This is a genomic window from Micromonospora sp. A3M-1-15, assembly GCF_024213425.1.
Lineage (GTDB): Bacteria > Actinomycetota > Actinomycetes > Mycobacteriales > Micromonosporaceae > Micromonospora > Micromonospora chersina.
In genome coordinates, this window is the sequence record NZ_JANAVK010000002.1 from 130,268 (window position 1) to 353,684 (window position 223,417).

General features: G+C 74.3%; 219 protein-coding genes, 1 tRNA gene, 2 pseudogenes and 2 riboswitches (1 of these 224 only partly in view). Of the genes and pseudogenes, 128 read left to right on the top strand and 94 right to left on the bottom strand.

Annotated features, from left to right (window positions below; translation table 11 throughout):
- Window positions 1-128: 128 nt before the first annotated feature.
- A complete protein-coding gene (locus tag NLX85_RS10280; protein WP_254333976.1) occupies window positions 129-2,642 on the bottom strand; it encodes an FtsK/SpoIIIE domain-containing protein in 2,514 nt (837 codons plus the stop codon).
- A 212-nt stretch (window positions 2,643-2,854) separates the two neighbouring features.
- Here NLX85_RS10280 and NLX85_RS10285 point away from each other — a divergent pair, with 212 nt between their 5' ends.
- Window positions 2,855-3,409 (top strand): hypothetical protein, encoded by a 555-nt coding sequence (locus NLX85_RS10285; RefSeq protein WP_254335506.1) that lies wholly within the window; start codon window positions 2,855-2,857, stop codon window positions 3,407-3,409.
- 10 nt (window positions 3,410-3,419) lie between these two features.
- Here NLX85_RS10285 and NLX85_RS10290 read toward each other — a convergent pair whose 3' ends face one another.
- Genes NLX85_RS10290 through NLX85_RS10320 form a run of 7 tightly spaced genes read right to left on the bottom strand, consistent with a single transcriptional unit; the run spans window position 3,420 to window position 11,944 of the window.
- Window positions 3,420-4,019 (bottom strand): hypothetical protein, encoded by a 600-nt coding sequence (locus NLX85_RS10290; protein ID WP_254333978.1) that lies wholly within the window; start codon window positions 4,017-4,019, stop codon window positions 3,420-3,422.
- Window positions 4,020-4,032: 13 nt separating this feature from the next.
- Window positions 4,033-5,208 (bottom strand): peptidoglycan DD-metalloendopeptidase family protein, encoded by a 1,176-nt coding sequence (locus tag NLX85_RS10295; protein ID WP_254333980.1) that lies wholly within the window; start codon window positions 5,206-5,208, stop codon window positions 4,033-4,035.
- Window positions 5,205-5,765 carry a hypothetical protein gene (locus NLX85_RS10300; RefSeq protein WP_254333982.1) on the bottom strand — a complete coding sequence of 187 codons (561 nt, stop codon included), beginning with the start codon at window positions 5,763-5,765 and terminating at the stop codon, window positions 5,205-5,207. The genes NLX85_RS10295 and NLX85_RS10300 overlap by 4 nt, the downstream gene beginning before the upstream one ends.
- Window positions 5,762-7,693: an MFS transporter gene (locus NLX85_RS10305; protein ID WP_254333984.1), complete on the bottom strand. Its 1,932-nt coding sequence runs from the start codon at window positions 7,691-7,693 to the stop codon at window positions 5,762-5,764. Before NLX85_RS10305 ends, NLX85_RS10300 begins: the two co-directional genes overlap by 4 nt.
- 1 nt (window position 7,694) lies before the next feature.
- Entirely contained in the window at window positions 7,695-11,204 is a 3,510-nt protein-coding gene (locus NLX85_RS10310; RefSeq protein ID WP_254333986.1) for an ATP-binding protein, read from the bottom strand.
- Window positions 11,205-11,253: 49 nt separating this feature from the next.
- Window positions 11,254-11,616 carry a hypothetical protein gene (locus NLX85_RS10315; protein WP_091317037.1) on the bottom strand — a complete coding sequence of 121 codons (363 nt, stop codon included), beginning with the start codon at window positions 11,614-11,616 and terminating at the stop codon, window positions 11,254-11,256.
- Window positions 11,617-11,629: 13 nt separating this feature from the next.
- Window positions 11,630-11,944: a hypothetical protein gene (locus tag NLX85_RS10320; RefSeq protein ID WP_148430941.1), complete on the bottom strand. Its 315-nt coding sequence runs from the start codon at window positions 11,942-11,944 to the stop codon at window positions 11,630-11,632.
- 361 nt (window positions 11,945-12,305) lie between these two features.
- Here NLX85_RS10320 and folP point away from each other — a divergent pair, with 361 nt between their 5' ends.
- The 7 genes from folP to NLX85_RS10355 all read left to right on the top strand — a co-directional run bounded on the left by folP (window position 12,306) and on the right by NLX85_RS10355 (window position 16,946).
- Window positions 12,306-13,208 carry a dihydropteroate synthase gene (folP, locus tag NLX85_RS10325; RefSeq protein WP_254333988.1) on the top strand — a complete coding sequence of 301 codons (903 nt, stop codon included), beginning with the start codon at window positions 12,306-12,308 and terminating at the stop codon, window positions 13,206-13,208.
- On the top strand, window positions 13,205-13,564 hold the full coding sequence (folB, locus tag NLX85_RS10330) for a dihydroneopterin aldolase (RefSeq protein WP_148430943.1): 360 nt from the start codon (window positions 13,205-13,207) through the stop codon (window positions 13,562-13,564). The genes folP and folB overlap by 4 nt, the downstream gene beginning before the upstream one ends.
- Window positions 13,561-14,088, top strand: coding sequence for a 2-amino-4-hydroxy-6-hydroxymethyldihydropteridine diphosphokinase (gene folK / locus NLX85_RS10335; protein WP_254333990.1), 528 nt, complete (start codon window positions 13,561-13,563; stop codon window positions 14,086-14,088). Before folB ends, folK begins: the two co-directional genes overlap by 4 nt.
- Before the next feature lie 61 nt (window positions 14,089-14,149).
- Window positions 14,150-14,638: a DUF3180 domain-containing protein gene (locus NLX85_RS10340; protein WP_374628087.1), complete on the top strand. Its 489-nt coding sequence runs from the start codon at window positions 14,150-14,152 to the stop codon at window positions 14,636-14,638.
- A gap of 119 nt (window positions 14,639-14,757) precedes the next feature.
- Window positions 14,758-15,987 (top strand): ABC transporter permease, encoded by a 1,230-nt coding sequence (locus tag NLX85_RS10345; protein WP_254333999.1) that lies wholly within the window; start codon window positions 14,758-14,760, stop codon window positions 15,985-15,987.
- Window positions 15,988-16,055: 68 nt separating this feature from the next.
- Window positions 16,056-16,364, top strand: coding sequence for a hypothetical protein (locus NLX85_RS10350; protein WP_254334001.1), 309 nt, complete (start codon window positions 16,056-16,058; stop codon window positions 16,362-16,364).
- An 81-nt stretch (window positions 16,365-16,445) separates the two neighbouring features.
- A complete protein-coding gene (locus NLX85_RS10355) occupies window positions 16,446-16,946 on the top strand; it encodes a hypothetical protein (protein ID WP_254334003.1) in 501 nt (166 codons plus the stop codon).
- 71 nt (window positions 16,947-17,017) lie between these two features.
- Here NLX85_RS10355 and NLX85_RS10360 read toward each other — a convergent pair whose 3' ends face one another.
- Complete coding sequence (locus NLX85_RS10360) at window positions 17,018-18,004, bottom strand: ABC transporter ATP-binding protein (protein WP_254334004.1); 987 nt, start codon at window positions 18,002-18,004, stop codon at window positions 17,018-17,020.
- A gap of 2 nt (window positions 18,005-18,006) precedes the next feature.
- Between NLX85_RS10360 and NLX85_RS10365 the strand changes: the two genes are divergently transcribed.
- The 4 genes from NLX85_RS10365 (at window position 18,007) to NLX85_RS10380 (ending at window position 22,728) form a co-directional block, all read left to right on the top strand.
- Window positions 18,007-18,693 carry an ABC transporter permease gene (locus NLX85_RS10365; RefSeq protein WP_091317058.1) on the top strand — a complete coding sequence of 229 codons (687 nt, stop codon included), beginning with the start codon at window positions 18,007-18,009 and terminating at the stop codon, window positions 18,691-18,693.
- Window positions 18,690-19,412 (top strand): ABC transporter permease, encoded by a 723-nt coding sequence (locus tag NLX85_RS10370; RefSeq protein WP_254334006.1) that lies wholly within the window; start codon window positions 18,690-18,692, stop codon window positions 19,410-19,412. The genes NLX85_RS10365 and NLX85_RS10370 overlap by 4 nt, the downstream gene beginning before the upstream one ends.
- Before the next feature lie 157 nt (window positions 19,413-19,569).
- The gene (locus NLX85_RS10375; protein WP_091317063.1) at window positions 19,570-20,571 is read left to right on the top strand and encodes a glycine betaine ABC transporter substrate-binding protein; all 1,002 of its coding nucleotides are present in this window, start codon (window positions 19,570-19,572) and stop codon (window positions 20,569-20,571) included.
- Between the two features lie 150 nt (window positions 20,572-20,721).
- Entirely contained in the window at window positions 20,722-22,728 is a 2,007-nt protein-coding gene (locus NLX85_RS10380; RefSeq protein WP_254334008.1) for a hypothetical protein, read from the top strand.
- Between the two features lie 50 nt (window positions 22,729-22,778).
- Here the strand turns inward: NLX85_RS10380 and NLX85_RS10385 are convergent, their stop codons facing one another.
- Both NLX85_RS10385 and NLX85_RS10390 read right to left on the bottom strand, forming a co-directional pair.
- The gene (locus NLX85_RS10385) at window positions 22,779-23,948 is read right to left on the bottom strand and encodes an NADH-quinone oxidoreductase subunit D (protein WP_254334010.1); all 1,170 of its coding nucleotides are present in this window, start codon (window positions 23,946-23,948) and stop codon (window positions 22,779-22,781) included.
- Window positions 23,945-25,039 (bottom strand): SAM-dependent methyltransferase, encoded by a 1,095-nt coding sequence (locus NLX85_RS10390; RefSeq protein ID WP_254335507.1) that lies wholly within the window; start codon window positions 25,037-25,039, stop codon window positions 23,945-23,947. The genes NLX85_RS10385 and NLX85_RS10390 overlap by 4 nt, the downstream gene beginning before the upstream one ends.
- Window positions 25,040-25,264: 225 nt before the next feature.
- Between NLX85_RS10390 and NLX85_RS10395 the strand changes: the two genes are divergently transcribed.
- The 7 genes from NLX85_RS10395 to NLX85_RS10425 all read left to right on the top strand — a co-directional run bounded on the left by NLX85_RS10395 (window position 25,265) and on the right by NLX85_RS10425 (window position 32,181).
- Window positions 25,265-26,212, top strand: a complete 948-nt coding sequence (locus NLX85_RS10395) for a Rossmann-like and DUF2520 domain-containing protein (protein ID WP_254334011.1) — start codon at window positions 25,265-25,267, stop codon at window positions 26,210-26,212.
- A gap of 55 nt (window positions 26,213-26,267) precedes the next feature.
- Window positions 26,268-27,116, top strand: coding sequence for a pantoate--beta-alanine ligase (panC, locus tag NLX85_RS10400; protein ID WP_254334013.1), 849 nt, complete (start codon window positions 26,268-26,270; stop codon window positions 27,114-27,116).
- 31 nt (window positions 27,117-27,147) lie between these two features.
- Window positions 27,148-27,576 carry an aspartate 1-decarboxylase gene (gene panD, locus NLX85_RS10405; protein WP_091267084.1) on the top strand — a complete coding sequence of 143 codons (429 nt, stop codon included), beginning with the start codon at window positions 27,148-27,150 and terminating at the stop codon, window positions 27,574-27,576.
- A 96-nt stretch (window positions 27,577-27,672) separates the two neighbouring features.
- Window positions 27,673-28,566, top strand: coding sequence for a septum formation family protein (locus NLX85_RS10410; protein WP_254334015.1), 894 nt, complete (start codon window positions 27,673-27,675; stop codon window positions 28,564-28,566).
- 61 nt (window positions 28,567-28,627) lie between these two features.
- Window positions 28,628-30,328: an L-aspartate oxidase gene (locus tag NLX85_RS10415; protein WP_254334016.1), complete on the top strand. Its 1,701-nt coding sequence runs from the start codon at window positions 28,628-28,630 to the stop codon at window positions 30,326-30,328.
- Between the two features lie 103 nt (window positions 30,329-30,431).
- Window positions 30,432-31,328, top strand: coding sequence for a carboxylating nicotinate-nucleotide diphosphorylase (gene nadC, locus NLX85_RS10420; RefSeq protein ID WP_254334018.1), 897 nt, complete (start codon window positions 30,432-30,434; stop codon window positions 31,326-31,328).
- Window positions 31,329-31,422: 94 nt separating this feature from the next.
- Complete coding sequence (locus tag NLX85_RS10425; protein WP_254334020.1) at window positions 31,423-32,181, top strand: type III pantothenate kinase; 759 nt, start codon at window positions 31,423-31,425, stop codon at window positions 32,179-32,181.
- A gap of 3 nt (window positions 32,182-32,184) precedes the next feature.
- On the opposite strand, the gene NLX85_RS10430 is transcribed toward NLX85_RS10425, so the two are convergent.
- Window positions 32,185-32,976 carry a class I SAM-dependent methyltransferase gene (locus NLX85_RS10430; RefSeq protein ID WP_254334022.1) on the bottom strand — a complete coding sequence of 264 codons (792 nt, stop codon included), beginning with the start codon at window positions 32,974-32,976 and terminating at the stop codon, window positions 32,185-32,187.
- A 112-nt stretch (window positions 32,977-33,088) separates the two neighbouring features.
- Entirely contained in the window at window positions 33,089-33,829 is a 741-nt protein-coding gene (locus NLX85_RS10435) for a class I SAM-dependent methyltransferase (protein WP_254334030.1), read from the bottom strand.
- Between the two features lie 91 nt (window positions 33,830-33,920).
- Here NLX85_RS10435 and lysS point away from each other — a divergent pair, with 91 nt between their 5' ends.
- The 3 genes from lysS (at window position 33,921) to NLX85_RS10450 (ending at window position 38,911) form a co-directional block, all read left to right on the top strand.
- Window positions 33,921-35,429: a lysine--tRNA ligase gene (gene lysS, locus NLX85_RS10440; protein WP_254334032.1), complete on the top strand. Its 1,509-nt coding sequence runs from the start codon at window positions 33,921-33,923 to the stop codon at window positions 35,427-35,429.
- Window positions 35,430-35,541: 112 nt separating this feature from the next.
- Complete coding sequence (locus NLX85_RS10445; protein WP_091267630.1) at window positions 35,542-35,892, top strand: Lsr2 family protein; 351 nt, start codon at window positions 35,542-35,544, stop codon at window positions 35,890-35,892.
- Between the two features lie 481 nt (window positions 35,893-36,373).
- Complete coding sequence (locus tag NLX85_RS10450; RefSeq protein WP_046562693.1) at window positions 36,374-38,911, top strand: ATP-dependent Clp protease ATP-binding subunit; 2,538 nt, start codon at window positions 36,374-36,376, stop codon at window positions 38,909-38,911.
- 86 nt (window positions 38,912-38,997) lie between these two features.
- On the opposite strand, the gene NLX85_RS10455 is transcribed toward NLX85_RS10450, so the two are convergent.
- A complete protein-coding gene (locus NLX85_RS10455) occupies window positions 38,998-39,903 on the bottom strand; it encodes an A/G-specific adenine glycosylase (RefSeq protein WP_254334034.1) in 906 nt (301 codons plus the stop codon).
- 96 nt (window positions 39,904-39,999) lie between these two features.
- Between NLX85_RS10455 and NLX85_RS10460 the strand changes: the two genes are divergently transcribed.
- The 3 genes from NLX85_RS10460 (at window position 40,000) to NLX85_RS10470 (ending at window position 41,928) form a co-directional block, all read left to right on the top strand.
- A complete protein-coding gene (locus tag NLX85_RS10460; RefSeq protein WP_254334036.1) occupies window positions 40,000-40,512 on the top strand; it encodes a glycine cleavage system protein R in 513 nt (170 codons plus the stop codon).
- The gene (locus NLX85_RS10465) at window positions 40,509-41,072 is read left to right on the top strand and encodes a peptide deformylase (RefSeq protein ID WP_254334038.1); all 564 of its coding nucleotides are present in this window, start codon (window positions 40,509-40,511) and stop codon (window positions 41,070-41,072) included. The genes NLX85_RS10460 and NLX85_RS10465 overlap by 4 nt, the downstream gene beginning before the upstream one ends.
- Before the next feature lie 106 nt (window positions 41,073-41,178).
- Window positions 41,179-41,928 (top strand): hypothetical protein, encoded by a 750-nt coding sequence (locus NLX85_RS10470; protein ID WP_254334045.1) that lies wholly within the window; start codon window positions 41,179-41,181, stop codon window positions 41,926-41,928.
- Window positions 41,929-41,934: 6 nt separating this feature from the next.
- Here NLX85_RS10470 and disA read toward each other — a convergent pair whose 3' ends face one another.
- The 4 genes from disA to NLX85_RS10490 all read right to left on the bottom strand — a co-directional run bounded on the left by disA (window position 41,935) and on the right by NLX85_RS10490 (window position 46,613).
- A complete protein-coding gene (disA, locus tag NLX85_RS10475) occupies window positions 41,935-43,119 on the bottom strand; it encodes a DNA integrity scanning diadenylate cyclase DisA (RefSeq protein ID WP_254334047.1) in 1,185 nt (394 codons plus the stop codon).
- 142 nt (window positions 43,120-43,261) lie between these two features.
- The gene (gene radA / locus NLX85_RS10480) at window positions 43,262-44,710 is read right to left on the bottom strand and encodes a DNA repair protein RadA (RefSeq protein WP_254334053.1); all 1,449 of its coding nucleotides are present in this window, start codon (window positions 44,708-44,710) and stop codon (window positions 43,262-43,264) included.
- Between the two features lie 106 nt (window positions 44,711-44,816).
- Window positions 44,817-45,632: a hypothetical protein gene (locus NLX85_RS10485; protein ID WP_254334055.1), complete on the bottom strand. Its 816-nt coding sequence runs from the start codon at window positions 45,630-45,632 to the stop codon at window positions 44,817-44,819.
- 141 nt (window positions 45,633-45,773) lie between these two features.
- Window positions 45,774-46,613, bottom strand: coding sequence for a UbiA family prenyltransferase (locus NLX85_RS10490; protein ID WP_254334057.1), 840 nt, complete (start codon window positions 46,611-46,613; stop codon window positions 45,774-45,776).
- A 45-nt stretch (window positions 46,614-46,658) separates the two neighbouring features.
- Between NLX85_RS10490 and NLX85_RS10495 the strand changes: the two genes are divergently transcribed.
- The 4 genes from NLX85_RS10495 (at window position 46,659) to NLX85_RS10510 (ending at window position 50,399) form a co-directional block, all read left to right on the top strand.
- On the top strand, window positions 46,659-47,414 hold the full coding sequence (locus tag NLX85_RS10495; protein WP_254334059.1) for a methyltransferase domain-containing protein: 756 nt from the start codon (window positions 46,659-46,661) through the stop codon (window positions 47,412-47,414).
- A 43-nt stretch (window positions 47,415-47,457) separates the two neighbouring features.
- Complete coding sequence (locus tag NLX85_RS10500; protein ID WP_254334061.1) at window positions 47,458-48,624, top strand: acyl-CoA dehydrogenase family protein; 1,167 nt, start codon at window positions 47,458-47,460, stop codon at window positions 48,622-48,624.
- An 82-nt stretch (window positions 48,625-48,706) separates the two neighbouring features.
- Window positions 48,707-49,756 carry a type III polyketide synthase gene (locus NLX85_RS10505; protein WP_254334063.1) on the top strand — a complete coding sequence of 350 codons (1,050 nt, stop codon included), beginning with the start codon at window positions 48,707-48,709 and terminating at the stop codon, window positions 49,754-49,756.
- 40 nt (window positions 49,757-49,796) lie between these two features.
- On the top strand, window positions 49,797-50,399 hold the full coding sequence (locus NLX85_RS10510) for a hypothetical protein (RefSeq protein ID WP_254334065.1): 603 nt from the start codon (window positions 49,797-49,799) through the stop codon (window positions 50,397-50,399).
- Between the two features lie 7 nt (window positions 50,400-50,406).
- On the opposite strand, the gene NLX85_RS10515 is transcribed toward NLX85_RS10510, so the two are convergent.
- Entirely contained in the window at window positions 50,407-51,108 is a 702-nt protein-coding gene (locus NLX85_RS10515; protein ID WP_254334067.1) for a hypothetical protein, read from the bottom strand.
- 327 nt (window positions 51,109-51,435) lie between these two features.
- Here NLX85_RS10515 and NLX85_RS10520 point away from each other — a divergent pair, with 327 nt between their 5' ends.
- The 3 genes from NLX85_RS10520 to ispF are packed head-to-tail and all read left to right on the top strand — an operon-like array spanning window position 51,436 to window position 53,170.
- Window positions 51,436-51,921, top strand: coding sequence for a CarD family transcriptional regulator (locus NLX85_RS10520; RefSeq protein WP_007073334.1), 486 nt, complete (start codon window positions 51,436-51,438; stop codon window positions 51,919-51,921).
- Window positions 51,922-51,975: 54 nt separating this feature from the next.
- Window positions 51,976-52,671, top strand: coding sequence for a 2-C-methyl-D-erythritol 4-phosphate cytidylyltransferase (ispD, locus tag NLX85_RS10525; protein ID WP_254334069.1), 696 nt, complete (start codon window positions 51,976-51,978; stop codon window positions 52,669-52,671).
- A gap of 16 nt (window positions 52,672-52,687) precedes the next feature.
- Window positions 52,688-53,170, top strand: coding sequence for a 2-C-methyl-D-erythritol 2,4-cyclodiphosphate synthase (gene ispF, locus NLX85_RS10530; protein ID WP_107078274.1), 483 nt, complete (start codon window positions 52,688-52,690; stop codon window positions 53,168-53,170).
- Between the two features lie 36 nt (window positions 53,171-53,206).
- On the opposite strand, the gene NLX85_RS10535 is transcribed toward ispF, so the two are convergent.
- Window positions 53,207-53,734 carry a hypothetical protein gene (locus NLX85_RS10535; RefSeq protein WP_254334071.1) on the bottom strand — a complete coding sequence of 176 codons (528 nt, stop codon included), beginning with the start codon at window positions 53,732-53,734 and terminating at the stop codon, window positions 53,207-53,209.
- 188 nt (window positions 53,735-53,922) lie between these two features.
- Between NLX85_RS10535 and NLX85_RS10540 the strand changes: the two genes are divergently transcribed.
- On the top strand, window positions 53,923-55,278 hold the full coding sequence (locus tag NLX85_RS10540) for a BTAD domain-containing putative transcriptional regulator (RefSeq protein WP_254334072.1): 1,356 nt from the start codon (window positions 53,923-53,925) through the stop codon (window positions 55,276-55,278).
- A gap of 61 nt (window positions 55,279-55,339) precedes the next feature.
- Window positions 55,340-56,377: a tetratricopeptide repeat protein gene (locus NLX85_RS10545; RefSeq protein ID WP_254334074.1), complete on the top strand. Its 1,038-nt coding sequence runs from the start codon at window positions 55,340-55,342 to the stop codon at window positions 56,375-56,377.
- Here the strand turns inward: NLX85_RS10545 and NLX85_RS10550 are convergent.
- Window positions 56,374-57,540: a homogentisate 1,2-dioxygenase gene (locus NLX85_RS10550; protein WP_254334076.1), complete on the bottom strand. Its 1,167-nt coding sequence runs from the start codon at window positions 57,538-57,540 to the stop codon at window positions 56,374-56,376. The two genes, NLX85_RS10545 and NLX85_RS10550, sit on opposite strands and share 4 nt — an antisense overlap.
- A gap of 94 nt (window positions 57,541-57,634) precedes the next feature.
- Here NLX85_RS10550 and NLX85_RS10555 point away from each other — a divergent pair, with 94 nt between their 5' ends.
- The 5 genes from NLX85_RS10555 (at window position 57,635) to NLX85_RS10575 (ending at window position 61,974) form a co-directional block, all read left to right on the top strand.
- Entirely contained in the window at window positions 57,635-58,492 is an 858-nt protein-coding gene (locus NLX85_RS10555; protein WP_254334078.1) for a hypothetical protein, read from the top strand.
- Window positions 58,489-59,688 (top strand): fumarylacetoacetase, encoded by a 1,200-nt coding sequence (gene fahA / locus NLX85_RS10560; RefSeq protein WP_254334080.1) that lies wholly within the window; start codon window positions 58,489-58,491, stop codon window positions 59,686-59,688. The genes NLX85_RS10555 and fahA overlap by 4 nt, the downstream gene beginning before the upstream one ends.
- 142 nt (window positions 59,689-59,830) lie before the next feature.
- Window positions 59,831-60,040, top strand: coding sequence for a DUF397 domain-containing protein (locus NLX85_RS10565; RefSeq protein ID WP_091317211.1), 210 nt, complete (start codon window positions 59,831-59,833; stop codon window positions 60,038-60,040).
- A gap of 110 nt (window positions 60,041-60,150) precedes the next feature.
- Window positions 60,151-60,633, top strand: coding sequence for an SRPBCC family protein (locus tag NLX85_RS10570; protein WP_254334083.1), 483 nt, complete (start codon window positions 60,151-60,153; stop codon window positions 60,631-60,633).
- Window positions 60,634-60,720: 87 nt separating this feature from the next.
- Window positions 60,721-61,974 (top strand): PQQ-binding-like beta-propeller repeat protein, encoded by a 1,254-nt coding sequence (locus NLX85_RS10575; protein ID WP_254334085.1) that lies wholly within the window; start codon window positions 60,721-60,723, stop codon window positions 61,972-61,974.
- 128 nt (window positions 61,975-62,102) lie between these two features.
- Here the strand turns inward: NLX85_RS10575 and hisC are convergent, their stop codons facing one another.
- Genes hisC through hppD form a run of 4 tightly spaced genes read right to left on the bottom strand, consistent with a single transcriptional unit; the run spans window position 62,103 to window position 66,129 of the window.
- Window positions 62,103-63,206 carry a histidinol-phosphate transaminase gene (gene hisC / locus NLX85_RS10580; RefSeq protein ID WP_254334087.1) on the bottom strand — a complete coding sequence of 368 codons (1,104 nt, stop codon included), beginning with the start codon at window positions 63,204-63,206 and terminating at the stop codon, window positions 62,103-62,105.
- Entirely contained in the window at window positions 63,203-64,177 is a 975-nt protein-coding gene (locus NLX85_RS10585) for an RDD family protein (RefSeq protein WP_254334095.1), read from the bottom strand. The genes hisC and NLX85_RS10585 overlap by 4 nt, the downstream gene beginning before the upstream one ends.
- A gap of 22 nt (window positions 64,178-64,199) precedes the next feature.
- Window positions 64,200-64,913: an RDD family protein gene (locus NLX85_RS10590; protein WP_254334097.1), complete on the bottom strand. Its 714-nt coding sequence runs from the start codon at window positions 64,911-64,913 to the stop codon at window positions 64,200-64,202.
- A 10-nt stretch (window positions 64,914-64,923) separates the two neighbouring features.
- Window positions 64,924-66,129 carry a 4-hydroxyphenylpyruvate dioxygenase gene (hppD, locus tag NLX85_RS10595; RefSeq protein WP_254334099.1) on the bottom strand — a complete coding sequence of 402 codons (1,206 nt, stop codon included), beginning with the start codon at window positions 66,127-66,129 and terminating at the stop codon, window positions 64,924-64,926.
- 140 nt (window positions 66,130-66,269) lie between these two features.
- Here hppD and NLX85_RS10600 point away from each other — a divergent pair, with 140 nt between their 5' ends.
- The 6 genes from NLX85_RS10600 (at window position 66,270) to NLX85_RS10625 (ending at window position 75,364) form a co-directional block, all read left to right on the top strand.
- On the top strand, window positions 66,270-66,761 hold the full coding sequence (locus NLX85_RS10600; protein WP_107076062.1) for an Lrp/AsnC family transcriptional regulator: 492 nt from the start codon (window positions 66,270-66,272) through the stop codon (window positions 66,759-66,761).
- A gap of 72 nt (window positions 66,762-66,833) precedes the next feature.
- Window positions 66,834-68,267: a PQQ-binding-like beta-propeller repeat protein gene (locus NLX85_RS10605; protein WP_254334101.1), complete on the top strand. Its 1,434-nt coding sequence runs from the start codon at window positions 66,834-66,836 to the stop codon at window positions 68,265-68,267.
- A gap of 77 nt (window positions 68,268-68,344) precedes the next feature.
- Window positions 68,345-70,012, top strand: a complete 1,668-nt coding sequence (locus NLX85_RS10610) for a fumarate hydratase (protein WP_254334103.1) — start codon at window positions 68,345-68,347, stop codon at window positions 70,010-70,012.
- A 270-nt stretch (window positions 70,013-70,282) separates the two neighbouring features.
- Complete coding sequence (locus tag NLX85_RS10615) at window positions 70,283-73,264, top strand: BTAD domain-containing putative transcriptional regulator (RefSeq protein ID WP_254334105.1); 2,982 nt, start codon at window positions 70,283-70,285, stop codon at window positions 73,262-73,264.
- Window positions 73,265-73,308: 44 nt separating this feature from the next.
- Window positions 73,309-74,709, top strand: coding sequence for a class II fumarate hydratase (locus NLX85_RS10620; protein ID WP_374628073.1), 1,401 nt, complete (start codon window positions 73,309-73,311; stop codon window positions 74,707-74,709).
- A 61-nt stretch (window positions 74,710-74,770) separates the two neighbouring features.
- Window positions 74,771-75,364 carry a GNAT family N-acetyltransferase gene (locus tag NLX85_RS10625; RefSeq protein WP_254334114.1) on the top strand — a complete coding sequence of 198 codons (594 nt, stop codon included), beginning with the start codon at window positions 74,771-74,773 and terminating at the stop codon, window positions 75,362-75,364.
- On the opposite strand, the gene NLX85_RS10630 is transcribed toward NLX85_RS10625, so the two are convergent.
- Window positions 75,331-75,876, bottom strand: a complete 546-nt coding sequence (locus NLX85_RS10630) for a CGNR zinc finger domain-containing protein (RefSeq protein WP_254334116.1) — start codon at window positions 75,874-75,876, stop codon at window positions 75,331-75,333. The two genes, NLX85_RS10625 and NLX85_RS10630, sit on opposite strands and share 34 nt — an antisense overlap.
- Before the next feature lie 82 nt (window positions 75,877-75,958).
- Between NLX85_RS10630 and NLX85_RS10635 the strand changes: the two genes are divergently transcribed.
- From NLX85_RS10635 to NLX85_RS10645, 3 genes are all read left to right on the top strand, one after another.
- Window positions 75,959-76,915, top strand: a complete 957-nt coding sequence (locus NLX85_RS10635) for a DMT family transporter (RefSeq protein WP_254334118.1) — start codon at window positions 75,959-75,961, stop codon at window positions 76,913-76,915.
- 13 nt (window positions 76,916-76,928) lie between these two features.
- Entirely contained in the window at window positions 76,929-77,630 is a 702-nt protein-coding gene (locus NLX85_RS10640; RefSeq protein WP_254334120.1) for an HAD family hydrolase, read from the top strand.
- Window positions 77,631-77,713: 83 nt separating this feature from the next.
- Window positions 77,714-79,399 carry a vanadium-dependent haloperoxidase gene (locus tag NLX85_RS10645; protein ID WP_254334121.1) on the top strand — a complete coding sequence of 562 codons (1,686 nt, stop codon included), beginning with the start codon at window positions 77,714-77,716 and terminating at the stop codon, window positions 79,397-79,399.
- On the opposite strand, the gene NLX85_RS10650 is transcribed toward NLX85_RS10645, so the two are convergent.
- The 3 genes from NLX85_RS10650 to NLX85_RS10660 form a co-directional block, all read right to left on the bottom strand.
- Window positions 79,361-80,287: an AfsR/SARP family transcriptional regulator gene (locus NLX85_RS10650; protein WP_254334123.1), complete on the bottom strand. Its 927-nt coding sequence runs from the start codon at window positions 80,285-80,287 to the stop codon at window positions 79,361-79,363. The genes NLX85_RS10645 and NLX85_RS10650 overlap by 39 nt on opposite strands.
- Before the next feature lie 218 nt (window positions 80,288-80,505).
- A complete protein-coding gene (locus NLX85_RS10655; RefSeq protein WP_254334125.1) occupies window positions 80,506-81,585 on the bottom strand; it encodes a hypothetical protein in 1,080 nt (359 codons plus the stop codon).
- Between the two features lie 174 nt (window positions 81,586-81,759).
- Window positions 81,760-82,407: an IclR family transcriptional regulator gene (locus tag NLX85_RS10660; protein WP_254334127.1), complete on the bottom strand. Its 648-nt coding sequence runs from the start codon at window positions 82,405-82,407 to the stop codon at window positions 81,760-81,762.
- A gap of 63 nt (window positions 82,408-82,470) precedes the next feature.
- Here NLX85_RS10660 and cysS point away from each other — a divergent pair, with 63 nt between their 5' ends.
- Both cysS and rlmB read left to right on the top strand, forming a co-directional pair.
- Window positions 82,471-83,886, top strand: a complete 1,416-nt coding sequence (gene cysS / locus NLX85_RS10665; RefSeq protein ID WP_254334135.1) for a cysteine--tRNA ligase — start codon at window positions 82,471-82,473, stop codon at window positions 83,884-83,886.
- Window positions 83,886-85,007 (top strand): 23S rRNA (guanosine(2251)-2'-O)-methyltransferase RlmB, encoded by a 1,122-nt coding sequence (rlmB, locus tag NLX85_RS10670; RefSeq protein ID WP_254334142.1) that lies wholly within the window; start codon window positions 83,886-83,888, stop codon window positions 85,005-85,007. Before cysS ends, rlmB begins: the two co-directional genes overlap by 1 nt.
- Window positions 85,008-85,064: 57 nt before the next feature.
- On the opposite strand, the gene NLX85_RS10675 is transcribed toward rlmB, so the two are convergent.
- Complete coding sequence (locus tag NLX85_RS10675) at window positions 85,065-86,156, bottom strand: ABC transporter ATP-binding protein (RefSeq protein WP_254334144.1); 1,092 nt, start codon at window positions 86,154-86,156, stop codon at window positions 85,065-85,067.
- Between the two features lie 366 nt (window positions 86,157-86,522).
- On the opposite strand from NLX85_RS10675, the gene NLX85_RS10680 reads away from it, so the two are divergent.
- Window positions 86,523-86,599 (top strand) — tRNA-Thr (locus NLX85_RS10680).
- 262 nt (window positions 86,600-86,861) lie between these two features.
- A complete protein-coding gene (locus NLX85_RS10685) occupies window positions 86,862-88,013 on the top strand; it encodes an epoxide hydrolase family protein (RefSeq protein ID WP_254334146.1) in 1,152 nt (383 codons plus the stop codon).
- Window positions 88,014-88,086: 73 nt separating this feature from the next.
- On the opposite strand, the gene NLX85_RS10690 is transcribed toward NLX85_RS10685, so the two are convergent.
- From NLX85_RS10690 to NLX85_RS10705, 4 genes are all read right to left on the bottom strand, one after another.
- The gene (locus NLX85_RS10690; protein WP_254334149.1) at window positions 88,087-89,043 is read right to left on the bottom strand and encodes a sulfotransferase; all 957 of its coding nucleotides are present in this window, start codon (window positions 89,041-89,043) and stop codon (window positions 88,087-88,089) included.
- 71 nt (window positions 89,044-89,114) lie between these two features.
- A complete protein-coding gene (locus tag NLX85_RS10695) occupies window positions 89,115-90,080 on the bottom strand; it encodes a phosphotransferase enzyme family protein (RefSeq protein ID WP_254334151.1) in 966 nt (321 codons plus the stop codon).
- Window positions 90,081-90,185: 105 nt separating this feature from the next.
- The gene (locus tag NLX85_RS10700) at window positions 90,186-90,905 is read right to left on the bottom strand and encodes a TMEM175 family protein (RefSeq protein ID WP_254334153.1); all 720 of its coding nucleotides are present in this window, start codon (window positions 90,903-90,905) and stop codon (window positions 90,186-90,188) included.
- Window positions 90,906-91,033: 128 nt separating this feature from the next.
- Window positions 91,034-91,504 (bottom strand): carboxymuconolactone decarboxylase family protein, encoded by a 471-nt coding sequence (locus tag NLX85_RS10705; RefSeq protein WP_374628074.1) that lies wholly within the window; start codon window positions 91,502-91,504, stop codon window positions 91,034-91,036.
- Between the two features lie 137 nt (window positions 91,505-91,641).
- On the opposite strand from NLX85_RS10705, the gene NLX85_RS10710 reads away from it, so the two are divergent.
- Both NLX85_RS10710 and NLX85_RS10715 read left to right on the top strand, forming a co-directional pair.
- Window positions 91,642-92,508 (top strand): sigma-70 family RNA polymerase sigma factor, encoded by an 867-nt coding sequence (locus tag NLX85_RS10710; protein WP_254334161.1) that lies wholly within the window; start codon window positions 91,642-91,644, stop codon window positions 92,506-92,508.
- Window positions 92,505-92,933, top strand: a complete 429-nt coding sequence (locus NLX85_RS10715) for a helix-turn-helix domain-containing protein (protein ID WP_254334163.1) — start codon at window positions 92,505-92,507, stop codon at window positions 92,931-92,933. The genes NLX85_RS10710 and NLX85_RS10715 overlap by 4 nt, the downstream gene beginning before the upstream one ends.
- On the opposite strand, the gene NLX85_RS10720 is transcribed toward NLX85_RS10715, so the two are convergent.
- The gene (locus tag NLX85_RS10720) at window positions 92,902-94,785 is read right to left on the bottom strand and encodes a hypothetical protein (protein ID WP_254334165.1); all 1,884 of its coding nucleotides are present in this window, start codon (window positions 94,783-94,785) and stop codon (window positions 92,902-92,904) included. The two genes, NLX85_RS10715 and NLX85_RS10720, sit on opposite strands and share 32 nt — an antisense overlap.
- 188 nt (window positions 94,786-94,973) lie before the next feature.
- On the opposite strand from NLX85_RS10720, the gene NLX85_RS10725 reads away from it, so the two are divergent.
- Window positions 94,974-95,393, top strand: coding sequence for a VOC family protein (locus tag NLX85_RS10725; RefSeq protein WP_148431003.1), 420 nt, complete (start codon window positions 94,974-94,976; stop codon window positions 95,391-95,393).
- 67 nt (window positions 95,394-95,460) lie between these two features.
- Window positions 95,461-96,072 carry a histidine phosphatase family protein gene (locus NLX85_RS10730; RefSeq protein ID WP_254334167.1) on the top strand — a complete coding sequence of 204 codons (612 nt, stop codon included), beginning with the start codon at window positions 95,461-95,463 and terminating at the stop codon, window positions 96,070-96,072.
- Window positions 96,073-96,080: 8 nt separating this feature from the next.
- Here NLX85_RS10730 and NLX85_RS10735 read toward each other — a convergent pair whose 3' ends face one another.
- A complete protein-coding gene (locus NLX85_RS10735; RefSeq protein ID WP_254334169.1) occupies window positions 96,081-96,740 on the bottom strand; it encodes a type 1 glutamine amidotransferase domain-containing protein in 660 nt (219 codons plus the stop codon).
- A gap of 72 nt (window positions 96,741-96,812) precedes the next feature.
- On the opposite strand from NLX85_RS10735, the gene NLX85_RS10740 reads away from it, so the two are divergent.
- On the top strand, window positions 96,813-97,697 hold the full coding sequence (locus NLX85_RS10740) for a LysR family transcriptional regulator (protein WP_254334171.1): 885 nt from the start codon (window positions 96,813-96,815) through the stop codon (window positions 97,695-97,697).
- Between the two features lie 9 nt (window positions 97,698-97,706).
- On the opposite strand, the gene NLX85_RS10745 is transcribed toward NLX85_RS10740, so the two are convergent.
- Window positions 97,707-98,168, bottom strand: a complete 462-nt coding sequence (locus NLX85_RS10745) for a protealysin inhibitor emfourin (protein WP_254334172.1) — start codon at window positions 98,166-98,168, stop codon at window positions 97,707-97,709.
- Between the two features lie 172 nt (window positions 98,169-98,340).
- Here NLX85_RS10745 and NLX85_RS10750 point away from each other — a divergent pair, with 172 nt between their 5' ends.
- The 4 genes from NLX85_RS10750 (at window position 98,341) to NLX85_RS10765 (ending at window position 103,382) form a co-directional block, all read left to right on the top strand.
- Window positions 98,341-100,737, top strand: coding sequence for a M4 family metallopeptidase (locus tag NLX85_RS10750; protein ID WP_254334173.1), 2,397 nt, complete (start codon window positions 98,341-98,343; stop codon window positions 100,735-100,737).
- Between the two features lie 102 nt (window positions 100,738-100,839).
- Complete coding sequence (locus NLX85_RS10755) at window positions 100,840-101,604, top strand: enoyl-CoA hydratase/isomerase family protein (RefSeq protein WP_254334175.1); 765 nt, start codon at window positions 100,840-100,842, stop codon at window positions 101,602-101,604.
- Between the two features lie 67 nt (window positions 101,605-101,671).
- Entirely contained in the window at window positions 101,672-102,190 is a 519-nt protein-coding gene (locus tag NLX85_RS10760; RefSeq protein WP_254334177.1) for an RNA polymerase sigma factor, read from the top strand.
- A complete protein-coding gene (locus NLX85_RS10765; protein WP_254334179.1) occupies window positions 102,183-103,382 on the top strand; it encodes a hypothetical protein in 1,200 nt (399 codons plus the stop codon). The genes NLX85_RS10760 and NLX85_RS10765 overlap by 8 nt, the downstream gene beginning before the upstream one ends.
- Window positions 103,383-103,461: 79 nt before the next feature.
- Here the strand turns inward: NLX85_RS10765 and NLX85_RS10770 are convergent, their stop codons facing one another.
- The 4 genes from NLX85_RS10770 to NLX85_RS10785 form a co-directional block, all read right to left on the bottom strand.
- Window positions 103,462-103,902 carry an HNH endonuclease gene (locus tag NLX85_RS10770; RefSeq protein ID WP_254334181.1) on the bottom strand — a complete coding sequence of 147 codons (441 nt, stop codon included), beginning with the start codon at window positions 103,900-103,902 and terminating at the stop codon, window positions 103,462-103,464.
- A gap of 214 nt (window positions 103,903-104,116) precedes the next feature.
- Window positions 104,117-105,259, bottom strand: a complete 1,143-nt coding sequence (locus tag NLX85_RS10775) for a hypothetical protein (protein ID WP_254334184.1) — start codon at window positions 105,257-105,259, stop codon at window positions 104,117-104,119.
- 73 nt (window positions 105,260-105,332) lie between these two features.
- Complete coding sequence (locus NLX85_RS10780) at window positions 105,333-106,862, bottom strand: FAD-dependent oxidoreductase (RefSeq protein ID WP_254334186.1); 1,530 nt, start codon at window positions 106,860-106,862, stop codon at window positions 105,333-105,335.
- A gap of 38 nt (window positions 106,863-106,900) precedes the next feature.
- Window positions 106,901-107,392 (bottom strand): MSMEG_6728 family protein, encoded by a 492-nt coding sequence (locus tag NLX85_RS10785; protein WP_212831781.1) that lies wholly within the window; start codon window positions 107,390-107,392, stop codon window positions 106,901-106,903.
- A gap of 87 nt (window positions 107,393-107,479) precedes the next feature.
- Here NLX85_RS10785 and NLX85_RS10790 point away from each other — a divergent pair, with 87 nt between their 5' ends.
- Both NLX85_RS10790 and NLX85_RS10795 read left to right on the top strand, forming a co-directional pair.
- A complete protein-coding gene (locus NLX85_RS10790) occupies window positions 107,480-109,264 on the top strand; it encodes an NAD-binding protein (RefSeq protein ID WP_374628075.1) in 1,785 nt (594 codons plus the stop codon).
- An 89-nt stretch (window positions 109,265-109,353) separates the two neighbouring features.
- A complete protein-coding gene (locus NLX85_RS10795) occupies window positions 109,354-109,680 on the top strand; it encodes a hypothetical protein (RefSeq protein ID WP_254334188.1) in 327 nt (108 codons plus the stop codon).
- 4 nt (window positions 109,681-109,684) lie between these two features.
- Here NLX85_RS10795 and NLX85_RS10800 read toward each other — a convergent pair whose 3' ends face one another.
- Together NLX85_RS10800 and NLX85_RS10805 are read right to left on the bottom strand one after the other, a co-directional pair.
- Complete coding sequence (locus NLX85_RS10800; RefSeq protein ID WP_254334190.1) at window positions 109,685-110,926, bottom strand: APC family permease; 1,242 nt, start codon at window positions 110,924-110,926, stop codon at window positions 109,685-109,687.
- A gap of 9 nt (window positions 110,927-110,935) precedes the next feature.
- Window positions 110,936-111,670 (bottom strand): phosphatase PAP2 family protein, encoded by a 735-nt coding sequence (locus NLX85_RS10805; RefSeq protein WP_254335513.1) that lies wholly within the window; start codon window positions 111,668-111,670, stop codon window positions 110,936-110,938.
- 137 nt (window positions 111,671-111,807) lie between these two features.
- Between NLX85_RS10805 and NLX85_RS10810 the strand changes: the two genes are divergently transcribed.
- Complete coding sequence (locus NLX85_RS10810) at window positions 111,808-113,019, top strand: DUF4032 domain-containing protein (protein WP_254334193.1); 1,212 nt, start codon at window positions 111,808-111,810, stop codon at window positions 113,017-113,019.
- A gap of 13 nt (window positions 113,020-113,032) precedes the next feature.
- Here the strand turns inward: NLX85_RS10810 and nagA are convergent, their stop codons facing one another.
- The 3 genes from nagA to NLX85_RS10825 are packed head-to-tail and all read right to left on the bottom strand — an operon-like array spanning window position 113,033 to window position 115,997.
- Entirely contained in the window at window positions 113,033-114,142 is a 1,110-nt protein-coding gene (gene nagA / locus NLX85_RS10815; RefSeq protein WP_254334195.1) for an N-acetylglucosamine-6-phosphate deacetylase, read from the bottom strand.
- Window positions 114,139-115,071, bottom strand: coding sequence for an ROK family protein (locus NLX85_RS10820; RefSeq protein ID WP_254334197.1), 933 nt, complete (start codon window positions 115,069-115,071; stop codon window positions 114,139-114,141). Before NLX85_RS10820 ends, nagA begins: the two co-directional genes overlap by 4 nt.
- Complete coding sequence (locus NLX85_RS10825) at window positions 115,068-115,997, bottom strand: SIS domain-containing protein (protein ID WP_254334199.1); 930 nt, start codon at window positions 115,995-115,997, stop codon at window positions 115,068-115,070. Before NLX85_RS10825 ends, NLX85_RS10820 begins: the two co-directional genes overlap by 4 nt.
- Before the next feature lie 200 nt (window positions 115,998-116,197).
- Between NLX85_RS10825 and NLX85_RS10830 the strand changes: the two genes are divergently transcribed.
- The 4 genes from NLX85_RS10830 (at window position 116,198) to NLX85_RS10845 (ending at window position 119,684) form a co-directional block, all read left to right on the top strand.
- Window positions 116,198-116,983 (top strand): DeoR/GlpR family DNA-binding transcription regulator, encoded by a 786-nt coding sequence (locus NLX85_RS10830; RefSeq protein WP_254335514.1) that lies wholly within the window; start codon window positions 116,198-116,200, stop codon window positions 116,981-116,983.
- A gap of 247 nt (window positions 116,984-117,230) precedes the next feature.
- Window positions 117,231-118,151 carry an ATP-binding cassette domain-containing protein gene (locus tag NLX85_RS10835; protein ID WP_254335515.1) on the top strand — a complete coding sequence of 307 codons (921 nt, stop codon included), beginning with the start codon at window positions 117,231-117,233 and terminating at the stop codon, window positions 118,149-118,151.
- Window positions 118,148-119,164: an ABC transporter permease subunit gene (locus tag NLX85_RS10840; protein ID WP_254334201.1), complete on the top strand. Its 1,017-nt coding sequence runs from the start codon at window positions 118,148-118,150 to the stop codon at window positions 119,162-119,164. The genes NLX85_RS10835 and NLX85_RS10840 overlap by 4 nt, the downstream gene beginning before the upstream one ends.
- Window positions 119,165-119,264: 100 nt before the next feature.
- Entirely contained in the window at window positions 119,265-119,684 is a 420-nt protein-coding gene (locus NLX85_RS10845) for a DUF3263 domain-containing protein (RefSeq protein ID WP_254334203.1), read from the top strand.
- Between the two features lie 5 nt (window positions 119,685-119,689).
- Here NLX85_RS10845 and NLX85_RS10850 read toward each other — a convergent pair whose 3' ends face one another.
- The gene (locus NLX85_RS10850) at window positions 119,690-119,902 is read right to left on the bottom strand and encodes a hypothetical protein (RefSeq protein ID WP_189198519.1); all 213 of its coding nucleotides are present in this window, start codon (window positions 119,900-119,902) and stop codon (window positions 119,690-119,692) included.
- A 148-nt stretch (window positions 119,903-120,050) separates the two neighbouring features.
- Between NLX85_RS10850 and NLX85_RS10855 the strand changes: the two genes are divergently transcribed.
- The 12 genes and pseudogenes from NLX85_RS10855 (at window position 120,051) to NLX85_RS10910 (ending at window position 127,220) form a co-directional block, all read left to right on the top strand.
- Window positions 120,051-120,953 (top strand): hypothetical protein, encoded by a 903-nt coding sequence (locus NLX85_RS10855; RefSeq protein ID WP_254334205.1) that lies wholly within the window; start codon window positions 120,051-120,053, stop codon window positions 120,951-120,953.
- Window positions 120,954-121,104: 151 nt separating this feature from the next.
- Window positions 121,105-121,614, top strand: coding sequence for a GNAT family N-acetyltransferase (locus NLX85_RS10860; RefSeq protein ID WP_254334207.1), 510 nt, complete (start codon window positions 121,105-121,107; stop codon window positions 121,612-121,614).
- Between the two features lie 290 nt (window positions 121,615-121,904).
- On the top strand, window positions 121,905-122,372 hold the full coding sequence (locus tag NLX85_RS10865) for a hypothetical protein (protein WP_254334209.1): 468 nt from the start codon (window positions 121,905-121,907) through the stop codon (window positions 122,370-122,372).
- A 3-nt stretch (window positions 122,373-122,375) separates the two neighbouring features.
- Window positions 122,376-123,620: an SRPBCC family protein gene (locus NLX85_RS10870; RefSeq protein ID WP_254334211.1), complete on the top strand. Its 1,245-nt coding sequence runs from the start codon at window positions 122,376-122,378 to the stop codon at window positions 123,618-123,620.
- A pseudogene (gene gvpJ, locus NLX85_RS33640) lies at window positions 123,617-123,838 on the top strand (gas vesicle protein GvpJ); the annotation flags it as partial. The gene NLX85_RS10870 and the pseudogene gvpJ (NLX85_RS33640), both read left to right, overlap by 4 nt.
- Window positions 123,839-124,058: 220 nt before the next feature.
- A complete protein-coding gene (locus tag NLX85_RS10880) occupies window positions 124,059-124,814 on the top strand; it encodes a GvpL/GvpF family gas vesicle protein (RefSeq protein WP_254334215.1) in 756 nt (251 codons plus the stop codon).
- A 3-nt stretch (window positions 124,815-124,817) separates the two neighbouring features.
- Window positions 124,818-125,159, top strand: coding sequence for a gas vesicle protein GvpG (locus NLX85_RS10885; RefSeq protein WP_254334217.1), 342 nt, complete (start codon window positions 124,818-124,820; stop codon window positions 125,157-125,159).
- Window positions 125,156-125,503, top strand: coding sequence for a gas vesicle protein (locus NLX85_RS10890; RefSeq protein WP_091317339.1), 348 nt, complete (start codon window positions 125,156-125,158; stop codon window positions 125,501-125,503). Before NLX85_RS10885 ends, NLX85_RS10890 begins: the two co-directional genes overlap by 4 nt.
- 46 nt (window positions 125,504-125,549) lie before the next feature.
- Window positions 125,550-125,705, top strand: a pseudogene (gene gvpJ, locus NLX85_RS33645) (gas vesicle protein GvpJ); the annotation flags it as partial.
- Between the two features lie 152 nt (window positions 125,706-125,857).
- Window positions 125,858-126,658 carry a GvpL/GvpF family gas vesicle protein gene (locus tag NLX85_RS10900; protein WP_254334219.1) on the top strand — a complete coding sequence of 267 codons (801 nt, stop codon included), beginning with the start codon at window positions 125,858-125,860 and terminating at the stop codon, window positions 126,656-126,658.
- Entirely contained in the window at window positions 126,649-126,870 is a 222-nt protein-coding gene (locus NLX85_RS10905) for a gas vesicle protein (protein ID WP_254334221.1), read from the top strand. Before NLX85_RS10900 ends, NLX85_RS10905 begins: the two co-directional genes overlap by 10 nt.
- Window positions 126,867-127,220: a gas vesicle protein K gene (locus NLX85_RS10910; RefSeq protein ID WP_254334223.1), complete on the top strand. Its 354-nt coding sequence runs from the start codon at window positions 126,867-126,869 to the stop codon at window positions 127,218-127,220. Before NLX85_RS10905 ends, NLX85_RS10910 begins: the two co-directional genes overlap by 4 nt.
- Window positions 127,221-127,229: 9 nt before the next feature.
- Here the strand turns inward: NLX85_RS10910 and NLX85_RS10915 are convergent, their stop codons facing one another.
- From NLX85_RS10915 to NLX85_RS10945, 7 genes are read right to left on the bottom strand one after another with little or no spacing between them, the layout of a single operon-like run.
- Window positions 127,230-129,479 (bottom strand): AAA family ATPase, encoded by a 2,250-nt coding sequence (locus NLX85_RS10915; RefSeq protein WP_254334224.1) that lies wholly within the window; start codon window positions 129,477-129,479, stop codon window positions 127,230-127,232.
- A gap of 54 nt (window positions 129,480-129,533) precedes the next feature.
- The gene (locus NLX85_RS10920) at window positions 129,534-130,019 is read right to left on the bottom strand and encodes a hypothetical protein (RefSeq protein ID WP_254334226.1); all 486 of its coding nucleotides are present in this window, start codon (window positions 130,017-130,019) and stop codon (window positions 129,534-129,536) included.
- 45 nt (window positions 130,020-130,064) lie between these two features.
- On the bottom strand, window positions 130,065-130,817 hold the full coding sequence (locus tag NLX85_RS10925; protein ID WP_254334228.1) for an ATP/GTP-binding protein: 753 nt from the start codon (window positions 130,815-130,817) through the stop codon (window positions 130,065-130,067).
- The gene (locus NLX85_RS10930; RefSeq protein ID WP_254334230.1) at window positions 130,795-131,238 is read right to left on the bottom strand and encodes a DUF742 domain-containing protein; all 444 of its coding nucleotides are present in this window, start codon (window positions 131,236-131,238) and stop codon (window positions 130,795-130,797) included. Before NLX85_RS10930 ends, NLX85_RS10925 begins: the two co-directional genes overlap by 23 nt.
- Window positions 131,235-131,699 (bottom strand): roadblock/LC7 domain-containing protein, encoded by a 465-nt coding sequence (locus NLX85_RS10935; protein ID WP_091317354.1) that lies wholly within the window; start codon window positions 131,697-131,699, stop codon window positions 131,235-131,237. Before NLX85_RS10935 ends, NLX85_RS10930 begins: the two co-directional genes overlap by 4 nt.
- Complete coding sequence (locus NLX85_RS10940) at window positions 131,696-134,386, bottom strand: nitrate- and nitrite sensing domain-containing protein (protein ID WP_254334232.1); 2,691 nt, start codon at window positions 134,384-134,386, stop codon at window positions 131,696-131,698. Before NLX85_RS10940 ends, NLX85_RS10935 begins: the two co-directional genes overlap by 4 nt.
- The gene (locus tag NLX85_RS10945) at window positions 134,373-135,542 is read right to left on the bottom strand and encodes a hypothetical protein (RefSeq protein ID WP_254334234.1); all 1,170 of its coding nucleotides are present in this window, start codon (window positions 135,540-135,542) and stop codon (window positions 134,373-134,375) included. The genes NLX85_RS10940 and NLX85_RS10945 overlap by 14 nt, the downstream gene beginning before the upstream one ends.
- 376 nt (window positions 135,543-135,918) lie before the next feature.
- On the opposite strand from NLX85_RS10945, the gene NLX85_RS10950 reads away from it, so the two are divergent.
- The 3 genes from NLX85_RS10950 to NLX85_RS10960 all read left to right on the top strand — a co-directional run bounded on the left by NLX85_RS10950 (window position 135,919) and on the right by NLX85_RS10960 (window position 140,230).
- Entirely contained in the window at window positions 135,919-138,789 is a 2,871-nt protein-coding gene (locus NLX85_RS10950; protein WP_254334236.1) for an alpha/beta fold hydrolase, read from the top strand.
- Window positions 138,789-139,667: an ABC transporter permease gene (locus NLX85_RS10955; RefSeq protein ID WP_254334238.1), complete on the top strand. Its 879-nt coding sequence runs from the start codon at window positions 138,789-138,791 to the stop codon at window positions 139,665-139,667. Before NLX85_RS10950 ends, NLX85_RS10955 begins: the two co-directional genes overlap by 1 nt.
- Window positions 139,668-139,786: 119 nt before the next feature.
- On the top strand, window positions 139,787-140,230 hold the full coding sequence (locus NLX85_RS10960; protein ID WP_254334239.1) for a DoxX family protein: 444 nt from the start codon (window positions 139,787-139,789) through the stop codon (window positions 140,228-140,230).
- A gap of 78 nt (window positions 140,231-140,308) precedes the next feature.
- Here the strand turns inward: NLX85_RS10960 and NLX85_RS10965 are convergent, their stop codons facing one another.
- Window positions 140,309-140,944, bottom strand: coding sequence for a DUF4232 domain-containing protein (locus NLX85_RS10965; protein WP_254334241.1), 636 nt, complete (start codon window positions 140,942-140,944; stop codon window positions 140,309-140,311).
- 47 nt (window positions 140,945-140,991) lie between these two features.
- Window positions 140,992-141,297, bottom strand: coding sequence for a helix-turn-helix transcriptional regulator (locus NLX85_RS10970; RefSeq protein WP_254334243.1), 306 nt, complete (start codon window positions 141,295-141,297; stop codon window positions 140,992-140,994).
- Between the two features lie 90 nt (window positions 141,298-141,387).
- On the opposite strand from NLX85_RS10970, the gene NLX85_RS10975 reads away from it, so the two are divergent.
- The 3 genes from NLX85_RS10975 to NLX85_RS10985 all read left to right on the top strand — a co-directional run bounded on the left by NLX85_RS10975 (window position 141,388) and on the right by NLX85_RS10985 (window position 145,196).
- Window positions 141,388-142,353: a DMT family transporter gene (locus NLX85_RS10975; protein ID WP_254334245.1), complete on the top strand. Its 966-nt coding sequence runs from the start codon at window positions 141,388-141,390 to the stop codon at window positions 142,351-142,353.
- Window positions 142,354-142,445: 92 nt separating this feature from the next.
- Window positions 142,446-142,578, top strand: a riboswitch (SAM riboswitch).
- A 12-nt stretch (window positions 142,579-142,590) separates the two neighbouring features.
- The gene (gene thrC, locus NLX85_RS10980; protein ID WP_254334248.1) at window positions 142,591-143,880 is read left to right on the top strand and encodes a threonine synthase; all 1,290 of its coding nucleotides are present in this window, start codon (window positions 142,591-142,593) and stop codon (window positions 143,878-143,880) included.
- 296 nt (window positions 143,881-144,176) lie between these two features.
- A complete protein-coding gene (locus NLX85_RS10985; RefSeq protein ID WP_374628076.1) occupies window positions 144,177-145,196 on the top strand; it encodes an N-acetyltransferase family protein in 1,020 nt (339 codons plus the stop codon).
- Between the two features lies 1 nt (window position 145,197).
- Here the strand turns inward: NLX85_RS10985 and NLX85_RS10990 are convergent, their stop codons facing one another.
- Complete coding sequence (locus tag NLX85_RS10990) at window positions 145,198-145,338, bottom strand: hypothetical protein (protein WP_254334250.1); 141 nt, start codon at window positions 145,336-145,338, stop codon at window positions 145,198-145,200.
- Window positions 145,339-145,458: 120 nt separating this feature from the next.
- On the opposite strand from NLX85_RS10990, the gene paaN reads away from it, so the two are divergent.
- On the top strand, window positions 145,459-147,132 hold the full coding sequence (paaN, locus tag NLX85_RS10995; RefSeq protein ID WP_254334252.1) for a phenylacetic acid degradation protein PaaN: 1,674 nt from the start codon (window positions 145,459-145,461) through the stop codon (window positions 147,130-147,132).
- Between the two features lie 58 nt (window positions 147,133-147,190).
- On the opposite strand, the gene NLX85_RS11000 is transcribed toward paaN, so the two are convergent.
- On the bottom strand, window positions 147,191-147,709 hold the full coding sequence (locus tag NLX85_RS11000; RefSeq protein ID WP_254334254.1) for a GNAT family N-acetyltransferase: 519 nt from the start codon (window positions 147,707-147,709) through the stop codon (window positions 147,191-147,193).
- Window positions 147,710-147,931: 222 nt separating this feature from the next.
- Between NLX85_RS11000 and NLX85_RS11005 the strand changes: the two genes are divergently transcribed.
- From NLX85_RS11005 to groL, 3 genes are all read left to right on the top strand, one after another.
- Complete coding sequence (locus NLX85_RS11005) at window positions 147,932-148,135, top strand: cold-shock protein (RefSeq protein ID WP_067305333.1); 204 nt, start codon at window positions 147,932-147,934, stop codon at window positions 148,133-148,135.
- Between the two features lie 380 nt (window positions 148,136-148,515).
- Window positions 148,516-149,646 (top strand): hypothetical protein, encoded by a 1,131-nt coding sequence (locus NLX85_RS11010; protein ID WP_254335516.1) that lies wholly within the window; start codon window positions 148,516-148,518, stop codon window positions 149,644-149,646.
- Between the two features lie 275 nt (window positions 149,647-149,921).
- Window positions 149,922-151,544: a chaperonin GroEL gene (gene groL / locus NLX85_RS11015; protein ID WP_091317388.1), complete on the top strand. Its 1,623-nt coding sequence runs from the start codon at window positions 149,922-149,924 to the stop codon at window positions 151,542-151,544.
- Between the two features lie 66 nt (window positions 151,545-151,610).
- Here groL and NLX85_RS11020 read toward each other — a convergent pair whose 3' ends face one another.
- The 3 genes from NLX85_RS11020 to NLX85_RS11030 all read right to left on the bottom strand — a co-directional run bounded on the left by NLX85_RS11020 (window position 151,611) and on the right by NLX85_RS11030 (window position 155,357).
- A complete protein-coding gene (locus NLX85_RS11020; RefSeq protein ID WP_148431173.1) occupies window positions 151,611-151,853 on the bottom strand; it encodes a hypothetical protein in 243 nt (80 codons plus the stop codon).
- A gap of 83 nt (window positions 151,854-151,936) precedes the next feature.
- Window positions 151,937-152,866 carry a GNAT family N-acetyltransferase gene (locus NLX85_RS11025; RefSeq protein ID WP_254334256.1) on the bottom strand — a complete coding sequence of 310 codons (930 nt, stop codon included), beginning with the start codon at window positions 152,864-152,866 and terminating at the stop codon, window positions 151,937-151,939.
- A 43-nt stretch (window positions 152,867-152,909) separates the two neighbouring features.
- On the bottom strand, window positions 152,910-155,357 hold the full coding sequence (locus tag NLX85_RS11030) for a S8 family serine peptidase (RefSeq protein ID WP_254334258.1): 2,448 nt from the start codon (window positions 155,355-155,357) through the stop codon (window positions 152,910-152,912).
- 79 nt (window positions 155,358-155,436) lie between these two features.
- Here NLX85_RS11030 and NLX85_RS11035 point away from each other — a divergent pair, with 79 nt between their 5' ends.
- Window positions 155,437-157,251, top strand: coding sequence for a glycerol-3-phosphate dehydrogenase/oxidase (locus NLX85_RS11035; RefSeq protein ID WP_254335517.1), 1,815 nt, complete (start codon window positions 155,437-155,439; stop codon window positions 157,249-157,251).
- Between the two features lie 62 nt (window positions 157,252-157,313).
- A complete protein-coding gene (locus NLX85_RS11040; RefSeq protein WP_254334260.1) occupies window positions 157,314-157,823 on the top strand; it encodes a hypothetical protein in 510 nt (169 codons plus the stop codon).
- A gap of 3 nt (window positions 157,824-157,826) precedes the next feature.
- On the opposite strand, the gene NLX85_RS11045 is transcribed toward NLX85_RS11040, so the two are convergent.
- Window positions 157,827-159,227, bottom strand: a complete 1,401-nt coding sequence (locus tag NLX85_RS11045) for an FAD-binding oxidoreductase (protein WP_254334267.1) — start codon at window positions 159,225-159,227, stop codon at window positions 157,827-157,829.
- A gap of 58 nt (window positions 159,228-159,285) precedes the next feature.
- On the opposite strand from NLX85_RS11045, the gene NLX85_RS11050 reads away from it, so the two are divergent.
- Window positions 159,286-159,612 (top strand): DUF4031 domain-containing protein, encoded by a 327-nt coding sequence (locus tag NLX85_RS11050; protein WP_254334269.1) that lies wholly within the window; start codon window positions 159,286-159,288, stop codon window positions 159,610-159,612.
- On the opposite strand, the gene NLX85_RS11055 is transcribed toward NLX85_RS11050, so the two are convergent.
- Complete coding sequence (locus NLX85_RS11055; RefSeq protein ID WP_254334271.1) at window positions 159,584-160,219, bottom strand: metal-dependent phosphohydrolase; 636 nt, start codon at window positions 160,217-160,219, stop codon at window positions 159,584-159,586. The genes NLX85_RS11050 and NLX85_RS11055 overlap by 29 nt on opposite strands.
- Window positions 160,220-160,292: 73 nt before the next feature.
- On the opposite strand from NLX85_RS11055, the gene NLX85_RS11060 reads away from it, so the two are divergent.
- Window positions 160,293-161,552, top strand: coding sequence for an aromatic acid exporter family protein (locus NLX85_RS11060; RefSeq protein ID WP_254335518.1), 1,260 nt, complete (start codon window positions 160,293-160,295; stop codon window positions 161,550-161,552).
- A gap of 24 nt (window positions 161,553-161,576) precedes the next feature.
- Here the strand turns inward: NLX85_RS11060 and NLX85_RS11065 are convergent, their stop codons facing one another.
- Window positions 161,577-162,839, bottom strand: a complete 1,263-nt coding sequence (locus NLX85_RS11065; protein WP_254334273.1) for an aminotransferase class V-fold PLP-dependent enzyme — start codon at window positions 162,837-162,839, stop codon at window positions 161,577-161,579.
- A gap of 51 nt (window positions 162,840-162,890) precedes the next feature.
- A riboswitch (SAM riboswitch) is annotated at window positions 162,891-163,011 on the bottom strand.
- A gap of 23 nt (window positions 163,012-163,034) precedes the next feature.
- Here NLX85_RS11065 and NLX85_RS11070 point away from each other — a divergent pair.
- The gene (locus NLX85_RS11070; protein WP_254334274.1) at window positions 163,035-164,519 is read left to right on the top strand and encodes a PrsW family intramembrane metalloprotease; all 1,485 of its coding nucleotides are present in this window, start codon (window positions 163,035-163,037) and stop codon (window positions 164,517-164,519) included.
- Between the two features lie 25 nt (window positions 164,520-164,544).
- Here NLX85_RS11070 and NLX85_RS11075 read toward each other — a convergent pair whose 3' ends face one another.
- Window positions 164,545-164,712 carry a hypothetical protein gene (locus NLX85_RS11075; RefSeq protein ID WP_167544578.1) on the bottom strand — a complete coding sequence of 56 codons (168 nt, stop codon included), beginning with the start codon at window positions 164,710-164,712 and terminating at the stop codon, window positions 164,545-164,547.
- A 79-nt stretch (window positions 164,713-164,791) separates the two neighbouring features.
- Entirely contained in the window at window positions 164,792-165,139 is a 348-nt protein-coding gene (locus NLX85_RS11080; RefSeq protein ID WP_254334276.1) for a co-chaperone GroES, read from the bottom strand.
- Window positions 165,140-165,309: 170 nt separating this feature from the next.
- Here NLX85_RS11080 and NLX85_RS11085 point away from each other — a divergent pair, with 170 nt between their 5' ends.
- Entirely contained in the window at window positions 165,310-166,590 is a 1,281-nt protein-coding gene (locus NLX85_RS11085; RefSeq protein WP_374628088.1) for an AI-2E family transporter, read from the top strand.
- Window positions 166,591-166,642: 52 nt separating this feature from the next.
- Here the strand turns inward: NLX85_RS11085 and NLX85_RS11090 are convergent, their stop codons facing one another.
- A complete protein-coding gene (locus NLX85_RS11090; protein ID WP_254334280.1) occupies window positions 166,643-168,784 on the bottom strand; it encodes an ATP-dependent DNA helicase in 2,142 nt (713 codons plus the stop codon).
- Window positions 168,785-168,908: 124 nt separating this feature from the next.
- On the opposite strand from NLX85_RS11090, the gene NLX85_RS11095 reads away from it, so the two are divergent.
- A complete protein-coding gene (locus NLX85_RS11095; protein WP_254334282.1) occupies window positions 168,909-169,415 on the top strand; it encodes a DUF402 domain-containing protein in 507 nt (168 codons plus the stop codon).
- Window positions 169,416-169,422: 7 nt separating this feature from the next.
- On the opposite strand, the gene sigJ is transcribed toward NLX85_RS11095, so the two are convergent.
- Window positions 169,423-170,379, bottom strand: a complete 957-nt coding sequence (gene sigJ, locus NLX85_RS11100; protein ID WP_254334284.1) for an RNA polymerase sigma factor SigJ — start codon at window positions 170,377-170,379, stop codon at window positions 169,423-169,425.
- 117 nt (window positions 170,380-170,496) lie between these two features.
- On the opposite strand from sigJ, the gene NLX85_RS11105 reads away from it, so the two are divergent.
- From NLX85_RS11105 to NLX85_RS11115, 3 genes are all read left to right on the top strand, one after another.
- Entirely contained in the window at window positions 170,497-171,486 is a 990-nt protein-coding gene (locus NLX85_RS11105) for a PPK2 family polyphosphate kinase (protein ID WP_254334285.1), read from the top strand.
- A gap of 120 nt (window positions 171,487-171,606) precedes the next feature.
- Entirely contained in the window at window positions 171,607-172,233 is a 627-nt protein-coding gene (locus NLX85_RS11110; RefSeq protein WP_107075747.1) for a DUF47 domain-containing protein, read from the top strand.
- A 4-nt stretch (window positions 172,234-172,237) separates the two neighbouring features.
- On the top strand, window positions 172,238-173,242 hold the full coding sequence (locus tag NLX85_RS11115; RefSeq protein WP_254334287.1) for an inorganic phosphate transporter: 1,005 nt from the start codon (window positions 172,238-172,240) through the stop codon (window positions 173,240-173,242).
- Window positions 173,243-173,284: 42 nt separating this feature from the next.
- Here the strand turns inward: NLX85_RS11115 and NLX85_RS11120 are convergent, their stop codons facing one another.
- Window positions 173,285-174,253 (bottom strand): Gfo/Idh/MocA family protein, encoded by a 969-nt coding sequence (locus tag NLX85_RS11120; protein ID WP_254334289.1) that lies wholly within the window; start codon window positions 174,251-174,253, stop codon window positions 173,285-173,287.
- A 120-nt stretch (window positions 174,254-174,373) separates the two neighbouring features.
- Here NLX85_RS11120 and NLX85_RS11125 point away from each other — a divergent pair, with 120 nt between their 5' ends.
- On the top strand, window positions 174,374-175,201 hold the full coding sequence (locus NLX85_RS11125; protein WP_254334291.1) for an NUDIX domain-containing protein: 828 nt from the start codon (window positions 174,374-174,376) through the stop codon (window positions 175,199-175,201).
- Window positions 175,202-175,203: 2 nt separating this feature from the next.
- On the opposite strand, the gene NLX85_RS11130 is transcribed toward NLX85_RS11125, so the two are convergent.
- Window positions 175,204-176,160, bottom strand: a complete 957-nt coding sequence (locus NLX85_RS11130; protein WP_254334293.1) for a YafY family protein — start codon at window positions 176,158-176,160, stop codon at window positions 175,204-175,206.
- A gap of 63 nt (window positions 176,161-176,223) precedes the next feature.
- On the opposite strand from NLX85_RS11130, the gene NLX85_RS11135 reads away from it, so the two are divergent.
- A complete protein-coding gene (locus tag NLX85_RS11135; RefSeq protein WP_254334295.1) occupies window positions 176,224-177,414 on the top strand; it encodes an epoxide hydrolase family protein in 1,191 nt (396 codons plus the stop codon).
- Window positions 177,415-177,489: 75 nt separating this feature from the next.
- Here the strand turns inward: NLX85_RS11135 and pstB are convergent, their stop codons facing one another.
- From pstB to NLX85_RS11170, 7 genes are all read right to left on the bottom strand, one after another.
- On the bottom strand, window positions 177,490-178,266 hold the full coding sequence (gene pstB / locus NLX85_RS11140) for a phosphate ABC transporter ATP-binding protein PstB (protein ID WP_091317434.1): 777 nt from the start codon (window positions 178,264-178,266) through the stop codon (window positions 177,490-177,492).
- A gap of 20 nt (window positions 178,267-178,286) precedes the next feature.
- Complete coding sequence (gene pstA / locus NLX85_RS11145; RefSeq protein WP_254334297.1) at window positions 178,287-179,375, bottom strand: phosphate ABC transporter permease PstA; 1,089 nt, start codon at window positions 179,373-179,375, stop codon at window positions 178,287-178,289.
- Complete coding sequence (pstC, locus tag NLX85_RS11150; RefSeq protein ID WP_254334299.1) at window positions 179,372-180,457, bottom strand: phosphate ABC transporter permease subunit PstC; 1,086 nt, start codon at window positions 180,455-180,457, stop codon at window positions 179,372-179,374. The genes pstA and pstC overlap by 4 nt, the downstream gene beginning before the upstream one ends.
- A gap of 44 nt (window positions 180,458-180,501) precedes the next feature.
- Window positions 180,502-181,605 (bottom strand): phosphate ABC transporter substrate-binding protein PstS, encoded by a 1,104-nt coding sequence (gene pstS, locus NLX85_RS11155; protein WP_254334301.1) that lies wholly within the window; start codon window positions 181,603-181,605, stop codon window positions 180,502-180,504.
- 299 nt (window positions 181,606-181,904) lie between these two features.
- Window positions 181,905-182,831, bottom strand: coding sequence for a mycothiol synthase (mshD, locus tag NLX85_RS11160; RefSeq protein WP_254334303.1), 927 nt, complete (start codon window positions 182,829-182,831; stop codon window positions 181,905-181,907).
- Window positions 182,832-182,897: 66 nt separating this feature from the next.
- Window positions 182,898-183,764 (bottom strand): polysaccharide deacetylase family protein, encoded by an 867-nt coding sequence (locus NLX85_RS11165; RefSeq protein ID WP_254334304.1) that lies wholly within the window; start codon window positions 183,762-183,764, stop codon window positions 182,898-182,900.
- A gap of 155 nt (window positions 183,765-183,919) precedes the next feature.
- Window positions 183,920-184,633, bottom strand: coding sequence for a response regulator transcription factor (locus NLX85_RS11170; protein WP_091267462.1), 714 nt, complete (start codon window positions 184,631-184,633; stop codon window positions 183,920-183,922).
- 252 nt (window positions 184,634-184,885) lie between these two features.
- On the opposite strand from NLX85_RS11170, the gene NLX85_RS11175 reads away from it, so the two are divergent.
- From NLX85_RS11175 to NLX85_RS11195, 6 genes are all read left to right on the top strand, one after another.
- Complete coding sequence (locus NLX85_RS11175; protein WP_254334306.1) at window positions 184,886-185,935, top strand: hypothetical protein; 1,050 nt, start codon at window positions 184,886-184,888, stop codon at window positions 185,933-185,935.
- An 82-nt stretch (window positions 185,936-186,017) separates the two neighbouring features.
- Window positions 186,018-186,803, top strand: coding sequence for a DUF2993 domain-containing protein (locus NLX85_RS11180; RefSeq protein ID WP_254334308.1), 786 nt, complete (start codon window positions 186,018-186,020; stop codon window positions 186,801-186,803).
- A gap of 83 nt (window positions 186,804-186,886) precedes the next feature.
- Window positions 186,887-186,964, top strand: a complete 78-nt coding sequence (locus NLX85_RS33650) for an Ms5788A family Cys-rich leader peptide (RefSeq protein WP_311202345.1) — start codon at window positions 186,887-186,889, stop codon at window positions 186,962-186,964.
- Between the two features lie 203 nt (window positions 186,965-187,167).
- Entirely contained in the window at window positions 187,168-188,043 is an 876-nt protein-coding gene (locus NLX85_RS11185; RefSeq protein WP_254334310.1) for a sulfurtransferase, read from the top strand.
- Window positions 188,044-188,048: 5 nt separating this feature from the next.
- The gene (locus tag NLX85_RS11190) at window positions 188,049-188,372 is read left to right on the top strand and encodes a DUF1416 domain-containing protein (protein WP_148431197.1); all 324 of its coding nucleotides are present in this window, start codon (window positions 188,049-188,051) and stop codon (window positions 188,370-188,372) included.
- A gap of 208 nt (window positions 188,373-188,580) precedes the next feature.
- Window positions 188,581-189,360: a hypothetical protein gene (locus NLX85_RS11195; RefSeq protein ID WP_254335519.1), complete on the top strand. Its 780-nt coding sequence runs from the start codon at window positions 188,581-188,583 to the stop codon at window positions 189,358-189,360.
- 51 nt (window positions 189,361-189,411) lie between these two features.
- On the opposite strand, the gene NLX85_RS11200 is transcribed toward NLX85_RS11195, so the two are convergent.
- From NLX85_RS11200 to NLX85_RS11210, 3 genes are all read right to left on the bottom strand, one after another.
- On the bottom strand, window positions 189,412-191,466 hold the full coding sequence (locus tag NLX85_RS11200; protein ID WP_254334311.1) for a glycogen debranching N-terminal domain-containing protein: 2,055 nt from the start codon (window positions 191,464-191,466) through the stop codon (window positions 189,412-189,414).
- On the bottom strand, window positions 191,463-191,843 hold the full coding sequence (locus tag NLX85_RS11205) for an SCP2 sterol-binding domain-containing protein (protein WP_254334313.1): 381 nt from the start codon (window positions 191,841-191,843) through the stop codon (window positions 191,463-191,465). Before NLX85_RS11205 ends, NLX85_RS11200 begins: the two co-directional genes overlap by 4 nt.
- Window positions 191,844-191,928: 85 nt before the next feature.
- Window positions 191,929-192,303: a DsrE family protein gene (locus NLX85_RS11210; RefSeq protein WP_254334315.1), complete on the bottom strand. Its 375-nt coding sequence runs from the start codon at window positions 192,301-192,303 to the stop codon at window positions 191,929-191,931.
- A gap of 12 nt (window positions 192,304-192,315) precedes the next feature.
- On the opposite strand from NLX85_RS11210, the gene mtfM reads away from it, so the two are divergent.
- Both mtfM and NLX85_RS11215 read left to right on the top strand, forming a co-directional pair.
- Window positions 192,316-192,420 carry a small membrane protein MtfM gene (gene mtfM / locus NLX85_RS33265; RefSeq protein ID WP_046570768.1) on the top strand — a complete coding sequence of 35 codons (105 nt, stop codon included), beginning with the start codon at window positions 192,316-192,318 and terminating at the stop codon, window positions 192,418-192,420.
- Entirely contained in the window at window positions 192,414-193,004 is a 591-nt protein-coding gene (locus NLX85_RS11215) for an FABP family protein (protein WP_091267494.1), read from the top strand. Before mtfM ends, NLX85_RS11215 begins: the two co-directional genes overlap by 7 nt.
- A gap of 6 nt (window positions 193,005-193,010) precedes the next feature.
- On the opposite strand, the gene NLX85_RS11220 is transcribed toward NLX85_RS11215, so the two are convergent.
- Window positions 193,011-193,859 carry an aminotransferase class IV gene (locus NLX85_RS11220; protein WP_254334317.1) on the bottom strand — a complete coding sequence of 283 codons (849 nt, stop codon included), beginning with the start codon at window positions 193,857-193,859 and terminating at the stop codon, window positions 193,011-193,013.
- A gap of 67 nt (window positions 193,860-193,926) precedes the next feature.
- On the opposite strand from NLX85_RS11220, the gene NLX85_RS11225 reads away from it, so the two are divergent.
- The 4 genes from NLX85_RS11225 to NLX85_RS11240 all read left to right on the top strand — a co-directional run bounded on the left by NLX85_RS11225 (window position 193,927) and on the right by NLX85_RS11240 (window position 197,464).
- Window positions 193,927-194,355: a Fur family transcriptional regulator gene (locus NLX85_RS11225; protein WP_091317473.1), complete on the top strand. Its 429-nt coding sequence runs from the start codon at window positions 193,927-193,929 to the stop codon at window positions 194,353-194,355.
- A complete protein-coding gene (locus NLX85_RS11230) occupies window positions 194,352-195,464 on the top strand; it encodes a folate-binding protein YgfZ (RefSeq protein ID WP_254334319.1) in 1,113 nt (370 codons plus the stop codon). The genes NLX85_RS11225 and NLX85_RS11230 overlap by 4 nt, the downstream gene beginning before the upstream one ends.
- A 118-nt stretch (window positions 195,465-195,582) precedes the next feature.
- Complete coding sequence (locus tag NLX85_RS11235) at window positions 195,583-196,410, top strand: 3-keto-5-aminohexanoate cleavage protein (protein ID WP_254334321.1); 828 nt, start codon at window positions 195,583-195,585, stop codon at window positions 196,408-196,410.
- Between the two features lie 94 nt (window positions 196,411-196,504).
- Window positions 196,505-197,464 (top strand): asparaginase, encoded by a 960-nt coding sequence (locus tag NLX85_RS11240; protein WP_254334322.1) that lies wholly within the window; start codon window positions 196,505-196,507, stop codon window positions 197,462-197,464.
- A gap of 12 nt (window positions 197,465-197,476) precedes the next feature.
- Here NLX85_RS11240 and NLX85_RS11245 read toward each other — a convergent pair whose 3' ends face one another.
- Entirely contained in the window at window positions 197,477-198,274 is a 798-nt protein-coding gene (locus tag NLX85_RS11245; protein ID WP_254334325.1) for an alpha/beta fold hydrolase, read from the bottom strand.
- 111 nt (window positions 198,275-198,385) lie between these two features.
- Here NLX85_RS11245 and NLX85_RS11250 point away from each other — a divergent pair, with 111 nt between their 5' ends.
- The 5 genes from NLX85_RS11250 (at window position 198,386) to NLX85_RS11270 (ending at window position 201,733) form a co-directional block, all read left to right on the top strand.
- Complete coding sequence (locus tag NLX85_RS11250; protein WP_212831617.1) at window positions 198,386-199,000, top strand: helix-turn-helix domain-containing protein; 615 nt, start codon at window positions 198,386-198,388, stop codon at window positions 198,998-199,000.
- Complete coding sequence (locus NLX85_RS11255) at window positions 198,997-199,707, top strand: hypothetical protein (protein ID WP_254334327.1); 711 nt, start codon at window positions 198,997-198,999, stop codon at window positions 199,705-199,707. The genes NLX85_RS11250 and NLX85_RS11255 overlap by 4 nt, the downstream gene beginning before the upstream one ends.
- A gap of 72 nt (window positions 199,708-199,779) precedes the next feature.
- A complete protein-coding gene (locus NLX85_RS11260) occupies window positions 199,780-200,100 on the top strand; it encodes a DUF2516 family protein (protein ID WP_254334328.1) in 321 nt (106 codons plus the stop codon).
- Entirely contained in the window at window positions 200,097-200,984 is an 888-nt protein-coding gene (locus tag NLX85_RS11265) for an alpha/beta fold hydrolase (protein WP_254334329.1), read from the top strand. Before NLX85_RS11260 ends, NLX85_RS11265 begins: the two co-directional genes overlap by 4 nt.
- A gap of 11 nt (window positions 200,985-200,995) precedes the next feature.
- On the top strand, window positions 200,996-201,733 hold the full coding sequence (locus NLX85_RS11270) for an alanyl-tRNA editing protein (RefSeq protein WP_254334330.1): 738 nt from the start codon (window positions 200,996-200,998) through the stop codon (window positions 201,731-201,733).
- Window positions 201,734-201,757: 24 nt separating this feature from the next.
- Here NLX85_RS11270 and NLX85_RS11275 read toward each other — a convergent pair whose 3' ends face one another.
- Window positions 201,758-202,480: a DNA polymerase beta superfamily protein gene (locus NLX85_RS11275; RefSeq protein WP_254334331.1), complete on the bottom strand. Its 723-nt coding sequence runs from the start codon at window positions 202,478-202,480 to the stop codon at window positions 201,758-201,760.
- Between the two features lie 77 nt (window positions 202,481-202,557).
- Between NLX85_RS11275 and NLX85_RS11280 the strand changes: the two genes are divergently transcribed.
- Window positions 202,558-203,472: an SDR family oxidoreductase gene (locus NLX85_RS11280; protein WP_091317497.1), complete on the top strand. Its 915-nt coding sequence runs from the start codon at window positions 202,558-202,560 to the stop codon at window positions 203,470-203,472.
- Here NLX85_RS11280 and NLX85_RS11285 read toward each other — a convergent pair.
- Entirely contained in the window at window positions 203,463-204,482 is a 1,020-nt protein-coding gene (locus tag NLX85_RS11285; RefSeq protein ID WP_254334332.1) for a YafY family protein, read from the bottom strand. The genes NLX85_RS11280 and NLX85_RS11285 overlap by 10 nt on opposite strands.
- A 102-nt stretch (window positions 204,483-204,584) precedes the next feature.
- On the opposite strand from NLX85_RS11285, the gene NLX85_RS11290 reads away from it, so the two are divergent.
- The 6 genes from NLX85_RS11290 (at window position 204,585) to NLX85_RS11315 (ending at window position 211,113) form a co-directional block, all read left to right on the top strand.
- Entirely contained in the window at window positions 204,585-205,328 is a 744-nt protein-coding gene (locus NLX85_RS11290; protein ID WP_254334333.1) for an ABC transporter ATP-binding protein, read from the top strand.
- On the top strand, window positions 205,325-207,859 hold the full coding sequence (locus tag NLX85_RS11295; protein ID WP_254334336.1) for an ABC transporter permease: 2,535 nt from the start codon (window positions 205,325-205,327) through the stop codon (window positions 207,857-207,859). The genes NLX85_RS11290 and NLX85_RS11295 overlap by 4 nt, the downstream gene beginning before the upstream one ends.
- Window positions 207,860-207,921: 62 nt before the next feature.
- Complete coding sequence (locus NLX85_RS11300; protein WP_254334337.1) at window positions 207,922-209,145, top strand: sensor domain-containing protein; 1,224 nt, start codon at window positions 207,922-207,924, stop codon at window positions 209,143-209,145.
- Window positions 209,133-209,777 carry a response regulator transcription factor gene (locus NLX85_RS11305; protein WP_254334338.1) on the top strand — a complete coding sequence of 215 codons (645 nt, stop codon included), beginning with the start codon at window positions 209,133-209,135 and terminating at the stop codon, window positions 209,775-209,777. The genes NLX85_RS11300 and NLX85_RS11305 overlap by 13 nt, the downstream gene beginning before the upstream one ends.
- A 24-nt stretch (window positions 209,778-209,801) precedes the next feature.
- Window positions 209,802-210,596 carry an EI24 domain-containing protein gene (locus NLX85_RS11310; protein ID WP_254334340.1) on the top strand — a complete coding sequence of 265 codons (795 nt, stop codon included), beginning with the start codon at window positions 209,802-209,804 and terminating at the stop codon, window positions 210,594-210,596.
- Window position 210,597: 1 nt separating this feature from the next.
- Window positions 210,598-211,113 (top strand): O-acetyl-ADP-ribose deacetylase, encoded by a 516-nt coding sequence (locus NLX85_RS11315; RefSeq protein ID WP_254334342.1) that lies wholly within the window; start codon window positions 210,598-210,600, stop codon window positions 211,111-211,113.
- On the opposite strand, the gene NLX85_RS11320 is transcribed toward NLX85_RS11315, so the two are convergent.
- From NLX85_RS11320 to NLX85_RS11355, 8 genes are all read right to left on the bottom strand, one after another.
- Complete coding sequence (locus tag NLX85_RS11320) at window positions 211,110-212,015, bottom strand: GNAT family N-acetyltransferase (RefSeq protein ID WP_254334344.1); 906 nt, start codon at window positions 212,013-212,015, stop codon at window positions 211,110-211,112. The two genes, NLX85_RS11315 and NLX85_RS11320, sit on opposite strands and share 4 nt — an antisense overlap.
- 74 nt (window positions 212,016-212,089) lie before the next feature.
- Window positions 212,090-212,497, bottom strand: coding sequence for a RidA family protein (locus NLX85_RS11325; protein WP_374628089.1), 408 nt, complete (start codon window positions 212,495-212,497; stop codon window positions 212,090-212,092).
- Between the two features lie 57 nt (window positions 212,498-212,554).
- Window positions 212,555-213,562, bottom strand: a complete 1,008-nt coding sequence (locus NLX85_RS11330; protein ID WP_254334345.1) for a LacI family DNA-binding transcriptional regulator — start codon at window positions 213,560-213,562, stop codon at window positions 212,555-212,557.
- Between the two features lie 19 nt (window positions 213,563-213,581).
- The gene (locus tag NLX85_RS11335; RefSeq protein WP_254335523.1) at window positions 213,582-214,985 is read right to left on the bottom strand and encodes a GH1 family beta-glucosidase; all 1,404 of its coding nucleotides are present in this window, start codon (window positions 214,983-214,985) and stop codon (window positions 213,582-213,584) included.
- Window positions 214,986-215,005: 20 nt separating this feature from the next.
- Window positions 215,006-215,839: a carbohydrate ABC transporter permease gene (locus tag NLX85_RS11340; RefSeq protein WP_254334347.1), complete on the bottom strand. Its 834-nt coding sequence runs from the start codon at window positions 215,837-215,839 to the stop codon at window positions 215,006-215,008.
- Window positions 215,839-216,825 carry a carbohydrate ABC transporter permease gene (locus NLX85_RS11345; RefSeq protein WP_254334348.1) on the bottom strand — a complete coding sequence of 329 codons (987 nt, stop codon included), beginning with the start codon at window positions 216,823-216,825 and terminating at the stop codon, window positions 215,839-215,841. Before NLX85_RS11345 ends, NLX85_RS11340 begins: the two co-directional genes overlap by 1 nt.
- 69 nt (window positions 216,826-216,894) lie before the next feature.
- Window positions 216,895-218,205 carry an ABC transporter substrate-binding protein gene (locus NLX85_RS11350; protein ID WP_254334349.1) on the bottom strand — a complete coding sequence of 437 codons (1,311 nt, stop codon included), beginning with the start codon at window positions 218,203-218,205 and terminating at the stop codon, window positions 216,895-216,897.
- Between the two features lie 197 nt (window positions 218,206-218,402).
- Window positions 218,403-219,158, bottom strand: a complete 756-nt coding sequence (locus tag NLX85_RS11355) for a maleylpyruvate isomerase family mycothiol-dependent enzyme (protein WP_254334350.1) — start codon at window positions 219,156-219,158, stop codon at window positions 218,403-218,405.
- Between the two features lie 70 nt (window positions 219,159-219,228).
- Here NLX85_RS11355 and NLX85_RS11360 point away from each other — a divergent pair, with 70 nt between their 5' ends.
- Window positions 219,229-220,320, top strand: a complete 1,092-nt coding sequence (locus NLX85_RS11360; RefSeq protein ID WP_308210710.1) for a UDP-N-acetylmuramate dehydrogenase — start codon at window positions 219,229-219,231, stop codon at window positions 220,318-220,320.
- A gap of 110 nt (window positions 220,321-220,430) precedes the next feature.
- Here the strand turns inward: NLX85_RS11360 and NLX85_RS11365 are convergent, their stop codons facing one another.
- A complete protein-coding gene (locus NLX85_RS11365; protein ID WP_254334351.1) occupies window positions 220,431-221,213 on the bottom strand; it encodes a class I SAM-dependent methyltransferase in 783 nt (260 codons plus the stop codon).
- 61 nt (window positions 221,214-221,274) lie between these two features.
- On the bottom strand, window positions 221,275-222,036 hold the full coding sequence (locus NLX85_RS11370) for an SDR family NAD(P)-dependent oxidoreductase (RefSeq protein ID WP_254334352.1): 762 nt from the start codon (window positions 222,034-222,036) through the stop codon (window positions 221,275-221,277).
- Window positions 222,037-222,207: 171 nt separating this feature from the next.
- On the opposite strand from NLX85_RS11370, the gene mshA reads away from it, so the two are divergent.
- Window positions 222,208-223,417: the 5' portion of a D-inositol-3-phosphate glycosyltransferase gene (mshA, locus tag NLX85_RS11375; protein WP_254334353.1), read on the top strand. 152 nt of this gene lie beyond the right edge of the window; only the first 1,210 of its 1,362 coding nucleotides appear in the window; the start codon lies at window positions 222,208-222,210; its stop codon lies beyond the right edge, outside the window.

Genomic DNA, 223,417 nt, shown 5'->3' on the forward strand with positions numbered 1-223,417 from the left:
CTCCTCGCGCTCACGGTGTCACCTCGGTTCGCGACTGCGGGGCTCGCAACCGCGGCTCACTCCTCGCGCTCACGGTGTCACCTCGGTTCGCGACTGCGGGGCTCGCAACCGCGGCTCACTCCTCGCGCTCACGGTGCCCCCTCGCCGAAGGGGACCAGCACCGTGCCCTGCTCGCCGGGACCGTCCCAGAGCACGGCACGGCCCGGCCGGGGTTGCCAGAGCACCGGCCGGTCGAAGAGCTGCTCCAGCCGGCCGCCGGGCACGTCGGTCACCACCACGGCGGTGAGCTTGTCCACCTCGCCCTCCGGACCGAGCAGCCCGGCCAGCGGCGCCACCGTGCGCCACCAGCCGAGCAGGTGCCGGCCGGCCGGCGGCCCCTCCAGCAGCAGCGCGCGCAGCAGCTCGGGCGGCAGCTCGGTCGCGTCCGGTACGTCCAGCCCGAACACCACGAGGTAGCCCGGCTCGTCCGCCGCCATCGCCGCCCGCAACCCGGTCACGTCGACGGTCTCCACCCGGTGCCGCCCGGCCAGCTCGGCGGCGAGCACGCCGGCCGGCTCGGCCGAGCCGTTGGCCAGCGGCGCCAGCACGAACCGCGCCGCGCCCGGGTGCGCCGCCGCCGCGCTGCGGACCGCGGTGACCAGCAGCCGCTCGGCCTCGTCGTCCCGGCCCAGCACGGCCAGGTTCCGGCCGGCGGCCGGGCCGAGCGGCACGGCCACCGTGGAGCGTCGGACGTCCACCGCCCGGCCGAGCAGCGCGGCCGGCGCGTGCGCCCGGCCGGCCAGCGCGGCCCGGTGGTGCGGGTCGTTGGCGAGCAGCGGGCGGGCGAACCCGGCGAAGACCACCGGCGGGGCGGCGCCCTCGGGCCGGGCCGACCAGAGCCGGTGCCGCAGGTCGGCGAGGACCTCCGGGTCCTCGTGCGGGTCGGGGAACCGGATCATCCGCTCGTGGCCCCGGGTCGCGCCGCGCGGGCCGCCCAGCCCGCCGGCGGTGTTCACCACCGCGCTGCCCACCGGCAGGCCGGCCGCCGAGTCGTTGGTCGGCTCCAGCACGGCCGAACCCCCGGGCAGCGCCACCCGGACCGGGAACTGGCCGAGCAGCGGGTCGCGCGGGCCGCCGATGGCGAGGTCTCCCTCGCCGGCCAGGACCAGGTGGATCCCGTACGACCGGGCGGCGCGGGCCAGCCCGTCCAGCCGGGCGAGCAGGTCGGTGGCGAGCCGGTCCCGCTCACGCAGCAGCAGCGGGAAGTTGTCGATCACGCAGACGATCCGGGGCAGCGACTGGTGCTGGCGCAGCTCGGCGTAGCGCTGCCCGCCGGCCCGCCGGGCCGCCTCCTCCCGGCGGCGCAGCTCCGCCTCCAGCTCGCCGAGCAGGTCCGCCACGTACTCGCGGTCGGCGGCCATCCCGGCGGCGCGGACCTGCGGCACCCAGGAGCGGTCCCGCTCGGTCTGGAGGAACTCCACGAAGGACTCGCCGTCGTCGAGGTCGGCCAGGTAGAGGACCAGCTCGTCGGGGCCGTAGCGGGCGGCCAGGCCGAAGAGCGCGTCGGTGAGGAACGCCGACCGGCCGGCCTGCGAGCGCCCGCTGACCAGCCAGTGCGGGGTCAGCTCGGTGAAGCCCAGGCTGACCGGCCGCCCGGCGGCGTCACCGACCGTCGTGACGAGCCCGTCGACCGAACCCTCCGCCCAGAGTTCGCCGTCGGGCAGCAGGTCGGTGAGGGCGAGGCGGGAGCCGTCCTCGATCTGCCGGACCAGCCGCCGGCACACCCCGGCCACCAGTTCCTCGGGCGGGTCCTCGTCGAGGAAGACCGGGCAGTTCAACCCGCCCGGCGACTCCGCCCCGGGACTGCTGAAGCCGGCGGCGGGCGGATCGCCGACCAGCGCGTACGCGGTGCGCACCGCGAGCGGGGTCGCCTGCGGCAGCGGCACCGTGTCGGGCCAGCCGGCCACCACCAGGTGCAGCCCGGCCCGGGGACCCTGCGCCGCCAGCTCGGCGAGCCGGTCGAGATCGGACGGGGCGGCGCCGTCGGGCAGGGCGGCCACCATCAGCAGCAGCGTACGGTCGTGCCCGCGCTGACGCGCCGTGCCGGCGGCCACCCACTGTTCGGCCTCGGCCAGCACCGCCCGGAACCCGGTCAGGTCGGTGGCGGGCGGCGGCAGCAGGCCCGCGTCGGCCAGCGGCGCGTAACCGGCCAGTGTGGCGCCCGGGCCACCGTCGACCGCGCGGGCCAGCAGGGCGCCGGCCGGGCTGGCCGCGAACAGCCGCAGCAGCAGGGCCCGGAGCAGCCCGGCCACCCGCGGGTCGCCGGCGTCGGCGTCGACGCTCAGATGCCCGCTGCCCAGCAGCGGCACCAGTGCTGGGAACCGGGCGTCGTCCAGCGGCGCGGCGGTGCCGACCCGGACGAAGGTGGGCGGGCCGTCCCCGGGCGGGATCGTCGGGGCCAGCGTCTCCAGCGGGTCGCCGGCCCAGCCCGGCGCGGCGAGCGAAGCCGCGGCACGGAGCCGCTCGGCCAGCTCGTACTGCCGGTGGTGATCGGCGGGCGCGGGCCGGATCTCGTCGAGGATCGCGGCCGCCGCGGTCGCGGTGGCCTCGGCCCTGCGGTGCAGCGCGGCGGCCCGGCCGGCGCGCGCCTTCGGACTCGCCACCCGTCCACCTCTCTTCCCGAGGCCGACATCTCCTCCCCGATGGTGACGGTATCCCAGCCGGGGGCCGTCCTCCGGGATGTCGGTCGGCGCGGTGCCCGGCTCAGCGGTGAGCAGCCTCACCCGCCGGACCCGTCCGGCGGTTCGCCACGATCCGCCAGTTCTGAGGCATTGGGTACGCGGCGCGCAGCCGATAGCCTCAGGAGGTGGAATCAGTGCAGCCCCCCGCCGGTTCCCAGGTCTCCCGGGTACCGGCCCAGCGGACCCCGCCCGAGCAGTTGGCGCCGCCCGCGCCCGCTCCGGCGCCGGTACGCCCGAAGCGGCGGCTGCGCACCGTTCTCGTGGTGGTCGCCGGGGTGTTGGCGCTGCTCTGCGCCGGTGGCGCGGTCGTCGGCTTCGTGCTGTACGACCGGGCAACCGCTCCCGACCGCAGCAGCCCTGAGGTCGCGGTGGCCAACTACATCCAAGCCTTCTTCGAAGACCGCAACGACACGAAGGCGGACGAGTTCACCTGCGATGGCGGTACCGACCTCGGCGATTTGAAGCTCCTTCGTGAGGACCTCGTGACTCGGGAAGGTCGCTTCGGGACAGAGATTTCTGTGGGCTGGGAAGCGCTCAGTGTGCAGCAGCAGGGGGACCGCGCCATAGTTCAGGTTGACTTGGTCATCTCGGCGTTCGTCGATGGGATCTCGCAAAGCGATCGGCAGGGCTGGCGGTTCGAAACGCAGCGCCGAGACGGCTGGCGCGTGTGTACGGCCAAGCGCTCCTGATCGGTCTCTCTCACTCCAGCCAGAGCAGGTGGACCGGTACCTCCATGGTGGTCGGTGCCTGGCCGCGCCAGGCCCAGCGGTACCACTCCAGTTCCGGGGCCACCCGGACGCAGATGTCCCCGTCCGCTCCGGAGTAGGCCTCGGTGACCGCGCGGAGGTCACGCTGCTCGGTCGCCCCGGTCACGTGCACCACCCGCCGGCCGGTGACGGAGTCGGCCTCGAAGACCGGCGTGGGCGGGCGCCGGGTGGGCGCGTCGAGTGAGACCAGCCGGATGCCCGGCTCGGGCGGACCGGCGCTCGGCCGCCGCTCGCCCACGGTCTCCACCCAGACCCGCTCCACCGGCACGAGCGGCGCGAAGACCTCGACCTGCTCGGACTCGGCGCGGTACCACTCGTGCTCCGGGATGACCGGCACGTAGGTCCGGCTGCCCTGCACGACCCGCTCGTCGGCGCGCAGGTCACCACGCCACCCGAGGCCGGGCAGGCCGACCAGCACGCGGCGGCCGCGCAGTTCGATCCGCCCGGTGGCGGGGACGATGTCGACGGGTCGGGGCGGCAGCGGCGCCCAGTCGGGCCGGTCCGCGAAGGGGTCGGGCAGCGGGTTGCTCATGTGCCGGTGCGCCTCACGCGGTCCCGTCCACCGGGACGCCCCGCTCGCGCATGAACGGCACCGGGTTGACCGCGCCGCGGCTGGACCGGTCGCTGTCGATGTGCACCTCGAAGTGCAGGTGCGGGCCGGAGGAGTTGCCGCTCGTGCCGGAGAGGCCGATCACCTCGCCCGCCTCCACGGACTGGCCCGGGACCACTTGGGGGCGCTCGATCATGTGGCAGTAGCGGGTGATGTAGCCGCCGGCGTGCAGGATGTCGACGAACCAGCCGCAGCCGCCCTTGCCCGGCCAGCCGTCCCGGTCGCAGTCGCGTTTCCCGGAGTGGTCGGGGTCGCAGCGGGCCACCAGCACGCGGCCCGCCGAGGCGGCATGGATCTCGGTGCGCTTGTCGGCGGCGAGATCGACCCCGTTGTGGCTGGGCCGCTCCGTGGTGCGGAAGCCGGAGACGACGCCGCCGGGCAGCGGGGCGGTCCAGCCGGAGGCGGCGATCCGCGCCCCGGCGGCGGCGTCGCAGACCGCCTTGCCGGCGATCTCGACGGTCCGGGCGGCCCCGCCGGCGAGCGCGTCCACGATCCGGCCGGCCAGGTCCTCGTGCTTCGCGTAGGCGTCCGGGAAGGCGCTGACCTGCACCCGCTGCGCCACCACGGTGAGCGGCCGGTGCTGCCAGTCCCGCACCCGGACCATCTTCTCGTAGAACTTCCGGGCCGTGTAGGAGGGCGTCATCCGCTGCTCCACGCTGCCCCACCCGGGTCGCTGCTGGAACAGGCCCAGCGAGTCGTGGTCGGCCCCGACGCCCTCGTGCGGCAGGGCCAGGGACGCCGGCACCGTGCTGTTGGCGAGGTTGCGCAGGGCGGACTCCTGCATGGCGGTGGCCAGCGCGATCACCCAGCCGCGGGCCGGCACCTTCATGTCCTGGCCGACCTTGATGATGACGGCGGCGTTGCGGAGTTGGCCGTCGCCGTACTCGGTGAAGCGCGGCATGTCCCCGGTGAGGTTGACCTGGTAGGCCGGGTCGCAGTTCAGGCCGGCGAGCACGCCGTCCTTCTGGTCGCCGCCGAGTTCGGTGAGGAGGAACGCGCCCGCCCCGCCGACACAGCAGAGCAGGGTGAGCACCGTGGTGACGGCGGTGACCAGCACGCCGACCCGGAGCTTGCGGCGGACCGGCGCCGTGACGTCGGGCGCCGCGCTCACTGCCGCTCCCAGTCGACCGCATCCACCAGCCACCGGCCGTCCGGGGCCACCAGTTCAAGCCGGAGCCGGCCGTTGTCGAGCGGGACCAGCGCCTCCACGAAGGACTCGGTCCGCGGCCGGAGGGTCACCGCGCCGGCCGTCCGGCGGGCGGGCACGCTCTCCGGGTCGGCGCCGGTCATCTTCTCGACGAGCGCGGGGGTGGAGAGCGGCCGCAGCCGGGCCTGCCAGGCGTCGCCGCTGCTGCCGGGGCCGGTGAGCCAGGCCGTGGTGAACCGGCTCGCGGTCTGCTCGGGGGTGGCCTCGCCCGCCCGGGTCTTCGGGGAGACCGCCGCCGGCGGGCTCGACAGCACCCCGTCGTCACCGGCGTGCGGGTCCACCGTGCTGATCGGCTGGCTCGGCCGGGTGCTGAGGCCGGTGGTCGAGTCGACCGGACCGGAGACCAGCCGGGCCGCGCCGATCACGCCGAAGACCAGGACGGCGATCACCAGGGCGATGCCGAGCCGGGACCGCAGTACCCGGGTGAACAGGAATTCCAGCGCCCGCCGCACCGGTGTCACCGTGCCTCGGAGCGGACCCGCGGCGCCGGCTTGGGCGCCGGGGCGCGGTCGGCCGAGTCCGGCCGGTAGACGGCGAAGGAGGGCGCCTCCTCGGGCACGTCGGGCCCGGTCCAGCCGCCCGGCTGCCGGCGGGGTCGGGCCGCGCCGCCGCGGCGCTCGGACCCGGGCTCGGTCGCCGGTGCCTGCTCGGGACGCTCCCGCCCGTCCGGCCGTTCCCGTTCGACCGCCGTGACGGTGTGCGCCGGGTCCTCGTGCCGGGCCTCCGGCCGGAGGCTGCGCTGGTCGGCCGGGACGCCGCGCCGCCGCCCCATCGCGGGCTCGGCCGTGCCGCCCGGCTCGGCCACGTCGAGGCGGGCCGCGACCCGCATGTCGCGGAAGAACCGCCGGTGCCAGGAGCCGGCCGAGCTGACCGCCTCGCTGCTGTCCTTGCCGCCGAGCTGGGTGATCCGCCGGTACGGGCGGAGCAGCAGCCAGCCCACCACGCCGCAGAGCCAGACCAGGACCACCTGGAGCCAGCCGGGCAGGGTGGGCGTGTTCATGATCAGATCCACCGCGAACAGGTAGATGGCCGCGCCCGTGCCGAAGATGGCGATGTTGAACACCGCGGCGACCACGGCGTTGGCCAGCCGGCGGAGGCCGGCGCTGGCTGGGCGCATCAGCCCGACCGTGCCCAGGATCGGCGCGGCGATCACGGCCCACCGGAAGATGAGGAAGCCGAGCAGCACCAGCAGCGAGGCGGTCAGGTCGAACATCGCGAAGAGCAGCGACGCCAGCACCGCGATGAAGCCCGCGCCGATCCGGTCCATGTCCCGGACGCCCTGGAGGTACTCGTACGCCTCCGGATCCTCCGACTTGATCTGCTCGGCCACCCGGGCCCACTGCTGCTGCTTGGCCTTGATGATTACATCGCGAGTTGCGGGCTTGGCGCGGATGGACTCCGCTTCTCCCCAGGTCAAGGATTTGGCGTCGTAGAGCGCCGGACCGTACTTCTTGGCGGTCTCGCTGTCGGCCGAGCCGAGCACGCCGCGCAGCCAGTTGCGGTAGAGCATCGTCTCGGTCGCGGTGTCGCTGGCGCGGACCGCAGGCGGGCGTTTGTCGACACACGCATCCGGGTTCGGCAGGACGCACTTGTCCGGGGGAATGTCCTTGGACGTCGGACCGACGGCGTCGTGCACCACGCCGAGGCTCGTGATCAGGGCGTTGTCGGCGATGTTTGCCGACTTGACCGGCCAGGCGGCCAGGGCGGTCACCGCGACCATGACCAGGATGGCCCAGCCGGCCGTGGTCATGGCGTTGCTCATGTCCGACTGGCGTGACCGCCAGAGCAGGTAGAGACCGACCACGCAGATCGTGATGATGCCGAAGACGCTGAACACCTTCTGGTAGACGGCCTTGGTGGCCTGCTCCACCAGCGGGTCCGCCCAGCGCCACATCGTGCGCGGGTCCCAGGCCCGTTCGCGCAGCGCGTTGGACGCCCCGATGATCGCGTTGGCGAACATGAACTCGCCGTTCGCCACCATCGTGGTGAACCGGTAGTCCGGATGCAGCACCGAGGAGGCGCAGCCGCCGTCGACGTCGTACGTCGTGTAGCTGTATCCGGCATAGCCGTAGTCGCTGTAGAGGCCCTTGGGCCCGGGCTGCTTGGCGGAGTCGGGGCGGGAGGCGAACCAGCCGGCCAGACCCGAGTCCGGGGCCCCGGGCACCGGCGCGTTGCGGCACTCGACCTGGTCCTCGCTGACCGCCTTGAGCTTGGCCACGCAGGCGCGGAAGTCGGCCTGCCACTCCTTGGTGCTGCACAGCTCGGCCCGGGCCTGGGCGGCCGGTACGGCGGCGTACGCGGGTGTCGCCCCGACCAGCGGCCAGGCGATGGTGGCCCCGGCCAGTACGCCGAGAGCGAGGAGGAGCGCCGCGATCCGTGCCCTCGCCATGTCACGCCTCCAGATCAGCCAGGACGGTCGGCAGTTGCCCGGCGGCCTGGGCGACCGTGGCGGGTGTGGTGTCCAGGTGCTCCAGCAGCCCGTCGACGTACGACACGTCGACCCGGACCTTCTGCACGCGCCCGTCGACGTCGCGCATGACGAACTCGCGGAAGCCGAGCCGGGCGGCCGAGCCGCTGTCGGCCTGGGACAGCGAGGCGAGGGTGGCCTCGTAGCCGTCGTTGACCGGCACCCGGAGCAGCCGCAGCGCCTCGGAGGCGATCTCGGTGTCCTCGGCGATCCGGCCGACGAAGACGGTGGAGACGAGGTTCTGCACGTCGAGACCGAGGATGTCCTTCGGGTTCTGCGAGGCGACAAGCGCGGCCAGGTTCCACTTGCGGGAGTCGCGGGCGAGGCGGACCAGGAACGAGCGGCCGGAGCGCCAGCCCTCCATGAAGTGCGCCTCGTCCAGGCCCACCAGCTTGCGGGAGGACATCGAGCCGCCGTAGCAGCGGCGGACGGCCAGCCGGTGCGCGGTGTGCAGCATCGGCAGGGCCAGCGCCTCCTCGGCCGACCAGTACTCGCGCTCGATCTTGAGGTCGGGCAGCCGGAGCCCGGCCATGGTGATCACGGTGAGCGCCGCGTCGGCGCCGAGCAGCCCCTCGGGCGGGCGGCCGAAGAAGAGCATGGCCAGCGGCATCTCGGCGGTGTCGAGGAGCAGGTTGGCCAGCTCCCGGCCGGCGTCGTCGTCCAGCCCCTGGAGGCAGGCGACCACGTCGTCAAGCGTCGAGGTCTCCTCGGCCGGCACCTGGCGTACGGCGTGCCGGAACAGGGTGGCCGTGGACGCCTCCCGGGCCACCTGCGGCGGCACCAGCATCATGCAGATGTCCTGCACCAGCATCCGGCGCTCGGCGCGAGCGTTGGAGACCGCGATCTCGAACTCCCGGTCGCCGGCCGCCCCGGCGGCGAACTCGGTGCGCAGCGGCGTGGGGATCAGCGCGTACGGGGCCAGGGTGCCCTGCTCCGAGCCGGTCAGGTTGAGCACCCGCGAGTACGGTGCCAGCTCGGGCATGGCGCAGAGCCGGGCCAGCGGGCCGGACGGGTCGAGCAGGGTCACCTGCACACCCCGGCGGGCGGCCAGGTAGCCGAGCGCGCCGAGCAGGGTGGACTTGCCACCGCCCGGCTCGGCGACGAAGACGGCGAGGCCGGAGCGCTCGCGTACCTCCATGGGGAAGTGCAGGTCGAGGAAGACCGGGCGGCGGCAGGTGCCGGCGGTCCGGCCGATCAGGTCGCCGCGCCGGTCGCCGACCGTGGAGGCGGCCTGGGGCAGGGCCGCGGCGAGCAGGTTGACCGGCATCCGCCGGACGTAGCCGGTGTTGGCGATCGGCTCGCCGGGGATGAACTCGCGGGCCAGCCAGTCCTGGTTCTTCGGGTGCTGGAGCGAGATCCGCAGCTCGCGCGAGTAGAGCTGGATGAGCCGGCGGGCGCGTTCCAGGCACTCCTCGCGGGTGCGGCCGCCGACCGCGATCCGGTGCCAGCCGTGCGCGCGGGCCGAGTCCACCGGTAGGCCGGTGGTCATCTCGTCGCCGATCACCAGTGCCCGCTTGGCCAGCCGCTCCAGCTCGGGCGGCGCGTCGATGCCGTGCTCGGCGTAGTCGAGCTGCTGCGAGCGGATCATGCGGAGCCGGTGTTCGAGGTTACGGAAGGAGTCGCCGGGGCCGAGGATGTCGACCCGGGTGGAGAGCTCCATGGGCCACGGCAGCCGCTCGTGGAAGTGCAGCCAGGGCTCGTGCCGTTCGGGGATCTCCAGCGGTTCCATCCGGCCGACCGCCAGCACGGCCACGTGCCGCTCCTCGCCGGTCATCCGGTTGACCAGCTTGACGGTGGAACCGTAGGGGGTGCGGTAGCGCTCGACCTGCTCGGTGAGGGCGAGAAGGTCACCGCGTTCCCACCGGCCGTTGGTGATGGGGGAGAGCACGCCGGGCGGCGCCATGCAGAGCGCCACCGAGCGGTAGAGCAGCCACTCCAGTTCCTGCGCGGTGACCCGGCGGCCCCGCATGCCGAACGCGCCGAGCACCTCGTCGAACTGCTCGACGGTGCGACCGAGCCGGCGGCGCTCGCCGTCGGCGGTGCCCCGGCCGAAGGTGCGCAGCAGCCGTTCGGTGAGCGAGTCGCCGAGCGACCGGCGGGCGAAGGTGACGCCCAGGTAGGTCTGCCCCTCGGCGTGGTTGACCGCCATGAGGTGCCGCTGCGCGGCGACCAGGTGGTCGGCCCAGCCGGTGGTGCCGGGCACGTCGGGCAGCGGGGCGGCGGTGTGCGCGTCGATGGTGCGGGCCCACTCGTCGGCCGGGAACGGCCGGGTGGTGCGGCGGAGGTGCAGCCGGAAGCCGGCCAGGCCGGCGTACTGCTCGGAGATCGCGGAGAGCAGCGCCTCGCGCTCGGCGTCGGGGCGGAACGCCCAGCGCACCTCGGGCAGCCAGTACCAGGCCGTCACCGTGTTCGGGGTGAAGGTGAGGTGGCCGGCGATCTCGGTGATGGCCAGTTCGACCGAGGGGTCCCGGTCACCGAACTTGATCTTCGGGGCCTTGACCCGGACCGGCTTCGCGAGCTTGCCGCCGCGCTCCGGGGACCGCTGCCGGGGCGCGGCCACCTCCCGGCCGGACGGGGTGGCCAGCTCGCGCGCCTCGGGCCGGGGCTCCGCCGTCCGCCGGTCGCGCCGGCGGGCGGGGCGCTCGACCGGGGTCTCCGGCTCGGCCGGCTCCGGCTCGGCGGTGGACCGGAGCGCCGGGAGCCGGTCGCCGACCTGGTGCGGCACTCGGGTACGGGTGGCCGGCGCCGCTTCGAGGGCGGGCCGCTCCGGCGCTTCGGCGGCCGCGGGCACCGCCGGGTGGGCGGCCTCGACCGCCTCGCGGGGCCGGCCCACGGGGCGGACGCCGGGCGCGCTCTCCCGGAATCGGGCGGCCGGCGGCTCGTCCTCCGGCCAGGCGGGCAGGGCCGGTGGCGGCAGGGGCCGCTCGACCGGCTCCACCGGAGCGGCGTGCTGGTGCGGGATCGGCAGGGGCGGCTCGACCGGCTCGACCGGGGCGGAGTGCTGGGACGGGACAGCCCGGGGCGGCAGGGCCGGCTCGACCGGAGCGGCGTGCTGGTGCGGGATCGGCAGCCCCTCGCGGCCGACGCCGCGCCGGGGCGGCGCCACCACGGGCTCCACCGGGGCCGGCGGGCCGGCGGGCGGGCCGGCCGGCCGTCGGGCGCGGGGCTGCGCGCCGCCGAAGAGGTCGAGGAAGGGGGAGTCGATGTCGCCGCTGTCGGCGACCACGGGCTCCCGCTGCTCGCCGCGCGGGGCGAGCGGCCGGGGCGGCTGGAAGACCCCGACGCGACCGTGCTGGGGGCTGGTCACCAGCGCCGGGTCGAGGGTGACCTCGTCCAGCTCCTCGTCCGGTGGGTAGTCGAACGATCGCGCACGGTTACCGTAGGGCCCGGCCGGACGTCCGGCCGGGGAACCCGGCGTGGAAGAGCGACTCATGCGACCGCCTCACCCGCGTCGTTCGTCTGCGCCGTCGGCGTACGCCCGGTCATGCCAGTTCCTCCCGGATCCTGATCCGGCTCGCGACGAGGCGCGGGTCGCGCAGTTCCGCGGCCGGCTCCCGGGTGCGTCGCCAGTCCGTCAGCGCGGTCCGGATGACCATGCGCGCCGGCCGGTCCGGGTCGACGTACCGGAAGATGAACGAGGTCGTCACGATGGCGAGCGAGATCTCCCAGGCGGGGAACAGCTCGACCTGGAGCGTGAACAACCAGTGGATGAACATGTAGAGGGGTACGAGCAGCATGAACAGGCCGTACTGGGCGTACGGCAGATGGACGGGAAGGGTGTAGCCGGGCGGCCCCAGGTAGACGAGGCGAGCCCGGTAGATGTCGTCGTCGGTGCGCAGCCGCATCGTCGCCCAACGCCTATTCGAAGATCAGCTTGATCAGGTAGTCGCCGACGAAGAAGAGTGTGGCGGCGCCGGCGATGAAGGCCAGCCCGATGATCGCGATGGCGGAGCTGGTCAGCACCTTGGAGATCTCGCCGCGGCTGGCCCGGCCGATGAAGATCACGCCGAGCACCGCGAGCAGGATCGGCGCGATCTTGCTGGCGAAGAAGGAGACGACACCGCTGGTGTCGATGCCCTTGGGGGCCGGCTCGGCGAGTGGAGTCGACGCCAGGGTGTGGAGCGCGTGGTCGACGGCGGCGGACGCCGTCCCCATGAGCTCGATGGCGATCACTGGAAAACCTCCCCAAGGTCGCGGCCGGCGGCGCCGCGGTGGTGCACGTGGGCAAAGCCTGGCGGGATGGTGCTCGTTCCACACAGCGTCGACGACGCTGCGCTTGTCACCCACCACGGAGGGTGGTGAGCATTGGGGGGATTCGTCCCGCTTCGGCCCTCCCTCCAGGCTTCGCCATCTCGATGCTGGGCAATTCCAAAGCGTACGGCCCGGCCACCTTTGCGACAACCCGCGAAGAGTCGACCCGGAACGGCCCCGACGACCGATCGTACACCTGTTCCAATCCGCACGTCAGGGGTGTCGTCCGCCGGGGTCGCCCGGGCCGCCGGAAGCCCTGCTGGCGACCGGTACTGTCGGGTCCGTGACCGATCTGGTACGGGCGGAGGCCCCGGTGGTGATGGGCGTCCTCAACGTCACGCCCGACTCCTTCTCCGACGGCGGCCGATACGCCGACCTCGACGCCGCCGTCGCACACGGAGTGCGACTGCGGGCGGCCGGCGCGGGCCTGGTCGACGTGGGCGGCGAGTCCACCCGGCCGGGCGCCGACCGGGTCGACGCGGAGACCGAGATCGCCCGGGTGCTGCCGGTGATCCGCGAGCTGAGCGCCGCCGGCATCCCGGTCAGCATCGACACCAGCCGGGCCCGGGTGGCCGAGGCGGTCCTCGCCGCCGGCGCGGACGTGGTCAACGACGTCTCCGGCGGCCTCGCCGACCCGGACATGGCCCGGGTGGTCCGCGACGCCGGCTGCCCCTGGGTGCTCATGCACTGGCGGGGGCACTCCCGCGAGATGCGGGACCTGGCCCGCTACACCGACGTGGTGGCCGACGTGCGGGCCGAGCTGAGCCGGCGCGTCGACGAGGCGCTGGCCGCCGGCGTGGCCGCCGACCGGATCATCGTCGACCCGGGGCTGGGCTTCGCGAAGACCGCCGCGCACAACTGGGAGTTGAGCGCCCGCCTGCCCGAACTGGTCGACCTCGGCTTCCCGCTGCTGTTCGGGTCGAGCCGCAAGTCCTACCTGGGCCGGCTGCTCGCCGACCCGGACGGCAACCCCCGCCCCACCGCCGAGCGCGAGGCGGCCACGGTGGCCACCAGCGTGCTCGCCGTGGCGGCCGGCGCCTGGGGGGTACGCGTCCACGACGTCCGGGCCACCGCCGACGCGCTCGCCGTCTGGCGGGCGACCGGCCGCCCGCGCCTGGCCCGGCCCACCACCGACGGGAACCAGGGACCGACCGGGCGGCCCGGCAACGACGAGGGGGACCGATGACCGACCGGATCGAGCTGACCGGCCTGCGCGCGCACGGCCGGCACGGCGTCTACGACTTCGAACGCGCCCAGGGGCAGGAGTTCGTGGTCGACGCGGTGCTCGAACTCGACCTCGCCCCGGCCGCCCGCTCGGACGAGGTGACCGACACCGTGCACTACGGCGAACTGGCCGAGAAGCTGGTCGCCGTGGTCACCGGCGAGCCGGTCAACCTCATCGAGACGCTCGCCGACCGGCTCCTCGCGGTCTGCCTGGCCGAGCCGCTGGTGGCCGCCGCGACGGTCACCGTGCACAAGCCGGAGGCCCCGATCCCGCACACCTTCCGGGACGTGGCCGTGACGATGCGGCGTACCCGATGAGCCGGGCCGTGTTGTCGATCGGCAGCAACCTGGGCGACCGCCTCGCCCACCTGCGCGCCGCGGTGGCCTCGTTCGGGGACGCCGTGCTGGTGGTCTCCGGCGTCTACGAGACTCCACCGTGGGGGGATGCCGACCAGCCCGCGTACCTCAACGCGGCGGTGCTGGTCGGGGACCCGGCGGCGACCCCGCGCGACTGGCTGGCGCGGGCCCGGGCCGCCGAGGCGGCGGCCGGCCGCACCCGTGACCCGGAGCGACGGTACGGGCCGCGCACCCTCGACGTGGACGTGATCGCGGTCTGGGACGCGGCCGGGGAGCCGGTGCTCAGCGACGATCCCGAGCTGACCCTGCCGCATCCCCGGGCCCACCTGCGCGCCTTCGTGCTGCGGCCGTGGATCGACATCGAGCCGCACGGCCGGCTGCCCGGCCACGGCTGGCTCACCGACCTGCTCAACGCCGAGCCACTCGCCTCCGACGCGCTGGAACTCGGTCCGCGCCCCGATCTGGCGTTAGAGTCGGACACATGACCCTGTGGAGCCGGACGGCATGAGCCAGGCGCAGTCCCCGCGCGACCCCCAGCGCTTCCGGATGGGTCCCACCCGGATCTCCACGCTGGTGGTGGCCGCCCTGGCCGCCGCCGCGCTCGCCTGGCTGCTGATCAGCACCTTCTACTACGAAGTGGCCCCCGACCTGCCCTGGCTGCCGGTGGTCACGCTGGCCGGCCTGGCCGTGCTGGAGGCGTACGCGGCGGTCAACACCCGCGGCCGGATCGAGCGCCGCCCCGGGCGGGATCCGGTGAACCCGCTGCTGGTCGCCCGGTTCGTGGTGCTGGCCAAGGCGTCCGCCCTGGCCGGGGCCATCTTCGCCGGCTTCTACGCCGGGCTGACCGCCTGGCTCTTCGTCGAGCGGACCAACGCCGCGGTGGGCGACCGACCGGCCGGCGGGGGCGGGCTGCTCGCCTCGCTCGCCCTGGTCGCGGCGGCGCTCTGGCTGGAGCGGTCCTGCCGGGTGCCCGAGCAGGAGGACGACGAGGACCGGGAGCCCGGCGACCGGGAGACCCCGCGCGGCCGGCTCTGATCAGGGGGTTCCCAGCACCTCCCCCCGCAGGTACCGTGCCTGGCGACCGGAGAGCAACGGCCGCCGCCGGTCCGCCCGCGCGTCGGACCGCACGGCCGGCCATGTGGGAGGCGCGGGCCATGGCGTACGACGAGACGGGCCGGATCGCGCCGGTGGAGACGTCGTCCGGCGTGCCCGCGGCGGTGCTGGAGAACGTTTTCGACGACCCCTCCCACGGCGAGCCCGGCCGGGACCGGATCGCCGTGCACGTGGTCTGGGAGTTCCTGCTGCTGGTCGGGCTGGCCGCGGTGACCTGGCTGCTCTGGCGGGAGGACGCGGACGCGCTGCGCGGCGGGGCGTTGAAGACGCTGCTGGTCGACGTGGCCGGGCTCGGGCTGCTCACCCTGGCCGCCGGGCTCAGCCTGCGGGCCGCCGCGGTGAACCTGGCGATCGGGCCGGTCGCGCTGGCCGCCGCCCTGCACTTCGCCGAGCAGGGCGACCGCGGTGTGCGCGAAGCGCTGCTCCCGGCGCTGGTGGTGGCGGCGCTCGGCGGGCTGGCGCTCGCCCTGGCCGTCGTGGTGCTGCACGTGCCCGGCTGGGCGGCCAGCCTGGCCGGGGCCGCGGCCGTGATCGTGTACATCGAGCGGCGGACCACCCCGGTCGTGGTCCAGGGCGGCTACGACCCCCGGCGCACCGCCCTCTACCTCTTCGTGGGCTTCGCCGCGGTCGCCGTCCTCGGCGGGCTCTTCGGCGCCATCAAACCGGTCCGCCGGCTGGTCGGGCGGTTCCGGCCGGTCGCCGACCCGGCCCTGCGGCGGGGCGCCGTGGCCGCCACGGTGACCGCGCTGGCGCTGATCGCCTCGACCGTGCTGGCCGTGCTCGGCGGGGTGCTGATCGCCGCGAACGGGGACGGCCCGGTGGCGCCCGCGAGCGGGCTCGACTGGTCCGTCCTGGCGATCGGCGCGGTGATGCTCGGCGGCACCAGCGCGTACGGCCGGCGGGGTGGGATCTTCGGCACGCTGCTGGCGGTGTGCGCCGTGGAGGTCTTCCTGGCCTGGGCCGTGACACAGGACTGGACGATCAACCGGTGGGCGGTGGGCGGGGCCGCCCTCGGGGCCGGCCTGCTGGTCACCCGGCTGGTCGAGACGTTCGGCCGGCCGCGGCCGACGCCGCCGGGCGGGGTGCCGGCCCGCTCCACCGGGCCGAGCGGCGACGGCACGATCAGCACCGGCTGGGCCCTGACCCCCTCGGCCGAGCCGGCCGACGCCTGGCCCTCCGTGCTGCCCGTCCGGGACACCGACACCGTCGACTCGTGGGAGTCGCCGCGCTGGGAGAGCGAGCCGCGCCGCTGGGACGCGGGGGACCGCTGACCCGGCCCGGCCGCCGCCGGCGTGGCGTCCGGCGGGCCCGAGCTGATCTCGCCGGTTAGGCTCGCGGCATGACGGAGACTCCTGCCCCCGGCGGCCGTACCTTCGACGAGCTGGACAAGCTCTCCACCGAGGAACTGCGCGAGCAGGCGTTCCACCTGGCCCGGGAGCGCCGCGACGTCGAGTTCTTCTGGTCGGTGCTGCGGCACATGCCCAACGCGGACGAGGCCGCGGTCCTGGACGGCGCCCCCAACTCGATCGGGCCGATCATCGACGAGGCCAACGCCCTCTGGCGGGAGATGGCCGGGCACGGCTACGAGGAGGAGGAGTCCACGCCGCTGCTGCGGGCCGCCTTCATCGACTACCTGTTGAAGCACTGATCGATGACCACCCGCCGACCCTCGGCGGTTTCGCGGGTACGCAGGTTTGCCCGGCGCGGCGGGCCGGGAACTGACCGCTCCATGGCCCTCACCAACCGCCCCCGCACCGTCGGCGCGTACGGCACGGCCGCCGGCACCGGCACGCTCGCCGCGCTCCTGCTCGTCGCCGTCTGCGGCAGCCCGATGTACGTGGGCTGGGTGCAGGACCACACCGACCCGACCGGGGCCGGCGGCTGGTTCCTCCGGCTGCTCGCCTGGCCGGCGTGGCGGCTGCACGCCGACGACCCGTCGCAGGGCGTGCTCGCCACCAACCTGCGGGCGATCCTGCTGATCGTGCTGGCCGCCGCGCTGCTCTACGTGCTGCCCGGCCCGCAGGTGGCCCGGGTGGAGAGCTCGGGCAGCCAGTTCTTCTCCGGCTGGGGCGCGTACGCCCTGGCCGCCGGCTGCACCGCCCTGCTGGCCACCCTCCTCGGGCCGCACGGCTCGCTCTTCGCCGCCTTCCAGGGCGCAAGCACCGGCGTCACCTACGGCTTCTTCGCCGGCTGGATCGTCGGCCTGGCCAGCCTCGGCGGCCGAGCCTAGGGCTCAGGATCGGCGGCCTGGCCAGTCCGGTCCGTCCGGCGCGGCCGGGCTCAGGGCTCAGGGCTCAGGGCTCAGTCCAGCACGCCGAGGCCCAGCACGCGGGCCCGGCTGAGCAGTCCCACCGGCCGGCCGTCCTCGGTGACCACCGCGTGCTCGGCGCCGGAGGTGAGCAGCCCGCCCAGCGCGTCGTACGCCGAACCGCCCAGCGGCACGGTCGGCAGGTCGGCGCCGCCGTCGGCCGGGAGCGGGTCGAGCACCTCGCGGGTCACCGGGGTGACCGCCAGCCGGCGGATGCCCCGGTCGGCGCCGACGAACTCGCGGACGAACGGCGAGGCGGGCGAGCCGAGCAGCGCGGCCGGGGTGTCGTACTGCTCCAGCCGGCCGCCCTCGGACAGCACCGCGATCCGGTCGCCCAGCCGGACCGCCTCGTCGAGGTCATGGGTGACTAGCACGATGGTCTTGCGGACCTCGGCCTGCAACCGGAGGAACTCCTCCTGGAGCCGGGTCCGGACGATCGGGTCGACGGCCGAGAACGGCTCGTCCATCAGCAGCACCACCGGGTCGGCGGCAAGCGCGCGGGCCACCCCGATCCGCTGCCGCTGCCCACCGGAGAGCTCGTGCGGGTAGCGGCGGCCGAACTGCCCCGGGTCGAGGCCGACCAGCTCCAGCAGCTCGTCCACCCGGGCCCGGGTCCGCTCCCGGGGCCAGCCGAGCAGCCCCGGCACGGTGGCCACGTTCGCGGCGACGGTCTGGTGCGGGAAGAGGCCGACGTTCTGGATGACGTACCCGATGCGGCGGCGCAGCGTGACCGGGTCGACCCGGGTGACGTCGTCGTCGCCGAGCAGGATCCGTCCGTCGGTGGGCTCGATGAGCCGGTTGATCATGCGCAGGACGGTGGACTTGCCGCAGCCGGAGGGGCCGATCAGCACCACCAGCTCGCCGGCCTTCACCTCCAGGCTCAGCTCCCGCACCGCCTCCGTGCCGTCGGGATAGCGCTTGCGGATGCGCTCCAGGGTGATCGAGGCCGCGCGGTGTCCGGCGTCCGGGGTAACGTCCACGTGTGTCCCTCCACCTGAGCTACCGGGCCGCGCCCGGTAACCCGTGGTTCTCCTGGCAGTACGTGCGGGACAACTCTGACACGATCCTCGCCGCGCTGCGGGAGCACACCTGGCTGACCGCCCGTGCCGTGCTCATCGCGGCGCTGGTGGCGCTGCCGCTCGCGGTGGCGGCCTACTGGTTCCGGTCGCTGGCCGCGCCGATCGTGGCGCTGACCGGGGTGCTCTACACCATCCCGTCGCTGGCGCTGTTCGCCTTCCTCGCTCCGTACCTGGGCATCGGCGCGATCACCGTGCTCACCGTGGTGGCTCTGTACGCGCTGCTGGTCATCGTGCGCAACGCGCTGGCCGGGCTCAACCAGGTGCCGCCCGAGGTGCGGGAGGCCGCCGAAGGCATGGGCTACGGCCGCTGGGGCCGCCTGTTCCGGATCGAACTGCCGCTGGCGCTCCCCGGCATCCTCACCGGCGTACGGCTGGCCACGGTCTCCACGGTGGCGCTCGTCACGGTCGGCGTGGTGGTCGGCCGGGGCGGCCTCGGCCAGCTCATCTTCGCCGGCTTCCAGAACAACTTCTACAAGGCCCAGATCATGACCGGCACCGTGCTCTGCGTGCTGCTGGCGCTGGTGCTCGACCTGATCCTGGCCGCAGTGGGCCGGCTGCTCACCCCCTGGCTGCGGGGGCGGAACTCATGAACCCGGTGCAGCAGGCGGTCGTCTGGCTGAACGACCCGCTCAACTGGACGAACCCGGGCGGCGTCCTGGACCGGCTGGGCGAGCACCTGAGCATGTCCGCGCTGGCGGTGCTGCTCGGCTGCCTGGTGGCCTGGCCGGTCGGGCTCTGGCTCGGGCACACCGGCCGGGGCGGCGGCCTGGTGCTGCTGGTGTCGAACGTCACCCTCGCCGTCCCGACCCTGGCCCTGCTGACCATCCTGCCGTTGACCTTCCTCGGCTTCGGCCGGCCGGCCGTGGTGGTCGCGCTCGCGGTCTTCGCGGTACCGCCGCTGCTGGCCAACGCGTACACCGGGGTGCGGCAGGCCGACCCGGAGGCCCGCGACGCGGCGCGCGGGATGGGGCTCTCCGGCGCGCAGGTGCTGCGCCGGGTGGAGCTGCCGCTCGCGGTCCCCTACCTGGCGGCCGGGTTCCGCACCGCCGCCGTCCAGGTGGTGGCCACCGCGGCGCTGGCCTCCTTCGTCAACGGCGGCGGGCTCGGGCAGATCATCCGGGCCGGCTTCGGGCTGGACATCGCGGCCGGCGGCGGCCAGATCGTCGCCGGCGGCGTCCTGGTGGCCGGGCTGGCGCTGCTCGTCGAGGGGGTGCTGGCGCTGGTCGAGCGGGTGGTCACACCGCGCCCGCTGCGCCGGGCCCGGCGGGCGGCGAACCGCCGTGCGGCCGACGCCACGGCGGGCGGCTGAAATCCACCGGGTGACGATCCTGTGACGAAACCCGCTCGGAGTTTGTCGGTCCGAGCCGGAGGATATTGGCTGGAACTCGCGGGCGGCTGATCGGATCGCCCGTCGGACACGCGGCCGGCCCGGACGGGCCGCGCCGGGACACGGAAGGCGGGCACTGATGCGCGCACGTACCAGCCTGGCCGTCGGGGCGCTCGGCGTCCTGACCGCCGGCCTCCTCGCCGGCTGCGGCGACGCCGGCTCCTCCGGCACCGATGCGCCCGAGAAGGGCGCCTCCGGGGCCGGCTGCGCCCCGGTGGCGGGCGACAAGCTCGTCGTCCTCACCGACGACAAGAAGCTCCAGAACACCGACAACGTCATCCCCGCGGTCAACGCGAAGGCGGCCACCCCGCAGCTCGTGGCCGCGCTCGACAAGGTCTCCGCGAAGCTCGACACCCCGAAGCTCATCGAGCTGAACCGGGCGGTCGACGTCGACCGGAAGACCCCGCAGGTCGCCGCGAAGGAGTTCGCCGACGCCAACGGCGTGACCGACGGCGTCGAGAAGGGCCCGGGCGGCCAGGTGACGGTCGGCGCCGGCAACTTCAGCGAGAGCCAGACCATCGCCGAGCTCTACAAGATCGCGCTCACCGCGGCCGGCTACCAGGTCAAGGTGCAGACGATCGGCAACCGCGAGCTCTACGAGCCGGCCCTGGAGAAGGGCCAGGTCCAGGTCGTTCCCGAGTACGCGGCGACCATGGCCGAGTTCCTCAACACCAAGGCCAACGGCAAGGACGCCCAGCCGGTCTCCTCGCCCGAGCTGGACAAGACGGTCAGCGCGCTGAAGGCGGCCGGCGACAAGGTCGGCATCAGCTTCGGGCAGCCCGCCCAGGCGCAGGACCAGAACGCCTTCGCGGTCACCAAGGCGTTCGCCGACAAGTACCAGGTCGCCACCCTCTCCGACCTGGCCGCCAAGTGCTCCGGCACGGCCACCGTGCTGGCCGGCCCGCCCGAGTGCCCGCAGCGGCCGAAGTGCCAGGCCGGCCTCGTCGAGGTCTACGACTTCAAGGCCGGCTCGTTCAGCTCGCTCGACGCGGGCGGCCCGCAGACCAAGAACGCCCTGAAGACCGGCGCGGCCAGCGTCGGCCTGGTGTTCTCCTCGGACGCCGCGCTCGCCGCCAGTTGACCGACGCCGCCGCGCCGGCGGGCCGCCCCGGCCCGCCGGCGCCGGCGGGGCAGGCCGCCGTGGCCGGATGGGAAGTCCTGGTCACCGGCTTTTACATCGATGCTTTCGGCCCGTTCCCTACCGGGGCAACTCTCGGTACTCTGCTCAGCCATGCCCGCCTCGGTCGCCCCCGCCGAAAACCGCAGTCCCGCGCTGCTGACCGTCCTGTTCTGGATCGGCGTGGCGCTCGCGCCACTGGCGGCGCTCATCCTGCTGGTCGCCGACGGCAACGGCCCGCTCAGGTTCGGCGCCGTGCTGGCGATCCTGGCCGTGGTGCTGATCGGCCTCTCCATCGCCCTGCGCGCGGAGAGCGGCGGCGGCGCGGCCGGCGCCGACGAGCTCCGCGCCGAACTCGAGCAGCTCCGCCGGGAGCTGCGCGGCGAGATCGTGGCCGCCGCCCAGCGCGGCAACCAGGCGCTCGACCAGGTCCAGCGGACCCAGGAGTCGGTCACCGCGATGCGTCGTCGGCTGGACGCGGCGGCCGCCGGTATCGCCGCCGCCGCGGGCATCGCCACGTCCGCCGCCGAGGAGCCGGCCGGTGGCCGCGCCCGGGTGCCCGCCACCGAGCCGTACGACGAGGGGCGCGCCCGCCCCGAGCCGGCCCGGCCCCCAGTGCGGGACGAGGACGAGCCGGCCCGCCGGGCGGGCACCCGGTACGGCACCGACCACGCCGCCGAGCACCCGGGCCACGCCGACGACCGCCCGCAGGCCGGCGTCTACGGCGGCGACCGCGCCCAGGCCGGCGTCTACGGCGCCGACCGTCCGCAGGCCGGCGTCTACGGCGCCGACCGTCCCCAGGCCGGGGTCTACGGCGGTGACCGGGCACAGACCGGCGTCTACGGCGCGCCGCGCGTGCCGGAGCCGGAGGTCCGGCCGGAGCCCCGCCAGGTCGGGGTGGTGCACCACACCGAGACCGTGCACGTCACCACCCGGCACACCATCGTCGACGGTGGCGCCGACCCGGCGGGCACCCGGTACGGCGGGTACGCCGGCCGCTGGTCCCCGGCGCCCGAGGAACGCTCGTGGAGCGGCGCGGAGCCGGAGGACCGCCCCCGCGCCGGCTACCGGGACTCGGACGACGACCGCCCCCGCGCCGGCTACCGGGACTCCGACGACGACCGCCGCGCCGGTTACCGGGACTCCGACGACGACCGCCGCGCCGGCTACCGGGACTCCGACGACGACCGCGCCCGGCCCGGTCGGGACGAGCGCTCCTGGTCCGCCCAGGTCGGCGGCGGCTGGTCCGGTCCGGCCGAGGGCTCCCGGCCCGGCGGTTCGGTGTCAGGCCAGGGCGGCGAGCGCTCCTGGTCCGGGTCCGCCGGTCCCCGCGACGACGCGTCCTGGTCGGGCGCGCCCGGCGGCGAGCACCCGTGGGCGGGTGTCGGCCGGGCGTCCGGCGAGGACCGGGCCTGGCCGGCGCGGGCGGACGACGACCGCGGCTGGGCCGGGGAGCCGGCGGACGACCGGGCCTGGCGGTCGGGCCAGGACGGGCCGGCCGACGACCGGTCCTGGCCGGCGGGGCCCGGCGGCCGCGAGGAGGCGGACTGGACCGCCGGACGCGACGAGCCCGCCCGCACCGGCCAGGGCGCCTGGGCCGGCCAGGCTGACCGGACCGCCCAGGGCGGCTGGTCGGGCCAGGGCGACCGGGGCGGGTACGGCGAGCGGGCGGCCGAGGGCTGGGCGGGAACGGGCGCTCGCGCCTGGACGCCGGCCGAGCAGTCCGGCCGGGCCGACGACCCGGACGGCGACTACTGGTCGGAGTTGCGCACCGGCAACCGGTGGGCCGCGGTCCGCGACGACGAGCACGGCCGGGAGATCCGGGTCGGGGAGCGGCGGGCCGCGGTGCACGCCGACGGCGGCGGCACCGAGTACCGGGTCGAGGACCGCTGGGCGTCGGTCCGGGGCAGCGCCGGTGCCGGAGAGGCGGCCGGCGGCTGGGGCGAGGAGAGCCGACCGGCGCTCCCGGCCGGGGGCGTGCCGGTGCCGGACGAGTGGCGGCCCCCGACGCAGCGCAGCGGCCAGCCGGAGTGGCGCCAGGTCGAGCCCGAGCCGGCCCGCTACGGCTACCCGCCGCGCGACGACGCACCCCGCGCAGGCGGCACCGACCGCTGGCGCTGACGGTCCGCCTGCCGGCGGCCTGGCGCTGACCCGGTCGCCTGCCGGCGCCGCTACTTGTCGATGTCGCCGACCACGAAGAACATCGAGCCGAGGATGGCGATCAGGTCCGGCACGAGGCAGCCGGGGAGCAGGGTCGCCAGCGCCTGCACGTTCGCGTACGAGGCGGTGCGCAGTTTGAGCCGCCACGGGGTCTTCTCGCCCCGGGACACCAGGTAGTAGCCGTTGATGCCGAGCGGGTTCTCGGTCCAGGCGTAGGTGTGCCCCTCGGGCGCCTTGACCACCTTGGGCAGCCGGGTGTTCACCGGCCCGCTGAGCCGGTCCACCCGGTCCAGGCACTGCTCGGCGAGGTCCAGCGAGGCGTACACCTGGTCGAGCAGCACCTCGAAGCGGGCGTGGCAGTCCCCGGCGGTCTTGGTGACCACGGGCACGTCGAGCTGGTCGTACGCCAGGTAGGGCTCGTCCCGGCGCAGGTCCAGGTCGAGCCCGGACGCCCGGGCGACCGGCCCGGAGGCGCCGAACGCGGCGGCGTCGGCAGCCGACAGCACGCCGACCCCGACGGTGCGGGCCAGGAAGATGTCGTTGCGCCGGATGAGGTTGTCCAGGTCGGGCATCCGGCGCCGGACCTCGCCGATGGCCGCCCGGGCCCGCGTGGTCCAGCCGGCCGGCACCTCCTCCTTGAGCCCGCCCACCCGGTTGAACATGTAGTGGATCCGGCCGCCGGACACCTCCTCCATGACGGCCTGGATGGTCTCGCGCTCGCGGAACGCGTAGAACATCGGCGTGATCGCGCCGATCTCCAGCGGGTAGGAGCCGAGGAACATGAGGTGGTTGAGCACCCGGTTCAGCTCGGCGAGCGCCATCCGCAGCCAGGTGGCGCGCTCCGGCACCTCCATGCCCATTAGCCGTTCCACGGCGAGGACCACGCCCAGCTCGTTGGAGAAGGCGGAGAGCCAGTCGTGCCGGTTGGCCAGCACGATGATCTGCCGGTAGTCGCGGACCTCGAACAGCTTCTCCGCGCCCCGGTGCATGTAGCCGACGATCGGCTCGGCGGAGATCACCCGCTCGCCGTCGAGCACCAGCTTGAGCCGGAGCACGCCGTGCGTCGACGGGTGCTGCGGGCCGATGTTGAGCACCATGTCGGTGCCGAGCTGCTCCCCGCCGGCCCCGGTGCCGACGGTCAGTTCGCGGAGGTCGCCGGCGTCGGTGGTCATGTCCGTCATCGTGCCATGAGCGCATCGAGGGCGACGCCGACCGGTTGCAGCAGCCACCAGTGCCCGCCGAGGCCGGCCGGGTCGGTCAGCTCGGCCACCGCCGACGCGGCGGCCAGGGCCCGCAGGTAGCCGGCCGGGTCCCGGGAGGCAAGGCTCAGCGGCGGTCGCCCGCCGTCGGCCCCGAGCGCCCGCAGCCCCTCCCGCTGCGACACCAGGGTGTACGCACACCGCGCGACCCGCTCACCGGCGGAGGCGACCGAGTCCATGGCCACGTGCGCCGTCACGTCACACGACCCGTCCGGCACCGGCGCCACCTGCCGCCCACCCCGATACCCGGTCAACGTCCCGCCGAGCGGCCGACCGTCCCGCAGGTGCCCGTAGTCAACGGCCAACGCGAGCCCCCGGTCGACCTTATTGATCGCCTCGGCCCACGCCTCATCCCGGCTCCTCCCGATCTCGCCCCGACCTCCCGCCTCGTTGATCAAGAGGTTCGCGTCAGATTCCGGGCCCATTTCCGACGCAAACTTCTTGATCAACGCGGCGGTGGGGGCGGGGGAGCGGGAGGGGGAGGGCCACCACTGGTTCAGCCAGGCGGTGTCCTCCGCGCTGACCGGGTCGCCCGTCGACTCCTCGCCCGTCGCCGGGTCCACCAGCAGGTACCGCCAGCCCTCGGGGGTGTGGGCCGCGAGGTCCAGCGGGACGTTGTCCAGCCACTCGGTGGCCACCAGCAGGCCCGTGACGCCTTCCGGAATCTCGTTCATCCACTCGATCTCTGGCGGCAGGTCCTCCGGCCGGGGCGCCTTCTCGACCGCGACGAGACGTACCCGCTGGGCCAGCGGCACCGGCGTGACGGGCGACGACCCGACGGAGGCCGGCTCCCCCACCGCGAGCGACAACGACCGCAACAGCTCACCCCGACCGGCACCGACGTCCACCACGTCGAGCCGGGCGGGATGGTCGAGGGCGGCATCGAGAGCAGACAGCAGCCGGAGCAGGCACGAGGTGAAGACCGGGGAGGCGTGGACGCTCGTGCGGAAGTGGGCGGCCGGCCCCGGGCCGGAGACGAAGAAGCCGTCCGGCCCGTAGAGGGCCGTCGCCATCGCCTCGCGCCAGCGGAGCGGACGTTCAGGGGGCGTCACCGTGCCGACCCTACGGCGGGCGCCTCCGCGAGGTGGGCCGGCGTACCAGAAGGGGCCGTTCCGCGCCGCCGGAGCGGCCCCTTCGCGCCGTCGGTGAAGGTTTTCACACATCCTTGTTTCGGCTCCGTGGCCCCGGCGCATACTTGCGATCGACCGGTACCCCCTCCGAGGACTGGATCGATTGCCATGAGCGCACCCCTGCGTTCGCGTCCCGCCGCCCCGCACCGGGCCGCCGACGCCCCGCTCGTCTTCCCCCGCATGCTCACGGTCGGCGTGATCGGCGCCGGCCGGGTCGGCACCGTGCTCGGCGCGGCCCTCGCGGCTGCCGGCCACCGGGTGGTCGCCGCCGCCGGCACCTCCGGTGCGGCCAGGGCCCGGATGGCGCTGCTGCTGCCGCAGACGCCGACCCGCTCCGCGGCCGCCGTGGCCCGTGCCGCCACCGACCTGCTGATCGTGGCGGTCCCCGACGACGCCCTCGCCGGGGTGGTCGCCGGCCTGGCCGAGGCCGGCGCGCTGCGCCCCGGCCAGGTGATCGCGCACACGTCCGGCGCACACGGGCTGTCCGTCCTCGCCCCGGCCGCCGCCGCCGGCGCGCGGCCGCTCGCGCTGCACCCGGCCATGACCTTCACCGGCACGCCGGACGACCTGACCCGCCTCACCGGCATCTCCTACGGGGTGACCGCCCCGGCCGAGCTGCGCGCGTTCGCCGCCCGGCTGGTGACCGACCTGGGCGGCGTGCCGGAGTGGGTGGCGGAGGGCGACCGGCCGCTCTACCACGCGGCGCTGGCGCACGGCGCGAACCACCTGGTGACCCTGGTCAACGAGGCCGCCGACCGGCTGCGCGACGCCGGGGTGGACCGGCCGGAGAAGGTGCTCGCCCCGCTGCTGCGGGCCGCCCTGGAGAACGCGCTGCGGCTCGGTGACGACGCGCTCACCGGCCCGGTCTCGCGGGGCGACGCGGGCACCGTACGCCGGCACCTGGAACGCCTGGCGGCGACCGCGCCGGAATCCGTGCCCCCCTACCTGGCGTTGGCACGACGGACGGCGGACCGTGCGATCGCGGCGGGCCGGCTGCGGCCGGCGGACGCGGCGCCGCTGCTGGACGTGCTGGACGGGATGGAGGTCTGGGCGTGAGGGCGCGGAGTGAGCCGGTTTTGCGAGCCCTGCAGTCCCGAACCGAGGAGGCACTGTGACCGAGCTGGTGCACACCCGCAAGGAGCTCGCGGCGGCGCGGGACGCGCTGACCGGCACGGTCGGCGTGGTGATGACCATGGGCGCGCTGCACTCGGGGCACGAGACCCTGCTGCGGGCGGCCCGGGAGCGGGCGGACCACGTCCTCGTGACGATCTTCGTGAACCCGCTCCAGTTCGGCCCGAACGAGGATTTCGACCGCTACCCGCGCACCCTCGACGCCGACCTGGAGATCTGCCGGCGGGCCGGCGCGGACGTGGTGTTCGCCCCGGCGGTGACGGACATGTACCCGGAGGGCCAGCCGACGGTGCGGCTGAACCCGGGCCCGCTCGGTGAGGACCTGGAGGGGCTGAGCCGCCCCGGCTTCTTCCACGGCGTGCTCACCGTGGTCATGAAGCTGCTCCAGCTCACCCGTCCCGACCTCGCCTTCTTCGGCGAGAAGGACTACCAGCAGCTCACCCTGGTCCGGCGGATGGTCCGCGACCTGGACGTGCCGACGGAGATCGTCGGGGTGCCGACCGTACGCGAACCGGACGGACTGGCCCTGTCCAGCCGTAACCGCTACCTGTCGGCCGACGAGCGGGCGGCCGCGCTGAGCCTGTCCGCCGCGCTGCGGGCCGGCGCCGAAGCCGCCGAGCAGGGCGCGGACGCCGGCGCGGTGCTGGCCGCCGCCCACCGGGGCTTCGACTCGGGTACGCCCGGCGCCCGCCTCGACTACCTGGTGCTCACCGACGCCGACCTGGAGCCCGGCCCGGTCTCCGGCGCGGCGCGGCTGCTGATCGCCGCCTGGGTCGGGGCCACCCGGCTCATCGACAACGCGGCGATCCACCTCGCCCCGCGTTCCTGACCCCATCACATCCCTTCGGAAAGGCACCCCGATGCTCCGGACCATGCTCAAGTCGAAGATCCACCGCGCCACGGTGACCCAGGCCGACCTGCACTACGTCGGCTCGGTGACCGTGGACGAGGATCTGCTCGACGCCGCCGACCTCATCCCCGGCGAGCAGGTCGCAATCGTGGACATCACCAACGGCGCCCGGCTGGAGACGTACGTGATCCCGGGGCGGCGGGGCAGCGGCGTGATCGGCATCAACGGCGCCGCGGCGCACCTCGTACACCCCGGCGATCTGGTCATCCTCATCTCGTACGGGCAGATGGACGACGCCGAGGCGCGCGCGTACCAGCCGCGGGTGGTGCACGTCGACGCCGACAACAAGGTCGTCGACCTGACCGCCGACCCGACGACGGCCGCCCCCGGCACCGCCGGCGACCCCGTCCCCAACCCGCTGGCCGCCGCCCTCAACTGATCTCGGGCCGCACGTACGGTCTGTCACCGGAAGGTCATTTCCCGCTACCCTGGTCGGACCGTCGGAATCGACGGTCGTCGGGCTGGGGGAGGCGCGATGGGCGGTGCGATGCGGGGCCTCGCCGCCGCGTTGGTCGCGGTCGTGGCGCTGGCCGGTTGCGCCTCGTCGGGCGGGCCGGACGGGGATCTCACCGACGACTGGGGCGCCCTGCCGCCGGCCGGCCCGTTCACCCCGGCGGCCGGGGTGTGCCAGGTCGCCGACTTCACCCCCGCCGTGGGCCTGTCCGGCTATGACCCGGTCGGCTGTGACCTGCCGCACCGGGTGGAGACGGTGCACGTGGGGGCGTTCACCGGCGAGCGGGCGACCCCGCCGGCGCTCGGCTCGGCCGAGCTGCGCACCGCCTTCGCGGAGTGCGACACCCGGGCCGGCGGCTACGTCGGTGACAACTGGCGGGCGGGCCGGCTGCGGCTGGCCGTGGCGCTGCCCACCGGCCCCGGCTGGGCGGCCGGTTCCCGCTGGTACCGCTGCGACCTGACCGAACTGACCACGGTCGAGGCGGCGGCGACCGTGGTGACCCGCACGGGCAGCCTGCGCGACGCGCTCAAGGGGCCGTCCCCGCTGCGGCTGGGCTGCCAGCGCACCGGCCGGGACGCCCGCCGGGTGCAGACCCTCACCCCGGTCGACTGCCGTGCCGCGCACGACGCCGAGTTCGTCGGGGTGTGGGCGGCGCCGGACCGCCCGTACCCGAAGAAGGCCGCCGACTGGGCGCCCCTCTACACCGGCTGCAACACGGTCCTGGCCAAGTACGCCGGCGTGCCCGACGACCCGACGCTGCGGTTCCGCAGCGGCGTGGTGGTCCGCCCGCCCGGCGCCGGCCGGTGGGTGGTCGGTGACCGGGGCGTGCGCTGCTACCTCTGGCTCAGCGACCGCACGGTGACCGCCTCCCTGAAGGGGGCCGGCCCGGCCGGCCTGCCGGTCCGGACGAGGTAGCCGAAACCACTCGTCCCGCCCCCGCCGCCCGGGATGAGAGGCCTTCGGGTTGACTGTGCTCATGGACCTTCCGACCGTCGACCTGCCGGCGCTGCCCCGGCTGCTCGCCGCGCCCGCACCCGGCTGGGTGGAGACCACCGACGTGATCGTCGTCGGGTCCGGGGTCGCCGGGCTGACCGCCGCGCTGCACCTGCGCGAGGCGGGGCTGCACGTCACCGTGGTCACCAAGGTCAACATCGACGAGGGTTCGACCCGCTGGGCGCAGGGCGGCATCGCGGCGGTGCTCGACCCGGCGGACACGCCGGCCGCGCACGCGTACGACACCGAGGTGGCCGGCGTGGGCCTCTGCGACCCGGCGGCCGTGCGGGTGCTGGTGGAGGAGGGTCCGACCCGGCTGCGCGAGCTGATGCGGATCGGGGCGGAGTTCGACCGCAACCCGGACGGCTCGCTGATGCTCACCCGGGAGGGCGGCCACCGCGCCGACCGGATCGTGCACGCCGGCGGCGACGCCACCGGGGCCGAGGTGCAGCGGGCGCTGCACGACGCGGTCCGCCGCGACCCGTGGATCCGGCTGGTCGAGCACGCCCTGGTGCTGGACCTGCTCCGTGCCCCAGGCGACGGGCCGGACGGCCTCGGCCCGGCCTGCGGGATCACCCTGCACGTGCTCGGCGAGGGCAGCGAGGACGGCGTCGGGGCCATCCTGGGCCGGGCCGTGGTGCTGGCCACCGGCGGGATGGGGCAGATCTTCGCGGCCACCACCAACCCGGCGGTCTCCACGGGCGACGGGGTGGCGCTCGCGCTGCGCGCCGGCGCGGCGGTCACCGACGTGGAGTTCGTGCAGTTCCACCCCACCGCCCTGATCGTGCCGGCCGGTGAGCCGGGCGCCGGCCTCGCCCAGCAGCCGCTGGTCTCGGAGGCGCTGCGCGGCGAGGGCGCCCACCTGGTCGACGGCGACGGCAAGCGGTTCATGGTGGGCCAGCACGAGCTGGCCGAGCTGGCGCCGCGGGACGTGGTGGCCAAGGGCATCCACCGGGTGCTGCTGGCCACCGGCGCGGACCACGTCTTTCTGGACGCCCGCCACCTGGGCGGCGACTTCCTGGCCCGGCGCTTCCCCACCATCGTGGCCTCGTGCCTGGCCATCGGCGTGGACCCGGCCGCCGACCTGATCCCGGTCGCCCCGGCCGCGCACTACGCCTCCGGCGGTGTCCGGACCGACCTGCGCGGCCGCACCTCCATCCCGGGCCTGTACGCCTGCGGCGAGGTCGCCTGCACCGGCGTGCACGGCGCCAACCGGCTGGCCAGCAACTCGCTGCTGGAGGGGCTGGTCTTCTCCCGCCGGATCGCCGAGGACATCGCCGCCGGGCTACCCGAGCAGGCGAAGCCGGCGGAGACCGGCGCCTGGGTGGGCGGCCAGGGCTGGCTGGTGCCGGCGGGTGCCACGCCCACCCTCCAGCGGGCCATGACCCGGGGCGCGGGGGTGCTCCGGTCGGCGTCGACCCTCGCCGACACCGCCGCCACCCTCACCGAGCTGGGCCAGGCCCGGGGCGTGCCGCGCACCGCCGACTGGGAGGCGACGAACCTGATGACGGTGGCGTCGACCCTGGTGGCCGCCGCGTACGCCCGCCGGGAGACCCGGGGCTGCCACTGGCGGGAGGACTTCCCGACGGCCGACGAGCGGTGGCGGGGCCACCTCGTCGCCGGCGTCGGGGCGGAGGGCTTTTTGAACGAGCGCTGGGAGGCTCGCGGTGAGCGCGAGGAGTGAGCCGGTCTTGCGAGCCCCGCAGTCGCGAACGAAGGAGGCTCGCGGTGAGCGCGAGGAGTGAGCCGGTCTTGCGAGCCCCGCAGTCGCGAACGAAGGAGGCACGGTGAGGGAGTCGACGGAGCGGGCGCTGCGGGCCGGGGGCCTGGACCCGGAGCGGGTCCGGCGGGTGGTCGTCGACGCGCTCACCGAGGACCTGGGCGCGGACTTCCTCGACGTCACGAGCGTCGCCACCATCCCGGACGCGCAGAACGACACCGGCGACCTGGTCGCCCGCGCCGACGGCGTGGTGGCCGGGCTGCCGGTGGCCGCCGCCGTGTTCGAGCTGGTGGGGGAGGTGACCGGGGCGGACCGTACCGTCGAGGTGTCGCTGGTGGCCCACGACGGGCAGCGGGTGGCGCGCGGCGACGTGCTGGCCACGGTGACCGGCCCGACCCGGCTGTTGCTCACGGCCGAGCGGACCGCGCTCAACCTGCTCTCCCGGATGTCCGGGGTGGCCACCCACACCCGGGCGTGGGCCGACGCGCTGGCCGGCACCAAGGCGATGGTGCTCGACACCCGCAAGACCACCCCGGGCCTGCGGGCCCTGGAGAAGTACGCGGTCCGCGCCGGCGGCGGCACGAACAAGCGGATGGGCCTGCACGACGTGGCCATGATCAAGGACAACCACAAGGTCGCCGCGGGTGGGATCGGGGCGGCCTTCCGCCGGGTCCGGGAGGCGTTCCCGGACGTCCCGGTGCAGGTGGAGGTGGACACCCTGGCCGAGGCGGTGGAGGCGGTCGAGGCCGGCGCCGACTTCCTGCTGCTGGACAACATGACCCCGGCGCAGCTGCGCGAGGTGGTCGCCGCGGTGGGCGACCGGGCGGAGCTTGAGGCGACCGGCGGGCTCACCCTGCCGGTGGCCGCCGAGTACGGGGCGACCGGCGTCGACTTCCTCTCCGTCGGCGCGCTGACCCACTCCTCGCCGATCCTGGACATCGCCCTTGATCTGCGCGAGGAATGACATGAGCTGGTCTTCGTTCGCGACTGCGGGGCTCGCAACCCCGGCTCACTCCTCGCGCTTCACCGCCGGCGCGAGCGCCGTCTAGGCTGCCGCTGTGCTGCTCTGCATCGACATCGGGAACACCAACACCGTGCTGGCGACCTTCGACGGCGACAAGCTGGTGCACAACTGGCGGATCAAGACCGACGCCCGGTCCACCGCGGACGAGCTGGGTCTGATGTTCCGGGGACTGCTCGCCGGTGACGCCGTGGAGATCACCGGGGTGGCCGCCTGCTCGACCGTGCCGGCCGCGCTGCGCTCGCTGCGCACCATGCTGGCCCGCTACTACGCCGACCTGCCCAGCGTGATCGTCGAGCCCGGGGTACGCACGGGCGTGCAGCTCGCCATCGACAATCCCAAGGAGGTCGGCGCGGACCGGGTGGTGAACACCCTGGCCGCGTACACCCTCTACGGCGGGCCGTGCATCGTGGTCGACTTCGGCACCACCACCAACTTCGACGTGATCAGCGGCCGGGGCGAGTTCCTCGGCGGCGCGTTCGCGCCGGGCATCGAGATCTCCTTCGACGCGCTCGCCGCCCGCGCCGCCCAGCTGCGCAAGGTGGAGGCCACCCGGCCCCGCTCGGTGATCGGCAAGAACACCGTCGAGTGCCTCCAGGCCGGTCTCTACTTCGGCTTCGCCGGCCAGGTGGACCGGATCGTCGAGCGGATGATTGAGGAGCTGGGCGAGGTGAAGGCCGTGATCGCCACGGGGGGCCTGGCCTCGCTGGTGCTCAGCGAGTGCCGCACCATCACCCACCACGAGCCGATGATCACCCTGATCGGCCTGCGGATGGTCTACGAGCGCAACAACTGAGCCTCACCGCCGCCGGGAGCGCAGCACCAGGGTGCGGTAGGGCAGCTCGACCGTGGCCCGGCCGGCCAGGTCGGTGTGGGTGGCGAAGAGTTCCCGCAGCTCGCGGTCGATCCGCTCCCGTTCGGCGGGCGTGGCGGTCAGCCAGTACGAGCGGGTGTGCAGCATGCCGACCACCTCGTCCGGGGTCAGCGTGGTGGTGTGGGCGAACTCGCCCAGCTCGACCGGGGTGAAGGCGGGCCCGAAGTCGGAGTACTTCTCGGTCACGTCGCCGGCGTTGTAGCCGAGGTGGGCGATCCGGGTCAGCTCCGCCACCCAGGTCACCCGCTCGTCCCGGACGTTCCAGATCGGCGCGAACGTGCCGCCCGGCCGCAGCACGCGGGCGATCTCGGCGTGCGCGGGCTCCCGGTCGAACCAGTGGTAGGCCTGCCCGACCAGCACGGCGTCGGCCGACCCGTCGGGCAGCGGCACCGCCTCGGCGCTGCCGGCCAGCGCCGTCGTGCCGGGGGTGGCGGCCGCCAGTTGCGCCCGCATCCCCGGATCCGGCTCCACGGGTACGACCTGCGACACCTCCAGCTCGGCACGTCTCGCGCCGCGCCGCGACCCGGCGCCGTCGGCTCCCAGCGCGAGCACGCCGCGGGTGAGGATGCCGGTGCCCGCCCCGAGGTCGACGACCCGTGCCGGGGCGGCCAGCCCGTCCAGCGCCCAGCGCAGCGCCTCCTCCGGATAGCGGGGGCGGAACCGGTCGTAGTCGGCGGCGGCGGCGCCGAAGGAGAGTGCCTGGTTCACGTCGGCCATGGGCCGAGGCTAGTGCCGCGGCCGGCCGCGCGGGGGTCGCCGTGGTGCGCCCGGTGGCGGTGGTCCGATCAGCGGCCGGGGCGACCGGGTGCGGCGATCGGCGGGCGCCGGGTCAGGGTCGCCGCGTCCGGGCGACCAGGGTGCGGTAGGGAAGGTCGACGGTGTCCCGGCCGGCCAGGTCGGGGTGGGTGGCGAGCAGGTCGCGCAGCTCGGCGTCGACCTCGCGGCGCCGGTCCGGCGCGGCGGTCAGGTAGTGCGAGCGGGTGCGCACCATGCCGAGCAGCTCGTCCGGGGTCAGGGTGGTCGCGTGGCCGAACTCGCCCCACTCGGGCGACGCGAACCGGGGGCCGAAGCCGGTGACCGTCGCGCGCAGGTGGTCGACGGTGTCGCCGATCTCGGCGATCCGGTTCAGCTCGGTCACCCAGCCGACCCGGTCGTCGCGGAGGTTCCAGATGGCCGCGAAGATCCCGCCGGCCCGCAGCACCCGGGCGATCTCCGGGTGCGCCCGATCCCGGTCGAACCAGTGGTACGCCTGGCCGACCAGCACCGCGTCCGCGTACCCGTCGGGCAGCGGGACCGACTCGGCGCTGCCGGCCCGGGCGGCGACGCCCGGCGTGGCGGCCCCGAACTGGGCCCGCATCCCGGGGTCGGGCTCGACGGCGGTCACCTCGTGCCCGAGGGCGAGCAGGCCGCGGGTGACGATCCCGGTGCCGGCGCCCAGGTCGACGGTCCGGGCCGGCGGAGTGAGGTCGTCGAGCGCCCACCGCAGCGCGGCCTCGGGATAGCGGGGCCGGTAGCGGTCGTAGTCGGCCGCGGCGGCGCCGAACGACAGGGCCTCAGTGGGGTCGGTCATGGCGGGCAGGTTATCCCGTAACGACCCGGCGGGCCCTTGAGTACGCTCGGGGCCTGACCCCGCCCGAATTCTCCGTCTGAGGAAGCGTGCCGTGACCGAGCAGAACGCCCTGCCAGTAGACCCCGCCGACGACCTTCCGGAGCAGATGAAGGTCCGCCGGGAGAAGCGGGACCGGATGCTCGCCGAGGGCGTCGAGCCGTACCCGGTCGGCTTCCCGCGGACCACCACACTGGCGAAGATCCGCGAGCGGTACGCCGAGCTGCCCACCGACACGGCCACCGGCGACCGGGTCTCGGTGACCGGCCGGGTGATCTTCGTGCGCAACACCGGCAAGCTGTGCTTCGCCACCCTGCGGGACGGCGACGGCACCGAACTCCAGGCGATGCTCTCCCTGGACCGGGTCGGCGCCGAGCGGCTGGACGACTGGAAGCGCCTGGTCGACCTGGGCGACCACGTCGGGGTGACCGGTGAGGTGATCACCAGCCGGCGCGGTGAGCTGTCGGTGCTGGTCGAGGAGTGGGCGGTCACGGCCAAGGCGCTGCGCCCGCTGCCGGTGGCGCACAAGCCGTTGAGCGAGGAGGCCCGGGTCCGGCAGCGCTACGTCGACCTGGTGGTCCGCCCGCAGGCCCGGCAGATGGTCCGCACCCGGGCCACCGCGGTGCGCAGCCTCCGGGACACCCTGCACGCGCAGGACTTCATCGAGGTCGAGACCCCGATGCTCCAGTTGCTGCACGGCGGCGCGGCGGCCCGCCCATTCGTGACCCACAGCAATGCGTTGAACACCGATCTGTATCTGCGAATCGCGCCGGAACTGTTTCTCAAGCGTGCGGTCGTCGGCGGCGTCGACCGGGTCTTCGAGATCAACCGCAACTTCCGTAATGAGGGCATCGACTCCTCGCACTCGCCCGAGTTCGCGATGCTCGAGACCTACCAGGCGTACGGCGACTACAACACCATGGCCGAGCTGACCCGAAATCTCGTGCAGCAGGCCGCCCTCGCGGTCGCCGGCTCGACGGTGGTCACGCACGCCGACGGCCGCGAGTTCGATCTGGGCGGCGAGTGGCGCTCGGTGTCGCTGTTCGGTGTTCTTTCCGAAGCGCTCGGTGAGGAGGTCGCCGTCCGCACCGAAAGGGCCCGCCTCGTCGAGTACGCGGACAAGGTCGGCCTCTCCGTCGACCCGAAGTGGGGCCCGGGCAAGCTGGCCGAGGAGCTGTTCGAGGAGTTGGTGGTCCCGTCCCTGCAGGCGCCCACCTTCGTGCGCGACTACCCGGAGGAGACCAGCCCGCTGACCCGGGCCCACCGCAGCGAGCCGGGCCTGGCCGAGAAGTGGGACCTCTACGTGCTCGGCTTCGAGCTGGGCACGGCGTACTCGGAGCTGGTCGACCCGGTGGTGCAGCGGGAGCGGCTGGTGGCCCAGGCGCAGCTCGCGGCCCGGGGCGACGACGAGGCCATGCGACTGGACGAGGACTTTCTCCGGGCGATGGAGTACGGAATGCCGCCGGCCGGTGGTATGGGAATGGGAATCGACCGGCTCTTGATGGCGCTGACCGGCCTGGGAATTCGGGAAACCATCCTGTTCCCGTTGGTCCGGCCCGAGTAGCACAGAAGCTTCTCCGGGTCGTTACCGCATCCTATTGACGGAGCAAGCAGCGGGCGGGTTATTGTGCTCCTGTATTACAGGGGCGCAACCCTGCTCGAAAGGAATGTGGGACGTGGCCAAGCAGATCATTCACAAGCTGGTCGATGACCTGGACGGCGGGGACGCTGACGAGACCGTCAAGTTCGCGCTCGACGGTGTGCAGTACGAGATCGACCTCTCGGCTTCCAACGCTGAAAAATTGCGGGACGTATTCGCGCAGTACATCGCGCACGGGACGAAGGTCGGTCGCGGCGGGGTGGTCGTGGGTGGCCGGGCCGCGCGGGGTCGTGGCGGCGCGACCGCGGACCGCGAGCAGAACAAGGCCATCCGGGCCTGGGCCAAGAAGGCCGGCAAGGACATCTCCGACCGGGGGCGCATCCCGCAGGAGATCGTGGACGAGTACCACGCGAAGGCGGGGCACTGACCCGACGACCCCCGCAGCGGGCGACACGACGCCGGACCGGAGTGCCACTCCGGGCCGGCGTCGCCGTTTCCGCCCACCTGCGCCGTCTGTCCGGTCCGCGCCGGCCGCGCCGGGGGCGCTCCGGAGCCGGGAAGAAACCGGTCCCCGGGGGAGTTGTCCACAGGCGGTGGAGATGCTGTCCACAGGTTGTGGAAGACCGCGGCCGGGCGCCGACGCCCCCGCATGAGCCCCTCGACCGGGCTTTTCCACCGGCGGTCGAATTTCGCTCTGCGCGTACAGGCTGGGGTACCGGAACACCTCCTGAGCGCGGACGGTTGTCAGAAACGACGCGTGCACGACCATTCGCGGGGACACACGACCTCAGCGGAGTCGGTCCGCGGCGATAGAGTAAGGAGGCACGGACGCCCGTCCCGGACGTCCGCGCACCGGCCCCGCCGAGATCTGACCATCAAGGCGCACGGCACGTGAGGAGCACGAGGGCATGTTCGAGCGGTTCACCGACCGAGCGCGACGGGTTGTCGTCCTGGCCCAAGAAGAGGCCCGGATGCTCAACCACAACTACATCGGTACGGAGCACATCCTGCTGGGCCTGATCCACGAAGGTGAGGGTGTCGCGGCAAAGGCCCTGGAGAGCCTCGGCATCTCCCTCGAGGGCGTCCGTCAGCAGGTCGAGGAGATCATCGGCCAGGGCCAGCAGGCGCCGAGCGGGCACATCCCGTTCACGCCGCGGGCCAAGAAGGTGCTGGAGCTGTCGCTGCGCGAGGCGCTGCAGCTCGGCCACAACTACATCGGCACGGAGCACATCCTGCTCGGCCTGATCCGTGAGGGCGAGGGCGTCGCCGCCCAGGTGCTGGTCAAGCTCGGCGCCGACCTCAACCGGGTCCGCCAGCAGGTGATCCAGCTGCTCTCCGGCTACCAGGGCAAGGAGCCGGCCGCGGCGGGCGCCGCGCCGGGCGAGGCCGCGCCGTCGACCAGCCTCGTGCTGGACCAGTTCGGCCGGAACCTGACCCAGGCCGCCCGCGAGGGCAAGCTCGACCCGGTCATCGGGCGCGAGAAGGAGATCGAGCGGGTCATGCAGGTGCTGTCCCGCCGCACCAAGAACAACCCGGTCCTGATCGGTGAGCCCGGCGTCGGCAAGACCGCCGTGGTGGAGGGGCTGTCCCAGAAGATCATCAAGGGCGAGGTGCCCGAGACGCTGAAGGACAAGCAGCTCTACACCCTCGACCTCGGTGCCCTGGTCGCCGGCTCCCGCTACCGCGGTGACTTCGAGGAGCGCCTCAAGAAGGTGCTCAAGGAGATCCGCACCCGCGGCGACATCATCCTGTTCATCGACGAGATCCACACCCTGGTGGGTGCGGGTGCCGCCGAGGGCGCGATCGACGCCGCCAGCATCCTCAAGCCGATGCTGGCCCGTGGCGAGCTGCAGACCATCGGCGCCACCACCCTGGACGAGTACCGCAAGCACCTGGAGAAGGACGCCGCTCTCGAGCGCCGCTTCCAGCCGATCCAGGTGGGTGAGCCGTCGCTGGCCCACACCATCGAGATCCTCAAGGGCCTGCGGGACCGCTACGAGGCGCACCACCGGGTGAGCATCACCGACGCGGCTCTCGTTGCTGCCGCGACTCTGGCCGACAGGTACATCTCGGACCGCTTCCTGCCGGACAAGGCGATCGACCTGATCGACGAGGCCGGCGCCCGGATGCGCATCCGCCGGATGACCGCGCCGCCAGACCTGCGCGACTTCGACGAGCGGATCGCCCAGGTCCGCCGCGACAAGGAGTCCGCGATCGACGCGCAGGACTTCGAGCGGGCCGCGCAGCTCCGTGACAAGGAGAAGCAGCTCCTCGGGCAGAAGGCCCAGCGGGAGAAGGAGTGGAAGGCCGGTGACCTGGACGTCGTCAGCGAGGTCGACGACGAGCAGATCGCCGAGGTGCTCGGCAACTGGACCGGCATCCCGGTCTACAAGCTGACCGAGGAGGAGACCTCGCGCCTGCTGCGCATGGAGGACGAGCTGCACAAGCGCGTCATCGGCCAGGAGGACGCGGTCAAGGCGGTCTCGAAGGCGATCCGGCGAACCCGGGCCGGCCTGAAGGACCCGAAGCGCCCGTCCGGCTCGTTCATCTTCGCCGGCCCGTCCGGCGTCGGTAAGACCGAGCTCTCCAAGGCGCTCGCCGAGTTCCTGTTCGGCAGCGAGGACGCCCTCATCCAGCTGGACATGTCCGAGTTCCACGACCGGTACACGGTGTCCCGGCTCGTGGGTGCCCCTCCCGGCTACGTCGGCTACGACGAGGGCGGGCAGCTGACCGAGAAGGTGCGTCGTCGGCCGTTCTCGGTGGTCCTCTTCGACGAGATCGAGAAGGCCCACCCGGACGTGTTCAACACGCTCCTCCAGATCCTGGAGGACGGGCGGCTCACCGACGGCCAGGGTCGGATCGTGGACTTCAAGAACACGGTCATCATCCTGACCACCAACCTCGGCACGCGGGACGTCGCCAAGGCGGTGTCGCTGGGCTTCCAGGCCTCTGAGGACTCCGAGTCGAACTACGACCGGATGAAGCAGAAGGTCAACGACGAGCTCAAGCAGCACTTCCGGCCCGAGTTCCTGAACCGGATCGACGACACCATCGTCTTCCACCAGCTGCGCGAGAACGAGATCCTCCAGATCGTGGACATCATGATCGCCCGGATCGAGACGCAGCTGAGGAACAAGGACATGGGCCTGGAGCTGACCGACAACGCCAAGAAGTACCTGGCGAAGAAGGGCTTCGACCCGGTGCTGGGCGCGCGGCCGCTGCGTCGCACGATCCAGCGCGACATCGAGGACAACCTGTCCGAGCGGATCCTCTTCAACGAGCTGACCCCGGGTCAGATCGTGGTGGTGGACTGCGAGGGCGACCCGGACAACATCGACAAGTCCAAGCTCGTCTTCCGGGGCGCCGACCGGCCGGTGGCCGTGCCGGACGCGGTCCCGGCGGACCTCGGCGGCACCGCCGCCACGGGCGCGGACGACGCCGCCTGAGTTCGGGCAACTGATCGAGGGCGACGGCCCCGGCAGGCGAAAGCCGCCGGGGCCGTCGCCTTTTCCCTGCTCGGAGGTCGGGTGCGTCAGGGGCGGGGGAGCGGGACCGGCGGACCGTCCCCGATCAGCCGGAAGGACTCCTCGCCGACCGGCTCGACCAGGCCGTCGGTGACCAGCCCGGCGAGCGCCCGGGCCCGCTGCACGTCGTCGTGCCACACCCGGTCGAGGCGCTGGTGCGGCACCGGACCGGGAGCATCGCGCAGCACGGCGAGGAGCAGGCCGCGCACCTGGCGGTCGGTGCCGGCGTAGCGCTGGGGGCGGCGGGTCGGCCCGGCCGGTGCCGGCTGGCCGGAGGCCCGCCAGGCGCAGACCGACTCGAGCGGGCACACCGCGCAGCGCGGGGCGCGGGCGGTGCAGACCACCGCCCCGAGCTCCATGAACGCCGCGCTGGCCAGCGCCGCCGCGGCCGGCTCTATCGGCAGCAGTTCCTCGGTGGCGACCAGGTCGGCGGGGCGGGTGGCCGGACCGGCGTCGGGCTCACCGGCGATCGCCCGGCACACCACCCGCCGCACGTTGGTGTCCACCACCGGGTGCCGCTGCCCGTACGCGAAGGCCGCGACCGCCCGGGCCGTGTACGTGCCGACCCCGGGCAGCGCCAGCAGGTGGTCGAGCCGGTCCGGCACCTCGCCGCCGTGCCGTTCCACGATGGCCACCGCGCAGTCGCGCAGGCGTACGGCACGGCGGGGATAGCCGAGGCGGCCCCACATCCGGATCGCCTCGGCCGGGCTGTCCCCGGCCAGCGCGGCCGGGGTCGGCCAGCGGGTCAGCCACGCCTCCCAGGCGGGCAGCACCCGGACCACCGGCGTCTGCTGGAGCATGACCTCGCTGACCAGGATCGCCCAGGCGCCGACACCGGGCTCACGCCAGGGCAGGTCGCGGGCGTTGCGCTCGTACCAGCGGCTGACCAGGGTGGCGAAGGTGGGCACAGTCATGGCGCGGCCGATGATGTCACGGGCGGCTTTCCCGCAGGTTGGGCGGGGCGGGCGGGCCGTCGCGGCGCACCGGCGGTCACCGGGCAGAATGTCCGGATGAACGAGCTCGCGATCACCGTCATCGGCCGGGACCGGCCGGGCATCGTGGCCGACGTCGCCGAGGTCCTCGCGCGGCTCGGCGCGAACCTCACCGACTCGACGATGACCCGGTTGCGGGGACACTTCGCCATGACCCTGATCTGCGTGGGCCCGGCCGCCGCCGACGTCGAGGCCGCGCTGGCCCCGCTCGCCGCCGAGGGTCAGCTGCTGGCCACCGTACGGGCGGTCACCCCCGACGGGCAGGCCGCGCCGGCCGGCGAGCCGTACGTGATGGCCGTGCACGGCGCGGACCGGATGGGCATCGTGGCGGCCATGACCCGGGTGCTGACCGACGCGGGCGGCAACGTCACCGACCTGAGCACCCGGCTGACCGGTTCCCTCTACGTGGTGGTCGCCGAGGTCGAGTTGCCGCCGGACAGCGCCGACGAGGTGGCCGGCCGGCTCGCCCGCACCGCCGCGGAGCTGGGCGTGGGGGTCAGCCTCCGCCCGGCGGACACGGACCTGCTGTGACGGCGGAGGAGTACGTCGGCCTGGGCGGCTGGACCCCGGAGAAGCTCGGCCTCGCCGGCGAGGTACGCACGGTGGTGGCCGCGCCCGACCCGGTGCTCAGCCGGCCCGGGCCGGCGGTCGACCCGACCTCGGCCGAGGTGGTGCAGCTCGCGGCCGACCTGGTCGCCACCATGCGGGTGTCGCCCGGCTGCGTGGGCCTGGCGGCGCCGCAGGTCGGGGTGAGCGCCCAGGTGTTCGCCGTGGACGTGACCGGCCACTCGAAGGCGGTCACCGTGCACGGCACCTTCGTGCTCTGCAACGCCACCGTGGTGGAGGCGAGCCGCTGGAAGGCCGGGCGGGAGGGCTGCATGTCGGTGCCCGACCTGACCGGCGACGTGAAGCGGGCCAGCCGCCTGGTGGTCGAGGGCGTGCTGCCGGGCAGCGGCGAGCCGGTGCGGCTGGTCACCGACGGGTTCGAGGCGCGGGCGCTCCAGCACGAGATCGACCACTGCGCCGGCCTGCTCTTCCTCGACCGGGTGGCCGGGGCGCACGCCGTCTACCAGCGCAAGGTCTACCTCTGAGCCGTCGCGATGGGCATCCACTGTGGAGCGTCGGTGGGGCCGGGCGAAGGGTCACCGGCGCGTCGCGCCAGCGGGCCGGGCGTCGCGCCGCTACGGTGAACGCATCATGCGTCTGACGGTCGGCCCTCTGCCTCCCACCGTGTACTGGCGGCGTCGAGCCGTCGTACTCGGCGCCACGCTGCTCTTTGTGATTGTCCTGCTCTATTCCTGCACCGGCCCCGACCGGAACACCGGTGGGTCCGCGGGCGGTGTGTCACCGAGCAACACGGCGGCTCCGGGGCCGACCGGCTCGCTGCTGACCCCGCAGTCCACCAGCCCCTCGCCCACCGCGGGCGACTCGGGTGGCGGCAGCGGCACGGGCGACGGCAGCGGGACGAACAACGGCGGCGGCACGGGGACGAACAACGGCGGCTCCGGCACGAACGACGGTGGCGCGCCGGCCGCCCCGGTGGCCGACGACGGCACCTGCACCGACTCGGAGATCCGGGTGACCCCGGTGGCGGTGCCGGCCACCGCCCAGCGGGGCACGACCGTCACCCTGCGCCTCAAAATCAAGAACATCTCCGACCGCACCTGCAGCCGGGACGTGGGCGCCGACCTCCAGGAGCTCTACGTCAAGGCCGGCGCCGAGAAGATCTGGTCCTCGGACACCTGCGGCACCGGCAAGGGCTCGGACGTGCAGTCGTTCACGCCGAACTTCGAGCGCTCCTACGAGCTGGGCTGGAACGGGCGCGACGTGAGCCGCTGCGCCAACGGCCTGGCCAATGGCCCGTACGCCCCGATCGGCACCTACCAGGTCTTCGCCCGGGTGGGCACCAAGCTCAGCGAGCCGGTGAAGCTGACCATCACCGGCTGACGCCGGTCAGACGTAGCGCTCCAGGATGGACGCCTCGGCGAGGCGGGACAGCCCCTCGCGGACGCCCCGGGCGCGGGCGTCGCCCACCCCCTCGACCGCCTGGAGGTCCTCCACGGTCGCGCCGAGCAGCCGCTGGAGGCTGCCGAAGTGCACCACCAGCCGGTCGACCACGGCCGCGGGGAGCCGGGGCACCTTGGCCAGCAGGCGGAAGCCGCGCGGGCTCACCGCGGCGTCGAGCGCGTCGGAGGCCGACGGGTAGCCGATCGCCTTGGCCACCGCGACCAGGTCGATCAGCTCCGTGGCGCTGAGCAGGTCGAGTTCGACGAGAGCCTCGTCGAGGGTGCGGGACTTGCGGCCGATCGGCAGGTAGTCCCGGATGACCAGGGTGCGGTCGGCGTCCACGCCGGCCATCAGCTCGTCGAGCTGGAGGGCGAGGAGCCGGCCGTCGGTGCCCAGCTCGACCACGTAGCCGGCGATCTCGTCGGCGATGCGGCGGACCATCTCCAGCCGCTGCACCACGGCCACCGCGTCGCGGACGGTGACCAGGTCCTCGATCTCCAGGGCGGAGAGCGTGCCGGAGACCTCGTCCAGCCGGAGCTTGTAGCGCTCGAGGGTGGCCAGCGCCTGGTTGGCCCGGGAGAGGATCGCCGCCGAGTCGTCCAGCACGTGCCGCTGGCCGTTGACGTAGAGGCTGATGATCCGCATGGACTGGCTGACCGAGATCACCGGGTATCCGGTCTGCCGGGCCACCCGCTCGGCGGTGCGGTGGCGGGTGCCGGACTCCTCGGTGGGGATCGACGGGTCGGGCATGAGGTGCACGGCGGCCCGGACGATCCGGGTGCCGTCGCTGGAGAGCACCACGGCCCCGTCCATCTTGCACAGCTCGCGGACCCGGGTCGCGGAGAACTCGACGTCGAGCGGGAACCCGCCGGTGCAGATCTGCTCGACGACCTTGTCGTAGCCGAGCACGATCAGCGCGCCGGTGCGGCCGCGGAGGATCCGCTCCAGGCCGTCGCGGAGCGCGGTGCCCGGCGCCATGAGGGCGAGGTTGGCCCGCAGCGGGTCGCCGCCGGCCCCGCCGACGCTTCCGGTGACGCTCACGCTGATGGCACGGGCGGGGGAGCCCACGGCGCCGGTGCGGGCGTGCGGCGTCGCCGCGGCGGGCTTGGTGGCATCGCGGTCGATCGGCACGGGCACAGTCTACGGACTGCCGTGCGGTGGGTGCTCTCGTGGTTACTGTGATGTGTCACGATGTCCGGCTCCCCCGGTCGCCGACGCGCTGCGCCGGCTGTCCGAAATCGCCCGGCCGGTCCCACCGCACGCCTACCGACCGTCACTCGGCCGACGCGCGCGCGGCAGCCTGGAGGGCCGCCCGGACGTCGGTGACCTCCGTCACCCGCATGTTCTCCGGGGCCACCCCACTGCTGCCGGGGCCGCAGCCGGGCGGCACCAGCGCCTGCCGGAAGCCGAGCCGGGCCGCCTCGGCGAGCCGGCGGGGCACCGCACCGACCCGGCGTACCTCGCCGGTGAGCCCCACCTCGCCGATGGCCACCAGGTGCGGGTTGAGGGCCAGGTTGAGCCCGCCCGAGGCGACCGCCAGCGCCACGGCCAGGTCGGCTGCCGGCTCGACCACCCGGATGCCGCCCACCGTGGCGGCGAAGACCTCACGGTCGTGCAGGGTGAGGCGCTCGGTGCGGCGCTGGAGCACCGCGAGCACCATGGCCAGCCGGGCGCCGTCCAGCCCGGAGACGGTGCGCCGGGGGGAGCCGGCGACCGTGGCGCCGATCAGCGCCTGCACCTCGGTGACCAGGGCACGCCGCCCCTCCATGGCCACCGTCACGCAGGTGCCCGGCACCGGCTCGGAGTAGCGGGTCAGGAAGAGGCCGGACGGGTCGGCCAGGCTGCTGATGCCGCCCTCGTGCATCTCGAAGCAGCCCACCTCGTCGGCCGCGCCGAACCGGTTCTTCACCCCGCGGACCATGCGCAGCGAGGAGTGCTTGTCGCCCTCGAAGTGCAGCACCACGTCGACCAGGTGCTCCAGCACCCGGGGACCGGCGACCTGGCCGTCCTTGGTGACGTGCCCGACCAGCACGGTGGCGATGCCGCGTTCCTTGGCGACCGCGACCAGGGCCGCGGTGACCGCCCGGACCTGGGTCACCCCGCCCGGCACACCCTCGGTGCCGGTCGTGGAGATGGTCTGCACCGAGTCGAGCACCAGCAGCCCCGGCTTGACCGCGTCGAGGTGCCCGAGGACCGCCGACAGGTCGCTCTCGGCGGCCAGGTAGAGCTGCTCGTGCAGGGTGCCCATCCGCTCGGCGCGCAGCCGCACCTGGCTGACCGACTCCTCGCCGCTGACCACCAGCGACGGGCTGCCCGCGTTGGCCGCCCACTGCTGCGCGACGTCGAGCAGCAGGGTGGACTTGCCGACCCCGGGCTCGCCGGCGAGCAGCACCACCGCGCCGGGGACCAGGCCGCCGCCGAGCACCCGGTCGAGCTCGCTGACCCCGGTGGCGCGGGCCCGGGCGGGCGCGGCGCTGATGGTGGCGATCGGGCGGGCCGGCTCGGCGGGCATCCGGGAGCTGACCACCCGGCCGGACACCAGCGGGCCGGTCACCGTGCACTCGACCACGGAGCCCCACTCGCCGCACTCCGGGCAGCGCCCCACCCACTTGGGGGGCTGGTGGCCGCAGGCGTCGCACTCGTAGGCCGGGCGCGGCTCCTTGGCGGTGGTGCGGGCGCGGCCGGCGGTGGCGCGGGGGGAGGTCGATCGGGGCGTGCTCACCCCAGGACGCTAACCGGACGGTACGACGAAAGCCCACCCGGAAACGGCGACACCGCCGGGCGTGGCGCTGGCCACACCGGCGGTGTCGTCGGAGCTGGGTCGGGCGTCAGCTGTGGTTGCCGCCCTCGGTGCCGCCCTCGATGAGGCCGCCCGGGTGGCCGGCGCCGCCCTCCTCCTCGCGGGGCTGCACCACCGGCGAGGGCGGTGCGGCCGGGGTCAGCGGGACGCCGACCGCCGCGCCGGTCTTGATGACCTTGCCGCCGCCGAAGTCGAAGGTCAGGTTGACCGGCTGACCGACGCGCAGGCTCTGATTCAGGCCGACGAGCTGGAGGAACCGCGGGCTGCTGCCGGTCAGCTGGACGTAGCTGAGGGCCGGGATCTCGATCCGGGCCGGCTGGCCGGCCGGCGCCGACTCGCTCGCCGACGGCGACGGGTTCGCCGAGGCGGACCCGCTGGCCGAGGCGGAGCCGCTCGCCGACGGGGACTCGCTGGTGCCGAGCGACTGGCTGGGCGACGCGCTCGGGTCGGTCGCGGTGGGCGACGCGGAGGCCGGCTCGGTCGGCGAGCCGGTCGGGGTGGCCGCCTCGCTGCCCGCCCCGGCGCCGCTGAGCACGATCTCCCGGGCGCCGTCGGTGGTGACGGTCACGGTCACCGGCTGCTGGCTGTCGTTGTAGATGACCACGTTCAGCCGCGCGTTGGCGCCGGACTTGTAACCCTCCGGGCCGGGGAACTCCACGTAGAGGCCGCGCACCTTGTAGAGGTTGTCGGGGGTCTGGACGTTGACGCCCTGCACCGACGGGATCTTGTTGGCGGTCTCGGCCACCTGGCCGGCGCCACACCCGGACAGCAGCAGGCTCGTCGCCGCCGCCGTGCCGGCCAGCAACAGGGCCGCCCGCCCGGAACCCCTGATCGAGCGCGTCACGTCGGTCCTCCTCGTCACGATCCCCACCCGGCGGGACGCCGGACACGGGGTGGCCATACCCGCGCAGACCGCGCTCCAGGGTAGTTGGAGCTGATCGAGGCCCGCACGCCGACCCGGTAATGCCACCTTCGTGGGGAACCGTCAGACGACCCGGCCGCTCGCCACCAGCAGCACCACATCGATGAGCGCCACCACCAGCACCGCCCGGAAGGCGGCGACCTGCCGTCCGCCGGCCCCGGCCGCGGTGCGTCCGGCGTACCAACCGAGGGCCGGCACGCCGACGGCGGCGGCGACCGCCGACAGCCCGGCCCACGACGGCGGCCCGGGCGGCCCCAGGACCAGCGCGACGGTGGCCGCGAGGAGCAGCCCGGCGGCGGCCGCCCGGCTGCCCGCCGGTCCCAGCCGGTGGGGCAGCCCGCGCACCCCGGTCCGCGCGTCGTCGGCCAGGTCGGGCAGCACGTTGGCGAAGTGTGCCCCGGCGCCCAGCAGCGCGGCGGCCGCGACCAGCCAGACCGGGGGAGCGGGCGCGCCCGGCAGGGCCAGCACCACGAAGGCGGGCAGCGTGCCGAACGAGACCGCGTAGGGCAGCACCGACACCGGGGTCGACTTCAGCGGCCAGTTGTAGAGCAGTGCCGAGACCAGGCCGAGGGTGGCGCAGAGCGCCGCCGCCGGGCCGGTGGCCAGCGCCAGCAGCGGGGTGGCGACGGCCGCCGGCACGGTGGCGCGGGCCAGGGCCCGCCGGGAGATCGCGCCGGTGGTCACCGGTTTGTCGGTACGCCCCACCGTGGCGTCCCGGTCGGCGTCGATCAGGTCGTTGCTCCAGCCCACGGCGAGCTGGCTGGCCAGCACCGTGAGCGCGACGACGGTGATCCCGGCCGGGTCGTGCCCGACGCCCCGGGCGAGCAGCGCGGCCACCACGGTCACCGCGGCGGCCGGTTCCGGGTGGCTCGCCCTGACCAGCCCTAACACCGACATCGACATAAGGGAAGTCTGGTCGTTACCGGGGAGTCGTGCCACGCTCGGTCCATGCGGAACGCGGCCCCGGTGTCCACCCCGCCCCGGGTGCTGCCGCCCAACGATCCCCGCCAGTACGACGACCTGGCCGGCGAGTGGTGGCGACCGGACGGCGCGTTCGCGATGCTGCACTGGCTGGCCCGGGCCCGCGCGGCCCTGGTGCCGCCGGCGTCCGAAAAGGACGAGCTGCTGGTCGACCTCGGCTGCGGCGCCGGGCTGCTCGCCCCGCACCTGGCCGGCAAGGGCTACCGGCACGTCGGGGTGGACCTGACCCGCTCCGCCCTCGACCAGGCCGCCGCGCACGGCGTGACCGTGGTCCAGGGCGATGCCACCGCGGTCCCGCTCGCGGACGGCTGCGCCGCCGTGGTCTCCGCGGGTGAGCTGCTGGAACACGTGCCGGACTGGCGGCGCGCGGTGGCCGAGGCGTGCCGGCTGCTGCGGCCGGGCGGGCTGCTGGTGCTGGACACCCTCAACGACACCCTGCTGGCGCGGCTGGTCGCGGTGGAGCTCGGCGAGCGGCTCCCCACCGTGCCGCGCGGCATCCACGATCCACGGTTGTTCGTGGACGCCCGCGCGCTGGTGGCGGAATGCGCCCGGCACGGCGTGGCGCTACGCGTGCGCGGCGTCCGACCCGAGCTGGGCGGGACACTGGCCTGGCTGGTGCGCCGCTGGCGCGCTGCCGACCGTCCGGTCCGGAGGGAGCCGCGCATCGTGCCGACCCGGTCGACCGCTGTGCTCTACCAGGGCCACGGGCGCCGGAACGGGTAGCGGGGGCCGCCCGGGGTAAAGGGGACGCCGAGAAGGGGGCTACATGACTGTGCACGCGCTGGAGGCGGCCCGCAGGTTGGCGCCGCGACTGGCCGCCCGCGCGGCCGACCACGACCGGGACGGCTCGTTCCCGGTCGACGACTTCGCCGACCTCCGGGAGGCCGGCCTGTTCGGGCTCATGGTGCCGCGCGAGCTGGGCGGCATGGGCGCCACCTTCGCCGAATACGCGGCGGTCGCCACCGAACTGGCCCGGGGCAACGGCGCGACGGCGCTGGTGTTCAACATGCACGCCTCGGTCACCGGCGCGCTGGGCGCGGTCACCGAGGAGCTGGCCGAGGCGCTCGGCGTACCGGACGAGGCGCTGGCCGCCCGGGACCGCCTGCTCCGCGCGGCGGCCGACGGCGCCTGGTACGCGGTGGCCATGAGCGAGCGCGGCGCCGGCGCCCGGCTGTCCCAGCTCAGCACGGTCTACGAGGCGGTCGAGGGCGGCTGGCACCTCAAGGGCAGCAAGACCTTCTGCTCCGGCGCCGGCCACCCGGACGGCTACCTGGTGGCCGCACGCAGCGCCACCGACCAGTCGGTGGTCTCCCAGTTCCTGGTCCCCGCGGGGGAGGGGCTCACGGTCGAGCCCACCTGGGACTCGCTGGGCATGCGCGCCACCTCGTCGCACGACCTGCACCTGGACGTGACCGTGCCCGCCGACCGGCTGCTCGGCGGGGTGGAGGGCCTGGCCCTGGTGGTCGCCCAGCTCATGCCGCACTGGCTGGTGGCCAGCTACGCGGCGGTCTACGTCGGGGTGGCCCGGGCCGCGATCGAGGCCGCCGCCGAGCACCTGAACGCACGCAACCTGGCCGGCCTGCCGGCGGTCCGGGCCCGGCTGGGCCGGGCGGACGCGGCCGTGGCGGCGGCCGAACTGGTGGTCGCCGAGGCGGCCCGCCGGGTCGACGAGGCGCCCGGCGACGCGGAGACCAACCGCTGGGTGTGGCGGGCCAAGCTGCTGGCCGGCACCACGGCCGCCGAGGTGGCGGCGTCCATGCTGGAGGCCGCCGGCACGTCGGCCACCCGGCGGGGGCATCCGTTGGAGCGGCTCTACCGGGACGCCCGGTGCGGCTCGCTCCACCCGGCCACGTCCGACGTCTGCGCCGACTGGCTCGGCATCGCCGCGCTCGGCGGCGACCCGGACCGCGACGGCTCGACGCCTCGTTGGTGAGTCGGTCTTGCGAAACCCCGCAGTCGTGGGCGGGCGGGGCTCGTTGGTGAAGCGTGGGATGGGGACGAGAGGTGTGGGGGACATGGGCGTGCCGGTGATCGCGGGTCTGGGTACGGCGCAACCGCCGTCCGCCGCGCAGGACGAGCTGTGGGCGGGCTTCTTCGCGAAGCACTTCTCCGGGACCACCCGGGCGCTGGCCGAGCGGATCTTCGCCAACTCCGGGGTGTCCCGGCGCCAGGCGGCGGTGAACCCGCTGCTGGAGGACGTCTCGGAGTGGCCCACCGAGCGCCGGATGCGGCGCTACCAGGTCGAGGCGCTGCCGCTGGGCAAGGAGGCGGTCGGCCGGGCGCTGACCGCCGCCGGCCTGGACGCCGGTGACATCGGCCTCTTCGTGGTCTGCTCCTGCACCGGGTACGCCACCCCGGGGCTGGACATCCTGCTCGCCCGGGACCTGGGCATGGCCCCGGACACGCAGCGCATGTTCGTCGGGCACATGGGCTGCTACGCGGCCCTGCCGGGGCTCGGCGCGGCGAGCGACTTCGTCACCGCCCGGGGCCGCCCCGCGCTGCTGCTCTGCGCGGAGCTGACCAGCCTGCACATCCAGCCGCCGGGCGCGCGGGTGGACACCCAGCAGATCGTCTCGCACGCGCTCTTCTCCGACGCCGCGGTCGCCGCCGTGGTCGTCCCCGGCGGCCGGGGGTACGCGCTGCGCGAGGTCACCTCGGTCACCGACACCTCCACGGCCGACCACATGACCTGGGACGTCACGGACACCGGCTTCCGGATGGGGCTGTCCCCGAAGGTGCCGCAGGTGCTCTCGCGCCACGTCCGGGGGCTGGTCGACGACCTGCTGGCCCGGCACGGGTGGCAGCGTTCCGAGGTGGACGGCTGGGCGGTGCACCCGGGCGGCCCCCGCATCCTCAACGTGGTGGAGCGGGAGCTGGCCCTGCCGCCGGCGGCGCTGGCGGCGTCCCGGGCCACCCTGGACGAGCACGGCAACTGCTCGTCCCCGACGGTGCTGCTGATCCTGGACCGGCTGGGCCGGGCGGAGACGCCGCCGGAGCGGGTCGTGATGCTGGCCTTCGGCCCGGGCCTCACGCTCTACGCGGCCCTGCTGGAGCGCACCACCTGACGGGACGGCGGCTGCCGTGCCGCGCCGATACGCTCTCCGCATGGCTCCCGACGAGCGGATCCGGCGCGCGCTGCTGGCCGGGCTGACCGTGACGGCGCTGGCGGCCGGCGCCGGCTGGTGGCGGATGGCGGCGCCGGCGCTCGGGCAGGCCGGGCCCCGGCCCACCCCGTCGACCGACGCCTTCCTCCACCCCGGCGTCCGGGTCGCCCCGACCGGCTCGCCGACCAGGTTGAGCGTGGTGGTGGACGCGCAGACCGGGCGGGTGCTGGAGCAGGCGGAGGCGGACCCGGATGCGCCCCTGGTGATCCACGAGGAGCCCGGCGGGGTGACGCAGCGGAGCGAGGTCCTCTTCGAGGTGTGGCGGGAGCGGTCCCGCCTGACGCCGGACGCGGCCCCCGTGACCCGCCGGGCGAACGCGTCGGACGGCAACCGCTTCCTGCTGACGGTCAGCTGCTCCGGCGCGGGCGCGGTGGCCGTCCGGTTCACCGGTTCGTCCGACGACGGGACGGAGCAGATACTGAGCTGCGACGGGCCGACCGCCTCGATGGTGACGGTGAACTCGATGGGCGGGCCGCTGCTGGTCCGGTTCGCCGCGCTGCGGAACCGGGTCGACCTCGACGCCCGGCTGCAGGCGCTGGGCTGAACGGCGGTCAGCCGGCCAGCCGGGCCAGGTCGTCGCGGTAGTCCGTCACCGGGCCCAGCTCGGGCACCACCCGGACCAGGGTGCCCTGCCGGTCCACCAGCAAGGCGGCGGCCGTGCCCGGGTGGGCGGAGAGATGCAGGTAGGAGCGGAGGCCGCCGGCCGGGTCGGCGAGCGGGCGGACGCCCGGGGCGGTGGCGGACGCGGCGCTGCGGCTCTCGGTGACGGTGACCACGGTCACCCCGGGCGGCGCGGTCGCCGCCGCGATGCCGACCTGCTCCGTGCAGACGCACGCGTCCACGAGGATGATCATGGCGGGCAACAGGCTGCGCAGCGGCACCGGCGCGTCGTCCGGACCGACCAGGTCGAGCGCGGGCAGCGGCCCGATCGGCGCCGTCGGGTACGGGAGCACGGTGGGAGCGCCGCCGGAGCGGCTCGACCGGGGCCAGGTGACGGCGGCCAGCCCGGTGAGGGTGATCAGCACGGCGACCAGCAGGACCAGCACCGGCAGCCCGGGCGCCGCCGGACCGGCCGGGCCGAGGCGCCGCCGCGAGGTGGCCTGCCGGCGGGCCGAGCGCAGCTCGCGGCGGACCTGGCGGGCCTCCTCGGCCAGCGCCGAGGCGTCGTCAGGGACGACCACCCGACCCCACTCCGGAGGCAGGTCGGGCAGCCCGTCCGGTGGCCCGTGGCCTTCAGCGTCAGGCATGCCCATCGGACCCCCAGGAACCGTCTCGGTGAGCGGACGTCCGTCCGTTCCCAGCGTCCCGCACCGGCCGTCGTACCGCCACACCTGGGCGCACGTGGAATTCCGGAGCTACCATGGAAGGAGCGCATCGCCCTAGATATGAACGCTTCCGTCACCCTTACCGGGTTGTCATCCGTTGGTCACGGAGCGTGTCGAAACCATCGGCTTGACCGCCTGTCAAGCTGAAGAAATACCTCTCACAGGGCCCCTGAGCTGCGCCAACGGTCAGGACAGCGGTGAGACATCGGTGCCTGAGCGTGTTACCCTAGACACAGCGAAAGGGGTTTCGAACCTATGGTTTTCAGTGTCGGCGAGACCGTTGTTTACCCCCACCACGGGGCCGCACTCATCGAGGCAATCGAGACTCGGGTCATCAAGGGCGAGCCTAAGCAGTACCTCGTCCTGAGGGTCGCGCAGGGTGACCTGACGGTCCGGGTGCCCGCCGAGAACGCCGAGATCGTGGGTGTGCGAGAGGTGGTCGGCGAAGAGGGCCTGGGCAAGGTCTTCGACGTGCTCCGTGCACCGCACACCGAGGAGCCGACCAACTGGTCGCGGCGTTACAAGGCGAATCTGGAGAAGCTGGCCTCCGGTAACCCGCTGAAGGTCGCCGAGGTCGTCCGCGACCTGTGGCGCCGGGAGCGGGAGCGGGGTCTCTCCGCGGGTGAGAAGCGCATGCTGGCCAAGGCCCGCGACATTCTCGTCGGCGAGGTCGCGCTGGCCGAGAAGAGCACCAAGGACGAGGCGGAGACGCTGCTCGACAAGGTGCTGACCGAGGCCTGATCCACACCTCATCGTCGTACCCACGCCGAAGCGAACGAATCCGAGGACCGCGACGTGACCGCGCAGCTCAATCCGCGCGGTGACGTCGCGGTCCTCGTTCCTGCGGCCGGTGCCGGGCTACGCCTCGGCCCGGGCGCGCCCAAGGCGCTCCGGCTGCTGGCCGGCGAGCCGCTGCTGGTGCACGCGGTCCGCCGGATCGCCGCCGCGCCCTCGGTGCACACCGTCGTGGTGGCCGCGCCGGGCGCCGACGTCGAGGCGGTCCGGGCGATGCTCGCGCCGGTGGCCCGGGTCACCGTGGTCCCCGGCGGCGCCGAGCGCCAGGCGTCGGTGGCCGCCGCGCTGGCCGCCGTCCCCGCCGGACCGGAGATCGTCCTCGTGCACGACGCGGCGCGGGCGCTCACCCCGCCCGAGCTGGTCGAGTCGGTGGCCGCGGCGGTCCGCGCCGGCCACGACGCGGTGATCCCGGTGCTGCCGGTGGTCGACACGGTCAAGGAGGTCGACGCCGGCGAACGGGTCCTCGGCACGGTCGACCGGGCCGCCCTGCGCGCGGTGCAGACCCCGCAGGGCTTCCGCCGGTCCGTGCTCACCGCCGCACACGAGGCGGCCGGCGACCCGCTCACCGACGACGCCGGCCTGGTCGAGAAGCTGGGCGTCCCGGTGGACTGCATACCCGGGTCGGAGCTGGCCCTGAAGATCACCCGCCCGTTCGACCTGGCCCTGGCCGAGCACCTGCTGGCCGGCGGCGCCTGACGCGTACCCTCGGTTCATGATCGTTCCTCGGGTGGCCATCGGCACCGACGTGCACGCCTTCGCGGCCGGGCGACCCTGCTGGGTTGCGGGCCTGCACTGGCCGGACCAGGACGGCCTGGCCGGCCACTCGGACGCCGACGTGGCGGCGCACGCCGCCTGCAACGCCCTGCTCTCCGCGGCCGGCCTCGGCGACCTGGGCGCGAACTTCGGGGTGGACCAGCCGGAGTGGGCGGGCGCGTCCGGGGTGGCCCTGCTGACCGAGAGCGCCCGGCGGGTCCGGGCGGCCGGCTTCGAGATCGGCAACGTGTCGGTCCAGGTGGTCGGCAACCGACCCAAGATCGGCCCGCGCCGGGACGAGGCGCAGCGGGTGCTCTCCGCGGCGGTCGGCGCGCCGGTCACCGTCTCCGCCGCCACCACCGACGGCCTGGGCTTCACGGGGCGCGGCGAAGGGCTCACCGGGATCGCGGTGGCCCTCGTCTACGAGGCGCCGGCGGCGTGACGCGGCGACCGGGCGGCGCCCGGTCGCCGCGCCGGATCAGTCGACGTCCGTGCAGACGTTGTGCGTCGTGCCGTGGAGCATCGTGATGGTCTTCTCGAAGGTGGGGGTGAACTCCACGGTGAACTGGCCGTCGACGATCCACAGCCCCTTCGGCAGCGAACCCGCGTTCTCCCGGAAGCCGAGCAGCACGGGCCCGGTCACGTACCAGGTCATCGACCCGTCCGTGCCGTAGACGACGAGCGAGGTGCCGCTGGCGTCCGCCGTGGACGTGGCCCCGGTCTCCAGGTTGGTCACCCGGTCGATGAGGGCGCCGGTGAACAGCTCCCGCTTCGGCGAGCCGTCCGGGTACGTGGCCAGGGTCAGCTTCCGGACCTCGTCGACGATCGGTTCGACCCGTACCGCGAAGTCGCAGCGGGCCCCGGCCGGCATCTCGAACGCCGCCTGCGGGGCCGGCTCCCAGGCGCCGGGGGCGGTGTCGCCGCTCGCGGCGGACGCCGTGCCGGGCAGGGTCGCGACGATCGCGGCCACGACCGACGCCACCGCCACACTCATCTTCAAACGCATGGTCACTCCATCCGTGCTTCTGGTCAGGGCCGGACCAGGGTCACCGGCCCCGCTCACCACGGGCTCACCGCGCGTCGGGCCGCAGCCGGGTCGGACAACCCCGGGCGTCGGGCGGGCCACCGGGGCACCCACCATCCGCTCACCGCCGGATGACAACCGGCGGACCGGGCCAGCCGGTCCTGTTCGGTATGGACTTCCGACTGCTCGGACCCTTCGAGGCCCGCCATCGGGGTCGACCGGTCGAGGTCGGCAGCCGACGCCAGGAGCGCTGCCTGCTCGGTGTGCTGCTGCTCGACACGGGACGGGTGGTGCCCACCGAGCGCCTCATCGACCTGCTCTGGAACGGCCGACCGCCGGCCTCGGCCCGGGGCGCCGTGCAGACGTACGTCGGTCGGCTGCGGGGGTCGTTGACGCCGTACGGCGTGCGGATCAGCACGCGGGGCGAGGGCTACCTCGTCGAGGCCGACGGGCACCGTGTCGACGTCGACGAGTTCGGTGAGCTGGTCCGGGCGGCCGGCGCGGCCGCCGACCCCGGCGAGCGGGTGCGGCTGCTCGACCGGGGGTTGGCCCTCTGGCGGGGGCCGCTGCTCGCCGACGCGGCGGACGGCGAACTGCGGGACCGGCTCCACGGCACCGTCGAGGAGCTGCGGCTGGTCGCCGTCGAGCTGCGCGCCGAGGCGCAGCTCGCGCTGGGCCAGCACGCCCGGGCCATCGCCGAGCTGCTGCCCCTGGCCGCCCGGCACCCGACCCGGGAACAGCTCGTCGCCGTCCTGATGACCGCGCTGTACCGGGGCGCGCGGCAGGCCGAGGCGCTGCGGCTGTACCGGACCACCCGGCAGGTCCTCGTGGACGAGCTGGGCGTCGAGCCGGGGCCGCGCCTGCGGGAGGTGCACCGCCGGATCCTGCGCGGCGACGACCGGCTGGACCGGCCCGGGCGGCCGGTGTACGAGGTGCGGGTCCGCGACGAGAGCCTGCCCTGGAGCGTCGGCGGCCACCCGGCGCTGGACTTCTGCAACACCTTCGCCGGGTGGGGGCACGAACCGCCGCTGCCCGGCGCCGAGTGGCTGCGCGGCTACCGCACCCTGGCCGTGTGGGCCGGGCACGTCGGTCTCCTCGACGACGTCTCGGTGAGCCGGCTGCTGCAGCTGGCCCGCCGGGACCCCGACCGGGGCGAGGCGGTGCTCGACGAGGCGCGGGGCCTGCGGCAGGCGCTGTACGGGTGCCTGACCCGGCCGGACGACCGGCGCGCGTTCGACGCGGTCGCCCGGTACGCCGAGGCCGCCGCGAAGGGGCTGGTGTTCCGGCCCGAGACCGACGGCCGCGGGCGCTGGTGGCCGGAGCTGGCGGCCGGGCTCCGGATGCCCCTGCACGCGGTCGCCTGGAGCGCCGCCCAGCTGCTCGCCGACCCGCACCGGCTCACCCTCCGGACCTGCCCGGACGAGCGGTGCGGCTGGCTCTTCCTGGACGAGAGCGGGCTGCGGCGCTGGTGCAGCCTGGGCACCTGCGGTCGCTCGCCGGACCGGTCCCGCTGCCACAGCGCGTGACCGGTGTCCGCCCGCAGCCGACGGCGGGCGGACGGCCGGACCGGGGGCTACGCTCGCCGGGATGCCGAACGACGCCGCCCCCGACCAGTCCGCCGCCGACGGCTACCTCCAGCGCGCGCAACTCCTCGCCGAGCTCGGCCGGTACGACGAGGCCGCCGAGGAACTCGATGCCGCGCTCGCCGGCCACCCGGGCCACGCCGAGGCGTTGACCATGCTGGCCCGGGTGCACCTGGCCGCGGACCGGTCCGCGGCGGCGCTGCCGGTCGCCGAGGCGGCCGTGGCCGCTGCCCCGGGTGCCGTGTCGCCGCTGGTGGCGCGCGGTTTCGCCCTGGTCGACCTGGGCCGGTGGAAGGCCGCCGCGAGCACCGGGGACCAGATCCTGGCGCTCGGCCCGGACGACGCGTACGCCCAGCGCAGCGCCGCCGCGATCCTGGCCGGCGCCCGCAACGGCCAGCCGGCGCTCAACGCGGCCTGGCGGGGTGTGGAGCTGGCCCCGGAGACCGCGCAGGCGCACCTGGTGCTCGGCCTGGTCGCCGCCCGGCTGGAGCTGTACGACCTGGCCGAGCGGGCCTACCGGGAGGCCCTGCGGCTGGACCCGGAGGTGGCCGCGGCGCGGCACGACACGGGCGTGATCCGGCTGGAGCAGCGCCGCTACGCCGAGGCGCTGGAGCACCTGGCCGAGGCGGCGACCATGGACCCGGAGCGCGGCGACAACCGGCGGACCACCGCCGACGGGCTGTACCGCCTGGTGCTCCACGGCGCCGGCTGGTCGCTGGTCGCCACCGTGCTGGTCGCCTTCCTGGCCCCGGTCGCGCCGGGCCCGTCCCGCCTCCTCGCGGTGCTGGCCGCGCTCGGCGGGGCGCTGCTGGTCTGGCGGCGCGCGGCCCGGCTGCCCGGCCTGCGGGACACCGTCCTGCCCGGGCTGCTCCGCGCCGAGCCCGGCCTGGCCCTGAGCGTGTACGCGGTGGCCGCCGCCCCGGCGCTGCTGGTGCTCTACGCGCTGGTCGGCGGCCCGTGGCCGCTGGTCGTCGGGATCACCGTGACGGTGGTGGCCGGGTTCGCCGTGCTCGCCCGCGCCGGCCGCCGCCCGGTGCGCTAGGCCCGGCGCGCCCAGGTCCAGGCGTACGCGTCGTCCTCGCAGGCGGTTCCCGCGTCGCAGAGGTCCAGCGGGCGGAAGGTGTCCACCATGACGGCCAGCTCGTCGAAGAACTCCGCCCCGATCGACCGCTCCGCGGCGCCCGGCTGGGGGCCGTGGGTGAAGCCGGACGGGTGCAGCGAGATCGAGCCCTGCTCGATGCCGGAGCCGCGCCGGGCCTCGTAGTTGCCGCCGGTGTAGAAGAGCATCTCGTCGGAGTCGACGTTGTGGTGGTTGTACGGCACCGGGATGGCGTCCGGGTGGTAGTCGACCTTGCGCGGCACGAACGAGCAGATCACGAAGTTCGGGCCCTGGAAGGTCTGGTGCACGGGCGGCGGCTGGTGGATCCGGCCGGTGATCGGCTCGAAGTCGTGGATGGAGAACGCCCACGGGTACATGTGCCCGTCCCAGCCGACCACGTCGAACGGGTGGTTCGCGTAGACGTACCTGGTCCAACCGCGACGATGGCGGACGAGCACCTCGACGTCGGTCTCGTCGACAAGCAGCGGCGTGTCCGGCCCGCGGACGTCCCGCTCGCAGTAGGGCGAGTGCTCCAGGAACTGCCCGCGCACCGAGAGGTAGCGCTTGGGCGGGCCGATGTGGCCGGCGGCCTCGACGGCGAGCAGCCGGGTCGGTTCGTCGCCGGTGGGGACGAGGCGGTGGATGGTCGAGGTGGGGATGACGACGTAGTCGCCGGCCACCGCCTCCAGCACGCCGAACGGCGACTCCACCCGCAGCGACCCGGACTCCAGGTAGAGGCAGTGGTCGCCGGTCGCGTCGCGGAACAGCGGCGACGGCCGGTCGGCCAGCACGTACGCGATGCGCACGTCGTCGTTGGCGAGCAGGTACTGCCGGCCGAGCACCGGGTCGGCGCCGGCGCCGTCGAGCTTGTGGGTGCGCAGGTGCCGCGGCTTGAGCGGCAGGTTGGGCACCCGGGTGAAGGCGGGCGGGGTGAACTCCTCGGCGGCCACGATCGCGGTGGGCGCGTGCCGGTGGTAGAGCAGCGACGAGTCGGAGGAGAAGCCCTCCTGACCGACCAGCTCCTCGGCGTACAGGGTGCCGTCGGGCTGGCGGAACTGGGTGTGGCGCTTGCGGGGCACCTCGCCGACGCTGCGGTAGTACGGCATCTCGCCTCCCGATATGTCCCGTTCTCCGGCCGGTGACGTCCGATAATCGGACGCGGTTGTCCGTTCCTTGTAGCGTCCCGTAGATTCTTGTCTCGTGTCAACGCAGGTGCCCCGCCTTCTCGCCGGCCTGGTCGACGACGCGGCGGTCTTCCCGCCCGGCAGCGCCCCGCTGCCGGACGCCGTGACCGCGCATCACCGGCACCGGGCCGGCTGGTACGCCGACCTGGTCGGCCCGCTGCTGCTGCCCGCCTCGACCCTGCCGGACCTGCCCGAACTGCTCGCCCCGGCGGCCACCCTGGCGGTCGGCGTGATCGGTGACGTGCCGGTCGGCCGGCTGGAGGCGGCCCTCGCCGAGGCGGACCCCCGGCTCGCCGTCCGCCAGGTCGAGGCGCCGGTCGCCAAGCGCGGCGAGGACCCGCAGCCGGGCCTGGCCGACCTGGTCAAGCTCGCCGAGCGCCTCGGCGGCGCCACCGTCTACGCGGAGATCCCGCTGACCTTCGGGCTGATGGCCGCGCTGGACGCCCTCGCCGAGGCGCGGGCCGGCGGGCTGCCGGTGGCCGCCAAGTTCCGCACCGGCGGGCTGGCCGCCGAGCTGTTCCCGACCCCGGTCGAACTGGCCGCGGTGATCTGCGCCTGCCGGGACCGGGAACTGCCGTTCAAGCTGACCGCCGGGCTGCACCACGCGATCCGGTACCGGGACCCGGAGACCGGCTTCACCCACCACGGCTTCGTCAACGTGCTGGCCGCCACCCTGGCGGCCACCGGGGGCGCCGAGGTGGACGGGGTGGCCGAGCTGCTGGCCGCCACCGACCCGCTCCGGGTGGTCGAGCTGGCCCGGTCGCACCGGGAGGCCGAGCGCCCGCTGTGGGTGGGCTACGGCTCGTGCAGCATCTCCGAACCACTTACCGATCTGATCCGGCTGGGGCTGGTGAACGGGGGCTTTGAGGAATGACCTGGGTGACGGGTGCGGCGGGTTCCGCGTACGGGGTGGCGAACCTGCCGTACGGGGTGTTCCGGCAGGGCGACCGGGAGCCGCGGATCGGCGTACGCATCGGCGATTTCGTCCTGGACCTGGCCGGGGCGGAGGCCGCCGGGCTGGTGCTGGCCGCCGGGGCGCTGGGCCGGCCCACCCTCAACGACTTCATGGCGCTCAATCGTCCGCAGTGGACCGCCGTCCGGCAGCGGGTGACCGAGCTGCTCACCGAACCGGCGCACCGGCCGGCCGTGGAGCCGTTGCTGGTGCCGCTGCGCGAGGTGGAGCTGCTGCTCCCGTTCGAGGTGGCCGACTACGTCGACTTCTACTCGTCCGAGCACCACGCGTCGAACGTCGGGCAGATCTTCCGGCCCGGGCAGCCGCCGCTGCTGCCGAACTGGAAGCACGTGCCGATCGGCTACCACGGCCGGGCCGGCACGGTGGTCGTCTCCGGCACCCCGGTCGTGCGCCCCACCGGGCAGCGGGCCACCGCGCAGGGCCCGACCACCGGCGCCTCCGTGCGGCTGGACATCGAGGCCGAGGTCGGCTTCGTGGTCGGGGTGCCGAGCCGGCTCGGCGACCGGGTGGCCGTCGCGGACTTCGCCGACCACGTCTTCGGTGTGGTGCTGGTCAACGACTGGTCCGCCCGGGACATCCAGGCCTGGGAGTACCAGCCGCTCGGGCCGTTCCTGGGCAAGTCCTTCGCCACCTCGGTCGCGGCCTGGGTCACCCCGCTGGACGCGCTGGCCGACGCCTTCGTGCCCGCCCCCGACCAGGACCCGCCGGTGCAGGAATACCTGCGCGACACCCCGCACCTCGGGCTGGACCTGACCCTGTCGGTCGAGTGGAACGGCGAGCGGGTCGCCGAGCCGCCCTTCGCCACCATGTACTGGACGCCGGCCCAGCAGCTCGCCCACCTCACCGTGAACGGCGCGTCGCTGCGGACCGGCGACCTCTACGCCTCCGGCACCGTCTCCGGGCCGGAGCGCGGCCAGGTCGGCTCGTTCCTGGAGCTGACCTGGGGCGGGACCGAGCCGGTCAAGTTCGCCGACGGCACCGCCCGCACCTTCCTGGAGGACGGCGACACGGTGACGATCACCGCCACCGCGCCCGGCCCGGACGGCACCACCATCGCCCTCGGCGAGGTCACCGGGAGCATCCTCCCGGCCCGCTGAACCGGCTCCTGCTCACTCTCCGTCCCCGGTCGCACCCGCTGTGCGACCGGGGACGTTTCCTTCGCCGTTGATCGTCGCGGACTGCGTACGCCCCGGCGGTGCGGGCCGGGGCGCACCCGAGTGGAACAGGAAGGACCGAGAGATGACCGAGCTGACCGGCGCCGTATGGCGCACCAGCAGCCGCTCCAACGATCAGGGCCTCTGCGTCGAGGTGGCCACCAACGTGGTGGCCGCGCACGGCGTGGTGGGCGTACGCGACTCGAAGGATCCCCAGGGTCCGGCGCTCGCGGTCAGCCCACCGGGCTGGACGGCGTTCGTCGCCGCGATCCGGGGTGACGCCTTCCGCCGCTGACCGTTCGCCGTGCGCCCGGTGCCCCGCTCGGGGCACCGGTGGTGGAAATGTCACCGCAAGGCTCCCGTTACCCGGTCACGGCCCGTACCGTGGACGACACGGGAGGTGCCATGTCGACGGTGACGGTTTCCGCATTCATCGAAGCGCAGGACGTCGACGTCTGGCGGCTCCTCACCGACCTCCCGGCGCGGGCCGACTGGCTGTCCGCGGTCGGCGACGTCGAGGTTCTCAGCCCCGGCGACATCGGGCCCGGCACCGCCTGGCGGGAGACCCGGGTCCGGCCGGACGGCGTCGCCGAGGCGGAGGAGTTCCTGGTGGTCGAGGCCGCGGCCCCGGCACGGCTGGTGCTCAGCTCGCGGGGCGCGGGCGCCGACTACCGGATCACCTGGACGCTGCGCGCCGTCGAGCGCCGGCGGCGCGGCTGCACCGAGGTCACCGTCGAGCACGAGGCGGTGCCGACCCGCCCGTACGGCCGGGTGCTGGCCCTGATCCTCGGCGGCCTGGCCGCCCGCGCGGTGGAGGGCGCCCTCCGCCGCGACCTGGCCGACCTGGCGCTGGCCGTCGGGCCCACCCGGTCCGCCGAGGCCGCCTGAGCCGACCCCGCGGGACGACCCGACCGGGGTCGGCCGGTGCGGGGCGCGGGAGCCGCCGCTGGGTAGGGTGCCGGGCGGAGGTACGGCATGGGGAAGCCCTCGGGGCGGCGGATCGTGGTGGCGGTCGTGGCGGTGCTGGCCGTCGCGGCGGCGGCTGCCGTGGTCCTGCGGGTCCTCGCGCCCGCCGAGGTGGAGACGGTCGCCCGGGGCGCGTACCCGGCCACGCCCAGCCCGCCGGTCGGCGTGATCGGCCGGCTGCCGGTGGCGCCGCTCGTCGTCGACGGCCGGCTCCGCGTCTACGCGGGCGCCCGCCAGGTGTACGCCGACCAGCCGGCCTCCGGGAAGCACCGGGTCACCCCGTTCTGGTCGTACCGCCGCTGGCCGGCAAAGCTGGTCGGTGTGCTCGCCGAGGGCACCACGGTGGTGAGCCGCTGGTCCGACGGGAAGCTGGTGGCGCTGGACGCTCGTACGGGGCGGGTGGCCTGGCGGGCCGACGGCCCCGCGCCGGGCGCGGTGCCGAAGCCGCGCCGCACCTACGCCGCCACGGTCTGGGACCCGGCGGGCCTGCACGTCACCCGGGCCGCCGACGGCCGCGCCGTGCTGGTCGCCGCGGGTCCGGGCGCGGTCGGCGGGTACGCCCTGACGGACGGCCGCCGGCTGTGGCGTGCCGAGGTGGGACGGGCCTGCCGCGCCGACGTGGGCACCACGGCCGCCGGCGAGCTGCTCGGGGTGGACTCCTGTGCCGGGCCGGCCGCGGTCGAGTTCCGGGACGCCGCGACCGGCGCGGTGCGGATCCGCTGGCGGCCTCCGGACGCCCCGGGTCAGCTCGTGGTGACCCCGGTCGGCTGCCGGGACGGGCGCTCGGCCTGTCGGGGGCTGCGTACCTCGGGGCGGGGCGACGAGACCGGCCGGGGCTGGCTGGTCGTCGGCGCGGGTGAGCCGGTGGCCGCCCCCGCCCTGGACGGCCCGGACGCCGAGCTGGACGGCGAGCGCGCGGTGGGGACCGCGGACGGCGTGGTCACCGGGCGGTCCGCCCGCACGGGAGAGGAGCTGTGGCGTCGGGCCGACCTCGGGCCGGTGCGGATTCTGGCGGTCGAGCCGGGCCGGGTGCACCTGCTGACCGAGGGGCGGGACCTAATCACGCTCGACCCGGTGACGGGCGCCGAGCGGTCGCGGTTCGCCATGGACATCGGCCGGGACGGGACCGGCTGGCAGCCCGGCCGGGCGCACGCGGCGGACGGCTACGTGGCGGTGGAGCGGCTCCGCGAGCGGGCCCGTCCGGACGACGACGACCAGGGCTACTTCCTGATGGCCGAGCCGGTGCTGCTGGCCGCGACCTGATCCGGAAGAAACGGACAAATGGTACTGTTCTTCGCGGGGGTTCCGGCGCGACGCTGATCCGCCGGACGACCCGAGGCGTCCGGGGCCGGTCCGTAGGGGGTTGACGGACCGGCCCCGGACCTGGGCCGTCAGGCCAGCGCGGCCTCGGCGGCGGCCAGGAAGGCGTCGTTCTCGGCCGGCGTGCCGATGGTGACCCGCACCCCGTCGCCGGGGAACGGCCGGACGATCACACCCCGCGCCTCGCAGGCCTTGCCGAACTCCACGGCCCGGTCGCCCAGCGGCAGCCAGACGAAGTTGGCCTGGCTGTCCGGCACGTCCGGCACGAACTTGCGCAGCGCCTCGGTGACCCGGTCGCGCTCGGCGACGACCAGCGCGCACCGCCGCTCGACCTCGTCGGCCTGGGCCAGCGCGGCCAGCGCGCCCGCCTGGGCGGCCATGCTCGTCGAGAAGGGGGTGACCACCTTGCGCACCGCGGCCGCCACGGTCGGCTCGGCGACCAGCCAGCCGATCCGCAGGCCGGCCAGGCCCCACGCCTTGGACAGGGTGCGCAGCACCGCGACGTTCGGCCGGTCCAGGTAGCTGAGGCCGTCCGGCACCTCGGGGTCCGTGACGAACTCCCGGTACGCCTCGTCGATCACCACGAGCACGTCGTCCGGCACCGCGTCGAGGAAGCGGTCCAGTTCCGCCTTGCGGACCGCCGTCCCGGTCGGGTTGTTCGGGTTGCAGACCAGGATCATCCGGGTCCGGTCGGTCACCGCCGCCGCCATCGAGGCCAGATCGTGGCCGTGGCCGGCGTCGTTCGGCACCCGCACGCTGGTCGCGCCGCTGGTCGCCGCGATGATCGGGTACGCCTCGAAGGACCGCCACGAGTACAGCAGCTCGTCGCCGGGGAGGCAGGTCGCCCGGACCAGGTGCTCGGCCAGCGCCACCGAGCCGCAGCCGGTGGCGATCCGGTCGGCGTCCACGCCGTACCGCTCGGCGAGGGCCTGGCGCAGCGCCACGACGCCCATGTCCGGGTAGCGGTGCGAACCGGCCACCGCCTCGGCCACCGCCTCCACCACGCCGGGCAGCGGGCCGTAGGGGACCTCGTTGCTGGCCAGCTTGATCGCCTCGGGCAGGCCCAGCTCGCGGGCCAGGTCGGCCGGGCTGCGCCCGGGCACGTAGTTGGGCAGCGCGTCCAGGTCGGCGCGGGTGAGCCGCAGCGGAGGCTGGTGACGTCCGGTGTCGGTCATGGGGTGTCTCCCGGGGGGTTGGCGCGGTCGCGCGGGGCGGTACGGGTGTCGGGCCGGGTGCGGGGAAGCTGGACCACCACGGTCTGCGCCCGCTTGTCGTGCAGGGCCTGGCGCAGCGGCTGGTCGAAGAGCGGGGAGACCGCGTCGACGAACTGGAGCAGCAGGCCGAAGCCGAAGCAGTACCAGAGCAGGGTGGGCATGCCGAGGGTGCTCCAGCGCCGGGTCGCCCGGCCGAAGCCGAGCGGCTGGTCCGTCTCGACCGGCACCGCGCGAACGCCCATGAGCCGCTTGCCGAAGGTCTGCCCGCGGGCCGCCATCGAGGGCACCTCGTAGGCGAACCAGAGCGCGGTGGCGATCAGCAGGATGGCGACCAGGAGGCCGGTGAACTGCTCGCCGGGGGGCGGCAGCGGCTCGTTGGTGGTGTCACCCGCGTCGACCCGCCGCAGGAACTCCTGCCACGGGGCGGCCCACTCACCGATGAAACGCCAGACGAACCAGCCGTTGACCGCGGCGTTGAGCAGGAAGACCATGCCGAAATCGATGAGACGGGCGACCAGCCGGGCGCCGTACGAGGCGAGCGGCAGCCCGTGCGGGCGCGGCGCCGGCGGCCGCCCGGGCCACCCCGGGTACGGCCAGCCCGGCGGCGGGCCCGGCCGGCCCGCCCACGGCCCGGGCGGCCCGGGCTGCACGTGCTGTGCCGGCCGGGGCTGGCCCGGGCCACCGGCCGGCGGGCCCGGGTACAGCCCGGAGGGTGGACCGCCGGGGCGCGCGCCCGGCGCCAGGGCCGGCTGGCCCGGGTGCGGGGCGGCGGCGGGGGCCGGTGCGGCGGCGGGGGCCGGCTCGGGCGGCGGTGGTCCGTCGGGCGGGGTGGCGTCGACCGGGATGGGCGCGCCGATCCACCCCTCGCCGTCCCAGTACCGGCGGGTCTCGGGATCGGCGGGGTCGACGTACCAGCCGGGCTGCACGCTCACGGCCGTGCCTCGCTGCACTCGCTCACGGTGCAACCTTAACGACGACCGTGCCGGCGAACTTGTCGTGCAGGCACTGCTGCCAGGGCTTGTCCCAGAGCTGCCAGAAACCGTCGAGGTAGTTGGCGAAGGGAACCAGCGCCGCGGCGACGAACTCCACCAGGTACCGCTTGCCGAGCATGCCCCGGGTGAGCGGGGCGTTCGGGTCGAGCGGGACGATGCGCAGCTTCATCACCTTCTTGCCGAGCGTCTGCCCGGTCCGGCGGGCGTACTCCACGTGGTAGAGCCAGTAGAAGACGAGCAGGAGCGCGAAGACGCCGAGTTCGGCGAGGAGCACGGGCAGGAAGAAGTCGGTCATGGCGGTGCCGAAGTCGGGCCCGGCCACCGTGCCGTCCGGCCCGGGCGGCGGCAGGTCGTCGACCATCTTGACGACCATCCAGAGGAAGACCGGCGCGAAGAGCACCATCGCCACCGCGGTGGCCACGAGGCCGTCGATCAGCCAGGCCAGCAGCCGCTCGCCGAAGCCGGCCAGCGGCTGCCCGTTGGGGGCCAGGCTGGGCGGCACGAAGGCGGCGTGCGGGGCGTACCCCGGGGGTGGCGGCGGGTAGCTCGGCAGCCCGGCGTACGTGGGCGGGGTGTGCTGCGACGGCGGCAGGTACGGCCCGGACGGCGGCGCGAAGCCGCCGCCCGCGGGCGGGGGCCCGGCGGGCGGCGGAGACGCGGGGGAAGGCTCGGTCACGCGGACAGTGTTACAGGTTGCCCCGCTTCTCCTGCTCCCGCTCGATGGCCTCGAACAGGGCCTTGAAGTTGCCCTTGCCGAAGCCCAGCGAGCCGTGCCGCTCGATCAGCTCGAAGAAGACGGTCGGGCGGTCCTGCACCGGCTTGGTGAAGATCTGGAGCAGGTAGCCGTCCTCGTCGCGGTCGACCAGGATCTTGCGGGACTTCAGCTCCTCGATCGGCACCCGCACCTGGCCGATCCGGGCGCGCAGCTCCGGGTCCTCGTAGTAGGAGTCCGGGGTGTTCAGGAACTCGACACCGGCGGCCCGCATGGCGTCGACGCTGGCCAGGATGTCGTTGGTGGCCACGGCGATGTGCTGGGCGCCCGGGCCCTGGTAGAACTCGAGGTACTCGTCGATCTGCGACTTCTTGCGGGCGACGGCCGGCTCGTTGAGCGGGAACTTCACCTTGCGGGTGCCGTTCGCCACCACCTTGCTCATGAGCGCCGAGTAGTCGGTGGCGATGTCGTCGCCGATGAACTCGGCCATGTTGCTGAAGCCCATGACCCGCTTGTAGAACTCGACCCACTCGTCCATCCGGCCCAGCTCCACGTTGCCGACCACGTGGTCGACGGCCTGGAAGAAGCGCTTCGGCTGGATGCCCGCGTCGATCATCGGCTGCCGGTCCACGATCGGGCCGCGGGCCACGAAGCCGGGCAGGAACGGGCCGGTGTAGCGGGACCGGTCGACAAGCGTGTGCCGGGTGTCGCCGTAGGCGGCGATGGCCGCCAGCCGGACGGTGCCGTGCTCGTCGCTGACGTCGTGCGGCTCGACCAGGCCGGTGGCGCCCTGGGCGGTGGCGTGCGCGTACGCCGCGTCCACGTCCGGCACCTCCAGCGCAATGTCGGAGACACCGTCGCTGTGCTTCGCCACGTGCTCGGCGCCGTCGGCGTCGGGGCGGACCGCGCCGGTCAGCACGAACCGGGCGGAGCCGCTGGTCAGCACGTACTGGGCGTGGTCCCGGTAGCCCTGCTCCGGCCCCCGGTACGCCACGCAGGTCATGCCGAACGCGGTGGAGTAGTAGTGGGCGGCCTGCTTGGCGTTGCCCACCAGGAAGTGCACGTGGTCGAGGCCCTTGACCGGGAACGGGTCGCGGGTGATGTCGTGGTCGACGGCGCCGACGAGGGCGTCGACGTCGACCTCCTCGGTCGACTGGGGTCGGTCGATCGCCTGGGTCATGGTGGCCTCCCTTGCGCACCGGCCGGCCTCGTGGGCCGCCGTTGATCTGCTGTTGTGGCGAGGATCGCTGCGCGGCGGCCGGTTGGGCAACAGTCGTCAAAATCCCTGGTCAGGTTGCGCATTCGGTAATGTGAAACCCCATGAACACTGGTCAGGATGTACAGCTCGACGCGCTGGATGCCCGCTTGATCGATCTGCTCGCCGAGGAGCCCCGGATCGGGGTGCTGGAGTGCTCGCGGCGGCTCGGCGTGGCCCGGGGCACCGTCCAGGCCCGGCTCGACAAGCTGGTCGAGCGGGGGGTGATCGCCGGGTTCGGGCCGGACATCTCGCCGGCCGCCATCGGGTTCGGGGTGACCAGCTTCGTGACCCTGGAGATCAGCCAGCGGCACGGCCACGACCCGGTGACCGCGCACCTGGCCGCCATCCCCGAGGTGCTGGAGGCGCACACCATCACCGGCTCCAGCGACCTGCTCTGCCGCATCGTGGCCCGGTCGAACACCGACCTCCAGCGGGTCATCGACCAGATCGTCGCCTCGGAGGGCATCCGCCGCGCCTCCACGATCATCGCCCTGGCCGAGCAGATCCCCTACCGCACCCTGCCCCTGGTCCGCTCCGCCGCCCGCGGCGCGTAGCACGGCGGCCGACCGAGAAAGCTGCGCGACACGGCCGTTCGGGGGGCCGGCGCAGCGGTGATCGTCGCTACCGTGTGCGGTGTGAAGGGCCTTGGCGTACGCGGCTGGTTGCTGCTGGGGCTCATCACCGTGGTCGTGCTCGCCGCCACCGGGGTGTGGAACCCGTTCCCCGCCGTGTGGGACTGGGTCGACCGGAGCAAGCCGATCTCCGAACCGGACGTGGTCTGGCAGCAGCGGGTCGGCGGCACCCCGAAGAGCGTCACCATCGCCGGCGACACGGTGATCGTCGAGCAGCGCACCCGCGTCGAGGCGCGCAGCCTGGCCAACGGCGCGCAGCTCTGGGAGCGCAAGGCCGACTGGGCCGCGGTGGCCGGCAGCGACCGGGACCCGGTCGTCGCCGTGGGCAAGCTCCTGGACAAGGGGTACGAGGTGCTCGACCCCACCACCGGCGTGGTGCGCCGTCGCGACGAGCGGGCGATCGCCGTCTGGACGTACCGCAACCTGCTGCTCGACGCCTACTGCGTGCAGCCCACCGACTGCACCCTGCGCGCCTGGGAGCCGCGCGGCACGGCGCCGCGCTGGAGCGCCTTCCTGCCCGGCGTGCACAGCGGGGTGCTCGCCGACAACCCGGAGCTGCTGGGCACCCGCCGCCTCGGCACGCCGCGGATCGACGAGGGGGTGGCCGGGCCGGAGTCGGTCCCGCCGCTGCTCGGCTTCCCGGTCGACGGCCGGGTGCACGTGGTGGACACCGCCACCGGCCGGGTGCTCCAGAACGTCGAGCCGGGCCGCGAGGAGCGGCTCGCGGTGGTCGGCGGACGGTTGCTCCGGATCTCCGCCACCTCCCGGGACGGCAGCTGCTACTTCGTCCTCACCGCCGTCGACCCCGCGACCGGGCAGCAGGTGTGGCGGCGCAACGGGGTGAACCTGCGGACCGCCGACTACGCCGGCTGCGTGCAGCGGGAGGACCCGCAGGGCGCCCGCAACGTGCTGCTCGGGGTCGCCCCGGACGGGCGCGAGGCGGTCCTCGACGGGTACGACGGCCGGCTGCTCCTCGTCGGCGCGGAGGGCGAGAAGGTGCTCGCCGTCGACGACCGGTACGCGGTGGTGCGCAGCGCCGACAAGCGCTCGCTGTTCGGGCGGGAGCTGACGGCCGACGGCAACCGGTGGACCCGGCCGGCCGGCGGGAAGAGCGGCGCCGCGCTCACCCCGTACGCGGCGTTGATCGCCGAGGAGAAGCCGTCCCGGCTCATCGCGCTCGAGCCGCGCAGCGGTGCGGAGCTGGTCCTGCTGCGCACGTCGGCGAACGTCCTGGCGGTCGGTCCGCACGGCATGATCATCGGCGAGGGCCGGGAGATCGGGTACGTCCGGTGGGGCGCCGGCGCCGCCGAGGTGCCCCCGCCCGACGAGGGCGCGGTGCCCGCGCCGGACCCGGGCGACACCTGGCGACCCCCGACCGACCAGGGCAGCTGCGGCCCGAAGAACGAACTCTGCGCCGACGGCAAGTGACGCCGGGTGAGAGCGACGTCCCAGGACGCACCCGGCGGGTGCCACCGATCGACGGCTCTGCCCTAGGCTTTTCCGTCATGAGCAGTGCCGCCGCCTTCTCGTACGCCCCCCTGCTGCCGACCGGACCCGACCAGACGGAGTACCGCCTGGTCACCGACGAGGGCGTCGACGTCGTCGACGGCCCGGGTGGCCGCCGGTTCCTCACCGTCGAGCCCGCCGCGCTGACCGCGCTGACCGCGGAGGCGATGCACGACATCGCCCACTTCCTGCGCCCGGCCCACCTGACCCAGCTCCGGTCGATCATCGACGACCCGGCGGCCTCGCCGAACGACCGGTTCGTCGCGCTGGACCTGCTGCGCAACGCCAACATCGCCGCCGGTGGCGTGCTGCCGATGTGCCAGGACACCGGCACCGCGATCGTGATGGGCAAGCGCGGCCGGCACGTGCTCACCGACGGCACCGACGCCGAGGCCATCTCGCGCGGTGTCTACCAGGCGTACACCCGGCTCAACCTGCGCTACTCCCAGCTCGCCCCGCTGACCATGTGGGAGGAGCGGAACACCGGCAGCAACCTGCCCGCCCAGGTCGAGCTCTACGCCGAGGACCCGGACGGCCACCCCGACGCCTACAAGTTCCTCTTCATGGCCAAGGGCGGTGGCTCGGCCAACAAGTCCTACCTCTACCAGGAGACCAAGGCGCTGCTGAACCCGACGCGGATGATGCAGTTCCTGGAGGAGAAGCTGCGCCTCATCGGCACCGCGGCCTGCCCGCCCTACCACCTGGCCATCGTCATCGGCGGCACCTCCGCGGAATACGCGCTGAAGACCGCCAAGTACGCCTCGGCGAAGTACCTCGACGCCCTGCCGACGCAGGGCTCGATGAGCGCGCACGGCTTCCGCGACCTCGAACTGGAGGCCGAGGTGCTGGAGCTGACCCGCAACTTCGGCATCGGCGCGCAGTTCGGCGGGCGCTACTTCTGCCACGACGTCCGCGTGGTCCGGCTGCCCCGGCACGGCGCGTCCTGCCCGGTGGCCATCGCGGTCTCCTGCTCGGCCGACCGGCAGGCGGTCGCCAAGATCACCCCGTCGGGCGTCTGGCTGGAGCGCCTGGAGACCGACCCGGCGCGCTACCTGCCCGACGTCACCGACGCCCATCTGGACACCTCCGAGGTGGTCCGGGTCGACCTCAACCGGCCGATGGACGAGATCCGCGCCGAGCTGTCGAAGTACCCGGTGAAGACCCGGCTGTCGCTGACCGGCCCGCTGGTGGTGGCCCGGGACATCGCGCACGCCAAGATCGCCGAGCGGCTGGACGCCGGTGAGCCGATGCCGCAGTACCTGCGGGACCACGCCGTCTACTACGCCGGGCCGGCCAAGACCCCCGAGGGCTACGCCTCCGGCTCGTTCGGCCCCACCACGGCCGGGCGGATGGACGCCTACGTGGAGAAGTTCCAGGCGGCCGGCGGCTCGATGGTGATGCTGGCCAAGGGCAACCGCTCCGGCCAGGTCACCCGCTCCTGCCAGGCGTACGGGGGCTTCTACCTCGGCTCGATCGGCGGCCCGGCCGCCCGGCTCGCACAGGACTGCATCAAGCACGTCGAGGTGCTCGAATACCCCGAGCTGGGCATGGAGGCGGTCTGGAAGATCGAGGTGGAGGACTTCCCGGCCTTCATCGTGGTCGACGACAAGGGCAACGACTTCTTCGCCGAGGTCACCAAGCCGGTGCTCACCGTCGGTCGGCGCTGACCTTCGACGTACGCCTAAAGGGGGCGTCGGGTGGGATCCCACCTGGCGCCCCTTCGTCGTGCCATCTGGTGATCGACATCGGTGCGCCCGCCCGGGTTCGGGCCCGGGCGGGCGCACCGCCCCCGTCGGATGCCGTGCCCGGCAACCCAGCACGAGTCTCCGGCGTGGTGCTGTCGATCCGCTATCACGCCGCTATCACCCGCCCGGCGCGCGCGGTGACCGGCGGGTTACGCTGCTGGAAGTTCCACAAAGAGGCGTGCGGGGGCACAGATGCGGTTCGGGATCCTGGGGCCGCTGCGGGTCGGCGACGGCGAGTCCACCATCACGGCGGGTCGTGATCGGACACTGCTGGCCATGCTGCTGCTGCGGGCCGGCCGGATGGTTCCCGTCGAGGAACTCGTCGACGCGATCTGGGAGGAGCGCCCGCCGGCAACCGCCCGGACCCAGCTCCAGATCTGCGTGTCGCGGCTGCGGCAGCGCTTCGTCGCGCTCGGCCTGCCGTCGGAGACGATCGTCACCGATCCCGTCGGGTACGGCATCCGGGTCGCGCCGGCCGACCTGGACGCCGAGGTCTTCGCCCAGACCGTGGAGGCCGGCCGGTCGGCTGTCGACGCGGGGCAGCCGGCCGAGGCCAGCCGCCACTACCGGTCCGCGCTGGCGCTCTGGCGGGGGTCGGCGCTGAGCGGGATCGCGAGCCGGAGCGTACGCCGTCGGGCGCAGGCGCTCGACGAGCAGCGGCTGACCGTGCTGGAGGAGTGCGTCGAGGTCGAGCTTCGGCTGCGCCGGGCGGCCGACCTGATCGACGAGCTCAGCGAGAGCGTGGAACGGAATCCGCTGCGGGAGCGGTTGCGCGGCCAGCTGATGCTGGCCCTCTCCGCGGTCGGCCGCCAGGCGGACGCGCTCACCGTCTACCGGGAGGGGCGCCGGATCTTCGCCGAGGAACTCGGCATCGAACCGGGCACCGCGTTGCAGGAGCTGCACCAGCGCGTGCTCGCCGGGGACCTGGCCGTGACGGGGCCGCAGCGACCGGCTCCCAGCCCGGTCCGGGCGCTGCCGCGGGCGATCAGCGACTTCACCGGCCGGCAGGACACACTGGCCAGGCTGGTCAAGGAGATCGAGGAGCACGACGCCCGGATCCACCTGATCGACGGGATGGCCGGCACGGGGAAGACCACCCTCGCCGTGCACCTGGCGGCCGCACTCGCCGGCCGCTACCCGGACGCCCAGGTCTTCATCGACCTGCACGGGCACAGCGAACGCGAGCCGGTCACTTCGGCAGCGGCACTGGCCGCGCTCCTGCGCCAGCTCGGGGTGCCCGCCGCGGGCATCCCCGCCGACGCCGACGAGCGGGCGGCCCTGTGGCGCAGCGAACTGTCCGGCCGGCGGGCGATCGTGGTGCTCGACAACGCGGCCAGCGCGGTCCAGGTGGCGCCGTTGCTGCCCAACGGCCCGGACTGCCTCACGCTCATCACCAGCCGGCGCCGGCTCACCGGCCTCGACGGCGGCCGGCCGTCCTCGCTGGCGGTGCTCGACCCGGACGAGGCGGTCGAGTTGCTCGCCCGGGTGGTCGGCGTGGACCGGGTCGCCGCCGAGCCGGAGGCGGCCGCCGAGGTGGTTCGCCGCTGCGGTCACCTGCCGCTCGCCATCCGGCTGGCCGGGGCACGGCTGGCGCACCGGCCACGGTGGCGGGTCCGGGACCTGGCGGACCGGCTGGCCGCGGGCCGGAACGCGCTGATCGAGCTGTCCGTCGGGGAGCGCTCGGTGGGGCAGGCCTTCGACCTGTCGTACGCGCAGCTCGACCCGGCCGCGCAGCGGCTGTTCCGGCTGCTCGGCGTGCATCCCGGGGCGTTCTTCGACCACCAGGTGGCGGCCGCCGTCACCGACCTGCCACCGGCCGACGCGCAGGACCTGCTGGACGGCCTGGTGGACGCCCACCTGCTGGAGGAGCCCGATCTCGGCCGGTTCCGCTTCCACGACCTGGTGCGGGACTTCGCCCGGCAACTGCTCGACGGCGCGGGGCGGCCCGGGGAGCGGGCCGAGGCGGTGCGGCGGCTGCTCGACCACCACCTGCACGCGGCGTACGCGATCTCCCGTCAGATGGAGCCGGCGGCCAGCCGTGCCGCCCTGGTGCTGCCCGAGCCACCCCGACCCGACCTGGTGGCCGTCTGCGTGACCGAGGGCCCGGCGTGGTTCGACCGCAACCGGTCCACCCTGCCGGCGCTGGTCCGGCTGGCGGCCGACGAGGGCCTGCTCGCGCACTGCTGGCAGCTCGCCCGGGTGAGCTGGTACCACCTCTTCAGCCGGGGCCACCTGGACGAGCTGATCGACACCCACACCGTCGGCCTGCGCGCCGCCGAGCGGTGCGACGACGAGGCCGCGGTGGCCACCACCCGCAACTACCTGGCCTCCGGGCTGTTCCGGCTCGGCCGCTTCCCGGAGGCGATCGAGCTGATGGAGGGTGCCCTCCAGACCCGCCGGCGGCTGGGCGACCGCGAGGGCGAGGCCACCGTCCGGCGCAACCTGGCCATCGCGTACGGGGCGAACTGGCAGTTGGCGCCGGCCCTGGCGCACCTGGACGCGGCGCTGGACCTGGCCCGTTCCACCGGGCAGCCGGCCGCCGTGGCGGCGCTGCTGAACAACCAGACCGTCGTGCTGCTGGCCTGGGGCCGGTACGCCGAGGCGCAGGCCGTCTCCCGCCGGCACCTCGCCCTGGGCCGGGAGGTGGGTGACCTGAACAGCGTGCGCAACGCGATCGGTCACCTGGGCGCCGCTCGGGCCCGGCTCGGCGACCTTCCCGGCGCGCTGCGGTTCCTGCGGCTCGCGCTGCGGCTCAAGCGCCGGGAGGGCAACCGCTTCGGCGAGGGCGAGGTGCTCAACGAGCTGGGTGTGATCGAACGGAAGCTGGGACGGCCGGAAGCGGCGGCGGCCCTGCACCGCGAGGCGTTGATCGCGGTTGCCGCCTCGGGGGACCGGGTGCTCGGCTGCCTCTCCCGCAACCTGCTGGCCCGGGCCCTGCTCGAACAGGGCGACGTGCGGAGCGCGCTCGACCTCTACCGCCGGGTGCTTCAGGACGCGGTCCGGCTGCGGGCCCGGCACGAGGAGGCCGAGGCGTTGGCCGGCATCGCCCGCTGCCAGCGTCCCACCGACCCGGCGGCCGCCCGCTCGCACGCGACCCGGGCCCTCGACCTCCTCCGGCAGCTCGACGCCCCGGAACGGAACGAGGTGGCGGCGCTGCTCGCCGAGCTGGGCTGAGCGATCATCTGCGCGTCGCCGCGCGGCGGGGCAGGATGGAACGCGTGACGACTCCAGAGGCGACCGGCTACCGGATCGAACGCGACTCGATGGGTGAGGTGGAGGTCCCCGCCGAGGCACTGTGGCGGGCGCAGACCCAGCGCGCGGTGCAGAACTTCCCGATCTCCGGGCGGGGCATCGAACCGGCCCAGATCAAGGCCCTGGCGCAGATCAAGGGCGCGGCGGCCCAGGTCAACGGCGAACTGGGGGTGATCGGCGCGGATGTCGCCGAGGCGATCGCCACCGCCGCCGCGCACGTGGCCGACGGCGGCTACGACGACCAGTTCCCGGTCGACGTCTTCCAGACCGGCTCCGGCACCTCGTCCAACATGAACACCAACGAGGTGATCGCCACGCTTGCCGGCCGGGAGCTGGGCCGCGGCGTGCACCCGAACGACGACGTCAACGCCTCCCAGTCCAGCAACGACGTCTTCCCCTCGTCGATCCACCTGGCCGCCACGCAGGCCGTGGTGGAGGACCTGCTGCCCGCGCTGAAGCACCTGGCCGGCGCGCTGGAGGAGAAGGCGGCCGAGTTCGAGACGGTGGTGAAGGCCGGGCGCACCCACCTCATGGACGCCACCCCGGTCACCCTGGGCCAGGAGTTCGGCGGTTACGCGGCCCAGGTCCGCTACGGCGTCGAGCGGCTGGAGGGGGCGCTGCCCCGGCTCGCGGAGCTGCCGCTCGGCGGCACCGCCGTGGGCACCGGCATCAACACCCCGCTCGGCTTCGCCGCGAAGGTGATCGAGAAGCTGCGCGCCTCGACCGGGCTGCCGCTGACCGAGGCGCGCAACCACTTCGAGGCGCAGGGCGCCCGGGACGCGCTGGTGGAGACCTCCGGCCAGCTCCGCACCGTCGCCGTCGGCCTCTACAAGATGGCCAACGACATCCGCTGGATGGGCTCCGGCCCCCGCGCCGGGCTGCGCGAGCTGCGCATCCCCGACCTCCAGCCCGGCTCGTCGATCATGCCCGGCAAGGTGAACCCGGTGGTCGCCGAGGCGATGCGGCAGGTGTGCGCGCAGGTCGTCGGCAACGACGCCGCGGTGGCGTTCGCCGGCTCGCAGGGCGACTTCGAGCTGAACGTGATGCTTCCCGTGATGGGTCGCAACCTGCTGGAGTCGATCCGGCTCATCTCCGCGGCGAGCCGGCTCTTCGCCGACCGCCTGGTGGCCGGCCTGGTCGCGGACGCCGAGGTCTGCCTGGCGTACGCCGAGGGCTCGCCGTCGATCGTCACCCCGCTCAACCGCCACCTCGGGTACGACGAGGCCGCCTCGATCGCCAAGGAGGCGCTGGCCCGGCAGGTCTCGATCCGCGAGGTGGTGATCTCCCGTGGCCACGTCGACTCGGGCAAGCTCAGCGAGACCCAGCTCGACGAGGCCCTGGACCTGCTCCGGATGACCCACCCCTGAGTCTCGGCGCCGCCCTGATAACCGCTCGCCGGGGGCCGGGGTGGGCGGGCATCATCCGGCCATGGGCGACGACGGGGTGCTGCTGGAGACGGCGCGGCTGCGGCTGCGCCGCCTCACCATGGACGATGTGGACGACCTGGTCGAGCTGGACAGCGATCCGGAGGTCATGCGCTTCCTGACCAACGGCCGGCCGACCCCGGCGGACACCGTCCGGGGCGAGCAGCTTCCCCGCCTGCTGGCCCGGTACGACCGTCACCCCGGCCTCGGCCGGTGGGCCGCGCTGGACCGGCGCACCGGCGAGTTCCTCGGCTGGCTCGCGCTCGACCCGTCCGACGACGGGAGCGAGGGGGAGCTGGGCTACCGGCTGCGGCGTGCCGCCTGGGGGCGGGGTCTGGCCACGGAGGGGTCGCGGGCGCTGGTGCGGCACGCCTTCGACGTGGTGGGCGTCCGGCGCGTGTGGGCCGAGACGATGGCGGTCAACGACCGGTCCCGTGCCGTCATGACCCGGGCCGGGCTGCGCCACGTCCGCACCTTCCACCTGACCTTCGACGACCCGATCCCGGGCACCGAGCACGGCGAGGTGGAGTACGAGCTGCGCCGGGAGGACTGGCCCGGGGTGCGTCAGGAGTGGGACGCCGCCTTGCGGGCGCGGTAGGCGCTGACCGCGGCCCGGTTGCCGCAGCCGGCGTCGCAGAACCGGCGGGACCGGTTCTTGGAGAGGTCGACAAGCACGTTCTCGCAGTCGGGGTGGTCGCAGCGGCGCAGCCGGCTCAGCTCGTCCATCCGGACCAGGTCGGCCAGCGCCATGGCGGCCTCGACCGCCATCCGGGTGGCCAGCGGCGCGTCCCGCGGCACGGCGTGCAGGTGGTACGGCTCGTCGTCGTGCCGGACGAGTTGCGGGAGGGCGTGCGACTCGCGGAGCAGCCCGTTGACCACCGCCACCACCTCGTCGGTGTCGGCGTACCAGATCCGGCGGAGCCGGGGCCGCAGCGTGCGGACCTCGCGCAGCTCCGCCTCGGTGTGCTCGTGCCGGCCGGTCCATCCGTACGCGGTGAAGAACTCGTCGAGGGCGGCCACGTCGGGCAGCCCCTCCCGGTCCGGGCCGGCCGTGTTGACAAGCGCCGCGGTCGCGGCCAGGCCGCACTCGGTGTCATGAGCAAACAGCAACTTGACTCCTGTCGGGGTGCCGGCCTAGCGTCATCAGCATAACCCCGTTTGACTCATGTCCGGTCGATCCAAGGAGCTGTCGATGCGTGAACGGCCCGGTGTCGGCCTCGGCCTGGCGCTGCTCTCCGCGCTCACCTTCGCCACCTCGGGCACCTTCGCCCGACCGCTGATCACCGGTGACTGGTCCGCCGAGGCCGTGGTGCTCGCCCGGGTCGGCATCGCGGCCCTGGTGCTGGCCGTGCCCGCCCTGCTGGCGCTGCGCGGCCGGTGGCCGGTGCTGCGCCGCAACGCCGGCACGCTCGTGGTGTTCGGGCTGCTCGGGGTGGCGCTGGCCCAGGCGTGCTTCTTCAACGCGGTCCGCTACCTGCCGGTCGGCGTCGCGCTCCTGCTGGAATACCTCGGCATCGTGCTCGTGGTGGGCTGGATGTGGCTGGTCCACGGCCAGCGGCCCCGGCTGCTCACCGTGGCCGGTTCGCTTACCGCCCTGTGCGGGCTGGTGTTCGTGCTGGACCTGACCGGCGCCGGCCGCCTCGACCCGGTCGGCGTCCTCTGGGGACTCGGCGCCGGGGTCGGGCTCGCCGGCTACTTCGTCATCGCCGGCCGGGTCGACCCCGCGCTGCCCTCCGTCGTGATGGCCAGCGGCGGCATGGCCGTCGGCGCCCTCGTGCTGCTCCTGCTCGGGCTGGTCGGGGCGCTCCCGCTGCGCGCCGGCACCGCCGACGTCAGCTTCGCCGGCCACGAGATGAGCTGGCTGGTGCCGATCGCGGGCCTGTCGCTGATCGCCGCGGTCGTCGCCTACCTGACCGGGGTGGCCGGGGCCCGGCTGCTCGGCGCGCGGCTCTCCTCCTTCGTCGGGCTGACCGAGGTGATGTTCGCGGTGCTGATCGCCTGGCTGGTGCTGGGTGAACTGCCGAGCGCCGTCCAACTCCTCGGCGGTGCGCTCATCGTGGCCGGTGTCGCAGTGGTCCGGGTCGACGAGCTGCGCGGCGGTCGCCCCGAGCCGGTGGACGAGCGGGCGGACGCGCCGGCGCTGGCGTGAGAGGCTGCCCCTCGTGCTGCGCGTGGTGGTGTTCGACGCCGACGAGACCCTGCTCGACCTGCGCCCGGCGGTGACCGGCGGGCTGGTCGCCGTACTCGAGGAGATGCGGCGGCTGGCGCCGGCGGCGGCCGCGCTGTCGCTCGCCGACCTGGAGGCCGACTGGCACGCGGTCTTCGGCGAGCGGAGCGCGGCGCCGGTGCAGGAGATCCGGCGCGCGGCGCTGGCCCGGTCGCTGGCCCGGGCCGCACTCGACGACCACCTGGACGAGGTGGCGGCGCTCTTCTTCGCCCGCCGGTTCGCGCTCACCCGTCCGTTCGCCGACGCGCTGCCCGCCCTCGCCGCGCTCCGCGGGCGCTACCACCTGGGCTACGCCACCAACGGCAACAGCCGCGCGGAACGCTGCGGGCTCGCGGGCGAGTTCGCCTTCGAGCGGTACGCGCACGACGGCGGCCTGCCCAAGAAGCCCGCCCCCGACTTCTATGCCGCGGTGGTGGAGGCGGCGGGCGTGCCGGCCGAGCAGATCGCGTACGTCGGCGACTCCCTCGCCCACGACGTGGCCGGCCCGCAGCGCGCCGGCCTGCGGGGGATCTGGCTGAACCGGCAGGGCCTGCCCTGCCCGCCCGGCCTGCGTCCGGACGCGGAGGTGGCGACCCTGGCCGACCTCCCCGCGGCGCTCGCCGCCCTCGACGGGGTCGCCCCGATAGCGACGCCGTAGCCGGCGCGTAGCCGGCCCGCCCAGCCTGGTGGGAGCCGCGGCCATCAACCGCGGTAGATCGAGGTCTCTCACTGAGGAGTCCCATGGGCTGGTTGCACATGTCCCGTCGCCGCTGGAGCGCCATGGCGCTCACGGCCATCACGGTCGGCACCGTCGCCGCCGTCGCACCGACCGCCCCGGCGCTCGCCGCCGGGCCCACCGACCACGTCCTGTACTGGAACGACGTCCTGCTCCGCACCTTCCGGCAGGTCGGCGGCGCGCCCGGCCCGCTCGCCCGCGCCGGTGCGATGGTCCACGGCGCCATCTACGACGCCGCCAATTCCGCCCTCTGCGCCGACGGAGCTGATCGGTGCATCGGGCAGCCGTACCGGGTCAAGGTGACCCCCACGGCCGGGGTCAGCCCCGACCTGGCCACCGCCATCGACTACGCGGCGTACGACACGCTGCGCAGCATCTGGCCGTCGATCAGCTTCGCCGCCGACCTCACCACCGCGCAGCAGGACATCCCCAGCTCCGCGGCGCGGACGGACGGCCAGCGGATGGGTTCGGCCAGCGCGCAGGCCATGATCAGTTTCCGGACCAACGACGGTTCGCCGGACACCTCGACCTACGCCGACGGCACGGTCGCCGGCCAGTGGCGCCGCACCGGCTCCGGGGAGCCGGCGACCCCCGGTTGGGGGCTGCTGAAGCCGTTCGCGATGACCTCGACCACCCAGTTCCGCCCCGGCCTGCCGGGCGGCTACACCAGCTACGCGCAGCTGCTGGCCAGCCAGACGTACGCGAACCAGGTCAACGAGGTGAAGGGCCTCGGCGCGTCCAACAGCACCACCCGCACCGCCGACCAGACGCAGACCGCCTGGTTCTGGGCCAACGACCTCGACGGCACCTACAAGCCGCCGGGCCAGCTCTTCGCGCACACGCAGGTGGTCGCCAAGTCGGCGAAACTCACCCAGGCCGGCAACGCCCGCCTCTTCGCGCTGGTCGGCATCGCCATGGGTGACGCGGCGATCGTCGCCTGGGACGCCAAGTACCAGACCGCCATCGACCTGTGGCGGCCCGAGACGGCGATCCACGAGCCGCAGGACGACAACAACACCGCCACGAGGCCCGACCCCAACTGGAAGCCGCTCTCCGCGAACACCAGCGGGGTCAACTTCTCCCCGCCGTTCCCCGCGTACGTCTCCGGGCACGCCACCTTCGCCGCCGCCTGGGCGGGTGCGATGAAGGGGTTCTTCGGCACCGACGGATTCCGCTTCGCCGGCGGGACGGAGGACCCGCACGCCGTCGGCGTGAGCCGTAGCTTCACCGGGTTCGGGGCCGCGGCCACGGAGAACGCCCGGAGCCGGGTCTACCTGGGCGTGCACTACCAGTTCGACGCCGACTCCGGGATGTCCGCGGGCACCTCGCTGGCCAACCACGTGACCGGCAACTTCCTGCGGCCGAGCGTGGCGGCGTACACCTTCGACGGCTTCTACGAGGGCTCCGCGTACCTGGGCGGCAGCTATCCGGACGCCGTCTCCGGGGGGAACTTCCTCGTCACCTTCAAGCTCACCGCCAACGGGACGCCGGTCACCGACCTGAACGCGGTCGTCGGGGTCTCCTGGAACGGTCAGCCGGTGGCGAGCAGTGGCCCCGTCGCCTTCACCAACGGCCGGTACGAGGTCCGGGTCTACACCGGCAAGTCGTGCGGCCCGGGCGGGCAGACGCTCTCCGTTCTGCTGCGGGACGGGTCAAGCCGCAATCTCCGCGTGACCTGCACCACCGTCTGACACGTGCGGCGGTGACGGCGCGGTCGGGACCACCGGCCGCGCCGTCGCCGCGTCGACACCCAGGCGCGACAACTGCTGCCGGATCTCGCCCAGCATCCGCTCGGCCTCGGCCAGGCGGTGGAGGGTGAGGGTGAGGTCCGCCCCGACGGCCGCAGCCGGCGGGGCCCCCAGCAGCGACCGGTAGGTCCGGGACAGCTCGGGGCCCGGCTCGACGCCCAGCTCGTGGCGGAGCAGCAGGCGGATCCGGTGGTAGCGGGCGATGGCCTCACCCCGGCGGCCGGCGCGGTCCAGTGCCACGAGCAGGTGACACCAGAGCGGCTCGTGCCACGGATGCCGCTCCACCAGCGCGGAGAGGCGCGGGATCAGCTCGTGGTGCCGGCCCGCGGCGAGGTCCAGGTCGACCAGGTCGGCGAGGACGGCCAGCCGTTCCTCGGTGAGTCGGGCCGCCGCGGCCCGGGCGAAGGGGGCGTCGATGTCGCCGAGCGGGGGACCGACGTGGAGCCGGAGGCCGACCCGGTACGCCTCGGCCGCTGCCGCCGGCTGCCCGGTGGCGGTCAGCCCGCGCCCTTTCCGGGCCAGCCGGCGGAACACCTCCACGTCGATCCGGGACGGATCCGTCCGGAGCACGTAACCGCTGTCGTGGGTGACGATCTGGGCGTCCGGGACATCGCGCAGCCAGCGGCGCACCGCGGAGATCTGGCCGTGCAGCTGGGTGCGGACCGTGCGAGGCGGCGCCTCGCCCCAGACCGCGTCGATGATCTGCTCGACCCGGACCAGGGAGTTGGCCTCGAGGAGCAGGAACGCCAGCACCGCCCGCGATCGCCGGCCGTCGAGGCGGTGCTGGCCGGGCCCCTCGACAGCGAGCGGGCCCAGCAGTCGGAATCTCATGACAGCCGCGCCGGGTGGCGGCAGACGGCACGCGAACAGAAGCCCATCAGTCCTCCGGCCCCCGTCTTCCGAGGAGAACGCCAAGCTGCTGTAACCATAGAAGTTGCTAGATGCAATGACAATCGTGCGGAGGGTCACGCCGGCCCGGCCGACCGTTTCCCTGGGCGGCCGGTGTGCGGGGCGGCGGAGACCCGCGAGACCGGGTGCCTCCGGGTCTCTCACGGCCGCCAGCCCCGGGCGACCAGCGCGGCGCGGATCTCGCGGACCAGCGCGGGCAACTCCCGGTCCAGGCGGCGACCCGTCACCCGCGGCACCAGCCAACCGGCCGCCCCGAGCTGGTGGCGCCGCTGACGGTCCCGGTCCAGCCGATCCGGGTCGGCATGCCACCGGCCGTCGTGCTCGACGGCGACGCGGAACTCGGGCCACGCCAGGGCGGGGTGCAGGACCAGGCCCGACGGCCCGCGCACCGGGTGCCGCGCGACCGGGCGGGGCAGGCCGGCCAGCACCAGCCGGACCCGCAGGTGCGACTCGTGCGCGGACCGCGACCCGGGATCCGCCAGGCCGAACACCCATCGCGCCCGCCGGCCACCGGGCCGTCCCGCGTTGCGGTCGGCCACCTCGGCCAGATCGGTCCGGCTGACCGTGCCCATCCGCAGCAGGGCGTCGACGATCCCGACCGCGCGGACCGGATCGGACCAGACCGCTGTCTCCCAGGCGCAGACGGCCGGCTCGGTGCGGAGCAGCCGGCCCGGCCCGCCCGGCAGGCCCGGTTCGCCGCCCACCGGCCCGGGCTCCGCGATGGCCGTGCCGGCGACCGCCGTCCCGCGCCCGGCGGCACTGCCGTCCCGGCCTGACGTGGTGCTCGGGAGGCCGACGGCCGGGCCGTTCCGGCCGGTGCTCGCCGAGCCGGCCGCGGCGGCGGCGGGGATCAGGAGGCCGATCCGTTCGGGCGACGACGGGGCCTGGTGCACCCGGACGCCGGGCTGGGCGTCCGCCCGGGCCGACGCCGGGAGCAGGACGTGCACGTCGTCCCGGAAGCCGGCGGCGTGCGCGACCCCGTGCAGGTGGGCCGCCGAGGGGCCGGCGAGCAGCGTGCCCGGCGGGAGGCGGAGCAGCGCGGCGCGGCAGGCGAGCGTGTGGTCGCGGTCGAGGCGGGCGTCCGCGTAGACGTCCTGCCGGAGCCGGACCCAGGAGGCGCCCCGGAGCTGGTGCCGGGTCAGCAGCCCGCGCCGGACCGCGTCCGAGCCACGGAAGACCTGCCAGGCCAACTCGGGCGGTCGGTGGGGATGAGGTGGCATGCGGACCAGCCTGGCGGCGACGGGCCGCCGCCCGGCACCCCTGTGGACAGCCGCGGCCGGCCCCGCCGAGGGGCCCTGTGGACAACCACCACGGCGCCCCGGCGGTGTGCTAGCGGCTCCCGCCCGGCCGGCACCGGGCCAGCCCACCGCCCGGCGGCGGACGTCAGGACCCGGTCAGGACAGGGCCGCGGCGATCGACTCGGCGGCGGCGCTCACCTGGGCGCCGACCTCGGTGACGTCGAGCGGGGTCAGCGAGACCACCCCGACGCTCGCCTCCAGCCCCGGCACCCCGAGCACCGGCGCGGCCACCCCGTACGCCCCGGACTGCAGCTCGCCGCTGGTGCTCACCGGGCCGGCGGCGCCCGACCGGCCGGCCAGGATGGCCCGCCCGGCCGCACCCCGCTCCAGCGGATGCCGCGAGCCGGTCCGGTACGCCACATGGAACGAGGTCCAGCTCGGCTCGACCACCGCGAGGGCGACCCCCTCGCCGCCCTCGACCACGGTCAGGTGGGCGGTCGCCCCGGCCTGCTCGGCGAGCCGGCGCAGGGCGGGCAGCGCCCCCTCGGCCAGCAGCGGCTGGGCCCGCCGGGCCAGGTGCAGCACGCCCGCGCCGAGCCGGAGACGCCCCTCGCCGTCGCGGCGCAGCATGCCGTGGTCGGTCAGCGCCCCGACCAGCCGGTAGACCGCCGCCCGGCCGATGCCCAGCCGGTTCGCCGCCTCGGTGACGGTCAACCCGCCCGGCGCGTCGGCGACCAGGTGCAGCAGGCGCAGCCCCCGGTCCAGGGTCTGCGCCGTCTCTCCCGCACGTGCCGCCGTGTCCACAGGACGCAGCGTACGACCCGGCTCCGGGGTACCTCGAAATGCGCGGACGGCTACCCTTGTACGGTGACGCTACGCCTGTATGACACCGCCACCCGTTCGGTGCGGGACTTCGTCCCGCGGGAAGCCGGCAAGGTGGGGGTCTACCTGTGTGGTCTCACCCTCCAGGCCCCGCCGCACATCGGCCACCTTCGTTCCGGTGTCAACTACGACGTGCTGCGCCGCTGGCTCAGCGCCTCCGGTTTCGAGGTCACCTTCATCCGCAACGTGACCGACATCGACGACAAGATCCTGGTCAAGGCGGTGGAGAAGGAGCGGCCGTTCTGGTCGATCGCGTACGCCAACGAGCAGATCCTGGCCGACTCCTACCGCGCGCTGAACGTGCTGCCGCCGACCTACGAGCCGCGGGCCACCGGGCACATCCCGGAGATGCACGAGCTGATCGCCCGGCTCATCGAGACCGGGCACGCCTACCCGGCCACCGACGGCTCCGGCGACGTCTACTTCGACGTGGCCTCCTGGCCGGCGTACGGGTCGTTGTCCGGCCAGTCGCCGGAGGACATGCAGTCCGCCGGGGACGCCCCGGAGCGGGGCAAGCGCGACCCGCGCGACTTCGCGCTCTGGAAGGGCGCCAAGCCGGGCGAGCCGGTCGACGCCTACTGGCCGTCGCCGTGGGGCCGGGGCCGGCCCGGCTGGCACATCGAGTGCTCGGCGATGTGCTGGCGCTACCTGGGCGCCGAGTTCGACATCCACGGCGGCGGGCTCGACCTGACCTTCCCGCACCACGAGAACGAGATCGCCCAGTCGCAGGCCGCCGACCTGCCGTTCGCCCGCTACTGGGTGCACCACGGCCTGCTCGGCATCGGTGGCACCAAGATGGGCAAGTCGCTGGGCAACACCCTCGACCTCGACTACGTGGCGTCCCTCGGGGTGCGCCCGGTGGAGCTGCGCTACTACTACGCCGCCGCCCACTACCGGTCCCGCATCGACTACTCGGAGGACGCGCTGCGCGAGGCCGCGGTCGCCTACCGGCGGATCGAGGGCTTCGTGCAGCGGGCCGCCGAGCGGGTCGGCGCCGGGCAGCCCGGCGAACTGCCGGCGGGCTTCGTCGCGGCGATGGACGACGACCTCAACACCTCGGCCGCCCTGGCCGTGCTGCACGAGGTGGTCCGGGACGGCAACACCGCCCTGACCGCCGGCGACGATGTGACCGTCCGCACGACCCTGGCCGCCACCCGGGCGATGCTGGATATCCTCGGCGTCGACCCCCTGGACCCGGCCTGGACCGGCGGCGGCCGCGCAGACGACCTGCGCGGCGTGGTGGATTCCCTGATCGCGCTCGCCCTGGAGCAGCGCGCTCAGGCCCGCAGCCGCAAGGACTGGGCCGCCGCCGACGCCGTACGCGACCAGCTCAAGCAGGCCGGCGTGGTCGTCGAGGACACCCCCCAGGGCCCGCGTTGGACTATTGGAGAGCAGGACTGATGGCCGGCAACTCGCAGCGCCGTGGCCGGCGACTGACGCCGAAGGCGGGTGCCCAGAAGGGCTCCGGCGGCAAGAACAAGGACTCCCTCGCCGGCCGGGGCCGCACCCTCCCCGCCGACGAGCGGCCCTGGCACAAGGCCTACTCGGGCACCGAGAAGCTGCCCCAGCGCACCGCCTGGAAGCAGGACAAGGAGCGCCGCGCGGCGGCCGAGGAGGGGCGCGCCCCCAAGATCGGTCAGCCGGGCAGCAAGGACACCACCTGGGGCAAGGGCGGAGGCCGGGGCGTCCCCGCCGTCGCGAAGGGCCGCGGCGGCAAGCCCGCCGGCCGGTCCGGCCCGCGGGTCGCACCCGGCCGCAAGGCGAACCCGGCCAAGGACAGCCCGGAGCTGCTGGTCGGCCGCAACCCGGTGCTGGAGTCGCTGCGCGCCCAGGTGCCGGCGACCGCCCTCTACACGGCCCAGGGCATCGACATCGACGACCGGGTCAACGAGATCATCCGCACCGCCGCCGACCGGGGCATCGCGATCCTCGAGATCAGCCGGGCCGAGCTGGACCGGATGACCGGCGGCGTGCTGCACCAGGGCGTCGGTCTCCAGGTGCCGCCGTTCGCCTACGAGCCGTTCGAGGACCTCATGGCGGCGTCGCTGGAGCAGGCCGCCCCGCTGCTGGTCGCGCTCGACGGGGTCACCGACCCGCGCAACCTCGGCGCGGTCATCCGGTCGGCCGCCGCGTTCGGCGCGCAGGGCGTCTTCGTACCCGAGCGGCGGGCCGCCGGGATCACGGCAACCGCCTGGCGGACCAGCGCCGGCGCGGCCGCGCGGGTGCCGGTGGCCCAGGTCACCAACCTGACCCGCTCGCTGAAGGCGTGCAAGGACGCCGGCTTCATCGTGGTCGGCCTGGACGCCGACGGGCAGACCGACCTCTACGACCTGGAGGCCGCGGTCGGCCCGCTGGTCGTGGTCGTCGGCTCGGAGGGGCGCGGGCTGTCCCGCCTGGTCGGCGAGACCTGCGACCTGACCGTCAGCATCCCGATGGTCTCCGACGTCGAGTCGCTCAACGCCAGCGTCGCCGCGGCGGTCACCCTCGCCGAGGTCGCCCGCCGCCGCTCCGTCGAGGCGTAACGACGGCACGGAAAAGGGGCGGTCCGCCGTGGCGGGCCGCCCCTTTCTTCGCGTACGTCAGATCCGGTTGCCGGTGGCGGAGTGGAAGACGTGGCTGCGGCCGGTGCGCGGCTTGACGAACACGGTGTCGCCCATGTTCGGCATCGAGCGCCGGTCGGTGCGGACCACGAACCGCTCGTTGTGGCCCTCCAGCGCGGCGTGGCCGTAGACGTTGGCGTCGGAGCCCAGGTCCTCGACCAGCTCGACCACGACCGGCATGCCGCCCTCGGTCGGGCTGACCAGGTCGCAGTCCTCCGGACGGAAGCCGACGGTCACCTTGCCGTCGCCGCCCTCGGCGCGGGCCGCCTCGACCTGCTCGCGGGTCAGCGGCACGTTCAGCTCGGCGAACGCGGCGCCGTGCTCGGTCAGCGGCACGGTCTTGATGTTCATGGCCGGGGAGCCCATGAAGCCCGCGACGAAGACGTTGGCCGGGGTGTCGTAGAGCGCCCGGGGGGTGTCCACCTGCTGGAGGACGCCGTCGAGCATGACCGCGACCCGGTGACCCATGGTCATGGCCTCGACCTGGTCGTGGGTGACGTAGACCGTGGTGACGCCCAGCTTGGCCTGGAGCGACGCGATCTGCGTGCGGGTCTGCACCCGGAGCTTGGCGTCGAGGTTCGACAGCGGCTCGTCCATGAGGAAGACCTGCGGCTCGCGGACGATCGCGCGGCCCATGGCGACGCGCTGGCGCTGACCGCCGGAGAGCGCCTTCGGCTTGCGGCTGAGGTACTCCTCCAGCTGGAGCAGCCCGGCCGCCTCCTTGACCCGCCGGTCGATCTCCGACTTCGAGGTCTTGCGCAGCTTGAGGGCGAACGCCATGTTCTCGTACACCGTCATGTGCGGGTAGAGGGCGTAGTTCTGGAAGACCATCGCGATGTCGCGGGCCTTCGGCGGGAGGTGGGTGACGTCCCGGTCGTCGATGTAGATCGCGCCGTCGTCGACGTCCTCCAGGCCGGCGAGCATCCGGAGGCTGGTGGACTTGCCGCAACCCGACGGGCCGACCAGGACGAGGAACTCCCCGTCGCCGATCTGGAGGTCGAGCTGGTTGACCGCGGGGCGTCCGGTGCCCGGGTAGATCCGGGACGCCTTCGCGTAGGTGACCGTAGCCATGGTGGAGCGCTTCCTTTCACCGGCAGGAACGTGCCGGACGATCCGAGTGGAAGGAGCGACCGGCACCCGAGGTGCCGGCCAGACGGGCGGTCGACCGGGCAGCCGAGGCCAACCGGAGTGTCGTCCGTGTCACTGCACCGTAAACGGGTTTGGCGAGCCTGCCAAGACGGGAGGCACCCGGTGGGACGGACCGCATACGGCATAACGGTCAGTCGGGCACGGCGAGGTATCAATCTCCACGGCCGTGGCGGCGTCCGGGCATCGATCCGTTGGCACGGAGGTCAGCAAATCGACGTTTTCCGTGCTCGGGAGCCCTGCCGAACGGGATTTTCGGCCATCGGTCGCTATGCTGAGCCCGGACCACACGCCCCTGTAGCTCAGCTGGCCAGAGCACTCGCCTTGTAAGCGAGATGTCGCCGGTTCGATCCCGGCCGGGGGCTCCATATTCCATCAGGCATCTCGCGGCGGCAGCCGCCGCGAGACGGCCGGATGAGCGCCTGACGCGTCGCGTGAGGTCGGCGTGCGCGTGGACCTCGAGCGTGATCTTCACGTCGGCCAGCCGAACGGATCATGTGTAGAGTGACCCCCGTCAGCGATGAGGGGAGGTGAGCCCGGTGAACACCCGATGTCACGTCTGGGCGCTCCACCCGGCCATCCCTGTCCGCTGATCTCGCGTCGGGGAGCGCCCTCCTAGCCGGAGGAACAATGACCTTCTCCCCGTTCCGTATCGACGTATCCGACGAGGTACTCGACGACCTGCGGGCCCGACTGGCCCGAACCCGCTTCACGGACCGTAGCGGTGATCAGCCGTGGCAGGCCGGCGCCGACCCCGACTACCTGCGACACCTGGTGTCCTACTGGGCCGACGGGTTCGACTGGCGCGCCCGGGAAGCCGAACTCAACGCATTGCCGCAGTACCAGGCCCAGATCGGTGGCCGGCGTACGCACTTCCTCCGCGTACCCGGGGCCCGTCCGGCCGACGCGCCCGCGCCGTTGCCGCTGATCCTGAGCCACGGCTGGCCGAGCAGCTTCGTGGAGATGCTGCCGCTGGTCGATCGGCTGACCAACCCCGCGAAGTACGGGGGCGACCCCGCCGGCGCGTTCGACGTAGTGGTTCCCTCGCTGCCAGGCTTCCTGTACTCGGAGCTACCGGAGGGTCCGCTCACCCGCGCTGCGATGGCGCGGACGCTGCACCTGTTGATGACCGACGTCCTCGGCTACCGGCGCTACGGCGCCTTCGGTGGGGATGTCGGCGGCGTGGTCACCGGTTGGCTGGGCGCCCTGTATCCCGAGCAGGTGGTCGGCATTCACATGATCCATCCACCGTTCCCGGCCAGCTTCGACTCTCACCCGTTGTCACCTGCCGAGCAGGCGTTTCTCGATGCCGAGGCGGTGTACGACCAGACCGACGGCGGCTACAGCGCGATCATGGGCACCCGGCCGGACACCATCGCCGCGGCGCTCAGTGACTCCCCGGCCGGACTGGCCGCCTGGCTCATCGACAAGTACCGGGACTGGAGTGACAACCACGGGGACCTGGAGAGCCGTTTCGACCGGGACACCCTGCTCACGATCATCACCCTGTACTGGACCAGCGGCGCGATCGGCTCGAGCTTCCGGCAGTACTTCGACTTCGAACGCAACAGTCCACGACCCGACATCACGGTGCCGGCCGCGTTCACGGTGAGCACCGAACCGTCGATGGCCAACTTCCCACGCGAGATCACCGAACGCGCCTGCACCGACATCCGGCACTGGAGCGAACCAGGTAGGGGCGGACACTTCATGCCGCTCGAGGAACCAGACCTGCTCGCCGGCGAACTCAGGCAGTTCTTCACCGCGCTCAACCCGAACTGATCAGCACGGGAGCCGGGTTGCAACAGCCCGGCTCCCTCGTCGGGCGGGAAGTCAGGAACGAGAGCCGGACCCGTCACTCATATCCCATGGCCGGGATGACCTTGCCGAGTGCCTCTTCGATGAGCTCGCGGGTCTCGTCGTCGAACTGGTTGTTGCGGTTCGTCAGCTTGTGCGACTGGAACGTGGAGGTGGTGGCGAAGTCGTCGACGTCGAGTCGTTCGAACAGGGCCTTGCGCTGCCCGGGCCAGTCGGCTGCGAGATCTTCTGCTTTGACCTCGATGTATCGCCTGCCCGTCAGGTCGACCGTGTCCTTCCAGGTGAGCCATCGCTGGTAGACGGGCTTGAGGTAGGCGAGCGCGCCGTCGACGGTGGGCGGTGCCCAGGGCTGGGCCAGGTGGGATGCGAGCACCGATACCGGGTGACGCTTGATGTGCACGATTGTCGCTTCGGGGACCAGCTCCCACAGGAAGTCCATGCACAGCAGGTTGAACGGTGTCTTCTCGCACCAGGTCGGCTTGCCCGCGTCGGCGGCTGCTCCGCCGAACATGGTGTCGATCAGCCCTCGCAGGATTCCGAGCAGCTCTCCCCGGTCGCTGAAATATCTGGGGACCACCCGCCTGCGGCTCGACGGCTCGAACGGCCCCGCGGGCCGGTCGGCGTTCCCGAAGCCTTCCGCGGGCGCAGGTTCTTCGAATGTGTACGCGATCAACTGCGGCCAGAGCTGTTGCACCGCGTCCCGGTAGCGCCGCTCGCCGACCAGCTCGGGAACAGTCTTGCCGCGATCGTCGCGCCGGCCGGGGACTCGTACGGTGAGGAAGTCGCTGAGCCGGTGCAGGGCGTCCTCACCGCCGGTGGGGTCGTACCGATCGGTGAGCGCGTCGGCCAGGTCCCGCAGGCCACCCGGGTCGATGAGAAACTTGGTCTCCATCGGAATGCGATGGATCAGCGGATGTTCGCCGATGATGTCGGCGATCCGTGACGTTCCCGAACGACCCGTGCCGGCGACGAAGATCGGTGAGGGGGAATGCATGGCGAGCAGTCAAACTCTCGGTCCGGCGCCTGTGCAAGCCATTTGTCCCCTTCATTCGATCGCCGCGGAGATCAGGGCGCGTAGCCGGGGTCGGCGACGGTCTCGGCGATGCGGGTGAGCCAGTACAGGTCGTTGGCTCGGGATTCCGCACTGGCCTCGGGGTCGAGGATGCTACGGAGAAATACGGCGATGTCGTCGAGGTGCCGCTCGCCGCGGTAGTAGCTCAGCATGGTCCGGTCCGGCTCCAGCGGCCCATAGCCTCGGCGGAAGAGTTCGGCGCGGTGGGCGTTGATCGGGTGGTCGCCGAAGTCCCGGCTGTAGATGAACATCAGGTCCCGTTCGCGTGGTGCGAGGATCGGCGCGTCCCAGTCCACGACGTGCAGTGGACCGTCGCCGTCGGCGATCAGGTTGCCCGGATGGATGTCGGCGTGGCAGATGACGTGTTGGCCTTGCGTCACGCGGGAGGCCAGGTCGTCGACCGTCTCCGCCAACCGATGCAGCGCGGCACCGTAGCGGTCCCAGAAAGCGCCGAGGGCCTCGCTCGCCGCAGCCTGCCCGCCGAGGGTCCGCAGCCGCTCACCCGCGCTCGACCGGTAGGTTTCGACGGGCAGGACGGCGGCGAGGTCCGCGCTCGGCGTGACCCCGTGCAACCGACCGAGGAATTCGCCGTACTCGATCCACTGGCGGTCGGTGAGGCCGCGGCCCCACAGACTGCCGCCGTCGTGGAACGGGTAGAGCAGCAGTCGATAGTCCCCGAACCTGCGGCTGGTTCCGCCGTCTGGAAGGTCTGTCGGCGCTACGACCTGTCTGAGGCCCTGCGCGCGGAGAAAGCCGGGCAGCAGAACGGCAGCCCGGGTGAAGTCGCCGCGGCGCATCTTCAGGAAGTAGCGCCCACCGTCGGACGTGTCCACCCGGTACGCCCATGCGTGCCCGTCGAGCCCGACCGGCATGAACGCGAGATCGCTGACGTCCACGGACCAGGCGGCGGCCACCTCAGCCGCCAGCAACCGCTCGTCGACGTCAGGTTTGTCGATCATTGAGGGAGCGTTGCAGTTCGCGGTGCGGCCGGCAAGGCAATTGCCAGCCGGGCCATCTCCCTCAGGTGTCTCGCGGCGGCGGCCGCCGCCGCGACGCTTCGACACTCACGAGGCGGCGGATTCTCCGCCGGCGCGCTCGCGGGCCCGTTTGATGCTGGCCACCTCGCCCTTGATCGGCCACCAGTAGAACGGGACGAACGCGGCGAGCACCGCCACGCCGAGAACGGGGTGCCACGCGCCCAGGGCGGTTCCGGCGGCGATCCACACGGGTGCCGGCCGGAAGCGCCTGCTGATCGCCGCCGCGGTCGCCGGGTCGGTTACCGGGTCCAGCAGGCGGCGGCCGTGCCGCGCGTACTCCCAGATGACGTTGAACAGGATCGCCGCCACCTCGTAGGAGATGCCGTAGAAGACGACGGCGGTTCGCTGCCCGTGACCGGACTCGAACGCGCTGGCCAGGACGGCCGACGCGAAGGGAAGGAACGCGATCTGCATCAACAGGAGGGTGTTGAAGAGCAGTACCAGGCGATCCGCGGAGCGGATGTGGTCGAACATGACGTGGTGGTTCACCCACATCTGGCCGATGAGCAGGAAGGTGAGGAAGTACGCCGCATAGGACGGCCAGAGTTCCCGGAGGCCCTGCCACAGGTGTCGGGTGTCCTCGGGCGGGCGGATCTCAAGGACGAGCAGCGTGACGGCGATGGCGACCACCGCGTCACTGAACGCGACGACCCGCCCGGGGTCCCGCTCCGCACCTACCGGGGTGCTGCGCCGGTCCTTCCGGTCGCCGCCGGCCGCGCGAGACCAGAACATTCCCCCACGAGCCACCTCTGGCCTCCTCGGCGCGGACCCGGTCGACTCCAGCCCGGCAGCCTTCCCCACCGATGTCGGGAACAAACCCGCACCCGATCGGCGAGGCGGCGGTGCGCACACCGCCGCCCCGCGAGGGTTGGCGCTCAGCCCCAGTTCTGCGGGGCCGGCTGCCGGGTGGTGGCGTTGATCCGGTTGAAGAAGTTGGTGGTGGCGATCCAGAGCACCAGCGCCGCCAGTTCCTTCTCCCCGAAGTGCTTCGCCGCCTCGTCCCACACCTCGTCCGGCACGGCGTCGCTCCGGTCGGCGAGCCGGGTCGCGTGCTCGGCCAGGTCGAGGGCGGCCCGCTCCGCGTCGGTGAAGTACGGCGTCTCGCGCCAGGCGGCCACCGCGAAGAGCCGCTCCTCGGTCTCGCCGTTCTTCCGCGCGCCGCGCGCGCCGGAGTCGACGCAGGCGCTGCACCCGTTGATCTGGCTGGCCCGCAGGTGGACCAGTTCCAGGGTGGTGCCCGGCACGCCGGCCGAGTACGCGGACTTGTAGAGCAGGTTGACCGCCTTCACGGCGTCGGGGAGGAGGGCTGCCGGGTTCTGGATGCGAGCCTCGAGAGACATTTTCATCCGTCCTGTCCTGTTAGGCTGGCCGGCGTTCGCCGCGCGGCCGCTGTCGTCGTCCGTCACCGGGTTGTCGAGGGCGGGGCCGGCGGCGTGACAGATGTGACGGCGGTCACCCGGAGAGCGTGGGGGATGGCGGGGCCGTGAGCGACACCGACCTGTTGGTCCGCAGCTTCGAGGAGCAGCGCCCGCGCCTGCGCGCGGTGGCCCAGCGGATGCTCGGTTCCGGCGCCGAGGCCGACGACGCCGTGCAGGACACCTGGCTCCGGCTGAGCCGCGCCGACGTCGACGCCATCGACAACCTGCCCGGTTGGCTGACCACCACGGTCGGCCGGGTCTGCCTGGACCGGCTGCGCTCGGCCAGCAGCCGGCACGAGGAGGCCGCCGACGAGGCGGGGGACCGGCCGGCGGGGGAGGCGGTCGGCGGGCGGGACCCGGAGCAGGAGGCGCTGCTCGCGGAGTCCGTCGGTCAGGCGCTCGAGGTGGTGCTGACCACCCTCGGCCCGACCGAGCGGTTGGTGTTCGTGCTGCACGACATGTTCGCCGTCTCCTTCGAGGAGATCGCGCCGGTGGTGGACCGCACCACCCCGGCGGTCCGGCAGATCGCCAGCCGGGCCCGCCGCCGCGTGCAGACCCGGTCGGCCGACCCCGTCGCCGACCCCGCCCGCCAGCGCCGGGTGGTCGAGGCGTTCCTCACCGCGTCCCGGGAGGGTCGCTTCGACGACCTGGTCACCCTCCTCGATCCGTACGTGGTGCTGCGCGCCGACGCCGCGGCGGTGCGGATGGGCGGGACCGCGGAGTCGCGCGGCTCCTCGGTAGTGGCCGACTTCTTCAACGGCCGGGCCCAGGCCGCCGTCCCCGCGTTCGTGGACGGGCTGCCCGGCGCGGTGGTCGTCGTGGACGGCCGGACCCGCCTCGCGCTCAGCTTCACGGTCACCGACCGGATCATCGGCATCGAGGTGGTGGCCGACCCCGAGCAGCTCCGGGAACTCGACCTGGTGGTCGGGTGAGCCGCGCGGTCGAGGAGTCGAACCGGGCGATGCTGCGCGCCCGGGACGCCATGGACCGGGCGTACGCGGAGCCGCTCGACGTGCCGGCGCTGGCCCGGATCGCGCACGTCTCGGCGGCGCACTTCATCCGCACCTTCCGGGCGACCTTCGGCGAGACGCCGCACCGCTACCTGCAACGGCGGCGGGTGGAGCGGGCCATGTACCTGCTGGTGCAGACCGACCAGCCGGTCACCGAGATCTGCCACCTGGTGGGCTTCGGCAGCCTCGGCACCTTCAGCCGGACGTTCCGCGACATCGTCGGCGAGTCGCCGTCGGCCTACCGGCGGCGCAAGGCGACGCCGGCAGCCGTGCCGAGCTGCTTCACCATGGCCTGGATGCGGCCGAGCGCGGCGGTCACCGGCCTCGGACGCGACGACGCACGGTGACCCAGAGCCGGTCGCCGAGCCGGGTCCGCCGGATCCAGCGCAGCGCGGCCAGCCGGCCCGTCGCCGGGGTGCGGGGACGCGGCGGCGCGACGAGGCGGGCGTAGGTGGCGCCGGTCGGCGCGCGGGTGGTGCCGGGTTCGAGCCGCTCCGAGGCCACCGCCAGCGCGGTGAACTGCTGGAGGATCCGGGGATCGGGCCGGCCGCCCCGGACCGCGGTGCGCAGCGCCCGCTCCACGGCCGGACGGCGCATCAGCCCGGTGAGCGGCCCGTGTGCGGTGTCCAGCAGGTCGGCGACGGCCGTGACCCCGTCGCCTTCCCAGACCCGGGTGGCGGTGGAGGGCCCGGTGGCGGCGCTGACGAACGGCACCTCCGTCCACTCCGGCACCAGCCGGGCGATCAGCTCGGTGTGCAGCAGCCGGTCGCGTTTCTGGGCCACGCTGAGGGCGAAGGTGGTGGCCACGAAGCCCGGCGCCAGGAACGGGGTGACCATGCCGGTGAGGTACGCGGAGGTGCACCACCGGCGCATCCGCTCGACGAGGTAGAGGTAGTCGACCAGGTGCTCGTCGCGCAGGCCGAGGCCGCGGGCGTGGGCCAGCACGGCGGTGACCCGGTCCCGTTCCGCGGCCACCGCCTCGGGGGCCGCGGCGGCGTGCGGCACGCCGGCGAGCAGCTTGGTCAGGCCCGCCTGCTCCGGGGTCGGTGCGGGATCGGCGCCGGCCGCCGGGTACCAGTAGCCCACCGCGAGTTCACCCGCCGCGCCGGTGAGGCTCGCCGCGCGGACGGCCTCGTGCAGCCGGTCGCGGACGGCCGGGCGGGCCAGGTAGGTCGAGGGGAACTGGTGGTCGTGCAGGTGGGCGAGGCGTCGGGCGCGCTCGCGCAGGCCGGTGGCGAGCACGCTGGCCGGGGCGCCGGCGAGCCGGATCTGGTGGTCCGGGCGCAGTCCCCGCTTCTCCTGGAGGAGCTGCACCAGCCGGCGGGCCACCTCGCCCTCCGCCGCGGTGTCGTCGTTGGTGACCAGCCGGGGCGTGTGGCCGGCGGCGATCAGCGTCGCGGCGATGAGCCGCGAGTCCCGGCCGCCGGAGAGGCCGAGGGTGACCTCGGCGTCGTGCAGCGGGTGCAGGCTGGCCGCGGCCCGGGTCAGGGCGTCGGCCGCCCGGTCCAGCCGTTCGTCCAGCGGCCGTCCCTGTTCGGCGTGTCCGCCGCACACCACGTCGTCGGTGGCGTACCGCAGCTCGGTGTCGAGGTGCCAGCCGCCCTCGGCCCGGCGGCGACCGGTGACCCGTTCGCCGGGGCGCAGCAGCCGGGTGCCCTCGATCGGCGACATGTCGCCGCCGAAGTGCCCGCAGAGGGTGTACGAGGTCCAGCCGGCCAGGTCCGGCCGGGCCCTGCCGTGCAGGAACGCGGCGAGCAGGCTGGGGCGGGTGCACCAGGCGCTCACCCCGTCGGCGGCGCCCGTGAACACCCGGGCCATGCCGAGCCAGTCCTGTTGCAGGGCGAACCGGTCCCGGTGCAGCGCCAGCAGTCCGAACGGGGGCACCACCTCGCGGTGCACGTCCTCCCCGGCGAGCAGCCGCGCGGCCAGCGCGGCCGGGCCGGCCGCCGTGTCGAGCCCGACCGGTATCCCCAGCGACACGGCGGTGACCGGGCCCTCGGTGCCGACCATCGGCCACCGGTACGCGCCCGGGTCGGCCGGGTGCAGCACCAGGACGCCCCAGTCGTCACCGCCGAACTCGTGCCGTCGCCAGGTGTCGGGCACCACCTCGGCGGCGGCCCGCTCGAACCGGTCCATCCGGGCGGCCCGCGCGGGCTCCGGCAGCGGAGCGGCGGCGAACCAGGCAAGCATCACGTGCATCTGCGGTCCCTCGGAGTCGCGGTGGAGCGGCTGCGTGGCCAGCAAGTTAACAATCGCTCACGCCGGGTGGTGTCCCGTGTGGACAAACGACGCAGGCCGGACCCCGTTGCGTTCGCACGCGGCGGCGCGGGCGAACCCGTCACTTTTGGATAAGCAGCAGGTCAGCGGGCTGCTCTAGCGTTCCAGGCATGACGATGACCTCGATTTCCCGCTCCCAGATCTACGTCCTCGACCAGGACGAGGCGCTCGACTTCTACGTCGGCAAGCTCGGCCTCGAGGTGAACACCGACCAGGACCTCGGCTTCATGCGGTGGCTCACGGTCAACGTTCCGGGCGACCCGGAGCACGAGATCCTGCTGGAGAAGCCGGGCCCGCCGGCCCTCGACCCGGCCACCGCCGAGCGGGTCCGCGAGCTGCTGACCAAGGGCGCGATGAGCGGCTGGCTCTGCCTGACGACCGACGACGCGCGCAAGTCGTACGAGGACCTGGTCGCCAAGGGCGTGGACGTGACCGACGAGCCGACCGAGCGGCCGTACGGGATCGACTTCGGGATCCGCGACCCGTTCGGCAACCGGATCCGGATCGGCCAGATGCACCCGCGCGCCTGACCGGCGGGACCGCGCGGTCGGGAGCGGGCGGCTAGTCTCGCCTCTCCCGACCGCGGAGGTGACCCGAGTGCCCAGCCGACTGCTCTACCTGGTCCGGCACGGCGAGCAGGACCGGCCGGAGGAGGAGGCGGACACCGGCCTGTCGGCGCGTGGCCGCCGGCAGGCGACGCTGCTGGGCGAGCGGTTGCGCGGCACCGACTTCGCCGCCGTCCACCACGGGCCGGCCCGCCGCGCCGCGGAGACCGCCGCGCTGGTCGCCGCCGCGCTGCCGGGCGTCCCGGTGTACGAGGACGACCGGGCCGGGGACCACATGCCGCACGACACGGACCCGGCCGGCCTGCCCGAGCCGTACGCGGCCTTCCTGGCCGGGTTCACCGAGCGGGAACGGCTCGACGGGCCGCGCGTGACGGCGGAGGCCGTGGCGCGTTTCGCGACCGCGCCCGCCGAGGGTGACGTACGCGAGTTGATCGTCACCCACAATTTCCTGGTCGCCTGGCTGGTCCGGCACGCCCTGGAGGCCCCGGAGCCGCGGTGGATCGGCCTGAACCACCAGAACGCCGGCCTGACCGTCATCCGCTACACGCCCGCCGCCCCGCCCACCCTGATCGCCCTCAACGACGTGGCCCACCTGCCCCCGGACCTCCGCGCCACCGGACTTCCCCCGGCCTACCGCATCTGATCCCGGGGTCAGACGGCGAGCAGCTTGACGACCGCTTCGGCCATGGCGCGGGCGGACTGGGGGTTCTGGCCGGTGACCAGGCGGCCGTCGACCACCACCTGCTCGGTGAAGTTGGGCGCCGGGACGTGCTGGGCGCCCGCCTCGGTCAGCTTGTCGGCGAGCAGGAACGGGACCTCGTCGGTGAGGCCGACGGCCGCCTCCTCGTCGTTGGTGAAGCCGGCCACTCGCTTTCCGGCGACCAGGTGGGAGCCGTCGGAGAGCTTCAGGTTCACCAGCGCCGAGGGGCCGTGGCAGACGGCGGCCACCACGCCGCCGCGCTCGTAGATTGAGCGGGCGGTCCGGGCGAGGTCCGCGTTGTCGGGGAAGTCCCACATGGTGCCGTGGCCGCCGGCGAAAAGAATCACGTCGTACCCGGTCGGGTCGACGTCGGCGGCCTTCGGCGTGTCCGCCACCCCGGCGGTGGCGAGGAAGTCGTTCTGGGTCTTGTCGTTCTCGTCCCGGCCGTCGAGCGGCGGCTGCCCGCCGGCCACCGAGACGAGGTCGACCTCGTAGCCGGCGGCCCGGAAGACCTCCCACGGCTCCGCGGCCTCGCCCACGTAGAAGCCGGTCCGGCGGCCGGTCCGGCCCAGCTCGGAGTGACTGGTCAGCGCGATGAGTGCACGAGTCATGCCCACCATGCTGGCGCGCGGATCCATAGCTGACCAATAGGCGAAGGTCACGCCGGCGATAGGTTTGCTGATGTGAAGGTGTCCCTGGACCTGCTCCGCAGCTTCCTCGCCGTGCACCGGTCGGGGTCGATCACCGGCGCGGCGGAGCTGCTCGGGCTGGCCCAGCCCACGGTGACCGCCCAGTTGCGCGCGCTGGAGGAGGCGGTCGGCCGGCCGCTCTTCGCGCGGCTGCCCCGGGGCGTCACCCCGACCGCCGCCGGGAACGAGCTGGCCCGCCGGGTGGCCGACCCGCTGGACCGGCTCGCCGCCGTGCTGGCCGAGAACCCGACCACGGCGTACCCCCGGACGGTGTTCCTCGGCGGGCCGGCCGAGTTCCTCGCCGAGCGGGTGCTGCCCGCGTTGGCCGGTCCGGTCGCCGACGGACTGGAGTTGCGCGCCTCGGCCGGCCTGCCGGACCAGCTGGTCGACGACCTGGTGGCCGGTCGGCTCGACCTGGCGGTGACCAGCCTGCGCCCGCGCCGTCGAGGGGTGGCCGTGGAGCCCCTCTACGACGAGGAGTTCGTGCTGGTGGGGGCGCCGGCCTGGTCCGGGCGGCTGCCCGACCCGGTCACCCCCGCGGCGCTGCGCGACGTGCCGCTGGTGGCCTACGGCGAGGAGGCCCCGATCCTGCGCCGGTACTGGCGGACCGTCTTCGAGACCCGGCTCACCCGGACGCCCAGCCTGGTCGTGGCGGACCTCCGGGCGGTCCGGGCGGCGGTGGTGGCGGGCGCCGGGGTCAGTGTGCTGCCGACGTACCTCTGCCGGGGCGAGCTGGCGTCCGGCGCGCTGCGTCTGCTGCTCGCGCCGCCGGTGCCACCGCTCAACACGCTCTTCCTGGCGGCCCGACCGGGGGCGACCGGCCGGCGCGAGGTTCAGGCGGTGCGGCGGACGCTGCTGGCGGCGGCCGCCGACTGGTGAGGACCGGGATCAGCCGGTGGCGCGGGTGAGCAGGTCGACCACGGCGGCCGTGGCGGGCGGCGGGGTGGCCTCGGGTGGGCAGTCCACGTAGCCCGTGGTGGTCGGGCCGACGGTGAGCCGGTAGCTGAACGCGTCCGCGCACATGGTCGCCGGGACGGTGGCGGTGGCCTCCGCGGCCAGCCGCGAGTCGGCGGCGAGTTGCCGCAGCCGGTCGAGGTCGGCGGCGCTGAGCTGGCCGGTGCGGGAGGCGCCGGTCCGGTCCACGCGGGTCCACCGGCCGTCGGGCGACACGGTGACGGTGTCGTTGAGCCCGGCGATGCCGCCGGACTTCGTCAGCTCCACCGGCACGGCCGGCGCGGCGGTGATCGGGGCCGGGCCGGTGGACGCGGGCGCGTCGCCGTTCTGGGCGCAGGCGGCGAGCGGGGTGAGAAGCGCGGCGAGGAGGGTCGCCGCGACGGGGGTGGCTCTCATGCCCGATCGGACGCACGGCGGAGCCACCCGGTTCCGACACCCTCCGTCGCATCGTCCGAACGGTCAGTGTCTCCGGCAGGAAAGCGCTCGCACCCTTTCACGTTCTTCGATGTATCGCTATATCTACATCAGTGACTACCCCCGTCACAACTTCCCCCCTTCAGGAGGGCACGTGAGAAGATCCGTCGCCGCCGTCAGCGCAGCGCTGCTCACCAGCGGCGTGCTGACCTGCGTCACCACCACGGCGTACGCGGCAACCCCCAGCGCCCCGACCCCCGAGTCCGCCGCAGCCCGTGCGGACAGCCTGCTCCGCGCCAACCCCGGTGCCGTCCAGGGCACCAGTGGAGAGGCGTACCAGGCCGTCCGCACGAAGGTGGACCCGTCCGGGGCCACCCACACCCGGTACGCCCGGACCTACCACGGCCTGCGCGTCTACGGCGGCGACTTCGTCGTGCACACCGCGCCGAACGGCACGATGGCCGGGACCTCGGTCGGCCTAGCCGCGCCGCTCACGCTGGGCACCACGGCCAAGGTCGGCTCGGCCGCGGCCAAGGCCAGCGCGCGCAAGGCGTTCTCCGGCTCGCTCACCTCGGTGGGCGCCCCCGAGCTCTTCGTCGACGCCAGCTCCGGCAAGGGCCGGCTGGCCTGGGAGACCGTCGCCAGCGGCTGGAAGGCGGACAAGCAGACGCCGTCCAAGCTGCACGTCGTCACGGACGCGACCACCGGCGCGGTGATCGGTTCCTACGACGAGATCGAGACGGTGGTCGGCAGCGGCCAGGGCATCTACACCGGCACGGTCAGCATCGACACGACGCTCTCCGGCAGCACCTACCAGATGGTGGACCCGTCGCACGGCAACGGCCGTACCTGCGACATGAACAACACCACCGGCGGCACCTGCACCACCTTCACCGACCCCGACAACAACTGGGGCAACGGCACCAACTCGAACCGGCAGTCCGCCGGCGTCGACGCCCACTTCGGCGCCGCGAAGACCTTCGACTACTTCAAGAACACGCACGGCCGCAACGGCATCTTCGGCAACGGCACGGGCGTGCCGAGCCGGGTGCACTACGGCAGCAACTACGTCAACGCCTTCTGGGACGGCTCCCAGATGACCTACGGCGACGGGTCGAGCAACTCGCGCCCGCTGGTCTCGCTCGACGTCGCCGGGCACGAGATGAGCCACGGTGTCACCGAGGCGCTCTCCGGGCTCGTCTACTCCGGTGAGTCCGGCGGCCTCAACGAGGCCACCAGCGACATCTTCGGCAACATGGTGGAGTTCTACGCCGCCGCGCCGAGCGACCCGGGCGACTACCAGGTCGGTGAGAAGATCAACATCAACGGCAACGGTACGCCGCTGCGCTACATGTACAACCCGTCGCTGGACGGCTCGTCCGACTCCTGCTGGTCGACCAGCACGAAGAACAAGGACGTGCACTACTCCTCCGGCGTGGCCAACCACTTCTACTTCAACCTGGCCGAGGGCACCGGCTCCACCGCGTACGGCACGTCGCCGGTCTGCGGCTCGGCGCCGGCGGTGACCGGCATCGGTCGCGCCAAGGCGGAGAAGATCTGGTACCGGGCGCTCGACGTGTACTTCACCTCGAACACCTCGTACGTCAACACCACCACCCCGTCGAACACCGCCCGGGCCTACACCCTCAAGGCGGCGACCGACCTGTACGGCAACTGCTCCACCGAGTACAAGACCGTCCAGGCGGCGTGGACCGCGGTGAACGTGGCCGGCAACGACGCGCCCTGCGGCTCCACCGGCAACGACTTCTCCGTCTCGCTCTCCCCGACCTCCGGCTCGGTGACCGCGGGCGGTTCCGTCTCCACCACCGTCTCCACCGCCACCACCAGCGGGACCGCGCAGACCGTGACGTTCTCCGCGTCCGGCCTGCCGACCGGCGCCACCGCGTCGTTCAGCCCGGCTTCGGTGACCTCCGGCGGCTCGTCCACGCTCACCATCGCCACCACGGCGAGCACCCCGTCCGGCACCTACTCGGTGACCGTCACCGGCGCCGGCTCGGTGAACCACTCGGCGACCTACACGCTGACCGTGAACGGCACGGGCGGCGGCTGCACCGGCGCCGGCCAGAAGCTCGGCAACCCGGGCTTCGAGTCGGGTAACACGGTCTGGTCGTCCACCTCGGGCGTCATCGGCCAGTACGGCTCCAGTGGCCAGCCGCCGCGTACGGGCACGTGGAACGCGTGGCTGGACGGCTACGGCAGCACCCACACCGACACGCTGTCGCAGTCGGTGAGCCTGCCGGCCGGCTGCACCTCGTACAACTTCACGTTCTGGCTGCACATCGACTCGGCCGAGACCACCAGCAGCGTCCAGTACGACAAGCTGACCGTGCAGGTGCTCAACTCCTCCGGCACCGTGCTGGCCACCCTGGCGACGTACTCGAACCTGAACAAGGCCACCGGCTACAGCCAGAAGTCCTTCTCCCTGGCCTCGTACGCCGGCCAGACCGTCACCCTGAAGTTCACCGGCACCGAGGACTCCTCACTCCAGACCTCCTTCGTGGTGGACGACACCGCGGTCAACGTCTCCTGACCTGACCGCCCGACCCCGGGGCCCGGCGGCCACCCCCACGCGGGTGGTCGCCGGGCCCCGCCCGTTACGGTCGCCGGAGTACCGGCGGCGCGAGGGGGAGAGATGTCGGACGCGGAGTTGACCGTCACGGTGAGCGGGCCGGTGGCGACCGTGGTGATCCGGAACCCGGCGCGCCGCAACGCCATGACGCCGGCCATGTGGCGGCAACTCCCGGTGCTGCTCGACGGCCTGGAGGCCGACCCGGCGGTGCGGGTGCTCGTGCTCACCGGGGCCGGCGGCACCTTCTGCGCCGGCGCCGACCTGGGCGACCTGGACGAGCTGCTGGAGGCCGGGGACGGCAGCATCGCGGTGGCCGCCGAGGAGCGGCTGGCCGCGTTCGGCCGGCCCACCGTGGCGGCGATCGAGGGCGCCTGCGTCGGCGGTGGCTGCCAGCTCGCCGTCGCCTGCGACCTGCGCCTCGCCGCGGCGGACGCCCGGTTCGGCGTACCCCCGGCGCGGCTGGGGCTGGTCTATCCCGCGCCGACCACCCGGCGGCTGGCCACGCTGGTCGGGCCGTCCGCCGCCAAGCACCTGCTCTTCACCAGCGAGCTGGTCGACGCCGAGCGGGCCCTGCGGATCGGGCTGGTCGACGAGGTGCTGCCGGCCGACGCGCTCGCCGCCCGGGTGGCCGCCGTGACCGCCACCATCGCCGAGCGCTCCCGGCTCACCGTGGCCGCGGCCAAGGAGATCGTCGACGGGCGCGCCGACGCCGACCGGATCGCCTGGTGGCACGGGCAGGTGCGGAAGAGCGGCGAGGCCCGCGAGGGGATCGCGGCCGTCACCGAACGTCGGCCGCCACGCTTCGGCTGGACCCCGCCGGCCGTCTGACGAATCGGGTGCAACCTTCCCGCCGCCCCGCTGGTCCGTTCTCGTGACGGCGTCGGAAGGGGAGCGGATGGACGGCGTGACGGCGGTGCGCGAGGCGTATCAGGCGCACTACCGCCGGCTGGTGGGTCAGCTGTACGCGCTGACCGGCAGCCTGCCCGAGGCGCAGGACGCGGTGCACGAGGCGTACGCCCGCGCGCTGGCCCGACCCGCCCGGTTCCTCGGCCTGGACGATCCAGAGACCTGGCTCCGCACGGTGGCCATGAACCTGGCACGGACCCGGTTCCGCCGGCGGTGGCTGCTCGACCGGCTGCTGCGCAGCGGACGGGTCCCAGCGCCACCCGCCGAGGTGCCCGGCCTGTCGCCCGACCGGGTGGCCCTGGTCGAGGCGCTGCGCCGGCTGGCCCGTCCGACCCGGGAAGCCATCGTCCTGCACTACCTGGCCGACCTGCCGGTCGCGGAGGTGGCCACGGCGCTCGACGTGCCGGTCGGCACCGTCAAGGCCCGGCTCTCCCGGGGGCGGGCCGCGCTCGCCCGTCATCTCACCGAGGACGCCACCGCCGACGAGAGGAAGGTGCGCCATGCCTGAGCCGGATTTCCGCGGTCTGCAGGACGAGCTGAACGGGCTCGTACAGCAACCCGACTTCGGCACCGTCCGGCGGCGGGCCGGGCGGCTGCGTGCCCGGGCCCGGGTCGCGGCGGCGGCCGGGACGCTGGTGGCGGCGGCCGTCGCCGTGCTGGCCGCGGTCACCGTCCTGCCGTCGCTGGCCGCCCTGCGCGAGCCGCCAGGTCCGGCCGCGGGTGCGCGGCCCGAGGTGGTGTGGGCGGGTGCCGGCGACCGGGACCACCTCTACGCCGTGCTGGCCGACTGCGCGGACTGCGTCCAGCGCCTGGTCGCCTCGACCGACGGCGGACGCACCTGGCAGCGACGGTCGGAGTTCGGGGCCCGCCCGGACGGCGACCCCGTCCGGCCGACCGTGCTCGGCCCGACGTTCCTGGTGGTCGACCTGCCGCTCGCCGACCCGGGCAAGGGAAGCCGGCCGACCGCCCGCCGGATCAGCGTCGACGGCGGTCGCATCTGGCGCGACGCCGGCGCCGCCGGGTCCGCGCGGGAGGCGGCGGCGCCCGGCACCCGGATCTGGGGTTGCGTGCTGTACGCCCCGCCGGACTGCGGGATCGTCGTGGCCGATCCGGAGGCCGGCGCGCTGGCGCCGCTGGCCTCGCCGCCACCGTTGGACGCCGCCGTCCCGCTGGTGGCGCCGCCTTCCGCCGGCTACTGGGTGCGCGGCTGCGATCCGGCGACCGGTCGACCGGCGCTGGCGGTGAGCCGCACTGGAGGGCGGAGCTGGTCCACCCACGTCTTCGACCGGGACTCGGCGGTCGACGGGTGCTTCTTCGACGCCGCCACGACGGACGGCCGGACGGTCGTCGTGAGCTTCCTGGATCCTGACGCGGGCGCTCTGCGCCGGGTCTACCGCAGCACCGACGGCGGCGCCGGTTGGCGTTCCACGGACTCGCCCCGCCTGCCGGAGGGCTGGCGGGCCCAGGGTGCCTCGCTGGTCGCCCGGGACGGGTCGCACGTCATCCTCGCCCAGCGGGAAACGAGTTCCGGTCTCCTGGTCAGCCCCGACGGCCGGGTGTACACCCAGCTGAGCGAGCCCGTCGCGGTGGTGCTCGCCCCACCAGCGCCCGTGGACCAGGGCCGCTACCTCTGGTACGACGCCCGGCACGTGTATCTCTCCGAGGACGGCCTGCGGTGGCGGCCGGTGACACCGGAATGAGCCGGAGCGGACGGGGGCCGGCGGGCGCCGCGCCGGAGGCGTACCTCCGACGCGGCCCCCTGTGCCCGCCGGCCGTCCGTCACCGCGCCAGGGCGGCCCAGCTCGGCGTCACCGGCTCCCGCCGCAGCGGCATGCCCGCCTCGGCGGGGGTCCGGTCGCCCTTGCGCTGGTTGCACGCGTAGCAGGCGGCGGTGGTGTTCCCCCAGGTGTTCCGGCCGCCGCGCGAGCGGGGCAGGATGTGGTCGACGGTGCTGGCCGGGCCGTCGCAGTAGGCGCACCGCCGGCTGTCGCGGCGCAGCACCCCGCCCCGGGACCAGGCCGGGCCGGCGCTGAACCGCCAGCGGGTCACCACGTACCGGACGAGGCGGACCACGCGCGGCATCGGGAAGACCCCGATGACCTGGTCCGGCTCGGCCTCGTGGATCTCGGCGACCCGCCGGCAGAGCATCCGGATCGCGTGCTGGACGGTGACCCGGTGCAGCGGGCCGAGGTCGGCGTTGATGACGAGGACGGCGTCCACCGGGCTCTCCCTTCACGATCGGTGGTACGGCAGCAAAAAGCCGCCCGGTCCACGGGACCGGGCGGCGACGACGGGGACGCGCGGGCGCGTCAGTCGGGCCACCCGGGGCGGGGACCTTCGGCTCGGCAACCGTCGCTGAGCAGCCACGACGGCATCGTGGTGGCGTGTCGCAGCGACATCGACGGCTCCCTGAGCGGTGGTTGACCTTGCGCGCTCACGGTAGATCCGCGCCGGAAACGCGGGCAACGTATTTCGATCCGCCGTCCGGCGCGGGCCGCTGCCGGCCGGCCCGCCCGGCGGCCCGCGCCGCGGCGAGCGGGCGGCCGAGCCGGGCGGCCATCTGCACCACCAGCTCGCTCTCCAGCAGCGGCCGGTTCACCTCGGCGGCCACCGACAGGGCCGGCGTGGACACCGACCGCCAGATCGCGGTGAGCCCGGCGCCCAGGCCGACGAGGGCCACCGCCGCCCGGGTGGTGGGGGAGCCGGCCGCCGCCGCGGCGCTCACCCCGACCACCGCCAGCAGCACCACCAGCAGGGGTGCGAGCACCGGCCAGAAGATCCCCCGGGCCGCCTGCACCACCAGCTTCCGGTCCCGGATGATCAGGTTCCGGGCCACCACCGCCCAGTTCTCCTCGTCCAGCAGGTCGCGCGGGTGCAGGCCGCCGGTGAGCACGCCCCGCCACAGCTCGCCCTGGTTGCGCAGCTCGCGGGCCAGCTCCGCCAGCCCCGCCTCGCCCGGGTCGCCGATCGCGGCCCGGGTGACGGCCGCCGCCCACGCGGCCAGCGAGTGGCGCACCACCGCCGCCGAGTACGGGGGCAGCACGCTGGCCAGCTCGTCCAGCCACCGGCTGATCTGGACCTGCCGCCCGCCGAACCGTCCGACCAGCTGGTGGGCGTCGCCGTGCCGGACCGTGTCGGCGAGCGACCGGCCGAGCCGGTAGGCCAGGCCCACCCGGTGGTTGGTGGCCATCGTCCAGCGCAGCACCGCCACGTTCAGCTCGTCGAGGGCGAGCAGCAGCGGCTCCCGGTCCGCCCCGGCGGCGGCGCGGGCGGCGGCGGTGGACGGCACCGGCCGGCCGGGCGCGGTGAGCGCGGCGATCTGGGCGAGCGCCACCTCCACCCCGTCCAGGTTCATCCCGAGCCGGAGCCGTCCCGGCAGCTCGGTGACGTTGGAGAGCTTGGGCGGGGCGGCCGCGGGCCGGCCCGCGTCGTCGACCAGGTCGGTGGTCTGCGCGTGGTGGTAGGTGTCCGCCATCGACCAGCCCAGGCGCAGCGCGGTGACCACGCACGCCCGCTCGTCGCGGAGCAGCCCGTACGCGTCGTCCCGCTCGTCGTCCACCCGCAGCGCCGTACTCACCCTCCCGACCTCCCGTGCCGACGGAGTCAGTCGAGACTAGTGCAGCTTTTGAGGGCTTATGACCTGTTTCGGGTCAGCGCCGGGCGGCCAGCAGACCGCGCGGGCGCACCGAGCTGACCGGCTCGGCCGCGGCCCCCTCCGCCCGGAGGATGTGGTTGGCGGCCACGATCCCGGTCGCCGCCGACCGTTCCATCAACGCGCTCGGGAACTCGGTCCGGATGCCGTCACCGGCCAGGTAGAGGCCGGGCGCTCCGGTGCGCACCCCCGGCCGCCCCGCGTGGCTGCCCGGGGTGAACGCCGGCGCCTGCGCCTCGACCCGGGCGCGCAGCGCGCGTACCCGCAGGGCGGCCGCCTCCGGCCAGAGCGCGGTCAGCTCCACCAGCATCCGCTCGGCCAGCTCCTCGGCCGGCACGTCCGGCTCGCAGGCGTACGCGTGCAGCTCGATTACCGAGCCGCCGGTCCGCCCCGCCCAGCGCCGCGGCTCGTCCTCCAGCCGGTGGTAGAGGGTCACCGAATCCAGGGTGGGCTGGCGGGACACCCCGCTGAACACCGCCCGGTCCGGGCGCACGTCGCCGTCCATCCAGTAGCGCGCCACCGCGTACGGCGGTCCGGGCCGGCCGAACGCGGGCATCCGCGCCACCAGCTCGGGCGCCGCCGCGAGCAGGCCGGGAGAGGCAGCGACAAGTGCCGCGAGCGCCGGCGGGTCGACGGCGAGCACCACGTGCCCGGCCTCGTCGGTGTCGCCCCCGGCGGTGGTGATCCGCCAGCCGTCCGGCGTCCGGTCCAGCCGGGCGGCGGCCGTGCCGGTGCGGACCCGGGCGCCGTGGCGCTCGACGTGCCGGGTGAGCGGCTCCCAGATCGCCGTGGCGTAGTCCCGGTCCGGGCAGTCGAAGGCCAGCCCCTCCGGGTTGCCGAGCAGGTAGAAGTGGAACTGGGCGATCATCTCGGCGGCCGACATCTCCGCCTCGTGGTTGAAGAACGAGTGCGAGAAGACCTCGAAGAGCATGGCCCGGGCCCGGTCCGGCAGCCGCAGCGAGGTGAGCAGCTCGTCGGCGGTCCGGGTGTCGAACTCGGCGTAGGTGCGCTCCGGGTCGTAGGTGAGCAGCGGCAGCGCCGCGTCCCGGTCCATGACCCGCAGATCGGCCAGGCGCACGCTGGGGCTGCGCAGCAGCAGGGCAAGCAGGTTGGCCGGCGGTGCGGGCGGCAGCCGGCCGAACTCCTCGGTCGGCCACTGCGCGGAGAGGATCGGGTAGCCGGGAACAGGCTTGAGGAAGCGCAGGGTCGGGTCGGCCCGGCGCAGGATGTTCCGCCAGTTCCAGTACTGCCGGAAGAAGGCGTGAAAGCCGTGCTCGTTGCGCTGGACGCCGTGCGGCAGCTCCTCCGGCCAGGCGCCGAGCCGGCCGCCCAGGTGCGGCGCCGCCTCCAGCACGGTCACCCCGACGCCGCGTTCGGCCAGCACCACCGCCGCCGACATGCCGGCGATGCCGCCGCCGACCACCACGGCCCGCACCGGCCGCGGCACCCGCGGGGCGCCACCACCGCCGGGGTCCACCAGATGCCGGCGTACGCCGATGAGCCGGCCGACCACTCGCGACAGTGCCATCTGCGCCTCCGCCCGACGGGAGCCTCCAGTCTGCCGGTTCACGCCTCCGGCGGCAGCAGACAGCGGCGCGGCCGGTCCGACGCCGGCCAGACGTACTCCAGGTCGGGCGGGACGCCGTCGAACTGCGGGCCGTAGTGCGCCGGGTCCTTGCGCAGCAGCGACGACCGGTGGCTGCGGTGCAGGTCCTCCCGGCCCAGCCAGGGCGGCAGCTCGCCGGCCTCGGCCAGCTCCGCCTGGGTGCGGATGACGGCGATGCCGCAGGCCGTGGCGAGGTCGGTGGCCATGGTGGCCGCGCAGGTGTCCGCCCGGCCCGGCTCGCACCACACCGCGCACATGTCCAGGCCGTACCGGGTCAGCGCCTCCTCGTACCCGGCCCACATCTTCACCGCCGGGTGGTTGCGCCAGCCGTAGTCCGGCCGGGTCAGCCCCCGCAGCACCTGGATGGTCTCCACGCGCTGCTTGCCCAGCCGCTTCTGGTCCAGCGTCCGGGCGCTGGCCAGGAAGTCCGGATACGGCAGGAACGTCTGCATGGCGGTGCTCTACCCGTACTGGCCGGCACCATGCGCTCATGATCGAGGGGGCTGCGCGCGCTGCGAGCGACTGACTACGATCCGGACATGGCCGAGCCCCTCCGCGACCGCGCGCGCCGGGCGACCGGATGGCGGCTGAAGATGAACGGCGACGTCCGTCCGCACTACGTGGTCTGCGGCTCGGATCCGTTGGCCTACTGGGTGGTCCGGTCGCTGCTCGCCACCGACTCGCCCGCCGGCCGGGTGCGGGTCACCCTGGTGGTGCCCGAGCGCCGCCGCTCCGAGGGGCCCGACGGGCGGGATCTCCCGGGCATCCAGGTCGTCCGGGCGGACCGGCTCGACGAGGCCACCTTCCGCAGCGCCGGGCTGGCCGGGGCGGACGGGCTGGCCCTGCTGCACCAGGACGACGTGGGCAACATGCACGCCGCGCTCTGCGCCCAGGAGGTCGAGCCCCGGCTGCGCCTGGTGGTCCGGATGTTCAACACCAGCCTGGCCAACGGCGTGCGGCAGCTCTTCCCCGACTCCGCGGTGCTCTCCGACGCCTCGATCTCCGCCCCGGCCTTCGTGGCCGCCGCCCTCGGCGAGCTGGCCCCCACCCACTTCCGGCACGCCGGCCGCACCCTCTACGTGGCGCGCCGCGCCGACGTGCGCCCGCAGGACGTGGTCAGCGGGCTGGCCGTCACCACCGACCCGGAGCTGGTCCGGGTGCTGCCCGCCGACGAGTCCTCCGCCGACGTGGTGCTGGCCGAGGCGACCGGGCGACCGCCCGGCACCGAGCTTGCCGCCCGCCGGCTGGTCCGCGCGCGCCGGCGCCGGCAGCCCGTGGCGGTGCTGCTCCGCGCGCTCCGCAGCTTCGCCACCCGCAAGATCGGCGTGGCCGTGCTGGTGCTGCTCGCGGTGATCGCCGTGCTCGGCTGGCTCAACGCCCGGGCGGCGGACGTGACCTGGTCCGAGGCGCTCTACCTCACCCTGGTCACCACCCTCAGCGGGCAGGACCCGGACGTCAACAAGCCGCTCGCCGCCCAGGTCATGCAGGTGGTGCTCAACCTGGCCGGGCTTGCGCTCATCCCGCTCATCACGGCCGCCGTGGTCGACGGCATCGTGAACGCCCGGCTCGCCCTGCACGCCGGCCGGATCCAGCCCGACCGGTCCGGGCACGTGGTGGTGGTCGGGCTGGGCAACATCGGCACCCGGGTCATGGCGCAACTGCACGACTTCGGGGTCGAGGTGGTGGCCATCGACAAGAACCCGGAGGCGCGCGGCGCCCCGCTGGCGCACCGGCTCGGCGTGCCGCTGATCATCGGGGACGCCGGCCAGGAGGAGACGCTGCGGGCCGCCTCCGTCGACACCAGCCAGGCGCTCGTGGTGGTCTCCACCGACGACGGGGTCAACCTCCGCGCCGCGCTCAACGCCCGGTCCCTCGACCCCGACCTACGGGTAGTGCTGCGCCTCTTCGACGGCGACTTCGCGGAGCGGATCCAGCAGGCGTTCGGCATCGGCATCTCGCGCAGCGTGTCGTACCTGGCCGCGCCGGCGTTCGCGGCGGCCATGCTGGACCGCGCGGTGATCGCCACCATCCCGGTCGACCGGCACGCGCTGCTGGTCACCGAGGTGCCGGTGGTGGCCGGCTCCCCGCTCGACGGCCGGCCGCTCGGCGCGGTGGCCCGCCCCGGCGAGGTGCGCCTGCTCGCTCACACCCGGGCCGGGCAGAAGACGGAGTGGTCCACCGACCCACGGATGGTGATCCACGCGGGGGACCGGTTGACCGTCGTGGCCCGGCGGGCCGGGCTCACCGCCCTGCTGCGGGAGACCACGCCGGTGCCGCCGCCCGCCCCGGCCGGCGCCCCGGTCCCCCGCCAACCGGACGAATGATGGACCGCCTCCGTGCGGCCGGTCTGGAGGTCCTCGAGTCGCCCTACGCCGCGCCAGGGATCCCGTCGTGTATGGCGGCCTGGCGGCCGGTGATCAGCGCGCTGGCGCAACCCACATGCCGGATCGCCCACGACGAGGAGGATGCGCCGGCCCGCGTGGAACGGGAGTGGCGCCGCCTGCTGGTCGAGCATCGGGTGGTGACCGACGACGGGCGTCTGCTGGTGAGTCTGTCGGGCCGCGGCGGCGACTGGGCGCTCGTGCGGTTGCCGCACGAGCCGGTCCGCCTCGGGGAACTCGGGCCCGACCCGGGGCAGCCGGAGTTCGTGGCGATGTCGGTCGCCGGTGACGCGGTCTGTGGCGTGACCGCCGAGGAGTACGACATGTGGGTCATCTGCACGCGCCCGGCGCCGGAGTAGCGGATCACGTTCTCCTGGCGGCGTGGCGGAGGGCGTACCAGGCGGCGCCGAGGGCGAGCACGCCGAAGCCGCTGAGCACGCTGGCGACGGGCAGGTTGACCGCGAGGAGCAGGCAGCCGACCAGCCCCAGCGCGGCGAGCAGCTGCACCGGCAGCTTCCGGGCCGGCTCCCGGCCCAGGGTGAGCGCCGAGGCGTTGGCGATCGCGTAGTAGACCAGCACCGTGCAGCTGGAGAAGCCGATCGCGCCGCGGACGTCGACCAGGGACACCACGACGATCACCACGGCCGCCACGGCCAGCTCGGCCCGGTGCGGCACCTGGTAGCGCGGGTGCACGGCGGCCAGCGCTCCCGGCAGGTCCCGGCGGCGGGCCATCGCCAGCGTGGTCCGGCCGACCCCGGCCAGCAGGGAGAGCAGCACCCCGGTCACCGCCACGGTCGCCCCGGCCCGCACCAGCCAGGCCAGGCCGGGCAGCCCGGCCGCGGTCACCACCTCGGCCAGCGGCGCGGCCGAGTCGGCCAGCCGCTGCTCGCCCAGCACGCCGACCGCGACCACGGCCAGCACCAGGTAGATGGCCAGTACCACGCCGAGCGCCAGCGGCACGGCGCGCGGGACGGTGCGTTCCGGGTCGCGGACCTCCTCGCCGAGGGTGGCGATCCGGGCGTACCCGGCGAAGGCGAAGAAGAGCAGGCCGGCGGCGGTGAGCACGCCCCGGACCCCGGTGTCGGCGAAGCCGGCCAGCCGGTCGGCCGCGACGTGCGGCGCGCCGGTCACCGCCACCACGGCGAGCACGGTGAGCACCACGCCGACCAGCACCCGGGTGGCCGCCGCGGTCTTCCCGATTCCGCGCAGGTTCACGGCGGTCACGGCAAGCACGGCGAGAACCGCGACGAGCCGCGCCCGCCCCGGCCAGAGGTACGCCCCGATGGTCAGCGCCATGGCCGCGCAGCTCGCGGTCTTGCCGATCACGAAGCCCCAGCCGGCGAGGAACCCGGCGAACGGGTGCAGCCGCTCCCGGCCGTAGACGTAGGTGCCGCCGGACTCCGGGTAGCGGGCGGCGAGCCGGGCCGAGCTGGTCGCGTTGCAGAAGGCGATGAAGCCGGCGACGGCCAGGGCGGCCAGCAGGCCGGCGCCGCCGGCCGCCGCCGCGGCGGGGGCGAAGACCACGAAGACGCCCGCGCCCAGCATCGACCCCAGCCCGATGACGACCGCGTCGGGTACGCCCAGCCGGCGCGCCAGTTCTGCCACCAGCGCAGGCTAGGGCATGGAGGTGAACGGCCGGTCCCGGTGGCGCAACGGGCCGGGCAACGGCAGGTCGTCCCAGGGCGCCCGGTGCAGCAGGCGGTCCAGCAGCAGGCCGAGCAGCAGCCCGGCGACGGAGTCGGTCAGCCAGTGCCAGCCCAGGTACGTGGTGGTGGAGAGCACGATCAGCGGTGGCAGCACCCGGACCACGGTGACCAGCCGGGCCGGGACGGTCCGGCCGACGGTGCGCAGCAGCGCCGGGAGCAGCAGGGCGAGCACGCCGTACCAGACGATCGCGTTGGCCACGTGTCCCGACGGGTACGACATGCCGTAGACGCCGTCGGTGTGGAAGAGCCGGACCGTGTCCGCCTCGGGGAGGTAGGGCGGCTTGACGCTGGCGCTCGGCGCCGCCCGGTCGGTCGAGAGCTTCAGCGGCCCGATGGTCAGGTTGGTGAGCAGGAAGGCGACGACGGGCGGCAGGATCGGGCGTACCGAGCGGAGCCGCAGCCCCACCACCACGCCCACCCCGGCGGCCAGCAGGGTCAGCGGGGTGCCCTGGCCCAGGAAGTTGAGCACCCGGGCCACCCAGAACGCGGCGGCGGGCCGGTGCGAGTCCGCCCAGTCGGCGACGGCCCGGTCCAAGCCGAGGAGGTGGCCGCTGGCCAGCGCCACGGTGAGCCCGACCAGGGCGGCGAGCAGCAGCCCGTCGAACCACCAGCCGGCCGGCCGGACGGGCCGGAGGCGCGGCATCCGGCGTACCCCTGTGGTCTCCCGCACGCGACCACGCTACCGGCCGCCGGCGGCGCCGGACCGGCGCGGGCGGCGGCGGCTGTGGGCCCAACCACGAAGGGAGGCGCTCGGCCGGGTGAGCGGTCACACTTGTGGCCGTGCGGATCACCTCGGCCCTCGTCGACCCGGCGCTGCTCGACCTACCCTGGTCGACCCCGCTGGAGGAGTGGCCTGCCGAACACCTGGTCGCGCTGCCGCAGGGCATCTCGCGGCACATCGTGCGGTTCGTCCGGCTCGGCGGCTACGTCTACGCCGTGAAGGAGACCGGCGAGCGGGTCGCCGAACGGGAGTACGACCTGCTCCGGGCGCTGGAGCGGATCGACTTCCCGTCGGTCGAGGCGATCGCGATCGTGGCCGACCGGCAGACCGACGACGGCGAGCCGCTCGACCCGGTGCTGATCACCCGGCACCTCCAGTTCTCGCTGCCGTACCGGGCCCTGTTCTCCAACACGTTGCGCCCGGAGACGATGAACCGGCTGCTGGACGCGCTGGCCGCGCTGATCGTGCGGATGCACCTGACCGGTTTCTTCTGGGGCGACTGCTCGCTGTCGAACACGCTGTTCCGGCGGGACGCGGGCGCCTTCGCCGCCTACCTGGTCGACGCCGAGACCGGGGCGCTGCACCCGTCGCTCTCCAACGGCCAGCGCGGGGAGGACCTGGAGATCGCCCGGGTCAACATCTTCGGCGAGGCGCTCGACCTCCAGGCCGCCGGCCTGCTGCACGAGTCGATCGACCCCGAGGTGGTGTGCGAGGAGGTCGTGCGGCGCTACGAGCGGCTCTGGCACGAGATCACCTACGAGCAGCAGATCGAGCGGGAGGCCCGGCACGACATCGAGGGCCGCATCCGCCGCCTCAACGAACTGGGCTTCGACGTCGCCGAGGTGGCCATGTCGACCGTCGACAACGGGCGGTACCTGGTCCGACCCAAGGTCGTCGACGCCGGCTACCACACCCGGCGGCTGCTGCGGCTCACCGGCCTGGACGCCGAGGAGAACCAGGCCCGCAAGCTCCTCAACGACCTGGACGCGTACCGGGTGGAGAGCGACCTGACCGACGAGCAGCAGGCCGCGCACCGCTGGCTGACCGAGGTGTTCGAGCCGGTGGTCCGGGCGGTGCCCGCGCACCTGCGCCGCAAGCTGGAGCCGCAGGAGCTGTTCGCCCAGATCATCGAGCACAAGTGGCTGCTCTCCGAGCGGGCCGGCCGGGACGTCGGGATGCGCCAGGCGGTGCAGTCCTACCTGGCGGACGTGCTGGTGCACCGCCCGGACGAGCAGGCGGTGCTGGGCGTCGAGGTGCCGGCCGCGGGGTGAGCGCGGCCCGGCCTCACTCCACCCAGGCGCCCGCGCGCATCACCCGGACCACGTCGAGGTCGTCGTCGAGGACGACCAGGTCGGCCCGGAGGCCGGCCTGAAGCGCGCCCACCCGGCCGCCCAGGCCGATGGCCCGGGCCGGGGTGGTGGCGACCATCCGACAGGCCTCCGGCAGGGCGATCCCCGCGCCGACGGCGTGCCGCAGGGCGGCGTCCATGGTCAGCGTGCTGCCGGCGATCGCGCCGTCCCGGCTGAGCCGGGCCACCCCGTCGGCCACGGTGACGGCCTGGCCGCCCAGCTCGTAGTCGCCGTCGGGCATGCCGGCGGCGGCCATCGCGTCGGTGATGAGGGCGGCCCGGTCCGGGCCGGCCACCGAGGCGGCGAAGCCGAGCATGCCGTCGTGCAGGTGCACCCCGTCGGCGACCAGCTCGCAGACCACGTTCGGGGCCTCCAGCAGGGCCACCACGGGCCCCGGCTCGCGGTGGTGCACAGGGCGCATCCCGTTGAAGAGGTGCGTGCCGACGCTGGCGCCGGCCGCCACGGCCGCCCGGGTCTGCTCCCAGGTGGCGTCGGTGTGCCCGACCGCGGCCACCACGCCGTGCGCGACCAGCAGCTTGACGGCCTCCAGCGCGCCGTCGCGCTCGGGGGCCAGGGTGACCATCCGGACCGCGCCACCGCCCAGCTCGATCAGCTCGGCCAACTCCTCGGTGGACGGGTCGCGGAGGAACTCCGGGTTCTGCGCGCCGCAGCGGGCCGCCGACAGGTAGGGCCCCTCGAAGTGGACGCCCGCCAGCACCCCGGACTCGACGAGCGGCCGGTAGGCGGCGGTGGCCTCGCGCATCAGCGGGAACGGCGAGCTGACCAGGCTGGCCAGCAGCGTGGTGGTGCCGTGCCCGAGGTGGAAGTCGGCGGCCTGCCGGGCCGACTCCGCGTCACCGGTGGTGAAGGTGTGGCCGCCCCCGCCGTGGGTGTGCATGTCCACGAAACCGGGCACGATCCAGTGCCCGTCGCGCACCGTCGGGTACTCGGCGACGGCCCGGATCCGGTCGCCCGCGATCTCCACGCAACCCTGCCGGATCACGCCGGTCGGGGTCACCACCTTGCCGGTCACGCGCAGGGTCATCGGCTCTCCTTCGCCAGGGTGTCCAGGGCCAGCAGGGCGGCGCCGAGGCAGCCCGCCTCGTCGCCGAGGGCCGCGGCGACCAGCCGCGGCTCCCGGTGGAAGGTCAGCCGCTCGCGCAGCGCCGTGCGCAGCGGGTCGAACAGCCGGGGACCGGCCTGGGCCAGCCCGCCGCCGATCACGATGGTCGCCACGTCGAAGAGCGCCTGCCCGGTGGCCAGGCCGTCGGCGAGCGCCTCGACCGCCTCCCGCCAGACCCGGCCGGCCAGCGGCTCGCCGGCCGCCGCCCGGTCGGCCACCTCGGCGGCGGTGGCCGGGACGCCGGACAGCTCGGCGTAGCGGCGGCCGATGGCCGAGGCCGATGCCACCGCCTCCAGGCAGCCGGGGCGGCCGCAGCCGCAGGGCGGGCCGTCGGGGCGTACCAGGATGTGCCCGATCTCCCCGGCGGCGCCGTGCGCGCCGACGGCGGCCGAGCCGTCGACCACGTGGGCGGCGGCGATGCCGGTGCCGATCGCGACGAAGAGCACGTGGCCGGCGTCCCGCCCGGCGCCGAGCCGGGCCTCGGCCAGGCCGCCCACCCGCACGTCGTGGCCGAGCGCCGTGGGCAGGCCGAGCCGCTCCCGCGCCAGGTCCCGCAGGGGTACGTCCCGGAAGCCCACGTTCGCCGACCAGACCGCGACCCCGCGGGCCTCGTCGACCACCCCGGGCACGGCGATGCCGCAGGCCACCGGGGTGCGGCCGTCGGCGCGGGCCTTGCCGGCCAGCCCTTCGGCCACGTCGAGGATCGTGCCGACCACCGCCTCGGCGCCGCGCGCCGCGCCGGTGGCGTGCCGCTCGGCGTGCACGGTCGCGCCGTCCGGCCGGACCAGGGCGCACTTCATCCCGGTGCCGCCCACGTCCAGCGCGACGACGACCTCGTCGCCTGCCGTCATGCGAGAACCACGGACCGGGTCAGGTGCCGGGGCGCGTCGGGGTCGAGACCGCGGCTGGTGGCCAGCGCGACGGCGAAGCGCTGGGCGAGGATCAGGTCGGCCATCGGGTCGACCGGGTTGCGCCCGGCGGCCCAGCTCGTGAGCACCGTGTGGCAGCCGTGCGTGCGGCTGTGCACGAAGGCGGCGCCGGTGGCGGCCACGTCCTCCGGCAGCCCCTCCGGGATCCCGCCGAACGCCCAGACCAGCCGGCCCGGGGCGGCGATCGAGATGGGGCCGTGCCGGTAGTCCATGGCCGGGTACGCCTCGGCCCAGAAGGTGGCCGCCTCCCGGCACTTCAGCGCGGCCTCCTGGGCCAGCCCGACGGTCCAGCCGCGGCCGAGGAAGGTGACCTGCTCGATGGTGGCCGGGTCGATCGGCAGCGGGGCCCGGACGGCCACCTCGGCGTCGGCGGCCAGTCGGCCCAGGTCCTCGCCGAGGTGGGCGCGGAGCAGCGCGAGCGCGGTGGTGGCGAAGCGGGTCTGCACCACCGAGCGTTCGTCGGCGAAGGGCAGGGGCACCGCCGCGTCGGCCAGTTCGACGGCCGGCGAGGCCGGGTCGCCGACCAGGACCGTGGTGGGCACCTGCCCGCGCAGCGCGGCGAGCAGGTCCAGCACCTCGGTGGTGGTGCCGGAGCGGGTGATCGCGATGAGCCGGTCGTAGCGGCGGCCGGTGGGGAACTCGCTGGCCTGGAAGGCGTCGGTCTCGCCCTGGCCGGCGCGCTCGCGCAGCCCGGCGTACGCCGCCGCCATGAACCACGACGTGCCGCACCCGACGACGGCGACCCGCTCGCCGGGGCGCGGCAGGCGGTCGCCGACGGTCGGGGCGAGCCGCGCCGCCTCCCGCCAGCAGTCGGGCTGGCTCGCGATCTCCGCGTGCACGTACGCCATCACCACTCCTCGCCAAGGGGAGACCTTGCGCAATACGGCGCGATATGGCCGCCTTTCGCGCGTCATTCTGCGCGATTCGGGGTGGCCGTGGCAACCAGCTCCCAGATCGCGCAGGACAGGGTTTTGCGCCTCGCCAGTTTCGCGCACTACTGTGCACGCAATCAATCACCGTTCGTGCAGAGTCAGTGGAGGCCCCCGCGGTGGACCGCTACGCCCGATGGAACGCGCTGCTCGAGATGCTGACCGACAGCGGCCGGGTCAGCGTCGAGGAGGCAGCCGGGCGCCTGGACGTCTCCCAGGCCACCATCCGGCGTGACTTCGACCAGCTCGCCCAGCAGCAGATGATCACGCGTACCCGGGGCGGCGCGGTCGCCAACGGCGTCTCCTACGACCTGCCGCTGCGCTACAAGACGGCCAAGCACTCGGCTGAGAAGCAGCGGATCGGCGCGGCCGCCGCCGCGCTCGTCTCGCCGGGCACCGTGGTCGGCCTGAACGGCGGCACCACCAGCACGGAGGTGGCCCGGGCCCTCGCGGTCCGCCCCGACCTCAACACCAGCGCCGAGGGCGCCCAGCTCACCGTCGTCACCAACGCCCTGAACATCGCCAACGAGCTGCTGGTGCGCTCGCGGATGAAGGTGGTGGTGGCCGGCGGCGTGGTCCGGCCCAAGTCGTTCGAGCTGGTGGGCCCGCTGGGCGGGGCGCTGCTGCGCGAGGTGACGCTGGACGTGGCGCTGCTCGGCGTGGACGCCATCGACCCGCACCTCGGCGCCGCCGCCCACCACGAGGGCGAAGCCGCCATGAACAGCCTCATGGTGGCCCGGGCCAAGCGGGTCGTGGTCATCGCCGACTCGTCCAAGCTGGGCGGACACGCCTTCGCCCGGATCTGCCCGGTGGACCGGATCGAGACGCTGGTGACCGACTCCGGCGCGTCCCCCGCCGTGGTGCAGGCGTTCCGCGACGCGGGCGTGCACGTCGTCTGCGCCTGACGCGCTTCTCTGGCGCGCCTGACGCGCCCCCTGCGCGCCTGACGCGCCCCCTGCGCGCCTGACCCCGAATCCGGGAAAACCCCGATGCATACCGGGTATTGTCTCCGGCTGCATACCGCGTATGGTGTCCGCTGTCACCTACTCATCGGGGGAGGTCAGCTTGTCGGCTGTCCTGGAGATCGAGGGTCTCCGCAAGACGTACCGGAGCCGGAAACGCGGGGTCCGCCACGCGCTCGACGGTTTCGACATGCGGGTCGAGGCCGGCCAGGTGCACGGCTTCCTCGGCCCGAACGGCTCGGGCAAGACCACCACCCTGCGGACGCTGCTCGGGCTGATCCGGCCCAACGGCGGCCGGATGGCCATCCTGGGCCAGGAACTGCCGCAGGCGCTGCCCGCGGTCGCCGGCCAGGTCGGGGCCATCGTGGAGAGCCCGCAGTTCTTCCCGCACTTCTCCGCCCGGGACACCCTCGGGCTCCTCGCCCAGGCCGGTGAGCTGCCCCGGCAGCGGGTCGACGAGGTGCTGGAGTTGGTCGGGCTGCGCGACCGGGCCGGGGAGCGGGTGAAGACCTACTCGCTCGGCATGAAGCAGCGGCTGGCGGTCGCCTCCGCGCTGCTCAAGAACCCGAAGCTGCTGATCCTGGACGAGCCGGCCAACGGCCTCGACCCGGGCGGCATCCGGGAGATGCGCGGGCTGATGCGCGACCTCGCCGCCGCGGGAATGACCGTGGTGCTCTCCAGCCACATCCTCGGCGAGATCCAGCTCATCTGCGACTCGGTCACCATCATCTCGCTGGGCCGGCGGGTCGCGTACGGGCCGGTCGACGAGGTGCTCGCCGCGCACTCGCAGGGCGCCGTGCGGGTCCGCCTGGAGGCGGTCACCGACCTGCCGCAGGCCGCCGAGACCCTGACCCGGGCCGGGATCCGGGTCACCGCCGAGCCCGACCACCTGATGCTGGCCGGCGTCGACAAGCCGGCCGCGGTCAGCCGGGTCCTCGCCGAGCAGGGCCTCTACGTCAGCGAGCTGACCCCCGTCGCGGTCGACCTGGAGAGCGTCTTCCTCGAACTGACCGCCACCGCGCCGGTTCCCGGCCAGCACCGGCAGGTCGACCAGTCCATGAAGGTCGGTGAGCCGGGCAGCGGCGCCACCACGGGAGGTTGGGGCGCATGAGCCTGTACGTCACCGAACTGCGCCGGCTCGGCAAGCGCCGGATCACCCGGCTGCTGCTCGTCCTGCTGCTGCTCGGGCTGGCCATGGTGGCCACCGCGTTCAGCTTCTCCAGCCACCAGCTCTCCACGGAGGTGGTGGCGGCCGCCCAGGTCGAGTCCGACGCCCAGTACCAGCGGGCGGTGGAGGACTGGAAGAAGACGGTCGCCGAATGCGACGCCGCCAAGGCCCGCGGCGACCTGAACACCGAGGACCGGTACGGCCCGAACTGCGGCCGGGACTGGCAGCCGCAGCCGGAGATGTTCGATCCGAAGTGGAACCTGCCCTACCAGTTCGACTTCCGGGCCGAGTTCCCCATGTTCATCGCGGTCTTCGCCGGGGCGGTGGCGCTCTTCGCGTTCATCGTCGGCGCCTCCTACGTGGGCGCCGAGTGGAGCACCGGCGGGATGATGAACCTGCTGCTCTGGCGGCCGAAACGGCTCGCCGTGCTGGGCACCAAGCTGGCCGCGCTGCTGACCACCGTGCTCGGGGTGAGCCTGGTGCTCGGCGCCTTCTGGACCCTCGCCTTCTGGCTCATCGGCCGTTACCGCGGAACCACCGCCAAGGTGACCGCCGGGGTGTGGCGTTCCATCGGCCTGGACGGGTTGCGGGCGGTCGGGCTCATCCTGCTGGTCGGCGCGGTCGCCTTCGCGCTCGCCTCGCTGGGGCGGCACACCGCGATGGCGCTCGGCGCGGCCGTGGCGATCTTCGCGATCAGCGAGATCGGCATCCGGATCGCGGTGAACGTGCTCTCCGTCCCGTTCGGCGACCGGTACGTGCTCTCCACGTACGCCCAGTCCTGGTTCATGAAGCAGGCGGAGCTCTTCGACTACGACACCTGCCAGTTCGCCAAGGGCGCGTGCGAACCGGCCAAGCTCGTGGTCACCTGGCAGCAGTCGGCCCTGGTGTTCGGGGTGGGCGCCGCCGCGGTGCTGATCGGCGCGTTCTGGTCGATGCGCCGGCGCGACATCTCCTGACCGGACGTCGCGTCCGATGCGGGCCGGGCGGACCCTGGTTACGCTGGGGTCCCCCCGGCCGGCGCCGTCGCGTCGGTCGCCCGTTCTCGTGAGGAGCGCCATGCCCGCCGACGCCACGGAGCGGGCCGTCACCGACGACCGGCCCGAGCCGTCCGGGACCACCGACGTCCTGCGCCGGGAGTCCGGTGTCACCGTCCCGCCACCCCGCTCCGCCCCCGCGGTCGAGGCCGCGCCGCCGGACGAGGTGCCCGCGGAGGCGGCTCCGGCCGCGGAGCCGTCCGGTGAGACCGACGGGCTGACCGAGCGGGAACAGCGGATCCTCGCCTTCGAGCAGCAGTGGTGGAAGCACGCGGGCGCCAAGGAACAGGCCATCCGGGACACCTTCGGGCTCTCCGCGACCCGCTACTACCAACTGCTCAACGCCCTGCTCGACCAGCCGGCCGCGCTCGCCGCCGAGCCGGTGCTGGTCGGCCGGCTCCGCCGGCTGCGCTCGTCCCGGGCCCGGAACCGGCGGCGCTGACCGGGCTACTTCTCGTACGTCCGCAGGCCGTTGCCGATCGCGAAGAAGGTCGGTGCCCACTCGCCGATGAAGATTCCCCAGCGGTCCGCCCGCGCCACCCCGGCGCGCTCCAGGTTCTTGGAGAGGAACCAACTGGTGAAGGAGAGCCCGATGCTCACGAAACCGGCCAGGTAGGCGTGTTCCGCCCTGATTCCCGACTCGTGCAACCGCTCCAACATGCCATCCCCCTAGCGCTAGTCCGGTTCCGTGCCCACCCGACGCTACCGATGGTGGTGTCGGCGTGACGGTCTGTTGCCCAGAAGTTCCTCCCGGCATGGGCACCGGCGGTCCGGGTAGGCGGCGGGCGGTGACGGAGGGAGCAGACGGATGGGGGCACCAGATCGCCGGTACGCGACCGGCAGCCGGCCGGCCCAACCGGGCGGTACGGCGCCGATGATGCGCGTACGCTCCGCCTCCGACCCGGCACCCGGGCGGCTGGAGAACGAGGACGTGGTGTTCCGGTTCGGCCCGCTGGTGGGCGTCCTGGACGGGGCGACCGCGCCGGAGGGCTTCGACACCGGCTGCGTGCATGGGCCGGCCTGGTACGTGCGGCACCTGGCCGCCCGGATCGGCCTGGCCGTCGCGGCCCGCCCGGCGGCCACGCTCATGAGCAGCCTGGCGGCGGCGATCCTGGCGGTACGGGCGGACCACGACGGCCAGTGCGACCTGGACCACCCGGGCACCCCGTCCTCCACCGTCTGCCTGCTTCGCGAGGGCGGCGACCAGGTGGACTACCTGGTGCTCTGCGACAGCCCGCTGGTGCTCGACACCGGCGACCGGGTCGACGTCGTCTCTGACGACCGGCTGGACGCCGCGCTGGCGGACCTGCGATCCACCGCCGCCGCGCTGCCGGACCGGGACGTCGACCCGGTGACCCGGTTCCGCCGGGCGGTGACGGTGCAGCGGAGCCGGATGAACCGCACCCACGGCTACTGGGCGGCCGCCACCGACCCGGACGCGGCGTACCACGCGGTGACCGGGACGCTGCCGCTGCGCGGGCCGGGGGCGGTGCGGCGGGCCGCACTGCTCAGCGACGGCGCCTCCTGCGCGGTCGACCAGTTCGGCCTCTTCGACTGGGCCGGCCTGCTCGACGTGACGGCGGCCGAGGGCCCGGAGGGGCTGATCGACCGGGTCCGGGCGGCCGAGCGGGACCATCCGGACCGGTTGCGCCGGCACAAGCGCACCGACGACGCCTCGGTCGTCCTCTGCGAGTTCGCCGCGGTGGAGTGAGCACCCTCACCGCCAGAACGAACCGGTCGGCTGACAACGCAGCGTGAGGCGGAACACCCCGGGGGTACGACCGGCCGACCCCCTCCGCCGGACCGGCAGTCCGAGTCCAAAGGGGTGGACTTGGGTCGGTACGACCGGCAGACTGCGGCTCGTGATGGGTGCGGTAAGGCTGGAGCCGGTGGACGAGCGAAACCTGGAGCCGTTGCTCTCCGTAGCGGCTGCCGAGGCGGAGCCGGAGGACGTCATGCCCCCGGTGGAGGCGCCGGCCGGGTGGTCGCTGGCCCGCCGGGAGGCCTTCCGCGAGTTCCACCGGGCGAGCTTCGGCGGGCTGGACGGCCCGACCCGCACCCGGATGTACGCGATCGTGGCCGGCGGCGAGGTGGTCGGCATGGTCCGGATGACCCGCTGCGAGGCGCCAGGGACGGTGGAGACCGGGATGTGGCTCGGCCGCTCGGCGCGGGGCCAGGGGCTCGGCGCGGCCGCCCTGCGGGAGTTGCTCCACGCCGCCGCGGCGGCCGGCATGCGCACGGTCGTGGCCGAGACGACACCGGACAACCAGGGTGCCGTCTCAGTTCTTCGTAAATGCGGCGCGGAATTGCGCGAGAAGGACGGGAAGCTGCACGCGGAAATGTGTCTGGATTCCGCTCTGCCGACGCACTGAATTGCTGATTGCCCTCCAGCAAGCGATTTGACTTCTCCCTGGTCCTGACGGCCTGTCTGCCCCTTTTGCGAGGTCTGACCGTCAGCTCGCTGCGTTTCCAATTCCGCGATTAAACGCGTCTCCATGCCCTCCTCCGGAATGTTTTGTCCTTGGCGTGACGGGTACTGCCCGCCGGGTCCGCAGATACGGAACGTCGGTCGCAGGCCCTTTTCCGCTGATCCCCGGTAGCTGTTTTCCGGGCCTGCTCCAGATGAGGGTGTCCGCTTCCGCCGGGGAGCGAAGGAGAACTGATGAAGAGCGGAGCACGGGTGGCGCTGGCGGTGGGCTTCGGCTACCTCCTCGGGCGCCGGAAGAAGATGCGTACAGCCCTGACCCTGGCGGCCGCCGTCGCGGCCGGGCGGGCCAGCCAGCGCCCGGGCGGCCTGAAGCAACTCGGCACGGACCTGTTGAACGTCCCCCAGCTCGGCGGCCTCGGCAAGCTGGGCGCCCCGCTGGCCACGGCCGGCAAGGCCGCGGCGACCGCGGCCGCGGGCAGCGGCATCGACGCGCTCAGCGGCAAGCTGCGCGGCGGCGCCGACGCGCTGCGCCGGAAGTCCGCCGGCGGCCAGTCCGACGCGGGCCGGCCGGACGAGGAGCCGGCGGACGACGAGCGCTCGGCCCCCGACGACGAGGAGGAGCTGGACGAGCAGCCCACGGCGCGGGACGAGACGGACCGGGGCGGGCGCCCGGCCGTCGCCCGACGGCAGCGGGGGCGGTGACCCATGGCGACCAGCAACCTCACGGACAAGGCCCGGGACCAGCTCGGCGGCGAACTGCGCAACCTCGCCGCCGCCATCGGCGAGCGGGCGATGCACGTGGTCACCGAGCGGATCACCGGCGCCACCGGGCGGCTCAGCGAGTACGCCAAGCAGGGCGGCGGGCCCGGCCTGGTCGCGGCCGCCACCGGCGCGCAGAAGCTCGCCGAGGGCCACTCCCCGGTCAAGGCCATGTTCCATGCCGGCCTGGCCGGCGGTAAGGAGAAGTTGATGTCGGCGTTCGGCGGCGGCAAGGGCGGCAAGGGCGGCGGCAAGAAGCTCAAGGTCACCAACATCGTCGAGACGATCGAGGTCGGCGTGCCGGTCCGGGTCGCGTACAACCAGTGGACCCAGTTCGGCGACTTCCCGAGCTTCATGAAGAAGGTTGAGCAGGCGGACTGCGAGTCGGACGAGAAGATGACCTGGAAGGCGCAGATCTTCTGGTCGCACCGGTCCTGGGAGTCGACAATCGTCCGGCAGATCCCCGACCGGCTCATCCACTGGCGGTCCAAGGGCGAGAAGGGCTCCGTCGACGGCACGGTCAGCTTCCACGAGGTCGGCCCGGAGCTGACGAAGATCCTCGTGGTGCTGGAGTACCACCCGCAGGGCCTCTTCGAGCACACCGGCAACCTCTGGCGCGCCCAGGGCCGCCGGGTCCGGCTGGAGCTGAAGCACTTCGTCCGGCACGTGATGACCCAGACCGTGCTCGACCCCGACTCGGTCGAGGGCTGGCGCGGCGAGATCGAGGACTCCCAGGTGGTCAAGGACCACGAGACCGCGCTCCGCGAGGAGCAGGAGGCCGAGGAGCAGCAGGGCCGCGAGGAGCAGCAGGGCCGCGAGGAGCAGCGGGGCCGGGCGGAACAGCGGGGCCGCGCCGAGGAGCCCGAGGAGGAACCGGAGGAGGAGCCCGAGGAGGAGCGCCGGCCCGCCGCCCGCGGTCGCCGGCGGCCACCGCCGCCGCGTCGCCGCCCCACCCCTGACGAGGAGGAGTACGCGGACTACGACGAGGGCGACGACTTCGACGAGGACGAGTACGCCGAGGAGCCCGAGGAGGAGGAGGCGCCGCGCCGCCGGGCGCCCGAGCGGGCCCGCCGCCCCCAGCCGCGCGAGGAGCGGGAGGCACGCCCCGAGCGCCCGCGCCCGGTCCGCCGGGCTCCCGAGGCACCGCGACGCCCGGTGGTGCGCCGCCGGCGTGAGGAGCGTGAGGAATGACCGTGGCGACCACGACAGGCCAACCCGGCGGCGCCCTGGAGCGCACCGGCGGCGGCGGTGGGGGCACCCTCGCCGACGTCGTGGAGACCGTGCTGGACAAGGGCGTGGTGATCGACGCCCAGGTGTCGGTCGCCGTGGTCGGCATCCAGCTCCTGGAGATCAACGCGCGGATCGTGATCGCCAGCGTCGAGACGTACCTCCGGTTCGCCGAGGCGGTCGACCGGCTGAGCATCGTGCCGAAGGACCAGAAGGGCCTGCCGGACCTGGTCGGCGACGCGGCCGGCGCCGCCACCAAGGGCAAGGCGGTCTCCGGGCTCGGCAAGGCGGCCCAGGAGATCACGGGCGCGGTGGCGGACTCGATCCGGGACCGCGGCTCCGAGCCGGAGCGGAAGCGGGAACGGGAGCGGCCGCGCCGGCGGCGGGACGAGGAGCGCTGACATGGCCCAGGAGAACGGACTGTTCATCTACGGCATCGTGCCGTCCGACGTGGAGCCGACCCCCGAGGCCGAGGGGGTCGGCTCCCCGCCCGGGGAGGTGACCGCGGTCCGGCACGGCGAGCTGGCTGCGCTGGTCAGCGAGGTCGGGCTGGAGGAGCCGCTGGGCCGGCCGGACGACCTGACCGCGTACGAGCGGCTGCTGGACGGGACGGCGGTGGTCGCGCCGGTGCTGCCGGTCCGGTTCGGCACGGTGGTGACCGGCGCGGACGCGGTCGAGGACCTGCTCGCCGCGCACCACGACCGGTTCGCCGCCGCCCTCGACGAGGTCGAGGACCGGCTCCAGTACACCGTGCACGGGCGCTTCGACGAGCAGGAGTTCATCAGCGGGTTCCTGGCGGAGAACGCCTCCGCCGCGGCCCTCGCCGACGAGGTGCGCGGCCGGCCGGAGATCGAGAGCCGGGAGCAGCGGATCCGGCTCGGCGAGATGATCAGCCAGGCCGTCGAGCTGCGCCGGGAGGCGGAGAACCGCGATCTCATCGACGCCGTGGGCCGGTACGCGGCGGCGGACGCGCCCCTCCCGCCCAGCCACGAGCTGGACGCGGTGCGCGTCTCCTTCCTCGTGGCGGGCGACGAGGAGGACGAGTTCGTCCGGGCGGTCGAGGACTTCGCCGAGCAGCGGCGGGACCTGATCCGGACGCGCCTGATCGGCCCGCTCGCCCCGTACGACTTCGTCAGCGCGCACCAGCTGGTGGAGTGAGCCGTGGACATCCTCTGGGCGCTGCTGACCCTGCCGTACGCGCCGGTGCGCGGGCTCACCGCGCTGGTCAAGGTGGTGGCCCGGGAGGCGGAGTCGCAGCAGTACAACCCGGTCAACGTCCGGCGCGAGCTGGAGGAGCTGGACGAGGCGGCGGCGGCCGGGGACATCACGCCGCAGGAGCGGGACCGCGGGCAGCAGCAGGTGCTGGACCGGCTCACCAGGCCGGCCGGCGGCGGCGCCGGCCGCACCGGGACGCGTCGCGACGGCGAGCCCGGGCGGCCGGCGCCCGCCCGCCGGGGGAACGGCGGTGGTAGGGCACGCCGCGGACGAGGGGGAGGACCATGACGGCACGGATCCGGGGTGACGGCGACCGGGAGCGGTGGCGCGACCGGGGCGGTCGGGCCGAGGAGCGGTATCTCGACGAGGACGACGAGGAGGCGGTCAGCGCGGCCGAGGCGGCCCGGGAGGGGCTGCGCCAGATCGTCGCGCTGACCGGCAAGGATCCGCTCGGGGTCACCTCGATCCAGCCCACCGACGACGGCTGGCGCATCGGGGTGGAGGTGGTCGAGGACCACCGCATCCCGGCGTCGACCGACCTGCTTGGCCTCTACGAGGTCGAGCTGGACATGACCGGGAGCCTGCTCGGCTACCGGCGGACGCGCCGCTACCAGCGCGGCAAGGGGGACTGAGATGACCATTGGGCGGGCTCCGTCGGTCGTGCAGAACTCCGGTCAGGTGCTGCCGGCCGGCCACGAGCCGGCGAACCTCGGCGACATCCTGGAACGGGTCCTCGACCGGGGCATCGTGATCGCCGGTGACATCCGGGTCAGCCTGCTCGACATCGAGCTGCTGACGCTGAAGCTGCGGCTGGTCATCGCCTCGGTGGACACCGCGCGGCAGATCGGCATCGACTGGTGGGAGCACGACCCGTGGCTCAGCTCCCGGGCCCGCCCGCCGGTCGAGCCCGGCCCGCGTGACCCGGAGGAGGTCGAGGCGTCCCGCCGGCCGCGGGTGGCCGCCCGGGCCGAGCGGGAGGAGTGGCCGTGACCGCCGCCGCCGACCCCACCCCGGCCACCGCGACCGCCGTCTGGCTGCACGGCGTGGTCACCGGGACGGCCACGCCCGCCGGGCTCCCCGGCATCGCCGGCACGCCGGTCCGGGCCGTGGCCGCCGCCGGCCTGGTCGCCGTGGTCAGCGACGCCCCGCTCAGCGAGTACGGCGAGGCCGCGCTGCGCCACAACCTGGAGGACCTGGCCTGGCTGGAGCGGGCCGCCCGGGCCCACCACGCCGTGGTGGACGCGCTGTCCCGGTCCGGCGCGGTGGTGCCGGCCCGGCTCGCCACCGTCCACCGCGACGACGACCGGGTGGCCCGGGTGCTGGTCGAGCGGCACGACGAGCTGGCCGGCACGCTGGCCCGGCTCGCCGGCCGCGCCGAGTGGGGCGTCAAGGGGTACGTGGTGCCCGGCGCATCCCCGCGGGTCGAGGAACCCGCCGGTGGGGGCGGGGCCGGCGCGGCCTACCTGCGGCGGCGCAAGGCCCAGCTCAGCGCCCGCGAGGAGGGGCAGCGGGCCGCCGTCGACGGGGCCGCCGCCGTGCACGCCGCCCTCACCGGGTACGCGGTCGCCGCCCGCCGGCACGCCCCGCAGGACCGGCGGCTCTCCGGCGCGCCCACCGCCATGGTGCTCAACGGGGCGTACCTGGTCGACAGGGACCGCTGGGACGGCTTCGCCGCGCTGGCCCGGGAGCTGGCCGACGGGCACCCCGAGGTGCGTCTGGAGCTGACCGGGCCCTGGCCGCCGTACTCCTTCGTGGCGGAACCGGAGGCGGAGGCGGCATGGGCGTGACCACGCTGGCGCCGAGCAGCGCCGACGACCCGCTGACCTACCGGCCGGTGGCCCTGGTCGACCTGCTCGACCGGGTGCTCGCCACCGGCGTGGTGATCACCGGGGACATCACCCTGGCCATCGCGGACATCGACCTGGTCCGCGTCTCGCTGCGGGCGCTGATCGCCTCGGTCGGCGCGCTCGCCCCGCCCGAGCCGGAGGCCACGCCGTGACCGGCCGGGACGAGGCGGCCGACCTGGCGGCGGCGCTGGGCGAGCCGCGGTGGACGGCGCCCCGGGTCCGGCCGCTGGACCGCCGGCTCGCCGTGGACCAGGACTCGGTCGAGCGCGGGCTGGCCAGCCTGGTGCTCACCGTGATCGAGCTGCTGCGGCAGCTCATGGAACGGCAGGCGTTGCGCCGGGTCGACCTGGGCGACCTGACCGAGGAGCAGGTCGAGCGGGTCGGCGCCACGCTGATGGCGCTGGAGGAGCAGATGACCCAGCTCCGCGAGTACTTCGGCCTGGCCCCCGAGGATCTCAACCTCGACCTCGGCCCCCTCGGCCCCCTGCTGCCCGCCGACTGACCGGCGGGCTCAGCGCCGGGTGGCCGCGTACGCCTCCAGGTGGGCGAGCTGGACCGGGTCCAGGGAGGGACTGACCCTCGTGCGGGCCGTCTCGACATGGGTGGCGGTGACCGTGCTGGCCGCCAGGGACTCGCGCATCGCGGCGAGGGCCGCCTCGCGGATCAGGGCCGTGCAGTCGGCCGCCGAGAAGCCGTCCAGCTCGGCGCCGAGCGCGGTCAGGTCCACGTCGGGCGCGAGCGGGACGTCCCGGGCGGCCGCCCGGAGGATCTCGCCGCGGGCCGGGCCGTCCGGCGGCGGCACGTACACGAGGCGTTCCAGCCGGCCGGGGCGGAGCAGCGCCGGGTCGACCAGCTCCGGCCGGTTCGTGGCGCCGACCACCACCACGTTGCGCAGCGCCTCCACCCCGTCCAGCTCGGTGAGCAGGGCGGCGACCACCCGGTCGGTGGTGCCCCCGTCGGTGGCCTGGCCGCGGACCGGGGCGAGAGCGTCCACCTCGTCGAGGAAGACCAGGGTGGGTGCCGCCTCGCGGGCCCGGCGGAACAGCTCGCGGACCGCGCGTTCGCTCTCACCGACCCACTTGGAGAGCAGTTCGGCGCCCTTCACCGACAGCACGTTGGCCCGGCCGGAGCCGGCGAGCGCCGTGACCAGGTAGGTCTTGCCGCAGCCGGGCGGCCCGTAGAGCAGCACCCCGCGCGGCGGCGTCACGCCCAGCCGGGCGAAGGTGTCCGGGTAGGTCAGCGGCCAGAGCACCGACTCGGTCAAAGTCTGCTTGACCTCGTGCAGGCCGCCCACGTCGTCCAGGGTCACCGTGGCCAGCTCCAGCGTGGACGCGGCCATCGTGCTCGGCCGGACCACCTCCAGCGCGGCGGTGAAGTCGGCCATCGCCACGGTGGGCGTCTCCGCCGCCTTCTGCCGCAGCGCCGCCCGCACCCCCGCCTCCCGGACCAGCGCGGCCAGGTCGGCGGCGACGAACCCGGGCGTACGGGCGGCCACCTCGTCGAGCCGCACGTCGTCGGCCAGCGGCACCTGCCGGGTGAGCACGGTGAGCTGCTCCCGGCGCAGCGCCGGGTCGGGCAGCGGCACGGTGATCCGCAGCGAGAGCAGGTCCGGGGCGCGCAGCGCCGGATCCACCGCCTCGGGGCGCCCGGTGGTGCAGACCACCGCCGCCCCGGCCCGGACCGTCTCGGCGACCACCTGCCGGAACACGGTGGCCAGCGGGCCGGGCTCGTCGGCCGGGGCGATCGCCTCCACGTCGGTGACCAGCAGCACGGCCGGACCGTTGTCGCGGACCGCCGCGGCGGCTTCGCGCAGCCGGCGGGCCGCCGCGTCGTTGCCCAGCGCGGCCAGTTCCGGGGCCCACAGCGGGCGGACCCGGGCGCGGACCCGGGCGGCGACCGCGCGGACCAGCGCCGACTTGCCGGAGCCGGCCGGGCCGCCGATGAGCACGCCGAGCGAGACCGTGGTGCCGAGCCGGCCCAGCACCTCCCCGTGGTGGAAGCCCAGGTCGAGCAGCTCGGTCAGCTCCTCGGCCTGTGCCCGCAGCCCGGGCAGCTCGTCCACGTCGGGTGCGTCCTCGGGGCCGAGCAGGCCGTCGGCCGGCGCGGTCGCGGCCGGTCCGGCCGGGGCCACCCAATCCGCCGGGCCCGCCTCATCCGCCGCGCCGGCCGGGCCGGAGCCGCGGGTGGCCGCGCCGTGCTCCCAGCCCACCACGGTGTCCATGGTGACCAGCGCGCCGGTCGCCGGCTCGGCCGCCACCACGGTGAGCAGGGTGCTGGTCCAGGCGTACCCGACGGTGCTGGCGAGGCTGCGCCGGGCGGCCTCGACCAGGCCGCGCAGCGCGGCGTCGGGCAGCACGTCCTGAGGCAGCAGCGAGACGTCGTCGCCGGCGGTGACCACCTTGCCGAGCAGCGCGAGCCGGAGCATCTCCGGGGAGACGGCGGCCACGACGCCGACCGGGCCGGCCAGGGTGACCCGGCGCAGCGGGGCCGCCGGCAGCGGGCTCACCGTGACCTGCCCGCCGTCGCGCAGGCCCAGGTTGCCCAGCAGCAGGTCGTCGGCGTAGAGCAGGGCGCTGCTCGCGCCCGGCGCGGCCGGGGCGGCGATGCCGGCGGTCACCCGGCGGCCGGCCAGCCGCACCGGGTCGCCGGGGCGCAGCGCCAGCGCGGTCAGCACCTCGGGGTGCAGGCGGACGACGCCGCGCCGGGCGTCCAGCGCCGCCGGCCGCAGGCTCGCGGTCAGGGTCAGGTCGGGTTCCGCCACCGCCCGACAGTAGCCGCCGGCACCACGTCGTGCCGGCGTGCCCGGTCGCCGGCGTCAGAGCGGGCCGGTGTCCTCCAGCAGCGAGGGATCGCGCCGGATCATGTCGGCCAGCCGGGCCGCCGGGTCGGTGGCCACCCCGTCCTGCCCGGGGGCCGGCACCGTCTTCACCGACATCGGCCAGGCCGGTGGGGGCGCCGGCGCGGGCGCCGCGCCGACCCGCACCTCCGGGCCGGACCAGGAGACCCGCAACGGGTACGCCTGCCCGCCCAGCTCCACCCGCAGGACGACGGCCAGCCCCGGGTGCTCGGCGACCACCCGGCGGACCGCCTCGGCCACCTCCTCGACCGGGTCCCGCCGCTCGGGCCGGTCGCCCCCACGCAGCCGGTACGCGCCGTGCCCCGCCCGGCCGTCCGCCGGCGCGTCGCCCGGCCCGGCCGCCTCGAACTGCTCCTCCGGCTCGTCGGCCAGTGGGCCCCGGCGGCGCAGCGCCTCCTCGCGCCGGGCCAGCCGGGCCAGGGTCTCGTCCAGATCACCTCTCATCGCGCCCACCCCTTCCGTCACCACGGGTCGGAACCGAAGGCCGGTTCAGGCCCCCTTCTCCCGGGTCGCCCGGTCCAGCGCCCGGTCCAGGACGACCAGCAGCGCGTCCCGTACGGAGAGCCGGTCCCGGGCGTCGAACTGCACCAGCGGCACGTGCTCGCCGATCGCCAGCGCCCAGCGGACCGAGGGCAGGTCGAGGGCCAGCCGGCCGTCGAAGGCGTTCACCCCCACGGCGAACGGCAGCCCGGCCCGCTCGAAGTAGTCGATCGCCGGGTAGCAGTCGTCGATCCGCGCGCTGTCCACCACCACGAGCGCGCCGAGCGCGCCCCGGGCCAGGTCGTCCCACATGAACCCGAAGCGGGCCTGCCCGGGCGTGCCGAAGAGGTAGAGCTTGAGGCTGCGGTCGATGGTGACGCAGCCGAAGTCCATGGCCACCGTGGTGGTGGTCTTCTCCGTGACCGCGCCCGGGTCGTCGACGCCGATCCCGGCGCTGGTCATCTCCGCCTCGGTGGTCAGCGGGGCGATCTCGGAGATGGCGCCCACCGTGGTGGTCTTGCCCACCCCGAAGCCGCCGGCGATGAGGATCTTCACGGGGATCGGCGGGCGCGGCGCGGGCACCCGGGCCACGGTCGGGGCGGTCGCCCCGGCCGGCCGGTACGGCGGCGGCGCGGCCGGCGCGGCGGCCCGCCCGGTCGGCGGCCCGGGCGTGGCGGGGGCGCCGTACCGGACGGCGGCGCTGTTCGCGACCGGCCCGCCCGCGGCGGCGGCCGGCCATTCAGGAGATCGCACGGAGTCCATCAATCACTCGCAGGATGAGGTCGGGGTCGAGGGCGTCGTCGGCGTCCCCGAGGTGCACGTCGAGGTGACCGGCGGCGCGGAGGTCGCCGACCAGGACCCGGGTCACGCCGAAGTGCATCCGCGTGCGGGCGGAGATCTCCGCGACCGAGATCGGTTCGGCGCTCAGCGCCACGATCGTCGCCAGTTCGGCGGGCAGCCGGCCGATCACCGCCCAGGAGCCGCTCTCCGGCCGGGCGGTCACCTGGGTCTCCAGGCCGATCGCCGGATCGCCGTCCACCCGGCCGGCGGTGAGCACGAACGGACGCGGTCCGGTCGGCTCCCCGTCGCCCGCGTCCGGCCCGGGGGCGGGTGCGCGCAGGAAGGGCCGGATCCGAGTGCCGGGTTCCGGCTCCGGGTCCTCGCCGGCCGCCTCCGGGGTCATTGCTGGACGGCGTTCTTCAGCTCGGCGATCAGCCGCGGGCTCAGGGCGCCGCCGGCCCGGCCGGCGAAGAGCGTCATCTCGTATGCCACGGTGCCCAGGTTGGCCGAGCGGTCGGCGACCACGCCGAGCACCGAGCCACTGCTGATCGCGCTGATCAGCAGGTAGCCCTCGGCCATGTCCACGATCACCCGGTTCAACCCGCCGAGCGCGTACCAGCTCGCGGCGCCACCGGCGAGGCTGGTCATGCCGGACACGACGGCGGCGAGCCGCTCCGCGTTGGACCGGTCCTTGATGGCGGACATGGCCATCAGCAGCCCGTCCGAGGAGACCGCGATCGCCTCCATCACCCCCGCGGTGCTGGAGGTGAACGAGTCGAGCAGCCAGTTGAAGGTGCGCGCCTCGGGGCTGAGGCCGCCGGCGGCGCTCTGGTCGGTGCTGTCGTGCAGGAAGGGGCTGGTCACCGTGATGGGTCCTCTTCGTAGCGGCGGTCGGGACTGACTTCGCGCAGAGCACGGGCGACGCCCGCCTCGAACTCGGTGATGAGGTTGCGGACCTCGGCCGGGTCACCGGGGTGGGAACTGGCGGGCGGGGCGGTCCGCACCGGGGTCACGGCCAGGTTCGCCCCGGGCACCCGCTGGCTGAGCGGGGGCCGGCCCGGCGTGGCAGCGGCGGGGGCGGCGTCGTGCTCGGCCCGGCGCACCCCGTCCTGGAACGCCTCGACGAGCGCCCGGACCGTGGCCGGGTCGGCGGGGGCGTCGGCCACCAGCCCGGCTGCCGGGGCGGCGGCCGGCAGGTTCGCCCCGGGCACCCGTTGCCGGATCAGCGGCCGTACGGCGTCCGGCCGGGCGGCCGGAGGTGCGGGGGTCGGGCCGGTCGCCGGCCCGCCGGTCGGGGGTGCGGGCGTGGGGCCGGTCGTCGGGAGGCCGGTCGTCGGCCCGGCGGCCGGGGGAGCGGCCGGTGCCGGGCCGACGACCGGTGTCGGCGGGGCGGGGGTGCCGGGACGGGGTGCGGCCGGCGCCGGGGTGGCGGGCGCCACGGCGGGCGGCCAGGCGGGCGGCGGCCCGCCGGTGGGGACGCCGGCTGGTGCGACCGGCCCGGCTGGTGCGACCGGCCCGGCCGGGTTGCCGAAGGCGTTCCACGAGGCCCCGGTCTCGATGCTGCGGGTGGCCCGGCTCAGCAGCGCCGCGTCGAACCCGACCAGCTCGTCGGCCACCGGGGGCCGGGCCGGCTCCGGCAGCGCCCGGCGCTCCCGGGGCGGCACGGTGGCCCGCGCCACGGTCGCGCCGGCCCGCTCGGGACGGCGGATCACCAGCAGGGCGGCCGGGACGTCCAGGTGGGCGGTCACCCCGCCGCCGGCCGTCGCGGCCAGCCGGACCGTCCAGCCGTGCCGGCGGGCCAGCCGGCCCACCACGAAGAGCCCGAGCACCTCGGTCGGCGCCAGGTCGAGCCGCTCCCGGCGGGTGAGCCGGGCGTTCTCCTCGGCGAGGCGCTCCTCGGTCATGCCGATGCCCCGGTCCACCACGGTGAGCCGGGCGCCGCCGTCGGTCTGCTCGGCGGCCACCAGCACCCGGGTGTGCGGCGGGGAGAAGGCGGTCGCGTTCTCCATGAGCTCGGCCAGCGCGAGCACCAGGTCGCCGGCGGTCGCCGGCGCCGCCGCGACCCCGGGCGGGACCTGCACGTCCACCCGGGTGTAGTCCTCGATCTCGCCGAGCGCGAGCCGGACCAGGTCGGCCAGCGGGACCGGCGCGACGTGCCCGTCCGTGCCGGTGGAGCCGGAGAGCACCACCAGGCTGCCGGCGTTGCGGCGCAGCCGGCTGGAGATGTGGTCGAGGCGGTACAGGTGCTCCAGCCGGCCCGGGTCGGTCTCCTGCCGTTCCAGCCGGTCGATCAGGGCGATCTGCCGGCCGACCAGGTTCTGCGTACGCCGGCCGACGTGGCCGAACATCTGCGCCACGTTGCGCCGGCCGGCGACCTGCCGTTCGACCAGCCGGGCGGCGGTGTGCTGCACCCGCTCGAACGCCCGGGCCAGGTCGCCGATCTCGTCGCGCCGCTCCGCCCCGACGTCCACCGGGTCGAGGCGTACCGGCGGGACGCTCTCCGCCTCGTCGTCGACCACCCGGGTCAGCTCGGCCTCGGCGACCCGGGCGACCCGGTCGGCCGAGCGGGTGAGCCGGGTCAGCGGCCGCGCCACGGTCCTCGCCACCGCCATGCTGAGCAGCACCACGCTCAGCAGGACGAGGGCGGCCGCCCCGCCGACCAGCCAGGCGGCGGCGAGCGCGTCCCGCTGCTCGTCGCGGGTCTCGGCGATGACGTCGGCGACGATCTTCTTCTCCACGAACTGGCCGAGGGTGATCATCGACCGGACCGAGGGGAAGAGCGCGTCCAGCGGCACCGCGGCGATCGCCGCCACCGGGTCCTTGACGCTGTCGACCAGGAAGGTGGGGCTGGTCCGGGCGGCCACGGCGGCGTCGTCCAGCATGGCGAGCCGGTACTGCTCCGGCGTGATCAGCTTGCGGAACCGCTGGTTGTCCACCTGGAGCGCGGCCATGCAGGCGATGTACGAGCCGGCCACCTTCGGGTCGCCCGTCGCCTTGACCAGCACGATCAGCGTGGCGCAGGCCCCCAGGCCCTCGTCGGCACGGAGCAGCGCGTCCAGCGCCAGCACCTGCCGCCCGGCCGAGGTGCCGGTGTCCACCTGGAACGGCAGCCGCAGCGCCTCGATCAGCGCCATGTCGACGGCGCGGAACGCGGTCATGATCTCGTCCGGGGTGGCCTTCCCGGCCAGCACGGCGGTACGCAGGTCGGCCAGCGTGCGTACCCCGTCGAGGGCCGACCGGACCGGCGGCGGCAGCGGCTCGGCCCGCAGGTCGGCGACCCGGTCGTCCACCGTGGCGGACTTCTGGATGAGCTCGGTGCGGGTCACCCGGCCGAGCAGCGACCCCACGGAGAGCAGCCGTTCCTGTTGGAGGTCCTGCACGAGGCTGCCGATCCGGCTGGCCACCCGGACGGTGTCGGCGGTGTCCACGGCCCGCTGGGCGGCGGCGATCCGGTCGAGGACCACCGGCACGGCCAGCCCGACCATGCTGAGCAGCGGGATGATCACCAGCAGGGCGAGCCTGCCCCGGATCCGGAGCCTACCGAGCAGCATCGAACGGCCTCCACCGCTCGGCTGCGCCCGTGCCGACCGGCTGGAGTTCGCCGCCCGCCGTGGCCGTCCGCGGGTCCGGACGGGACGCCGCCGGCGGCGGGGCGGTTCCGGCGGGCTCGCGCTCCGCCTCGGCGAGCCGGCGGCGGGCCCGCCGCAGCGCGGCGAGCAGCACCCCGGCCAGCACGGCGAGCAGCACGGCGGCCACCGCGACGGCGCCGCGGGCGAGCCAGCGGTCGCGGTCGAGCCGGTCGAGCCGCTCCGCCAGCAGCGCGTCGAGCTGGTCGAGGATGACCTGCCGCAGCTGGGTGGCGGCCGACTGCGCGACGCGCCGGGCGGCGCCCAGCTGGACCGGGTCGGGCCCGGTGGCCCCGGCCGGCGCCGAGAACGCGGCCAGCGCCTCCACCGAGCGCTGGTAGGTGTCCAGCGGGGTGAGCACGGTGGGGCCGAGGTCGGTGCTCTCCGAGCTGTCCACGGCGGCCCGCAGGTCGTCCACCAGGTCGGTGGCCGGCCCGAGCGCGGCCACCCGGAGTTCGGCCAGCTCGGCGACGGTCCTCGGGCGGTCCGCCGCGGGGCGGCCCGGAGCGAGGGTGGCCAGGTCGGCGAGGCGGCCGGCGGCGACCATGGCCGCGGGCAGGTCCGCGCCGACCGCGTCCTGGACGAAGAACGAGTCGGACCGCGGGTCGCGGACCAGTCCGGATGCCTCCCGGACCTTCCGGTGCAGGGCGAGAAGCAGGTCGCTGACCTCGGCGTACGCCTGGAAGGCCGCGTGCGGGTCGTCCAGCGCGCGGTCCGGCAGCGCCTCCAGCTTGGCCCGTACCCCCGCCCAGCGTTCCCGGGTGCGGAGCTGGTCGCCGACCTCGCTGTCCACCTGCGTCGCCCGCTCGACGGCGGCGGTGAGTGCCGCCCGGGTGACCGGCCGGCCGGCGATCGCCGTGCTCTGCGCGTCGGTCAGCGCGTCGGTGACCGGTCCGAGCGCGCGCAGGTAGCGGACGCCGAGGCGTTCCCGGGCGGCCAGGTCGCGGTCGGCGCCGGTGTGCCGGTCGGTCTGGACGAAGAGGAACCCCAGCGGGGCCAGCAGCGCCAGCACCAGCAGCAGGGGCAGGGCGCGCCCCGGTACGGCGGGCCGTCGGCGGACCCGCGGCGCGGGGACGGTCATGGTCGGTCTCCTCCGGCGACGGCGGGGGACGTTCCGGAGCCGGGAGGTCGCCGTACGCAGTCCCGTGCACCGGACCGGAAAAGTAGTCGAACCGGGCGCGGGTGTGACCGTGGTCGCCGAGTCGGCTTCACGTCACTTCGAGTCACGTCACGTCCGGTTGACCTTGCGGCTACGCAGTGTCCGAGATGACCGGAAGGAAGGTGGGATCGGCACCGATTTGCGGGTGTAGATGTGATTCCACGGAATCCGAATTCATCTCGCTGGGACGCTCTGGACCTTCCACGGTCGACGGAACCCGGACAACGAACGGCGCAGCCGGACGGACGTACGGCGGATCTCAGGGAACGCTCAGCCGGTGGCCCGTACCGTGTGCCGCATGAGATCACCGCTGCCCGTCGCGCGGATCCGGCGCGCCCTGGCCAGCCGTACCCGCCGGGTCGTCGCCGCGGTGGTGGTGGTCGTCCTGGTCGCCGCCGCCCTCGTCTGGGCGGCCCGCCCGCAGCGCCCCGACTTCCGGACCGAGTCGGCACTGGTGACCGTGCGCTCCGGACCGGCCGGCGACCAGCCGGTCGACCTGGACACCACGCTCTACCTGCCGGGCGACGCGTCGGCCCGGCATCGGGTCCCGGCGGTGCTGCTGGCGCACGGCTTCGGCGGCACCAAGGAGTCGGTCCGCTCCGACGCGGAGGACCTGGTCTCCCGGGGCTACGCGGTGCTCACCTGGACCGCCCGCGGGTTCGGCCGCAGCGGCGGCGAGATCCACCTGGACAGCCCCGACTACGAGGTGCGGGACGCCCAGCGGCTGCTCGACCGGCTCGCCGCCCGCCCGGACATCCGCCTCGACGCTTCCGGGGACCCCCGGGTCGGCGTGGTCGGCGGCTCGTACGGCGGCGGCCTGGCCCTGCTGCTGGCCGCGCAGGACCGCCGGGTCGACGCGATCGTCCCGATGATCACCTGGCACGACCTGTCCCGCGCCTTCCTGCCGGAGAGCACCGGCAAGGCGCCCACCGAGGGCGTCTTCAAGAAGGGCTGGGCCGGCATCTTCTTCGGCGGTGGCGGCAACGCCGGCTCCGGCCCGGCCGGGCTGGCCGGCACCGGCGCGGCCCAGCCGGAGGGCGCCCCGGCGTCGGCCGGCGCGCCCAGCCCGCAGCCCGGCGCGGGGCCGGGCACCGGCTCCGGTCGCGTCCCGGCCGGCGCCGCCGACCCGTCCTGCGGCCGGTTCGCCGCCGACGTCTGCGCCGCGTACCTGCGGATCGCCACCACCGGGCGGGCCGACGCCCAGGCGGTCGACCTGCTGCGCCGCTCCTCCCCGGCCGGGGTGCTCGACCGGATCAAGGCACCCACCCTGCTGGTGCAGGGCGAGGCGGACACCCTCTTCCCGCTCACCGAGGCGGACGCCAACGCCCGGGGCATCGCCGCCGCCGGCACCCCGGTGCGGGTCGCCTGGTTCACCGGCGGCCACGACGGCGGCGCCGGCCCGACCTCCGACTCCGACCGGGTGAAGTTCCTGACCGCGCAGTGGCTCGACCACTACGTCAAGGGTGACGGGGAGGCGCCCGGCGACAGCTTCACCTTCTCCCGCATCGCCGGGTTCGACGCGCTCGACCGGGGCCTGGTGGCCACCGGCTTCCGCACCGCCGACTATCCGGGCGTGACCGGGCAGGACCGCCGTGAGGTGATGCTGGCCGGGCCGGCCCAGCCGGTCGCCAACCCGCCCAACGGCAACCCGGCGGCGATCTCGTCGGTGCCGTTCGCCGGTGCGCTCGGCTCGTTGCTGGACGGGGTGGCCGGCGACATCCCCGGCCAGCACGCCCGGTTCCAGTCCGCGCCGCTGGCCGACCCGGTCGACGTGGTGGGCGCGCCGACCGTGCGGATCCGGGCCGCCTCCGCCACCGGCGAGGCGGTGCTCTTCGTGAAGCTCTACGACGTCGACCCGCAGGGCGCGGCCACGCTGCCGGACGGACTGGTCGCGCCGGTCCGGCTGACCGGCCTGCCGCGGACCGTCGAGGCGGCCCAGCCGGTCACCGTCACCCTGCCGGCGATCGTCCGCCGGATCGAGGCCGGGCACCGACTGCGGGTCGTGGTGGCCACCTCCGACCAGGCGTACGCCACCCCGGCCGAGCCGGCCGTGCACACCGTGGCGCTCGGCGACGGCCCGCTGGTGCTGCCCACGGTCGACGCCTCGCCCATCCCCACCACCGCCACGGTCTGGCGCTGGGTGCTGGTCGGCCTGCTCGCCGCGATCGCGGTCGGGCTCGTCGTGGCCGTCCTGGTCGCCCGCCGCCGGCACCGCCGCCAGGACAGCTCGGTCCACCCGGCGTACGCGGGCGTGCCGCTCGCCGTCCGCAACCTGCGCAAGGAGTACGCGGACGGCTTCGTGGCCGTCTCCGACGTGGACTTCGAGGTGCACCCCGGCCAGGTGGTCGGTCTGCTCGGGCCGAACGGCGCCGGCAAGACCACCACGCTGCGGGTGCTCATGGGGCTGACCCAGCCCACCGCCGGCGAGATCCACGTGTTCGGGCACCGGCTGGTGCCCGGCTCGCCGGTGCTCTCCCGGATCGGCGCGCTGGTCGAGGGGCCGGGCTTCCTGCCGCACCTGTCCGGGCTGGAGAACCTGCGGGCGTACTGGCGGGCCACCGGCCGGCCGTGGGCGGACGCCCACTTCGACGAGGCGCTGGAGATCGCCGGGTTGGGCGACTCGGTGCACCGGCGGACGAAGAACTACAGCCACGGCATGCGCCAGCGGCTGGCCATCGCGCAGGCCATGCTGGGCCTGCCCGAACTGCTGGTGCTCGACGAGCCGACGGACGGGCTGGACCCGCCGCAGATCGCCGAGATGCGTCGGGTGCTCCAGCGCTACGCCACCGACGGCCGGGCGGTGCTGGTCTCCAGCCACCTGCTCGCCGAGGTGGAGCAGACGTGCACCCACGCCGTGGTGGTGAACAAGGGGCGGATCGTGGCGTCCGGCCCGGTCGAGGAGATTGTCGGCGAGTCGCCGAGCGTGCTGTTCGACGTGAGCGACCCGGACGCGGCCCGCACCGTGCTCGACCGGTTGGCCGGCGTGCGGGTGCTGCCCGACGGCGACGGCGCGCTGGTGGTGGACACCAACGGCACCGCCCGCAGCGAGGTGGTGGCGGAACTGGTCCGGGCCGGCATCGGGGTGGACCGGGTGGTGCCCCGGCGCCGCCTGGAGGACGCGTTCCTCGCCCTGGTGGGCGAGAACTCTCGGGGAAGCGGGGACCGGTGATGGCGCAGTCGTCTTCCGTGGGGCCGGTCGGGGCGGCGACCGGTTACCGGCCGTCGGGCACCCTGCCGTTCCTGGCGGAGTTCCGCCGGCAGGCGTCGCGGCGCCGTACCCAGCTGGCGCTGGGCTTCATGGCGCTGCTGCCGCTGATCATCCTGGTCGCGTTCCAGTTCGACTCGGGCGGCGACGACCGGAACGGGCGGAACGAGTTCGCCAGCCTGGTCGACCTGGCCACCTCGGGCGGGCTGAACTTCACCCTCTTCTCGATCTTCGTGTCGTCGTCCTTCCTGCTGGTCGTCGTGGTGGCCCTGTTCTGCGGTGACACGGTGGCCAGCGAGGCGAGCTGGGGCAGCCTGCGCTACCTGCTGGCCATCCCGGTGCCCCGGGCCCGGCTGCTCACGGTGAAGCTGGTGGTGGCGCTGGCGTACTCGGCGCTGGCGCTGGTGCTGCTCGCCGGGACCGCGCTGCTCGCCGGCACCCTGCGGTACGGCTGGTCCCCGCTGCGCAGCCAGGTCTCCGCCGAGCTGGCGCCGGCCGACGGGCTGGTCCGCCTGCTCGCCGTGCTCGGGTACCTGGCGGTCGTCCTGCTCGTGGTGGCCGGCCTCGCGTTCCTGCTCTCGGTGACCACGGACGCCGCGCTGGGCGCGGTCGGCGGGGCGGTGCTGCTCTGGATCCTCTCCAGCATCCTCGACCAGATCACCGCGCTGGGCGCCCTGCGCGCGTTCCTGCCCACCCACTTCAGCAGCGCCTGGCTGGGACTGCTGTCCACCCCGGTGCAGACCGACGACGTGGTACGCGGCGCCATCTCGGCGATCGCCTACGCCACGCTCTTCTGGGGCCTGGCCTTCTGGCGGTTCACCCGCAAGGACGTCACGAGCTGACGCCCGGACGGTAGGATGGGAGCGTTCCCAAAAAGTCTTCCCAACCATAAGGAATCAGTAACGGTCGATGCGTCGATGCCTCATGCTGGGGATATCCATCCCTATCTATGGAGGTTCCGATGGTCCCGGCACGACTGCACGGCCCCGTGCTCTCCCTGTTCCGCATGGTCACCGGCCTGCTCTTCCTCTGCCACGGCGCGGCGTCCCTCTTCGGCGTCCTGGGCGGCAACCCGATGACCGGCAGGGCGGTACCGGTCGGCGAGTGGCCGGGCTGGTGGGCCGCGCTGATCCAGCTCGTCTGCGGCGCGTTGGTGCTCGTCGGCCTGTTCACCCGGCCCGCGGCGCTGCTCGCCTCCGGCTCGATGGCGTACGCGTACTTCGTGGTGCACCAGCCGGACGGCCCGCTGCCGCTGCGCAACGGCGGCGAGCCGGCCGCGCTCTTCTGCTGGTCGTTCCTGCTCGTCGCGGTGCTCGGCCCGGGCACCTGGGCCCTGGACACCCTGCTCTCCCGACCTCGCGGAGTGGTCACCGAGCCCGCCGCCCGTCCCTCGGTCCCGGCCTGACCGGACACGCCCCGAGATCTTGGTAGGAAGTGGCCCCTCCGGGGGCCGTTTGCTACCAAGATCTCGATGGGGCTGAGCTCAGAGACGGCTGTCGGGGGTTGGTGCCGTCGAGGGTGGGCCGCTCGGGGCCGGTGGATTCGTCGAAGACGTTCCGTTGTAGCGCTTCCAGGCGCTCACTCCTAGGCGGCCGGTGTTGCCGAGGTCGATCGGCCCGTCCAGTTCGACCGGGTAGCTCGGCCGGCCCGGTAGCGGGGCGACGTCGAGATACGCCCCGTTGCTGGCCACCACCGTGGCGTCGGTGACGAGGTTGCGCCAGAGCAGCGCGGCGCTGGCCCGCTCGCCGGGGTGCAGGACGATCCGGGCGGGCGGCTGGTCGAAGCCGGACGTGATCGGGCGTGCGCCGGGGATGACCGTCACCTTCAGCGGGTCCCGGTCGGCGTCCCGGAGGCTCGGGGCCGGGTAACCGCGCAGGACGTACGGCCGGTCGCCGCAGTTGACCAGCTCCAAGCCCATGGCCCGCAGGCCCATGGCGGCGTCCACCCCGAGTTCGGTGATGCGGATTCCCTCCGGCGAGCAGGCCGGCGGGGGCGGTGCGGTGCTGGCGGCCGGGGTCGGCGGGGCCGGTTCACTCGCGCGGTCGGGCGCCGGCGTGGGGGCGCACCCGGCCAGCACCACCATGCTCGCCAGCGCTCCGATCCGTGCCGCCGTCCTCACCAGGCGATCATGGCAGCTCTCCGCCGCGCCGCGGCACCCGGCCGGGATCAGGCGCGGGCGGGTGCGGTGAGGACCGCGTCGAGCAGGCCCGGGTAGAGGCGGTCCAGCTCGTCGCGGCGCAGCCGCACGTAGCGGCTGGTCCCGGCGACCCGGGTGCGGGTCAGGCCGGCCTCGCGCAGCACCTTGAGGTGGTGGCTGCGGGTCGCCTTGGAGACGCCGAACTCGAAGGTGCCGCAGGCTCGTTCGCCGCCCTCGGCGAGGGCGCGCACGATCTGCAGCCGGACGTCGTCGGCCAGGGCGGCCAGCACGGCGGTGACCGGCACCTCGCGCAGTTCGGGTTCGTGCAGCTCCATGTGACCAGCGTAACCCATGTTCGACATTCGTCGAACAAGCTCCTAGAGTCGGCGTCGTTGGTTCGACGATACTCGAACATTGGAGCCGCGATGCGTTTCCGTTCGGCCGCCTTCCCGCTCTTCGCCGTGGTGAGCTGGGGCGTCATGTTCCCCGTGCTGGCCAGCGCCCTCACCCGGGTGGACGCGCTCAACCTGACCACCGCCCGGTACCTGCTCGCCACCGCCGTGCTGCTCGCCCTGCTGCTGGCCCGCGAGGGACGGGGCGCCCTCCGGGCGCGGGGGCGGACCACCGAGGTGGTGCTGCTCGGGGTCCTCGGCTTCGCCGGCTTCAACGTGCTGACCAACCTCGCCCTCGGCCACGCCACCCCGCAGCAGATCGCCCTCTTCGCCTCCGGCACCCCGCTCGTCACCCAGCTCGTCCGCTGGGCGCGCGACGGCGTACGCCCCCGGCCGGCGCTGCTCGGCCTCTCCCTGGTCGCCCTGCTCGGCGTCGGACTGGTGATCACCCGGGGCCGGCTCGACGGGCTGGACCAGTTCGGCGTCGGCGCGCTGCTCATGGTCGGCGCGGTGCTCGGCTGGGCCGTCTACACGCACGGCGCGAGCCGGTTCACCGGGTGGTCGCCGCTGCGCTACACCGCCCTGACCTCGGTGGCCGGGCTTCTCGCCATGCTCGCCGTGAGCGCCGTTGCCGACCTCACCGGCCTCCAGCACCTGCCGGCCGCCGCCGACCTCGTCGCGGTCACCCCGCAACTGGCGTACGCCGTGGTGGTCGCCGCCGTCCTCGCCGTGCTGGCCTGGAACACCGGGATCCGGCGGCTCGGTGTGGCCGACGCGGCGCTGTTCATGAACCTCGTCCCGGTCACCACGTTCGCGGTGCAGATCCTGCGCGGCTACCGGCCCGGCGCGGTGGAGCTGGTCGGCGCGGCGCTGACCATCGCCGCCCTGGTGGCCGCGAACCTGGCCGCCCGTACCCGGAAGGCTCCCGCCGCCCCGGCGGCGGTCGCGGTGACCGACCGCGTCGCGGTGATCGAGCCGGTCGCGGTCGTCGCGCGCTGACCGAGAGGGCCGGCGGGGTCGGGGGTTCACAGCGTGGGAACCCGGCTCCGCCGCGCCCCGGCGCCCGCATAGACTCGGCGGCACAACTGCATACCTCATCCAGAGGGGCTGAGGGATACGGCCCGATGACGCCCCGGCAACCACCCGCGCGCTCGACGACGAGCGACGGCGGGCAGGTGCCAATTCCGTCCCCGCCGCACCCGGCGATGCGGGGAAAGATGAGAGGAACTCCTCGACATGACGTCGACGCTTCCCGCCGCCTCCGGCATCGACACCAGCCTCAGCCCGGCTCGCGCCCTGGTCTGTCGCGCCTGCTCCACGCGCTATCCGCTGGCCGCCCAGCACGCCTGCTACGAATGCTTCGGCCCGCTGGAGGTCGACTACGACACCGCAGCGCTGGCCGCCGTCACCCGCGAGCAGATCGAGGCCGGCCCGGACAACCTCTGGCGCTACGCCGCACTGCTCCCCGCCGGCCAGGACCCGGCCACCCGGGTCACCCTCGACCCGGGCCTGACCCCGCTGGTCGCCGCCCCGCACCTCGCCGCCGAGCTGGGCATCACCGCCCCGCTCTGGGTCAAGGACGACAGCGGCAACCCGACCCACTCCTTCAAGGACCGGGTGGTCTCGGTGGCGCTGACCGCCGCCCGGGCGCTCGGATTCACCCGCTACGCCTGCGCCTCCACCGGGAACCTGGCCAACTCGGTGGCCGCCCACGCGGCCCGGGCCGGGGTGCCCTCGGTGGTCTTCATCCCCAGCGACCTGGAGCAGGGCAAGGTGGTGACCACCGCCGTCTACGGCGGCGACCTGGTCGCCATCGACGGCTCGTACGACGACGTGAACCGGCTCTGCGGCGAGCTGGTCGAGACCGACGAGTTCGAGGACACCGCGTTCGTCAACGTGAACGTGCGGCCCTACTACGCGGAGGGCTCGAAGACCCTCGGCTACGAGGTGGCCGAGCAGCTCGGCTGGCGGATCCCGGCCCAGGTGGTCATCCCGATGGCCAGCGGCGAGCTGCTCACCAAGATCGACAAGGCGTTCGCGGAGCTGGTCGAGATCGGGCTGGTCGAGGCGCCGGCCGGCGGCTGGAAGGTGTTCGGCGCCCAGTCCGCCGGCTGCAACCCGATCGCCACCGCGCTGCACGCCGACACCGACACCATCGTCCCGGTGAAGCCGACCGGCATCGCCAAGTCGCTGAACATCGGCGACCCGGCCGCCGGCCTCTACGCGCTGGAGGCGGTCCGCCGCACCGGCGGCTGGATGGAGTACGCCGACGACGACGAGATCCGCGCCGGCATCCGGCTGCTCGCCCGGACCACCGGCGTCTTCGCCGAGACGGCCGGCGGCGTCACCGTGGCGGTACTGCGCAAGCTTGTCGAGTCCGGCCGGCTCGACCCCACCGCGGAGACGGTCGTGTTCAACACCGGCGAGGGCCTCAAGACCCTCGACGCGGTCGCGGCCGAGGTCGGCCCCACCCATCGCATCAAGCCCAGCCTCCGCGCCGCCCGCGACGCCGGCCTCCTCACCTGACCCGGCACCCCACTCGTCCGGGCGGGGGAGGGCGGATCGCCCGGGCGGGGGATTGGGGTGATCCGCTGGGTAACTGGCTTTTCGCTGTGAGTGTGGAAAACGCGCCGACAAGGACTTGACGGCAGGAATGGGACGGCGCAAGATGCTCCGTGCGGGAGGGCATCCGCCGGAGACTTTTCAAGTTCTTGCGACCCAACGCCGGAGGCGTTGTGCGGACGTCCCTCCCGACCAACGTCCGAAGGGGCCGGCGGAAAACCGCTGGCCCCTTCGCTGTCGGATGGGCCAGGCTCGCCGGTATGGGCATCTCCGTCTCCCCCCTCGACGCCGCCGACGAGGCGACCCTCGACGCCGTCTACCGGACGGCGGTCGCGGCGCAGGCCGAGGACGAGCCGGACCTCCCCCCGCTGTGCCGGCGGCGGTTCGAGGCGCCGCTGCGGCACCCGATGCCGGGCGTCGACACCCGCTGGTGGGTGGCACGCCTCGACGGGGCGCCCGTCGGCTGGCTCCGGCTGCACCTGCACACCCTCGACAACACCGACAACGCCAGCGTCGAACTGGTGGTGGACCCCGCCCACCGGCGGCGCGGGGTCGGGCGCGCCCTGCACGAGCACGGGCTGCGGCTGCTGCGCGAGCGCGGCGGCAAGCGGCTGGTCGGCTCGACCGTCAGCCCACTGCCCGGGGAGGAGGGGCGGGAGCTGCCCGGGGCCGCCTTCGCCGCCGCCGTCGGCGCGAAGCCGGCGCTCGCCGACGTCCGCCGCCGGCTGGACGTGACCGCGCTCGACCGGCCGCGCCTGGCCGGCCTGCTCGCCGAGGCCCGCACGGCCGCCGCCGGCTACCGCACGGTCCGCTGGTCGAACCACACCCCTGAGGAGTACGTCACCGACGTCGCCTACCTGGAGGGGCGGCTCCTCGTGGACGCGCCCCTCGGTGACCTCGAATGGGAGCAGGAGAAGGTCGACGCCGAGCGGATCCGCGGCACGGAGCGGGCGCTCGACGCACGCGGGGTCCGCCGGTACCACGTCGGGGCGGTGCACGAGGCGTCCGGCCGGCTGGTCGCGTGGAGCATGGTCAGCCTGGCGGCCAACACCACCTGGCACGCCTGGCAGCAGATCACCATCGTCGACCCGGCGCACCGTGGCCACCGGCTCGGGCTCCTCACGAAGATCGAGAACCTCGACCACGCGCTGGCGCACGAACCGGAGCTGCGCGTGATCGACACCTACAACGCGGCGACGAACACCCACATGATTGCGATCAACGAGCAGCTCGGCTACCGGCCGGCGGCCGGCTCGACCGACTGGCAGCTGATTCTCTGAGTCACGGCACCTGGCGGGGGCGCGCGGCGAGGTCCGCCACCAGCCGGCTCGCCACCAGGGCCAGGAGCAGCACCACGGGCAGCCCCAGCGAGAAACCCAGGATCGCCCAACGGCCGGCGGAGGGAGGCCACAGCGGTGGCACCCCGGGCGGCAGCGGGCGGGCAAGGCTCGGGCTGGAACCGCGGTCGAGGTACTCGCCGGGCGATCCAACTTGTGACAGGCCCCTACTGATCTGGTGGCTTCCTGTTGCATGATGGCGGGCATGACGGAGACCCCGCACCCCCTGTACGACAGGCACGCCGAGACCCTCAACCGGGCGCTGACCGCGATCACGGAGCGCGGGTACTGGTCCGCCTATCCCGAGTCGCCCAGCCCCCGGGTGTACGGCGAGAGCGCCGCCGCCGACGGCAAGGCCGCCTTCGAGGCGTACCTGGGCCGCGACTTCCCGCTCGACCAGCCGGGCGACGGCGACACGGTCGCCACCGAGGTCAGCCCGTTCGGCGTGGCGCTCGACGTGCGCTACCCGCACGCCGGCGCCGACCAGCTCGTGGCCGCCGCCACCGCCGCCCTGCCGGCCTGGCGCGACGCCGGCCCGCAGGCCCGGGTGGGTGTCTGCCTGGAGATCCTCGACCGGCTGCACAGGAACGTCTTCGAGCTGGCCAACGCGGTGCAGTTCACCAGTGGCCAGGCCTTCGTGATGGCCTTCCAGGCCGGCGGCGCGCACGCGCTGGACCGGGCGCTGGAGGCGGTCGCCTACGCGTACGCCGAGATGACCCGGCACCCGGGCACCGCCGGCTGGGAGAAGGCCGCCGGCAAGGGCGACCCGCTGCGGATGAGCAAGACGTTCCACGTGGTGCCCCGTGGCGTGGCGCTGGTGATCGGCTGCAACACCTTCCCGACGTGGAACTCGTACCCCGGGCTGTTCGCCTCGCTGGCCACCGGCAACCCGGTGGTCGTGAAGCCGCACCCGCGCGCCGTGCTGCCGCTCGCCATCACGGTGAAGTACGCCCGCCAGGTGCTCGCCGAGGCCGGCTTCGACCCCAACCTGGTGCAGCTCGCCCCCGAGGCGGCCGGCGAGAAGCTCGCCTCGACCCTGGCCCTGCACCCGGCCGTCAGGATCGTCGACTTCACCGGCTCGACCGAGTACGGCGACTGGCTGGAGGCGAACGCCCGGCAGGCCGCCGTCTACACCGAGAAGGCCGGCCTGAACACGGTGGTGATCGACTCCACCGACGACTTCGCCGGGATGTGCCGCAACCTGGGCTTCACGCTGACCCTGTACAGCGGCCAGATGTGCACCACCTCGCAGAACCTGCTGATCCCCCGGGACGGCATCGAGACCGACCAGGGGCACAAGAGCTTCGACGAGGTGGCCGCCGGCATCGCCGGTGCGGTCGCCAAGCTCACCGCCGACCCGGCCCGGGGCGTCGAGCTGACCGGCGCCATCGTCAACGACGGCGTGCTGGAGCGGCTGGAGGAGGTCTCCAAGGTCGGCGAGCCCGTGCTGGAGTCGCGGACCGTGGCGCACCCGTCCTTCCCGGACGCGGTGGTGCGGACGCCGACCGTGGTCAAGCTGGACGCGGGCGACACGGCCACCTACTCCCGCGAGTGGTTCGGCCCGATCTCGTTCGCCATCGCGACCGACTCGACCGCGCACAGCCTGGAGATCCTGCGCTCCACCGTCGGGGAGAAGGGCGCCCTGACCGCCGGCGTCTACTCCAGCGACGAGGCGGTGCTGGACGCGGCGGAGGCGGCAGCGATCGACGCCGGCGTGCACCTGTCCTGCAACCTGACCGGCGGGGTGTTCGTCAACCAGTCGGCGGCGTTCTCCGACTTCCACGGTTCGGGGGCGAACCCGGCGGCGAACTCGGCGCTGACGGACGGGGCGTACGTGGCGAACCGGTTCCGGATCGTGCAGAGCCGCCGGCACGTGTGATCCCGCGGTTCGGGTGCGTCTGTTGTCGCTCCGGCAACCACGGGCGCACCCGAACCCGTCAGGCGGGGCGGCGCATCTGGAGTTCGTGGAGGGCGGGGATCCGGGGGTGCGGGACGCGCACGCCGGTGTCCACGAAACCCAGCTTCTCGTACGCCCGGCAGGCGCGGTCGTTGCCGACCACCACCTCCAGCATGAGCTCCGGCCGGCCGCAGGCCCGGGACCAGGCGGCCACCTCCTCCACGAGCGCCCCCAGCAGACCCCGGCCCCGCCAGGCCGGCGTGATGTAGACGGCGTAGATCAGGGTCAGCCCGGGCTCGTCCGGGGCGACCGTGCCCCCGACGTGACCGACCAGGCGACCGCCCGGGTCGGCGACGAACTGGGCGTTCTGATCACCCCGCGAGACGGCGGCGATCCGGGCCGCGTAGTCGGCGTGCGGCCGGGCGGCGGCCTCGGCCACGGTCTCCAGGAACGCCAGCGGGGTGTCGGCCAGCATCTCCAGCCGGAGCGCCCGCATCCGGGCGGCGTCGGCCGGGCGGACCCGGCGGACCGTGGTCGTCGTGGTGGGCGCGCTGGTCATCTCGCATGCATACCGGAAGGGGCGGCACCCGCGCCGACCGGGCGCGCACCGTGGCCGAAATATGCCCGATTTGTGGTCGTGCGCGGTCGTCACGCCTCGTGTAGCGTGCGATTTCGGTCACTCGATTCAGCGGCCGTCGCCGATCGCTGAACGGTGGCTCACCGGTGCCGGTCCGCCGGTCTCCGGGGTTGTGGAACGCCGCGCAGAGTGAGGAAGTGCACCGTGGCACAGGGCACCGTGAAGTGGTTCAACTCCGAAAAGGGCTACGGCTTCATCGCCGTCGACGGCGGGCAGGACGTCTTCGTCCACTTCTCCGCGATCGAGATGGACGGCTACAAGGCGTTGGACGACGGCCAGCGGGTCGAGTTCGAGATCGCCCAGGGCCAGAAGGGTCCGCAGGCCGAGCGGGTCCGCGTCATCGCCTGATCTTCCCTGGCCGCCGCCCGATCGGCGGCCGCTCCACCCCGACGAGGGGGCTGCGGTGCGGGCCCGCGCCGTGGAAGATCATGAGCCGTTCCAGCCGTCGCTGCTGAGGAGGGTTCATGTCCGACCTGCCCCCGTCGGGTGCCACCGAGCCGGTGCCCCCGGCATCGCCCGGTGTTCCGGCCGACCCGACCCGGTCCACGCCGCCGGCCGCCGTGCCGGCTCCGGCGTCGGGGCACGCGGTCGACCCCACCGCGCCCGGGTCGCCCACCCCGACCGATCCGGGCCCGCCCGCAGTGGCCGATGCCGGAGTTCCGGCGCAACCCGGCCCGTCCGGATCGCCCGCCGTGCCGGCGCAACCCGGCCCGTCCGGATCGCCCGCCGTGCCGACCCAACCCGGCGAGGCCGTCAACCCGGCCGTGTCGGCGGAGCAGGGGTGGCCGGCCGGTCCCGGCGGGTTCGCCGCCCCCGGGCAGCCCGCATCCGGTGGGCCGCAGCCCTGGGACCCGTACCGGACGGACGCCGCCGGGCCGCAGCCCTGGGACCCTTACCGAACGGATCCGGCCGCGCCGCCGCAGGGCTGGACCTGGCCGGCCGGTGCCGCTCCGCTGCCCGGCGCGGCCTACCCGGGCCAGGCGCTGCCCGGCCAGCCGTACGGCTGGCACCCGGGCCTCGACCCGCAGGACCCGCTCGTCACCCCGCCGCACGCGGGCGTCGGCGGCTGGTTCAGCCGGTGCGGGGGCGCGCTGCGGCGGGGCTGGCGGCAGCTCCTGCCGATCATGCTGCTGACCCAGACGGTCCCGGCGGCGGTGATCGCGGTCCTCTCCCTCGCCTTCGCCCCGACCGACCAGCCGGTCACCGGCTCGGACGGCGCCCCGGTGCTGCCCGACGGCTACTTCGAGAACATCTTCGCCTTCTACGGCGTGGTACTCCTCGCCGCCCTGATCTTCGGCCCGCTGCAGAGCACCGGCTGGGCCGCCGGTACCTGGGTGGTCACCCGCCAGGCGGCCGGCGAGCCGGTCGGTGTCGGGGCCGCCCTCCGCTACGGGCTGCGCCGCGCCCTGGGCCTCTGGGGCTGGACCCTCGTGGTCTCGCTGCTGATCACCGTCGGCGCCTGCTTCTGCCTGCTGCCCGGCCTCTACGCGGCCTGCGCCTTCGCGCTGTTCGGCCCGATCTACCTGTTCGAGCGGCAGGAGCCGATCGGCCGTGCCTGGCGGATGTTCCACCAGCGGTTCGGCATGGTGCTGGGCCGGGTCGCGCTGGTCATGTGCGCGCTGATCGCCGCGGCGGTGCTGGACGGCGTGCTGGGGCTGGTCAACCAGCTCGCCTTCGGGGCGGACCCGATGGCGGCCCCGGGCACCGCCGCCGGCGCCGTGGCGGTGGCCGTGGTGGGCGCGGTGCTCGCCACCCCGGCCTACCTGGCGCAGCTCGTCGGGCTGGTCGCCGCGTACGCCGAACAGCGCGCGCAGGAAGGCCCGGTGAACGCCGCCCGACTGGCCGCGGAACTCGGCTGAGCGGCGACATCGTGCTTGCACTCGGCTAGGGAGAGTGCTAAACAAGTCATTGGCACTCGCGTACGGTGAGTGCCAATGGTCGGGGCGGTAGGGCCACGGTCGCGCCGGTGTCGAAATGGCGCCGGAGTGACACGGGGCCGGTCGTCGCGGGCTGTCCGGCCCGACCGAGGAGGACGTCGTCGTCGCCAGGTGGCGACGTCCCCAAGGTGCGTACACCAGACGGCCCATCCGGGAACCCTCGGGTGGCCCGTGAGTGTCCAGGAGGACAACGCCGTATGGCCAAGATGATCGCGTTCGACGAAGAGGCGCGCCGCGGCCTCGAGCGGGGCATGAACCAGCTCGCCGACGCCGTGAAGGTGACCCTCGGCCCCAAGGGCCGCAACGTCGTGCTCGAGAAGAAGTGGGGTGCCCCCACCATCACCAACGATGGTGTGAGCATCGCCAAGGAGATCGAGCTCGAGGACCCCTACGAGAAGATCGGCGCCGAGCTGGTCAAGGAGGTCGCGAAGAAGACCGACGACGTGGCCGGTGACGGCACGACGACGGCGACCGTCCTGGCCCAGGCCCTGGTTCGTGAGGGTCTGCGCAACGTGGCCGCCGGCGCCAACCCGATGGCCCTGAAGCGGGGCATCGAGGCCGCCGTGGCCAACGTCTCGGAGGAGCTGCTGAAGCTCGCCAAGGACGTGGAGACCAAGGAGCAGATCGCCTCCACCGCCTCCATCTCCGCGGCTGACCCCAGCGTCGGCGAGATCATCGCCGAGGCGATGGACAAGGTCGGCAAGGAAGGCGTCATCACCGTCGAGGAGAGCAACACCTTCGGCCTCGAGCTCGAGCTCACCGAGGGCATGCGCTTCGACAAGGGCTACATCTCCGCCTACTTCATGACCGACCCGGAGCGTATGGAGGCCGTCTTCGACGACCCGTACCTCCTGATCGTCAACAGCAAGATCTCGTCGGTGAAGGACCTGCTCCCGATCCTCGAGAAGGTCATGCAGTCGGGCAAGCCGCTGCTGATCATCTCCGAGGACATCGAGGGTGAGGCCCTGGCCACCCTGGTCGTCAACAAGGTCCGCGGCACCTTCAAGTCGGTCGCCGTCAAGGCGCCGGGCTTCGGTGACCGCCGCAAGGCCATGCTGGCCGACATCGCCATCCTCACCGGTGGTCAGGTCATCAGCGAGGAGGTCGGCCTCAAGCTCGACGCCGTCAGCCTCGACATGCTGGGCCGCGCCCGCAAGGTCGTGGTGACCAAGGACGAGACCACCATCGTCGACGGTGCCGGCGACGCCGACCAGATCCAGGGCCGGGTCAACCAGATCCGGGCCGAGATCGAGAAGAGCGACTCCGACTACGACCGCGAGAAGCTGCAGGAGCGCCTGGCCAAGCTGGCCGGCGGTGTTGCGGTGATCAAGGTCGGCGCGGCCACCGAGGTCGAGCTGAAGGAGCGCAAGCACCGCATCGAGGACGCCGTCCGCAACGCGAAGGCCGCCGTCGAGGAGGGCATCGTCCCGGGTGGTGGCGTCGCGCTGGTGCAGGCCGGCAAGACCGCCTTCGACAAGCTGGACCTGGCCGGCGACGAGGCGACCGGCGCGCAGATCGTCAAGATCGCGCTGGACGCCCCGCTGCGGCAGATCGCCGTCAACGCCGGCCTCGAGGGTGGCGTCGTCGTCGAGCGGGTCCGCAACCTCGACCCGGGTCACGGCCTCAACGCCGCGACCGGCGAGTACGTGGACCTGCTGGCCGCGGGCATCATCGACCCGGCCAAGGTGACCCGTTCCGCGCTGCAGAACGCCGCCTCGATCGCCGCGCTGTTCCTCACCACCGAGGCCGTCGTGGCGGACAAGCCGGAGAAGACCCCGGCCGCCCCGGCTGGCCCGGGTGGCGGGGAGATGGACTTCTGAGTCCAGCTTCACCCAGCACGCCGAAGGGGGCGGGCCGCGTCAGCGGTCCGCCCCCTTCCGTGTGTCTCAGGTCGGCAGTCGGCGTTGGTTGCGTCGCTTGTGCGCCCGGTCGTACGGCGGTGTGATCCGGGTCGGTTCGTCCACCGGTTGCCGCGGTTCCCCGGTGTCCGGTCCGGTGCCGCCGGTCATCTCCGCCAGCTGCTCGGCGTCGCCGAAGTCGAGCCGGTCGAACGGCAGCTGCCCGGGAAGCTCGCCGACCGGGCGCCAGCTCGCCGGCTGGTCGTCGGTCCGTTCGTCGTCCGTGGTCATGCCCGCCTCCTTTGATTCCGACCGTAGGGGCCGGTCGATGCCGAGGAGGCCGAACGGGGTTATTACCGTCTATGTAACTTTAATTACTTCTGTCCGTTAAGTGCTTTTCGGTAGAGGAAGAACACCCGCTCGATCCGCGCGCCCGCCGCACCCGAGTAGAACGGCACCGGGCCCACCCAGCCGATCTGCGCCGCCTCGACCCCGGCCGCCGCCTGGTCGCGCAGGCAACGCCGGAGCAGCACGCCGCCGATGCCCGAGCCCTCAGCCGCCGGGGCGGTGCCCATCGGCCCGAACCAGCTCGGCCGCGACGACCCGTACGCGGCGAAACCGAGGATCTCGCCGTCCCGCTCGGCCAGGTGCGCGCCCGCGTCCGGGCGACCAACCGAGCCGGCCAGCTCGCCGTCCCAGGCCCCGCCGAAGGTGGCCCGCGCGAAACCGGCCAGCGCCGGCAGGTCCGCCGGCTCGGCCCGGCGTACGGTCACGCCCCGCCCGGCCAGCCGCTGCTCGGCGGCCTCGGTGGAGCGCAGCGCCGGCGAACCCTCGCCCAGGTCCGCCGTCATGTTCCAGGCCGTCCGGTCCTGCCGGTAGCCGAGCCGCATGGCGGCGCAGACCGCCGGGGTGTAGCGCACGTCGACGCCCGGCCAGGCGTACTGCGGCGGGTTCCCGGCCAGCAGCAGCTCGGCCGCCCCGAGCGCGGCGAGCCGGGCCTCTGCCTCGGCCAGCAGCCCGCCGCCGATCCCCTGGCGGCGCTCCTCCGGCGCCACGGCCAGCAGGTCGACGTGACCGAGCCGCGGATCCCGCGCGGACAGCGAGCCGACCAGCACCCCGACCAGCGCGTTGCCGCGTACCGCGCCGAGGCGCAGCACCGGCCGGTCGGCCGCCGCGCGGTCGGCGAGGGTGGCCACGATCGACGGCGCCTCGGCGGCGTCCTCCGGCAGGTCGAGGGCGCGCCCGCAGAGGTCGACGACCTCGGGCAGGCGGTCAGGACCCAGCTCGATGATCTCCACGTCCATGGACGCCGACCCTAGGCCATCCGCCGGTCAATGGACAGGGTTGTTAACCGAGGCCCCGCGCAGCGCGGACCGCCGCGTACGCGTCGACCAGGCCGGCGCCGACCAGGTTCCGCGCGCCGCCGCACGGCGCGTCGGCGGGCGACCCGGCCGGGGTGGCCGTGTCGGCCAGGATGCGGCGGGTGCGGTCCAGGTCGCCGACGAGCGCCGGGTTGGCCGACCACATGAGCGCCACCACCCCGGCCACCTGCGGCGTCGCCATCGAGGTGCCGTCCAGGGTCGCGTAGCCGCCCCCGGGGTACGCCGACGGCACCCCGGCGCCCGGCGCCACCACATCGGGCTTCGCGGCGCCCCCGGCCGCCGGCCCCCGGCTGGAGAACCGGGTGAGCTGGCGGGCCCGGTCGACCGCACCGACCGTGAGCACGTCCGGGTACGGCGCCGGCGGGTCGGCGATGGAGCCGCAGTACGGGCCGGTGTTGCCGGCGGCGGCCACCACCAGGATGCCGGCCGCGGCCAGCGCGGCGGTCGCCGGGCGCAACGCCCCCGGGTCGCAGCCCTCCACCGACGGGCAGCCCCACGAGTTGGTCAGCACGTCCGGCGCCCGTTGCGGCCGACCGTCGGTGAGCGGATCCCCGCCGGGCGGGAACGGGGCCAGCATGAACTGGAGGCAGTCGAGGTAGCGGGCCGGGCTGCCCAGGTTGCGGTCCAGGTTGACGCAGCCGACCCAGCTCGCGCCGGGGGCCACCCCGATCCCGTTCCGGCCCACCGCGCTGCCCACCGTGTGGGTGCCGTGGCCGCCCCGGTCGGCCGGCGTCCGGCGGTGCTCCCAGGGGTCGTACCAGGAGTCGTCGCCGCCCCGGAAACCCGCGGCCAGCGCCGGGTGCCGGCCGTCCACCCCGGAGTCCGAGCTGCCCACCACCACGCCGGCGCCCGTGACGCCCAGCTCCGACCAGACCCGGTCCGCGCCGATCAGCGAGACGTTCCAGGTCGGACCGGTCGGCGCCGGCACGGTGCCCCGGGCCGGGGGCGCCGCCGCGGGCAGCGGGCGCAGCCGCTGGCTGACCAGCACCCGGGCCACCTCCGGACGACCCGCGAGCCAGGCCCGGACCGCCGGCCCGCCGTCCGTCTCGATGGCATTGACCAGGTAGTACGGCGTCGGGTGCAGGCGCAGACGGCCCAGCTCGCGGCGTAGGTCGCCCTGCGTCCGCTCGGCCGTGGCGACCAGCCGCCGGTAGACCTCGGCCGCCCGGGCGTCCCGGCCGGCCCGACCGGGCGCCCCGGCCGGGATGCCGGTCAGGTCGGCCTGCTCGCGGAGCACCACCAGCAGCCGTTCCCCGTGCAGGCCGGGCTGGCCGGGGACCGCGTAGACCACCACCACGGCGGCGAGCAGGGCCGCGGCGGTCAGGCCGGCCAGGCCGCGCCGGGGGGCGCGGGCGCGGGACCGGGCGAGCAGCACGCCGTACCCGACGGCGAGCAGGACCGCGACGGCGAACGCGGCGCCGGTGGCGACCGCGACCCAGAACGGGACGTCGCGGGTGGTCGCCAGCAGGACGGTGACCTCCTCCGGGTCGGTGAACGCCAGCGGCCCGACCAGCGCGAGGCCGACCAGCCAGCGCACCGGCCCGCGCCCGGCCGGCCGGCCGGCGTGCCGGGCCGCGGCCTCCAGCGCGCCCAGCACGAAGCCGAGCGGCGGCAGCAGGAGCAGCGCCGGCAGTTGCGCCCCGGACTGGCCGGCCCCGGCGCCCAGCAGCGCCAGGGTCACCCCGGCGACCAGCCCGCCGACCAGCACCAGCCGGGCCGGCCGGGGCGGCGTGCCCACCGCGAACGCGGCCCAGAACGCGGAGCCGAGAAGCACCCCGGCGAGCGCGCCGAGCGCGGCGGCGGCCAGCCCGGCGAGCAGGGTCTCCGACGCCCCGCCAAGCGCGCCCACCCAGACCCAGGGCAGCAGCGAGGCCAGCCCGGCGGCGACCGCGAGCAGCGTCACCGGCCCCAACCGCCCGCCGCCGGCCGTACCGTCGCTCGGACCGCCCGGCGCGCCGGGCGGGGCCGGCGGGGCGGACCGGCGGCGGGCGATCCGGTCGAGGGCCAGGGCGAGCAGCACGGCGGTCGCGGCCAGCGCGGCCAGGTACGCCTCGTGGTGCACCGGCGGCAGCGCCCGGAGCAGGGTCAGCGCGCCGAGCGTCAGCGTGCCGGCCAGCCAGGCGCGGCCGGTCGCCCGGATCGCGGGGGAGCGGGGGATCAGCGCGAGCGCCAGCGTGGGCGCGCCCACCAGCAGCACGGTGACCAGCGCGACCACCGGCCAGACGGCCACCGCGCGGTCCAGGCCGGCGACCAGCACGATCTGGTCGACCACCCAGCCGGCGACCTGGCCCAGGACCGCGACCAGCACGGCCCAGACCCCGGTGGCCGCCGCGGCGACCACCGGCCACGGGCCGGTGTCGCGGCGGGCGGGACGGGGCGGGGGGACGGGAGCGGTGGGCGGGCCGACCTGCATGGCACTCACCGTACGGCCCGGCAGGGGCGTGCCGCCGGAGTGCGGGGCCGGTTACGGTGGACACGTGCGCGACCCCAACGTGTCCCGATCCGTGGCCGGTCAGCTCTCCGTGGAGCGCCGCGCCGACGACCTGCGCCGACTCCGCGCCGAGCGGTTCGACGTGCTGGTCATCGGCGGTGGCGTGACCGGGGCGGGCGCCGCGCTCGACGCCGCCTCCCGTGGCCTGAAGGTGGCCCTCGTGGAGGCGCGCGACTACGCCGCCGGCACCTCCAGCCGGTCCAGCAAGCTGATCCACGGCGGCCTGCGCTACCTGGAGCAGCTGGAGTTCCACCTGGTGCACGAGGCGCTGACCGAGCGCGGGCTGCTCGCCACCCGGCTCGCCCCGCACCTGGTGCGCCCGGTGCCGATCCTCGTGCCGCTCCCCGCCGAGGGCGGGGTGCGCGACCTGCCCGGCCGGTTCTTCCGCCGCTCCTACTACGGCGCCGGGGTGGCCGCGTACGACGTCTTCGCCGGCGTGTTCGGCGGCGGGCGCGGCATGCCGCTGCACCGGCACCTGAGCCGGGAGGGCGCGCGCCGGATCTTCCCGAGCCTGCGTCCGGACAAGCTGGCCGGGGCGATCCGCTACTACGACGGGCAGGTCGACGACGCCCGCCTCGTGGTGACCCTGGCCCGCACCGCCGCCAGCCTCGGTGCGACCGTGGTGACCAGCGCCCGCGCGGTCGGCCTGATCCGGCAGGCCCGGGAGGTCACCGGGGTCCGGGTCCGCGACCTGGAGGCCCCCGCCGGCTCGCCGGACGCCGAGTTCGAGGTACGCGCCCGCACGGTGATCGCCGCGACCGGCGTGTGGAGCGACGACATGTCCCGGATGCTCAACGACGTCGGGCTGCGCCCCGGCTTCCGGGTCCGGGCCTCCAAGGGCGTGCACCTGGTGGTGCCCCGCTCGGCGATCACCGGCGAGACCGGGCTGATCCTGCGCACCGCCAGCAGCGTGCTCTTCGTCATCCCGTGGGGCGGTCACTGGATCATCGGCACCACCGACACCGACTGGCGGCTGGACCGGTCCCACCCGGCGGCCACCGCCAAGGACATCGACTACCTGCTGGAGCAGGTCAACGCGGTGCTGGACCGCCCGCTCACCACCGACGACATCGAGGGCGTCTACGCCGGGCTGCGCCCGCTGCTGGCCGGCGAGGCGGACTCCACCTCCAAGCTCTCCCGGGAACACGCCGTCATCGAGCCGATGCTCGGGCTGCTCCTGGTGGCCGGCGGCAAGTACACGACGTACCGGGTGATGGCCTCGGACGTGGTCGACCGTGCGGTGCACCGGCTCGGCTGGACCCGGCCGTCGCGCACCGCCGACCTGCCGCTGCTCGGCGCCGACGGGTACGCGGCCATGTGGCGGGACCGGGCCGACCTGGCCCGCCGGCACGGGGTGCCGGTCGGGGTGGTCGAGCACCTGCTGGAGCGCTACGGCACGCTCACCCTCGACCTGCTGGCCCTGGTCGACGCCGACCCGCTGCTCGGCTCCCCGCTGGCCGGCGCCCCGGAATACCTGGCCGCCGAGGTGACGTACGCGGCCCGCGCCGAGGGGGCGCTGCACCTGGAGGACGTGCTCACCCGGCGTACCCGGATCTCCATCGAGACCAGCCACCGCGGCCTGGAGTCGGCGGAGCACGCCGCGGAGCTGATGGGCGCGGTGCTCGGCTGGGACGAGGAGACCCGCGCCCGCGAGGTGGCCCACTACCGGGCCCGGGTGGAGGCGGAGCGGCAGTCGCAGCTGATGGTGGACGATGTCGCGGCCGACGCGGCCCGGCTGGGCGCGCCGGACGTCCGCGGCTTCGCGGCGGACCGGGGCACCGACGGCGACAGCGCCGAACTTCCGTCTTCCCGGTGACCCGTCGGTAACGTCGTTCCGGAGGGTACCGGCCTTACCTACGGAAGTGTAGGTTTCCCCGCGTGGTTCGCCCATCCTGGTCGTGCGTCCCTGCTTTGTCCCTCGGCGTCCTGCTGGCGACCGCGCTCACCGGCTGCTCGCTCTTCGGCCGGGCCGAGGGCGCCACCACACCGGACGGGGCGGGCGCCGTCTCGCCGACCCCGGTCGGTCGGCGGGTCTCCCTGGTGCAGCAACTCGGCCCGGACAGCCCGCCGCGCACGCTGGAGGTCGACCCCACCGGGCGCTGGCAGTGCCGCGACTGCGCGGGCGACGGGGTCGACTCCACCGGGGCGCTCACCCCCGAGCAGACGCAGCGGTTGCAGCAAATGCTCGCCGACCCGGCCCTGGCGAAGGAGACCGACGAGGCCCGGCACTACAAGCAGGGCTGCATCGACGCGCTGACCTCGACGCTGTTGATCCCGCCGGGGCTGACCATCACCACGCAGGACTGCCCGGGCGAGCCGAAGCCGCCGGTGGCCTACCAGGTGCTGCTGCTGATCACCCAGGCCACCCCGGCCGAGGACAAGGGCTGAGCGTCAGCACACCTTGCCGGGGTTGAACAGCCCCGCCGGGTCCAGCGCGGCCCGGATCGCCTGGTGCACCCGCACGCCCACGGGGCCGATCTCCCGGGCCAGCCAGTCCCGCTTGAGCAGGCCGACGCCGTGCTCGCCGGTGCAGGTGCCGCCGAGGTCCAGCCCGAGCCGCATGATCTCGTCGAAGGCCCGCCGCCCGCGTTCCAGGCTGGCCGGGTCGGCCCGGTCGACCACGATGTTCGGGTGCATGTTGCCGTCTCCGGCGTGCCCGACCACGCCGATCGGCACGGCGCACTCCTCGGCGATCCGGGCCACCCCGTCGAGCAGCGCCGCCAGCGCGCCCCGCGGCACCGCCACGTCGTCGATGACCAGGCCGCCGTTGCCGCCGGGGAAGGACTCCGCGGCGAACCTCTCCATGGCCGGGTGGGCCAGCCGCCGGGCCTGGAGCAGGGCGGCGGCCTCGGCCGCGTCGGTGGCCGCGTAGACCTCGTCGGCCCCGGCCGCCGTGCACACCTCGGCGAGCCGCGCCAGGTCGTCGGCCGCCCGGGAGCCGGTGTCCACCGCCGCCAGCAGCAGCGCCTGCGCGTCGGTGCGCAGCCCCATGGGCCGGTACGCCTCGATGGCCCGCAGGTGGGTCCGGTCCAGCAGTTCGAGCAGGCTCGGGGTGAGCCCGCGTTCGGCGATCCCGGCGACCGCGGTGCCGGCCGCCGCGGTGGTGGGGAAGACCGCGACGAGGGTGAGCGACTCCTCGGGCGCCGGCCGCAGCGCCACCGTCACCTCGGTGATCACCCCGAGGGTGCCCTCCGAGCCGACGAAGAGGCGGGTCAGGTCGTACCCGGCGACGCCCTTGGCGGTGCGCCGGCCGGTCCGCAGCACCTCACCGGAGGCGAGCACCACCTCCAGCCCGAGCACGTACTCGGTGGTCACGCCGTACTTCACGCAGCACATGCCGCCGGCGTTGGTGGCCACGTTGCCGCCGATGGTGGACGACTCCCAGGAGCCGGGGTCCGGCGGATACCAGAGGCCGTGCTCGCGGACCGCCGCGCCGAGCGTCGCGTTGACCACGCCGGGCTGCGCGACGGCGATCCGGCTGACCGGGTCGACCTCCAGGATCCGGTCCATCGCCACGGTGCTCAGCACCAGCGCGCCGTCCACGGCGTTCGCCGCGCCGGCGAGCCCGGTCCGCGCCCCCTGCGGCACCACGGGTACGCCGTGCCGGCCGGCCGCGCGGACCACCGCCACGACCTCCGCGGTGTCGCGCGGGCGGACCACGACCAGCGGGTTGCCCGCCGCGCACAGGTCGGCCTCGTCCCGCGCGTGCATCGCCAGCAGGTCGGGGTCGGTCAGCACGGCGGCGTCGCCGAGGGCGGTCCGCAGCTCGTCGAGGAGGGGATGGGCGGCCATGCCGGGAAGGCTAGGTCGTGCCGGCGGGGTTGACCAACCGGGCGTACCGTTGGTCGCCATGCTCTACCTGGACCCGCCCGCGGTGCCCTCACGGGGGCGGCTGTGGTCGCACCTGATCAGCGACGTCTCGTACGCGGAGCTGCACGCCTTCGCCGAGGCGCTGGGCGTGCCCCGGCGCGGCTTCGACCGCGACCACTACGACGTCCCGGCCGAACGCGTCCCGATGGCCGTCTGGCTGGGCGCCCGGCTGGTGCCCTCCCGCGAGATCGTCCTCCTGCTCCGCGCCGCCGGCCTGCGCCGGCCCAAACCCCGCACGATCCCCGCCCCGGCCCGGCCGGCGGCACGGGACGCCGGGCTCAGCGCAGGGTCGCGAGTTCCCGGGTGAGGTTGGCGCGGGCGGGGGACTCCCAGCGGGCGTGCGGCTCGGGGAGCCGGTAGAGGGCGGGCAGGGCCAGCAGGCCGGTCAGGACGGCGGCGCGGCCGGCGCGGAACCCCGGGTCGGGGACGTGCGCGTACTCGCGGCGGACGGCGGCGGCGTAGCGGTCGTAGTCGGCGGGCGGGGCGGCCAGGACCGCGAGGTCGGCGTCGCACAGCAGGGCGCCGTCCGGGTCGTCCGGCCCGACCGCGTGGCCGGCGGTGAGCAGCACCAGGCGGCGTACCCCGGTCACCGCCGCGGCCGGCAGCCCGGCGGCGGTGAGCAGTTCCCCGGCCAGCTCGGCGCTGGCCCGCTCGTTGGCGTCGCCGCCGGCCCGGGGGTCGTAGACCGCGTCGTGGCACCACGCCGCCAGCCTGACCAGGTCCGGGCGGCGGGCCGACCCGGCGTACGCGTCGACCACGTCGAGCACCGCCCGCAGGTGGGTCACCGTGTGGTAGTGCCGGTGCGGCTCCCGCCAGGCGGCCAGCAGCCGGGCCCCGGCCCGTTCGACGCCGGCCGGGTCGGTCGCGCCCGCCGACCGGGCCGCGTCCCGCCACCGTTCCATCAGCTCGTCCACCCGGTGGAGTCTGCCCCACCCCGCCGGTCGGGAGGATTCACCGGGGGCGGGACGGGTAGTCCCGGCCATGGCCGTGGCCCGGGACCGACGACCGCCGTTCGTACGCCGGAAGGCGTTGCGCGAGGGACTGGTCGACGTCGACGGGCCGCGGGTCTCCGAGGCCATGGAGCAGCTCCGGCACCGCGGCAAGGCCACCCTGCACGACCGGCTGCACCGGGTGCGTACGGCAACCGGCCTGGCCGTCCAGGCGGGTCTCGCGGCCGGGCTGGCCTACCTGATCTCCCACGTGGTGCTGAAGAATCCGCAGCCGGTGTTCGCGCCCATCTCGGCGGTCGGCACCCTGGCCGCCTCGGTCGGCCAGCGGTTCCGCCGGACCGTCGAGCTGATCATCGGGGTGGCGGTCGGGGTCTTCGTGGGCGACCTGCTGATCTACTTCCTGGGCACCGGCGCCTGGCAGCTCGGCCTGGTGGTCACCGCGGCGATCCTGCTGACCGTGTTCGCCGGGGCGAGCGTGGCCATCGTGATCCAGGCGGCGGCCACCGCGGTGCTGATCGTCACGCTCAGCCCGTCGACGCAGAACCTGGAGATACCTCGCTTCGTCGACGCCTTCATCGGCGGCGGCATCGCGTTGGTGGTCACCGCGATCCTGCTGCCGCTCAACCCGCTCCGCGTGATCAACCGGGCGGCCCGGCCCGCGCTGGACCTGCTCGCCGCGCAGCTCGACGTCTGCGCCGAGGCGCTGCGCAACCGCGACCGGGGCGCCGCCCAGCGGGCGCTGTTCCGGCTCCGGGAGAACAAGGAGGAACTGGCCGCGCTGTCGGAGGCCATCGAGGGGGCCAAGGAGACCATCACCATCTCCCCGGCCCGCTGGCACCGGCGGGACGAGTTGACCCACTACGCCGAGGCGGCCGACCCGATCGACCGGGCGATGCGCAACAGCGGCACGCTGATCCGCCGCTCGGTGACCATCATCGAGGACGAGGAGCCCGTCCCCGGGACGATGCCCGACTCGATCGCCCACCTGGCCGAGTCCGTACGCCTGCTGCGCCACGAGTTCGCCGCCGGGGAGGAGCCGGAGAAGGCCCGGGAGCGGTCGCTGCGCGCGGTCAGCGAGGCCGGGCGGGCGTACGCCGAGGGGGTGGGCTTCTCCGGCAGCGTGGTGATCGCCCAGGTGCGGACCACGGCGAGTGACCTCATGGTGGCCTCCGGCATCGACCAGGAGGAGGCGAACCGCCTGGTCCGCCAGGCGTTCGGCGACCGCGAGCAGCGCTCCGGCGAGACGACCGAACAGAGCCCCGCCCCCAAACCCCCCACCGCACCCCCGGTCGGCTGAGCCCGGGGGCCGGCGCCCGGGCGGTCAGGGGAGGGTGGCCAGGGCGGTCAGGAGGAGGTCGACGTCGGACTCGGTGGTGCCCAGGCCGAGGCTGGCGCGGAGGGCGGTGGGGGGCAGGTCACCGCGGCCGCTGCGGGTGGCCGCCTCGGTGAGCAGGCGGCGGGCGAGCGGGTGGGCGCAGAAGAGGCCGTCCCGGACGCCGATCCGGTGCGCGGTCGCCAGCTGGGCGGCCACCTCGGCGGAGTCCCGACCGGCGACCACGAAGCTGACGATGCCCACCCGGGGCGCGTCCGGCCCGAAGGTGCGCAGCTCCACCACGTGCGGCAGGGCGGCGACGCCCTCCCGGAGCCGGGCCAGCAGCGCCTGCTCGCGGGCGTGCAGCGCGTCCCGGTCCGCGTCGGCCAGCGCGGCGCAGACCGCCGCCAGGGCCACCGCGCCGAGCAGGTTCGGCGTGCCGCCCTCGTGCCGGGCCGGGCCGGTGGCCCAGCGCACCTCGTGGGTGCCCGCCCCGACGTGGCTGGTGGCCCCGCCGCCGGCCAGGTACGGCGGCGCCGCGTCCAGCCAGTCCGCCCGCCCCACCAGCACGCCCGCGCCGAAGGGGGCGTACAGCTTGTGGCCGGAGAGGGCCAGGTAGTCGACGTCCAGCGCGGCCAGGTCCACCGGGGCGTGCGGGGCGAGCTGGGCGGCGTCCACGAGGATGCGGGCGCCGTGCCGGCGGGCCACCCGGGCCAGCTCGGCCACCGGCCAGCGTTCCCCGGTCACGTTGCTCGCGCCGGTCACCGCGACCAGCACCGGCAGCCCCGGCCGGGCGTCGCGGGACAGCTCGGCCAGCGCGGCATCGAGGGAGCGGACCGCGCCGCCCGGGCTGTCCGGCACCGGGAGCCGCACCGAGCCGCGCGGCCAGGGGAGCAGGTTGGCGTGGTGCTCGCCGGCGAAGGTGACCACCGTGGTGCCGGCGGGCAGCGCCCGGGCCAGCAGGTTCAGCGCGTCCGTGGTGTTCCGGGTGAAGATCACATGGTCGTCGGGGCGGGCGCCGAGGAAGTCGCCGACCGTCTGCCGGGCCCGCTCGTAGGCCAGCGTGCAGCGCCGCGACAGCGCGCCGGCGCCGCGGTGGACGCTCGCGTACCAGGGCAGCAGCTCGGTCACCGCGTCGGCCGCGGCCCGCGCACACGGCGCGCTGGCCGCGTGGTCGAGGTTGATCTCCCCCGGTACGCCGAGCACGCCGAGCGGGTCCGGCCGGCTCGGAGTGGACAGCGTGGGCAGCGAGGGTACGAGGGTGACGGTCATGCCGGATCCTCCCGGGTCCAGGGGACCCCGGGTGGGTGGGCACCGGGACGGGGTCCGCGCTTGCCCAGCACGCGGTTCGGGCTGGGCCCGGTCATCACCCGGGGCACCCCACCGCGAACTCGACGAGGGTTGCCGGCCAGCAAGCCGGGGCTTGACGCTGGCACTCGTGACCTGTCCCGGAGCATAGCGGCCGCGATGCGGCCGGACCAGTGGGTCGCGGGTGACTACGCTGACCGCATGGCCGTCACCCCGCCCGGCGGAGCCCTGCCGCCGCCGCCGACCGCGCCCGCCGTCCCGTCGGGGTCGCCGGCTCCCCGGATGCCGCTGCGCCGGCTCGGCTGGCGGCGGTTCCTGGCGCTGGCCGGGGTGGTGCTGCTGATCGCCGCCGGTGCGCTCTTCATGGTCTTCACCCTGGGCGAGAGCCTCGGCGCGGAGGCGCTTCTGGTCGGCGTGATCGCGGCGATCCTGCCGGTGCCGGTGCTGGTCTCCTGCTTCCTGTGGCTCGACCGCTACGAGCCCGAGCCGCTGAAGTACCTGATCTTCTGCTTCGCCTGGGGCGCGTTCGTCTCCACCGCCATCTCGCTGCTGGTCAACGAGACCGGTGCCCGGCTGTTCAAGGACTGGGGGCTGCCGGCGGCGCTGACCGCCGTGCTGGTCGCCCCGTTCATCGAGGAACTGACCAAGGCGGCCGGCCCGCTGCTGCTGCTGATCTTCCGCCGCCGGGAGTTCTCCGGGGTTACCGACGGCCTGGTCTACTGCGGGCTCTCCGCGGTCGGCTTCGCCATGGTGGAGAACATCCTCTACCTGGGCGGTTACGGCTACCGCACCGGCGTCGAGGAGTACGGGCCGGCCACCGGCGCGCGTCAGGTCATCGCCATCTTCATCGTGCGGATCCTGCTCTTCGGCTTCGCCCACCCGCTGTTCACCTCGATGACCGGCGTGGGGCTGGGGGTCGCCGCGCGCACCGCCGACCGGCGGGTGCGTTTCCTGGCCCCGATCGCCGGCCTGCTGGTCGCCATGATGCTGCACGGCACCTGGAACCTGCTGCCGTCGCTGGCCGCCGCCACCGGGCAGCCGCTGATCGCGCTCTACGGCTACATCGGCGTGATGGTGCCGATCTTCTTCGGCATGGTGGGGCTGGCCGTCTGGCTGCGCGCCTGGGAGGGGCGGCTCACCGAGCGCACCCTGCCCGACTACGTCCGGGCCGGCTGGCTCACCCCGCCCGAGGTGGCCGCGCTGGGCAGCCTCGGCCGGCGGCACGCCGCCCGCACCTGGGCCCGTCGGGTGGCCGGTGACGGCGGGGTGCGGGCGATGCGCGGCTACCAGTTCGCCGCCACCCGGCTGGCGCTGCTGCGCGACGGGATGCGCCGGGGGCTGGACCGCAAGCCCGCCGAACGGCACCGGACGGCGCGGGAGGAACGGGAGCTGCTGGACGCGATCGGGGCGTACCGGGCGTTCTTCGTGGGCCGTGATCCGCAGGCGCCGGTCGGGGTCTGGGACGGGCAGCGCTACCACCTGCGGTTCCCGGACGGGTCGCAGCGCGCCGTCGAGGCCCCGGACGAGCCGGTGGTGCCGATCCCGGTGGTGCTGGCCCCGCCGCCGCCCACCTTCCCACACCCCTACGGCCCGCCCGGCGGCTACGGCCACCGCCCCGCCGCCCCCTGGGGCCCGCACGCCTGAGCGGACCGCCCCCGGGGCCGGCGCGTCAGGTCATCAGCCCGGTGAGGAAGTCGCCGAGGCCCTGGGCGATGGCCATGAGGGCCGCCCCGATCCCCTTGAACAGCTGGGCCGCGCCGTCCGGCCGGAACGCCATGAAGTAGATCAGGAACGCGAGGAATCCCCAGGCAAGTATCTTCTTGATGACTACCGGCATGATCCCTCCCCAGGGCGCTGTCGTGCCTGGGGCTTCCCGCCGGGCAGCGGTGCAAACGGCGCCCGCGACGGGGCGGCGCCTACAGGTAGAGGCCGGTCGAGCCGGTCGGCACGTTCTCCACGCGCTCGGCCGCCACGGCGTGCACGTCCCGCTCGCGCAGCAGGACGTACGCCCGGCCGTGCAGTTCGACCTCGGAGCGGTCGTCCGGGTCGAACAGCACCCGGTCGCCGGAGACGATGGAGCGGACGTGCGGGCCGACGCCCACCGCGGTGGCCCAGGCCAGCCGCTTGCCGACCGCCGCGGTGGCCGGGATGACGATGCCGGCGGTGGAGCGGCGTTCCCCCTCGCCGTTCTCGGTACGCACCAGCACGCGGTCGTGCAGCAGGCGGATCGGAATGCCGGTGTCGAGGTCCTGGTCGGCGGTCACGCGAAGACGCTACCGCGTGCCCGGTGACGGGTCCCGGCGTGGTTGGACGGGGCGGCACGGGGGCAATGTGTGGCGCAGTCGCCCTAGGGTGGGGCGGACGGACGTATCCTGTCCCCTTGCCTCGGGGCCGGACCAGTTTGCGGGAGGTGCGCTTGAGCCGCTTCGAGCGGATGCGTGGACGGCTCCGCCGCGCGTACGAGTCCGGCCGCGAGTCGGCGCGGGTCCGCCGGCCCGACCCGGACCGGTCGGCGGAGGAGTCGGGCCTGGCCTCGCCCTCGTCGCCCGGCCCGACCGCGCCTCCGACGGCGACCGTGGTGGGCGCGGAGCCGCCGGCCCCCATGCACGCCACGACCACCAGCCGGGACGACGTGGAGGTGCCGCACGCGCTGCGGATCGCCGCGGCCTGGTGCTGGCGGCTCATCGTGGTGGGCATCGTCACCTGGTCGCTGCTCAAGATCGTCGGCACGATCCGCATCGTGATCATCCCGCTGGCGGTCGCGCTGCTGCTCTCCGCGCTGCTCGCCCCGGCGGTCGGCTGGCTGCTCAAGGCGCGCCTGCCCCGGTCGCTGGCCACCGGCGTGGTGCTGGTCGGCGGCCTGGCCGCGGTGATCGGCACGCTGACCCTGGTGGTGAACGAGTTCATCCAGGGCGTGCCGGAGCTGAGCGAGAAGTCGTCGCAGGGCGTCCGGCAGATCCAGGACTGGCTCAAGACCGGGCCGCTGCACCTCTCCGACGGCCAGCTCAACCGCTACATCGACGAGGCGCAGAGCTGGATCAACGGCAACACGGAGAAGTTCACCAGCGGGGCGCTCAACACGGCGGCCACCCTGGCCGAGGTGCTCACCGGCACCGTTCTGGTGCTCTTCGCGACCTTCTTCTTCCTCCGCGACGGCAGCAACATCTGGCGCTTCCTGGTCCGGCTGCTGCCGGTGAACGCCCGCTGGAAGGTGGACGACGCCGGCCGGGCCTCCTGGGCGACGCTCGGCGCCTACGTCCGGGCCACCGTGCTGGTCGCCTTCATCGACGCCGTGGGCATCGGCATCTTCCTTGTCATCTTCGACATCCCGTTCGCGTTCCCGCTGGCCGCGCTGGTCTTCCTGGGCGCGTTCATCCCGATCGTGGGTGCCTTCCTGTCCGGCGTGGTGGCCGTGCTGGTGGCGCTTGTCGACAGCGGCCCGGTGACCGCGCTGATCATCCTGGGCGTGGTGATCGGCGTGCAGCAGGTCGAGGGGCACGTGCTCCAGCCGCTGATCATGGGCCGGGCGGTGGCCATCCACCCGCTCGCCGTGATCATCGGGATCGCCGCGGGAGTGGTGCTGGCCGGCATCGCGGGCGCGCTGGTCGCGGTGCCGCTGATCGCCGTGCTCAACACCGCGGTCCGCCGGCTCGCCGCGCGCACCGTGCCGGACACCCCGCCCGACGCCGTGGTGGTCGCCTCCCAGGCGCCCTGACCCGACCGAGCCCTGGACGCCCGCGTCGCCCCCGCCGGGGGAGGCGCGGGCGTCAGCTCTTGGCGAGCCGCTCCAGCGCGCCCCGGGCCACGTCCGGGCGGGTGGTGTACCAGAACGGCGGCAGCGACCGGCGCAGGAACGGGCCGTAGCCCCGGGCGGTCTCCAGCCGGGAGTCGAGCACCGCCACCACGCCCCGGTCGCCGGTGGCCCGGATCAGCCGGCCGACGCCCTGGGCCAGTCGGACCGCGGCGATCGGCACGCTCACCGCCGCGAAACCGGAGCCACCACCGGCGTCGACCGCCGCCGCGCGGGCCGCGGCGAGCGGCTCGTCGGGCCGGGGGAAGGGCAGCCGGTCGATCACCACGAGCTGGCAGGCGTCGCCCGGCACGTCGACCCCCTGCCAGAGCGACATCACCCCGAACAGGCAGCTCTCCCGCTCCTCGCGGAACCGGCGGACCAGCAGCGGCAGCGCCTCCTCGCCCTGGAGCAGCACCGGCAGGTCGGTGCGCGCGCGGAGCAGCTCCGCCGCCTGCTGCGCGGCCCGCCGGGAGGAGAAGAGCCCGAGGGTACGCCCACCGAGCGCCCCGACCAGCGCCAGCAGCTCCTCGCCGGCCGCCTCCGGCAGCCCCGAGACGCTGGGCCGGGGCAGGTGCGCGGCGACGTACAGGATGCCCTGCCGGGCGTAGTCGAAGGGTGAGCCGACGTCGAGCGACGTCCAGCCGGGCCCCTCGGTGGCCGGCACGGTGCCGATGGCCGCCCGGCTGCCGTCGGTGCTCGCCACCGGGGGCGTGGTGCCGGCGCGGCCGGCGGCGGCCGCGGTGGCCAGCGCGGCGGCGGCCGGGGAGGGCGGGGCGGGCGGCGGCGCGTCCAGCCCCAGCGCCCGGGCCACCGTGTCGAACCGGCCGCCCAGCGCCAGGGTGGCCGAGGTGGCGACCACGGTGCGCTCGTCGTAGAGGTGGGTGGCGAGGGTGCCGGCGACCGACAGCGGCGCCACCACGAGCGCCCGGCGGCTGCCGTTCTCCGGCTTCTCCACCCAGGCCACGTCGTGGTCGGCCTCCTCCAGCAGCCGCTGCGCGGTGGTGGAGAGCTCGTCCAGCGCGGCCTTGGCCTGCTGCTTGCGCACCGGGTCCGGGTCGTCGGCCTTGATGTCGCCGATCGACTCCAGCGCGGCCCGGGTGGCCGCGTCGAGCAGGGTGCACGCCTCGCGCAGCGCGGGCGGCAGGCCGGCGGTCAGCCGCCCGGCCGGCGCCTCGGCCAGCCCCACGGCGAGCGCGTCGCCGGCCTCGGTGAGCCGCTCGGCCACGTCGGGACGGAGCAGCGGCCGGGCCCGGCGGGCGGACCGGTCGATCAGTTGCGGCTCCAGCTCGGCCTGGGCGGCCGAGGAGACCCGGTCGGCCAGCTCGTGCGCCTCGTCCACCACGAGCAGCTTGTGCGGCGGCACGATGTGCCGGCCGGCGAGCATGTCGACGGCGAGCAGGCTGTGGTTGGTGACCACGATGTCCGCCTCGCGGGCCCGGGCCCGGGACGCCTCCGCGAAGCACTCCTGGCCGAACGGGCAGCGGGTGGCGCCCACGCACTCCCGGGCCGGCATCGAGGCGCTCCGCCACACCTGGTCGTCGACGCCCGGGTCCAGCTCGTCGCGGTCGCCGGTGGCGGTCTTCTCCGCCCAGTCGCGCAGCCGCTGCATCTGCTTGCCCAGCCGGCCCGCCTCGCCGAGCCACTTGGTGCCGCCGCCGGGGCGCGGGGCGTCGAAGAGCGTGTCCTCCGGCTCCTCCTCGACCGAGTTGTCCAGCCGGGCCAGGCAGAGGTAGTGGTGCCGCCCCTTGAGCACGGCGAAGGTGGGGCGGCGGCCGAGCACCGGCTCGACCGCGTCGGCCAGCCGGGGCAGGTCGTGGTCGACCAGCTGGGACTGCAACGCCAGGGTGGCCGTCGAGACCACCACGGGCCCGTCCACGGTCAACGCCGGGGCCAGGTAGGCCAGCGACTTGCCGGTGCCGGTGCCGGCCTGCACGAGCAGGTGCTCGCCGGAGGCGATGCTCCGCTCTATCGCCTCGGCCATCTGCTGCTGGCCGGGGCGGGCGGCGCCGCCGGGAACCGCGCCGACCGCGGCGGTCAGCAGCTCGCCGCCGCCGGGCCGGCCGCCCCGGCGCTTCTTCGGAACGGCGGGGCCGGTGGCGGTGCGGGGCGGGGTCACCGTGCGACCGTACCCGTCGCCGCCGACAGGGGGTGGGTCGCTCCGCCGCGTGGCGTGGCCGGCGGGTCGCGTCCGGTTACCTGCCGATCGCGTCGCGTGGCCGGAATCGGTTAGGGTGCCAATCATGCCGAGCGACGTGGTCCGCGTGATCTACCGCAAGTACGACGGCAGCGCCCACCGCGACTACCCGGCCCGCCGGCTCGCCGAGGACGACCTCGGTGTCTGGCTCGGCGTGCCGGCCGGCACCGAGTCGGTCTACCACGGCCGGCCGTCCGTGGAGCAGATCCCGTTCGTCCTGCTGGTGCCCCGGCACGGCTGGTGGACCGGCATGTTCAACCCGCCGCCGCGCACCAGCGAGGTCTACTGCGACATCGCCACCCCGGCCCGCTGGGAGGGGGAGCAGACGGTCCACCTCGTCGACCTCGACCTGGACGTGGTGCGCCGGCGGGAGACCGGCGTGGTCGAGCTGCGCGACGAGGACGAGTTCGCCGAGCACCGGGCCCGCTGGGCCTACCCGGACGACGTGGTGGCCGAGGCGGAGGCCGCGGCCCGCTGGCTGCTCGGCGCGCTGGGCGACGGCACCGAGCCGTTCGCCACCTCCTACCGGAAGTGGCTGGCCCTGGTGGTCTGAGCCGGCCTCAGATCCGCGGCGGCCAGTCCTCGTCGGCCCCGACACCGCCCAGGTGGGCCACCTTCTCCGGGTTGAGCTGGTTGAACACGCCGGTGATCCGCCCCTCGTGCACGGCGAACGAGGTGACCATCCGCAGCGGCCGCCCGTCCCGGAACACCGTCTCCGCCTGCCAGCCCAGCGTGCCGTCGACAAGCACCGGCCGGGCGTGCAGCGGGCCGCCCCAGCGGGCGGCCTGGCCGAAGAGGCCGAGGATGAAGCGGCCGGCCAGCTCGGCGCCGACCACCGGCCGGCGGGCGGCCGGGAAGTGCCCGCCGCTGTCGCCGATCACCACCACGTCCGGGGCGAGCACCTCGACCAGCCGGTCCAGCTCCCCGGACTCGACCGCCGCCACGAACGCGGCGAGCACCTTGTGCTGCTCGGCCAGGTCGGCCGTGTGCCGGGGGACGTCCGGCGCGGTGACCGCGCGGCGGCCCCGGGAGGCGAGCTGCCGGGCGGCCGCCGGGGTGGTGCCGAGCACGTCGGCGACCGTGGCGAACGGCACCGCGAAGACGTCGTGCAGGACGAACGCCACTCGCTGCTCCGGGGTGAGCCGCTCCAGCACCACCAGCAGGGCGGTGCCGAGCTGGTCGGCGCGGACCGCCCGCTCGGCCGGGTCGGGGGCGAACCCGTCCGCGGTGGGCGCCGCGCTCACCACCGGCTCCGGCAGCCACTGGCCGGGGTACGCCTCGCGGCGCACCCGGGCGGAGCGCAGCACGTCGAGGCAGATCCGCGAGCAGGTGGTGGTGAGCCAGCCGCGCAGGTCGCGGACCTGTGCCCGGGCGGCCGGGTCCGCGAGCGCGCCCGCGTAGCGCAGCCAGGTCTCCTGGACCGCGTCCTCGGCCTCGCTCCGGCTGCCCAGCATCCGCTGCGCCACCGCCAGCAGGTGCCCGCGTTCCGCCTCGAACTCCGCCGCCAGTTCCTGCACGTCGCGCTCCTCCCGCCCGGAGTTCCCATTCTCCCCGTACCCCTGGATGCGCCGCGGCCCCCCGGCGTGACACCCGCTCGGGAGGCGGGGGCGGGCGGGGTGGGTGAGGATCGGGGGATGAGCGGTGGCGACGAGGTGGTGCGGCCCGCGGGCGGGTCGATGCGGGAACTGCTCCGGGCCGGCCCCGGCGCGGTGGACCTGGCGGCGGTGAATCCCCGGTCGACCCCGGGCCTGCCCGCGGCGGCCGGGCACGGCAAGGGGCGCAAGGAGTGGGCGCGCGGGCAGGTCGAGCTGCTCGGTGCGGAGCTCGGCCGGCAGCAGGAGATGCTGTACGCCTCCGCGAAGGGCGCCGCCGGCCCGGGAAGCGCGACCAGCGCACCCACCCAGGCCGGCGCCCACCTGGCCGGGGACCGCCCGCGCCGGGTGCTGCTGGTGCTTCAGGCCATGGACTGCGGCGGCAAGGACGGCACGGTCAAGCGGGTGGCCGGCGCCATGAACCCGCTCGGCCTGCACATCCGCTCGTTCGGCCCGCCCACCGATGAGGAGCGGCGGCACGACTTCCTGTGGCGCATCCGCCGGGCCCTCCCGCCCCCCGGCTACGTGGGCGTCTTCAACCGCTCGCACTACGAGGACGTGCTCATCGCCCGGGTCGAGGGCCTGGTCGACGAGCACACCTGGCGGGGCCGCTACGACCTGATCAACGACTTCGAGCGGGAGCTGGCCGGCAACGCGGTCACCGTGGTGAAGGTCATGCTGCACATCTCGTACGCCGAGCAGGGCGAGCGGCTGATGGAGCGGCTCACCGACCCGACGAAGTACTGGAAGTACAACCCGAGCGACCTGGACACCCGGGCACACTGGGACGATTACCAGGCCGCGTACGCCGAGGCGATCGAGCGGTGCGGCCCGGACGACGCCCCCTGGTTCGTGGTGCCGGCGGACCGGAAGTGGTACCGCGACTGGGCGGTGGCGCACCTGCTCAGGGAGACGTTCGACGGATTGGATCTGGGGTATCCGCCTGCCGATTTCGACATCGCCCGGGAGCGGGACCGGCTGCGGAGCGAGGGTGGCGCGGGGCAAGGTGAACAGCAGGTGAACGAGCGGTGAATCGGGCCTGACCAGGGGTGGGCCGGCGGTTGCCCGGTTCCACGGGGTACCTAGCATGCGCAGAGCAGACGCCTTTCGGGGCGACGGCCACCCTTCCACCGACACGACGAGGTCCGTGCTGTGAAGTTTTCCTTCCGTCCCACCGAGGGCGCCTTCTACGAGCTCTTCACCAGGGCCGCGCAGAACCTGGTGAAGGGAACCGAGCTGCTCAACGAGCTGGGCCTGCCCGGCGTTGAGGTCCAGTCGGTGAGCGAGCGGCTCACCGAGGTCGAGCACGACAGCGACCAGATCACCCACGAGCTCTACAAGAAGATCAACTCTACCTTCATCACCCCGTTCGACCGGGAGGACATCTACCGTCTGGGCTCGCTGCTCGACGACGTGATGGACCACCTGGAGGCGGTCGGCAACCTGCTCTACCTCTACGGCCTGACCAAGCTGCCGTCGCTGCCGCGCGAGATGCACGAGCTTGTGAACGTCCTCGACCAGCAGGCCAAGCTGACCGCCGAGGCGATGCCCCGGCTGAAGTCGATGAAGGATCTTGAGGACTACTGGATCGAGTGCAACCGCCTCGAGAACGACGGTGACCAGGCGTACCGGATGCTGCTGGTCCGCCTCTTCAGCGGTGAGTACGACGCGCTCACGGTGCTGAAGATGAAGGAGGTGGCCGACGAGCTGGAGGCCGCCTGCGACGCCTTCGAGCACGTCGCCAACACCGTCGAGACCATCGCGGTCAAGGAGTCCTGATCCCGTGACCCCCGAACTCATCGCCGTGCTGGCGGTGATCGTGGCCGCCATGGCGTTCGACTACACGAACGGCTTTCATGACGCGGCGAACGCGATCGCCACCAGCGTGTCCACCCGGGCGCTGACACCCCGGGTCGCCCTCGCGCTGGCCGCCGTCGGCAACTTCGTCGGCGCGCACTTCGGCGCCGGGGTGGCCAAGACGGTCGGCGACGGCCTGGTCACCCTGCCGCCCGGGGTGTCGAGCCTTGGGGTGGTCTTCGCCGGCGTCCTCGGCGCCATCGCCTGGAACCTGATCACCTGGTACTTCGGCCTGCCGTCGTCCTCCTCGCACGCCCTCTTCGGCGGCCTGGTCGGCGCCACCCTCTTCTCCGCCGACGGCGTGGTGCAGTGGGGCAACATCCTTGAGAAGGTCATCATCCCGATGGTGCTCTCACCGGTGGTCGGCCTGATCCTCGGCTTCCTGCTGATGCTGGCCATCCTCTGGCTGTTCCGGAAGGGGCAGCCCGGCAAGCTCAACCGGGGCTTCCGCTGGGCGCAGACCCTCTCCGCCGCCGCGATGTCGGTCGGGCACGGCATGCAGGACGCCGCGAAGACCATGGGCATCATCGTGCTGGCCCTCTACACGGGCCACTACCAGAACAACACCACACACATCCCCGGCTGGGTGTTCTGGACGTCGGCGACCATGCTGGCGGCCGGCACCTACGCGGGCGGCTGGCGGATCATCCGCACCCTGGGCCGGAAGATCATCGACCTGGGCCCGCCCGAGGGCTTCGCGGCCGAGACCGTGGCCAGCGCCGTGCTCTACTTCAACGCCCTGGTGCTCAAGGCCCCGATCTCCACCACCCACACGATCACCTCGGCGATCATGGGTGTCGGCGCGACCAAGCGGCTCTCCGCGGTCCGCTGGAACGTGGCCGGCAACATCGTGATCGCCTGGATCATCACGTTCCCGGCCGCCGCGGCCATCGCCTGCCTGGCGTACCTGCTGGTCCGCCCGTTCTTCTAGGCGCTCGACGTCGAGGGGTCCCCCGCCGTGGCGGGGGACCCCTCACGCGTAGGAGACGCCGATCCGGGCCTTGATGTCGTCGACCAGACCCATCAGTTCGAGGGTGGTGTCGTGCGGCACCAGCGGGCTCTCGATCAGCCCCGCCGCCAGGCAGCGCTGCACCTCGATGGCCTCGTGCTGGTAGCCGCCGCCGGTCAGGTCGGCCGGGATGGTCTCCGGCTCCGCGCCGGCCCGGTGCAGCACCGCGGCGCCGGGCCGGTAGAACGGCTCCGGCAGGTCGATCCGGCCGGTCGTGCCGGTGATCGACGCGGTGATCGCGGTGGCGCCGACCATCCCGCAGCTCAGCGTTGCCACGGCCCCCGAGTCCCAGCCGAGGACCATACCGGTGTTCTCGTCCACCGCCTCCGGGCCCAGCTTCGCCCAGGCCTGGACGTGCTGCGGCATACCGAGCACGAGGTGGGCCAGGCTCAGCGGGTAGACGCCGAGGTCGAGCAGCGCGCCACCGCCCAGCGTGCGGGCGCGCATCCGGTGCTCCGGCGGGAACGGGCCGGCCGCCCCGAAGTCCGCCCGGACGTGGGTCACCTCGCCGATCGCGCCGTCCCGGATCAGCTCCAGCACCCGCAGGATCAGCGGGTTCGTCCGCATCCACATGGCCTCCATGAGGAAGAGGCCACGCGCGCGGGCCGTCTCGACCAGCTCCGTGGTGGTGGGCAGGTCGAGCGTGCAGGGCTTCTCCACCAGCACGGCCTTGTCGCCGGCCAGGCAGGTCAGGGCCGCCTCGTGGTGCGCGGCGTGCGGGGTGGCGACGTAGATGACGTCCACGTCCGGGTCCGCGGCCAGTTCCGCCCAGGAGGCGTACGCCCGGGGCACGTCGTGCCGCCTGGCGAACAGCTCGGCGCTCTCCCGGGTACGCGAACCGACCGCCACCAGCTCGGCGCCCGGCGCCAGCCGCAGGTCCTCGGCGAAGCGGGCGGCGATGTGGCCGGTGGCCAGGATTCCCCAACGCGTCATGCCGGCACGCTATCCCGGGCCGCCCCGCCGCCGGGCAGAAGATCCACCGGTCGGGACCGCCCGTCGTGGCCGTCACGCCGCCGGACGGGTGATCCACTGTTCGGGAACTAGGCTCGGGTCATGACGATCGACGGCTTCGCCGCACCCCCCGCCCTGGTGGAGCACGCCCGCCGGTTCCGCGCCGAGGGCGGCGTGCCGGCCGTGCCCCGGGTCGCCGCCACCGTGCTGCTGCTCCGCCCGGCCGGCGCCGACTTCGAGGTGTACCTGATCCGCCGGGTGGCCGCGATGGCCTTCGGCGGGATGTACGCCTTCCCCGGCGGCGGCGTGGACCGCTCCGACTCGCAGGCCCACCTGGACTGGGCCGGTCCGACGCCGGCCGGCTGGGGCGAGCGGCTCCGCCTCGACCCGGCGGCCGCACAGGCGGTGGTCTGCGCCGCCGCGCGGGAGGTCTTCGAGGAGGCGGGCGTGCTGCTGGCCGGGCCGGACGGCGGGACCGTGGTGGGCGACGTGAGCGGGGACGACTGGGAGGCGGCCCGGCAGGACCTGGTGGCCCGGCGGACCGGCTTCGCCGACCTCCTGGCCGGGCAGGGCCTCACCCTCCGCTCCGACCTGCTGCTGCCGTGGAGCCGGTGGATCACCCCGGAGTTCGAGCCGCGCCGCTTCGACACGTACTTCTTCGTGGCCCTGCTGCCGGAGGGGCAGCGGACCCGGGACGTCTCCGGCGAGGCCGACCACACGCTGTGGCTGCGCCCGGCGGACGCCCTGGCCCGGGCGGAGGCCGGCGAGCTGACCATGCTCCCGCCCACCCTTGTCACCCTGGCCGAGGTGGCCGCCGCGGGTCCGCTGGCCGAGGTGGCCCGAGCGGCGGCGGAACGCGACCCCGGCACGCCGGTCACCCCGCACCTCGACCTCTCCGACGCCGACGGACCCCGCTTCCGCCTCTCCTGACCTCAGCCGGCGGCGCGGAGGTAGCGGGCCGCCAGGGTGCGGAGCAGGTCCGCCAGTTCGGGTGGGTTTTCGACGGTGAAGTCGAGGTCGAGCAGGCCGATCCAGACCGCGATGGTCTCCAGCCGGTCGGCGCCGGTGTGCAGGAGGCAGGCCGCCTCCCCGGCCGGCTCGACGGTGCCGACGGCCGGGTTGATCCGGTCGGCCACCACCTCGGCGGGGGCGTGCACGCGGACCGTAGCCCGGTGCCGCCAGGCGGCCGACGAGACCCCGTGCCGGACCCGGTCCACCACGTCACCGGGCAGGTCGCGGGGCGCGAACCGGGGACCGGTCGGTGTACGCGGGCTGATCCGGTCCACCCGGAAGGTGCGCCAGTCGTCCCGCGCCGGGTCGAAGGCCACCAGGTACCAGCGCCGGCCCCAGTTGACCAGCCGGTACGGTTCGACGTCCCGCCGGTCCGCGGTCCCGTCGTGCCGGACGTAGTCGAAGCGCAGCCGCTCCCGGTCCCGGCAGGCGGCGCTGAGCACGCTGAGCGTCTCGGCGTCCACCGTCGGGCCCGGCTGGTCGTGCGGCACCCGGACGGTGTGCGTGTGCAGGGCGGTGACCCGGCGGCGCAGCCGGTGGGGGAGCACCTGCTCCAGCTTGGCCAGCGCCCGCAGCGAGGTCTCCTCGATGCCGGCGACGCTGCCGCCGGCGGCGGTCCGCAGCCCGATCGCCACGGCCACCGCCTCCTCGTCGTCGAGGAGCAGTGGGGGCAGGGCGGCGCCGGCGCCCAGCCGGTAGCCGCCGACGGCGCCCCGGGTGCCGTGCACCGGGTAGCCGAGAGCGCGTAGCCGCTCCACGTCGTTGCGCACGGTCCGGGTGCTCACCGCGAGGCGCTCGGCCAGTTCGGTGCCGGTCCAGTCGCGCGGCGTCTGCAGCAGCGACAGCAGGCGCAGCAGCCGCGCCGAGGTCTCCAACATTTCCCGGATTCTGCCAGCCAATTAGGAACGGAGTGTTCCTATTCGATCTTTAGGCTCGTGGGCATGGCTGAGAACACCGCGATCGTCCCGTTCCGTATCGACGTCCCGCAGGCCGACCTGGACGACCTCGCCGACCGGCTGGCCCGCACCCGCTGGGCCGAGGAACTGCCCGCCGACCCCGACGCGGCCGCCCCCGCCGGCCCGATCCCGCCCGGCTGGGAGTACGGCGTCCCGCTGAGCTGGGTGCGACGGCTGGCCGAGCGTTGGCGCACGGCGTACGACTGGCGGGAGTGGGAGGCGCGGTTGAACGCGTACCCGCAGTTCACCACCGAGATCGACGGGCAGCGGATCCACTTCCTGCACGTCCGCTCGCCGGAGCCGGACGCCACCCCGCTGATCCTCACCCACGGCTGGCCGGGCACCGTCGCCGAATGGCTGGACGTGATCGGTCCGCTGACCGACCCCCGGGCGCACGGCGGCGACCCGGCCGACGCCTTCCACCTGGTCATCCCGTCGGTGCCGGGCTTCGGCTTCTCCGGGCCGACCCGGGAGCGCGGCTGGAACCGCTTCCGGGTGGCCCGCGCCTGGGCCGAGCTCATGCGCCGCCTCGGCTACGAGCGGTACGGCGCGGCCGGCAACGACCTCGGCGCGTTCGTCTCCCCGGAGGTGGGCCGGGCCGACCCGGAGCACGTGCTCGGCGTGCACGTCACCCAGGTCTTCTCGCTGCCGTCCGGTGAACCCGCCGAGCTGGCCGCGCTCAGCGAGGAGGAGCGGGGCAAGGTGGCCTTCGCCGACTGGTTCGTGCAGCGGCGGGGCGCCTACGACAAGCTGCACTCGACCGAACCGCAGAACGTCGCGCACGCGCTGGCCGACTCGCCGGTGGGCCTGCTCGGCTGGCTGGGCCAGCTCATGGGGGATCAGCTCGACGTCGACCACGTGCTCACCAACACGACGATCTACTGGCTGACCAACACGGCCGCCTCGGCGGCCCGCTACTACTACGAGGACGCCGAGGTGGTGCACCCGACGCAGAAGGTCAACGGCCGGGGCACCGCGGTGCCGGAACCGACCACGGTGCCGCTCGGCCTGGCCAACTTCGCCTGGGACTTCCAGTCGATCCGCATGCTGGCCGAGCGCGACCACAAGAACATCGTCTCCTGGCACACCTACGACCGGGGCGGGCACTTCGCCGCCCACCAGGTGCCCGACCTACTGGCCGCGGACCTCCGGCAGTTCTTCGCGGCGCTGCGCTGAGGCGGCCGGACGCGGACACGCCGAGGGCCCCGGTCGGGATCGACCGGGGCCCTCGCGGACCGGGACGGCAGCGGCTCAGCCGAAGCGGCCGGTGATGTAGTCCTCGGTCTTCTTCTGGCTCGGGTTGCTGAAGATCTTCTGGGTGTTGTCGTACTCGATGAGCCGGCCCGGGTCGCCGGTCTTCTCGATGGAGAAGAAGGCGGTCCGGTCCGACACCCGGGCGGCCTGCTGCATGTTGTGCGTGACGATGATGATGGTGAACTTGTCCTTGAGCTGGAACATCAGGTCCTCGATGGCCAGCGTCGAGATCGGGTCCAGCGCCGAGCAGGGCTCGTCCATGAGCACCACCTGCGGCTCGACCGCGATGGTGCGGGCGATGCAGAGCCGCTGCTGCTGACCGCCGGAGAGGCCGGCGCCGGGCTTGCCGAGCCGGTCCTTCACCTCGTCCCACAGGTTCGCCGAGCGGAGCGCCTTCTCGGCCGCCTCCTCCAGGATCGACTTGCGCCGGACGCCGTTGAGCCGCAGGCCGGCCACCACGTTCTCGAAGATGCTCATGGTGGGGAACGGGTTGGGCCGCTGGAAGACCATGCCGATCATCCGGCGGACCGCGGTGACGTCCACGTCCCGGTCGTAGATGTCCTGGTTGTCGATGGTCAGGCTGCCCTCGACCCGGGCACCGGGGAGCACCTCGTGCATCCGGTTGATCGACCGCAGGAAGGTGGACTTTCCGCAGCCGGACGGGCCGATCAGGGCGGTGACGGTCTTGGGCTCGACGGTCAGGCTGATGTTCTCGATCGCCTTGAACCCGCCGTAGTAGGCGGTGACGTCGGTGGCTTCGATGCGCTTGGCCATGGTGGTGGTACCTCCGGGGTTCATCGGCCGAGCCGGTTGCGACGGGCCAGCAACTTCGCCGCGACGGTCAGGATGAGGACGAGGGCGACCAGGGTCAGCGCCGCGGTCCACGCCCGCGCCGGCGAGTACTTCGAGGCCTCGCCGGCCTGCTGGTAGACGAAGAGAGCCAGCGACGACTGGTTGTTCTCGAACGGGTTGAAGTTGATCGCGGCGCCGCCGCCCGCGACGAGCAGCACCGGCGCCGTTTCGCCGGCCGCCCGCGCGATGGCGAGCATGATGCCGGTGACGATGCCGGGCAGCGCGGTCGGCAGCACGACCCGCAGGATGGTCTTCCACTTCGGCACGCCGAGGGCGTACGCGCCCTCGCGCAGCGGGGCCGGCACGAGGCGGAGCATCTCCTCGGTGGAGCGGACCACGGTCGGCAGCATGAGCACGCTCAGCGCCAGCGCGGCGGCGAAGCCGGAGAAGCCCGGCCGGCCGTCGTTGAACCACGGCGAGACGACCAGCACCCAGAAGGCCAGCACGAACAGGCCGGTGACGATCGACGGGATGCCGGTCATCACGTCCACGAAGAAGCGGATGGTGAAGGCGAACCGGCCCCGGCCGTACTCGACCACGTAGATCGCGCAGAGCACACCGAGCGGGACGGTGATCAGCGTGGCGATGCCGACCTGCTCCAGGGTGCCGATGATGGCGTGGTACGCGCCGCCGTTGGCGTCCCGGGCCCCGATGTTGTTCATCGAGGTGCCGAAGAAGTTGCCGTCCAGCCGCTCGGAGCCCTTGCTCACCAGGGTCCAGACGACCGAGGCCAGCGGCAGCACCGCCAGCACGAAGGCGGAGTGGATCAGCGCGCTCCAGGTCCGGTTGCGGGCGGCCCGGCGGCCCTCCACCGCGTTCGCGGCGGCGTAGAGGCCGGCCAGGTAGAGCAGCGCGGCGACGACCACGACGAGGACCGGGCCGCCGATGCCGGCGCCGTACACGATGCCGGCCGAGGCCAGGAGGGCCACGACGGCGATGGCGGGCGCGGCGTACGCCGGAAGCCGCCGGGCCCGCAGCGTGACCGGCTGGGCCGGCGGCTGCGGGCGGTGGGAGGTGACGGTGGAGGTCATGCGGCTGACTCCGTGAACTCGCGTCGGCGGTAGATGATCGCCCGCGCGGTGATGTTGACGATCAGCGTGATCGCGAAGAGCACCAGGCCGGAGGCGATCAGGGCGCCCCGGCCGGTGTCGTTCGCCTCGGCGAACCGGTTCGCGATGTTCGCGGCGATCGAGTTGCCACCGCTCTGGAGGATGTTGAACGAGATGGCGTACGTGGAGCCGAGGGTCAGCGCCAGGGCGATGGTCTCGCCGAGCGCCCGGCCCAGGCCGAGCATCACGGCGGCGATCACACCCGGGCGGCCGTAGGGCAGGACGGCGGTGCGGACCATCTCCCAGCGGGTGGCGCCCAGCGCGAGGGCGGCCTCCTCGTTGGCGGTCGGGGTCTGCCGGAACACCTCGCGGGAGAGCGAGGTGACGATGGGCAGCACCATGATCGCCAGCACCACCGAGCCGAGCAGGATCGAGTTGCCGTACGGGCCCTCGCCGAAGATCGGGATCCAGCCGAAGTAGCGGTTCAGCCAGGCCGACAGGTCGGCGACGGGCTGGGCGAAGTAGTCCCGGCCCCAGAGACCGAAGACCACGCTGGGCACGGCGGCCAGCAGGTCGATCAGGAAGCCGAGGGCGTTGCCCAGCCGGCGCGGGGCGTAGTGGGACAGGTAGAGGGCGATGCCCAGCGCCACCGGCACCGCCACGAGCAGGGCGAGCAGCGAGCTGAGCACGGTGCCGAAGGCGAGCGCGCCGATGCCGAACTTCGGCGGGTCGTCGTTCGGGAACCAGCCCTCGAAGGTCCAGAAGGACTCGCTGTTGGCCCGCAGGGCCGGCACGGCCTTGGCGATCAGGAAGATCGCGATGGCCGCGATGATCACCAGGACGGTGGTGCCGGCGGCCAGGGTCAGACCGCGGAACGCCCGTTCCGCGCCGAAGGCCCGGGCCCGGGGCAGCCCGCCGCCGCCACCGAGACCGTTGTCGGGCATGCCCGGGATACCGGAAGGCTCGGCCACACGCGCCGAGGCACCGGCGGGCCACCCGTGGCTCGTGGCCACGCGGGTCCCGCCGGTGCCGGCGTGTGCCGAGCGGTGAGGGGTGTCACCCATCTGCTCGCTCGCTTCGGGGTAGAGGAGGTGTCTCGGTCAGCGGGTCAGGAGAGGCTCTTGACCGCGGTCTCGACCTTGGCGCGGACGGTCTCGGGCAGCGGGGCGTAGCCCAGCTCGACCAGGTCCTGCTGGCCCTCGGCGCTGGCGGCGTGGCCCAGCAGGCCCTTGACCAGCGGCAGCTTGTCGGCCGCGAGGCCCTTGCTGCAGACGATCTCGTAGGTCGCCAGGACGATCGGGTACGCCCCGGCCTCCTTGGTGTTGTAGTCGATCGACATCTTGAGGTCGTTGCCCTGGCCCTCGAACTTGGCCCCGGCGATGGTCTTGCCGGCCGACTCGGCGGTCAGCTCGGCGAACTCACCCGCGCCGTTCTTGACCTTGGCCTTCTTCAGGCCGCCGTTCTCGGCGTAGGACCACTCGACGTAGCTGATGGTGCCGTCGGTGCTCTTGACCTTGCTGGCCACACCGTCGGACTTGGCCGCACCCACGCCGCCCGGGGCCTTCCACGCCTTGGCGTTGCCGAAGGTCCAGTCGGACTCGGCGGTCTTCGACAGGTACTTGGTGAAGTTGTCGGTGGTGCCCGACTCGTCGGAGCGGTGCACCGCCTGGATGGCCGTGGACGGCAGCTTGGCGTCGGGGTTGTCGGCCTTGATGGCCGGGTCGTCCCACTTGGTCACCTTGCCGGCGAAGATCTTCGCCAGGGTGGCCGGGGTGAACTGGAGGTTGTCCGCGCCGGTGACGTTGTAGACGACGGCGACCGGGCCGATCACCATCGGCAGGTTGAGGGCCTGCCCGCCGCTGCACTTGGCGTCCGCCTGCGGCTGCTCCTCCGGCTTGAGCGCGGAGTCGGAGCCGGCGAAGTCGGCGGTGCCGGCGATGAAGGCCTGGATGCCGGCGCCCGAGCCGGTGGGCTCGTAGTTGATCGTGGTGCCAGCGCACTTCTGCTGGTACGCCTTGATCCACTCGGCCATGGCGTTCTTCTGGGCGGAGGAACCCTGCGCGTTCAGCGTGCCCTTGCCGCAGTCGACCGCGGCGGCCGAGCCGGAGGCGGAGGTGCCGGTCGACTCGTTGTTGTCCGAGCCGCAGGCGCTGAGACCGAGCACCGCGGTAAGAGCGAGGCAGGCAATGGCGCCGTGCCGCTGGAGCTTCACCTGAGGGGTTTCCCTTCACGTCTTTGGTCAGGTCGCCCGGTCTCCCGGGTGCCGGCGCTGACCGGCTGACACGAAAGGTAGGAGTGCCAGGTAGACGGTTCGCCGGTCGGAAGTGAACGGAAGATGAACAGGCGCGGCCAGCCGGGTGGCCATAGCCTGAGGGCCGGTTGTCCGTTTCGTGAACTCGCGGCCCACTATCGCTAATAATACGATTTTTCCGGGCACTCGTTATCCGGCTGAGTCCACCGCGTGACGCGGCCGTGACCGCTGGACGGGACGGGAAGGGGCGGCGTGGGCCCTCAGCCGAGGTGGTAGTTCACGTGGGCGGACCAGCGGGCGAAGCCGAGCCGCTCGTAGAGGGCCACCGCGGCCGCGTTCGACTCGTCCACGTAGAGCATCACCCGGTCCAGCCCGCGCCGGTCCCGCAGGTAGGCCAGGCCGGCGGTGGTGAGCGCCCGGCCGAGGCCGCCGCGGTGCGCGCCCGGGTCCACGCCGAGCACGTAGACCTCGCCGATCCGGGCCGAACCCGGACGCTCGTGCACCTTGGTCCAGTGGAAGCCGAGCAGGCGGCCGGTGGCCACGTCCTCGGCGACCAGGAAGCCGGCCGCGTCGAACCACGGCTCGGCGAGGCGTACCCGCAGGTCGGCGGGGGTCCACCGGCCCTGCTCGGGGTGCTGGGCGAAGGCGGCGTTGTTGACCGCCAGCCAGGCGTCGTCGTCCTCGCCGGGACGGAACGCGCGCAGCCGCACCCCGTCGGGCAGCCTGGGCTCGGGCAGCGCGGCGGTCAGCGGGCGGCGCAACTGCCACAGCACCCGGGCGCGGGCGAAGCCCAGGTCGACCGCGAGCGCCGCGGCCGACGGGTGGTCGCCGTGCGCCCAGGCCCGCAGCGGTCCGGCCGCGGCGGCCAGCACGCCCCGCGCGAGAGCCCGCCCGGTGCCCCGCCGCCGGTACGCCGGATGCACCACCAGTTCCACCCCGATCCCGTCGGCGGGCGCGGTGGTGTCGAGATGGGCGTACCCGGTCAGGGTGTTGTCGGTGGCCCGGGCGGTGAGGTGCACGGCGGGCGCCTCCGGGTCGCGCAGCCGGAGCAGCACGTGCTCGTCGAGCGGGTCGGCGCCGTCCGCGTCGCCGGCGGCACGGGCCAGCGCCAGCACCTCGGCGACCTCGACCGGGGCCAGCCGGTCGGCGCGGGCGACACGGTCGGCGGTCGGCAGGGTGCTGCTCATTCCGCCACCGTAGCGGCCGGCGAGCCGCCGATCATGCCGGACGCGGGCACCGGACGGTGGCGGTGGTCACGTGGTGCCGGTGGGCAGCGCCTCCAGCTGGAAGCGGTCCAGCAGTGTGGGAAGCAGGTGCTGCAAAGCCTCGACCGTGCCGGAGCGATCGCCGCCCGCGTCGTGCATCAGCACGATCGAGCCCGGGCCGGTCTGTGCCAGCACCCGCTCGGTGATCTTGGCGCTGCCGGGCGCCTGCCAGTCCGTCGGGTCCACCGCCCAGTGCAGCGGCGTCATGCCCAGCTCCTCGCAGGTCGACACCACCGGGTACGTCCACGCCCCGCCCGGCTGCCGGAAGTACGCGATCCGCGCGTCCGGCGCCGCCGCCCGGATCGCGTCGTTGGTGCGAATCAGGTCGTCGCGGATCGCGTCCGGGGAGCGCTTGCCCAGCGTGATGTCGTGGTTCCACGAGTGGTTGCAGATGGTGTGCCCGTCGGCCACGATCGACCGCACCAGGTCCGGGTGGCTCTCGGCGTTCTCGCCGACCACGCAGAACGTGGCCTTCACGCCGTACTCCTTGAGCAGGGCGAGCACCTGCGGGGTCCACTGTGGGTCGGGGCCGTCGTCGAAGGTCAGCGCGATCCGGGTCGAGCCGGTGGAGATCCGGGCGCCGTACGGGCCCTCGCTGTCGGGCTGGCGGGCGTCGTCCGGCGCGCTCGGGCTGGCGTCGGGGCTCGGACCGCCGTAACCGCCGCCCGGCGGGCCGGGGAACTCGGTGCTGGGTGGCTGGTCGCCGTAGTGCGGGGTGTGGACGCTGGCGGCCACGCCGGTGCCCCGGTGCGGGTGGTCGGGCACCAGGCTGCGCCCGAGCGCGTACGCGGAGCCGAGCAGTGCGGCCACCACCAGCGTCACCATCCCCGCCGCCCGCAGCGTCGAGGCCGACATCAGCAGGCCCGACCGTTCGTCGCCCCCGTGGTCACCACACGCACCGTCGCCCCCTTCGCCCGGCAGATCCGGCAGTCAGAGTAGGTCTGACTGAGCGGGCAAAAAGGGCGAACCGGGGGAAGCATCCCCGATGGGGGACGGTGCGGAGGTCTCGGTCAGACCGGCAGCGGGGCGGGCTCCGACTCCGGCAGCGAACGCGACGGCGGCACGACGAACTTGTAGCCCACCTGGCGCACCGTGCCGATCATCGACTCGTATTCGGAGCCGAGCTTGGCGCGCAGCCGCCGGACGTGCACGTCGACCGTGCGGGTGCCGCCGAAGTAGTCGTAGCCCCACACCTCGCGCAGCAACTGGTCCCGGGTGAACACCCGGCCGGGGTGCTGGGCCAGGAACTTGAGCAGCTCGAACTCCTTGTAGGTGAGGTCGAGCGGGCGGCCCTTCAGCTTGGCCGCGTAGGTGTCCGGGTCGATGGTCAACTCGCCGGCCCGGATCGAGCCGCCGGCGCCCGCCGTGGCGTTGCTCAGCCGGCCGACCGCGAGCCGCAGCCGGGCCTCCACCTCCGCCGGGCCCGCGCCGGCCAGGATCACGTCGTCGACGCCCCAGTCGGCGTTCAGCGCGATCAGCCCGGCCTCGGTGACGACCGCGACGAGCGGGACGCCCAGCCCGGTGGCGTGCAGCATCCGGCAGGTCGCGCGGGCCTCGCTCAGCTCGGCGCGAGCGTCGACCAGGACGGCGTCCGGGGTCGGGCCGGAGACCAGCGTGCGCACGTCGCGCGGCGCGGTGCGGACCGAGTGCGGCAGCAGGTCGAGCGCCGGCAGCACCGCCGATGGTTCACCTGCGCGCGCGGTCACCAGCAGCAGGAGCTCCACACGATCACCTCCGTCCCGGCGGCTCTCCGGCCGCGCGCGACCAGCGACACTCCCGAGGGGTGTGGCGCTGAGAATTTGCGTGGGTCCCGGCGTCGCTGACGGGCGGGGTAACGGCTTGAGCGTAACCGATGGCCCGGCCGTCACCTCTGTGTCCTTTCCCGTTTGTCGGATCTGCCCCCGATCGCGGCTCAGGTTTTAACGTTGCCGAAACCGTGACTCCGCCGGGCCGGGCCGGTCTGGCACGATCGGGGCGTGTTTCCCTCGACCTCGCCCGACACCGGCCGCGACCCTTGGTCCGGCGGCCCGCCTCCCGGGCCTGCCGGCCCCGCCCGTGGCTACCCGCCGGCCCCGCGAACCGGCCCGGCCGACGACGACGGCGCCGCGCGGGAGCGGAAGGGCCCCCGCCGGCTCCGCAAGGGCGGGCCGGGCCGGCGCCCGGACGACGAGGCCGACGAGGCGCCCGAGGAGGAGGTGCCGCCGGTCCCGGTGCGCCGCCCGCTCGCGCTGACCGTCGCGGGCTTCGCCGCGCTGCTCGGCGTGGGCCTGGTGCTCGGCGCGCAGACCGCCGGCCCGGGGCACCGGCTGCCCTTCGCGTTCATCATCTTCGGCGTCCAGCTGCTCTTCGTGCTGGCCTGGACGATGGCCATGCGCCCGCCGGCGCTGCTGGTCGTCGCCCTGGTCAGCGCCGCCGCGGCCGCGATCGCCGACGCCGCGGCCGTGCAGTCGGAGATCGCCGGCCTGGCCCCCCTCGGCTACGCCGCCGCCGCCGGCTTCGTGCTCGGCGTGCTCGGCCAGCTCGTCCGCCGGGTGGACCGGGTACGGGTGACCGACTCGCTGGGCAGCACCCTGCTGATCGTGGTGGGGGTGGTCGCGTTCGCCACGCTGATCGTGCTCAGCCGGATCCCGAAGGGCACCCAGGCGATCACCGTCTGCCTCACGGCCACCGGGGTGGCCCTCCTGGTGGCCCGGCTCACCGACGCGGTGGCCCCCTGGCCCCGGCTCGCCCCGCAGGTGCCCCGGGGCGCCGCCGGCGTGGTCGCCGGCGCCATGCTCGGCACCCTGACCAGCGCCGTCCTCGGCAGCTACCTGGTCGGCTTCACCCCGACCAGCGCCGCGCTGGTCGGCCTGGTCACGGCGGGCACGGCCGTGCTGGCCGACCTCGCCGTCGGGTACGCCGAGGCGGGCCGGCTCATGGCCGGCGAGCCGCCGACCATGTGGGTCGCCCGGCACATGCAGGGCCCCCTGGGCGGCTTCGCGCTCGCCGCGCCGGCCGCGTACGCCATGTGCGTGCTCTTCCTCTGAGCCGCGCGGTTGGGGCAACGGCGGCTCGGGTAAGTACGGTTGCGCCGCGAGACGCGGTGATGCGGCGAGGGCAGGAGGCGGCGTGGCAGAGGCGTACCCGGCGAACGAGGGCCGACCCCGGCGGCGGGGCCGGAAGCTGCTGGTCGGTTTCGTCGTCCTGCTGCTGGTCCTGGCCGGGCTCCTGGTCGTCGCCGACCGCGTGGCCGCCGGCGTCGCCGAGCGCGCCATCGCCGACCAGGTCAAGAAGGAGGTCGCCAAGCAGGACGCGCAGTCCGCGGCGCCCCAGGTCGAGGTGGGCGGCTTCCCGTTCCTCACCCAGGTGCTCGCCGGGAAGTACGAGCGCATCTCCATCGTGCTGACCGACGTGCAGGGCAAGGTACAGGGCGACGCGGTCAGCGTGCCGCGGCTGGACGTGGACGCCCGCAACGTCAAGGCTTCGCTGGACACCCTCCGCTCCGGCCGGGGCGACGTGGTGGCCGAGACCGTCGACGGCCGGGGCACCGTGACCTACGACAGCCTGGCCAAGCTGCTCGACCGCCCCGGGCTCACCCTCGGCGAGCGGAACGGCAAGCTCGCGGTCACCGCGCCGGTCGACATCCTCGGCGCCAAGCTCACCGTGAACGGCACCGCCGACGTGACCGTCGCCAACGGCAAGGTGGCGCTGCGCTTCAACGACCTGACCGCCGAGGGCCTGCCCAACCTGCCGCTCGCGAAGACGCTGCTGGCCAACTACGCCAGGGGCATCTCGATCGACGTGCCCCTTCCGGAACTGCCGTTCCAGCTCAACGTGCGCAAGGTGGAGCCCAGGCCGGAGGGCCTGGTGGTCGACGCCGACGCGCGGAACGTGCCGATCAACTCCGCCGGCTGAGACCCCGCCCGCCGCCCCGGCCGTGTCCCGGATGCTGGTCGGCCCGGTGGCGCCGATCGGGCCGGCTGGTAGTCTCCCTCTCCATGGGGACGCTCCTCACCAAACGGCGCGCGGTCGACCTGTGCCGCGTGGCCACCTGCCTGTGTCGCCCCGTCATCTGACGGCGGGGCTGTCCTCGGCCGCCTAGCGGCCCCGGCACACAGGGTTTGCGTACCCTCCGGCTCTCCCCCTGATCGCCCGGCAGCGGCGCCGTCGCACGTACCCGTGATCCGTTCCTAGCTCTGGGTCCCGCGCGTGGTGCGACAATCACCGACTTCGATCTCCGCGCGCTGGCTCACCATCCATCCTCACAGGGAGTGATCTGATGAGTCGCGACACCGCACTCGTCTCGGCCGAATGGGCCGAGAAGAACATCGACGCCCCGGGCGTCGTCTTCGTCGAGGTCGACGAGGACACCTCGGCCTACGACACCGGCCACATCGCGGGCGCCGTCAAGCTCGACTGGCGTACCGACCTCCAGGACCCGGTGCGCCGGGACTTCGTCAACCAGGCCCAGTTCTCCGAGCTGCTCTCGGCGCGGGGCATCGGCAACGACGACACCGTGATCCTCTACGGCGGCAACAACAACTGGTTCGCCGCGTACGCGTACTGGTACTTCAAGCTCTACGGCCACCGCGACGTCAAGCTGCTCGACGGCGGCCGCAAGAAGTGGGAGCTGGACGCCCGCCCGCTGGTCACCGACACGGTGGAGCGCCCGGCCACGCAGTACGTCGCGCAGGCGCCGGACACCTCGATCCGCGCCTTCCGCGACGAGGTGGTCGACGCGATCGGCACCAAGAACCTCGTCGACGTGCGCAGCCCCGACGAGTACGCCGGACGGCTGCTCGCCCCGGCCCACCTGCCGCAGGAGCAGGCCCAGCGTGCCGGCCACGTGCCGACCGCGATCAGCGTCCCGTGGTCCAAGGCGGCCAACGAGGACGGCACCTTCAAGTCCGACGACGAGCTGCGCAGGATCTACGCCGACGCCGGGCTGGACGACAGCCGGGAGACCATCGCCTACTGCCGGATCGGCGAGCGCTCCTCGCACACCTGGTTCGTGCTCCAGGAGCTGCTCGGCCACCGCAACGTGAAGAACTACGACGGTTCCTGGACCGAGTACGGCTCGCTGGTCGGCGTGCCGGTCGCGCTCGGCGACACTCCCGGCGAAGCCGGGTCGGACAGCTCTGTCGGGGAGGCCTGATCTTTATGACTGCTCCCACCGCCGCCGGCTGCGCCGCCCCGGACCAGGCCGCCCCCCTCCCGGCCAGCCTGGACCTGGAGAAGGAAACCGTCATCACCGGCCTGGTCACGGCCGAGTCCGGCGAGGTCGTGCCGGGTGCGTACGTCCGGCTGCTCGACTCGACGGGCGAGTTCACCGCCGAGGTGGTGACCTCGCCGGCCGGCCAGTTCCGGTTCTTCGCCGCGCCCGGCAACTGGACCCTGCGGGCGCTCTCCCGGCACGGCAACGGCGACACCGCCGTCGCCGCCGCCCGCGGGATCAACGAGGTGACCGTCACGGTCGCCGCCTGACCCACGCTCTGATCGTGGCCCGCCGCCCCCACCAGGGCGGCGGGCCACGGGCGTTTCCGGAGCCCGCCACGGGTGTTCCGGGGCCGGGACGACGGGCGCGGCCGGGCCGGTCGCCGGCGCGTGACACGATGGCCCGGTGAGTGGTGCCGTCCAGGCGGGATACGCCCCGCCGACCCGTCCCGACCAGCCGACCCGAGGCCGGCGTGGGCTGCGCTGGCTGGTGGCCGCCACGGCGGCGTGGGCGGTGCTGCTCGCCGGGCTGACCTTGTGGTCGGTGCGGCACGACCCGCCGACGGTGAAGGAGCAGCGCACCCTGGGCCAGGCGGTGCCCGTGCTGGCCCGGGCGGCCGGCCAGGTGGTGGCCGCCCTCGGCGACGCCGCCTGGGCGTTCACGCCGCCCGTCCTCGAGCGGGGCTGCCGCGTCACCCCGCTGGCCGACGGTGCGTCGCTCACCCGGGGGGTGGACGTGCTGGTGCCCGCCGGTGGAGAGCGCGAGGTGCTGGAGCGCGTGGCGCGGCGGCTGCCCGCCGACTGGCGGGCCGGGGTGGCCCCGGAGGCCGGCAGCCCACGGCTGCGAGCCGACGCGGGGGAGTTCGTCGCGGTCGACGGCCGGGTGGTGGCCGACGGCCGCGTCCGCTTCTCGGCGGACACCGGCTGCCGCCCGCTCGACACCACTGTCGTCGACGCCCACCTGCTCCCGGGGCACCCGCTGGGGGCGGAACTCGACGGGGCGCTGCGGGCCCTGGGCCGGCCGGCGCCGCCGGACCCCGAGCAGGTCGTCGCCCCGTGCCCGGCGGGCGGGGTCGCGCAGACGGTCCGCGTCGCCGCCGGCGCGGAGCCGGTGTCGCTGGCCGCGCTGAAGCCGCTCGGCGCCGCGGTGGTCGACCGCCCCGAGGAGTACGCCTACCGCAGCGGATCCGTCGTCGTGCTGGCCGACGCCACCGGCGACCAGCTCCGGCTGGCGGCCTCCACCGGCTGCACCGGCTGACGTCCCGGCGGCCGGCCGACCGCCGCCCCATCGGGCGGAGCGGGTCGACGGTCAGTGCCCGCGCTGGTGGTCGTGCGGCGTGCGGCTGCGGCCCAGGGCGTCCACCCGGCCCCACCGGCCGGGGATGTCCAGCAGCTCCACCCGGCCCATCCCGCCCGGGACGGCAGGATCGATGATCAGGTGCTCGCCCTGCGGCTCCAGGCCCAGCATCACCCGCAGCAGCAGCAGCGGGGTGCCGGCCGACCAGGCCTGCGGGCTGCACGCGGTGGGATACTCCACCGGATAGTCGGTGAGACCCCGCTCGTAGCCGGCGAAAGCCTCGGGCAGCCGCCCGTCGAAGTAGCGGGACGCGCTGAGCATCCCCTCGCAGATCTGCCCGGCCTCCTCCCGGAAGCCGTACTTCCACAGGCCCCAGGCGATGATCGAGTTGTCGAACGGCCACACCGTGCCGACGTGGTAGCCGATGGGGTTGTACCGGCCCTGGTCGTCGGCGAGGGTCCGCACCCCCCAGCCGGAGAAGAGCCGCGGCCCGAGCAGCTGCCCGGCGACGGTCGCCGCCCGGGACTCGTCGACGATGCCGCTCCAGAGCAGGTGCCCGATGTTGGAGGAGAGCGCGTCCACGTGCCGCCCGTCCGGGTCGAGGGCGAGCGCGTAGTACTCCCGCTCCGGGATCCAGAAGTCCCGGTTGAACCGCTCCTTCAGCGCCGCCGCCTCGCGCTCCAGCCGGTCGGCGTACGCCGGGTCGTTCCAGTACTTGCGGGCCAGCCGGGCGCCGCGCAGCTTGGCGTCGTACGCGTAGCCCTGGAGTTCGCAGGTGGCCCGGGGGAATTGCGGCAGCCGGCCGTCGGAGTAGGAGATCGAGTCCCAGGAGTCCTTCCAGCACTGGTTCTGCAGGCCGGTCTCCGGGTTGCGGGTCATGTACCAGACGTAGCCGGTGCCGAGCAGGTCGCCGTAGGAGTCGAGCCAGCCCAGCGCCCCCCGGGCCTCCTGCTCCAGCTGCCGGACCAGCTTCGTGTCCCCGGTCCACCGCTCGTACTCGTCGAGCAGGATCACGAAGAGCGCGGTGGTGTCGGCCGAGCCGTAGTAGGGGGAGTGCGGCTGCTCCTGGAAACCGGAGGTCTCGCCGTAGCGAAGCTCGTGCAGGATCTTGCCGGGCTCCTCGTCCCGGAAGTCGTCCAGCCGGCTGCCCTGGAGGCCGGCCAGCATGAGGATGGTCGGCGGGACCAGCTCGGGCAGGAACGGCAGCACCTGGAGCGAGGTGAAGATGCTGTCCCGCCCGAACAGGGTCATGAACCAGGGCAGGCCGGCGGCGAGCAGGCGTACGCCCAGCGCGATCGACTCGTACCGGAGGGCGGCCAGGTCGTTCAGGCTGCGCCGGTACGCCCCGGCCAGCGGCTGGCAGTCGCAGCCCAGCTTCGGAGCCCGCTCGATCAGCTCGTTCTGCTCGGCGTGGATGGCCGCGACCGAGCGGTGCCCGCCGAGCGGCAGGGTGGCCCGGATGTCCTCCCCCCGGGCGCCGAAGATGGACGTCTCCACGTGCAGCTGGGTGGTCCACTCGCCGTGCGGCCCGACCCGGAGCCGGTAGGTCAGCCCCTCCTGGTCGAAGTCGCCGGGGGCGGTGCTGGTCACCACCACCTCACGGTGGAACCCCTCCCGGCGGTAGGTGAGCCGCAGCCGGTCCCCGCTGACCGTGGGCGTGGTGTGCCCCTTCTTCTGCCGCTGATGCTTGATCTCGAACAGGTCGGCGAAGTCGGAGCCGATGTCCATCCGGAGGGTGAACTCCACCTCCTGGCCGGAGTGGTTGAGCAGGGTCAGCTCCTCGTCGAAGCTGCCGCCGATCGACCGGCTGCGGATCACCGAGACCTTCGCGTCCAGATAGTGCGTCGGCTCGCCGGGGACCAGGAAGAACCGGGTCCGGTACGACATCGAGTCGTCGATCGAGAGTGGGTGCAGCCGCTGCCCGTTGAGGGTGAGCAGCCAGGTCGAGATGAACCGGGTGTCGAAGGAGAAGAGCCCCGTGGGGAAGTCGAACGACGGCTCGATGTCGCCGCGCCGGTCGCTGACCAGGAAGGTGTTGCCGTCGAGGATGCTGATGCGTTCCTTCATCCCGACCGCCGGACGTGTTCGCGGGCGGTCTCCCGGGGGTCCCGGACGCCGGGCGGGTCGGGGAAGAACCGGCGGAACACCAGGAACAGCACCACGTTGCCACTGAACGTGGCCTCGTTGCGCAGCACCGCCGCCATGCCGGCCTGCCGGCCGGTGACCAGCTCCTCGAACAGCTCGGCGCTGACGGTGAAAATGGCGTCGGCCGGCAGTTGCTCCCGGGTCACCTGGACCGCGCCGGGCGCCAGCTCCAGGTACCAGTGCTCGGTGCGGTTGCCCGTGGTCAGGTCGATCTGGAGGCGGCCGCGGGTCGGGCCGCGCAGCACCCCCGGGGCCCGCGCCGGCAGGGACCCGAAGAACCGCTCGATCGCCTCACCCACAACCGAATCGTAGGCAGCGGTCGGACATGTCGGGCCAGGATCGGCAGTCCACGCGGAACGGACATCGGCCGCGCGGCCCGGTGGGTCAGTAGACCAGGGCCTGGGCGCCCTCGGTCATCGCCTCCTCGACGAAGACCGCCGCCCCGGCGATCCGTACGCCGGGGATGACGTCGTCCTGGCCGATGTCCCGGCGGGCCGCGCACTGGGTGCAGGCGGTCACCTTGCCGGTGGTCAGGATGACGTGCAGCAGCTCGGCCAGCGGCGCGGAGTGCGGGAGTTCGAAGTCCTGCGCCCGCCCGGGCAGCGCGAACCAGGTCGATTCGCCGGTGAGCCAGAGCGACACGTCGACCCCGGCGGCGGCCGCGGTGGCGGCGACGGTGAAGGCCTGTGCGCAGCGCTCCGGGGAGTCCGCGCCGGCGGTGGCCTTGACGACGAGAGTGCGGGCCATGACGCCCAGCATAGGATGGCCGGGATGGTTACCGAGATCGGGTTCGTCAGCCTGCTGGTCGCCGGCCTGGGCGCGCTCGCCGGTGGCCTCGTCTACCTCGCTGTTCGCATCTCGAGAGGAAAATGGTGAGCGAGAACCCGCTCCAGCCGCCGTGGCTGAACGCGCCGCCGGTCGACCCGTACCCGTACGAGGAGAGCCACGACCTGCGCGTCGGCCCGAAGCTGCACCGGAGCCTGGACGGCCTGCTCCCGTACATCGGGGTGTGGCGCGGGCGGGGTCGCGGCGGGTTCCCCACCATCGAGGACTTCGACTTCGCGCAGGAGATCCGGATCAGCCACGACGGCCGGCCCTTCCTGTTCTACGAGTCCCGCGCCTGGATCCTGGACGAGCAGAGCCGCCCGGTCCGCCCGGCCGGCCGTGAGGTGGGCTGGTGGCGTCCGGTGCTGGACGGCGACCGGGTCACCGACGAGCTGGAAGCGCTGATGACCACGCCCACGGGCGTGATGGAGCTGCACATCGGCAAGCGCAAGGGCACCCAGATCGAGTTCGCCACCGACGCGGTGGTCCGCACGGCCACGGCGAAGGAGGTCACCGCCGGCGCCCGCCTCTTCGGCATCGTCGAGGGCGCCCTCCTCTACGCCCAGGAAATGGCCGCGGTGGGCCACCCCCTGAGCCCCCACCTGTCAGCCCGCCTGACCCGAGTAGCCGGCTGACCTTGATCAACGCGCCTCGAAGCCCAGGAGGGTGAGGAGGGGTGTGGTCAGGGGGGAGCGAGGGCGGGGGGTTTTGTCGAGGGAGGTCACCTCTGCCAGGCCGCGCAGCGACGAGGTGAGCCAGATGGCGTCGGCCCCGTGCAGGTCTGCCGGGGTGGGCAGGCGTTCGTCGGGCCGGAGGCCCAGCTCGTGGGCATGGTCGAGAAGCCAGCCGGCGGTGACGCCGGGGAGCACGCCGGTCTCCGCCGCCGGCACCGTGCACAGCGTCGTACCGGCCAGCCAGACCACGTTCGCGGTCGGCGCCTCCAGGACGTAGCCGTCGGTGGAGACCCAGAGCACGTCGTCCACCCCGGCCCGCTCCGCCCAGCGGCGGGCGGCGGTGCTCACCGCGTACGAGGTGGATTTCACCCCGGCCGGCAGCCAGCCCAGCTCCGGGCGGGCGCGGGCGGCCACCCCGAGCGGCAGGGTGGCGACCGTCACCCCGTCCCGGCGGGCCCGCCGGGCGGCCGCCGGCACCTCGCCCAGCGTGGCGTAGACCGTGGTCGGCCCGCCGCCCTCCGGCCCCCGGGTGCAGACCAGCCGCAGCGCGCCCTCGACGTCGGCCGGCCAGCCCGCGCTGACCGTGTCGAGCAGCTCGACCAGCACCTCGGTGGGAGGCATGGCCAGCCCGATCACGTCGGCGCCGGCCCGCAGCCGGGCCAGGTGGGCGTCGCGCAGCCAGGGCTGCCCGCCGCGCAGGTGCAGGGTCTCGAAGAGGCCGTCACCCTGCAGCACGCCCCGGTCGTCGCCGCGCAGCACCGCCTCGCCGGCCGGCACCACACCCCGGCCCGGCACGGTCACCCGCGTCGCCACCACGAGCGCAGCGTAGTGGCGTACCCCGGCGGCGGGCGGACCGGCGCGGCGGCCGAACTATGATCGGACGGTGTCCGAACCCTCCCTGGCGGAACTGCTCCGCTCCCGTGGGCTGCGGCTGACGGCGCAGCGGCAGCTGGTCCTCCAGGCTGTCCTGGATCTGGGGCACGCCACGCCGGAGCAGGTGCACACGGCGGTGCGCGAGGTGGCCGCCGGGGTCAACATCACCACCATCTACCGCACGCTGGAGCTGCTGGAACGGCTGGGCCTGGTGACCCACACCCACCTGTCGCACGGCTCGCCGACCTACCACGCGGCGGGTGAGCACCAGCACGTGCACCTGGTCTGCCGGGAGTGCGGCGCGATCGACGAGATCGACCCCGAGCTGCTCCGGCCGCTCGCCGAGCAGCTGGCCGCGCAGCGGGGATTCCAGGTCGACATCGGGCACGTGGCGCTCTTCGGCGTCTGCGGCCAGTGCGAGGACGGGGAACGTCAATGATCGACATTGCGGGAGCGGTGACCGCCGAGGCCATCGACGAGGAGACCCGGGACCAGCCCGAGCCGGCCCACCGGGCGGCCGGGGTGGGGCCGGTGGCCGCCCACTACGGCGACCCGATGCGCGAGCAGCGCACCCTGGCCACCGGCGTCGGCCTGGTCGACCGCTCGCACCGGGGCGTCATCGCGGTGCCGGGCGAGGAGCGGATGACCTGGCTGCACACGCTGACCAGCCAGCACCTCGCCGCGCTGCGCCCGTGGCAGGGCACCGAGCTGCTGGTGCTCTCCCCGCACGGGCACGTCGAGCAGCACGCCATGGTCGCCGAGGACGGCGAGACCACCTGGCTGGACACCGAGCCCGGGATGACCGGCGGCCTGCTGTCCTACCTGGAGAAGATGCGGTTCTTCAGCAGGGTCGACCCGCGTGACGCGACGGCCGACCACGCGCTGCTCTCGCTGGTCGGCCCGGAGGCCACCGGCGCGCTCGACACCCTCGGGGTCACCGGGCTGGCCGCGCCGGACGTGGTCAAGGTGCCGGGTCCGAAGTTCCGCTCCGGCGAGCTGCCGTCCCGGCCCTCCGTGGTGTACGACGTGAAGCCCCTGCCCGTCGGCGGCTGGGCCCGGCGGGTGGCGCTCGGCGTCGACCTGCTGGTGCCCCGCGAGGCGATGACGCAGGTGGTCGACGAGCTACGCGGCGCCGGCGTGCCGGTGGCCGGGCTGTGGGCGTACGAGGCGGTGCGGGTGGCCGCCCGGCAGGTCCGGGCCGGGGTGGACACCGACCACCGGACCATCCCCGCCGAGGTGGGCCTGATCGGCTCGGCCGTACACCTGGACAAGGGCTGCTACCGCGGGCAGGAGACGGTGGCCCGGGTGCACAACCTGGGCAAGCCGCCGCGCCGGCTCGCCCTGCTGCACCTGGACGGGGTGACCACCGACCAGCCTCCGGCGGCTGGCACGCCGGTGACCCTGGACGGCCGGACGGTCGGCTTCGTCGGCACCGCGGTGCACCACTTCGAGCTGGGTCAGATCGCCCTCGCCGTGGTCAAGCGGAACGTGGCCGACGACGCCCGGCTGATGGTGGGGGAGACGGCCGCCGCCATCGATCCGGCGTAAGGGCTGTCGTCCCGGCGGCCGTGAAGCGGAAAATCTTCCGCGTCCGGCGGCGGGCGCACCTGATTCTGCTGCGATCCGGCTGTCGACCGGAGGGCGGCCGGCGGTCTAGGATCCGGGCATGACCACAGGGACGTTGATCACGGTTGCCCCGACCGGCGCGGAGTCGGCCAAGGCGGAGGTGCCGGCGCTGCCGGTGACCCTGGACGAGCTGCTGCTGACCGCCAAGGAGTGCGAGGCGCTCGGCGCCGCCGTGATCCACGTCCACATCCGCGACGACGAGGCGAAGCCCACCCTCGACCAGGGTCGGCTGCGGGAGACCGTGGCGGCGCTGCGCCAGAGCACCGACCTGATCGTGCAGCTCTCCTCCGGCGGCGCGGTGACCGACCCGGAGTCCGCGCGGCTGGCCGTGCTCGACGCCGGCCCGGACATGGCCTCCTGCACCATGGGCACGGTCAACTTCGGCGACGACGTGTTCCTCAACCGGTGGGAGTTCATCGTCGACCTGCACACCCGGATGCAGGACAAGGGCGTCGTCCCCGAGTACGAGATCTTCGACCTCGGCCACCTCACCGCGCTCCAGCGGCTGCTCGGCAAGTACGGCCTGCCGCACGGCGGGCACGTGCACGTCGACTTCGTGATGGGCGTGCCGGGCGGCATGCCGGGCACCACGGCCACCCTGGTCGCGGCCCAGCAGATGCTGCGCGACCTGCCCGAGGGCACCACGTTCTCGGCCACCGGCATCGGCCGCAGCACCATCCCCGTGATGCTGGCCTCGCTCTCGGCCGGCGGTCACCTCCGGGTGGGCATGGAGGACACCGTCACGTACGCCAAGGGCCGCCCGGTCGAGTCGAACATGCAACTGGTCGCCCGCGCGGTCGGCTTCGCCCAGCTCGCCCAGCGTCCGCCGCTCACCACCAGCGAGGCCCGGGCGCTGCTCGGCCTGTAAGCGACGGTCCGCCCGGCACCCCTGTACGCCGGCGGCCGACGTCGCTGGTCACCCCGGTGCCGGGCCCTCCGGGCCCCTCGGTACCGTCCACTCCGTGGGAAAGACGTACGAGGGCGGCGTGCCGCTCGCCGAGGTGGTCCGGTCCGGGTTCGTGGAGGGCGTCCACCGTGGTTCCGTGGTGGTGCTCGACGCCGCCGGCACGGCGGTGTCCGGGGCGGGTGACGTCACCTCGCCGATCTTCCCCCGCTCGTCCAACAAGCCGATGCAGGCGATCGGGATGCTCCGGGCCGGCCTGCCGCTGACCGACCCGGCCGACGTGGCGCTGGCCTCGGCGAGTCACGCCGGCGAGGAGTTCCACGTCGAGCGGGTCACCGCCCTGCTGCGCGGCGCCGGCCTGACCGAGGAGGCGCTGCACTGCCCGCCGGACCTTCCGGTCGGCGAGGCGGCCCGGGAGGCGGTGCTGCGCGCCGGGGGCGGGCCGACCCGGACGCTGATGAACTGCTCCGGCAAGCACACCGCGATGCTGCTCACCTGCCTGGCCGCCGGGTGGCCGCTGGACGGCTACTGGCGCCCCGAGCACCCGCTCCAGCAGCGGCTCACCGCCGCGATCGAGGAGTTCACCGGGGAGAAGGCGGCGGCCGTCGGGGTGGACGGCTGCGGCGCGCCGGTGCTCGCCGTCTCGCTGACCGGGCTGGCGCGCGCCTTCCTGCGGCTGGTCTCCGCCGAGCCGGGCACCGTCGAGCGGACCGTGGCCGACGCGATGCGCGCGTACCCGGAGCTGGTCGGGGGCACCCAGGCCGACGACACCCGGCTCATGCGGGGCGTACCCGGGCTGCTGGCCAAGGTCGGCGCGGAAGGCGTGATCGCGGCGGCGGTGCCGGGGGTCGGCGCGGTCGCCCTCAAGATCGACGACGGCGCCGGCCGCCCCCGGATGCCGGTGCTGGTCTCAGCGCTGCGCCGGTTGGGGGTCGAGGCACCGGTGCTGACCGAGTACGCCGAGATCCCCCTGCTGGGCGGCGGCCTCCCGGTGGGCGCGGTCCGCCCGGTCTGGTAGCCGGGCGGCGGATCAGCGGAGGAAGTCGAGCAGCGCGGCGTTGACCGGTTCGGGGCGCTCCAGCGGGAGCAGGTGGCCGGCGTCGGGCACGTCCGGCAGCCGCGTGCCCTGCGGCGCCTCGGCGGCGATCCGGTCGGCCAGCCGGCGGATGTCGGCCAGGTCGTCCGCGCCCGAGGCCGTAAGCACCGGCATCCGCAGCTCGGCCAGCCGGTCGATCGCCGGCGGGTCGAGCTCGCCGGCCTCGACCGCGCTGAGCGCCTGCTCGGCGGCGAGTGCCCGGCGGTCCATCTCCTCGGCGAACCGGATCAGCTCCGGGTCGACGTCGGCGGGCTGGCGGGTCGGGCCGACCACCCAGAACCGCACCTCGCCGGCCGCGGTCGCGGCGAAGTCCTCCGGGTCCACGTCGCCGACCAGCTCCTCCCAGAGCCGCTCGGTCTCCTCGGACCACTCGTTGCCGGAGGCCGGGGCGCCGAAGAGGGCCAGCGCGGCCACCCGGTCCGGGTACGCCAGCGCCGTGTCCACCGCGACCTTGCCGCCGAACGAGCAGCCCACCAGGGCGGCCTGCGGGAGGCCCAGCGCGTCGAGCAGCCCGATCACGTCGTCGTGGTGCGCGAACGGGGTGGGTGGCAGCTCGGAGTCGCCGTAGCCGCGCAGGTCGACGGCGACGACCCGGTGCCGGGCGGCGAGCGCGGGCAGCTGGTGCCGCCACATCCGCCGGTCGGCGATGCCGGCGTGCAGCAGCACCACCGGGGTGCCGCTACCGGCCTCGTCGTACGCGAGCTGGGCGCCGTTGACCTCGATCTTGACCACGGAGGCACCGTACGGACCCGACTTCCGGCGCGCAACCGGCTATAGGTGACCTCGCTAACTCTGGCTAGCACTTTGCTTGCAGCAGCTAGCACCGCGAGCTAGCGTGGAGTCATGGCCACCAGCAAGGACCTTCCCGACGTCGGCGGGTTCATTCGCGACCTGCGCCGCAACGCGAAGATCTCGCTGCGCCAGCTCGCCGAGCAGGCCGGCGTCAGCAACCCGTACCTGAGCCAGATCGAGCGCGGCCTGCGCAAGCCGAGCGCCGAGGTGCTCCAGCAGCTCGCCAGCGCCCTGCGTGTCTCCACCCCGGCCATGTACCTGCGGGCCGGGCTGCTGGACGACAAGGAGGGGCAGGGCGTGCTCGCGGCGATCGCCGTCGACCCCGAGCTGACCATGGCCCAGAAGCAGTCGCTCACCCAGATCTACGAGACGTTCCGCCGGGAGAACGCGCGCCTCGCCGAGGCGACGGCCGCGGCCCAGGCGGCCACGGAACCGGAGGCCCCGGCCACCGAGCCGGCCACCGCGCCCGAGGCCCCGGCCACCGTCGCGCCGGCCGCGACCGGCCCCACGACGCCGGACGGCACCCCGACCGAGGCGGTCCTCGAGTCGGTCGCCGTCACGGAGGCGGGCACGGCGCCCGCCCCGACCACCGCCGTCCCCCAGAAGAAGACCGCCCGCACGGTGGTCCGGAAGGCCGCCGGTGCGGCCGAAGAGGAGCAGTCATGACCCAGCCGAAGACCAACCGCATCCCCGCCCCCGTCTACGCCGCCGCCGGCGCCGGTGAGCTGGCCCTCCAGCAGCTGCGCAAGCTCCCCACCGTGGTCAGCGACCTCGGCACCCGGGTCGTCGCCGACCTCGGTGGCAAGGCCGTCGTCACCGGCTTCGAGCTGCGCCAGAAGGCCACCGAGACGCTGAAGACCGCCAACCTGACCGCCACCGGGCTGCGGGAGAAGGCCGGCTCGGGCGACCTCGACCTCGACAAGCTGCGCGAGGCCGCCAACCTGGACAAGCTCCGGGAGGCCGCCAACCTCGACAAGCTGCGCGAGGCCGCCGGCCGCAACGCCGCCGCCGTGCTGGCCGGCGCCCAGGCCGCGCAGGAGCGCGCCCTGGCCGCGTACGCCGAGCTGGTCGCCCGCGGTGAGCGGGTCGTCGGCGCGGGCGTGCTGGAGGCCGCCGACACGGTGAACGCCGACATCGAGGCGACCGAGGCCGACACCACCCCGGCCGCTCCGGCCACCGTGCCCGCGCCGGCCGCCGCCGCGCCGGTCGAGGTGCCCACCCCGGCCGAGGTGGCCGAGGTCGTCGAGGCCCAGCCCGCCGCCGTGAAGCGGACCCGGGCGAAGGCCACCACCGCCAAGGCGACCGCCACCAAGGCCACCCCCTCGGCGAAGCTGCCGAAGACCACGAAGCGGACCCGCCCGGCCGCCGAGTGAGTCGAGCCTGGACCGAGACCCCGGACGGCGTCCTGTCGGACGTTTCCGGGGTCTCGGCATAAGCTTGCCGACATGGCCTACGCCGCGCCGCTCTTCTACCTCGAAGTCCGCTACGTGATCGAGCTGATCCTGCTCGTCTTCGCCCTGGTCATCGAGGCCGTCTCCCTGGTGCACGCGATCACCCAGCGATCCGACGCCTTCGCGGCCATCGGCACCCTCCCCAAGGGTGGCTGGATCGCCATCCTGCTGGTCTGCATGCTGCTCACCCTGCTCGGTGTCGGCGGCGGCGTGATCAGCATCTTCGGTCTGATCGGTGTCGCCGCGGCGCTGATCTACCTGCTGGACGTCCGGGTCGGGCTCCGCGACCTGCACGACGGCAAGGGCTTCTGGTGAGAGGCTTCCGCTGGCCACCGCCGCCGGACGGCGGCCCCCGCACCTGGGGCCCGGGCCCCGGCGCGCCCCGCACCGGCCGCCCGGCCCTGCCCGAGCCGGAGACCGAGCTGGTCACCACCCCGCACGGCGTGCGCCTGGAGCGGCTGGTCACCGGCACCGGTGACCCGGTCACCGTGTTCGCGCACGGGCTGGGCAACGGCATCGCCACCACCCGCCCGTTCGGCAGCGGGGTCACCGGCCGGCGGCTCTTCTTCCAGTTCCGCGGGCACGGCCGCTCCGACTCGCCGCCCGGTCCGTGGAGCTACCTCGACCTGGCCCGTGACCTCCGGGCCGTCGCCGACCTCGGCGGCGCCACCCGGGCCTTCGGGGCCAGCCTCGGCGCCGGCGCGCTCTGCCGGCTGCTCGTCGAGAGCCCGGAACGCTTCGAGAAGCTGGTCTTCTTCCTGCCGGCCGTGCTGGACACCCCGCGCGGCGAGGTGGCCCGCACCCGGCTCACCGACCTGCTCGACGCCGTGGCCGACGGGGACGCCTCGGCGCTGGCCGACGTGGTGTCGCTGGAGCTGCCGCCCTCGGTCCGCAACACCCCGGCCGGCTGGGCCTACCTGCGGCAGCGGCTCGACCAGCTGCTCCGCGACGGGCTCGCGCCGGGCCTGGCCGGCCTGCCCGAGCAGGCCCCGGTGCGCGACGTCGCTGCGCTCGCCGCGGTCACCGCGCCGGCCCTGGTGATCGGCTGCGCGGGCGACGACCTGCACCCGGTGGCCGTCGCCGAGCAGTTGGCCGCCGCGCTGCCCGGGGCCACCCTGCACGTGTACGACCGGCCCGGCGTGCTCTGGACGGAACGCGCCGACCTGCGGGAGCGGATCTCGACGTTCCTCAACGGGTAACGTCGGCGGTCATGGGCGTCACACACCACGGCCGCACGCACCGACTCGACCTCGCCGACCCCACCCTGCGGGAGTGGCAGTGCACGGTGCTCGCGGCCGATCCCGAGCAGGGCATCGTGCTGGACCGGTCGGCCTTCTACCCGGGCGGCGGCGGGCAGCCGCCGGACCACGGGGTGCTGCTCTGGCAGGGGGTGCAGACCCGGATCGTGGGCACCCGCAAGGGCGACGACCTCTGGCTCGTCCCGGCCGAGGGTGACCCGGTGCCGCCGGTCGGCACCGCCGTCACCGGCGCGGTCGAGGACACCCGGCGGACCATGCTGATGCGCACCCACTCCGGCCTGCACGTGCTCTGCGGCGTGGTGTTCCGCGACTTCGGCGCGCTGGTCACCGGCGGCAACATGGAACCGGGCGAGGCCCGGATGGACTTCAACCTCCCCGAGGTGCCGCCGGACTTCAAGGCCCGGATCGAGGACCTGGTCAACGCCGAGGTGTCCGCGGACCGGTCGGTCGCCGTCCGGGTGCTGCCCCGGGCGGAGGCGCTGGCCCTGCCGGACATCATCCGTACCCAGTCCAACCTGATCCCGCCGGAGGAGCAGGAGGTGCGGATCGTCGATATCGTCGGGCTGGACGTGCAGGCCGACGGCGGCACCCACGTCGCCTCCACCGCCCAGATCGGCAAGGTCCAGGTGGTCAAGGTGGAGAGCAAGGGCCGCGCCAACCGCCGGGTGCGCGTGCGCCTGGTCGACTGAGGCCGGTCGGGCGCGCAGGGCGGTTCAGCGCGGCAGGTGCGCCGCCCGGACGTCGAGCAGCCACCGCTCCACGGTCTCCTCGTCCGGGCGCTCCGGCAGCGGGGTGCGGATCCGGGCGAAGTCCCGCTCGGCCGCCGCCACCAGCTCCTCCGCCTCGGCCAGCGCGCCACCGGCCACCCGCTCGCCGAACGCCCGGAACCACTCCGGGTCGGCCAGCCGGATCTCCAGCACGCCTGTCGCGTAGAGCACCCGGCCCTGATGCAGCAGCCGGGCCAGGTGCCGGGCGTGCTTGGCCGACCGGCGCCGGCCGCCGACGTGCGACGACTCCAGCTCGGCGCGTCCTGCGCCGCGCCCCGACCTGGAGCCGTCGGAATCGCGGCTGGTCAGCTTGCGGAACTGCTGGCTGGCGTAGCCGAGGTACGCGTCCCGGACCCGGGGCCCGCTGAGGAACGCCGCGCGGATGCCGATGAGCCGGTCCCCGAACCCGGTGCGGGTCTCGTAGCACTCCTCGGGCAGCCACATCAGCTCGGTGGCGGTCGGGTTCCCGCTCAGCGCGAGGCGGGCGTACTTCGCGCACTCGTGCAGGGTCACGTCGGGATCCGTCGTCACCACGGACTCCCGGGGCGGGTGCAGGCCGTGGAAGGCGACCGTGGGCGCGGCGAAGACGCCGATCCGGTCCACGTCCGAGTCCGGCCCGGCCAGCCCGTACGCGACGGAGCCGACGATCCCGGAGAGCAACAGGTGCATGCGGGCCATGATGGCCGATCCGGATCGCTTCGGAAAACCGGACTTCGGCCGTCAGGTATCGGTGTCACGGTGGTGGCATGACCACACCGCTGACAGGGAAGATCGCGCTCGTCGCCGGCGCGACCCGGGGCGCCGGCCGGCAGATCGCCGTCCAGCTCGGCGCCGCCGGCGCCACCGTCTACGCCACCGGCCGTTCCACCCGCGCCCGCCGCTCCGAGATGGACCGGCCGGAGACCATCGAGGAGACCGCCGAACTGGTGACCGCCGCGGGCGGCACCGGCATCGCCGTCGCCGTCGACCACCTCGACCCCGAACAGGTCCGCGGCCTCGTCGCGCGGATCGATGCCGAGCAGGGCCGCCTCGACGTGCTGGTCAACGACATCTGGGGCGCCGATCCGCTGATCACCTGGGAGAAGCCGGTCTGGGAGCAGCCCCTCGACGCCGGCTTCCGCACCCTCCGGCTGGCCGTCGACACCCACATCATCACCAGCCACTTCGCGCTGCCACTGCTGATCCGCAACCCCGGGGGGCTGGTCGTGGAGATCGGCGACGGGACCAAGGAGTACAACGACACCGAGTACCGGCTCTCGGTCTTCTACGACCTGGCCAAGGTCTCGGTGAACCGGCTCGCCTTCAGCCAGGCGCACGAACTCGCCCCGCACGGGGCCACGGCGGTCGCGCTCACCCCCGGCTGGCTGCGCTCGGAGGCGATGCTGGAGCACTTCGGCGTCACCGAGGCCAACTGGCGCGACGGCGCGGCGAAGGATCCGCACTTCGTCATGTCGGAGACGCCGGCCCTCGTGGGGCGCGCGGTGGCCGCCCTGGCCGCCGACCCCGACCGGGCCCGCTGGAACGGGAAGTCCGTGGACAGCGGCGGGCTGGCCCAGGTGTACGGCTTCACCGACCTCGACGGCACCCGCCCGCACTGGGCGCGCTACTACGAGGAGGTGGTCCGGCCCGGCAAGCCGGCGAACGACACCGGCTACCGCTGACCGGCGTCCGGCGCGGCCGCGCCGCCGGCGTCGTCCGGGTCGTCGGCGTAGAGCGCGGCCGCGCGGCGGGCCGCCGCCGCGCAGCGGGCCCGCAGCTCGGGCGGGTCGAGCACCTCCACCTCGGGGCCGAGCGCCAGCAGTTGGGCGTACGCCACCTCGACCGACTCGACGGGCAGCCGGAGCACCACCCGGCCCTGCCCGTCGGGCCGGCCGGCGGCGGCGACCGCCTCGGCGTGGACGAACGGCGCGTCGACGAGGTGCCGCAGCGCGCGCAGTCCGGCCGGGCTGAGCCGGACGGTGACCTCGGCCCGGAGCAGGTCGCGCAGGAACGCCTCGGCCTGCTCCCGCCAGTACGCCCCGAGGTCGAAGCCCTCGTCCCGCGCGAAGCCCTCCGCGCCCACCTCCACGCCGACCACCCGGTCCACCCGGTACGTCCGCCACCCGTCGCCGACCCGCCCGACCAGGTACCAGACGCTGTTCTTCAGCACCAGCCCGTACGGCGCGACGACGCGGGTCACCTCGCGGTCACCGCGCCGGTAGCGCAGCTCGACCAGCCGGTCCCGCCACACCGCCCGGGCCAGTTCGGCCAGCCACGGGGGCGGGCCGGCCTCCCGGAACCAGCCCGGCACGTCCAGGTGGAACCGCTGGCCGGTCCGCGCCGGCGCGTCCCGCAGGCTCGGCGGCAGCGCGGCGAGCACCTTCAGCTCGGCGGCGGCAACGGCGTCGGCCAGCCCCATGTCGCCGGCCGGCCCGGGCAGCCCGGCCAGGAAGAGCGCCTCCGCCTCGTCCCGGGTCAGCCCGGTCAGCCGGGTGCGGTAGCCGCCGAGCAGGCGGTAGCCGCCGGCGCGGCCCCGGTCGGCGTACACCGGCACCCCGGCCGCCGAGAGCGCCAGCACGTCCCGGTAGACGGTGCGCTCGGAGACCTCCAGCTCGCGGGCCAGCTCGGCCGCGGTCATCGTCTCCCGCGCCTGGAGCAGCAGCACCAACGAGATCAGCCGGGACGCACGCACCCGCCCATCCTGCCCCGCCTCCGCCGCGGTAGGGCTGTCCCCACCCCGGAGATACGAGGTGGCCGTGTGTTGCCGGGACCGCCCGGTGACGAGGCTGAGGACATGCGAATTCACGGAGCTGGCGGGCCGGTCGTCGAACTGGTCGATGTGGTGCGGAGCTATGCCGGCGGCAGCGGAACGCCCGCGCTGGCCGGTGTCACGGTCGCCTTCGGGGCCGGGACGTTCAACGCGGTCATGGGACCGTCGGGGTCGGGGAAGTCCACCCTGCTGCAGTGCGCCGCCGGTCTGGACCGCCCGGACGGGGGGCGGGTCCGGCTCGCCGGGCAGGAGCTCGGGACGCTGCGCGAGCCGAAGCTCACCCAGGCCCGCCGCCGACGGGTGGGCTTCGTGTTCCAGTCGTACAACCTGATGGACTCCCTGTCGGTGTGGCAGAACGTGCTTCTGCCGCAGCGGCTCGCCGGTACCCGGCCCGATCGGGCGTGGGCCCGTGAGGTGCTGCACCGGGTCGGCCTGGCCGGGCGGGAGGACGACCGGCCCGGGCAGCTCTCCGGCGGGCAGCGGCAGCGGGTCGCGCTCGCCCGGGCGCTCGCCGCCCGACCGGAGGTGATCTTCGCCGACGAGCCGACCGGAGCCCTCGACCTCGGCGCCGGCCGGGAGGTGCTCGCGCTGCTGCGCGAGGCGGTGGACGACCTGCGTACCGCGGTGGTGATGGTGACCCACGACCCGGCGGCGGCCGCGTGGGCCGACCGGGTCGTCTTCCTCGCGGACGGCCGGGTGGTCAGCGAACTGGCCCAGCCGACGGTGGAGACCGTGGCCGCGCGGATGACGGCGGTGACGGCCGCATGATCCGCCTCGCGATCGGAACGCTGCGCCGCCACCGGGGCGCCTACCTGGGCACCTTCCTCGCCGCGCTGCTCGCCGTGGCACTGCTGGCCGGGGCCGGCCTGCTGCTCTTCTCGGTGCTCACCGCGACCCCGCCGGCCGACCGGTTCGAGGCCGCCACGGCGGTCGTCTCCGGCGCCCGCGACGTCACCCTCACCACGACGAGGGAGAAGCACAAGAAGGGCAGGACCAAGACGAAGACCAAGACGAAGACCGAACGGCTCAGCGGTGCGGGGACGCTTCCCGCGGACCTCGCGCCCCGGCTGGCCGAGCTGCCCGGGGTGGCCCGGGTCGTCCCGGACGCCGCCTTCCCCGTCGAGCTGACCACCGCCGCCGGGCCGGTGCGCGGCGCCGACGCCGCCCCGGTGATCGGGCACGGCTGGTCGTCGGCCGCGCTCACCCCGTACCGGCTGCGTGCCGGGCACCCGCCGGCGGCCGGCGAGGCGGTCGTGGACGCCGACCTCGCCGCCCGCGGCGGCCTCACGGTCGGGGACGAGCTCCGGATCACCACCCGCACGGGAGTACGCGGCCTGCGGCTGGCCGGCATCGCCGCCCCCGCCGGGCGGGAGGCGCTGCCCGCCCAGGGCGCGCTCTTCCTGGCCGACGGTGAGGTGGCCACGGTCTCCGGCTTGGCCGGACCCACCGCCGTCGCGGTGCTGGCCGCGCCGGGAGCCGACCGGACGGCGCTGCTCGCGGCGGTCCGGTCCCGCGCCGGGGACGCACCGGTGCTGACCGGGCCGGACCGGGTCCGCGCCGACCTGCCCGGGGCGCTGCCCGACTACATCGGACCGATCTCCGTCTTCGGCTTCACCATCGGCATCACCGCCTTCGCCGCGATCTTCGTGCTCACCGGCACGGTGGCGCTCGGGGTCCGGCAGCGGCTGCGCGAACTGGCGCTGCTGCGCACCATCGGGGCGACCCCGCGCCAGCTCCGTCGGCTGCTCGGGGTGGAGAGCCTGGTCCTCGCCGCCGTCGCCGCGCTGCCGGGGCTGCCGCTCGGCGTGCTCGTCGCGCACCTGGTGGCGGCCCGGTTCCGGCACCTCGGGGTGGTGCCGGCGCAGTTCACCGTGCGGGTCAACCCGGTGGTGCTGTTGCTCGCCGGGTTTGCCGGGGCGCTCGTCACCCTGGTCGCCGCGCGATTCGCCGGCCGCCGGGCGGTCCGGATCGCGCCGGCCCAGGCGCTCACCGAGACCGCCGTCGCCCCGCGCGGCGGGATGCTGGCGCGGTCCGCCATCGCCCTCGTCGCCGCGGGCGGCGCGGTCGCCGTGCTGACCTTCGTGCCGCTCGGCGGTCCGTTCGGCATGGGCATGACCTTCATCTCGTCGGCGCTGCTGCTCTGCACGGTCGCCGCGCTCGGCCCGCTGCTGGTCCGCCTGGTCACCGCGGTGCCACGACGGCTCAGCGCCGGTACCGGAGCCGCCGGCTGGCTGGCCGCCGCCACCACCCGCGCGGAGGTCCGCCGCACCGCCGCGGTGGCCGTGCCGCTGGTGCTGATGTTCGCGATCAACGCGCCGCTGCTGCTCAACGGCGAGTTGCTCACCCGGCTGGCGGGCGACCAGCAGTCGGCGCGGCTCGCCGGGGCCACCACCCTGGTGACCGGCGCGACCGGCCTGCCGCTCGACACCGCGGCGCGGGTGGCCGCACTGCCCGGCGTCACCGGGGCGGTGGCGACCGTGCCCACCCGCGTGGTGCTCGCCCGGGGTGGCAAGCCCCAGGACTACGCCGCGCAGGGCCTGCTGCGGACCGGCGCGGACGGCGCTCTCGACCTGGCCGTCGAGGCCGGCGCGCTGGCCGGGGACGGGACGTTCGCAGCCAGCGCCGACCTGGCCGATGCATACGGCTGGCGGCTCGGCGACGAGGTGCCGCTCTGGCTTCCCGACGGGGAGCGGGTGGTCCTGCGGCTCTCGGCCCGCTACACCCGGCACCGCGGGTTCGGCGAGCTGACCCTGCCGGCCGGCCTGGTCGCCGCCCACGATCCGCACGGTCTGGTGACCATGGTCGCCTTGCGGCACTCCGACGGCGCGGTGACCGACCGGATCCGGCAGCGCTGGCCCGACCTGCGGGTGCTGCCGACCGCGGCGGCGACCCGTACCGACGACGGCAACCAGCAGGGCGCGTGGGAACTGCTCGTGGTGGTCTCGCTGGGCTTCGCCGCGATCGCCGTGGTGAACACGTTCGCCATCTCGGCGGCCGCCCGCCGGCGGGAGTTCACCGACCTGCGGCTGGCGGGCGCCACCGCCCGGCAGGTGCACCGCCTGGTGGACCGGGAGGCGCTGATCACGGTCACGGCCGGGCTGGTCCTCGGGGTTGCGGTCACCAGCGCGGTGCTCGTCCCGTTCAGCGTCGCTCAGGACGGGGTGTTCCGGCTGGTGGTGGCCCCTGCGACGTACCTGGTCCTGCTCGCCGGGGTGGCCGGGCTGGGGCTGGCCGGCGGCGCCCTCCCGGTTCGGCTCGTGCTCCGGCGCCGCGACCTGCCGGCCCTCGGGGACCGGTGACCGTACGCCCCCGGGCCGCCGCCGGCACGTCGGCGGTGGCCCGGACCGCTACGATCCGCCGGGTGACGACGGCGACCGCCCGGAGCGTGGCGTACCTGGCGGCCGGGATCCTGGCCGGTGCCGCCGGATTCGCCTGGACGGTGGCGGCGCTGGTCACCGTCGGCCTGCTCTCGGTGACCCAGCTCGGCGGCCCGGCGTTCCTCGGCGCGGCCTGGGTGACCCGCCGGCTCGCCACCGCCGAGCGGCACCGGGCCGGATGGGTTCTCGGCCGGCCGCTGGACGAGCCGTACGAGCCGGCCGCGCCCGGGACGGTACGCGAGCGGGTCGCCGCCGTCGCCCGGCAGCCGGCCAGCTGGCGGGACCTGGCCTGGCTGGTGGTGTGCTTCCCGGTCGGTCTGGTCACCGGCGTGGCGGGGACGGTGCTGGCCGCCGTGCCGGTGGCTGCCGTCCTCGCGCCCGGATGGCTCTGGGCGGTGCCGAACGGGAACGCGCCGTGGCCGCTGCGGCCGCTGCTCACCACCACGCCGGGCCGGTTCGCGCTCGCCGCGATCGGGCTCCTGGTGCTTCCGGTGGCGGCCTGGCTGCTCCGGGTGCTGGCGCGGGGCGTGGCATCCGGCGCGCGGGCCCTGCTGGCGCCGGGCGCGCACCTGCGTCTCGTCCGCGAGGCGGCCCGGCTCGCCGAGACCCGCGCGCGGGTCGTCGACGCGCAGGCCGCCGAGCTGCGGCGGATCGAGCGCGACCTGCACGACGGTGCACAGGCCCGGATCGTGGCGGCCGGCATGACCCTGGCCCTGGCCGCCCGGAAGATGCGGGCCGGCGGGCCGGCGGTGTCCGACGTGGACCTGGCCCGGTCCCAGCTCGACGAGGCACTGGCGGAACTCCGTCGGCTGGTCCGAGGGATCCATCCGCCGATCCTCACCGACCGGGGCCTGCACGCCGCCCTCGCCGCCCTGGCCGCCGACAGTCCGCTCGACGTCAGGTTGTGCGGCGATCCGGACGCACGCCATCCGGCGGCCGTGGAGTCGGCGGCCTACTTCGTGGTGGCGGAAGGGCTGGCGAACGCCGCCAAGCACGCCGACGCGTCCCGCTGCACGATCGCCCTGGTCCCCGGCACGGGCACGCTGACGGTGAGCCTGACCGACGACGGGAAAGGCGGCGCCGACCTCGCGGGCAGCGGGCTGGACGGGCTACGCCGCCGCGTCGAGGCGCTGGACGGCGCGTTGACCCTCACCAGTCCACCGGGCGGTCCCACCGTCCTCCACGCGGAGCTGCCATGCGCATCGTGATCGCCGAAGACCTGCTGCTCCTCCGCGACGGGTTGGTGCGACTGCTCACCGACACCGGGCACGAGGTGGTGGCCGCGGTCGACAATGCCGACGAACTGCTCGACGCGGTCGAGCGGCACCGGCCCGACCTGTCCCTGGTGGACGTCCGGCTACCGCCCGGCTTCCGGGACGAGGGGTTGCGCGCCGCGCTCCGGCTGCGGGCCGACGGGCGGGACGCCCGGGTGCTGATCCTGTCGCAGTACGTCGAGCGGGCGTACGCCGCCGAACTTCTCGCCGACGGTCGGGGCGGGGTGGGTTACCTGCTCAAGGACCGGGTGACCGCGCTGGACGACTTCCTGGACGCGGTGGACCGGGTGGCGACCGGCGGGACGGTGATGGATCCGGAGGTGGTGCGCCAGCTCTTCACGCGCAACAGCCGACGGTCCGGCGTGGACGCGTTGACCCCGCGGGAACGTGAGGTGCTGGGGCTGATGGCGCAGGGGATGTCGAACTCGGCGATCTGCGCGGCCCTGGTGCTCGCCCCGGTGAGCGTCGAGAAGCACATCACCAACATCTTCGCCAAGCTCGACCTGCCACCGGCCGACGACGCGCACCGTCGGGTCCGGGCCGTGCTCGCGTATCTCAACGGGTGACCCGCCGGACTAGGCTCTCCGGTCGTGGACGCACCCCGCCTCGCCGCGCCCGTGGCCGGCGCCGTCACCCGATTCCTCGCCGGCGCCGGCCTGCTGCTGCGCGGCCTCGGCCTCTACGTCCGCAGCCCGGGGCTGATGCTGCTCGGGATCGTGCCGGCGCTGATCTCCGGCGTGCTCTTCGTGGCCCTGTTCGCCACCCTGCTGTACTTCGTGGACGACCTGGCCGCGCTGGTCACGCCGTTCGCGGACGACTGGTCGGGGACCTGGCGGAGCCTGATCCGGGTGGCGGCCGGCCTGGCTGTCGTCGGGCTGGCCGGCCTGCTCGGGGTGCTCACCTTCACGGCGGTCACGCTGGCCGTCGGCGACCCGTTCTACGAGAAGATCTCCGAGCGGGTCGAGGAGCGTCTCGGCGGCACGCCCGGCGCCGTCGACGTGCCGTTCTGGGCCTCGCTGCGGCGCAGCATCCGGGACTCGGTGCGCCTGGTGGCCATCTCCGCGCTGGTGGGCGTACCCCTCTTCGTGGCCGGCTTCATCCCGCTGGTCGGGCAGACGGTGGTCCCGGTGGTCGGCGCCCTGGTGGGCGGCTGGTTCCTCGCCCTGGAGCTGGTCGGCGCGCCGTTCTACCGGCGCGGCATGCGCCTGCCGGAGCGGCGGTCGTTGCTCAAGGCGGACCGGCCGACCACCCTGGGCTTCGGGGTGGCGGTCTTCCTCTGCTTCCTGATCCCGCTCGGCGCGGTGCTGGTCATGCCGGCCGCCGTCGCCGGCGCCACCCTGCTGGCCCGCCGGTCGCTCGGGCAGTCCGTCGTCGAGGAGGCGTGACATGGAGACGGTCCTGATCGAGGGGGACATCACCGCGCAGCAGGTCGACGCGATCGTCAACGCGGCCAACTCCTCGCTCCTCGGCGGCGGGGGCGTGGACGGCGCGATCCACCGCAAGGGCGGGCCGGCCATCCTGGAGGAGTGCCGGGCGCTGCGCGCCTCCCGCTACGGCCGGGGCCTGCCCACCGGAGAGGCGGTCGCCACCACGGCGGGCAACCTGCCGGCCCGCTGGGTGGTGCACACCGTCGGGCCGGTCTTCTCCCCGCGCGAGGACCGGTCGGCGCTGCTGCGCGACTGCTACGCCAACAGCCTCCGGATCGCCGACGACCTGGGCGCGCTGAGCGTCGCCTTCCCGCTGATCTCCGCCGGCGTCTACGGCTGGCCGGTCGAGGACGCGGTGGCCCAGGCGCTGGCCGTGCTGCACGCGGCCACCCCGGTCAACGTCTCCGAGGCCCGGCTGGTGCTCTTCGGCGCCGACACCTACGCGACGGCCGTCCGGGTCGCCGCCGGGCGCTAGTCGAGGTCGCGCAGGCAGGACCACTGGCTGGCCACCGGCCGGTAGCCGAGCCGGGCGTTGACCGCCAGCATCGGCCCGTTCGCCTCGTCGTTCGAGGTGTACGCGGTGCGTACCCCGGATGTCGCCGCCCGGTGCAGCGCGGCCTGCTTCGCCAGCCGGGCCAGCCCCCGGCCCCGGTGCTCCGGGACGGTGCCGGTGAAGTCCGACCACATCCGGTCGCCGTCCCGCTTGACCAGGCTCACGGCGACCAGCCTGCCGTCCACCTCGGCCAGCGTGCTGGCGTCCCGGTCCAGCCCCAGGTTGTCCCAGACCTCGTGGTGCCAGACGTCGTAGCCGAGCGCGTCGGTCGGTACGTCGCCCGGCTCGTCCAGCGACGCCTCGGCGTCCACTCGGTGGACCTCACGCGGGTCGACCTCGGCGGCCGGCACCAGCCGTACGCCGGGCGGCGGCTCGGGCATCGGCGGCGCGGGCCGGAGGTCGAGCGCGGAGTAGCGCAGCTCCCGGCTGGGTGTGAAGCCGTGCCGGCGGGCGAACGGCAGGGACCCGGGCTGGGACCAGGTGAGCAGCCGCTTCGCGCCGAGCAGGCGCAGGTGGGCGAGCGCGGCGTCCAGGAGGGCCGTGCCGACTCCCCGGAGCCGGTGCGCCGGGTGGACGTGCAGGGTCGAGATCTCCCCGACGTTCGCCGCGGAGGTCTGGATGTTGAGGTACGCCGACACCCAGCCGACCACCTGCCCGTCCGCCTCCGCCACCCACGCCGCCCAGTCCTCACCGGGCGGCGGCTGGGCGATCATGCGTCGCGTCGACTCGACGCCGCGCACCAGGTACGGGTGGACGACACCGCGCAGCGCCACGACGCCGGGCGCGTCCTCGGGGCGGGCAGGTCGGATCAGCTCGTCGGTCATTCGGGCGACCCTAGAGCGGTCGCCCGCCACCGGCGACGGATTTACCGAGCCCCGGCGGCGACCACCGGCCGCACTCAGCCGGCGTCGGCCCGGACGGCGGCGACCGCCTCGACCTCCACGAGTTGGTCCCGGTAGCCGAGCACGGCCACTCCGAGCAGCGTGCTGGGTGGATCGTGGTCGCCGAACGCGTCCCGGACGACCTGCCAGACGGACACCAGGTCGGCACGGTCACCGCTGGCCACGTAGACCGTGGTCCTGACGACGTCGGCGAGCCCGGCGCCGGCCGCGCCCAGCGCCGTCTCCAGGTTGGCCATCACCTGCCGGGCCTGGCCGGCGGGGTCGCCGGGCGCGACGGTCCGCCCCTCGGCGTCCAGCGGGCAGGCCCCGGCCGTGAAGATCAGCCGCGCGGGCGGCGCGACCTCGGCCGCGTACGCGTACTCCGCGACGTCGGAGAGCTGGGGCGCGCGGATCAGGTGCACGATGCCGGTCACGGCGCGACCCTAGCGCCGGTCGCCCCGGCCCGCGACGCAATACTCCGGCTAGGCCGACTCGCGCACCACCAGCTCGGTGGGGAGCACGAGCGCCTGCTCGACCTGCTCGCCCGCGGCGATCCGGAGCAGTTGCCGGGTCATGGCCCGCCCCAGCTCCACTATCGGCTGCTTCACGGTGGTCAAGGGCGGCTCGGTGTACGCCGCCGTCTCGATGTCGTCGAACCCGATCACCGCGACGTCGTCCGGCACCCGCCGGCCGGCCTCCCGCAGCGTGCGCAGCGCGGCGTGCGCCATGAGGTCGGATGCCGCGAACACCGCGTCCAGCTCCGGGTCGGCGGCGAGCAGCTGCCGCATGGCGGCCGTGCCGGATTCCCGGGTGAAGTCGCCGTACGCGACCAGCTCCGGCAGGCCGGCCGCGGCGACCGTCTCCCGGTAGCCGACGAGCCGTTCGATGCCGGCGACCATGTCCTGCGGCCCGGCGATGGTGGCGATCCGCCGCCGACCGTTCCCGATCAGGTGGCGGACCGCCTCGGCCACCCCGCCGACGTGGTCCACGTCGACGTAGGGCACCTCGGCGCCGTCGAGGGGGCGGCCGCTGCACACCACCGGGATGCCGAGTCGGGCCAGCCGGCCGGGGAGCGGGTCCTCGCCGTGCAGCGAGGCGAAGAGCACCCCGTCGACGTGCCGCCCGGTGGTGTACCGCTCGACCCGTTCGTGCCCGGCCGGCGAGCCGGCCAGCATCAGCACGAGCTGCTTGTCCGCCGCCTCCAGCTCCTGGGCCGCGCCGCGGATGATCCCCGGGAAGACCTGGTCGTCGGAGAAGACCCGGGTGGCCGCCTCGGGCATGACCAGCGCGACCGAGTCGGTGCGCTGGGTGACCAGGCTGCGGGCGGCGAGGTTCGGGACGTAGCCCAGTTCCTCGACCGCCCGGCGGACCGCCTGCTGGATCGACTCGGCGACCGTGGTGGAGCCGTTGACGACCCGGGAGACCGTGGCCCGGGACACGCCTGCCCGTCTGGCCACCGCCTCCAGGGTCGGTCGCTGTGCCGTCGTCATCCCCGTCACCACCACCTCGTCACAGCCCGTTCCGGGAGATCACCTCCTGGTACCAACGGGCACTTTCCTTCGGTGTGCGCCGCTGGGTCAGGTAGTCGACGTGGACGATCCCGAACCGCTTCCGGTAGCCCTCGGCCCATTCGAAGTTGTCCAGCAACGACCATACGAGATAACCGCGCAGGTCGACGCCGCGGGCGAGGGCCTCGTGCACGGCGCGCAGGTGCCCGTCGAGGTAGGCGACCCGGTCGGTGTCCGCCACCGAGCCGGTCCCCTCGGTGTTCCGGTCCGGGAAGGCCCCGCCGTTCTCCGTGATGATCAACGGTAGGCCCGGGTAGTCGGCGGCCACCCGCTCCAGCAGCCGGGTGAGACCGGCCGGCTCGATCATCCAGCCCATGTCGGTGAGCGGCCCGACCGGCGGCAGGAACTCGACGCCGCCCTCGGTGCCCGGGTACGCGCTGCTCCCGGCCCCGCCCGCCCGGCCGGCCACGTAGGTGGGCGCGTAGTAGTTGAGCCCGAGCAGGTCGAGCGGCGCGGCGATCACCTTCTCGTCCCCGTCGCGGACGAAGTCCGGCTCGACGATCCGGCCGACGTGGGCCAGCACGTCGTCCGGGTAGCCGGCGCCGGTCAGCGGGTCCAGGAAGATCCGGTTCTGGAGGCCGTCGACCAGCCGCACCGCGGCGGCGTCGGCCGCGCTGCCGGCGTCGGCCGGCTGCACGTCGGCCAGGTTGAGGGTGATCCCGACGACCTCCGCGCCGGCCGCGCGCAGCGCCCGGGCCGCCAGGCCGTGGCCGAGCAGCAGATGGTGTACGGCCCGGAAGGCCGCCCCCGCGTCCCGCCCGCCGGGCGCGTGCACCCCGTTGCCGTAGCCGAGGTACGCCGAGCACCACGGCTCGTTGAGCGTGGTCCAGGTGCGGACCCGGTCGCCGAGGCGCTGGTGCACGGCGAGGGCGTAGTCGGCGAAGTGCTCGGTGGTCTCCCGCGCGGTCCAGCCGCCCCGGTCCTCCAGCGCCTGCGGCAGGTCCCAGTGGTAGAGCGTGACGATCGGGTCGATGCCCCGGTCCAGCAGGGCGTCCACGAGCCGGTCGTAGAAGTCGAGGCCGCGCGGGTTGACCGGGCCGGTGCCGTCGGGCCGGATCCGGGGCCAGGCGACCGAGAAGCGGTACGCCCGCAGCCCCAGGTCCGCCATGAGTGCCACGTCGTCGGCGTACCGGTGGTAGTGGTCGCAGGCCACGTCGCCGGTGTGCCCCTGGAACACCTTTCCGGGCGTACGGCTGAAGGTGTCCCAGATGGACGCGGCGCGCCCGTCCTCGGCGACCGCGCCCTCGATCTGGTACGCGGCGGTGGCCGCCCCCCAGACGAAGCCCTCGGGGAACCGCAGCTCCGTCGCTGGGTTGCCGTTCGTTCGCGACTGCGGGGCTCGCAGAACCGGCTCACTCCTCGCGCTCACGCCTTCACCGCACCTTCCATGATCCCGCCGATGATCTGGCGGCCGAACACGACGAACACCAGCAGCAGCGGCAGGGTGGCGATGGCCGTGCCCGTGAACACCTGCGACATGTCCTGGTAGTAGCCGTCGGACAGGGCCCGCAGCGACAGTTGCACGGTCGGGTTCTCCGGGTCGTTGAGCACCGCGTACGGCCACAGGAAGTCGTTCCAGGTGGTCATGAAGGTGAGCAGGCCGAGCACGGCGGCGGCCGGGCGCAGCGCGGGCAGCACCACGTTCCAGTAGATCCGCGCGGTGTTGCAGCCGTCCATCCGGGCGGCCTCGATCAGTTCGGTGCTGACCGCCTGGCCGGCGTACTGGCGCATCATGAACACGCCGAAGCCGGTGACCAGGGCCGGCACGATGACCGCGGGCAGCCGGTCGTTCCAGTTCAGCTTGGTCATCAGCATGTAGAGCGGGATCACGCCGAGCTGGGTGGGCACCATCATGGTGGCCACGATGACCAGCAGCAGCGCGTTGCGCCCGTGGAAGCGCAGCTTGGCGAAGGCGAACCCGGCCAGGGTGGAGAAGAAGACCACGGAGACGGTGACCGTGCCGGCCACGATCGCCGAGTTGATGAGGCCGGTGAGGAAGTACGCGTCGGTGTTGTCGAACAGCCGGGCGATGTTGGCGCCCAGGTTGCCGCCCGGGGTGAGCGGGGGCGGGACCTGGCCCATGGCGTCGCTGGTCCGGCTGGCCACCACGAACATCCAGTAGATCGGGAAGATCGACATCAGGGCCGTGACGCCCAGCGCCAGGTAGGTGAGCCGGCCGGCCGACCAGAGGCGGGTCATCAGGAGTCCTCCTTGCGCGCGCCGCCGCCGAGCCGGCGGAGGAGCAGGACGTTGATGGCCGCGACCACCGCGATGAGCGCGAAGAGCAGCCAGGCGATCGCCGAGCCGTAGCCGAAGTTGTAGTGCGGCGCGAAGGCGTTCTCGAACATGTACATGGTCACGGTCTGCGACTCGCGCAGCGGGCCGCCGCGGATCGCGTTGGTGCCCGAGTTGAACAGCCGGGGCTCGGTGAAGAGCTGGAGGCCGCCGATGGTGGAGATGATGACCGCGAAGATGATCGTCGGCTTGAGCAGCGGGACGGTGATCGACCAGAACTGCCGGGACCGGCCTGCCCCGTCGATCGAGGCGGACTCGTAGAGGTCGCGCGGGATGGCCTGCATCGCGGCCAGGAAGATCAGCGCGTTGTAGCCGGTCCATCGCCAGTCGACCATCGTGGAGATGGCCACCCAGGAGGCGAGCCGGTTGGCCTTCCAGTCGATCGCGTCGACACCGACGTGGTCGAGCAGCCAGTTGATCATGCCGAACTCGCGGCCGAAGAGCACCGCGAAGACGATCGCCACGGCGGCGGTCGAGGTGACGTTCGGGATCAGCACCGCCATCCGCCAGGCGGTTCGTGCCCGGAGCTGCCGGTTGAGCAGGTTGGCCAGCCAGAGCGCCAGCAGCAGCTGCGGGACCGTGGAGATGACGAAGATGCCGAGGGTGTTGACCACCGAGTGCCAGAAGTCGGGGTCGCCCAGCAGCTGGCTGTAGTTGTCCAGGCCGACGAACGGGTGCTCGGCGCCGAGCAGGTCCCAGTCGTGCAGCGAGACCCAGAAGGTGTAGACCAGCGGGTAGATCCCGAAGACCCCGAAGAGCAGGAAGAACGGGGCGACGTACAGGTAGGGCGAGTACTTCGTGTCGAACCGGCTGAGCCGGACGCCCCGGGAGGGGCGGGGGACACGGTGCGCCGGCTTGACCGGCGGGCGGGCGTCGAGCTGGACTGCCATGGCCCGGGACTCCTTTCCGCCGTGCGGGCGGCACCCGTCACCGGGGACCGCCCGCACGTCTGGCTCGGGTTACTTGGCAGCGGCCTTCTTGGCGTTCCCGACCGCGTCGGTCCAGCCCTGCTCCGGGCTGCGCTTGCCCAGCTCCACGGTGCGGACGGCGTTCTCCACCTCGGTGCGGACGGCCTGGTTCTTCGGGCCCATGTAGACCGGCTTCAGGCTCTTGGCGCCCTCGGCGAAGATCTTGCCGACGGGGGCCGCCGAGAAGTACGCGTTCGTCGAGTCGACGATGGCCGGGTCCGCCAGCGCCTGCGGCGACGAGGGCAGCGGGCCCTTGAGCTTGAACGCGCCGATCTGGCCCTTGGCGCTGGTCAGGAACTTCGCCAGCTCGATCGCCTCGGCCTGGTGCTTGCCCTGCTTCGGCACGGCGAGGAAGGAGCCGCCCCAGTTGCCGCCGTTGCCGGGGACCTGGGCGATGTCCCACTTGCCCTTGGCGCCCGGACCGGCGTTGCCCTCGATGACGCCGGTCATCCACGCCGGGCAGGCGATGGTGGCGAACTTCGACTGCTTGAACGCGGAGACCCACTCCTCCGACCACGACCCGTACTTGCCGGACAGGCCCGAGTCGATGATGTCCATGGTGGTGTCGTACGCCTGCCTGACCGCCGGGTTGCTGTCGACGACCAGGTTGTTGCCGGTGTCGTAGTAGCTGTAGCCGGTCGTGTTGCCGGCGGTCTGGAGCAGGATGGTGTTGAACGTGTTGGTCGCCGCGTCGAGGAACGAGGCGCCGGTGTTCTTCGCCTTGAACTGCTCGCCGACCTTGATGTAGTCCGCCCAGGTGGGCCAGAGCTTCGAGACCGCCTCCCGGTCGGTGGGCAGGCCGGCCTTGGCGAACAGGTCCTTGCGGTAGCACATGGCCATGCCGCCGACGTCGGTGCCGAGGCCGATGAGCTGCTTGCCGTCGGCGGTGAGCCCCTGGTTCCACTTCCAGTCCAGGAAGTTGCCCTTCAGGTCGGCGGCGCCGTGGTCGAGCAGGTTGACGAAGTTCTGCGGGTTGGCCTTGTACTCGACCAGCAGCCCCTCCTCGATGGCGACGATGTCGCCCGCGCCCTTGCCCGCGGCGAGCCACTGGGTGAGCTTCGGCGAGTACTCGTCCAGGTTGCTGCCGGTGCCCCGCTCAACGATCTTCACGTTGGGGTGGCTGGCCATGTACTCCTTGTAGAGCTCGTCGTAGCCGAACTGGCCGAAGACGTCGACGGTGAGCGTGACCGGGCCGTCGGCGGCGGCCTCGTCGTCAGCGCCCCCGCAGGCGGTGGCGCCCAGCAGCGCGGTGGCGGCGACCAGGGCCACCGCGGCCAGGCGGCGACGCGTGAAGGTGACCATCTCTTATCTGACCCCTCTAGGTGTATCGGGTGGTGGCGGGTGGTTCCGGTACTGAGAGAGCGCTCTCACGACAGGGTGGTGGTTGCCCCCGACGCTGTCAAGAGAGCGCTCTCAGAGCGTCCCGAAAAAGGCGGAGAGTGGCGCTCCGATGGGAAACGCCGCTCTCCGCCTGATCTCCCGGAAGACCCTCCGGCGGGTCAGCCCACCCGCAGCCCGTCGAGCAGGCGGCGGTCGCCGGCCACCCCGAGGGCGTCGAAGCTGATCCGGCCCATCACCGCCAGCAGCAGGTCGCTGGCGGTGCCGGTGACCTGCGCGCGGGCGTGGTGGTCGTCGTGGTCGAGGATCGTCGCGGTGTCCAGCAGGGCCATCCCCTCGCCGCGCAGCCGCAGATACCACTCCTGGGCGGCGTCGGTGGCGGTCAACTGGACCACCCCGTGCCACTGGCCGGGCTGGATCCGCCGGCCCGCCGGCAGCCAGGTGTCCAGCACCTCGCTCACCCCGTCGGCCGCGAGCTTGGCCTCGATCGGCTCACCCGCGCCGATGGCGAGCTGGGCGTCCCAGCGGTGCACCGCCGTCTCGTGCGCCATCCGGCGCGGCCAGAAGGCCGCCTTCTTCGGCTGCGGAGCGAAGTTCCAGGCCGGGGCCTCCGGGTCCAGCGCCTCGAAGAGCGTGAGCAGCCGCTCGTACTCCTGCCCGTACCACTGGGCCGGGGTCAGGCCGGCCGGCGGCTCCGGGTGGTGCCGCTCCGGGCGGCTGGCCGTCCCGGCGGTCACCACCGTGCGGGCCCACACGTAGACCCTGGTGAGGTGGTGGGCGAGGTCGGAGACCGTCCAGCCGGGACAGGACAGCACCGGTGTCTCGGGGGGCGCCTCCGCGACGGCGGCGGCGAAGGCGGGACCCTCCGTCCGCAACGCGCCGATCCAGAAGTCCTTCGTGCCGTGCAGTCTGCTCATCGCCATCCTCCCGGGGGTGACCGGGCCACCAGTGGGTGCCGCGGCTACCCCTCAGCCTAGGGTGAAAGGCGTGTCAGACGTCTACGCCGAACCGACGACCGGAGCCGACCCGACCGACCCCGCCACCCTGGCGCGCTACACGACGCTGCGCCTCGGCGGCCCCGCCGGGCGGCTGGAGGTCGCCACCAGCGCCGACGACATCGTCCGGCAGGTGCGCGAGGCGGAGGCGCGGGAGCAGGCCGTCCTCCTGCTGGCCGGCGGCAGCAACGTGGTGATCGGCGACCAGGGCTTCCCCGGCACCGTCGTGCTCATCCGCTCCCGGGGGTTCCGGGTGGTCGCCGAGGACGCCGACACGGTCACCGTACGGGTCGAGGCCGGCGAGCCCTGGGACGACCTGGTCGCCGCCACCGTCGAGCGCGGCTGGTCGGGCCTGGAGTGCCTGTCCGGCATCCCCGGGTCCGCCGGCGCCACCCCGATCCAGAACGTCGGCGCGTACGGCCAGGAGGTCGCCGAGACGATCGTGGCCGTGGAGGCGTACGACCGGACCGAGGGAAGGGTGGTCCGGATCGCGGCGGCGGACTGCGGGTTCGCCTACCGGGGCAGCATCTTCAAGTACAGCGACCGCTGGGTGGTGCTCTCGGTCGACTTCCGGCTCACCCGCTCCCCGCTCTCCGGCCCGGTGCGCTACGCGGAGCTGGCCCGCGCGCTCGGCGTCGAGGTGGGCGACCGGGTGCCGCTGGCCGACGCCCGGGCCACCGTGCGGCGGCTGCGCGCCGGCAAGGGCATGGTGCTCGACGCGGAGGACCCGGACACCTGGTCGGTGGGCTCCTTCTTCACCAACCCCGTGCTGGAGCGGGAGGCGTACGAGCTGCTCCGGGAGCGCGCCGCCGACCTGGGCGAACCGCCGAACTGGCCGTGCCCGGGAGACACGGTCAAGGTGAGCGCCGCCTGGCTGATCGACAAGGCCGGCTTCGGCAAGGGGTACACCGGCCCCGAGGGCGTGGCCATCTCCACCAAGCACACCCTGGCCCTCACGAACCACACCGGCACCGCCAGCACGGCCGCCCTGGTCGCCCTGGCCCGCGAAATCCGCGACGGCGTCCAAACCCGCTTCGGCGTCCCCCTCCACCCCGAACCCGTCCTGATCAACTGCACCATCTGACCCCCCCGCCCCGCCCCCACCCCCACCCGCCTCGGTGATCATGAAGTTAGCGGCGACAAATCGGGCAAGAAATGGCGATAACTTCATGATCACCGCGGGTGGGCGGGGTGTCAGGTGGGGGCGATCGTCGGCCAGGGGAGGGTTACTTCGCCTCGGCGCCAGCGGTTCGGGCGGTTCAGGACGGGCCAGCCTGCCGCCTTGACGGCGGCGATGGTTCTTGTCCAGCGGTCGCGGGGGCCGAAGGGGGCGTAGCCGGCGGTGGACTGCCAGGCGCTCTCCAGGGCCTGGATCAGGTCGTGGACCGGCTCGCCGGGGACGTTGCGGTGGATGAGCGCCTTGGGCAGCCGCTCGGCCAGCTGGGCCGGGCCGGCCAGGGTGGTGAGCTTCGCGGCCAGGGTCAGCGTGCGCGGGCCGGTGGCGTCGAGCAGCACCCAGGCGCCGAGCCGCCCCAGCTCGTCGCAGGTTCCCTCGACCAGCAGCCCGCCCGGGGCGAGCCGCCCGGTGACCGTACGCCAGGCCTCGGCCACCTCGCCCTCGTCGTACTGGCGCAGCACGTTGAACGCGCGGACCAGGGCGGGGCGCAGCCCGGCCAGCTCGAAGCCGCCCCGGGCGAAGGTGAGCCCGGGCGGGTCGGCGGCCGGCTGGGCGGCGGCCACGCGTACCGGATCGATCTCCAGCCCGACCACCCGCACGTCGGCGCGGACCGCGGCCGCGAGCCGGGCCCGAAGCTCGACGGCGGTGACCGGGGTGGCGCCGTAGCCCAGGTCGACCACGAGCGGGTCGGCGGCGGCGCGCAGCGCGTCCCCGCAGGTGGCGACGATCCAGTTGTCCACCCGCCGGAGCCGGTTCGGATTCGTCGTGCCCCGGGTGACCACCCCGAGCGGCCGGGCCATCAGTGCCTCCCCGTTCGCGACTGCGGGGCTCGCAAGATCGGCTCACTCCTCGCGCTTCACACTAGACCCGGTGCACCTTGTGCTGGGCGGCCTGAGCCAGCGGGCGGACCACGAGCTGGTCGATGTTGACGTGGTGCGGCCGGGTGGCGCACCAGGCGACGCAGTCGGCCACGTCCTCGGCGACCAGCGGCTCGGCCACCCCGGCGTAGACCGCGGCGGCCCGGTCGGTGTCGCCGCCGAACCGGACCAGGCCGAACTCCTCGGTCTTCACCATGCCCGGGTCGATCTCGATCACCCGCACCGGCCGGCCGCACAGCTCCAGCCGGAGCGTGCCCGCGATCGCGGTCTGCGCGTGCTTGGCCGCCGTGTAGCCGCCGCCGCCCTCGTAGACGACGTGCCCGGCGGTGGAGCCGACGATCACGACGGTGCCCGCGCCGGAGGACTCCAGCGCGGGCAGCAGTGCCTTGGTGACGCGGAGCGTGCCGAGCACGTTGACGTCGTACATCCACTGCCAGTCGCCCACGTCGGCGGACTCCACCGGGTCCAGGCCGCGCGCCCCGCCCGCGTTGTTGACGAGCAGGGTGACCGGGCCGGGCGCGGCGGCGGCCGCGGCGGCCAGGCCGGCGACCGACTCGTCCGAGGTCACGTCGCACTCCACCGCGGTGGCCGCGCCGCCGGCCGCCTCGATCTCCGCGACCAGGCCGGCCAGCCGGTCGGTACGCCGCGCGGCGGCGAGCACGTGGAAACCCTCGGCGGCCAGGCGGCGGGCGGTGGCCGCGCCGATCCCGCTGGACGCCCCGGTGACGATCGCGACTGAGGTCATCCGGTCATTCTCACCCGCCGCCCCGCTCCGCGCGGTGATGAGGTCCGTCACGCCCGGGACCCGCCGGGACGCATTTCCGAAGCCCGATGGGGAAGATGACACCCGGCGCGGAGGTTGACCGAGAAGCGCCGGTCGTGCGGGACGGCATCAACCGTGACAGAGGGAGCGGACGTGGCGGATGTGCACACCGGTGTCGGTCGTCAGCGAGGTGCCCTGCCGTGGCCCCGGCCGCGCCGGATCGCCACCCTCTCCGTCCACACCTCGCCGCTGCACCAGCCCGGTACGGGCGATGCCGGCGGCATGAACGTCTACATCCTGGAGGTCGCCCGGCGGCTCGCCGAGGCCGACGTCGAGGTGGAGATCTTCACCCGGGCCACCTCCGGTGACCTGCCCCCGGTGGTCGAGACGGCGCCCGGGGTGAGCGTCCGGCATGTCACCGCCGGCCCCCTTGAAGGGCTGACCAAGGAGGAGCTGCCCGGCCAGCTCTGCGCCTTCACGGCCGGAGTGCTCCGCGCCGAGGCCGCCCGCCCGCCGGGCCACTACGACCTGATCCACTCGCACTACTGGCTCTCCGGTCAGGTGGGCTGGCTGGCCAAGGAGCGCTGGGGCGTGCCGCTGGTGCACACCGCGCACACCCTCGCGAAGGTCAAGAACGCCCAGCTCGCCGTCGGGGACCGGCCCGAGCCCAAGGCGCGCGTCATCGGCGAGGAGCAGGTGGTCGCCGAGTCCGACCGGCTGGTCGCCAACACCCGCGTCGAGGCCCGCGACCTCATCGACCGGTACGGCGCCTTGCCCGCCCGGGTCGCCGTGGTGGAGCCCGGTGTGGACCTGGACCGGTTCCGCCCGGCCCCCGGCGACCGGGACGCGGCGGTCCTGGCGGCCCGCCACCGCCTCGGCCTGCCGACCAGCGGCTACGTGGTGGCCTTCGTGGGCCGGATCCAGCCGCTCAAGGCTCCGGACGTGCTGATCCGGGCGGTCGCCGCGCTGCGCGAGCGGGAGCCCGCGCTGGCCGACGAGGTGACCGTGGTGATCTGCGGCGGCCCGAGCGGCAGCGGGCTGGACCGCCCCACCGCCCTCATCGAGCTGGCCGGTTCGCTCGGCGTCGCCGACCGGGTCCGGTTCCTCCCGCCGCAGACCGGCGACGACCTGCCCGCCCTCTACCGCGCGGCCGACCTGGTCGCGGTGCCCTCGTACAACGAGTCGTTCGGGCTGGTCGCGCTGGAGGCCCAGGCGTGCGGCACGCCGGTGCTGGCCGCCGCCGTGGGCGGGCTGGTCACCGCGGTCCGCGACGGGGTCAGCGGGGTGCTCATCGACGGCCACGACCCGGTCGACTGGGCCCGTGCGCTGGCCCGCCTGCTGCCCGAGCGGCTGCGCCGGGCCG

Bases quoted from the DNA above. Each gene is read 5' to 3' on its own strand.
- NLX85_RS10290 (WP_254333978.1), bottom strand. From the start codon at position 4,019: ATGAGCAACCCGCTGCCCGACCCCTTCGCGGACCGGCCCGACTGGGCG.
- NLX85_RS10305 (WP_254333984.1), bottom strand. From the start codon at position 7,693: ATGGCGAGGGCACGGATCGCGGCGCTCCTCCTCGCTCTCGGCGTACTG.
- NLX85_RS10310 (WP_254333986.1), bottom strand. From the start codon at position 11,204: ATGAGTCGCTCTTCCACGCCGGGTTCCCCGGCCGGACGTCCGGCCGGG.
- NLX85_RS10315 (WP_091317037.1), bottom strand. From the start codon at position 11,616: ATGCGGCTGCGCACCGACGACGACATCTACCGGGCTCGCCTCGTCTAC.
- folB (WP_148430943.1), top strand. From the start codon at position 13,205: ATGACCGACCGGATCGAGCTGACCGGCCTGCGCGCGCACGGCCGGCAC.
- folK (WP_254333990.1), top strand. From the start codon at position 13,561: ATGAGCCGGGCCGTGTTGTCGATCGGCAGCAACCTGGGCGACCGCCTC.
- NLX85_RS10340 (WP_374628087.1), top strand. From the start codon at position 14,150: ATGGGTCCCACCCGGATCTCCACGCTGGTGGTGGCCGCCCTGGCCGCC.
- NLX85_RS10345 (WP_254333999.1), top strand. From the start codon at position 14,758: ATGGCGTACGACGAGACGGGCCGGATCGCGCCGGTGGAGACGTCGTCC.
- NLX85_RS10350 (WP_254334001.1), top strand. From the start codon at position 16,056: ATGACGGAGACTCCTGCCCCCGGCGGCCGTACCTTCGACGAGCTGGAC.
- NLX85_RS10355 (WP_254334003.1), top strand. From the start codon at position 16,446: ATGGCCCTCACCAACCGCCCCCGCACCGTCGGCGCGTACGGCACGGCC.
- NLX85_RS10370 (WP_254334006.1), top strand. From the start codon at position 18,690: ATGAACCCGGTGCAGCAGGCGGTCGTCTGGCTGAACGACCCGCTCAAC.
- NLX85_RS10375 (WP_091317063.1), top strand. From the start codon at position 19,570: ATGCGCGCACGTACCAGCCTGGCCGTCGGGGCGCTCGGCGTCCTGACC.
- NLX85_RS10380 (WP_254334008.1), top strand. From the start codon at position 20,722: ATGCCCGCCTCGGTCGCCCCCGCCGAAAACCGCAGTCCCGCGCTGCTG.
- NLX85_RS10385 (WP_254334010.1), bottom strand. From the start codon at position 23,948: ATGACGGACATGACCACCGACGCCGGCGACCTCCGCGAACTGACCGTC.
- NLX85_RS10390 (WP_254335507.1), bottom strand. From the start codon at position 25,039: ATGGCGACGGCCCTCTACGGGCCGGACGGCTTCTTCGTCTCCGGCCCG.
- NLX85_RS10395 (WP_254334011.1), top strand. From the start codon at position 25,265: ATGAGCGCACCCCTGCGTTCGCGTCCCGCCGCCCCGCACCGGGCCGCC.
- panD (WP_091267084.1), top strand. From the start codon at position 27,148: ATGCTCCGGACCATGCTCAAGTCGAAGATCCACCGCGCCACGGTGACC.
- NLX85_RS10410 (WP_254334015.1), top strand. From the start codon at position 27,673: ATGGGCGGTGCGATGCGGGGCCTCGCCGCCGCGTTGGTCGCGGTCGTG.
- NLX85_RS10415 (WP_254334016.1), top strand. From the start codon at position 28,628: ATGGACCTTCCGACCGTCGACCTGCCGGCGCTGCCCCGGCTGCTCGCC.
- NLX85_RS10430 (WP_254334022.1), bottom strand. From the start codon at position 32,976: ATGGCCGACGTGAACCAGGCACTCTCCTTCGGCGCCGCCGCCGCCGAC.
- NLX85_RS10435 (WP_254334030.1), bottom strand. From the start codon at position 33,829: ATGACCGACCCCACTGAGGCCCTGTCGTTCGGCGCCGCCGCGGCCGAC.
- NLX85_RS10450 (WP_046562693.1), top strand. From the start codon at position 36,374: ATGTTCGAGCGGTTCACCGACCGAGCGCGACGGGTTGTCGTCCTGGCC.
- NLX85_RS10455 (WP_254334034.1), bottom strand. From the start codon at position 39,903: ATGACTGTGCCCACCTTCGCCACCCTGGTCAGCCGCTGGTACGAGCGC.
- NLX85_RS10460 (WP_254334036.1), top strand. From the start codon at position 40,000: ATGAACGAGCTCGCGATCACCGTCATCGGCCGGGACCGGCCGGGCATC.
- NLX85_RS10470 (WP_254334045.1), top strand. From the start codon at position 41,179: ATGCGTCTGACGGTCGGCCCTCTGCCTCCCACCGTGTACTGGCGGCGT.
- NLX85_RS10490 (WP_254334057.1), bottom strand. From the start codon at position 46,613: ATGTCGATGTCGGTGTTAGGGCTGGTCAGGGCGAGCCACCCGGAACCG.
- NLX85_RS10495 (WP_254334059.1), top strand. From the start codon at position 46,659: ATGCGGAACGCGGCCCCGGTGTCCACCCCGCCCCGGGTGCTGCCGCCC.
- NLX85_RS10500 (WP_254334061.1), top strand. From the start codon at position 47,458: ATGACTGTGCACGCGCTGGAGGCGGCCCGCAGGTTGGCGCCGCGACTG.
- NLX85_RS10505 (WP_254334063.1), top strand. From the start codon at position 48,707: ATGGGCGTGCCGGTGATCGCGGGTCTGGGTACGGCGCAACCGCCGTCC.
- NLX85_RS10510 (WP_254334065.1), top strand. From the start codon at position 49,797: ATGGCTCCCGACGAGCGGATCCGGCGCGCGCTGCTGGCCGGGCTGACC.
- NLX85_RS10515 (WP_254334067.1), bottom strand. From the start codon at position 51,108: ATGGGCATGCCTGACGCTGAAGGCCACGGGCCACCGGACGGGCTGCCC.
- NLX85_RS10520 (WP_007073334.1), top strand. From the start codon at position 51,436: ATGGTTTTCAGTGTCGGCGAGACCGTTGTTTACCCCCACCACGGGGCC.
- ispF (WP_107078274.1), top strand. From the start codon at position 52,688: ATGATCGTTCCTCGGGTGGCCATCGGCACCGACGTGCACGCCTTCGCG.
- NLX85_RS10535 (WP_254334071.1), bottom strand. From the start codon at position 53,734: ATGCGTTTGAAGATGAGTGTGGCGGTGGCGTCGGTCGTGGCCGCGATC.
- NLX85_RS10540 (WP_254334072.1), top strand. From the start codon at position 53,923: ATGGACTTCCGACTGCTCGGACCCTTCGAGGCCCGCCATCGGGGTCGA.
- NLX85_RS10545 (WP_254334074.1), top strand. From the start codon at position 55,340: ATGCCGAACGACGCCGCCCCCGACCAGTCCGCCGCCGACGGCTACCTC.
- NLX85_RS10550 (WP_254334076.1), bottom strand. From the start codon at position 57,540: ATGCCGTACTACCGCAGCGTCGGCGAGGTGCCCCGCAAGCGCCACACC.
- fahA (WP_254334080.1), top strand. From the start codon at position 58,489: ATGACCTGGGTGACGGGTGCGGCGGGTTCCGCGTACGGGGTGGCGAAC.
- NLX85_RS10565 (WP_091317211.1), top strand. From the start codon at position 59,831: ATGACCGAGCTGACCGGCGCCGTATGGCGCACCAGCAGCCGCTCCAAC.
- NLX85_RS10570 (WP_254334083.1), top strand. From the start codon at position 60,151: ATGTCGACGGTGACGGTTTCCGCATTCATCGAAGCGCAGGACGTCGAC.
- NLX85_RS10575 (WP_254334085.1), top strand. From the start codon at position 60,721: ATGGGGAAGCCCTCGGGGCGGCGGATCGTGGTGGCGGTCGTGGCGGTG.
- hisC (WP_254334087.1), bottom strand. From the start codon at position 63,206: ATGACCGACACCGGACGTCACCAGCCTCCGCTGCGGCTCACCCGCGCC.
- hppD (WP_254334099.1), bottom strand. From the start codon at position 66,129: ATGACCCAGGCGATCGACCGACCCCAGTCGACCGAGGAGGTCGACGTC.
- NLX85_RS10600 (WP_107076062.1), top strand. From the start codon at position 66,270: ATGAACACTGGTCAGGATGTACAGCTCGACGCGCTGGATGCCCGCTTG.
- NLX85_RS10610 (WP_254334103.1), top strand. From the start codon at position 68,345: ATGAGCAGTGCCGCCGCCTTCTCGTACGCCCCCCTGCTGCCGACCGGA.
- NLX85_RS10615 (WP_254334105.1), top strand. From the start codon at position 70,283: ATGCGGTTCGGGATCCTGGGGCCGCTGCGGGTCGGCGACGGCGAGTCC.
- NLX85_RS10625 (WP_254334114.1), top strand. From the start codon at position 74,771: ATGGGCGACGACGGGGTGCTGCTGGAGACGGCGCGGCTGCGGCTGCGC.
- NLX85_RS10635 (WP_254334118.1), top strand. From the start codon at position 75,959: ATGCGTGAACGGCCCGGTGTCGGCCTCGGCCTGGCGCTGCTCTCCGCG.
- NLX85_RS10645 (WP_254334121.1), top strand. From the start codon at position 77,714: ATGGGCTGGTTGCACATGTCCCGTCGCCGCTGGAGCGCCATGGCGCTC.
- NLX85_RS10650 (WP_254334123.1), bottom strand. From the start codon at position 80,287: ATGAGATTCCGACTGCTGGGCCCGCTCGCTGTCGAGGGGCCCGGCCAG.
- NLX85_RS10655 (WP_254334125.1), bottom strand. From the start codon at position 81,585: ATGCCACCTCATCCCCACCGACCGCCCGAGTTGGCCTGGCAGGTCTTC.
- rlmB (WP_254334142.1), top strand. From the start codon at position 83,886: ATGGCCGGCAACTCGCAGCGCCGTGGCCGGCGACTGACGCCGAAGGCG.
- NLX85_RS10675 (WP_254334144.1), bottom strand. From the start codon at position 86,156: ATGGCTACGGTCACCTACGCGAAGGCGTCCCGGATCTACCCGGGCACC.
- NLX85_RS10685 (WP_254334146.1), top strand. From the start codon at position 86,862: ATGACCTTCTCCCCGTTCCGTATCGACGTATCCGACGAGGTACTCGAC.
- NLX85_RS10690 (WP_254334149.1), bottom strand. From the start codon at position 89,043: ATGCATTCCCCCTCACCGATCTTCGTCGCCGGCACGGGTCGTTCGGGA.
- NLX85_RS10695 (WP_254334151.1), bottom strand. From the start codon at position 90,080: ATGATCGACAAACCTGACGTCGACGAGCGGTTGCTGGCGGCTGAGGTG.
- NLX85_RS10705 (WP_374628074.1), bottom strand. From the start codon at position 91,504: ATGAAAATGTCTCTCGAGGCTCGCATCCAGAACCCGGCAGCCCTCCTC.
- NLX85_RS10720 (WP_254334165.1), bottom strand. From the start codon at position 94,785: ATGCACGTGATGCTTGCCTGGTTCGCCGCCGCTCCGCTGCCGGAGCCC.
- NLX85_RS10725 (WP_148431003.1), top strand. From the start codon at position 94,974: ATGACGATGACCTCGATTTCCCGCTCCCAGATCTACGTCCTCGACCAG.
- NLX85_RS10735 (WP_254334169.1), bottom strand. From the start codon at position 96,740: ATGACTCGTGCACTCATCGCGCTGACCAGTCACTCCGAGCTGGGCCGG.
- NLX85_RS10745 (WP_254334172.1), bottom strand. From the start codon at position 98,168: ATGAGAGCCACCCCCGTCGCGGCGACCCTCCTCGCCGCGCTTCTCACC.
- NLX85_RS10755 (WP_254334175.1), top strand. From the start codon at position 100,840: ATGTCGGACGCGGAGTTGACCGTCACGGTGAGCGGGCCGGTGGCGACC.
- NLX85_RS10760 (WP_254334177.1), top strand. From the start codon at position 101,672: ATGGACGGCGTGACGGCGGTGCGCGAGGCGTATCAGGCGCACTACCGC.
- NLX85_RS10765 (WP_254334179.1), top strand. From the start codon at position 102,183: ATGCCTGAGCCGGATTTCCGCGGTCTGCAGGACGAGCTGAACGGGCTC.
- NLX85_RS10780 (WP_254334186.1), bottom strand. From the start codon at position 106,862: ATGGCACTGTCGCGAGTGGTCGGCCGGCTCATCGGCGTACGCCGGCAT.
- NLX85_RS10785 (WP_212831781.1), bottom strand. From the start codon at position 107,392: ATGCAGACGTTCCTGCCGTATCCGGACTTCCTGGCCAGCGCCCGGACG.
- NLX85_RS10790 (WP_374628075.1), top strand. From the start codon at position 107,480: ATGGCCGAGCCCCTCCGCGACCGCGCGCGCCGGGCGACCGGATGGCGG.
- NLX85_RS10805 (WP_254335513.1), bottom strand. From the start codon at position 111,670: ATGCCGCGCCTCCGGCCCGTCCGGCCGGCCGGCTGGTGGTTCGACGGG.
- nagA (WP_254334195.1), bottom strand. From the start codon at position 114,142: ATGACCCTGCGCGTGACCGGCAAGGTGGTGACCCCGACCGGCGTGATC.
- NLX85_RS10820 (WP_254334197.1), bottom strand. From the start codon at position 115,071: ATGACGGCAGGCGACGAGGTCGTCGTCGCGCTGGACGTGGGCGGCACC.
- NLX85_RS10825 (WP_254334199.1), bottom strand. From the start codon at position 115,997: ATGGCGTACGTGCACGCGGAGATCGCGAGCCAGCCCGACTGCTGGCGG.
- NLX85_RS10835 (WP_254335515.1), top strand. From the start codon at position 117,231: ATGCGGGTCGAGGCCGGCCAGGTGCACGGCTTCCTCGGCCCGAACGGC.
- NLX85_RS10840 (WP_254334201.1), top strand. From the start codon at position 118,148: ATGAGCCTGTACGTCACCGAACTGCGCCGGCTCGGCAAGCGCCGGATC.
- NLX85_RS10845 (WP_254334203.1), top strand. From the start codon at position 119,265: ATGCCCGCCGACGCCACGGAGCGGGCCGTCACCGACGACCGGCCCGAG.
- NLX85_RS10850 (WP_189198519.1), bottom strand. From the start codon at position 119,902: ATGTTGGAGCGGTTGCACGAGTCGGGAATCAGGGCGGAACACGCCTAC.
- NLX85_RS10855 (WP_254334205.1), top strand. From the start codon at position 120,051: ATGGGGGCACCAGATCGCCGGTACGCGACCGGCAGCCGGCCGGCCCAA.
- NLX85_RS10865 (WP_254334209.1), top strand. From the start codon at position 121,905: ATGAAGAGCGGAGCACGGGTGGCGCTGGCGGTGGGCTTCGGCTACCTC.
- NLX85_RS10870 (WP_254334211.1), top strand. From the start codon at position 122,376: ATGGCGACCAGCAACCTCACGGACAAGGCCCGGGACCAGCTCGGCGGC.
- NLX85_RS10880 (WP_254334215.1), top strand. From the start codon at position 124,059: ATGGCCCAGGAGAACGGACTGTTCATCTACGGCATCGTGCCGTCCGAC.
- NLX85_RS10890 (WP_091317339.1), top strand. From the start codon at position 125,156: ATGACGGCACGGATCCGGGGTGACGGCGACCGGGAGCGGTGGCGCGAC.
- NLX85_RS10905 (WP_254334221.1), top strand. From the start codon at position 126,649: ATGGGCGTGACCACGCTGGCGCCGAGCAGCGCCGACGACCCGCTGACC.
- NLX85_RS10920 (WP_254334226.1), bottom strand. From the start codon at position 130,019: ATGAGAGGTGATCTGGACGAGACCCTGGCCCGGCTGGCCCGGCGCGAG.
- NLX85_RS10925 (WP_254334228.1), bottom strand. From the start codon at position 130,817: ATGGACTCCGTGCGATCTCCTGAATGGCCGGCCGCCGCCGCGGGCGGG.
- NLX85_RS10930 (WP_254334230.1), bottom strand. From the start codon at position 131,238: ATGACCCCGGAGGCGGCCGGCGAGGACCCGGAGCCGGAACCCGGCACT.
- NLX85_RS10940 (WP_254334232.1), bottom strand. From the start codon at position 134,386: ATGCTGCTCGGTAGGCTCCGGATCCGGGGCAGGCTCGCCCTGCTGGTG.
- NLX85_RS10945 (WP_254334234.1), bottom strand. From the start codon at position 135,542: ATGACCGTCCCCGCGCCGCGGGTCCGCCGACGGCCCGCCGTACCGGGG.
- NLX85_RS10950 (WP_254334236.1), top strand. From the start codon at position 135,919: ATGAGATCACCGCTGCCCGTCGCGCGGATCCGGCGCGCCCTGGCCAGC.
- NLX85_RS10955 (WP_254334238.1), top strand. From the start codon at position 138,789: ATGGCGCAGTCGTCTTCCGTGGGGCCGGTCGGGGCGGCGACCGGTTAC.
- NLX85_RS10960 (WP_254334239.1), top strand. From the start codon at position 139,787: ATGGTCCCGGCACGACTGCACGGCCCCGTGCTCTCCCTGTTCCGCATG.
- NLX85_RS10970 (WP_254334243.1), bottom strand. From the start codon at position 141,297: ATGGAGCTGCACGAACCCGAACTGCGCGAGGTGCCGGTCACCGCCGTG.
- NLX85_RS10975 (WP_254334245.1), top strand. From the start codon at position 141,388: ATGCGTTTCCGTTCGGCCGCCTTCCCGCTCTTCGCCGTGGTGAGCTGG.
- thrC (WP_254334248.1), top strand. From the start codon at position 142,591: ATGACGTCGACGCTTCCCGCCGCCTCCGGCATCGACACCAGCCTCAGC.
- NLX85_RS10985 (WP_374628076.1), top strand. From the start codon at position 144,177: ATGGGCATCTCCGTCTCCCCCCTCGACGCCGCCGACGAGGCGACCCTC.
- paaN (WP_254334252.1), top strand. From the start codon at position 145,459: ATGACGGAGACCCCGCACCCCCTGTACGACAGGCACGCCGAGACCCTC.
- NLX85_RS11000 (WP_254334254.1), bottom strand. From the start codon at position 147,709: ATGACCAGCGCGCCCACCACGACGACCACGGTCCGCCGGGTCCGCCCG.
- groL (WP_091317388.1), top strand. From the start codon at position 149,922: ATGGCCAAGATGATCGCGTTCGACGAAGAGGCGCGCCGCGGCCTCGAG.
- NLX85_RS11020 (WP_148431173.1), bottom strand. From the start codon at position 151,853: ATGACCACGGACGACGAACGGACCGACGACCAGCCGGCGAGCTGGCGC.
- NLX85_RS11025 (WP_254334256.1), bottom strand. From the start codon at position 152,866: ATGGACGTGGAGATCATCGAGCTGGGTCCTGACCGCCTGCCCGAGGTC.
- NLX85_RS11030 (WP_254334258.1), bottom strand. From the start codon at position 155,357: ATGCAGGTCGGCCCGCCCACCGCTCCCGTCCCCCCGCCCCGTCCCGCC.
- NLX85_RS11045 (WP_254334267.1), bottom strand. From the start codon at position 159,227: ATGGCCGCCCATCCCCTCCTCGACGAGCTGCGGACCGCCCTCGGCGAC.
- NLX85_RS11050 (WP_254334269.1), top strand. From the start codon at position 159,286: ATGCTCTACCTGGACCCGCCCGCGGTGCCCTCACGGGGGCGGCTGTGG.
- NLX85_RS11065 (WP_254334273.1), bottom strand. From the start codon at position 162,839: ATGACCGTCACCCTCGTACCCTCGCTGCCCACGCTGTCCACTCCGAGC.
- NLX85_RS11070 (WP_254334274.1), top strand. From the start codon at position 163,035: ATGCGGCCGGACCAGTGGGTCGCGGGTGACTACGCTGACCGCATGGCC.
- NLX85_RS11075 (WP_167544578.1), bottom strand. From the start codon at position 164,712: ATGCCGGTAGTCATCAAGAAGATACTTGCCTGGGGATTCCTCGCGTTC.
- NLX85_RS11085 (WP_374628088.1), top strand. From the start codon at position 165,310: ATGCGTGGACGGCTCCGCCGCGCGTACGAGTCCGGCCGCGAGTCGGCG.
- NLX85_RS11095 (WP_254334282.1), top strand. From the start codon at position 168,909: ATGCCGAGCGACGTGGTCCGCGTGATCTACCGCAAGTACGACGGCAGC.
- NLX85_RS11105 (WP_254334285.1), top strand. From the start codon at position 170,497: ATGAGCGGTGGCGACGAGGTGGTGCGGCCCGCGGGCGGGTCGATGCGG.
- NLX85_RS11120 (WP_254334289.1), bottom strand. From the start codon at position 174,253: ATGACGCGTTGGGGAATCCTGGCCACCGGCCACATCGCCGCCCGCTTC.
- NLX85_RS11125 (WP_254334291.1), top strand. From the start codon at position 174,374: ATGACGATCGACGGCTTCGCCGCACCCCCCGCCCTGGTGGAGCACGCC.
- NLX85_RS11130 (WP_254334293.1), bottom strand. From the start codon at position 176,160: ATGTTGGAGACCTCGGCGCGGCTGCTGCGCCTGCTGTCGCTGCTGCAG.
- NLX85_RS11135 (WP_254334295.1), top strand. From the start codon at position 176,224: ATGGCTGAGAACACCGCGATCGTCCCGTTCCGTATCGACGTCCCGCAG.
- pstB (WP_091317434.1), bottom strand. From the start codon at position 178,266: ATGGCCAAGCGCATCGAAGCCACCGACGTCACCGCCTACTACGGCGGG.
- pstA (WP_254334297.1), bottom strand. From the start codon at position 179,375: ATGACCTCCACCGTCACCTCCCACCGCCCGCAGCCGCCGGCCCAGCCG.
- pstC (WP_254334299.1), bottom strand. From the start codon at position 180,457: ATGGGTGACACCCCTCACCGCTCGGCACACGCCGGCACCGGCGGGACC.
- mshD (WP_254334303.1), bottom strand. From the start codon at position 182,831: ATGAGCAGCACCCTGCCGACCGCCGACCGTGTCGCCCGCGCCGACCGG.
- NLX85_RS11165 (WP_254334304.1), bottom strand. From the start codon at position 183,764: ATGTCGGCCTCGACGCTGCGGGCGGCGGGGATGGTGACGCTGGTGGTG.
- NLX85_RS33650 (WP_311202345.1), top strand. From the start codon at position 186,887: ATGGGGACGCTCCTCACCAAACGGCGCGCGGTCGACCTGTGCCGCGTG.
- NLX85_RS11185 (WP_254334310.1), top strand. From the start codon at position 187,168: ATGAGTCGCGACACCGCACTCGTCTCGGCCGAATGGGCCGAGAAGAAC.
- NLX85_RS11190 (WP_148431197.1), top strand. From the start codon at position 188,049: ATGACTGCTCCCACCGCCGCCGGCTGCGCCGCCCCGGACCAGGCCGCC.
- NLX85_RS11200 (WP_254334311.1), bottom strand. From the start codon at position 191,466: ATGAAGGAACGCATCAGCATCCTCGACGGCAACACCTTCCTGGTCAGC.
- NLX85_RS11210 (WP_254334315.1), bottom strand. From the start codon at position 192,303: ATGCTGGGCGTCATGGCCCGCACTCTCGTCGTCAAGGCCACCGCCGGC.
- mtfM (WP_046570768.1), top strand. From the start codon at position 192,316: ATGGTTACCGAGATCGGGTTCGTCAGCCTGCTGGTCGCCGGCCTGGGC.
- NLX85_RS11215 (WP_091267494.1), top strand. From the start codon at position 192,414: ATGGTGAGCGAGAACCCGCTCCAGCCGCCGTGGCTGAACGCGCCGCCG.
- NLX85_RS11230 (WP_254334319.1), top strand. From the start codon at position 194,352: ATGATCGACATTGCGGGAGCGGTGACCGCCGAGGCCATCGACGAGGAG.
- NLX85_RS11235 (WP_254334321.1), top strand. From the start codon at position 195,583: ATGACCACAGGGACGTTGATCACGGTTGCCCCGACCGGCGCGGAGTCG.
- NLX85_RS11250 (WP_212831617.1), top strand. From the start codon at position 198,386: ATGGCCACCAGCAAGGACCTTCCCGACGTCGGCGGGTTCATTCGCGAC.
- NLX85_RS11255 (WP_254334327.1), top strand. From the start codon at position 198,997: ATGACCCAGCCGAAGACCAACCGCATCCCCGCCCCCGTCTACGCCGCC.
- NLX85_RS11260 (WP_254334328.1), top strand. From the start codon at position 199,780: ATGGCCTACGCCGCGCCGCTCTTCTACCTCGAAGTCCGCTACGTGATC.
- NLX85_RS11270 (WP_254334330.1), top strand. From the start codon at position 200,996: ATGGGCGTCACACACCACGGCCGCACGCACCGACTCGACCTCGCCGAC.
- NLX85_RS11275 (WP_254334331.1), bottom strand. From the start codon at position 202,480: ATGCACCTGTTGCTCTCCGGGATCGTCGGCTCCGTCGCGTACGGGCTG.
- NLX85_RS11280 (WP_091317497.1), top strand. From the start codon at position 202,558: ATGACCACACCGCTGACAGGGAAGATCGCGCTCGTCGCCGGCGCGACC.
- NLX85_RS11290 (WP_254334333.1), top strand. From the start codon at position 204,585: ATGCGAATTCACGGAGCTGGCGGGCCGGTCGTCGAACTGGTCGATGTG.
- NLX85_RS11295 (WP_254334336.1), top strand. From the start codon at position 205,325: ATGATCCGCCTCGCGATCGGAACGCTGCGCCGCCACCGGGGCGCCTAC.
- NLX85_RS11305 (WP_254334338.1), top strand. From the start codon at position 209,133: ATGCGCATCGTGATCGCCGAAGACCTGCTGCTCCTCCGCGACGGGTTG.
- NLX85_RS11315 (WP_254334342.1), top strand. From the start codon at position 210,598: ATGGAGACGGTCCTGATCGAGGGGGACATCACCGCGCAGCAGGTCGAC.
- NLX85_RS11320 (WP_254334344.1), bottom strand. From the start codon at position 212,015: ATGACCGACGAGCTGATCCGACCTGCCCGCCCCGAGGACGCGCCCGGC.
- NLX85_RS11330 (WP_254334345.1), bottom strand. From the start codon at position 213,562: ATGACGACGGCACAGCGACCGACCCTGGAGGCGGTGGCCAGACGGGCA.
- NLX85_RS11340 (WP_254334347.1), bottom strand. From the start codon at position 215,839: ATGACCCGCCTCTGGTCGGCCGGCCGGCTCACCTACCTGGCGCTGGGC.
- NLX85_RS11345 (WP_254334348.1), bottom strand. From the start codon at position 216,825: ATGGCAGTCCAGCTCGACGCCCGCCCGCCGGTCAAGCCGGCGCACCGT.
- NLX85_RS11350 (WP_254334349.1), bottom strand. From the start codon at position 218,205: ATGGTCACCTTCACGCGTCGCCGCCTGGCCGCGGTGGCCCTGGTCGCC.
- NLX85_RS11355 (WP_254334350.1), bottom strand. From the start codon at position 219,158: ATGAGCAGACTGCACGGCACGAAGGACTTCTGGATCGGCGCGTTGCGG.
- NLX85_RS11365 (WP_254334351.1), bottom strand. From the start codon at position 221,213: ATGGCCCGGCCGCTCGGGGTGGTCACCCGGGGCACGACGAATCCGAAC.
- NLX85_RS11370 (WP_254334352.1), bottom strand. From the start codon at position 222,036: ATGACCTCAGTCGCGATCGTCACCGGGGCGTCCAGCGGGATCGGCGCG.